The sequence below is a fragment of the Modicisalibacter sp. MOD 31.J genome (genome assembly GCF_020147985.1).
Taxonomy (GTDB): Bacteria; Pseudomonadota; Gammaproteobacteria; order Pseudomonadales; family Halomonadaceae; genus Modicisalibacter; species Modicisalibacter coralii.
This window is the reverse complement of record NZ_JAGXFF010000003.1, coordinates 112,031-338,871: the sequence shown is the minus strand read 5'-3', so window position 1 is coordinate 338,871 and position 226,841 is coordinate 112,031. Positions and strand designations below refer to the sequence as shown.

Sequence of the window (226,841 nt, the reverse complement as noted above, 5' to 3'; positions counted from 1 at the left end):
CGAGGCCAGCGCCTTGACCGGGCTGGGGCTGATGGGGGACGACGGCACCCGACCCGATCTCGCCCGCTGGATCGACGCCTACGCCCAACCGCCGAGTCTGGCCGCAATGGCCTTCAGTACCGGCCCCGCGGGTGCCGGGCCGCTGCTCACCCCGATGGACGGTGATGCACCCGATCCCACGCGCGACCCCAACCGCCACGACGACCGCATACGCGCCCACTGCTTCACCCTGGAGGCACCGATCGACCTCGGCCGCTTCGAGGCCTGGCTCGAGCTGATGGCGGCACTGATGGGCGAGAACATGCTGCGCATCAAGGGCGTTCTCAACCTGGCCGGGCGCGAGCGCCCCACCGTGATCCACGGTGTACAGCACATCTTCCACCCGCCGGTGGAGCTCGACGCCTGGCCCGATGAAGACCACCGCTCGCGGCTGGTGTTCATCACCCGCGATATCCCGCGCGAGTCGCTGGAGAGCGTAGTGGTGGCGGTGAGCTGAACCCTCCCCCTCAAGGCCGGGCGTTGGCTGCCGCCGGGAAATCGCTACTCCACCGTCACGCTCTTGGCCAGGTTGCGCGGCTGGTCGACATCGGTGCCCTTGAGCACGGCGGCGTGATAGGAGAGCAGCTGCAACGGCAGGGTGTAGAGGATCGGCGCCAACGCCTCGTCGACGTGTGGCAGGCGCAACACGTGCACGCCCTCGGCCTCTTCAAGGCGCACGCTCTCGTCGGCGAACACGAACAGTTCGCCGCCGCGGGCACGAACCTCCTGAAGGTTGGACTTGAGCTTCTCGAGCAGTTCGTCGTTGGGCGCCACCGAGATCACCGGCATCTCGCTGTCGACCAGCGCCAGCGGGCCGTGCTTGAGCTCGCCCGCCGGGTAAGCCTCGGCGTGGATGTAGGAGATCTCCTTGAGCTTGAGCGCGCCCTCCAGGGCGATCGGGAAGTGCGACCCGCGGCCCAGGAACAGCGCGTGGTGCTTTTCGGCGAAGGCCATCGACAGCGTCTCGATGGCGCCGTCCAGCCCCAGCACCTGGGTGATCGCACCGGGCAGGGTGCGCAGCGCCTGGACGATCTCCGCCTGGCGCGATTCGTCCATGCCGTTGAGACGTCCCAGCGAGAGCGTCAGCAGCATCAGCGCCACCAGTTGGCTGGTGAAGGCCTTGGTGGAGGCCACGCCGATCTCGGGGCCGGCCTGGGTCATCAACGTCAGGTCGGACTCGCGCACCAGCGAGCTGCCGGGCACGTTGCAGATCGCCAGGCTGCCCACGTAACCGCGCTCGCGGGCGAAGCGCAGCGCAGCCAGGGTATCGGCGGTCTCGCCGGACTGCGACAGGGTCACGAACAGCGTGCCGTCGGGCACCACCACCCGGCGGTAGCGGTATTCCGAGGCGACCTCGACCTGGGCGGGAATGCCGGCATACTTCTCCAGCCAGTAGCGGGCCACCAGCCCGGCATGGTAGCTGGTCCCGCAGGCGACGATATGTACCTGACGCACCTGCGAGAAGATCGCCTCGGCCTCGCTGCCGAAACTCTCGATCAGCGCCCGGCGTTCGCTGAGCCGACCCTCCAGCGCGGCGGCGACGACCTGGGGCTGCTCGTGGATCTCCTTGAGCATGAAGTGCCTATAGCCGTCCTTGGTGGCCGCGCCGTCGCCGTGTTCGTAGGTGTGCACGCTGCGCTCCTGGCATTCGCCGGCGGCATCGAAGACCGCCACCGGCTCGCCCCGGGCGATGCGCACCACGTCGCCCTCCTGCAGATAGATGAAGCGGTCGGTGACCGGCAGCAGCGCCAGGGGGTCGGAAGCCAGGAAACTCTCGCCGATGCCCACGCCGACCACCAGCGGGCTGCCCTTGCGCGCGCCAACGATGAGCGACGGCTGGCTGCGATGCGTGACCGCCAGCGCGTAGGCGCCGTCGAGCAGGGTGACCGCCTGGCGGACGGCCTCGAGCAGGTCCTGGGTGCGATTGAATTCCCGCGCCAGCAGGTGGGCAATCACTTCGGTATCGGTCTGCGAGGTGAACACGTAGCCCTGGCTCTCGAGTTCCGCCTTGAGCGTCTCGTGGTTCTCGATGATGCCGTTGTGGACCACCGCCAGGCTCTCGCCCGACTGATGGGGATGGGCGTTCTGTTCGGTGGGCCGGCCATGGGTTGCCCAGCGGGTGTGAGCGATGCCCACCCGCCCCTCGAGCGGCCCGGCGTCGAGGCTGGCCTCGAGCGCCGCGACCTTGCCCACCGCGCGCCGGCGGTTGAGCCGGGCGTCGTCGGAGAGTACCGCCATCCCCGCCGAGTCGTAGCCACGGTATTCGAGGCGGCGCAGCCCCTCGAGGAGGATTCCCTGAACGTTGCGCTCGGCAACGGCACCGACGATTCCACACATGTTGGGGCTCCTTGTCTCTCAGTCGTCCACGGCGACGCGAACCACCCTGACACCGTGCGCCTCGATGCGCGAGCAGGTCGTGTCGTCCATGCCCATGTCGGTGATCAGGGTCTGGATGCGTGCCCAGGGCAGTTCCAGATTGGGAATCCGGCGGCCGAGCTTGTCGGATTCCACCAGCACCACCACCTCGCGCGCCACCTCGGCCATGACCCGCGACAGGCCGAGCAGCTCATTGTAGGTGGTGGTGCCACGGTCGAGATCGATGCCGTCGGCACCGATGAACAGTTGATCGAAGTCGTAGAAGCGCAATACCTGCTCGGCGACCTGGCCCTGGAACGACTCCGAATGCGGGTCCCAGGTACCGCCGGTCATCAGGATCGCCGGCTCCGGCTCCAGTTCGCGCAGCGCGCAGGCCACCGACAGGGCATTGGTCATCACCACCAGCCCTTCGCGACCGCCGAGTTCGGGAATCATCGCCGAGGTGGTGGTGCCGCTGTCGATGATGATGCGGTTATGCGCACGGATCCGTTCGCCGGCGGCGCGGGCGATCGCCCGCTTGGCCGCCGAGGGCGGCGCGTTGCCCTCGGCGAGCATCTCCTGGGGCAGCGGCACGGCACCGCCGAAACGGCGCAGCAGCAACCCGCTCTTCTCCAGGGTGGCGAGATCCTTGCGCACCGTGACTTCGGAGGTGGCGAAGCGGCGCGCCAGGCTATCGACGCTGGTCTCGCCGTGGGCGTTGACGTGGGCCAGGATGGCGTGACGGCGTTGGGCGGTATCGCGTTTGCTCATTTCAGCGTTCGTTGCGAAAGCAATATCTTTCGATTCGAAAGAATATAGGCCCATCAAACGCGATGCGCCAGCGCCCGTCAAGCCGCAGGGGGCCGGCGAGGAAGAATTTCAGCGTACGCCGGGTGGCGGGGTCACTCGCCACCCGGCGAGGGGCATGAGAGCGCTCATCGCGCCCGGCGTAGTCCCGTTGGGCGGCGTCAGGAGGAGCGCTTGGTCGGACGCTGCCAGCCGCCGAGCGAGGTCTGGCGGCTGCGTGCCACGGCCAGCGAGCCGGCCTCGACGTCCTTGCTGATCGTCGAGCCGGCCCCCACGGTCGCCCCCTCGCCGACGCTGACCGGCGCGACCAGCGCGGTGTTGGAACCGATGAAGGCCCGATCGCCGATCTCGGTATGGTGCTTGTTGGCACCATCGTAGTTGCAGGTGATGGTGCCGGCACCGATGTTGACGTCGCGGCCCAGGCGCGCGTCGCCGACGTAGCTCAGGTGGTTGATCTTGGCCCCCTCGCCGACCTCGGCGTTCTTGGTCTCGACGAAGTTGCCGATCCTCGCGCCCCGCGCCAGATGCGTCCCGGGCCGCAGGCGGGCGAAGGGCCCCACCTGGCTGCCGCCGTCGAGGGTCGCCCCCTCGATGACACTGTGCGCCTGGATCGTGCTGTCCGGCCCCAGCCGGGCATCGCGGATCACGCAGTAGGGGCCGACGTGCACGCCGTCGGCGAGCTCGACGTTACCCTCGAACACGCAGCCCACGTCGATGAACACGTCGCGTCCGCAGTCGACACGGCCGCGCACCTCGAGCCGCCCGGGGTCGGCCAGCGTCGCCCCGCTGCGCATCAGGCGCTCGGCGGCGTCACGCTGGACGATACGTTCGAGACGCGCCAACTGGACACGGTCGTTGACCCCTTCGACCTCGACGGGATCGCCGGGCTGGGCGGTGGCGATCTCGATGCCCTCCCCGGCGGCCATGGCGATCACGTCGGTGAGGTAGTACTCGCCCTGGGCGTTGTCGGCCGAGAGCCGCGGCAACCAGCGACGCAGTTGAGCGGCGGTCATCGCCATGATGCCGGTGTTGCACTCCTGCACGCGACGCTCGGCCGGCGTGGCGTCCTTGTGCTCGACGATGGCCACCGCGTGGCCCCGCTCGTCGCGCTTGATGCGCCCGTAACCGGCGGGATTCTCCAGGGTCACGGTCAACAGGGCCATCCGCCGCTCGTCGACCCGGTCCAGCAGCGCGGCCAGCGTCTCGCGCCGGATCAGCGGCACGTCGCCGTAGAGGATCAGCACCTTGCCGTCGCCGAGCGCGTCCAGCGCCTGCGCCACGGCATGCCCGGTGCCCTTCTGCTCGGCCTGGACGACGAAGTCGGCCGGCGTGTCGCCGAGCGCTTCGCGCACCTGATCGCCGCCATGGCCGATGACCACGTGCAGCCGCCGGGTATCCAGCTCACCGGCGGTATCGAGCACGTGACGCACCATCGGCCGGCCCGCCAGTTCATGCAATACCTTGGGGCGCCGCGAGCGCATCCGCGTTCCCTGGCCGGCGGCCAGGATCACCACATCGAGCGTCATTGCCGTTCCTCGTCCATCGTGCCTGAAACCCGCTCAGTGTAAGGACAGCCGCGGCCAAGCACCACTGGCGTGGCGACTCGGCCCGCGCTCGTCCCTCCCGGGAACTGTGCCGGTCAGGCGCCGCGCGCCATGCCTGGCGCACCCAAAAAAACGCCCCGTGGAGCGGGACTCCACGGGGCGTCGATCGTGCACACGGTCGGTCTCAGCGCGACCCGCTCTTGCGCCGCAGCTGATCCAGGGTGCGCAGCTTGGCCACTGCCTCGGCGAGCTCCGCCGCGGCCCGGGAGTAGTCCAGGTCCGACTTCTGCTCGTCGAGCTCGTGCTTGGCCTCCTTGCGCGCCGCTTCCGCCTCGGCCTCGTCGAGATCGCGAGCCCGCACCGCGCTATCGGCAAGCACCGATACCAGGTTCGGCTGGACCTCGAGGAAGCCGCCGTCGACGTAGTAGATCTGCTCGTCGCCGTCCTCGCCCAGCACACGCAGCGGGCCCGGCTTGAGCTCGGTCAACAGCGGCGCGTGACCGGCCATGATGCCCAGGTCGCCCATCGTCCCGGCCGCCACCAGCTGGCTGATCTCGCCGGAGAAGATCGACTGCTCGGCGCTGACGATCTCGCATTGGAAGCTGTTCGCCATACCTTAGGTCCTCTCGGTGAGGGGCTTCACTTCATCTTGTTGGCTTTCTCGACGGCCTCGTCGATGGTGCCGACCATGTAGAAAGCCTGCTCCGGCAGCTCGTCGTAGTCGCCGTTGAGAATGCCCTGGAAACCACGGATGGTGTCCTTCAGCGACACGTACTTGCCGGGCGCCCCGGTGAAGACCTCGGCGACGAAGAACGGCTGCGACAGGAAGCGCTGGATCTTGCGCGCCCGATTGACCGACAGCTTGTCCTCGTCGGACAGCTCGTCCATCCCCAGGATGGCGATGATGTCCTTGAGCTCCTTGTAGCGCTGCAGCACGTTCTGCACGCCGCGCGCGGTGTCGTAGTGCTCATCGCCGACCACCAGCGGATCGAGCTGACGCGAGGTGGAATCGAGCGGATCGATCGCCGGGTAGATACCCAGCTCGGCGATCGAACGCGCCAGTACCACGGTGGCGTCCAGGTGGGCGAAGGTGGTCGCCGGCGACGGGTCGGTCAGGTCGTCCGCGGGCACGTAGACGGCCTGCACGGAGGTGATCGAGCCGGTCTTGGTCGAGGTGATGCGCTCCTGAAGCACGCCCATCTCCTCGGCCAGCGTCGGCTGGTAACCCACCGCCGACGGCATGCGACCCAGCAGTGCCGAGACCTCGGTCCCCGCCAGGGTGTAGCGGTAGATGTTGTCGACGAACAGCAGCACGTCGCGGCCTTCGTCGCGGAACTTCTCGGCGATGGTCAGGCCGGTCAGCGCCACGCGCAGGCGGTTGCCCGGCGGCTCGTTCATCTGGCCGTAGACCAGCGAGACCTTGTCGAGGACGTTGGACTCCTGCATTTCGTAGTAGAAGTCGTTGCCCTCGCGGGTCCGCTCACCGACCCCGGCGAACACCGAATACCCGCTGTGCTCGGTGGCGATGTTGCGGATCAGCTCCATCATGTTGACGGTCTTGCCCACGCCGGCGCCGCCGAACAGGCCGACCTTGCCGCCCTTGGCGAACGGGCAGACCAGGTCGATGACCTTGATGCCGGTCTCCAGCAGCTCGCTGGAGGCCGCCTGATCGGCGTAGGTCGGCGGCGTGCGGTGGATCGGCATGCGCTCGTCCTCGCCGATCTCGCCGGCCTCGTCGATCGGCTCGCCGAGGACGTTCATGATGCGACCGAGGGTGGCCTTGCCCACCGGCACGGAAATCGCCGCCTGGGTGTTGTCGACCGACAGGCCACGCTTGAGCCCTTCGGTGGAGCCCATGGCGATGGCTCGCACCACGCCGTCGCCCAACTGCTGCTGGACCTCGAGAACGGTCCCGGAATCCGAGACCTTCAGCGCGTCGTAGACCTTGGGCACGTCGTCCCGCGGAAACTCTACGTCAATCACCGCGCCGATGATTTGTACGATACGTCCGCTCATCTTGGTTCCTCTTAAACCTGCAAATGAAACCTGCTGCGTCTCACCGGCGCGTCACACCGCGGCGGCGCCACTCACGATCTCGGAAATTTCCTGGGTGATGGCCGCCTGGCGGGCCTTGTTGTACACCAGTTGCAATTCGTCGATCAGGTCGCCGGCGTTGTCGGTCGCGTTCTTCATCGCGATCATGCGCGCCGCCTGTTCGCAGGCTGCATTCTCGACCACCGCCTGATAGACCTGGGACTCGACATAGCGCTTGAGCAGCTTGTCGAGCAGGTCCTTGGCGTCCGGCTCATACAGGTAGTCCCAGCTGTCGGGACGGGTTTGTTCGCCGTCGGCCCCCTCGTCGAGGTCGGTGCTCAGCGGCACCAGCTGACGCACGATCGGCTTCTGGCTCATGGTGTTGACGAATTCGTTGTACACCACGTAGAGCCGATCCAGCGTGCCCTCGTCGAAGGCGTCGAGCATGACCTTGACGCTACCGATCAGATCCTTGGCCTCGGGGGCCTCGCCGAGCCCGCTCTTGGCGGCAAGCAGGTTGCCGCCGTACTTGCGGAAGAACGCGCCGGCCTTGCTGCCGATGGCGACGAAGTCGGTCTCGACGCCCTTGTCGCGCCACGCCTTGGCGTCCTTGACCACGGCCTTGAACAGGTTGACGTTCAGGCCGCCGGCCAGGCCACGGTCGCTGGACACGACGATGTAGCCGACCCGCTTGACCTCGCGATCGAGGGTGTACGGATGCCGGTACTCGGGATTGGCCTTGGCGATATGCCCGACGACCTTGCGGATCTGCTCGGCATACGGATGACTGGCCTGCATCCGCTCCTGCGCCTTACGCATCTTCGACGCAGCGACCATTTCCATGGCGCTGGTGATCTTCTGCGTATTCTTGATACTGCCGATCTGAGTCTTGATCTCTTTTGCGGCTGCCATAGCGATCTACCTTATTCGTGGCCTCTCAGGGAAATCACGGGCCCGGCGCCGCCGGGCCCGACGGATCACCAGGTCTGAGTGGCCTTGAATTGCTCGACGCCGGCCTTGAGACCCGACTTGATCTCGTCGCTGTAGTCGCCGGACTCGTTGATCTTGTCGAGAAGATCGCCGTGCTCGTCCTTCATGTAGTGGTGCAGCGCGTCTTCGAAAGCCAGCACCTTGTCCACCGGCACGTCCTCGAGGAAGCCCTCGTTGGCGGCGAACAGCGACAGCGCCATCTCGGCGATGGACAGCGGCGTGTACTGCTTCTGCTTCATCAGCTCGGTGACGCGCTGACCGTGCTCGAGCTGCTTGCGGGTCGCTTCGTCGAGATCCGAGGCGAACTGCGAGAACGCCGCCAGTTCGCGATACTGGGCCAGCGCCAGACGCACGCCGCCACCCAGCTTCTTGATGATCTTGGTCTGCGCGCTGCCGCCCACACGGGACACCGAGAGACCGGCGTTGATCGCCGGACGGATGCCCGAGTTGAACAGCCCGGTCTCGAGGAAGATCTGACCGTCGGTGATCGAGATCACGTTGGTCGGCACGAACGCCGAGACGTCGCCGCCCTGGGTCTCGATGATCGGCAGCGCGGTCAGCGAGCCGGTCTGGCCCTTGACCTCGCCGTCGGTGAACTTCTCGACGTAGTCGGCGTTGACGCGCGCGGCACGCTCGAGCAGACGCGAGTGCAGGTAGAAGACGTCACCCGGATAGGCTTCGCGGCCCGGCGGACGACGCAGCAGCAGCGAGATCTGGCGATACGCCCAGGCCTGCTTGGTGAGGTCGTCGTAGACGATCAGGGCGTCCTGGCCGCGGTCGCGGAAGTACTCGCCCATCGAGCAGCCGGCATAGGGCGCGAGGAACTGCATGGCGGCCGGATCGGCGGCGCCGGCGGCGACGACGATGGTGTGCTCCATCGCGTCGTGCTCCTCGAGCTTGCGCACCACGCTGGCGATGGTCGACTGTTTCTGACCCACCGCGACGTAGATACAGGTTACGCCCTTGCCCTTCTGGTTGATGATGGTGTCCACGGCGATGGCGGACTTGCCGATCTGACGGTCGCCGATGATCAGCTCGCGCTGGCCGCGACCGATCGGCACCATGGCGTCGATCGACTTGAGACCGGTCTGGATCGGCTGGTCGACGCCCTGGCGGGTGATGACGCCCGGAGCGACCTTCTCGACCGCGTCGGTCTGCTTGGCGTCGAGGTCGCCCTTGCCGTCGATGGGATTGCCCAGCGCGTCGACCACACGGCCGACCAGCTCGGGGCCCACCGGCACCTCGAGGATACGACCGGTGCACTGCGCGGTCATGCCCTCTTCGAGCATCTGGTAGTCGCCCAGCACCACGGCGCCGACGTTGTCGCGCTCGAGGTTGAGCACCATGCCGAAGACGCTGCCGGGGAATTCGATCATTTCACCGAACATCGCGTCCGCCAGCCCGTGAATCTTCACGATGCCGTCGGACACGCTGACGATGGTGCCCTCGTTGCGGGCTTCGGAGGCGACATCCAGCTTCTCGATACGCTGCTTGATGATGTCGCTGATCTCGGAAGGATTCAGTTGCTGCATGCCATGTCCCTCAAGCTCAGACGGAAAGTGTCTCGCGCAGGCGCGCCAGTCGACCGCGTACCGACCCGTCGATGACGGTGTCGCCGGCACGCAGGATGACGCCGCCCAGCAAGGCGCTATCCACCTGAGTGGTAATGGAGATTTCGCGGTTCAGACGCTTGGCCAGGGCGCTGGCGAGCGTGTCTTCCTGCTTGGCGTCGAGCGGATAGGCGGAGACGATGGTCACGTCCATGCGCTTCTCCTGCTCGGCCTTGAGCAGGTCGAACTGCTCGACGATCGCCGGCAGCGCCGCCAGGCGGTTGCTCTGCCCCAGGGTCCGCAGGAAGTTCTTGACTTCCTCGCTGAGCGCATCGCCGCCGACGTCGATGAGCACGTCGGCCTTTTCGGCGCCGGACAACCGCGGGTTGTTCAGCACGCGCTCGCGCAGCGTGTCGTCGGCGACCGCGCGGGCCGCCAGCGTCAGCATCTCGGACCAGGCCTCGAGCGCCCCTCGGGCGTTCGCGAACTCGAACGCCGCCTTGGCGTAGGGCCGGGCGACGGTAGACGTTTCAGCCATGGGTCACCTCCTCAGAGCTCGGCGGCGAGCTTGTCGACGAGCTCGCGATGCTTGGTCTCGTCGATGGAGGACTCCAGGATACGCTCCGCCCCTTCGACGGCGAGTCGCGACACCTGCGAACGCAGCTCTTCCTTCGCGCGATTGATTTCCTGGTCGATCTCGGAACGGGCGTTGGCAATCATGCGTTCGCCCTCCTGGCGGGCGTTCTCGCGCGCCTCCTCGATCATCTGGTTGGACCGCTTGTGGGCCTGCTCTAGGATCTCGGCTGCCTGTTCTTTGCTCTCGCGCAACGTCTCGCTGGCCTGCTCCTGGGCCAATTCGAGGTCGCGGGTGGCACGGCTGGCAGCGTCCAGGCCATCGGCGATCTTCTTCTGGCGTTCCTGCAGAGCCTGCATGACCGGAGGCCATACATACTTCATGCAGAACCAGACGAAGACCGCGAAGGCTATGGCCTGACCGATCAGGGTAAGGTTCAGATTCACGCCAGCACCTCTCGCTTCACTAGTTTGTGGTCAGAGTCCCGGTTGGTCTTGCGACCCACCGTGATTCAACCCACAAACGGGTTGGCGAAGGTGAAGAACAGCGCGATACCCACACCGATCATGGTCACGGCGTCGAGCAGACCGGCGACGATGAACATCTTCACCTGCAGCTGCGGGATCATTTCCGGCTGACGGGCAGCGCCTTCCAGGAACTTGCCGCCGAGGATGCCGAAGCCGATGGCGGTACCCAGGGCACCCAGCCCGATCAGCAGGGAAACGGCGATAGCGGTCATGCCCAGAACTTGTGCTTCCATGGTGTACTCCAGTTTTCAGTCAAGTGGTTTAGCGGGTTAAGGGTTAACGGTTCAATGCTCTTCGGTCGCCATGCTCAGGTAGACGATCGTCAGCATCATGAAGATGAACGCCTGCAGCGTGACGATCAGGATGTGGAAGACCGCCCAGGAGAAGTGCAGCGGCAACTGCCACAGCCCGATCATCGCGATCAGGATGAAGATCAACTCGCCGGCATACATGTTGCCGAACAGACGAAGGGCGAGCGATACCGGCTTGGCCAGCAGGGTCACCACCTCGAGGAGGAAGTTGATCGGAATCAGGATGACCTGGAACAGCTTGTTGGAGGAATTGAACGGATGCAGCGTGAGTTCCCCAACGAAGCCTGAAAGCCCCTTGTGACGAATGGAGTAGATGATGATCAGGGCAAACACCGACAGCGACATGCCCAGCGTGGCATTGACGTCGGTGGTGGGCACGACCTTGAAGTAGACGTGCGACGGGTCGGCGCCGAACAGCACGCCGATCTTCTGGGCCAGCATCGGCAGCAGGTCGACGGGCACCAGATCCATGAGGTTCATCAGGAAGATCCAGCAGAAGATCGTCAGCGACAGCGGCGCGATCAGCTTGCTCTTGCCGTGGAAGGTCTCCTTCACCGAGTTGTCGACGAACTCGACCATCATCTCGACGAAGTTCTGCAGCCCCTGGGGCACGCCGGTGGTGGCCGCCTTGGCCGCCTTGCGGAAGAGCCACAGGAACAGCACGCCGAGGCCGATCGACCAGGCCATGGTGTCCAGGTGGATCGCCCAGAAGCCCATCTCGGAAGCCTCTTGCGCGGAATGCGCCATCGCCCAGCCATGCTCGGGGTGATACCCGAAGGTCAGGTTCTGCAGATGGTGCTGGATGTACGCCGTCGGCGTCAGATTGTTGCCTGCTGCCATTGCACTGCCTCGATGTCAGGTGTACGACGCGCGACGCAACAGCCAGGGCCCCAACCATTGCGTCGCCAGTGTCGCCACGTAAGCGCCAAAGAAGAAAGCGGGGTTTGAGGGAGGCACTGCAATGAACACCAGGGTGAACAATGCCGCCGTCAAACCGAACTTGCCGGCTTCGGCCCGATAGAAACTCTTGACGATGTCCCTGGCGTGTCGCGCTCCCTGATAGCGGAAGGCGCGCCAGGCAAAGTAGGCATTGGGAACCACGCCGATCAGGGCGCCGAGCAATGCCGATACTGCCGCTGCCACGCCTGCCGTCCCGGCCGCGATCGCCACCATGATCAGCAGCACGAGCATCTGGGCGGCCAGCAGGCGCGCGAATCCGGGTCGTTTTATCTGGGCCGGGCGTGGTTCAGGCATAAATTTTCGGGTGTCTTGCGGCCTCAGCCACCGGATTTATCGTGCACTGAGCGCCCCCAGCGCCGGACCTCGGCGGATTATAGGGAAGCGGGGGGGCGCCTTCAACCGAACCTGCGGCGAATTCACGCGAAGTCCCGCGAGGCTACGACCAAAGCGCGACGAACGTCGAAGAAAACCGCTTACCAGGCTAACGATTGATACGGCCGCTCAGCGAATGTGCGCGAGGATGCCGTCCAGCTCGTCGAGGCTGCCGTAGTGAATGGTCACCTTGCCCTTGCCGCTCTGGCCGTGACGAATCTTCACCGAGGCGCCGAGCAGGTCGCCGAGCTGAGTCTCGAGCCGTGTCACGTCGGCGGACGGCGCGGCCGCGGTCTTCGTCGCGGGCTTGCCGGCCTGCAGCTTCTTGACCAGCGCCTCGGTCTGGCGAACGGTGAGATCGTTGTTGACCACTTCGTGAGCGGCCTTGCGCTGTTTTGCCGCGGGCAGCACCAGCAGCGCCCGGGCATGGCCCATGTCGAGATCGCCGCGTTCGAGCAGTGTCTGGACTTCCGGATCCAGCGCCAGCAGGCGCAGCAGGTTGGCGACCTGGGCACGCGACTTGCCCACCGCATCGGCGACCTGCTGCTGGGTCAATTCGAATTCGTCGAGCAGACGCTTGAGCGCCAGCGCCTCCTCGACGGGATTGAGGTTCTCGCGCTGGATGTTCTCGATCAACGCCAAGGCCAGGGCGGTCTGATCGCTGACGTCGCGCACCACCGCCGGAATGGTGTCGAGTTCGGCGAGCTGGGCGGCGCGCCAGCGCCGCTCGCCGGCGATGATCTCGTAGCGGTCCTCGCCGACCGGACGCACCACGATCGGCTGCATCACCCCCTGACTGCGAATCGAGTCGGTCAACTCCTCGAGGGCTTCCGGCTGGATGTCGCGACGCGGCTGGTAGCGCCCGCGCGACAGCTGGCCCAGCGGCAGACGCACCAGCCGCTCCTCGCCACTCGGTTCGGCGGGGGCTTCGGGCTCGGTCTCGGGGGCATCGAGCTGAATATCGGCGTCGAGCAGATCGCGACGGCGGGCGTTGGCACCGATCAGGGCATCCAGGCCGCGGCCCAGGGCACGTTTACGAGTCATGGAGCTTTCCTTGAGACGATCCCGGGGTCATAGCGACAGACGGCGAATCAGTTCCTTGGCCAGCACCCGATGGGCCTGGCTGCCGCGCGAGAAGCGCGCGTACTTGGTGACCGGCAGGCCATGGCTGGGCGCCTCCGCGACCCGCACGTTACGCGGAATCACCGCCTTGAGCAGGGTGTCGCCGAAATAGTCGCGCAGCTGCTTGGTGACGTCGCGGGTCAGGCTGTTGCGGTTGTCGAACATGGTCCGGACGATACCGAATACCTGCAGCGCCGGATTCACGCTGGCCTGGATCTGCTCGACGGTATCGAGCAGCGCCGAGAGCCCCTCCAGGGCATAGAACTCGCACTGCAGGGGGATCAGCACGCCATCGGAAGCGGTCAGGCCGTTGACGGTGAGCATGTTGAGCGACGGCGGGCAATCGATCAGGACCACGTCGTATTCGCTGGCCACGCCGCTGACCGCCTCGTGCAGGCAGCGCTCGCGCCCGTCGCGGTCGAGCAGGTCGACCTCGGCGGCGGTCAGGTCGCCGTTGCTCGGCAGCAGCGCATAACCGGCCTCGGGGCAGTCGAGAATCACTTCGGCGGCCGGCTTCTCGCCGAGCAGCACGTCGAGCACGCTGCCGTCGAGTTCGTGCTTGTCGACGCCGCTGCCCATGGTGGCATGTCCTTGCGGGTCGAGGTCGATCAGCAGCACGCGCCGGTCCAGCGCCGCCAGGCAGGCCGCCAGATTGACCGCGGTGGTGGTCTTGCCGACGCCACCCTTCTGGTTGGTCAGGGCGATGATCTTGGTCACGAACGAGACTCCCTTACTCGACGATGAGCCCGACGGGCCCGGCTTGGTGGCCACCCGGCCGATTGCGATGTAGACACCGGCTCGGCGCCCCCGACTAGCCGGTACGGCGGACGCGCAGCAGGTGGCGCTCGGCGTCCTCGCCCGGCACGTGGAGCGCACGACGCTCGATCAGACGGGCAGATGCCGGCAGCCCGGCCAGTTCATCCTCGCAGGCCTGCCCCTTCATCGCCAGCCATTCCCCCTCGGCGGTCAGCAGCGGATCGCTCAGCGAGACGAAATCGCCCAGGCTGGCGAAGGCCCGCGAAAGGATCTGGTCGAACGGCTCGGCGGTGAAGCGTTCGACACGCGCCTGAACCGGCGTGACGTTGTCGAGCCCCAGTTCGAGCACCGCCTGGCGCTGAAAGCGAACCTTCTTGCCGTTGCTGTCGAGCAGTGTCACGTCGAGTTCCGGGGCGAGAATCGCCAGCACCAAGCCGGGAAAGCCGGCACCGGCGCCCACGTCGAGCACCCGCGGCCCGCTCACCGCCGACAGTACCGAGGCGCTGTCGAGCAGGTGGCGGGTGACCATCGCTTCCGGGGCGCGTACCGCGGTGAGGTTATAAGCCCGGTTCCACTTGTGCAACAGGCCCAGCAGGGCCAGCAACTGCCGTCGGGCCCCGGCTTCGACGTCGATGGCCAGGGCCGCGAGGCCGGCGTCGAGACGACGCTCGCATTCCGGCGTCATGCGTTCACCGCGCGGCTATCGTCGAGCAGTCGCCGTTTCTTGAGATGGATCAGCAGGATCGATACCGCCGCCGGCGTGACGCCGGAGATGCGGCCGGCCTGGGCCAGGGTCTCGGGGCGCGCCGCGGCGAGCTTGTCGCGGATCTCGTTGGACAGCCCCTCGACCCGCGAGTAGTCGAGATTCGCCGGCAGCGGGGTGGCCTCGTGACGCTTGAGCTTGTCGATCTCGCCCTGCTGGCGATCGATGTAGCCCTGGTACTTGGCCTGGATCTGCACCTGCTCGGCGACCGCCTCGTCGTCGACGCCCGGTGACTCGATGCCGTCGAGACCGACGAGATCGGCATAGCCGAGCTCGGGACGCTTGAGCAGCTCGAGCAGGTTGTACTCGCGGTTGAGCGGCTTGGGCAGTCTGGCATTGAGCTGCTCGGCCGCCGCCGAACGCGGCTGGATCCAGGTGGCGGCCAGCCGGGACTGTTCCCGCGCGATCGCTTCGCGCTTGGTCGTGAATGCCGCCCAGCGCGCGTCGTCGATCAACCCCAGGCGCCGCCCGGTCTCGGTCAGGCGCAGGTCGGCGTTGTCCTCGCGCAGCAGCAGGCGGTATTCGGCCCGCGAGGTGAACATCCGATAGGGCTCCTGGGTGCCCAGGGTGATCAGGTCGTCGACCAGCACGCCGAGATAGGCCTCGTCGCGCCGCGGGCACCAGGACGCCTCGCCGCGCACCCGCAGGGCGGCGTTGATCCCGGCCAGCAGGCCCTGGGCACCGGCTTCCTCGTAGCCGGTGGTGCCGTTGATCTGTCCGGCGAAGAACAGGTTGTGGACGAACTTGGTCTCCAGCGAGTGGCGCAGATCGCGGGGATCGAAGAAATCGTACTCGATGGCGTAGCCGGGCCGGGTGATATGGGCGTTTTCCAGCCCCTCGATCGAGCGCACCACCTGCAGCTGCACGTCGAACGGCAGCGAGGTCGAGATACCGTTGGGGTAGAGCTCGTGGGTGTCGAGGCCTTCCGGTTCGATGAAGACCTGATGGCTCGACTTGTCGGCGAAGCGATGGACCTTGTCCTCGATCGACGGACAGTAGCGCGGCCCCACGCCGCCGATCACCCCGGAGTACATCGGCGAGCGATCGAGATTGGCGAAGATGATCTCGTGGGTGCGCGCGTTGGTATGCGCGATGCGGCAACTGACCTGACGCGGATGCATGTCCCGCGAGCCGAGATACGACATCACCGGCGACGGCGCATCGCCGGGCTGCTCCTCGAGGCGGTCGAAGTCGATGCTCTTGGCATCGAGCCGCGGCGGCGTACCGGTCTTGAGCCGATCGACACGGAACGGTAGGGCCCGCAGGCGTTGGGCCAGGGCATTGGCGGGCGGATCGCCGGCCCGTCCGCCGGTGTGGTTGTCCAGCCCGATGTGGATAACTCCGCCGAGGAAGGTGCCTGTGCACAACACGACCGTCTCGGCATGAAAGCGGATCCCGGTCTGGGTCACGGCGCCCTTGACGGTGTCGTTCTCGACGATCAGGTCATCCACACCCTGCTGGAACAGCGTGAGATTGGGCTGGTTCTCCAGCACACCGCGAATCGCCGCCTTGTAGCGCACGCGGTCGGCCTGGGCACGGGTGGCGCGAACGGCCGGCCCCTTGCGGGCGTTGAGGACGCGAAACTGGATGCCGGCGCGATCGGTGGCCAGAGCCATGGCGCCACCCAGGGCATCGATCTCCTTGACCAGATGGCTCTTGCCGATGCCTCCAATCGCCGGATTGCAGGACATCTGGCCCAGTGTCTCGATGTTGTGCGTCAGCAACAGGGTCTGACAGCCCATGCGGGCGGCGGCCAGTGCGGCTTCCGTTCCCGCATGGCCACCGCCGATGACGATGACGTCAAAGCGGTTGGGATAATCCACGGTGTACCTCGACTTGCGCCTGCGGCGCGTCGGTTTCATCAGGCAAGTAGCGACAAGCCGCACAGTATAACGTCCCTGTGGGTAACCGTCAGGGGTTTTCCACACCGTGGCCAAGCCGAGCGTTTTGCGCCTCGCTGAATAAATACAATGTAATGAAGAAAAGAGAAGTTCTGTTGTGGTTGTGACTACTGGTGTGGACATTTTTTGTGGATAAGCGGTTTTTCCACCCACTTTTCAATTCGTTGCAATGTTGACGATGCGTTGCAAAAAAGGTCGGCGACATGCGGACAGGCTGCGTCGGGCCTGTGGATGAAAGAGGGCCTTGTCCACAGCGCCGCCGATCCCCGGCTTATCCACCGCTGCATACCGGGGCTGTGCGTGATGTCGTCAACATCGGGTGTCGAGACGTTTCAGGCCGACAACCGTGGGGGTTGTGGAAGATTCGAGGTGGATTGGACGAAACTCTTGTCCACAGGCCCTCGGGAGCGGGTGTGAACGTCCGGGAGCCGGTCGAAGAGCGGGCGGGGGAGCCGCCCCGCGCCGGGAACGACGCGGGGCAGGGGGTCAGTGCTTGAGGACGCGGGCGAGAAAGGACTGGGTGCGTTCGTGTTCGGGACTGTCGAAGACGCGTTCGGGCGGGCCCTGTTCAACGATTCGTCCCTTGTGGATGAAGATCACCCGATCGGCGACCTCGCGGGCGAACCCCATCTCGTGGGTGACGATCATCATCGTCATGCCATCGTTGGCGAGCTCTCGCATGGCGTCCAGGACCTCGCCGATCATCTCCGGGTCGAGCGCCGAGGTCGGCTCGTCGAAGAGCATCAGGCGCGGTTCCATGGCCAGCGCGCGGGCCAGGGCGACGCGTTGCTGCTGACCGCCGGAGAGCTGGCCCGGGTACTTGTCGGCCTGGTCGGCGATACCCACCCGTTCGAGCAGCCGTTCGGCGGTTTCCACGGCCTGGCCGCGGCTGATGTTGCGTACCTTGAGAGGCGCGAGGGTGACGTTGTCGCGTACCGAGAGGTGTGGAAACAGATTGAACTGCTGAAACACCATGCCGACCTCGGTGCGGATGGTCTGCAGCGACCGGCCGCTCTTGCCGTAGGGCAAAAGCTGGTTGCCGTCGACCTCGATCCGGCCGCTCTGGAACTCCTCGAGGCCATTGACGCAACGGATCAGCGTCGACTTGCCCGAGCCGCTGGCCCCGATGATCACCACCACCTCCCCGGGGGCGACCGCGAGGTCGATGTCCTGCAACACGTGCAGACTGCCGAAATGCTTGTTGACCTTGTCGAGACGCACGATGGGGTCATTCTGGCCCGCCAGGGCCTCTTGGGCGCGTTGCTTATCGTTCATCGCCTTGGCTCCTCATTGACCGACCAGGCCGCGACGCTCGAGCAGGCGCAGCGCGAAGGAAAGACTCAGGGTGATCGCCAGGTAGAGCATGGCGACCATGAAATACACCTCGAGGGCGGTGAAGGTGGTGGCGATGTAGATCTGGCCCTGACGGACCAGTTCGCCGACGCCGATCACCGAGAACAGCGAGGTGTCCTTGATGCTGACGATGCCCTGGTTGCCCAGCGCCGGGATCATGCGCCGCAGTGCCTGGGGCCAGATCACGTAGCGGAAGGCCTGGGGGCGCGACAGGCCCAGCGACAGGGCGGCCTCGCGCTGACCCTTCTCGATCGACTGCACGCCGCCCCGCACGATCTCGGAAATGTAGGCCCCGGCGTTCAGGGCGATGGCGGCGATGCCCGCGGTGACGGCGTCGATGGGGCCGCCGATGATCTGCGGCAGGCCGTAGAAGATGAACAGCACCTGGACGAGTACCGGGGTGCCGCGAAAGACCTCGATGTAGGTCACCGCCGGCCAGCGCAGCACGCGCAGCGGACTGATGCGCAGCAGACCGAAGATGATACCGATGACGAAGCCGATGGCCAGGCCGCCGAACGAGATCAGCAGTGTCCAGGGGATCCCGTCGAGCAGGTAGGGAATGGAGGCGATCGCCGCCTGCCAGTCGAACTGGAAATTGACGTCCACGTCGGAGTCTCCGCTACGGTCCGCCAGCTTGTGGCGGACCGCATTTCAGGGGTGAAAAACGCAACGGGGCCGGGCGTTGCGGCCACCCGACCCCGTAGACTGGCGTGTGTCGTGCTTACTGGCTGTCGGGCATCTCGCCGAACCACTTCTTGTAGATCTCGGCGTAGGTGCCGTCCTCCTTCATGGCGGCGAGGGCCTCGTTGGCGGGTTCGCGCCACTGGCTGCCGGAAGTGAAGGCGATACCGTACTGCTGGCCTTCGTAGAGCGGACCGACCACCTGGGCCTTGCCTTCGCCCTTGGTCTTGGCGAAGTAGCCGACGTTGGGCGCGTCGTAGAAGACCGCGTCGACGCTGCCGCCCATCAGCGCCAGGTACATGTCGGCGCTGCCCGGGTAGGGCTTGATATCGGCCTTGTCGCCGAGGTGCTTCTGCAGATAGTCGTAGCTGGTCGAGCCGATCTTGGTGCCGATCCGCTTGCCTTCCAGATCGCTCAGGTCCTGGACGCTGTCGTCGCCGGCGGGGACCAGGATACGCAGGCCGCTGTCGTAGTAGGGATCGCTGAAGTCGACGATCTTCTCGCGTTCGTCGGTGATGGTGATGCCGGCGATCGCCAGGTCGGCGTTGCCGGTCTGTACGGCGGGGATGATGCCGTTGAAGTCCATGGTGCGCAGGTTGATGTCGAACCCGGCGCGATCGGCGATCTCGCGCAGGATGTCCATGTCGAAGCCGACCATCTCGCCGCTGTCCTTGTCCATCATCTCGAACGGCACGAAGCTCGGGTCGGTGACGGCATTGACGGTATCGGCGGCTTGGCCGAGGGAGGAAAGCCCCAGGCCCAGGGTCAGGGCGGAGGCCAGCGAAAACGACTTGAGCAGTGATTGGTTCATGACGTTCCCCAGTTTGGAATCTTGTTGATGGAACACGCTTTTACCTTGGCGAGTTCCACGGGGAGCGTCAAGCGAGGGATGCGGGGGGGGGGGGCGGCAGGCGTCGGCGGGAAGCGGCTGGCGAGGCTGGGCGGAGAGACCGGCGGGGCGCCGGTCAGACCATGAACGAGGCGCCGCAGCCGCAGGTGGCGGTGGCATTGGGATTCTTGATCACGAAGCGGGCGCCGGCGAGACCCTCCTCGAAGTCGACCGTCGAGCCGACCAGATACTGGTACGACAGCGGGTCGACGACCATTGCCACGTCCTCGATCTCGATCAGGGTGTCGTCGCCGGCGGCATCCTCGGCGAAGTCGAAACCGTACTGGAAGCCGGAACAGCCCCCGCCGGTGACGTAGACGCGCAGCTTGAGAGCCGGGTTGCCTTCTTCGTCGGCCAGCGCCTTGAGACGACGCACGGCCGATTCGGTGAGCATCAGCGGCGTGGGAGCGAAGGAAGCGGCATCGCTCATGGCGAATTCTCCATGGTCGGGGAAGCGTTGAGAGGAATTATCCCTAATCCCTAGCAAAAGGGTCAACTTTAGTGTGCGATCGGCAACGACGCCGCCTTCTCCCACGTCGCCTTGAGCCGACAGGCGTTCCTGCGGGTATGATAGTCCATCCGTGACCGACCGCCGACCCGCCCGGCCTCCGCCGACATCGGGCCGAATGCGGCGAACGATACTCCCGTCAAAGAGGAACCGTGCGGCGTGCGTCCCTTTCCCGATCTGAGTCTCGAGCGATTCCGACGCCAGCTGGCCAGTGTCGACGCCATGCCGCAACTGTGCCTGCTGGGGGTGGCGGCGGGCCTGCTCACCGGGGGCTTGATGGTGGCGTTTCGCCTGCTGCTCAAGCTGGGTGCCTGGGCGTTCATGCCCGACGGCGACTCGGAGGCCTTCGAGGCCCTCGCACCCGTCTGGCGCGCCCTGCTGCCGGTGGTCGCATCGTTGCTGATCATCGCCTGTTTCTGGCCCCAGCCGAGCAATGCCCGCAAGCTGGGGGTGGGCCATGTCATCGAGCGCCTGACCTACCATCAGGGCCGGCTGCCGCTGCGCAACTGGATCAATCAGTGGTGGGTGGGGGTGGTCTCGGTGCTCGGCGGGCTCTCCGCCGGGCGCGAGGGGCCGGCGATCCACCTCGGTGCGGCGGCGGCCAGCGGCATCGGTCAGCGTCTGCGGCTGCCTCACAACAGTCTGCGCGTGCTGGTCGGCTGCGGGACCGCGGCGGCCATCTCGGCCTCGTTCAATACCCCGGTCTCGGGGGTGATCTTTGCCATGGAAGTGGTGATCATGGAGTACACGATCGCCGGTTTCATGCCGGTGATCCTCGCCTCGACCATGGGGGCGGTGGTCGCTCAGCTGGCCTACGGCGCCGAGCCGGCCTTCCAGGTGCCCAGCGTCAAGCTGGGATCCTTGCTCAACCTGCCGTGGATCGCGGTCAGCGCCCTGCTGATCGGCCTGCTCGCCGGGCTGTTCATCCGCATCGCCCAGCGCGGCACGCTGTTCGCCAAGTGGCCGCTGGGCCTGCGTCTGCTGGTGCCGGGGCTGGCCGTGGCGGCGGTCGCCTGGTGGTACCCCCAGGTCCAGGGGATCGGCTACGACAGCCTCGCGGCCTCGCTCGACGGCAGTTTGGCGCTCGACGTGCTGTTCGCCATCGTCATCGGCAAGCTGTTGCTCACGGCCTTCACCTTCGCCTGCGGGATTCCCGTCGGCATCATCGGGCCGGTACTGGTGATCGGTGCGGCGGCGGGTGCGATCTGCGGCATGGCCGGTAACTGGGCATGGCCGCAGGTGGCTTCCGACCCGGGGTTCTATGCCATGCTGGGCATGGCGGCGATGATGGGTGCCGTGCTCCAGGCCCCGCTGGCGGCGCTGATGGCACTGCTCGAGCTGACTCACAACCCCAACATCATCCTGCCCGGCATGCTGGCGGTGGTGGTCGCCGGGCTGACGTCGCGGCAGATCTGCCACTGCCACGGGCTGTTCGTGACCATGACCCAGCACGGCCTGCACCCGCTGCAGCAGCCGCTCATGCAGGCACTGTCGCGGGTGGCGGTACCCGCGGTGATGGAGCGCAGCGTGGCGCGGACCCAGCGCATGATCACGCCGGAGCAAGCCCGCAAGCTGCTCGACGACAAGCCCACCTGGCTGGTGATCACCCGCTCCAGCGAGGAGAAGACACCGCTGGCGCTCAAGGCCGCCGATCTGGCCCGCGCCCTGCTCGACGAGAATCTGGTCGAGGACGCAGCGCTCGATCTGCTGGAGATCCCGGGACAGCGCCTGGAACTGGCGCCGATCCATCTCCAGGCGACGCTCAGCGAGGCCTTCGACCGACTCAACGACTACGGGGTGGATGCGCTCTACGTCCAGCACACCACCGCGCCGATGATCCAGAAGATTTCCGGTATCATCACCCGGGACGCGATCGAGAACTACTACCGCTACAAGCGCTGAAGACACGTACCCCCGACACTGTGGATAACGAGGATTTTCGATGTACCTGTGGATAAAAGCGTTGCACCTGATCGCCGTGGTGACCTGGTTCGCGGCGCTCTTCTACCTGCCGCGACTGTTCGTCTACCACGCCACGGCGCGTGACAAGGGCGATACCCAGGCCATCGAGTATTTCAAGGTCATGGAGCGCAAGCTCTACCGCGGCATCATGACCCCGTCGATGATCGCGGTACTGGTGTTGGGCGGCTGGCTGCTCTACCTGGTGCCGGGCTTTCTGAGCCAGGGCTGGCTGCACGCCAAGCTGGCGCTGGTGGTGGCGCTGATCGGCTATCATCACGTGTGCCTGGCGTACATGAAGCGGCTGGCCGCGGGCACCTGCGACAAGTCGCATCGCTTCTTCCGGATGTTCAACGAGCTCCCCACCATCGGGCTGTTGCTGATCGTGTTCCTGGCCGTGGTGAAACCGTTCTGATGCCCAGTGCCAAGCTCCCCGTGGTACTGGTCCTGGCCGGGCATGACCCGACCGGCGGGGCCGGTCTGGTCGCCGATGCCGAGGCGATCGCCGCCTGCGGCGCCTGGCCGTTGACCGTGCCCACCAGCCTGACCGTGCAGACCACCCACGACGTGCTGCGGGTCATGCCCTGTCCGGCCGATGCCGTTCGCGATGCGGTCTGGCCGCTGCTCGACGAGTTCGAGGTGGCGGCGATCAAGGTCGGCCTGATCGCCGACGAGCCGACCCTCGAGGCCATCGAGGATATCGCCCGGGCCTGCCCCGGCGTGCCGCTGGTCGTCGATCCGGTGCTGCGCGCCGGCGGTGGCAGCACCCTGAGCGATGCCGCGCTGATCGACGAGATGCGCCGCCGCCTGCTGCCGCTCACCGATCTGCTCACCCCCAACCGCCAGGAGCTGGCGCAGCTGGCCGGCGTCGACGGCGACGATACCCGGCAGGCGGTGGAATTGCTGGCGCTGGGCTGTCAGGCGCTGCTGATCACCGGCACCGACCAGCCGGCCCCCGGCAGTGCCGACGACCGGGTCGTCCACACCCTGCACACGCCGGATACCAGCCGGCAGTGGCAGTGGCCGCGACTGCCGGGGCGCTATCATGGCTCGGGCTGTACACTGGCCTCGGCCCTGGCGGCGCGGCTGGCGGTCGGCGAGCGACTGGTGGCGGCCTGCGAACAGGCCCAGCGCTATACCTGGCAGAGCCTGCGCCACGGTTGGCAGCCGGGAAGCGGTCAGGCACTGCCGCGGCGGCTCTGGCAGCAACCGACACCGTTCACGCTGGAGGAAGGTCCATGACCCGTGCCTGGCGGTCCGGCGTCTACGCGATCACCGACGCCGACCTGTTGCCGGACGACGCCCGGCTGGTGGCGGCTTGCGATGCCGCGCTGCGCGGGGGCCTGGCACTGCTGCAGTATCGCGACAAGTCGCGGGACGCCCCGCGACGGCGTCGCCAGGCCGAGGCCCTGGCGACGTTGTGTCGGCAACACGGGGTGCCGCTGATCGTCAACGACGATCTGGACCTGGCGCGGGAACTGCGCGAGGCGGGATTCGCCAACGTCGGCGTGCATCTGGGTCAGGAGGATACCCCCGTCGCCGTCGCCCGGCGGCAGTTGGGCGACGCGGCGATCGTCGGCGCCACCTGCCACGCCCGGCTCGACCTGGCCGAGCGCGCCGCCGGCGAGGGCGCGAGCTATCTGGCCTTCGGACGCTTCTTCACGTCGCGTACCAAGCCCGAGGCGCCGCCCGCCGATCTTGGCCTGCTGGCCGAGGCGGCGCGCTTCGACCTGCCGCGGGTGGCGATCGGCGGGCTCGGCGCCGACAATGTGGGTCGAGCCCGCGAGGCCGGCGCCGATCTCGTGGCCATGGTCCATGCGGTCTTCGGCGACGGGGATCCGGCGGCCAACGTGCGGCGACTGCGGGGGCGGCGGTCGTGACCAGGCAAGTTATCCACAGTTCTTCAACGGGCAGTTATTCCAACTGTCCAGAGAGTTATCCACATAGAGACGAGAGGTCGACATGACCACATCTGCCGAACTCTTCGAACGGGCCTGTCGCCACATTCCCGGTGGCGTCAACTCCCCGGTTCGGGCCTTCAAGGGACTGGATCGTCCGCCGTTGTTCATGGAACGCGCCCAGGGCGCCTACCTGTTCGACGTCGAGGGCAAGCGCTACGTCGACTATGTCGGCTCCTGGGGGCCGATGATCACCGGCCATGCCGATCCCGACGTGCTCGGCGCGGTGCGTGAGCGCCTCGATGCCGGGTTGTCGTTCGGCACCCCGACGGCGATCGAGACCACCATGGCCGATCTGATCTGCGAGATCATGCCGTCGATCGAGATGGTGCGCATGGTCAACTCCGGCACCGAGGCGACCATGTCGGCGATCCGTCTGGCGCGGGGCTATACCGGACGCGACAAGATCGTCAAGTTCGAGGGCAACTACCACGGCCATTCCGACTCGCTGCTGGTCAAGGCGGGCTCCGGGGCCCTGACCCACGGCGAGCCGAGTTCCCCCGGCGTCCCCGCGTCGCTGGCGGAACATACCGTCACCCTGCCCTACAACGACATCGCGGCGCTCGAGGCGTGTTTCGCCGAGATCGGCGACGAGATCGCCGGGGTGATCGTCGAGCCCGTGGCCGGCAACATGAACTGCATTCCGCCGGTGCCGGGCTTTCTCGAGGCATTGCGCGAGGTCTGCGATCGTCACGCCGGCGTGCTGATCTTCGACGAGGTGATGACCGGCTTCCGGGTCGCCCTGGGTGGCGCCCAGGCGCACTATGCGGTGACGCCCGATCTGACCTGTCTGGGCAAGATCGTGGGTGGCGGCATGCCGGTGGGTGCCTTCGGCGGCAAGCGCGAGATCATGGAGAAGATCTCGCCGCTGGGGCCGGTCTACCAGGCCGGCACGCTGTCGGGCAATCCGCTGGCCATGGCGGCGGGCATCGCCCTGCTCGAGAAGATTCGCCAACCGGACTTCCACGGCCGGCTCGCCGCGCGGGTCGAACAGTTGTGCAGCGGGCTCGAGGCGCGTGCCGCCGAGGCCGGTATCGAGCTGATCACCCAGCGCGCCGGTGGCATGTTCGGGGTCTTTTTCACCGCGCAGTCGGCGGTCGAGAACTTCGCCCAGGCCGGCGCCTGCGACGTCGAGCAGTTCCGCCGCTTCTTCGCCGCCATGCTCGACCATGGTGTCTATCTGGCGCCGTCGCCCTTCGAGGCCGGGTTCATGTCGAGCGCCCATGGCGACGAGGACATTCGCCTCACGCTGGAGGCCGCCGAGCAGGTCTTCGCCGAGATGGCTCGCTGAGCCACCATTGTCAGGGAGATTGTCGTGACTCGGACCATGATCGACGCCTTGCGGGACGGCCGCTGCTTCGACCACGCGGTCGACGCCATCGAGGTCTTCGAGACGCATGTCTCGTGGATCGTGCTGACCGGCGATTACGCCTACAAGATCAAGAAGCCGCTGGATCTGGGTAGCTTCCTGGACTTTTCCACCCTCGACAAGCGGCGGTATTTCTGCGAGCAGGAGGTTCGCCTCAACCGGCGTCTGGCGCCGGATCTCTACCTGGGCGTGGTGGCGATCTCGGGCTCGCCGGAGGCGCCTCGGGTCAACGACGAGGGCGCGCCCATCGACTATGCGGTGAAGATGCGCCAGTTCAGCAACCGCCACCTGCTCAGCCACCTTCAGGCGAGCGGCGAGCTGACCCTGGAGCTGGTCGACGATCTGGTCGATCAACTGGTGACGTTCCACGACTCGGCCGAGCGCTTGCCGGAGGCGGGCGAGTACGGTTCGCGGCGTTCTCTCGAAGCCATCCTCGCGCGCGAGTTCACCCTGATCGAGGCGCGGCTGTCCGGTGACTCCGATCGCCGCCGGCTCGCGCAGTTGCAGACCCGGGTCGCCGAAGCCGTCGAACGTCTCGACGCCGTGTTCGCTCGCCGTCACCGGGAGGGCTTCGTGCGCGAGACCCACGGCGATCTGCATCTGGGTAACGTCGTCTGCCACGCAGGGCGGGCGCTGGTCTTCGACGGTCTCGAGTTCAACGAGGCGTTGCGCTGGAACGACGTCGGCAGCGATCTGGCCTTCTTGCTCATGGACCTGGAAGCGCGTGGCGAGGAAACCCTCGCGCGGCATGCGCTGAATCGCTATCTGGAGCGCTCGGGCGATCACGAACTGGTGCGCCTGCTGTCCTTCTACAAGCTGTACCGGGCGTTGGTCCGCGCCAAGGTGGCCATGCTGCGTTATCACCAGCCGGACCTGCATCCCAGCGATCGCCAGTCGATCATGGCGGACTTTCGCCGTTACCTGACGCTCGCCGAGCAGTATGCCGAATTCCATTTTCCCTATCTGGTGATCGGGGTGGGCGTTTCCGGTAGCGGCAAGAGCCGCTTCACCGGCGAGATGGTCCGGCGTCTGGGCAGCATACGCTTGCGCTCGGACATCGAACGCAAGCGCCTGCACGGATTCGATCCACAGGCGGATACCGCCCGGGAGGCTGTGGATATCTATACCCCGCAGGCCACCGAGCGGACCTATCGTCACCTGGCCTGGCTCAGTGGCGTGCTGCTCGAGGCGGGGTTGCCGGTGTGTATCGATGCCACCTGCCTGAAGCGAGAACAGCGTGACCTGCTGCGTCACCAGGCGGAAGGGCGCGGCCTGCCGGTGCTGATCGTGAGTTTCGAGGCCGACGAGGCGACGCTCCAGGCACGCATCGAGAAGCGCGCCCGGCGGGGCGGCGACCCCTCGGAGGCGGGGCTCGCGGTCCTCCAACGCCAGCAACGCGATTTCGAGGACTTCACCGACGAGGAGCGCCTGCATCTGGTCCATCTCGACACCACGCAGGACAACGCCAACCTCACCCTGGTGGGGTTGATCCAGGAACACCTTCGCCTGCAGTGACTCGGCGACGATGCCCGAAAAAAGGCCCCGCGGGTGCGGGGCCTTGGTGTTTCGGCACTGGCGTGTGTCGCCGATGTTGCGCCTGCCGTGATCAGTACTGGTAGACGTTGGCCACGTTGCCGCCGCCGGTCTGACTCACGGCCGATGCGTTGTTGAAGCCTTGCTGGACGATGGTCGCGGTATTGCGGGCCATGTTGAACAGGCCCATGCCGGATGCCGCGCTCTGGCTGACCACCGATTCGTTGCTCCAGCCGCTCTGATGGACGTCGGCCAGGTCGTTGTAGCCGGTCTGGTCGATGGAGGAGTAGTTGTCGCCCCATCCTTCCTGGAGCACGATGGCATCGTTGCCGTAGCCGCTCTGGGTGGTCACGGCGACTTGATCCCGGCCGCTCTGGGAGATGTCGGAATCGTTACGACTGCCGGACTGGGTGACGGTCGCGGTATTGTCCTCGCCACTCTGGGCAATGTCCGAATCGTTGCGGTATCCGGACTGGGTGACGAAGGCGGCGTTGCGTTCATCCTGCTGGGTCACGTTGGAGTTCTGGTCCGTACCGCTCTGTTGGACAGACGCGTAGTTATCGTGTCCACCCTGTTGAATGGTGGAGTCATGGTAACTGCCGTCCTGGGAGACGATGGCGACATCGTCATAGCCCGTCTGGGTGATCGTGGAGGCATTGCCCAGGCCATTCTGGGTGACTTGCGCATAATCGTCCCGGGCCTGAGAGACCGAGGAGTCGTTGCTGCTGCCGGTCTGGTTGACCACCGCTTCGCTGTTGCGGCTCAACTGGGTGATGGACGACGTGTTGTCGATACCGGACTGGGTGGCGGTCGCCGTGTTGAAGGCCCCACGCTGGTAGACCTGAGAGTTGTTGCCCCAGCCTTGTTGAAGCTGAGTCGCCTGGTTGCGAAAGCCCGTCTGGTCGGCACTGGCGCGATTGAAGCTACCTTCCTGATTGATCGTGGACGTCTGGCTACCCCCGAAGTACGAGAAATTCTGGGAAACGTCGGCGTTGTTCCCGTATCCCGTCTGCTCGATACTCGAGTCGTTGTTGTCGGCCATGGCATTACCGGAGAGTGCGATGGCGGCCGCCAGCATGGTCATCTTGAGTTTCATGATTGTTCCCTTCTCGTTGATCTGGAATCGATGGATCGACTTGCTACCCTTGACGACATCCTGTCGTTACCCCTTCCTGATCGCTGAATTCAGCGATACGCGAACGCGTTCAGTGTTGAATGACCTGAACGTTCATCCTGCCCTTGGCGTACTGTGTTACCGTCACGGGGGTGTTGCTGCTGCTCAGTTGCACGACCCTGACGTTCCCGGCGATCCCCTGCTGGTCGATCGACGCCTCCTTGGCGTAACCGGACTGGATGATCTCGGCGTCATGTCCGATACCGCTTTGCGTGATATCGGCGTGTAGATAGCTGCCCGATTGAAGAATGGCCGCTTCATTGGCGTAGCCACGCTGAGTGGTCTGCGCGACGTTGGCGTGACCGCTTTGAGCGACTATTGCGGTATTGGACTGCCCCCATTGATAGCTGCCGGCGCGGTTGAATGCGCCCTCCTGCTGCAGTTCGAGAGCGTTGCCACCCTGGCGATAGACGGCTGCTGACGAGGGCTCGAGTTCCGAGCCGATGGCGAGATCCTCGGCCATGGCGATGGGGGCCATGAAGCAACTTCCGAGTAACAGGGCCAGGGCTGACGTTTTCATGACGATTCCCGCCGTTAATGTATGGTTACATTTTTATACATTCCAAAAATCTCGCTATAGGAATCGAGCATGAAGTTGAGGATGGATTGTTTAATGGATTTCGCTTCAAGGAAGATGAGAAGCCGATTGACCGGCGATTAGATGGCCGGGAATTTCGTATCGGAAAAGGCTTAGAAACGTAGTCCTGAAAAAGGGGCGATCAGGCATGAAAAAGGCGCCCCGAAGGGCGCCAAGAAGGCTATTGCAAGGAAGTGCTAGAGCATGGGAGTCGGCGCCTCGAGATAGGCGCTGAGAACCGGGTCATCGATGTCCGACGGATTCGCCAGGTTCCAGAGCCCGTCCTTGATGCCGCGAGCAATCAGGTGAATGACCGAGGACTCGATGGCCGACATCACGGCCATCTGCACTGGCTCGTTGTTGGTATAACCGATCTCGCCCTCGAGCAGCCGCTTGAAGTCGATGAAGCGGTAGACGCCGGCGCGAATCTCATGGGAGAAGATGGTCTTGCTGGTGGTGACGTTGGCCAGCACCGCGCCGGTGGCGATGTCCACCGCGCGGAGGTTGATGGTGACCTGATCGACCTGATATTGCCCCGACGCGCCGATGCCGAAGTATTCCGCCCCGGCGCCGCCGGTACGCAAATTGGAGTCATAGGCGATGATCCCGCCCTCGAGCAGGATGCGCGCGGCATTCAGCGAGTCCAGGGCATCGGCATTGCCTTGGCGCTCGAGGGTCGCCCTGATGATCTTGCGCTCGGTGAGTAGGTTCTGCAGGCCGACTCGCTCGAGCGGGACGAACCAGCCGGAATCGGCCAGCGCGCCACTGAGCATGGCCGCGCCTCCTTGAGTGACCGCGGTGGAGAAGGTGCTTGCCGGCTGTGGCTTGTACTGTCCGGTCTGATCGCGGAAGTCGTAGACGGCGGCGTAGATCTTGGCACTGGGCCTGGGCAGGCTGATCAGGTCGCTGTAGGTCCCCGAGCGTGGCATCAGAGTGGCCGGCGCCGCCTCGAGGCCTTCCGTGTTGGTCACCATGCTCGAGCAGCCGCTCAGCAGGACGGCCAGGCCGAGAGTCAGGAGATAGGTCACGCGTTTCATGGTCATTCTCCTTGTCTCAATTGATGGCCTGGGCAGGGTCGTTGAAATTCACGTCGGTGACTTCGCCGGTCCGCTTGTTGAGGATCTGCAGCTTGAAACCGGAGCCGACCGGGGTCACCGTGACTTTCAGCTCCGACGAGTCGACGATGCCCCCGCCACCACTGTTGAGCGCATCCTCGATCAGGTTGTTGGTCAGTGACGTGCGCAGATCCTGGATGAACAGGTCGGTTTCGGTGTAACTGCCGTAGTCGATCGCATCGGGGTCCTTGGTATCGTTCTGCGCCTGTGCCTTGTTGAGCAGATAGTTGCCATTGAGCGGGTCGCCACCGAAGGACGGATTGATGGGCTGGTAGACCAGTTCCCCGGCGTGAGCGCCCCCCGCCGCCAGTACGAGCGACAATAGAAGTGGATGGGTTTTCATGGTGGTTCCCTCGTGCCTGTCGTGGATCCCCGACTCACCATTCGTCGTCGGCCAGATCGCCATTTTGTTCCAGGGCCTGCATGACCTTGCGTCTGAGGATGAGCTGTTCGACCTGCCCGACGGCCGCGGCGGCGTACTGGTCGACATCGCTCAGGCGCGGGGTCAGCGTGGCCTGGTAGAGAATGCTGTTGCCCTCGGCGACCCAGACGATGCTTCCCCAGCGCGCCGATGGACGCTCGTTGATCACCAGATTGGTGTTGCTGAGGATCACGCTATCCAGGCGACGCTGGCTGAACTGCTGGTAGAACGTCTTGCCGATCATGGTGATGGTTCTGTCCACGATCAGCCCGTTGAGCGGCAAGGGCCCCGTGGGCTTTAACGTCTGGGTGGCCGGCCCGTCCTCGCCTTCGGGCGCATCCGGTTGCGCGGGCGTGACGTGCGCGCTTTCGCCGGCGACGGCCTCGTCCTGCGCCGGGGCATGCCCGGAAAGGGCCATTGCCAGCGCGCACAGCACGCTGCCCACGAGCCGCGCCTTCACGACGGTCACCGCCGCTGCGGCTTGTTGGGGCTGGGGGGTGGGGCGCCGAGATTCTGGCGCGCCCAGTTCATCGCCTGGATGCGGTTGTGCACCTTGATCTTGCGGAAGATGTTGTAGAGATGAGACTTGACCGTGTGTTCGCTGACGAACAGCTTGTCGGCGATTTCGGTATTGGACGCGCCGGAACCGAGCAGACCGATGATCTCGAGCTCACGGTGGGTCAGGCCGCAGACCGGACGATAGGCGTTGAGCTGCTGACGACGGTAGAATTCGATCAGCCGCGTCATCAGCGACCGGGACATCCACAGGTCGCCATCCAGCAGGGCGCTGATGCCCTTGCAGATCAGCGCCATGCTGTCGCGTCGGTAGAAGACCCCCTTGAGATGCAGTGACGCCAGCACATCGGCGGCGTGGTCCTCGTCGCGCAGGTTGATGGCGGCCAGGGTCATCGCCCGGCTCTCGGCCGCCTTGCTGTGCCACTGCTGCATGCTGCTTTCATCGACGTGATCGGCATCGAGCAACACCAGCACCTTGTCATCGCCGAGATTGTCGAGGTTGTCATGGGGGGCCACCGCCGAGATCTGACAATCGAGCTGCTCGGCGATGTATTCCATGAAGAGCTGCGTCTGAGGGTTACAGTCTGTAACCAGAAGAATCAACGGATTCCCTTGGGTCATGATCGTTGCTCCAGAAGTATGGGTGTTGTTATGAGGCGTTATGCTGTCCCGACATACCCATGCTGAGGTCTGACTCAGCTTTGTCGGTCTCACGCTCTTTGTAAAGTTAGGTTACAAGGTTGTACATATAGCGGTATCGAATATCGTCTGGACGTCAACCTAACGGATTCGAAAAGGGCTTATGAAATCGTCGGTTAGTCGTAAACTCATGGCTGCCCAAAAAACGAGTCTGGACGGCGTAGGAGAAAAATCAGGAAGCTAAGTGTTTTTTGCTAACCGTTTCTTACCAATTTTTGATGAGGTTTCTCATACCGTGGGTGCGTGTCTTCTCCTGCTTATCCATGACGTTCACGGGCTCGGTTGCTGGCGTTCCTCGGGGATGGGTTGAGCCTATAGAATGGGTATAGACCCAAATGACGAAGGTGGCTCGAGATGGATCAACGCTTGGTATTGGCCAGCAGCAATCCGGGAAAACTGCGTGAGTTCGACGCGCTGCTGGCCCCGCGGGGTTATCGGATTTGCCCCCAGGGCGACTTTTCGGTGACCGATGTGGAGGAGACCGGGACCACGTTCGTCGAGAATGCGCTGCTCAAGGCCCGTCATGCCTGCCGCCTCAGTGGGCTGCCCGCCCTGGCCGACGATTCGGGACTCGCCGTGGATGCGCTGGCGGGTGCGCCGGGCATCCATTCGGCCCGCTACGCCGGCGAACCCAAGGACGATACGGCCAACAATCGCAAGCTGCTCGCCGCCCTGGCCGAGGTGCCCGAAGGACAGCGCACGGCTCGCTACTGGTGTGTTCTGGTCTGGCTGCAGCACGAATTCGATCCGGTGCCCCGCATCGTCCAGGCCAGCTGGTCGGGCGAGATCCTGGCCCATCCCCGGGGCGAGGGGGGATTCGGTTACGATCCGCTCTTCTGGGTCCCGGAGCGAGGCGTGAGCGCGGCCGAACTGAGTGCCGAGGACAAGAACCAGCTCAGCCACCGCGGGCGCGCCCTGCGTGAGCTGATGGAACTGCTGGATCGATGAGCGGCCTTCCCGACCTGTCGCTTTATGTGCACGTGCCCTGGTGCGTGCGAAAGTGCCCCTATTGCGACTTCAACTCCCACGGCATCGGCCGCACCACCGAGCTACCCGAAGCGGACTACCTGACGGCCCTGCTGGCGGATCTCGACGAAGAGTTGCCCGGGGTGCAGGGACGCAGGCTACAGAGCGTATTCATCGGTGGCGGGACGCCCAGCTTGATGTCGCCGCACTTTTACGAGCGGCTCATCGACAGGCTCTCGCGCCACGGCCTGCTGACCGAGGGTTGCGAGATCACGTTGGAAGCCAACCCCGGCACGGTCGAGCAGGGGCGTTTCGAAGGCTATCGCGCGGCGGGCATCAATCGGCTCTCCCTGGGCATACAGAGTTTCCAGGAAGACCAGCTCGCGGCCCTCGGGCGCATCCATGGTGGCGACGAGGCGCGACGCGCCGTCGACAGCGCCCGTCGGGCGGGTTTCGACAATCTCAATGTGGATCTCATGCATGGCCTGCCGGGGCAGGATCTCGCCGGTGCGATGGCCGACATCGACCAGGCCCTGGCGCTCGCGCCGGAGCACCTGTCCTGGTATCAGCTCACGCTCGAGCCCAATACCGAGTTCCACTCGCGCCCGCCGGTATTGCCCGAGGACGAGACCCTCTGGGCCATTCAGGATGCGGGCCACGAGCGGCTCGAGGCGGCCGGGCTCGAACGCTACGAGATCTCCGCCTACGCCAGGCCCGGCAAGGCCTCGCGACACAACCTCAACTACTGGCGCTTCGGCGACTATCTGGGGATCGGGGCGGGCGCCCACGGCAAGCTCAGCCGTGTCGGGGAGACGGGCGACTGGCGCATCGAGCGTCGCTGGAAGAGCCGGCAGCCCGAGGCCTATCTTCGGCGTCGCCGGGACCCGCGTGGGTTTCTCGCCGGCAGCGAGCCGATCGACGTCGAGCAACTGCCGCTGGAGTTCGCCATGAACGCCCTGCGGCTCGTCGAAGGCGTGCCGCTCTCGCTGTGGACGGCGCATGTCGGCCGCCCCCTCGACGAGCTGTTGCCGCGGCTGACTGCCGCCCGTGACAAGGGCCTCCTGCTGGAAAGCCCGTCGCGCCTGCAGGCCAGCCCGCTGGGTCTGTTATTCTTGAACGACCTGCTGGCCATGCTCGATGACGATCGATGACCGGCAATGTCCCTGCGCAATCCATGGAAACGAGGAACTTCAAAGGATGATTCACAAGCAACTCTGGCTCGCGATTCCCCTCTCCGCGGCGCTGGCCGTGACCGGGTGCTCGACCACCAATCCGCAGACCGGCGAGCAGCAGACCGCCAAGGCCACCAGCGGGGCCGGCATCGGTGCCGCCGTGGGGGCGGTGGCCGGTCTGCTCAGTGGTGACAGCGCCACCAGCCGCCGTGATCATGCCGCCATCGGTGCCGCGGTGGGCGCCGCCGCCGGGGCCGGCATCGGTTACTACATGGACCGTCAGGAAGCCCAGTTGCGCGATCGCCTTCAGGGCACCGGCATCGGCGTCCAGCGTCAGGGCAACGACATCGTCCTCAACATGCCCAACAGCGTCACCTTCGGCTTCGATTCCAGCGATCTGACGGCGCAGGCCAGGCAGGCGCTCAACGACGTGACCAGCGTGCTGCGGGAGTATCCCGATACCCGCATCACGGTCGCCGGCTATACCGACAGCACCGGCAAGGAAGCCTACAACCAGCGCCTCTCTGAGCGCCGGGCCGCTGCCGTCGGCGACTACCTGGTCCAGGGCGGCGTCGAGTCCCAGCGTATCCAGCGGGTGGGCTACGGTGAGCGCCAGCCGGTCGCCAGCAACGACACCGAACAGGGTCGCGCCCAGAACCGTCGTGTCGAGATCACCGTGACGCCGACCCAACAGCAGTCGGGCTGACGTCCAACGTCGTCGCAGGCCCGCCGGTGACCATCGGCGGGCCTTTTTCTTGTCAGGAACCCCCTCATGCTCGCCTATCAGCACGCCTATCATGCCGGCAACTTCGCCGACGTCCACAAGCACTTGACGCTCTTCGCGGTAACGCGCCATCTCTTACGTAAAGAATCGCCTGTTACGTATATCGATACCCATGCCGGGCGCGGCCTGTACCCGCTCGACGGTGTCGAGACGCAGAAACTCAAGGAGTACCAGAACGGCGTCGTCCCCTTGTGGTCGGCCCGGGAGCGCCTGCGGGACGGCGATGAACTGTTGTCGGGCTGGCTGACGGCTCTCGAGCGCTGTCAGAAGGGACGATCGCGGCTCGAGCGTTATCCCGGCTCGCCCTGGTGGCTCGCCGAGGCACTGCGTCCTCAGGATCGGCTGAGCCTGTTCGAGTTGCATCCCGGCGAATATCGTCATCTCGAGGAGGGCGACCTGCCGAACGCCCGGCGGATTCACGGCGACGGGCTGGCCGGGCTGACACGCCTGCTGCCGGTTGCCACGCCGCGGCTGTGTGTGTTGATCGATCCCAGCTACGAACGCAAGGCGGAATACCTCGAGGTGGCCGAGACCCTGCAGAAGGTCGTGCGCAAGGCGCGTCACGCGGTCGTGGTGATCTGGTACCCGCTGCTGCCGGCGGGCCGTCACGAGACGTTGCTGGAGCGTCTCCGCGATGCCGGCATCCGCAAGCTCTGGCGCAGCGAGATACGCCTCAGTGATGGGACGGATGCCACTCACGGGATGCAGGGCAGCGGGGTGGTGATCCTCAATCCGCCCTGGGGATTGGGCGACGAGCTGGATGCCAGCCTGGCGCGCCTCGTCCCGCTGTGGGGCGGGTCGGCACGCCATCGGGCCGGCTGGTGGGTGGGCGAGTAGCCAGGGGGCTGCTATTTCCCGATGCAGAATTCGCCGAAGATCTTGCCCAGCAGATCGTCGGCGCTGAACTCGCCGGTGATCTCGCCGAGGGCCTGCTGGGCCTCGCGCAGGTCCTCGGCGAGCAATTCGCCGGCGCCGTGACCCTGGAGCTGGGCCTCGCCGTTGGCGAGTGCCTGCTCGGCCCGGTCGATCGCTTCCAGGTGGCGGCGCCGCGCCGAGAAGCGCCCCTCGGTGGTGGCCGTGTAGCCCATCACCGCCTTGAGATGTTCCTTCAGGTTATCCACACCCTCGCCGGTCCTGGCGGAGAGCCGGACCACCGGCGGGGTTGTGGATAAGTCACCTTGCGGGGTTTCGCGGGTGGTGTCGATCTTGTTGCGCACCAGGGTCAGACGCGACGGATCGGGCAGTCGCGAGACGAATTCCGGCCAGATCGCCATCGGGTCGGTGGCTTCGGTGGTGGTGGCATCGACCAGCAGCAGGACACGGTCGGCCTTCTCGATCTCCGCCCAGGCACGGGCCACACCGATCTTCTCCACCGCGTCCGGGGTGTCCCGCAGGCCGGCCGTATCGATCACGTGAAGCGGCATGCCGTCGAGATGGATGTGCTCGCGAAGCACGTCACGGGTGGTCCCGGCGATCTCGGTGACGATGGCCGTTTCCTGGGCCGTCAGGGCGTTGAGCAGGCTCGACTTGCCGGCGTTGGGGCGACCCGCGATCACCACGCTCATGCCCTCGCGCATCAGCGCCCCCTGGCCCGCCGAGCGGCGCACCTCGGCGAGTTCGTGCCGCACGCCGGCGAGCAGCGATGCCACATGGCCATCGGCGAGGAAATCGATCTCTTCCTCCGGGAAGTCGATCGCTGCCTCGACGTACATGCGCAGTTCGATCAGGCGCTCGACCAGGCCGGCCACCCGCTCCGAGAACGCCCCCTGCAGCGAGCGCAGGGCATTTTCCGCGGCGGCCCGGGAGCTGGCGTCGATCAGATCGGCGATCGCCTCGGCCTGGGCCAGGTCGAGCTTGTCGTTGAGAAAGGCGCGCTCGGAGAACTCGCCGGGGCGGGCCAGTCGGGCACCCAGCGTGACGCAGCACTCCAGCAGCATGTCCATGAGGACCGGACCGCCATGGCCCTGCAGCTCGAGGACATCCTCGCCGGTGAAGGAGTGCGGGCCGGGGAAGAAGAGGGCGATGCCCTCGTCGATGGCCTGGCCGTCGCCGCCGAGAAAGGGCCCGTAGACGGCATGGCGCGGGGCGGGGCAGGTTCCCAGCACGCTCTCGGCGATCGCCCGGCAGGCGGGCCCCGAGACGCGAATGATGCCCACCCCGCCACGCCCCGGTGGGGTGGCCAGCGCGGCGATGGTGTCCTGGGTGTAAAGAGGCTGATCGAGCATTGTCATCGAATTCCTGGGGATGAAGTCATTGTCGTCATCCCGCTCTCAAACGCCAGACCCCCGCACGAGGGCGGGGGTCCGGGAAGATCGTTGGCGGGGGACTACTTGCCCTTGGCGGGGGCAGGATCGCCGGCGATCTTGCGGGTGATGATCCACTGCTGAAGGATCGAGATGCTGTTGTTGACGATCCAGTAGATCACCAGGCCGGCCGGGAACCACAGGAAGAAGAAGGTGAAGACGATCGGCAGCATCTTCATGATCTTCGCCTGGGTGGGGTCCGGCGGCGCCGGGTTGAGCATCTGCTGTACCCACATGGAGAGACCCATGAGGATCGGCAGCACGAAGTAGGGATCCTTCACCGACAGGTCGTTGATCCACAGCATGAACGGTGCGTGACGCAGTTCCACCGATTCCTTGAGCATCCAGTAGAGTGCGATGAACACCGGCATCTGAATGACGATCGGCAGGCAGCCCCCCAGCGGATTGATCTTCTCCTTCTGGTAGAACTTCATCATCTCCTGCGACATCTTCTGACGGTCGTCGCCGAAGCGCTCCTTGATGCGCTGCATCTCGGGGCCGAGCTTGCGCATCTTGGCCATCGACTTGTAGGCCTTGGCCGAGAGCGGGAAGAGGATGATCTTGACGGTGATCGTCAGCAGTACGATCGACCAGCCCCAGTTGCCGATCACGCTGTGGATCTTGTCGAGCAGCCAGAACAGCGGATTGGCGAGGAACCACAGCCAACCGAAATCGACGGTGAGCTCGAGGTTGGGCGCCACCGCGGCCAGACGCTCCTGGACCTTGGGCCCCATGTAGAGGGTGGCGTCGAGCGTCGTTTCGCTGCCGGGGGCGACGGTCTCGGTGGGGCCGGCGAAGGCCACCACGTTGCGATCCCGGGAATCGGTGGTCGCGTAGTAGAGGTTCTGCTGATTCTGTTCCGGGACCCAGGCCGAGGTGAAGTAGTGCTGGATGATCGCGGCCCAGCCGCCCTGGACGTCGCGGTTGTTGAACTGGCCGTTCTGGATCGTCTCGAAGTCGACCTTCTCGTAATGGTTGTCGGGCGAGGAGTAGGCAGCACCCAGATACGAGCTCATGCCCACGCCACCCCCGGTGGAAGGATCGGGGCTGTTGTCGCGGGCCAGTTGGCCGATGAAGCGGGCGGTGACCGGGGTCTTGCCCTGGTTGTCCAGGTGGTAGCTGACCTTGACGGCATAGCTGTTGCGATCGAAGACCAGGCGCTTGATGACGTCGACACCGTTGACGGTGGCGTGCAGGTCGACGGTCAGCGATTCCTGGCCCTTGGCGAGGGTATAGCGGGTCTTGTCGGGATCGAAGACGATCCGTCCCTTGTGACCCTCGAGCTGGAGCCCGGACTTGGCGACGTAACTACGGGTCTTGCCATCCGAGAGCAGCACGAAGGGCCGGTCGGCATCGCGGCTCATCTTGTGCTGGGGCAGGGCCGCATAGACGATGTCGCCGCCACGGGGGTCGATACGCACATCGAGCACATCGGTACTGACCTTGATCAGGCTGCGCCGATTGTCGGTCGCGGCCTCGTCGGCCATGGCCGGGCTGGTGCCGTCGGTCGCCGGCTTGGCCTGGTTCGACGGGGCCGCCAGGCCCTGTTCGTCGTCGTTGCTCTGGTCACTCGCGTCAGGGGTGGCGCTGTCGCTGAAGGACGGTGCCTGGGTCTCGACGGGACTCTGGCCGTAGTCCTGGTTCCACTGGATGACCAGCAGGTAGGCGAGAACCGCGAGCGGGATCACGAGTAGCAGTCGTTTTACGTCCATTAGGGATCTGCCCGATGGGATGTTGGATCATTCTGGTGACGTGCGACGCCAAGCAGTGCCGGTCAGGAGGATGAGGCAACGGCCGAATGCTTGCGAACCTCCTTTTCCAGGCGTCGCCACAAGCCGTGCAGCTGACGATGCAACGTGGGGTTATCCAGGTCGCTGACGCCACGGCGGGCGAGGACCACGATATCCACGTCGGGCAGACGATGCTGCCGAAGACGGATGGATTCACGCACCAGACGCTTCAAACGGTTGCGATCGACGGCACGACGAACATTCTTCTTGCTCACGACCAGCCCGACGCGAGGATGGCCCAGCGCGTTGGATCTGGCCAGGGCCAGGATCCCTCTGGCATGGACCTTGTACGTGGCGTGATCGAAAACGTAGCGATAGTCCCCGGCGTTCAGCAGACGCAATTGCCGGGGAAAGCCCTGACAGGACATTCGGGGCCGATCAAGCGCTCAGACGCTTGCGGCCCTTGGCACGACGGCGCGCCAGGATCTGACGACCATTCTTGGTAGCCATGCGAGCACGGAAGCCGTGCACACGCTTGCGCTTCAGAACGCTGGGTTGAAAAGTGCGTTTCATAACGGCGGTTTCCCACGTGATGGATTGGATTGCCAGGTGCCGGGCCCCGCGAAGGGAACGCTGGGCGGATTCGGCTCAAGGCCGGGAATTCTAGTGAATTCGCGGGCCGCGTGCAATTTTTGCGCGCGATTATCCACACCCGGTTTTCGACGCTCGGCCATCAGCGGTTGCGGGGCCGTGTGTCTCGCGACTTCGCCGGTGCCCGTGGCGGGAAGATTCATCCTGGCAGGCAGTCACTACAATAACTTTTCATTTTGAATGATGTTGTTATTACTATTGGGGATACTTTTTGTGGATAACCAGGTTTTACCCTTTCGTATCAAATGCTTGGTCTATTGACACCTGCGTTGACAAGATGCCCGGAAGCTGTCGGCGGCCTGCGTTGGGCCTGTGGATGAAAGCGACGGTTGTCCACCGGGTCCGGGTTGTTCAGGCTGTGTACCCCATTCGTCAACCGTCCTGTACGTCAGTTTTCCACAGCATGCGGGCAACCCCCGCTCGTGTGGATAACTCGACCTCGGGGCGCTACAATGCCCGGTCATTCGCAAACTGGGATGGGTCGCTCGCGTGTCGGTCGCTCTTTGGCAACAATGTCTGGATTACCTGCAGGACGAACTGAGTTCACAGCAGTTCAATACCTGGATCCGCCCGCTCCAGGCGGAGGATACGTCGTCCAACGAGCTCAGCCTGCTGGCACCCAATCGCTTCGTGCGTGACTGGGTCAGCGACAAGTACCTCAAGCGAATCAACGAGCTGCTCCGGGAACTGGCACCCGCCAAGCCACCCAAGGTGTCGCTGGCGGTGGGCAGTCGGCGTGCCGCGCCCAGCCCGCAGCCGCGGGAGCTGGGCAACCCGGTTTCCGCGAGCCGCTTTCGTCAGCCGCCTGCACCGGCGGTACAGACGCCGCCGCGAGGCGATTACGCCGACGAGCAGGAGATCGAGCAACTGCGTGACGAGACCGCCAGGCGTGCCTCGCCGCCGGCGGAGCGCCAGGTTCAGGTCGAGGGCAGCCTCAAGCACCAGAGCGGGCTCAATCCCAACTTCACCTTCGACACCTTCGTCGAGGGCAAGTCGAACCAGCTGGCCCGGGCGGCATCCCGGCAGGTCTCCGAGAATCCGGGGGGCGCCTACAATCCGCTGTTTCTGTATGGTGGCGTGGGTCTGGGCAAGACCCACCTGATGCATGCGGTGGGCAATCAGCTGGCGCTGCAGCGCGACAATGCGCGAGTGGTCTACCTGCACTCCGAGCGCTTCGTCGCCGACATGGTCAAGGCGCTGCAACTCAATGCCATCAATGATTTCAAGCGTTTCTATCGCAGCGTCGATGCCTTGCTGATCGATGACATCCAGTTCTTCGCCGGCAAGGAACGTTCCCAGGAGGAGTTCTTCCACACCTTCAACGCCCTGCTCGAGGGCGGCCAGCAGATGATTCTCACCTCGGATCGCTACCCGAAGGAGATCAGCGGGGTGGAAGAGCGCCTCAAGTCGCGTTTCGGCTGGGGGCTGACGGTGGCGATCGAGCCACCCGAGCTCGAGACACGGGTGGCGATCCTGATGAAGAAGGCCGATCAGGCCAAGGTGGACCTGCCGCATGACGCGGCCTTCTTCATCGCCCAGAAGATTCGCTCCAACGTTCGCGAGCTGGAAGGCGCGTTGAAGAAGGTGATCGCCGATTCGCACTTCATGGGCAAGCCGATCACCCAGGACTTCATTCGCGAGTCGCTCAAGGACCTGCTGGCTTTGCAGGACAAGCAGGTCGGCGTGGACAATATCCAGCGCACCGTGGCCGAGTACTACAAGATCAAGGTGGCGGACCTGCTCTCGAAGCGTCGTTCGCGCTCCGTTGCCCGGCCACGTCAGGTGGCCATGGCGCTGGCCAAGGAATTGACGAATCACAGCTTGCCGGAGATCGGTGATGCGTTCGGCGGCCGGGACCATACGACCGTACTGCACGCGTGCCGCAAGGTGCAGGCCCTTCAGGAAGAGAGCGCCGACATTCGCGAGGACTACAAGAATCTGATGCGGCTACTGACCAGCTGACGGATCCCGATGGCCCTCGTGACGCCCATCATCGCCTTGATATTCAGGACAGAGTGGAGTCCCCATGAAATTTTCCATCTCCCGTGAAGCCCTGCTGCGCCCGCTGTCGTTGGTGGCGGGGGTGGTCGAACGACGCCAGACGCTGCCGGTCCTTTCCAACGTGCTGATCGAGGTACAGGATGCCCGCCTGGCCCTGACCGGGACGGATCTCGAAGTGGAACTGATCGGCCGGGCCGAGCCCAGTCAGGTCGACGAGCCCGGCTCGGCAACGGTGCCGGCGCGCAAGCTGATGGACATCTGCAAGTCGTTGCCCGATCAGTCGGAGATCACCTTCACGCTGGAGGAGGGCAGGGCGATTCTGCGCGCCGGTCGCTCGCGGTTCACGCTCTCCACCCTGCCGGTGGCCGAGTTTCCCAATATCGAGGATGGCCAGGTCAGCCAGGAGCTCAGCCTGCCGCGCGGGACGCTCAAGCACCTCATCGACGCCACGGGCTTCGCCATGGCCCAGCAGGACGTGCGCTATTACCTCAATGGCATGCTGCTGGAGTTCGGGCATCACCTGGTGCGTACGGTCGCCACCGACGGTCACCGTCTGGCGATGTGCACGCGTAGCGCCGAGATCGACGTCGAGCCCTCCCAGAAGCTGATCGTGCCGCGCAAGGGGGTGCTGGAACTGGCCCGGTTGCTCGATGGCAGCGACGAGCCGGTCAGCCTGACCCTGGGGGCCAATCACATCCGCGCGCATACCGGCGAATTCACCTTTACCTCCAAGCTGGTCGACGGCAAGTTCCCCGACTACGAGCGGGTCATCCCGCGAGGCGGCGACAAGACCTTCATCGCCGATCGCGCCGAGTTGCGCCAGGTCCTGTCGCGGACCTCGATCCTCTCCAACGAGAAGTATCGCGGCGTGCGCCTCAACCTGGAGAGCGGCAACCTGCGCGTGCTGGCCAACAACCCGGAGCAGGAAGAGGCCGAGGAGAACGTGGCGATCGAGTACGACGGCGATGCCATGGAGATCGGCTTCAACGTCGGCTATCTGATCGACGTGCTCAATGCCCTCGACAACGAGCGCATGCAGATGATTCTCTCCGACCCCAACAGCAGTGCGATCATGGAAGAACCGGGCGGTGGCGACGCGCTCTACGTCGTCATGCCCATGCGTCTCTGATCCCACCGACCGCTTGCGGAGCGCCTCCGGGCGCTCCACGGATCCGCCTCGATGCCTCTCGACCGTCTCTCCTTCCTGGGATTGCGTAATCTCGCGCCGCTCGAGATGCGACCGTCGCCGGCCGTCAACCTGATCGTCGGCGATAACGGCAGTGGCAAGACCAGTCTGCTCGAGGGGATCCACATCCTCGGCATGGGACGCTCCTTTCGGACCCAGCAGGTCAAGCAGGCCATCGCCCATGCGGGCGATAGCGTGACCGTCCACGGGCGTCTCGGCGGCGACCCCCCGATTCCCATCGGCGTCCGCCGCCACCGCAGCGAGAGCGAGCTGGAAATGCGCATGGCCGGCGAACGCGTATCGCGCATCGCCCAGCTCGTCGAAGCGCTGCCGCTGCAGTTGATCAACCCCGATGCCTTCCGCCTTCTCGAAGGGTCGCCGGCGTCGCGGCGCGAGTTTCTCGACTGGGGTGTGTTTCACGTGAAACACGACTTCTTCGAGGTCTGGAAGCGGGTTCGACGCGCGTTGAAACATCGGAACGCCCTGCTCAGGCGTGATAGAATGGATGCCCAGTCGATCGCCGTCTGGGAACGTGAACTGGTGCACTGGAGCGACCGACTCGACGCCCTGCGCAGCGAATACATGACGGCCTTCCTCCCCGTGTTCGACGAGACGTTGGCCGAGTTGCTGCCGATGCCGGGGCTCGAGTTGCGCTATTACCGCGGCTGGGATCGACGACGTGAGCTGGCCGACGTGCTCGAGCAGGGCCGGGCGACGGACCATCAGATGGGCTTTACCCAGCAGGGACCGCAGCGCGCCGATCTGCGCATTCGTGTCGAGCGTCGGCCGGCGGTCGAGGTGCTCTCCCGGGGGCAGCAGAAGCTCGTGGTCAGCGCGATGAAGCTGGCCCAGGGGCGCCTGCTCGAGGCCAGTACCGGACGCAAGTGTCTCTACTTGATCGACGATCTCGCTGCGGAGCTCGACACCGCCCATCGGCGTACCTTCTGCCACTGGCTGGAACGTATGCAGTGTCAGGTATTCATCACCAGTGTCGACCCCGAGGCATTGGCGGGCATGTGGCAACCGGAGACGGCCGTTGCGATGTTTCACGTGAAACAGGGCCGGCTGGAGGCACACGGAACGAATGACTTCACGACGGAGTAGTCAATGAGCGAACAGGCTTACGACTCATCGAGCATCAAGGTCCTCAAGGGGCTGGATGCCGTGCGCAAACGGCCCGGCATGTACATCGGTGATACCGACGACGGTACCGGCCTGCACCACATGGTCTTCGAGCTGGTGGACAACTCCATCGACGAGGCGCTGGCGGGTTACTGCAGCGAGATCCGTGTGATCATCCATCCCGACGAGTCGGTAACGGTCAGCGACAACGGGCGTGGCATCCCCACCGATATCCACAGCGGCGAGGGCGTGTCGGCGGCCGAGGTGATCATGACCGTGCTGCATGCCGGCGGCAAGTTCGATGACAACTCCTACAAGGTCTCCGGCGGTCTGCACGGCGTCGGGGTGTCCGTGGTCAACGCCCTGTCCGAGGAGCTCAAGCTGACCGTGTGGCGCGCCGGTGACGTCTACGAGCAGATCTATCAGCATGGCGTGCCACAGGCGCCGCTGTCGGTGGTCGGACAGACGGAGCAGAGCGGCACGCGGGTGCACTTCCGCCCCTCGCCGCAGACGTTCGCCAACATCGAATTCCACTACGACATTCTCGCCAAGCGGCTGCGCGAACTGTCCTTTCTCAACTCCGGGGTGGCGATTCGCCTCACCGACGAGCGCAGCGGCAAGGAAGAGCTGTTCCATTACGAGGGTGGCCTCAAGGCCTTCGTCAATCACCTGAACACCAACAAGAGCACGCTCAACCCGGTGTTCCATTTCGAGGCCCAGCGCCCCGACGGCATCACCGTCGAGGTGGCGATGCAGTGGAACGACACCTTTGCCGAGAACGTCTTCTGCTACACCAACAACATCCCGCAGCGCGATGGCGGCACCCACATGGCGGGGTTTCGCGCGGCGCTGACACGTAGCCTCAACAGCTATATCGAGGCCGAGGACATTCAGAAGAAGGCCAAGGTGGCCACCTCCGGTGACGACGCCCGCGAAGGTCTCACCGCGATCATCTCGGTCAAGGTGCCCGATCCCAAGTTCTCCTCCCAGACCAAGGACAAGCTGGTCTCCTCGGAGGTCAAGACCGCGGTCGACCAGGAATTGAGCCGGCACTTCTCCGATTATCTGATCGAGCACCCGGGCGAGGCCAAGTCGATCGTCAACAAGATGATCGACGCCGCGCGGGCCCGCGAGGCGGCACGCAAGGCGCGCGACATGACCCGGCGCAAGGGCGCGCTGGATATCGCCGGCCTGCCCGGCAAGCTGGCCGATTGCCAGGAGAAGGACCCCAGCCTGTCCGAACTCTACTTGGTCGAGGGTGACTCCGCCGGCGGTAGCGCCAAGCAGGGCCGCGATCGCCGTACCCAGGCGATCCTGCCGCTCAAGGGCAAGATCCTCAACGTCGAGAAGGCGCGCTTCGACAAGATGCTCTCCTCGGCCGAGGTGGGCACCCTGATCACCGCGCTGGGCTGCGGCATCGGGCGCGAGGAGTTCAACCCGGACAAGCTGCGCTATCACTCGATCATCATCATGACCGACGCCGATGTCGACGGGTCGCATATCCGCACGCTGCTGCTGACCTTCTTCTTCCGGCAGATGCCCGAGTTGATCGAGCGCGGCCACGTCTTCATCGCCCAGCCGCCGTTGTACAAGATCAAGCGTGGCAAGCAGGAGATGTATCTCAAGGACGAGCAGGCGCTGCTCGACTATCTGACGACCACGGCGATGGATGGCGCGCGGCTGCACGTCAACCCGGATGCTCCCGGCATCGGCGGCGAGCAGCTCGAGGCGCTGGTCACCCAGTATCGCGACGTCATGAAGCGCATCGATCGCCTCTCGCGGGTCTATCCCAGCGAGGTGCTGCGCAAGATCGTTCACGCCGCGACGCTCGACGGCGAGGAAAGCCTGCGCGATCGGGTCACCATGCAGAACTGGATCGAGTTTCTGCAGAAGGAGATGGACGCCCTGGTTGCCTATGAAGGCGGGCCGCGCTACGTCTTCCAGTTGCAGGAGGACGATGAGCGAGGGCTTTTCCTGCCCGGCGTCTCGCTGACGGCACATGGCGTGACCACCGACTACATCTGGGGGGCGGACTTCTTCCGCAGTGCCGACTATCGCAAGTTGGCCGCATTGGGCGAGACCCTCAACGACCTGCTGGGCGAGGGCGCCTACGTGGCCCGCGGCGAGCGCAGCAAGCCGGTGGCCAGTTTCTACGAGGCGCTCGACTGGCTGATGAGCGAGGCTCAGCGAGGTTTCTCCATCCAGCGCTACAAGGGGCTGGGCGAGATGAACCCCGATCAGTTGTGGGAAACCACCATGGACCCCGAGTCGCGGCGCATGCTGCGCGTATCGATCGAAGACGCCGTGGCCGCGGACATGATGTTCAACACCCTGATGGGCGATGAGGTCGAGCCGCGCCGCGATTTCATCGAGCAGAATGCCCTGGTGGCCAACCTCGACATCTGATCCGGCGGTTGATGACAAGAGGGTGGTGGTGTGTTTCACGTGAAACATGCTGACCCCGGAAAACGCCCCGGTCGACGCTCGTCGGCCGGGGCGTCTTCATGCAGGGCGGTCTCTACATTGTCGCCTCAGGCGAGGCGACGACTGCGCTCGAGCCGGATCGCCACCGCCTTGGAGGTCGGTGTGTCGGTCCCGATGCCCACGCTTTCCAGCGGCACCAGCGGATTGGTTTCCGGGTAGTAGGCCGCACAGCAACCGGCCGGGATGGCGTAGCTGACGAGGCGGAAAGCCGCCGCTCGGCGCTCGCGATCCTGGTGTGGCTCACCCACCAGGTCGACCCAGTCCCCGTCACGCAATCCCAGCCGTGCGAGGTCTCCGGCGTTGATGAACAGCACGCGACGTTGGCCGTGAACGCCTCGATAGCGGTCGTCATAACCGTAGATCGTGGTGTTGTACTGGTCGTGACTGCGCAGGGTCTGCAGCGTCAGCCAGCCCGCGTCGCGACGTTCATGCAGCCGCTGGTGCATCACCGCCTCGGGCAGCTCGGCACGCGAGAACATCGCCTTGCCCGATGGCGTGGGAAAGCGCCGCTGCCGGGCCGGGTTGTCGAGGGCGAAACCGCGGGGTTGGCGCAGGCGGGCATTAAAGGCCTCGAACCCGGGGATCACGGCTTCGATCTCCGCACGAATGCGGTCGTAGTCGCTGACCCAGTTCTGCCAGTCGAGAGGCTGTCCGGCCGCCGTCTCACGCGAGGGCGTGCGGGCGAGGGTCGCCTCGGCAATACCCGCGACGATCGCCGGTTCCGAGCGCAGTGCCGGCGAGGCCGGTGCCACGCGACCGCGGCTGGCATGCACCATCGACATGGAGTCCTCGACGCTGATCGCCTGGATCTCGCCGTCCGGCCCCTGGTGGTCGTGTTCGCTGCGCCCCAGGCAGGGCAGGATCAGCGCGTCCTCGCCGATCATCAAATGACTGCGGTTGAGTTTGGTGCTGATCTGTACGTTGAGACGCGTCCGGCCCAGTGCTGCCTCGGTTCGCGGGGTATCCGGCGTCGCCCGGGCGAAATTGCCGCCCAGGGCGACGAACACGTCCGAGTCGCCACGCTCCAGGGCGGCGATCGCCGACACCGTATTGTGTCCCGGGCGGCGCGGCAGGGGCCGGCCGTAGCGGGCCTCGAGGGCGTCGATCAGCCAGCCGGGGGCCTTCTCGTCGATGCCGACGGTGCGGTTGCCCTGAACGTTGGAGTGACCGCGAACCGGGCACAAGCCGGCACCTTCGCGGCCCACGTGACCGCCCAGCAACAGCAGATTGACGATCTCGCGTACGGTGTCGACCGAATGCACGTGCTGGGTGATGCCCATCGCCCAGGTGGCGATGACCCGGCGTGAGTGGGCATAGACCGTCGCGGCCCGAGCGAGTTCGTCACGGCTCAGCCCGGACTGGGCCTCGATGTGCGCCCAGTCGGTGGCTTCCACCCGGGCCCGCCAGGCATCCAGGCCTTCGGTCAGGGTGTCGAGGAAAGCCCGGTCCGGTGTGTAGTCGCCGTCGTCGATCATCGTGAACAGCGCCTTGGCGATGCCGCGCACCGCAGCCATGTCACCACCCAGCTTGGGCTGGAAGTAGTGCGAGCTGATGCGATGGCTGCCGCCGCTGAGCATCTCGAGCGCGTTCTGTGGATCGGCGAAGCGCTCCAGCCCCCGCTCGCGCAGTGGGTTGAAGGTGAGGATCGCCGCGCCCCGCTCGGCGGCGCGGCGCAGATCGCCGAGCATGCGAGGATGATTGGTGCCGGGATTCTGGCCGAAGACAAGAATGGCATCGGCATGTTCGAAGTCTTCCAGGGTCACCGTGCCCTTGCCGACACCGAGGCTGGCCGTCATGCCCAGGCCGCTGGCCTCGTGGCACATGTTGGAGCAGTCCGGCAGGTTGTTGGTGCCATAGACCCGGGCAAACAGCTGGTAGAGGTAGGCCGCCTCGTTGCTGGCTCGACCGGAGGTATAGAACAGTGCGCGGTCGGGGTCGATGGCGGCGAGATGATCGGCGATCAGGGCGAAGGCGTCCTCCCAATCGATGGGTTGGTAGCGGTCGCTGGCCGCGTCGTAGCGCATCGGTTCGGTGAGCCGACCCTGATCCTCGAGCCGGAAGTCATCCCAACCGCGCATCTCGCTGACGGTGTGCTGAGCGAAGAACCGCCGGGTGACCCGTTTGGCCGTGGTTTCCCAGGAGACCGCCTTGACGCCGTTCTCGCAGAATTCGAAGGAGGATTCGTGCTCGGGATCGCCCCAGGCGCAGCCCGGGCAGTCGAACCCTTCAGGCTGGTTGGTGGCCAGCAGGGAGCGACTGCCCTTGAGCGGCGACTGGTTGTGCAACAGATGGCGGCCGACGCTCTTCAGCGCCCCCCAGCCGCCCGCAGGGCCGGGGTAGGGGGCGATGCGCGGGTGGCGAGTCTTTCGAGGGTCGGCCAGGGGGAGGGGGTCGTCGGTCGGCAGGGACGAGTCGCTCATGGGCAAGCTCCGGAGTCGAATCAATCCATTAGCTTACGGCGATGTTGTGGCGGCGGCCAATTGTTCTGCCGGATGAGCCGATAGACGACGCCGATCAAGTGAGGTCGGCGGCGGACTGCCACAGCGACAACGCTGCCTGCAGCCGCCGACTGGGCGAGCGGGTGGCGTGCCACAGCAGGCCGATACGGTCCCCGTCGCCCGGCAGGAGGCGGACATCCAGTGGGGAGCCGTTGGTGAAGTGCTCGCCGAAATGTGCCGGCAGCACACTCACACCGACCCCGCTGCGCAGCATGACCTCCAGCGTAGTGATTGAATTGGTCTCGACGACCGGGGCCACCGAGAGGCCGTGGCCGGCCAGGCGGGTTTCGAGTCGCTTGCGGTGTTCCATTTCCGGCGTCAGCAGGCATAGTGGCCACTGGTCGAGGGCTTGCCAGCGTGGCGTCTCGGGAAGCGAGAAATGAGCTGGCGAGGCGATCAGTGCGGGCCGCTCGCGGTAGAGTTCGCGGTACGCATAGCCGGCCATGGCCGGTGCGTCGGTATAGCCCATCACCAGATCCAGCGAACCGTCCTCGAGCCCCTGGGCGAGGGCCGACGTGGCCAGTTCGCGGATACGCAGGCGCAACCGGGGAAAGGTGTTGCGCAGCGCCGGCAGATGGGTATCGAGGGCATGCAGCGCCGAGGGAATCACGCCCAGACTCAGGCAGCCGCTCGGGGCGGTGTCGGGGCCGACATCGGCGCGCAGGGCGTCGAATTCATCGAGAATACGGTGGGCATGGGCGAGCACGCGTTGACCCTCGGGCGTCAGTCCTTCGAAGCGACGGCTGCGGCGAATCAGCGACGTGCCCAGCTCTTCCTCGAGCTGCTGCAGGCGGGCCGATAGGGTCGGTTGCGTGACGTGGCAGGCCTTGGCCGCGCGGCCAAAATGGCGTTCCCGGGCGAGCGCGACCAGGAAAGTCAACTGGCGATGGTCCATGAGCGCTCCGGATCAGCGGGCCAGAGGAGAGTCGCTGTTCAGGAGGGCCTCGACGAAAGCCGCGAGGTCATCGTGAACAGGCACGTCGGCGAGCACCTCGGCATGCTTCTCGAGGGTCCTCGTGCCCTTGCCGCTGCGCACCAGCGCGACGCGACAGCCCGCCGCGCGGCCGGCCTCGATATCGCGCAGGCTGTCACCGACCATCCAGCTCCCCGCCAGCGAGGGGAGGTCGAGCGAATGGCGGATCTCCGTGAGCAGGCCGGGCAACGGCTTGCGACACGCGCAACCGTCATCCGGGCCATGCGGGCAGACGGCGATATGCTCGATGTGTCCGCCGGCCGCCTGGACGATGGCATTCAGCCGACGGTGCATGGCCTCGAGGGTGGCGCGGTCGAAATAGCCACGGGCGATACCCGACTGATTGGTGGCCACGGCGACACGCCAGCCATGTCGGCAGAGCCGGGCGATCGCCTCGATCGCCCGGGGGTAGGGCTGGAATTCCTCCAGCGACTTGACGTAGGCGTCGGAGTCGCGATTGATGACCCCGTCGCGATCGAGGATGACGAGTTTCGGGTTCATGCGGCGGGATCCTGTTGGTTCGAGAACCACAGTCTAGGGTCGTGTTTCACGTGAAACAACGTTGGGAAGAGGGAAGAGGGAAGAGGGGGGAGCGGAGCCGCCCATGGAGAGTGTTTCCGAAGGCCGGAAAGAAACCCTGGCGCATCGACCGCCGCCCGCGGCGTTTCACGTGAAACACCGTGCCCTGCGACACAAAAAACCGGAGCCGCCAGGGCTCCGGTTCGACGACGTGCAAGCCGGGTTACTGGGGGAGTTCGGCGATATCCGCGACCTCGAGAAACAGGCTCTGCAGGTCGGCCAACAGCGCCAGACGGTTGCGGCGCACGGCTTGATCGTCGGCCATGACCATCACCTCGTCGAAGAAGGTATCGACCGGGGCGCGCAAGGCGGCCAGGGCGTCGAGGGCCTCGCTGTAACGGGCCTCGGCGAACAGCGGGGCGACCTCACGGCGGCGCGTCGCCAGTGCCTCGGCCAGGGCGCGTTCGGCCTGCTGTTCGAGCAGGTCGGTGGCGACCGATTCGGCAACCTCGTCCCCCTGCTTGCCGAGGATATTGGAGACACGCTTGTTGGCCGCGGCCAGGGCGGCGGCTTCCTCACGATGGCTGAAGGCGTGCACGGCATGAATGCGCCGGGCGAAGTCCAGCGGACGGGTCACCGGCCGCGAGCGCACCGCCAGATAGACCTCGACGGGAATGCCTTCGTCCTGGGTCCAGGCACGGAAGCGGTCGAGCATGTACTCGAGGACCTCGTCGACCAGACCCTCGGCCCTGGGCAGGTTGCGGTGCTGGCTGGCCGCCACATCGAGCAGTTCGCGAAGATCGAGATCCAGCTCGGCCTTGATCAGGATGTTGAGCACGCCGATGGCGGCACGGCGCAGGGCGAAGGGGTCCTTGGCGCCGGTGGGCCGTTGGCCGATACCGAAGATGCCGGTCAGGGTGTCCAGACGGTCGGCCAGGGCCAGGGCCAGCCCGGCCTTGGTGCGCGGGATGGCATCGCCGGCGAAGCGCGGCAGGTACTGCTCGTGCAGGGCCTGGGCGACGTCCTCGGCTTCGCCATCGTGGCGCGCGTAGTAGCAGCCCATGGTGCCCTGCAGTTCGGGAAACTCCAGGACCATCTCGCTGACCAGGTCGCACTTGGCCAGCTGGGCCGCGCGTCCGGCATGCTCGACATCGCCCTCGATGCGCTCGGCGATGTAGCGTGCCACGGCCTCGCTGCGTTCGGCCTTGTCGGCCAGGGTGCCCAGTTGCTGCTGAAAGACGACGCTGGCCAGGCCCTCCCGCCGTGAAGCCAGGCTGTGCTTGAGGTCGGTCTCGTAGAAGAAGGCGGCATCCGCGAGGCGTGGACGAATGACCTTCTCGTTGCCTTCGATGACCTGCTGCGGATCGCGGCTGTCGATGTTCGAGATGGTGATGAACAGCGGCTTGAGCTGGCCGGCGGCGTCGAGCAGGTGGAAGTACTTCTGGTTGGCCTTCATCGACGAGATCAGGCACTCGGCGGGCACGTCGAGGAAACGTTCGTCGAAGCTGCCGGTGAGCGCCACCGGCCATTCGACCAGGCCGCTGACTTCGTCGAGCAGCGCCGGGTCGATGACCGCGGTGGCCTCCTGGACCTCGGCCTCGGCGAGCACCTGTTCGCGGATCCGCTCGCGACGCACCCGGCGATCGGCCAGTACATAGGCCTCCTCGAGGACGGCCAGGTAATCGTCGGCGTGGCCCAGAGGCAGGGCCTCGGGGGCATGGAAACGATGGCCGCGGGTCTCGCGGCCCGCCGCAAGGCCCAGCACCTCGGCCTCGACCACGTCGCTGCCGTAGAGCGCCACCAGCCAGTGGACGGGGCGCGAGAACTCGATCCGCGAGGCGCCCCAGCGCATGTTCTTGGGCACCGGCAGGGCGGCGACGGCCTTGCCCAGGATCTCGGGCAGCAGGGCGGTGACCGCCTCTCCGGGCTGCTCGTAGCGGTAGCCCAGCCAGGTGCCCTTGTCGGTCTCCAGGTGGATCAGTTCATCGACGCCGACGCCACAGGAGCGGGCGAAGCCCTCGGCGGCCTTGGTCGGCTGGCCCTCCTTGAAGGCGGCCGCCAGGGCCGGGCCGCGGCGCTCGATCTCGCGGTCGGGCTGCTTGTCGGCCAGTTCGCGAATCTGCACCGCCAGACGCCGTGGCGTGGCGAAGGCGAGGACCTCGCCGAAGGTGACTTCCGCGTCACGCAGCCCGTCGGCGATGCCGTCGGCCAGGGCGTCGGATAGCGCGTCGATGGCGCCCGGCGGCAGTTCCTCGACGCCCAGTTCGATCAATAGGGTGTTGGATGCCATGCTCAAGCGTCTCCCTGTTCTTCCAGCAGTTCGCGACGCAGGGCATCCGGCGCCATGGGGAAGCCGGCAGCCTTGCGTGATTCGTAATAGGCGTGGGCGACGTCACGGGCCATGGTGCGCACGCGCAGGATATAGCGCTGACGCTCGGTGACCGAGATGGCGTGACGGGCGTCGAGCAGGTTGAAGGTATGCGAGGCCTTGAGCACCATCTCGTAGGCGGGCAGTGGCAGGCCGGCCTCGAGCAGCTTGCCGCACTCGCCCTCGAGGTGATCGAAGGCGCCGAACAGCGCCGGGACGTCGGCGTGCTCGAAGTTGTAGGCCGACTGCTCCTTCTCGTTCTGCAGGTAGACGTCGCCGTAGGTCACCCGCGAGCCATCGGGCGCGAGCGTCCAGACCAGGTCGTAGACGCTGTCGACGTCCTGCAGGTACATGGCGATGCGTTCCAGGCCATAGGTCAGTTCGCCGGTGACCGGGTAGCACTCGATGCCGCCGGCCTGCTGGAAGTAGGTGAACTGGGTCACCTCCATGCCGTTGAGCCACACTTCCCAGCCCAGGCCCCAGGCGCCGAGGGTGGGGGATTCCCAGTTGTCCTCGACGAAACGGATGTCGTGAACCAGCGGGTCGATGCCCAGACGCTCGAGCGAGCCGAGATAGAGAGCCTGCAGGTCGGCCGGCGACGGCTTCATGACGACCTGGAACTGATAGTAGTGCTGCAGGCGATTGGGGTTCTCGCCGTAGCGGCCGTCGGTGGGACGGCGCGAGGGTTGCACGTAGGCGGCATTCCAGGTCTCGGGGCCGATCGAGCGCAGGAAGGTGGCGGGATGGAAGGTACCGGCCCCCACTTCCATGTCCAGCGGCTGCATGATCACGCAGCCCTGTTCGGCCCAGTATTGCTGCAGAGCCAGGATCAGGCCCTGAAAGGTAGTCACGTCTGGTATCGACTGTGTCATTGGCGGGTCACCGTTGGCCCATGAATTCACGAACCGCCAAGTATACAATTAGCGGTTAATCGGTTATAGGCACCGTGCCGAATTGCCCTCGGGCGGCGCGGAATGCTCATCCACGGAGGATTCGCGAGATGATCGTAGTGACGGGCGGCGCCGGGTTCATCGGCGCCAATCTGGTGAAGGCGCTCAACGCGCGCGGCCACGACGACGTGCTGGTGGTCGACGACCTGACGGACGGCACCAAGTTCGTCAATCTGGTCGACTGCACGCTGGGCGACTACCTGGACAAGGACGACTTCCTCGAGCGCGTGAAGGCCGAGCTGCGCGGCGAGAGCGCCGGCCTGCCGCCGATCGAGGCGATCTTCCACGAGGGCGCCTGCTCGGACACCACCGAGTGGGACGGCCAGTTCATGCTCGACAACAATTTCGAGTACTCCAAGGTGCTGCTGCACTACTGCCAGCACAAGCGGATCCCCTTCCTCTACGCGTCCTCGGCGGCGACCTACGGGGGCAGCGAGGTGTTCGTCGAGGCACCGGAGCACGAGAAACCGCTCAACGTCTATGGTTACTCCAAGCTGCTCTTCGACCAGTACGTGCGGGCCCGCTGGGATGACTTCACCAGTCAGGTGGTGGGCTTTCGCTACTTCAATGTCTACGGGCCCCGCGAGCAGCACAAGGGCAAGATGGCCAGCGTGGCCTTCCATCACCACACCCAGGTGCAGGCAGGCGAGAACCCCAAGCTGTTCGGGGCCTGGGATGGCTTTGATGCGGGCATGCAGAGTCGCGACTTCGTCTATGTGGGCGACGTGGTCGACGTGAACCTGTGGTTCCTCGACAACCCCGAGGTCTCCGGCATCTTCAATCTGGGAACCGGCCGCGCCGAGCCGTTCAAGGCGATCGCCGAGACGGTGATTGACTACTACGACAAGGGTGAGATCGAGTACATCGACTTTCCCGAGGGGCTCAAGGGGCGCTACCAGAGCTATACGCGCGCCGATATCACCCGGCTGCGCGAGGCCGGCTATAAGGCCGAGTTCAAGACGGTTCGCGAAGGGGTTCGCGCCTACCTGGACTGGTTGAATGGCTGACGCGACGCCCGCGCCGCGCCTGCTGGTCGTCGGCCCGTCCTGGGTCGGCGACATGGTCATGGCGCAGAGCCTGTTCATCACGCTCAAGCAGCGTCACCCCGGCGCCCGGCTCGGCGTACTGGCCCCGGGCTGGTCCTTGCCGATACTCGAGCGCATGCCCGAGGTCGACGAGGCGATCGCCCTCGATGTCGGTCACGGCGAGTTCAGCTGGCGGACGCGCCGGGACGTGGCGCGGTCGCTCAAGGGGCGCTTCGAGCGGGCGATCGTCCTGCCGCGCTCCTGGAAGTCGGCGCTGGTGCCGTTCCTGGCACGTATCCCCGAGCGGGTCGGCTTCACCGGCGAGCAGCGCGTGGTACTGCTCACCGAACGGCGTCGCCTCGACAAGGCGCGGCTCGATCAGACCGTCAAGCGTTTCGTGTCGCTGGGGCTCGATGCCGGCGAGGCGGAGGGCGAGTTCGCGATTCCCGCACCGCAGTTGCGAACCGACCCCGCGAATCAGCAGCGGCTGCGGGAGTGTCTGGCGCTGGAGAGCGATCGTCCGGTGATCGGCATGATGCCGGGGGCCGAATACGGTCCCGCCAAGCAGTGGCCGTTGACGCACTTTCGTGAACTGGCCGAGACGCTGGGTCGACACGGCTATCGGGTCTGGGTGCTGGGCGGGCCCAAGGACGCCGAGGACGGCGAGGTGATCGCCGGCGGTCTCGATCACGTCGTCAATCTGTGCGGGCGCACCCAGCTCGCCGACGCCGTGGACCTGCTGGCCGCCTGCGAGCAGGTCGTGACCAACGACTCCGGACTGATGCACGTCGCCGCCGCCGTCGGCACCCGGATCCAGGCGATCTACGGCTCGTCGTCGCCTGCCTACACGCCGCCGCTCACCGCCAACGCCGCCATTCACGACCTGGCCCTGGATTGCTCGCCCTGTTTCCAGCGGGTCTGCCCCCTGGGTCACACCCATTGCCTGCACCATATCCTGCCCGATCACTTGCTGCGGGCCATCGAGACCCGCGATTGAGGCGCGCAGGCGCGACAGCGCCTTCACCGTTACCCGGACGTTGGCCGCTCGGCAGGCACCGGATCGGGCATTTTTGTTAGCCTGTTAATTTTTGGTGGCTTGGTTTATACTGCTATCAAAACGCCGTTCTATAATTGGCTTCGGAATCCGGGTCACACGCATGTCTTTCTTCCTCCACCGGGGGATCGAAACGCCCTCGCTCCCCCTTCCACCGAGCGGAGACAGGGCCTTCGCGCCACTGCTCGATGCGCGGATGCGCTGGCCGGTCCGGCGTGCCCGCTGGCAGGCCGCCCTGCGCGACGGTTTCCAGCGCCGTGTCGGCATCCCCATCGAGGAGTTCTGGTGGCATCTCTGGGAACGGCATCTGCCCGGGGGGGATCGGCTGGAAGGCCTGGGTCTGCCGCGGCGTTCCCTCGAATCGCGGCTGGGCGAGCGGCTCGTCGTGCACGTCGACCCGCGTGAGCTGGTCCGCAGCGTCGACTGGCGGGGCACCGGCCGCCATCGGCCCTCGTCATCGGCCTTCGTCTGGGACGGCGACTGGGATCTGCGCCGGGGCGACCTGCGTCACAGCTCGCGCTACCGGTTCATCAGCGACATCGACGCGCATCGTCACGATCTGCGCCTTACCGAACGCTTTCGCCAGTTGCACGCCCGGCTGGAGAGCGGCCGCCCCTGGTCATCGTACCAACAGGGCATTCTGCTCGACTCGGACGAACGGATCCTGACCTACCTGCGGGTCTACCTGAGCTTCCTCGATGACATGACCCTGCGCGGCTTCGACGCTACGCGGGGCAAGGACGTCCTCGGCGTGGCGGTCACCCGCGAAGGCCGGCTGTTGAAGATCAACCGCGGCTTGCATCGCCTGGCGATGGCACAGCGCCTGGGTCTGCCGTCGATCCCGGTCCAGGTGAAAAGCGTTCACCGCCAGTGGTGGGACGCGGTCGTCGCGGGAGCGCGGGGCAGCCAGGCGCTGGAGCGGCTCGCCGAGGCGCTACCCGGCTGCACGCCGGAGTGGCGGCCCGGGCCGCTCGATCCGGCGCCCGACCTGGGCGAGGTCGCCTGGCCCGAGCCACGTCATACCCTGAGCTAGGGAAATGCTGAATAAATCGACGAGCGTGATGAAGCGCGAGGCGCATGGAACGCAGAAAACGAGACATAACATGAAGTTAGGCGAGTTTTCGAGTACCACGCAACGAAGCGATTCGCTCGCGCAGGCATTTATGCAGCGTTTCCCTAGGGTGACGCCCCGTTCGACCACAATCGCTGCTGCAGCGCCCGCTCCTCGTGAAGGCGGGCGTTGAGAGCCTCGACGCCGTGACGTTCGACCAGCGTCCGGGCCGGCGACAGCAGCGAGGCACCGAGACCGGCACGGTGCGCGGGGATGCCGTAGCCCATGGCCTCGAGCAGGGTGGGGAGCACATCCACCATCGACGCTTCGCGGTGTACGGTTCGCGGCGACAGGCCGTTACCCAGCAGCATCAGGGTGTTTTCCCGGGGGCCGGCGATCAACGACTGCCAGGCGGAGTTCTTCATCGACAGGTGATCGCTGGCCACCACCACCAGGGTATTGTCGAGCAGGCCTTCGCGGTCGAGCCGGTCGATGAAGCGTCGCGCCAGCCAGCCGGTGCACTTCACCGAGTAGAGGATGTCCTCGCCGTCGAAGGGCCCCTGATTGTCGAGACAGGCCTGGGCGGGGTGCCCGTAGGGCGGGTGCCCGGCCAGGGTGATGGTGAACAGGCCGAACGGGCCTGGTCGTGCCTGCAAGCGGCGGACCTTGTCCACGGCCATCTCGAACAGCGAGTCGTCGTAGAGCCCCCAGCTGTTGAGGTAGTTCGGGTCGTCGAGGCGCGGGCGCAGGGCCTCGCGGCCCAGCACCTCATCGAAACCGTGCTGGCGGTAGAACAGCCCCTTGCCGGCGAATTCGTTGCTCGCGCCGCCCATGAAGGCCAGTTGATAACCCTGGGCGGACAGCAGGTCGCCGAGGCAGTCGACGCCGGGCACGACACGCTCGAGCGGCTCGAGCTGGTTGTCGTCCATCAGGCCGGCCGGTATCAGCGGGATGCCGCACTGGCTGGAGATCATCCCGGCCACCGTCCAGCCGGTATTGTCGAGCTGGCGGACGCCGTGGAACACCACACCGCGTCGTCCCAGGGCCTTCAGGTCCGCGTAGGCATCGCCGAATCGCGCGGTGTCCGCATAGGTGCCCTCGGTACTTTCCAGATAGAGGTAGATCAGGTTGGGCGGATCGGTGGGTGTCGCCGTGATCTCGGGGGGGACGTAGCGGCGCTCCAGCCAGGCGCCGTCCTCGGCGACGATCGCCGCGCCCCGCTGGGTGATGCCGAACAGCAGCGGGTTGAAGGCCAGCAGGAAGAGCACCAGCGGGCGTTCGAGCAGGCGCCAGCGGTGATCGGCACGCACCAGCCAGGTGAAGACCGCGAGCATGACCAGGCCGGCGAGCGTGTAGAGCGCCCCGGCGACGATACGCTCGCCGCTGCCGTTCTCGCCGATGCCGGCCTGCAGGTGGAAGACCACCGCGCCGATGTCGACCTTGCCGAAGGTGTCGGCCAGGTAGAGATAGATCCACCACAGGGCCAGCGGCAGCAGCGACCAGGGCCAGGCCTTCGGCGAGCGTCGTGCGTGGCGCGGCGCCCCCCAGCGAAACAGCCAGGCCAGGGCCAGCCAGCCGGCGATGACCGGCAGCGACCAGACGTGGGGCAGGGAAAACGCCGTGGTGGTCGTGTAACCGACACACAGGCCCAGATAGGCCAGGGCCCACCAGCGCCAGGCGGGGAGTCGAATCGACATCTGCGAGAATCCTTTCAGGCAATGTTGGCCAGATTAACAAGCCCATCACAGCGCTGTCATAAATCGATCACGATTCTGTCATGTTTCCTCGGTGCGGGCGGCCTCGTTCTCGTAGAGCTCGTTGAGCTTGGCGTACTTCATGTAGGCATGAAACGCCGTGGTCAGTGCCACGGTCATGCCATCGGCGCCCTGGAACAGTCCGCCCTTGAACAGCAGCTTGCGTAGCGTGGCGCTCAGGGCATGCAGCGTGGGGCGTAGCGATGAAGGCGCGACGCCGCGCTCCTTCATCGCCCAGGCATCGCGGGTCGACAACTGGTCGATACGCTGCATCCAGTGCGACAGGCTCGCGTAGGTGAAGTGACGAATATGCGCCGGCGTCCGTTCGACCCGTGGCGCCTGCACCGAGGAGTGCGCCTTCTTGGGCAGATAACCGGCGGTGGTGCGGTTGTAGAGCCGGGTCACGGCATCCGGGTAGAAACCGGCCGCGCGGATCCAGTGGCGGCCCACGTAATTCTTGCGGCGAAAGGCGTAGGCCGTCTGTGGGTCGTCGAGTGTCAGCCGCTCGATCAGGGCGATGGCGTCCTCGTCGAGACGTTCATCGGCGTCCAGGGCGAGTATCCAGTCGTTGCCGGCGAACGGCACGCCATGCGCCTTCTGCGGGCCATCGCCGAGATAGGCCTGCGGGATGACCCGGGCCCCCTCCGCCTCGGCCAGGGCGACGGTGTCGTCCTCGCTGAGCGAGTCGACGACGATCACCTCGTTGCAGACGCGCCTGAGCGAGCGGATACAGTCGACGATGTTGTCCGCTTCATTGAGGGTGATGACGATACCGGTGATCGCAGGCATCAGACGGCTCCGGGCGAGGATGTCGCGTCACCGGCGACGGGAAGGGTCGGCCACCACTCGGCAATTCGGGCGGCGGCGGCGGGGATGTCGATACGGGTCATGTCGGTCTCGCTGTCGCGACCGGGCGGTGGGCTGAAGGCCAGGCGGTGTGTCTCGCGATTGCAGGTCTGCCAGCGTAGTGGCGTGGCCGAGCGCTTGGCGGGGTAGAAGCCTACCGTGGGGACATCGAGGCAGCCGGCGACGTGCAGCGGGCCGGTGGAACCGGCGATCAGCAGGTCGGCGGCCGCCAGGCTGCGGGCGAAGGCGGTGAGTCCCGCGCGGGGCGGCAGCAGCACGGCAGGAATGTCTCGCGCGTGGAGGCGATCGGCCAGATGCTGGGCCGCGTCCCGCTCCCGTGGGCCGAAAGTGAGTACCCACTTCGATTCGAGGTCCGATGATTCGGCGATTGCCGTCACCAGATCGGCATACTGATCCAGCGACAGGTTGACCGCCGAACCGCCGCTGCCCGGGTGCACGAAGGCCCAGCGGCAGGCCGGGTCCAGATTCAGTTCCTCGGCCAGCCCGCGTCGCTCTTGCCGGCGGGTCTCGGCGGCCAGCGGCCAATAGGGCGGTTCCACCCGGGGCGGCGACTGATGCATCGCCGCCAGCAGCGACTCGGCGAGCTCGAGGTTGTAGCGGTACTCCGGCCGCGCCGAGCGCGAGCGCCGCTGGACGACGCGCCGATTGTAGAAGACCTGGGCCCACTTGGTGGCCGGCGCCAGGCGCAGCGGAATGCGCGCGCGCCAGCCCAGCCAGCCGACGCGTGGCGTCGAGAACAGCGTCAGCAGGGCATCGAAGCGTCCCGTGCGCAGGCGCTCGAGCAGTGCCCGTTGCGCGGCTTTCGTGCCCTCGGCGCCGGGGTCGAGGATCACCTCGTCGATCCACGGGCAGCACTCGGCCAGGGGGGCGGTGTAGGCCGGCACGAGCACGCTGATCCGGTTGCCGGGGTGGGCGCGCTTGAGGCACGCCAGGGCCGGCCAGGCGAGCATGAAGTCGCCGAGCTTGTCGTTGCGCACGACCAGGATGCGTCGTCCTTTGCTGAGTGTCATCGCGGTTTCCGGCTGCAATCTCAAGGCGCCCGACACGGCGTCGAACGTGGCGGATTATACCCGACCGCCGGCGCCCCCGGACACGTCGCGGGCGGCATAGCCGCGGCGGATGGTTGGCGAGCAGGCCGCGGCGGCGAACTTCGCCAGCGAGCGTTCCAGGCGCTCCAGGTTGCGTTCCCGCCAGGCGCCGGGGCGGCGCAGGCGGCAGCGGTCGAGGTCGATCAGCCAGACCGTCTCGTCGGGGGTGACCAGCAGGTTGCGGGCGTTGAGGTCGACGTGGTCGAGCCCGGCGTCGTGGAAGCGGCGGATCGTGGCGCCGACCCGCTCGAGCAACGCGGTGTCGGCCTCGCCCAGACAGTCGGCCAGCGACCGGGCTCCCGCGAGGCGCACCGTGAGCAGCGCCGCGCGGTAACCCAGCCGGTGACGGTGGACCCAGCCGGCGACGGGCCGCGGCACCGGCAGGCCCCGCTCGAAGAGCCGGGCGGTGAGACGCAGTTCGCGAAAGGCCCGCGAGCGCTCGTGGCCGGTCCACAGGTAGCGGTCCTCGCTGAGGCGGGCGATCATCCCGCCGCGACGATAGGCGCGCAGGACCCATTCTTCCTCGGCGACACCCACCACCGAGGGGTCGACGAACAGGCTGGCACCCCGCCCCGGGGCCTGGCCGACGATGGCGTCCCGCGCCCGCCAGAAGGCCCCGTTGAACCAAGCGGGGCCGATTTGTGGCGGCGTCCGTGCGTCACATAGAATGCCGGCATCATGTAAAATGAAATCTTTTCCCATCCGGAACGTTGCCAACTGCATGAAGCATCCTCTGCCTGCCCAGCCCGCGCACATCGCGATCCTGCGACTCTCCGCGCTGGGCGATGTCTGCAACCTGGTGCCCACCGTGCGCGCTCTGCAACGCCAGTGGCCGAATGCCCGCATCACCTGGATCATCGGCAAGGGGGAACACAGTCTACTGACCGGCCTTTCCGGGGTCGAGTTCGTGGTCTACGACAAGGCGACGGGACTCGCCGGCATGCGCGAGATCTGGCGGCGCCTCGCCGACACCCGCTTCGACGTGCTGCTGCACATGCAGCAGGCGCTGCGGGCCAGCGTGCTGTCGCTGGGGCTCAAGGCCGGCGTGCGGGTGGGCTACGACCGGGCCCGGGCCAAGGACTGGCAGTACCGCTTCACGCACCGCCAGATCCCGCCGCATCCGCGGGCCCACGTGCTGGAGTCGTTCATGGACTTCGCGCGCCTGCTGGGCGTCGAGGACACGCATCTGGCGTGGGACCTGCCGATTCCCGACGAGGCCCGTAGCGAGGCCCGCCGACTGACCGGCGAGGCCCCCTATGCGCTGATCAGCCCGTGTGCCAATCCGCGGCTGCGCAACTTTCGCAACTGGTCGGCCGAGGGCTATGCCAGCGTGATCGGCCATCTGTGGAGCCAGCACGGCCTGAAGAGCGTGCTGACCGGCGGCGGCAGCGCCCAGGAGCGCGAGATGGGCGAGCGGATCCGGGGTCTGGTCGGCGACGAGGCGGTCGTCGACGCCATCGGGGCCAGCTCGCTCAAGGGGCTGCTGGCACTGATCGACGCGGCGCGGCTGGTGATCGCCCCGGATTCCGGGCCGGTGCACATGGCCAACGCCCTGGGCCGGCCGACCGTGGGGCTCTATGCCACCACCAATCCGCAGCGTGCCGCCCCCTATTGCTGGCGCGACTATGTCGTCGACCGCTATCCCGATGCCGTGCGTACCTACCTGCACAAGCGCCCGGAGTCGATCACCTGGGGCCAGCGGGTACGCCATCCCGACGCCATGAGCCTGATCCACGCCGACGACGTGATCGCTCGCATCGAGCAGGTACTGGCGCTTGGCTCTTCCGACCGCGATGCTGGAGTCCCGCGATGAAGCTCGATCTGACCGCTCTGGAACAGGCCCGCCTGCTGGTGGTGGGCGACGTGATGCTCGACCGCTACTGGCACGGCGGTACCTCGCGGATCTCGCCCGAGGCCCCGGTACCGGTCGTGCGTGTCGACGAGTCCGAGGATCGGGTGGGCGGGGCGGCCAACGTCGCGCTCAACATCGCCGCGCTGGGCGGACACGTGGCGCTCGCCGGGCTGACCGGCGACGACGACAATGCCGAGGTGCTCAGGGCTCGGCTCGATGCGGCTGATGTAAGTGCTCACTTTCAGCGGAGCCCGCAAGTACCCACGATCACCAAGCTGCGGGTGATGAGCCGCAACCAGCAGTTGATTCGTCTGGACTTCGAGGAGAGCCTCGCCGAGGTGGATACCCGCGAGCTGCTCGACAAGGTGACGGCGCTGTTGCCGCAGACCGACCTGGTGATCCTCTCCGACTACGGCAAGGGCACGCTCAATCGCGTCGAGGAACTGATCGCGACGATCCGCGCCGCCGGCAAGCGGGTGCTGGTCGACCCCAAGGGCAGCGACTTCCGCCGCTACCGGGGGGCCAGCGTGATCACCCCCAACCTCACCGAGTTCGAGGCGGTGGTCGGGGCCTGTCGCGACGACGACGAGCTCGCCGCGAAAGGCGAGCGGCTGCGCGCCGAACTCGAACTCGAGGCGCTGCTGATCACCCGTAGCGAAAAGGGCATGACACTGATCCGCGAGGGCCACGCCCCGTTGCACCTGCCGACCCGGGCCCGTGAAGTCTTCGACGTCACCGGTGCCGGCGACACGGTGATCGGCGTGCTGGGGCTGGCGCTGGCCGCCGGCCACGCCTACCCCGAGGCGATGACCCTGGCCAACCTGGCCGCCGGGCTGGTAGTCGCCAAGCCGGGGACCGCGACGCTGTCGGTCGCCGAGCTCTACACCGCCCTGCACGGCGACAAGCTCGCCGAGTTCGGGGTGATCGCCGCGCCCGCCCTGGTCGAGGCGGTGCGCGCGGCACAGGCCCGCGGCGAGCGGGTGGTGATGACCAACGGCTGCTTCGACATCCTCCACGCCGGTCACGTCGCCTATCTCGAGCAGGCCCGGCGGCTCGGCGACCGCCTGATCGTGGCGGTCAACGACGATGCCTCGGTGGCCCGGCTCAAGGGGCCGCGACGACCGATCAACCCGCTCGAGCGGCGCATGCAGGTGCTCGCCGGGCTGGCGGCCGTGGACTGGGTGGTGCCCTTCGACGACGACACCCCGGCGGGGCTGATCGAGTCGGTGCTGCCCGACGTGCTGGTCAAGGGCGGCGACTATCGCCCCGAGGCGATCGCCGGCGGCGAAGCGGTGATCGCCAACGGCGGCGAGGTGCGCGTGCTGGGCTTCGAGGACGGCGTCTCGACCACCGCGATGATCGGCACCATCCTCGACCGCGAGCGCTGAGCATGCTCGACCCCCGGCTCGCCAGACGCCTCTACAGCGGCGTCCTCTACCTGGCGGCACCGCTGATCGGCTGGCGTGTCTGGCGCGAGTCGGCGCCCGGTCACCCGCGGCGCGAGCGGCTGGGCTGCATTCCGCGTCAGGCGGCGGCGCCGCGCCTCTGGATTCATACCGCCTCGGTCGGCGAGGTGGTCACCGCCGCGCCGCTGATCCGCGGCCTCATCCAGCGCTATCCGGCGACCGCGATCGTCGTGACCACCATGACCGCTACCGGCGCCGAGCGCGTGGACTCGCTGTTCAGGGGCGAAGTGAGTCATTACTTCTTGCCGCTGGATTTCCCCGGAGCGACACGCCGTTTCCTCGATCGGCTGGCGCCCACGCTGGCGATCGTCGCCGAGACCGAACTGTGGCCCAACCTGCTCGAGGCCTGTGCCCAGCGTTCGGTGCCGGTGCTGCTCGCCAACGGCCGCTTGAGCGAGGGCGCCTTTCACACCTACCGCCGCTTCGCCGCGCTGTCGCATGGCATGCTGCAGCAGGTGGCCTGGGTCGGCGCCAAGTCCTCGCTCGACGCCGAGCGTTTCCGGGCCCTGGGCTGCCCGTCCGAACGGGTCGTGGTCACCGGCGCGCTCAAGTTCGACCTGCAGGTCGACGAGCGGCTGCGTGCCGATAGTGAGCGCTTGCGTTCGCGGTGGGGCGAGCGCCCGGTGTGGGTCGCCGGCTCGACCCATCCCGGCGAAGACGAAGCCGTGCTCGCCGCCCATGCGCGCTTGCGTCGGTCCCATCCGCAGGCCCTGCTGGTCCTGGTGCCGCGCCACCCGCAGCGCTTCGAGGCGGTCGCCGAGCTGTGCCGCTCGCAGGGCGTGTCGCTGGCCCGGCGCTCCCGCGGCGAGACGCCGACGGCGGATACCGCGGTGCTGCTCGGCGATACCATGGGCGAGCTGATGCGCTTCTACGGCGCCGCCGATCTGGCCTTCGTCGGCGGTTCGCTGGTGCCGGTCGGCGGCCACAACCTGCTCGAGCCGGCGGCGCTGGGCACGCCGGTACTCAGCGGCCCCCAGCTCGACAACCTGCGCGAGATCGCCGACACCCTGGCGGCGGCGAACGCGCGCTGCGAGATCAGCGATGGCGATGCGCTCGGCGATGCCCTGATCGCGCTGTTCGACGACCCCGACGAACGGCGCCGCCTGGGCGCCGCCGGTCAGGCCGTGGTCGACGACAATCGCGGCGCTCTGGCCAGGACCCTGGCCGAAGTTGGCACTTACATCGAGGCGGCGTCGGGCGGCACGCCGCCGTCCGGTTCCGAGGCTGCGGCGTCCGGTCGCTGACCGCGAAACGCAATCGCGATTAAGCTGAAAACTTCATGAACATCCGGGAGTCCGTCATGCACGTGACCGTCTACAGCACTCAGCCCTACGACCGGCGCTTTCTCGAGGCGATGCGCGAGACACGCTTCGCCGATGCCGGTATCCAGTGGCACTTCCAGGAGGCCGCGCTGAACGCCGAGACGGTGGCGCTGGCCCACGGCAGCCAGGCGGTCTGCGTGTTCGTCAACGACAGCCTCGACGAGGCGGTGCTGGCCGGGCTGCACGCGGCGGGCGTCGAGGCGGTGGTGCTGCGCTGTGCCGGCTACAACAACGTCGATCTCGAAGCCGCGCGGCGACTGGGACTGTTCGTCGCCCGGGTGCCGGCCTACTCGCCGGAGGCGGTCGCCGAGCACGCCATGGCGTTGATCATGACCCTCAACCGCAAGACCCACCGTGCCTACAATCGCGTTCGCGAGGGCAATTGCGCCCTCGATGGCCTGCTCGGCGAGACGCTGTTCGGCAAGACCGCCGGGGTGGTCGGCACCGGGCGTATCGGCCTGGCCATGGCGCGCCTGCTGCACGGTTTCGGCTGTCGGGTGCTGGGCTTCGACCCCTACCCCAGCCCCGACTTCGCCGCCTGGGGCGAGAGCGCGGCCCTCGACGACCTGCTCGCGGCCTCGGATATCGTCACGCTGCACTGTCCGCTGACCGACGCGACCCACCATCTGATCGATGGCGACGCGCTGGCACGCATGAAGCCGGGGGCGATGCTGGTCAACACCTCGCGCGGGGCGCTGATCGACACTCCGGCAGTGATCGAGGCCCTCAAGGCGCGACGCCTGGGGGCGCTGGCGATCGACGTCTACGAGCAGGAGAGCGAGCTGTTCTTCCGCGATCATTCGGCCGAGATCATCGACGACGATCTCTTCGCCCGCCTGACGAGCTTCCCCAACGTGCTGATGACCGGCCATCAGGGGTTCTTCACCGCCGAGGCGCTCGACGAGATCGCCCAGGTCACCTGCGAGAACCTGCTCGCCTTCCGTGACGGGACGCCCTGTGCCAACCGCCTCGCCTGAACCGCGGGGGTCGGGGCTCAGCGGGTGTGGCGTTCGATGCCGCTTTCGGTGCCCAGCAGCAGCACGTCGGCGGGACGCCGGGCGAACAGGCCGTTGGTGACCACGCCGACCAGATTGTTGAGCTCGGCCTCGGTGCGCGCGGGCTCCTCGAACAGCGCATCGAAGCAGTCGAGGATCTGGTTGCCGTTGTCGGTGATCACGCCGTCGCGATAGACCGGGGTCATGCCGAGCCGGACCAGCTCGCGGGCGACGTAGGAGCGGGCCATGGGAATCACCTCGATGGGCAGCGGAAAACCGCCCAGCACCTCGACCCGCTTGGAGGCGTCGGCGATGCACACGAAGCGCTCGGCGCAGGCGGCGACGATCTTCTCGCGGGTCAGTGCGGCGCCGCCGCCCTTGATCATTTCCAGCCGGGCATTGATCTCGTCGGCGCCGTCGACGTAGACCGGCAGGCTGCCCACGTGGTTGAGCTCGAACACCTCGATGCCGTGATCCTTGAGGCGTTGCGCGGTGGCCTCGGAGCTGGCCACCGTGCCCCGGAAGTCGTGCTTGTGCGCGGCCAGGGCGTCGATGAAGCAGTTGGCGGTGGAGCCGGTGCCGACGCCGATCACCGCGTCGGCGGTCAGCAGGGGCCGGATTTCATCGATGGCGGCGGCGGCGACCGCGCGCTTGAGTGCGTCTTGGCTCATGTCAGGGCTCGCTGGTGAATGGCGTGCGCATTATAGGCGAGCCGTCGCCCGCTGTGGATGGCCGGCCGCGCCCGGCAACGCGGCGCGCTGGACGAGTCGCCGTCGCTTCTGCTACCAATAGGGGTTCTCTCCATGCCGGGCGCAATGCCCACGCGACGCGCGATTCTCCAGGAAAAACAGGATGCTCGAAGACACCGTCAAGAAGATACTCCAGGCCCGCGTCTATGAAGCGGCCCGCGAAACCCCCCTTTCTCCCGCCCATTTCCTGTCTCGCCGTCTCGACAACCGGATTCTGATCAAGCGCGAAGACCTCCAGCCGGTCTACTCCTTCAAGGTGCGGGGTGGCTACAACAAGCTGGCCCAGCTCAGCGACGAGCAGAAGGCCAAGGGCGTGATCGCCGCCTCGGCGGGCAATCACGCCCAGGGGGTCGCGCTGGCGGCGAAGCAGCTGGGCGTCAAGGCGGTGATCGTGATGCCGCGCATCACTCCGGAGATCAAGGTCCAGGCGGTGCGCGCCCGGGGGGCCAAGGTGGTCCTCAAGGGCGACGCCTTCAGCGAGGCCCAGGCGCATGCCCAGGCGCTGATCGCCGAGCACGGCTACACCTATATCCCGCCCTTCGACGATATCGACGTGATCGCCGGCCAGGGCACGGTGGGCATGGAGATCCTGCGCCAGAACGCCGGCCGCCTCGATGCGATCTTCGTGCCGGTGGGCGGCGGCGGCCTGATCGCCGGGATCGCCGCCTACGTCAAGTATCTGCGCCCCGAGGTCAAGGTGATCGGCGTCGAGAGCGAGGACAGCGCCTGCCTGAAGGCCGCGCTGGAGGCCGGCGAGCGCGTGGTGCTCGACCAGGTCGGCGTGTTCGCCGAAGGCGTCGCGGTGGCGCAGATCGGCGAGGTGCCGTTCGCCATCGTCCGCGACCTGATCGACGGCGTGATCACCGTGAATACCGACGAGATGTGCGCCGCGGTCAAGGACACCTTCGAGGACACCCGGGCGGTGGCCGAGACCTCGGGCGCGCTGGCGCTGGCCGGCCTCAAGAAGTACGTCCAGCAGACCGGTGCCCAGGGCGAGACCCTGGTGTGCATCAACTCCGGGGCCAATACCAACTTCGACCGGCTGCAGCACATCGCCGAGCGCACCGAGCTGGGCGAGCAGCGCGAGGCGATCCTGGCGGTGACCATCCCCGAGCGCCCGGGCAGTTTCAAGAAGTTCTGCCGGACCATCGGCCGGCGCATGGTCACCGAGTTCAACTACCGCTATGCCGACGCCGAGCGAGCGCACATCTTCGTCGGCGTGCAGGTCAAGCCGGGTGGCGACGACCGGGCCGAGGTGATCCGCAAGCTGCGCGAGGCCGACTATCCGGTCGAGGACCTCACCGACAACGAACTCGCCAAGCTGCACATCCGCCACCTCGGCGGCGGCCGGCCCAAGGCGCACTTCGAGGAGGAGGTCTATCGCTTCGAATTCCCCGAACGCCCCGGCGCGCTGATGAACTTCCTCACCCATCTGCCGGCCGACTGGAACATCTCGCTGTTCCACTACCGCAATCACGGTGCCGCCTACGGTCGGGTGCTGGTGGGCATGCAGGTGCCCAACGGCGACCGCTGCCACGTGGAGGAGCATTTCCAGGCGATCGGCTACCGCTTCTGGAAGGAAACCGACAACGTCGCCTACCGGCTGTTCATGGAATAACGGCCCTTTTCCTGTCCAATTCGCCGGTGTGGGCGCTTGCTCACCCGGCAGCCCTCGTATTACAAGGGTTTACATATCAGCCTTTGCTGAACCGGAGACTTGTCATCGGCGTGTCACGGCCCTATAGTCGGTGGCGCCCCTAGGCTTTGTACGAAAACTACCTGCGCTCGGCAATACGGCGTTAAAAATCGGCTCAAAATGCTCATTTACACCCCGTAAACTCCGCGTTTTCGCCGATTTTTGCCTTGTCTTGCCTTCGCTCGCTGACTTTTCGCACAGAACCTAGGGCGTGAGTCATCGATAACAACTCTCGGAGCGGTCATGAAACGCAAGCCTGACCTGGTCATGGCACTGGTACTCATTTTCGGACTCGGGGTGGTCGCCACCGGTTATGCCCAGACTCTGGTCGGGAGTTGAGGCATCGCCGCCACACGCGGCGACACGTCGAGTCAAAGGCCGCCGCGGAATCGCTCCGCGGCGGCCTTGTCGTTTCTGGGGGATAGCTCAGGTGCCGCGTGGCGTCATGACGGGTCGTCGGCGCGGCCCGGACGAACGACTTCCCGGTCGCTGACGATGGCATCGAGCGGAATGTCCCAGCCGGCGATCGGCAGGCGGTCGACCCGCTGGCAGTCGTGAGCGACACCGATCAGGCGCGGGCGTGGGCGCCGCCTGCGGGTGAAGGCGAAGCTGCGGTCGTAGAAACCGCCGCCCATGCCCAGGCGGTTGCCCGCCTCGTCGAAACCGACCAGCGGCATCAATACCAGGTCCAGCGCCCAGGGGGGTAGCTGGCGGGCCCGGTGGGCGCCGTGACGGGTATCGGGCTCGTGGATGCCGAAGCGGTTTTTCACCATGGGCGTGCCGGAATGATAGTGCACGAACCACAGGCGGTTCTCGGCCAGCGGGCGCAACACGGGCAGATACACCCGGGCGCCGCGTCGGCGCAGCCAGGCGATCAGCGGCGTGGCGTCGATCTCGCCGTCGTTGGGCAGGTAGAGCGCGACGCGCCTCGCGCGCTGGACTTCCGGCAGCCGGCGCAGCCGGTGGCACAGGGCGTTCGACGCCCGGCGCTGCTGGCTCGGGCTCAGGTCTCGGCGGCGGCGACGCAGCGTGCGTCGCAGGGCCCGCCGCGAATCGTCGCGGGTCGCAAGATCGTTCAAGTGCGATACGTCGAGGCCGGTGGAAAGGGTGTTCCCCAGAGTGCCGCTGTCGTTCTGGCCCTTGAACCCACTGGTTCAAGGTGGGTGGCCGCAGACAGACCGTCAGGCTTTCCGTCGCACGGACATGCACACGGGTCTGTCTAGCATTTGGCCCCCTGGGTACTGCGCATAGGCTCGAGGGACGTCAACGACTGGCGTACACCCCAGGGAACGTCTTCATCCTATCAGAGCGGCGCCGTGCGCCAAAGGACTGTTTCCGCGCGTCGCGATTCACGAGCGCCGCGGCGGTACCTCGCCCAGGGCCTGTTCGAGGCGTTCGTTGAGCTGGGTCAGACTCTCTTCGCTGGCGCGCTGTTCGTCCTGGGCCCGGAGCAGTTCATGGGTGATATTGAGGGCGGCCATGATGGCGATCTTCTCGTCGCCCAGGACCTTGCTGCGCGAGTGGATGCCGTGCATGGCACGATCCAAGTAGCGGGCCGCCCGCTTGAGGTCGGCCTCTTCCTCCGGCGGGCAGGCGATGACGTAGGCCCGCCCCAGCAGGGTGATTTCGACGGTCGACCGTGCGTCATCGCTCATGGCAGGCTCCTGAAGGGGCCAAGTCCGGGCCCGTGCGATAAGATGAAGTCAGATTCCGAGCCACTATAGAGAGGCGCCGACGGGCGGTCAACGCGCGCCACGGGCCCTGCCGGCCGCATCCGACGCCTCCCCACTCTGCATGGAACAGGCATGTCTATCATCAACGACCAGCTCGACTTTTCCACCGTTGCCGACGTCTTCCTGATGCACGGCAGCCTGCAGTCACCGGCCTTTCTCGACGGTCGCCTGAGCGCCTCGCTGGCGCTCCACGACATCAGCGCCGAAGCCTGGCTCGACGAGGTCTGTCAGGCGATGGGCGTCGAGCAGCCCCGCGATCGTGACGCCGCCGAGGTCCTGCTGGCCTGGCGTCGCCAGTCGCTGGACGCGCTGTCGGCGGCGGCGCTCAATTTCGAACCGCTGCTGCCCGATGACCTCTTCTCGTTGGCCGAACGCGCCCGCGGGCTGCGCGAATGGACCCTGGGCTTTCTCGAGATCGTCGGCGAAGTCGCCGCCGAGACCCGCGACGCCTGGTCGGCCAACCTGCGCGAGGCGATCGAGGATCTCGAGACCCTGGCCGGCCTCGACGAACTGGCGCTGGATGAGTCGCCCGAGAACGAGAACGACCTCTTCACGCTCACCGAGCACGCGCGCATGGCGGCGATGCTGCTCTACACCGAGCAGCACCCCGGCCAGCCGCAGGTCGAACAGCCCGACGAGACGCCCGAGCAATAGCCCCCGCTTCAAGGAGCCATGATGCTGCCCGAAACCCTCCCGCGCCCTCCCGCCATCGCGCTCGACGAATACCGCGCCCGGCGCCGGGCCTTGATGGACGCGCTACCCGCCGGCAGCGCGGTGATGCTGCCGGCGGCCTCGCTGGTCACGCGCAGCAACGACAGCGACTATCCCTTTCGCCAGAACAGCGACTTCCACTATCTGACCGGCTTTCCCGAGCCCGATGCCCTGCTGCTGCTGCTGCCGGGTCGCGAGGCGGGCGAGAGCGTGCTGTTCTGCCCCGACAAGGACCCCCTGCTGGAAGCCTGGACCGGCATCCGCATCGGCGCCGAGGCCGCGGTGGCCCGCTACGGGGTCGACCAGGCCTTTGCCAATGCCGAGCGCGATGGCCGCCTGAGCGAGCTGCTCGACGGCCGCCAAGCCCTCTATCTACCGCTCGACGATGCCGCCGCCGTGGCGAGTGCCGAGGGCATTCGTCTGATGCTCAAGGCGCGCGCCCGCCAGGGGGCCCGCCCCCCCGAGGCGTTCGCCGACGTCGCGCCACTGATCCACGAGCAGCGCCTGATCAAGAGCGAGGCCGAGCTGGCGTTGATGCGTCATGCCGCGCGAATCTCCGCCCAGGCCCATGTGCGGGCGATGCGCGTGGCCCGCCCCGGCCTCCATGAATACCAGCTGCAGGCGGAACTCGAGCACGAGTTCCGTTGGCAGGGGGGCAGCGGGCCGGCCTACGGCACCATCGTCGGCGGCGGCGCCAACGCCTGTGTGCTGCACTACGTGGAAAACGCCGCGCGTCTCGAGGCGGACACCTTGGTGCTGATCGACGCCGGCGCCGAGTTCGACGGCTATGCCGGTGACATCACTCGCACCTTCCCGGTCTCGGGGCGCTTCAGCGAGGCGCAGCGCGCGCTCTACGACGTGGTACTGACCGCTCAGGAACGCGCCGTGGCGGCGGTTCGCCCCGGGGTGACCCTGAGCGAGATCCACCAGGGCGTGGTTCGCGATCTCACCCACGGCCTGATCGAGCTTGGGCTGCTTGCCGGCGAGGTCGAGGCGCGCATCGACGACGCGAGCTACAAGCGCTTCTATCTTCATTCCACCTCGCACTGGCTGGGTCTCGACGTTCATGACGTCGGCGGCTACCGCCACGACGGCACGCCACGTCAGCTTGTTCCGGGCATGGTGCTGACCGTCGAGCCCGGCCTCTACATCCCCGATGACGACGATATTCCGGCCGACCTGCGGGGCACCGGCATCCGTATCGAGGATGACGTCGCGGTCACCGTCGAGGGGCATGAGGTGCTGACCGCGGCGGTGCCCAAGCGAGCGGACGAGATCGAGGCCCTGATGGCGAAGGAATGATCAGCGCGTTCCGGCTATTTTTTAACCATACGTAATTTTCGTAATTTCGTATCAATCATTACGCTAAGGATGACTGTGGATGGCTAGCAAGTCGGTGGATATCGCCATCGTGGGCGGCGGGCTGGTCGGCGCCAGCCTGGGGTGCGCCCTGGAGCCGCTGATCCGGGCGCGGTCGCTGCGGGTCGCGGTGATCGAGGCGGCGCCGCTGGGTGAGACGCGGCTCGATGACTACCAGCCGAGCTTCGACGTTCGGGCCAGCGCCATCGCCCAGGGCTCGCGACACCACTTCGAGACGTTGGGCGTCTGGTCGTCGCTGGCCCGCGAGGCCACCGCCATCGAGACCATCCACGTCAGCGAACGCGGCCGGCTGGGGGCGACACGCCTCAGTGCCGCCGAGATGGGCGTCGAGGCGCTGGGTTATGTACTGCCCAACGCCTGGATGGGCCGCGTGCTGCACGCCCGGCTCGCCGAGCTGCCGCTTCAGTGGCACTGCCCGGCCCGGGTCGAGACGATCGTCCCGCAGTCCGGCGGCCATCGCCTGACGCTCAGCGATGGCCAGACCCTGGACGCCGCGTTGACGGTGCTCGCCGACGGCGGGCGCTCCGGGCTCAAGGAACGCCTGGGCATCATGAGCCACGCCGCGCCCTACGAGCAGAGCGCGCTGATCGCCACGCTGGGCGTCAGCCGGCCGCATCGGGGCATGGCCTACGAGCGGTTCACCGCCGAGGGGCCGGTGGCGCTGCTGCCGATGCCCGGGGAACGCATGGCGCTGGTCTGGACGCACGAGCAGGGTGCCGAGCAAGCCACGCTGGCACTGTCCGATGGCGATTTCCTGGCCCGGCTGCAGCGGCTGTTCGGCGAGCGGGCGGGGCGCTTCACCCGAGTCGGTCAGCGCCACGTCTATCCGCTGTCGCTGGTCACCGCCCAAGAGACGGTACGCCCCGGGCTGGCGGTGCTGGGCAACGCCGCCCATTCGCTGCATCCCGTCGCCGGGCAGGGCTTCAATCTCGCCCTGCGCGGGGTGATGGACCTGGTCGCCAGCCTCGAGGCCGGGCTCGAGGCGGGCCGCAGACCCGGCGACATGACGGTGATGCAGGCCTTCGAGACACGCCGCTCGCGGGATCGCCACAACGTGATCCGTTTCAGCGACGGGCTGATCCGGCTGTTCGGTATCGATCACCCGCTGCTCTCGCATGCCCGTGCCGCGGGGCTGGTGGGGCTCAACCTGGCCGGACCGTTGCGCCGGGCGCTGACCCGCCGGGCGATGGGGCTGGAACGTTGAACGCGCCGGTCACGGGGTTCGGCCTTCAATCAGGGATACGCAGGGAGAGGCAGTCATGACGGGGAACGAGGCGAAGGATCTGACCACCGATGTGGCGGTGGTCGGCGGCGGTATGGTGGGCGCCACGCTGGCCGCCTTGCTCGGCGAGGCCGGGCTGCGCGTCGCGGTGCTCGATGCCCGGCCGGCGCCACTGGATGGCGATACCGTGGGACGCGGCGAGGCGGCGGCGAGGGTCAGTGCCATCACCCCGGTGAGTGAGCGCTTGCTTACAAAGCTCGGTGTATGGCCCTGGGTCGCGGGCCGGCGCGCCACGCCTTATACCGGCATGCAGGTGTGGGATGGCGAGGGCAGCGGCGAGGTACGCTTCCACGCCGACGAAGCCGGGGTCGAGGCGCTGGGTCATATCGTCGAGAACGACGTGATTCTGGCCGGTCTGGAGCGGCGTCTCGCTGCGCTGCCCACTGTGCAGCGCCATTATGGCGTGCGTCTCGAGGCGCTGCAGAGTCCGGCCACCGGGCGCCGGCTGTGCCTCGCCGATGGCCGGCGCTTCACCGCGCCGCTGGTGGTGGCCGCCGACGGCGCCCGCTCGCAGCTGCGCGATCTGGCCGAAATCGCGCTACGCAGCCGCGACACCGGGCATGTCGCGGTGGTGACCACCGTGCAGTGTGAGCGCTCACATGGCGATGTCGCCCGCCAGGTCTTCCTGGGTACCGGCCCGTTGGCCTTTCTGCCCCTGACCCTCGAGGGCGACAGCCGTTACTGCTCGATCGTCTGGTCGACCACCCCCGCGGAGGCCAAACGGCTGTGTGGCTTGTCGTCGGCGGAACTCGGCGCGGCCCTCGAACAGGCGTTCGACGCCACGCTCGGCGCGGTTCGGGTGGTCGGCGAGGTGCATCGCTTCCCGCTGGTCCAGCGCCATGCCGAGCGTTACGTGGTTCCCGGGCTGGCGCTGATCGGTGATGCCGCGCATACCGTGCACCCGCTGGCCGGTCAGGGGGTGAACCTGGGGCTGATGGACGCCGCGGTGCTCGCCGAGGAGGTCGTCGCGGCGCACCGCCGGGGGGCGCTGCCCGGCGATCTGCGCATCCTGTCGCGCTACGCGCGGCGCCGGCGCGGCGACAATACCGCCATGCTGGGGCTGATGGAGGGCTTTCGCTGGCTGTTCGGCACTGACCAGCCGGCCTTGCGACTGGCGCGCAACCTGGGGCTTTCGGGTGTCGATCGCCTGACGCCGCTGAAGCGGGTGATGATGCGTCAGGCGATCGGGGAGCGGGGGCGGCTGCCGCTCAGTTGCCGCTAGCGGCCGCGGCTGTCGCCTCGCTGCCGCGCCGCGGGTCGAGCACGTTGAGGGCCTTGAGCAGGTTGAGGGCCTCGCCGAGCTGGTAGTCCTTCAACGGCGCGCGCTCGCCGTCCTGGCGGCGGGCGCTGCCGTTGGGGTTGGCCAGGCGGCCGGCGAGATCCGATTCGCGCAGGCCGAAGTCGTTGCCCTCGGCGACCTCGAGACGTCCGCGCACCACCTCGACATCCGGGGTGATGCCCTGGGCCTGGATCGAGCGACCGCCGGGGGTGTAGTAGAGCGCGGTGGTCAGCTTGAGGCCGTCGCCGTTGCCCAGCGGCATCACCTGCTGTACCGAGCCCTTGCCGAAGCTCTGGGTGCCCATGATCACCCCGCGGCGCTGGTCCTGCAGGGCGCCGGCGACGATCTCCGCCGCCGAGGCGCTGCCGCCGTTGATCAATACCACCATCGGCGCCCCGTCGGCACGGGTGCCGGGGTGGGCCGAGAAGCGCATGTTGCTGTCCGGCAGGCGCCCTTCGGTGTAGACGATCAGCCCGTGGTCGAGGAAGGCATCGGCCACCGCCACCGCGCTGTCGAGCACGCCGCCGGGATTGTTGCGCAGATCCAGCACCAGCCCCTTGAGCGGGCCCTCGGCGGTCAGCGCGTCGAGCGCGTCGTCGACCTGCTCGCCGGTGCGGCTCTGGAACTGGCTGATGCGCAGGTAGCCGTAACCGGGCTCGAGCATCTCATGCTTGACGCTGTCGCTGCGGATGATCTGGCGCTCGAGGGTCAGCGTGCGCGGGGTGTCTTCACCCTTGCGGAGGATGGTCAGCTGGATCTTGCTGCCCGCCTCGCCGCGCATCACGCTCACGGCTTCCTGCAGCGACATGCGGTCGGTGGGCGTGTCGTCGATGCGCAGGATCACGTCGTGGGCCTGCAACCCGGCGCGGGCCGCGGGCGTGTCGTCGATGGGCGCGATCACCGTGAGCTGATCGTCCTCCATGCCCACCTCGATGCCGATGCCGCCGAACTCGCCCTCGGTGGTCTCGCGCAGGGCCTCGAAATCTTCCTTGTCGAGATAGGTGGAGTGGGGGTCGAGTTCGCCCAGCATGCCGCGCATGGCGTTGCGTAACAGGGTGCTGTCGTCGACCTTCTCGACGTAGGCGCGCTTGATGCGCTCGAAGACCTCGGCGAAGGTCTGCACGTCGGCGACCGGCAGGTCGTCGGGCGCGGCCTTGTCGTCGGCGGCCTGGACCGCCGTGGTCAGGGTGAGCAGCAGGGCTGGCAGCAGCCAGCGAAGACGGTTAACGCGCATGCGGACTCCGGGTCGCGACGAACGAGCCCACAGCATAGCGTCAGCGACAGGGGCAGGGCTACCTCAGCGCCGGCGTATCCAGCGCCGTGGGTCGATGGGCTCGCCGTCCTTGCGGACCTCGAAATACAGCGCCGGCGACGCGCGTCCGCCGCTCTCCCCGACCGTGGCGACGGCCTGGCCGTCCTCGATGTGCTGGCCCACCGAGACCGCGAAGCGCTGCACGTGAGCGTAGAGCGTCATCACGTCGTCGCCATGGTCGACGATCAACAGGTTGCCGTAGCCGCGCATCCAGTCGGCGAACACCACGCGGCCGGCGTGGATCGCCTCGACGGGGGTGCCCGCGGGGGCCGCGATCAGCAGGCCGTTGCGATCCACGCCGTCGCCGTCGCCGAAGCCGGCGACGACCCGTCCCGGCACCGGCCAGGGCAGGTCGCCGCGGGTCTTGTCGATCGCCGTGGAGGGCGGGGGCTGGTCGAGACGCTTGAGCTGCTCGCGGATCCGCGCGAGCTGCTTCTCGGCCGCGGTGCGCGCATCGGCGAGGTCCTCGCGGCGTGCCTTGTCGTCGCGGTAGCGCGCATCCAGCCGGGCGACCAGCTCTTTGCGTTCCTGCTGGCGCTGCGCCAGCGTCCGGCGCTGGTCGTCCAGTTCGTCGGCGAGGTCGGCGAGGCGTCGGCGGCGCTGCTCGAGATCGTCACGGGTCGTCGCGAGCTGCGCGTCGAGCCTGGCCAGCGCCTCGAGGCGCTCGTTGCGGGCCCGGGAGAGGTGATTCAGATAGGTCTGCAGGCGATCCAGCCGGGCCGGATCGTCCTGATTGAGCAACAGCTTCAGTTGCGGGGACTCGCCGAGGCGATACAGCGCGGCGAGTTGCCGGGCCAGCGCCTTGCGCTGCGTGCGGCGCTGCGCCTGGAGCGTTTGCCGACGCTGTTCGAGGTCGGCGACCTCGTCGTCGAGCTGGCGCCGCTCGGCCTGCAGCGAAGCCAGGCGCTCGTGGACCCGGGTGAGCGCCGTCTCGACCTTTTCCAGCTGGCGGCTGGCTTCGCTGCGTGCCTCGCGGGTCTCGGTCAGGCGTGTATCGAGGGCCTTCAGCGCCTGGCCGAGCTTGTCGAGGCGCGACTCGGCGGCCCGCTCGTCGGCCTTCTCCGGGGAGGGGGCGGCCTGCGCCGCTGGTCCGACAAGCACGCCGCCCAGGGTCGTTCCGACGAGGAACGACACCAGGGCGGCAAGGTGGGCCGGGCGACGCAAGGCTGGCGACGCCGCCGGGTCAGGTGTAGTCGACCAGCACGTCGCCGGTCATCTCGGCGGGCACCGCTTCGCCCATCATCGCCAGCAGGGTCGGGGCGAGATCGCAGAGACGCCCGCCGTCGCGCAGCCGTGCCTGGCGCCGGGTGACGTAGACCAGCGGTACCTGGAAGGTGGTGTGCGAGGTGTGCGGGTTGCCGGATGACGGGTCGAGCATCATCTCGCAGTTGCCGTGGTCGGCGGTCACCAGGCTCTCGCCACCGACCGCCTCGATGGCCTCGATCACCCGGCCGAGGCAGGTGTCCACGGTCTCGACCGCCTTGACCGCGGCGTCGAAATCGCCGGTGTGGCCGACCATGTCGCCGTTGGCGTAATTGCAGACGATCAGATCGAACGTCTCGGCCTTGATCGCTTCCACCAGCTTGTCGGTGACCTCGACGGCGCTCATCTCCGGCTTTTCGTCGTAGGTTTTGACGTCCCGGGGCGAGGGCACGAGGATGCGCTCCTCGCCGTCGAACTCGGCCTCTTCGCCGCCGGAAAAGAAGAAGGTGACGTGCGGGTACTTTTCGGTCTCGGCGATGCGCAACTGCTTGAAGCCGCGGCTGGCGACCACTTCGCCCAGGGTGTTCCTGAGTTCGCTTGGCGGGAAGGCGATCGGCGCGTCGATGTCGTCGGCGTACTGGGTCATGGTCACGAAGCGGACCCGGGGCGGGGTGCGCTCGAAGCCGTCGAAGTCGGCGCTCAGGAAGGCCCGGCTCAGTTCGCGGGCGCGGTCGGAGCGGAAGTTGGCGAAGATCACGGCGTCGCCGTCCTCGATGGCCACAGGTGCGCCGTCGGGCTGGATGCTGGTGGCTTCGACGAACTCGTCGGTCTCGCCGCGCTCGTAGGCGGCGTTCAGGGCGTCCATGGCTCGCTTGGCGGTGTGACGCCCGCGGCCTTCGGCCACCACGCGATAGGCGTCCTCGACGCGCTCCCAGCGGTTGTCGCGATCCATGGCGTAGAAGCGGCCGACGACCGAGGCGATGCGCCCCACGCCCAGTTCCGCGAAGGCGGCATCGGCGCGCTCGAGGGAGGCGCCGGCGCTCTTGGGCGGGGTGTCGCGACCGTCGGTGAAGGCGTGCAGATAGATCGCCTTGGCACCGCGTGCCTTGGCCAGCGCCAGCAGCGCCAGTACGTGGTCCTCGTGGCTGTGCACGCCGCCGGGCGAGAGCAGCCCCATGACGTGTACCGCCTTGCCGGCCGCGACGGCCGCGTCGATGGCCCCGGTCAGGGCGGCATTGTCGGCGAGTTCGCCGTTCTCGACGGCCTTGGTGATGCGGGTCAGTTCCTGATAGACGATGCGCCCCGCGCCGATGTTCATGTGGCCGACCTCGGAATTGCCCATCTGACCGTCGGGCAGGCCGACATGGGCGCCGTCGGTGTGGAGCAGGCCGTGCGGGTAGCGGGCCTCGAGGGCGTCCATCACCGGGGTGCGCGCGGCGGCGACGGCGTTGTGCTCGGTCGACTCGTTGTGGCCGTAGCCATCGAGGATGATCAGTGCGACCGGACGGGGCCGGGAAACAGTGGCATCTGACATGGTGGGGCCTCGTGTTTTTGCGGTGGCGGATACCCGGGCGACGCCGACGGGTGCGGCGAGCCGGCGGGTTTCGCGACTCACGTCTCCGGATGGCATCATACCGCAGCGCGGCAGGGGCCGTCACAGCCCGTCGCGCATCCACGGACGCACCGCGATGGCTCGTGTATACTGGGCGCCGCCCGCCGGCGGGCCTCGTGCCAACGGGCCTCGAGCCCGGCGTTCGGGCCCGCGCACCGACTTCAACCAGAGCTATCCGGACCATGATCGATCAGTTGTTCGAATTCGTGCAGAACCACCCGCTGCTGGTGGGCGCCTTCGTCGCGGTGCTCGCCGCCTGGCTGGCCTACGAGCTCAAGACCGGCAACCACGGCGTTTCCACCAGCGAGGCCACCAACCTGGTCAACCGCGACGACGCCGTCATCGTCGACATCCGCGACGAGAAGGAGTTTCGTGCCGGCCACATCGCGGGCGCACGCAACATTCCCAACAACCGCCTCGACGACCGTCTCAGCGAACTCGACAAGTTCAAGGACAAGCCGATCGTGGTGGTCTGCAAGCAGGGCCAGACGGCCGGCACCGCCGTCGGCAAGCTCACCGGCGCGGGCTTCGCCCGGGCGGTCAAGCTCAAGGGCGGCATGGCGCAGTGGCAGGCCGATAACCTGCCGGTGGTCAAGAAATAACCGACGGCGCAAGCCGTTCGACGCAATCGTTTTTTCGAGGGTTACGAGACATGGCAGACGACAACAACCAGGCCGCCCAGCAGGGCGAGGAACAGCAGCTGCAGTTCTCCCTGCAGCGCATCTACGTCAAGGACATCTCCTTCGAGTCGCCCAACGCCCCGGCGGTATTCCAGCAGCCGTTCCAGCCCAAGGTCGGCCTCGATCTCAACACCGCCAGCGAACAGGTCGGCGAGAACCTCTACGAGGTGGTGGTCAAGGTCACCGCCCAGGTCTCCCACGCCGAGTCCGGCAGCACCTCGTTTCTGGTCGAGGTGGAGCAGGCCGGCCTGTTCCGCATCGCCGGGCTCGCCGGCGAGCAGCTCGACCACACTCTGGGGGCCTTCTGCCCCAACGTACTGTTCCCCTATGCGCGTGAGTGCATCGACAATCTGGTCAACCGTGGCAGCTTCCCTCCGCTGATGCTCGCCCCGGTCAACTTCGAGGCGATGTACGCGCAGAAGAAGCAGCGCCAGGCCGAAGGCAGCGAGACCACTCAGTAAGACCGAGGCGGCAGCGATCCGATGAGCGGCCCCCGCATCCATGTCGACGCCCGGCTCGAACCCGGCGCGGAACTGACGCTGCCCGACGGCGCGGCACGCCATGTCGCGGCGGTGCTGCGCCTGCGTGAAGGCGCGCGCCTGACGCTGTTCGACGGACGCGGCCAGGAGGCCGAGGCCGAACTCGTCGAGGTCGCTCGCAAGCGGGTCTCGGCGCGTCTGGTCACGGTCGCGGCGGGGCGCGGCGAGTCGCCGCTGGCGGTGCATCTCGGTCAGGCGATTTCCAAGGGCGATCGCATGGACTATGCCATCCAGAAGGCCGTCGAGCTGGGCGTGGCGGCGATCACTCCGCTCTACACCGAACACGGTGACGTGCGCCTCAAGGGCGAGCGCGAGACGAAGAAGCTCGCCCACTGGCGTGGCGTGGCGGCCAGCGCCTGCGAGCAGTGCGGCCGGGCGACCCTGCCGGCGGTGCATCCGCCGCAGCCGCTCGGCGTCTGGCTGGCGGCGCGCGACGAGGCGCTGCGCCTGGCGCTGCACCCGGCCACCGACGATGCCTGGCGACGGCGCAGCGCGGTGTCCGATGCCGCGCTGCTGATCGGCCCCGAAGGCGGGCTTTCCGAGGGCGAGGTTGCCGCGGCCGGCGAGGCCGGCTTCGAGGCGCTGACCCTCGGCCCGCGCATCCTGCGCACCGAGACCGCGCCGGTGGTGGCGCTGACCCTGCTGCAGCATCATTTCGGCGATCTCTGACTCGACACACCCGCCCGTCGCTCGCAGACTGAGCGGGCACCACTTCCTTCCTCTCCGGTATCGTCTCATGCCCCGTCATCGCTCCCCGTCGTCCCGCCCGGTTTCCCGGCCCGAAAGCCGTTCGGCGTCGGTCCGCCCCGACACGCGCCAGTCGCTGCCCGAGATCGGCGAGGTGGCGCTGCTCACGGTGGTCACGGTCAACGCCACCGGCGCCTTCCTCGACTGGGGACGGCCCAAGGACCTGCTGCTGCCGTTCGGCGAGCAGCCCTATCGCCCGGCGGTCGGCAAGTCGGTACTGGTGAAGATCAATGTCGACGACAGCGCGCGCCCGGTGGCATCGATGCGCCTGGAACGCTTCATCAGCGATGAAGCCACGGGGCTGGCCGCGGCGAGCGCCTCGCCGGCTATGTGCGGCGGGTCCGCGAGGATGGCCGTCTGGATCTGTCGCTGGCGCCCCAGGGCGGCGCACGCCGGGATCAGGCGCGTGAGCGAGTGCTCGCTGCGCTGGAGGCGGGCGACGGCTTCCTGGCGCTCACCGACAAGAGCCCCGCGGAGACGATCAAGGCCCGCCTCGGGGTCAGCAAGAGCGCCTTCAAGGAGGCCCTCGGCGGGCTCTACAAGCAGCGCCTGATCGCGCTCGAAGCCGACGGCATCCGCCGCCTCGCGCCGCCGGCGTCCGACCAGGAACGCTGAGCGGCGCGAGGCGGGCCGCTTGGTCTCCGAGCCGTGCCTGCGGCATACTGCCGGCATCATTTGCCGCCCGCGAAGAGCCAACCGATGAGTCGACGCGACCTCAGGATCGGCGTGGTGATGGACCCCATCGCCGCGATCACCTACAAGAAGGACACCACCCTGGCGATGCTCTGGGCCGCCCAGGCGCGCGGTGCCTCGCTGTACTACATGGAGCCCGAGGACCTCTACCTGGAGAGCGGCCGGGCCATGGCGCGGCTGCGCGATCTCGAGGCCTACCGCGATCCCGAGCGCTGGTACGCGCTGGGCGAGCCCCGCTCGGCGCCGCTCGCCGAACTCGACGTGATCCTGATGCGCAAGGATCCGCCGGTCGACGGCCGGTTCCTCGACGCCGTGCACCTGCTGGGCTTCGCCGAGCGCGAGGGCGTGCTGGTGGTCAACCCCACCCGGGCGCTGCTCGAGTGCAACGAGAAGCTCTTCGCCCAGCAGTTCCCGCAGTGCGTGCCGCCGACCCTGGTGTCGTGCAGCGACAAGGTGCTGCGCGCCTTTCACGCCGAGCACGGCGACGTGATCTTCAAGCCGCTGGACGGCATGGGCGGTACCGGGATCTTCCACGTCCAGCCCGAGGGGCGCAATCTCGGCGCGATCATCGAGACCCTCACCGAGCGTGGCAAGCGCCAGATCATGGCCCAGCGCTACGTCCCCGAGATCAAGGCGGGCGACACGCGGATCCTGCTGATCGACGGCGAACCGGTGCCCTATGGCCTGGCCCGGATCCCGATGGCCGGCGAGACCCGCGGTAATCTCGCCGCCGGCGGTCAGGGGCGTTCGCGCGAGCTGACCGAGCGCGACCACTGGCTGATCGAGCAGGTGCAGCCGATGATCCGCGAGAAGGGGTTGATGTTCGTGGGCCTCGACGTGATCGGCGACTACATTACCGAGATCAACGTCACCAGCCCCACCTGCGTGCGCGAGATCGACGATCAGCGTGGCACCGACATCGCCGGGCAACTGATGGACGCCATCGCCCGCCGGCTCGACGCGACCCGGCGCTGACGCGGCAGGACCGCCATGGCCACCCCGGTCACCGATCCGATCAACTATGCGCCGGTCACCCGCCGCTACCGCCAGTGGCTGGCCGCGGCCGCGGCGCTGGCGCTGCACGCGCTGGTGATCGGCGCGGTCGCCGGTCGGCAGTGGACGCCCGCGGTCGATGACACGCCGCCACCCAGCGTGTCCGTGGTCCTGACCCGGCAGCCGGCGGTCGAGCCGCAGGCCGCCCGGGCCATCGCCGCGGCGTCGCAGGCCGCCTCGGGCCCCGAATCCACGGGCCGGGATACCGATGGCGATCGCGCCCGGCCGCGGGCAGCCGAGGAACCGGCCGCGCCCGCGGCCCCCGCGACCCCGCCCGAACCGTCGCCGGCGGACGACGCGCCGGCCGCCAGCGAGCCGTCGGAACCGGCCGAACCCGCCGAGCCTCCTGCAGCGCCGCAGCCCGAAGCGCCGGCAGCGCCCGAACCGGCACCGAAGGCGCAGCCGGCACCGCAGCCCGAGACACCCCCCGCCCCTGCCGCCCCCGCCGAGCCACCCAGGGCCGAGCGCAAGACGCCGGTGCCCAGCGGCCAGTCGCTGCTCGCCCAGGCCTCGTCGAGCGTGCGCGAGCGCGGCTTCGAGGCCACCCCGGCCGGCGGCGGCGAGGCGGGCGACGCCAGCCAGCGCGGCGCCCGGCAGGCCGCCGAGGCGCGCTACATCGAGGACTGGACCCGGCGCGTCGAGACCTACGGCAACCGCTTCTATCCGGCCCCGCCGGAACTCGACGGCCAGCTGCGGATCCGGGTGGTGATCGGCCGCGACGGTCAGTTGCGCGAGGCAGAGGTGATACAATCCTCCGGAGAGCCCGAACTCGACCAGTCCGCCCTCGACACCGTGCGGGGCGCCGCGCCCTATCGACCCTTCGACAGCGGCATGGGATCGCGGGACAGCCTCACCATCACGCGGGTCTGGCGGTACGGCAAAGGCAACAACTTCGGCGTGCGTTGACGCCCGGGAGGCCCATGCAAAGCTTGCGCAATCATTTCCTGCTGGCGATGCCTCATCTCGAGGACCCCCATTTCGCCGGCAGCCTGAGCTACCTGTGCGATCATGACGACAACGGCACCATGGGTGTGATCGTCAACCATCCCCTCGAGCTGACCCTCGACGCCCTGCTCGAGCAGCTCGATATCGATGCCGACGCCTGTCCCGCCCGCGACCAGCCGGTCTACTACGGCGGGCCGGTGCATCGCGACCGCGGTTTCATCCTGCACCGGGGCAGCGCCGAGCCCTGGGACTCGAGCATCCAGGTCGCCGACGACGTGGCGCTGACCACCTCCATGGACATGCTTCACGCGCTGGCCCGTGGCGAGGGCCCGGAGCGCTTCATCGTCTGCCTGGGCTGCTGCGGCTGGGAGGCCGGTCAGCTGGAAAACGAGCTCAAGGAGAATACCTGGCTGACCGTCGAGGCTCAGCCGGGGGTGATCTTCGACCTGCCCCCCGAGCAGCGCCTCAACGCGGCGGCGGGGATCCTCGGCGTCGACCTCAACCTGCTCACCGGCGAGGCGGGACACAGTTGAGCGGCGAGCGGCTGGTGCTGGCGTTCGACTTCGGCACCCGGCGCATCGGCGTGGCGGTGGGCAACGAGCTGATCCGCCGCGCCACGGCGCTGGAGCCGCTGCCGGCGCGTGACGGCATCCCCGACTGGACGGTGGTCACGCGGCTGGTCGAGGAGTGGCAGCCGGATCTGTTCGTGGTGGGCCTGCCGATCGACAACGACGGCAGCGAGACGACCATGAGCACGCGCGCGCGCAAGTTCGGCAAGCGCCTCTACGGCCGCTACGGCAAGCCCTGCGAGATGGTCGACGAGCGCGGTTCGACCCGCGAGGCCAAGAGCATCGCCCGCGAGCGGGGGCATCGCGGCAACTACCGCGAGGAGAGCGTCGACGGCCTGGCCGCGCAGCTGATCCTGGAGAGCTTCTTCGCCGCCGGCGAGGGCCTGCCGCTGCGCCCGCTGGGCTGATCATCTTCTCCACTTCGAACGCCAACGGCCGGCCCTCTGGGGCCGGCCGTTGGCATCTTGGATGGCACTCAGAGTGTCCGGTCGTCGACGCCGAAGGTCCTGGGCACGAACCAGCCCACGTCGCGAAGGTCCCGTTCGATCAGATCCTCGACCTGAAGCAGGGTGGCGAAGATCGCCATGCGCACCGGGATGCCGTTGTCGGTCTGGCGGAAGATCGCCAGGCGCGGATCGCCGTTGAGGTCGACGTCGAGGTCGTTGGCGCCCGGCCGGCTGTCCCGCGGCAACGGGTGCATGACCACGGTGGTGGCGCTGCAGTGGCGGTCGAGGAACGCCTTGTCGACACGGAAGTTCTGCGAGACGCCGGCGAAGCTCTCCGAGAGCTCCTCGGTGAAGCGCTCCTTCTGGATGCGCGTGGTGTAGACCACGTCGAGGTCGCTGAAGTCGCTGTCGAGGCTCTCGCGCTCCTCGATGCGATGGCCGCGCGAGGCCACCAGATCGATCAGGTGGCGCGGCATCTCCAGCCCCGGCGGCGAGACCAGGGTGATGCGCAGCGGCTCATAGAGCGACAGCAGCTTGATCAGCGAGTGCACGGTGCGCCCGTACTTGAGGTCCCCGGTGAGCAGCAGATGCGCGCCGGCCAGGTGCTTGCCGAGGCGGGTGAACTCCTTGTCGATGGTGTACAGATCGAGCAGCGCCTGGCTGGGGTGCTCGCCGGGCCCGTCGCCGCCGTTGATCACCGGCACGTTGACCGCCTCGGCGAACTCGGCCACCGAGCCCTGGTCGGGGTGGCGCATGACCAGGGCGTCGCAGTAGCCGCTCATCACCCGGCTGGTGTCGTAGAGCGACTCGCCCTTGGCCATCGACGAGAAGGTGAAACCGGTGGTGTCGCAGACGCTGCCGCCGAGCCGACAGAAGGCGGCGTTGAAGCTGACCCGCGTGCGGGTGCTGGCCTCGAAGAACAGGTTGCCGAGCACCGCGCCCTCGAGCACTCGGGTGACCTTGCGGCGACTGGCGATCGGTTCCATGCGGCCGGCGACACGCAGCAGATGATCGACCCAATCGCGGGACAGGGAGTCGACGGAAAGCAGGTGGGACGTCATCGGCGTGGCCTCGCGGTCGGCTGGCGGAAAAGTTGCCCGCTAGTGTAACGGCCACGGGCGATGTCGGCACGTCGTCGATCGCTTGTCGGCCCCGCGGGGCGCTTCTATCTTGCAGTGATCGGCAGCGCCAGCGGAGTTGGCGCAATATGCACACACAGGAGTGACTGCCATGACCGATCGCAAGCAACCGCCCCAGGAGCAGGACAAGCAGCCCGGCGACGAACACGCCATGCGACCCGAGCCGGAATTCATCCGCGCCAGCTATCGCGGCACCGACAAGCTCGCCGGCAAGACGGCGATCATCACCGGCGGCGACAGCGGTATCGGCCGCGCCGTGGCGCTGCACTTCGCCCGCGAGGGCGCGGACTGCGTGCTCGCCTACCTCGACGAGGAGCACGATGCCGAGGACACCCGCGCGCTGGTCGAGGCCGAGGGGCGGCGCTGCGAGCTGATGCGCGGCGACGTCGGCGACCCCGGCTTCTGCCGCGAGGTCGTCGAGCGCGCCCGGGCGGTGTTCGGCGGTGTCAACATTCTGGTCAACAACGCCGCCGAGCAGCATGACTGGGACGACATCACCCAGATCCCCGACGAGCAGCTCACGCGCACCTTCCAGACCAACATCTTCAGCCATTTCTACCTGGCCAAGCTGGTGGTTCCGCTGATGGGCAAGGGCGATACCATCATCGCCACGTCCTCGGTCAACGCCTTCAAGGGCAACGACACGCTGATCGACTACTCGGCGACCAAGGGCGCCATCCAGGGGCTGGTGCGCTCGCTGGCGCAGTCGCTGGTGGGGCGTGGCATCCGCGTCAACGCGGTGGCGCCGGGGCCGGTGTGGACGCCGTTGATCCCGGCCAGCTTCGACGAGGAGAAGGTCGCCGGCTTCGGCGGCCAGGTGCCGATGGACCGCGCCGGCCAGCCCAGCGAGATGGGGCCGGCCTACGTCTACCTGGCCAGCGAGGAATCCTCGTACATGACCGGCCAGACCCTGCACCTCAACGGCGGGGTGATCCTCAACACCTGATCGTGGAGACGGCGGCGATCAGTCCCGATCGTCGTCGTCGGGGATCTGGCCGCCGACCTGGGTGGTGATCTCGCGCGCCGCGCGGCTGACCATGCCGCCCAGTTCCGCCAGCCGCGACTCGGGAATCCGCGCCACCGGACCGGAGACCGAGATCGCCGCCAGCGGGGCGCCGTGTTCGTCGTGCAGCGAGGCGGCCACGCAGTTGAGGCCGACGGCGTGTTCCTCGCGGTCGCAGGCATAGCCCTGGCGACGGATCTCGGCCAGGCTCTCGCGCAGCCGCGCCGGGGTGTCGAGGGTGTTGGGCGTGACCCGGTTGAGGCCGCGGCTCTGCAGGATGCGCTCGACCTCCTTGTCGGGCAGCCAGGCGAGCAGTGCCTTGCCCACGCCCGAGGCGTGCAGCGGCGCCCGGGAGCCGAGCCGGGTGATCATGCGCATCATCTGCGACGACTCGCTCTGGGCGAGAAACACCGCCATGCCCTCGTCGCGGATCGCCAGGTTGGCGGTCTCGCCGCTTTCCCGGGTGAGACGGCGCAGGAAGGGCCGCGCGGTGGCCACGAAGTCGCGCGCCTCGAGGAAGGTGTTGCCGATCTGGAAGGTCTTGACGCCGATCTTCCACAGGCCCAGCTCGCCATCGTGGGTGATGAAGCCCTGCTTGTGCAGTGCCTGCAGCAGGCGGTGCGTGGTGGAGGGGGCCAGGCCGACGATCTGGGCGATGTCGGACAGCCCCAGGCCGCTCGGCGCCGCCGCCAGCCCTTCGAGGATGTTGAGGCCGCGGACCAGTGACTGGCTGTGGCCGCCGGTGCTCTTGCCGGAGCCCGCCGGACGGCCGACTGGCTTGCGTTTGCTCTCTACTGTCACGCCCCGTTCTCCGTAATCGACTCGATCTCTGGCGAACAAGGATACACACTCCCGCCAGGACTGTCCGCCGTCACGGAAACGACTTCCATTTCTCGCGCTCGGCTCGTCGGGCGGGCGTGTCAGCGGGCGACGCGGCCCTCCAGGCGCAGCCGGGCGATGCGATGGATCTGCTCGAGGGCGGTGCGCCGCTCCTCGTCGGGCGTGTGCTCCAGGCGGCGCTCGAAGGCGGCGAGGATCCGGTGGCGGTCGCTGCCCTTCACGGCCATCACGAAGGGAAAGTCGAAGCGCGCCTTGTAGGCGTCGTTGTAGCGGTGGAAGCGGGCGAATTCCTCGGGACTGCACTGGTCGAGCCCGGCACCGGCCTGCTCGCGGGTCGAGTCGTCGGTCAGCTCGCCACGCTCGGCGGCCTTGCCGGCGAGGTCCGGGTGGGCGCGGATCACCGCCAGCTGGCGTGTTTCGGGGGCGGCGTCGAGCACCGCGGCCAGCGCCTCGCTCAGCCCCGCCGGCGTGTCATGGCGCTCGTCGAGGCCGGCATCCCAGGCCTGCTCGGCGATCCACGGGGAGTGTTCGTAGACGTCGCCGAAGCGGCGGACGAAGGTCTCGCGATCCAGCGTGCTGGGGCGGGGTTCCAGAATTTCCTCTGTCATGCGGCGCTCTCCTCGACGACGATCGGCGCCTCGCCGATCCGGTGGCTAAGATTGTATGACACGATAGACTATAAACTGTATACAAAAAAATTTTGAAATGTCGTCTACTAACCGCTAAAACTGTTTTCGTGCCTGCGGCTCTCGTCGCCGCCCGACATCTTGCTCCAGGAGACCTAGCCGATGGGACGCCTTACCACACACGTCTTGGATACCGCGCGTGGTGCCCCCGGGCGCGAACTGCGCATCGAGATCTTCCGCCTCGACGGCGAGGAGCGGGTCCGCCTCGGCGAAGTGATCACCAACGACGACGGGCGCTGCGACGCACCGCTCCTCGAGGGCGAGGCCTTCACCGAAGGCGAATACGAACTGCTGTTCCACGCCGGCGACTACCTGGACGCCCATGACGCGCCCGGCACCGCGCCCCGCTTTCTCGATCGCATTCCCCTGCGCTTCGGCGTCGCCGACGCCAGCCAGCACTACCATGTGCCGCTGCTGCTCTCGCCGTTCGGGTATTCGACCTACCGCGGCAGTTGATCCGTTACCCTCTGACGACCGATAACAATGCATAACACGAGTACTGGCTGATGGAAGCGTACCTTCTCGACTTCGGAAACATGCTGCTGCGCTGGCTGCACGTCATCGCGGCGATCGCCTGGATCGGCGAATCGATCTACTTCGTCATGCTCGACAACGGGCTGCGTACCCCCAAGGCCGCCGAGGACCGTGACAAGGGCGTCTTCGGCGAGATGTGGGCGGTCCATGGCGGCGGTTTCTATCACAACCAGAAATACGCCAGCGCCCCGGCCAAGCTCCCCGAGGACCTGCACTGGTCGTTCTGGAAAGCCTATACCACCTGGCTGTCCGGGTTCGGGCTGTTCCTGCTGCTGTACATGTCCAAGCCGGACTTCTACCTGATCAACCATTCCAGCGACTGGGCCTGGGCGGCGAATCTCGCCGGCTGGCAGGCCAATCTGGTGGCGCTGGCCTTCCTGCTCGGCGGCTGGGTGGTCTACAACGAGCTGTGCAAGCGCATCAGCCCCAACATGACCCGCGACGGGATTCTCAGCCTGGCGGTGGCGGTGATGATGATCGTCGTGGCCTACCTGAGCACGCACATCTTCTCGGGGCGCGCGGCCTTCCTGCTGACCGGCGCGGTGATGGCCACCGCCATGTCGGCCAACGTGTTCTTCTGGATCATTCCCGGCCAGCGACGCATGGTCAAGGCGATGAAGGCCGGCGAGACGCCGGACCCGCTCGACGGCAAGCGCGGCAAGCAGCGTTCGGTGCACAACACCTACTTCACGCTGCCGGTGGTGTTCCTGATGCTCAGCAACCACTACTCGTTCACCTACTCGCATCCCAATGCCTGGGTGATCATGGTGCTGTTCATCTTCGCCGGGGCGCTGATCCGCCAGTTCTTCGTGCTGATGCACAGCGGCCAGATCAAGCCGGCCTATCCGGTCGCCGGCGCGGCGCTGATCCTGCTCGCGGTGTGGGTCGCCATGCCGGTGTCCTCGATGCCGTCGGCCGACGGCGAGGGTGTCGCCTCGGCCGAGGACAGCCGGGACACGGCGAGCGCCACCCCGCAAGCGTCCGACGACGTGGCGGCTGGCGGCCAGGCGCAGGGCGGCGGGTTCGCGCATGTCGAGGGTATCATCGATCAGCGCTGCACGGTCTGCCACTCGCAGAACCCCACGAACGCCGCCTTCACCGCACCGCCGGCCGGCGTGGCGTTCGACGATGCGGCTCAGATCAAGCGGCAGATGGAGCAGATCCAGCAGGTGGTGGCCAGCGGCTACATGCCGCTGGGCAACCTGACCGAGATGACCGATCAGGAACGCCAGGCGATCGCCGCCTGGGGGCAGTGACCGCGCTTCGCGCGACGCTGCCCGACCGGCAGGACGGCCCGCCTCGGCGACGAGCGCGGGCCGTCGTCGTTGGTCCCGGGGGCGAAGTCGTCGTTGCCGGCAAGTTACGTATACAATGGTTGCATCGACGAATACTGATACGGGGATCTCGAGCATGAGCGAACGCCAGCAAGCGCCGGGCAATGCCAGCGCGGCGGCTCACGGTGAACCGGCGAAGCGCCGACGCGGCAAGAACGGCGACGGCGCGCAGCGCCACGATGCCATCTATCGCACCATCAGCGACGCGATCATCGAGCATCGCCTGCGTCCCGGTGCGCGGCTGCGCGAGGATGCCCTGGCCGAGGTGTTCGGGGTCAGCCGCACCGGAATCCGCAAGATCCTCCAGCGGCTCGCTCACGAGCACCTGGTGACGCTCACCCCGCGTCGCGGTGCCAGTGTCACCCGGCCCACCGCCGAGGAGGCGCGCGACGTGTTCGCGGCGCGCCAGATGGTCGAGTGCGGGATCATGGAGGCCGTCGCCCGGCGGATCACCGCCAACGACGTGCGCCATCTGCGTGACCTGGCCGGCCGCGAACGCCAGGCGCTCAGGGGCGGCGAGCAGAGCACCGCGATCAAGCTGTCGGCGGCATTCCACGAGTATCTGGCCCAGCTTTCCGGAAACGCCACCCTGGCGGAGTTCATCGGGCGGCTGTGTTCGCGTTCCTCACTGATTCTCGCCGTCTACGGCTCCGCCGGGCACCTGGGCTGCGAGTCCCACGACCACGACGAGCTGATCAAACATCTCGAGGCGCGGCGCGGCGAGCGGGCCACCGCCTTCATGGGGCGCCACCTCAAGGCGATCGAGGCCTCGCTGTCGATCGAGGAGGAGCAGGAGGAGACCCCCGACCTGCGCCAGATATTCGCTCTGTGACACGGCGCGTCGCCGTCCGTGCTTCCCCGTCCAGCTATGGACACCCCGCGGCACAGCGGGTAGGATACGGCGCGTCGGTGCGCTTCACGCACCGGCCTTCCGCCCTTAGCTCAGCTGGATAGAGCGTTGCCCTCCGGAGGCAAAGGTCATAGGTTCGAATCCTATAGGGCGGGCCAGATACAGCAAGGGCCTGCGAGTGATCGCAGGCCCTTTTTGTTTTCTATCCCCCGCGTAACCACTCTGGTTATCACCTGGCGCAATCCCAACGGCTGACTACCGCTGCCTTCGCAATGGCGTATTGGGCACAGGAAGTCGTCGAACCCAAGTTCTGAAAGTCCTGGTGGGCAATCCCAGATAAAAGAAAGGGGGGCTCAAGTTTTGCAGGCGTGAGGTGAGAGAGTCATTTGCTTACCCGTAGCACAGTACGTCAGGGGGCTTGAGGCTGGGGGGACATGGGCCGGTTGCTAGCCGAAAGAAGCGGTCAGCAATGCTGGTGCTGTACGGATGGATAATCTACGGAATCAGGCTCGGGTAGCAGTGAATTGCTGCTGTTCACTGCGCTCAAGCTGTCTTGCACAATGCCGATAGCTCAATTAGGCTGCGCTTCCTCGTAGTCAGAAATGAAAGCACACGCTCCAAGCGTGCTAGTCTGGTAGCAACCGGGCTCGCAGCGGAGGCTCTGTGATGGACACCACGAACCTAAAATCGTCAATCGGCTTCGCGATCAGCCTGCTCAGCCTGCTATCGACAGGGGTTGGTGCGGCCTCGACAGAGGTGATGCACTACTCCATGAGCCAGGTCGTGCCCGTCAAGCAGGTAGAAAGCCGCCGTACGGAGTGTCAGCGCATTCTGGAAGAGGTGTCTCGAGCCAATCGTCGTGCGCGGCACCTTGCCCAAATCTTTCAGAACGAGTGCACACGCTTGTCTCACCTCCCTGATGGCGTCCCGGTCGACCATGAGGCGTACGAAGGCCTCGCTGAGGCTCTGCGTAACCAAGAGTCTGCCCTCAAACGCATTCTGGCCGGCATGGAGCACCATGAGGCGGAAGAGTTCGGCTTCATGGATCTGCGTCGTAACACGGCCAAGGCGCGCTCTGCCGCTGCCAGCGCCGCAATCTTGGCAAAGCAGACGACGAACAAGCCAGAGGTCGTGGGAGGTCGCGCAAGCGGTAAGGCCATGAAGGCTCTTGCCGACAGCTTCGATGCAGAAATGGCCAAGCGCTTTTCGTAAGGGCGTTATGGCCAACGTCCACTTTCATGAGCAGAGTGAATACCTGTTTGACGAAGTGGACAGGCAGTATCCCGGCTTTAAGCAAGAGTTGGTGGCGGACTTCAAGGCTTGCGTAGAGTCGTTTTTCGACTACCGCCCTCCCCGTTTCGGTAAGTTCGATCTATACACTCGCCCGCCATCTTTGCGTGGGCTAGAAATCTGGCATATCCATATCTGCATGCCCCCTAAAGCGGGATTTCCTGCGCATCTTGAGCAGCAGCGCATGAAATGCGATGCCCGATATCCGGAGCGTGACGCAGCGCTCGTATATGTCCAGGGTCTGCTCGATGAAGACGAATACTGTCTTCTGGCAATGCTTTATCCACACGCTCACGAGAAAGCGAATGACGAGCGGCGAATGCTCTGGATAGCTGATATGGCGAGGGATTTCCGCGACCGCTACTGACCTCTTGCTATCTCCTGGAAGACGCGCCATGGCAAACAACGATCATCATGATGGCGGCTCGGTCTTCAGCAGAGAGGTGGCGATAGCAGTGAGTCATGGCAACACCATACCTGATAGCTCACGTGTTGCACTTGGTCATTGTTCGAATCCTATAGGGCGGGCCAGATACAGCAAGGGCCTGCGAGTGATCGCAGGCCCTTCTTCTTTCCCGGCTCCCTCGCCGTTTGAAGCCGAACCGCTCCATGCGGATCGACCGATCCCATCCGCCCCTTGTCAGGCCTTGTCACCCAGGGCGGTGATATGTTCCGGCAGGCGATCGTGAGAGCCGTACATGAAATGGTTCTCCATGCGCTCCGCAAATTGAGCGGCTTCCGGTTCACGCCCCACCGCCATGGCCACTTCGCGCACGTGCATCGGCGATGCCCCGCAGCATACGCCGAGGTAATTGACCCCCAGGGCATGAACGTCGCGCGCAAAGGCGCCGAGCTCGTAACGGTTGCAGAACAGCGGGTCCAGTGCGGTCGGGAAGGCGCGTCCGTGGGGCGCCGGACAGCTGCATCCCTGATTGTCGGAGAGGTTGAAGAACGTCGGCTCCTGCTCGGTGGTGCGATAGGTCACCGGCAGTGCCGCCACATGGCAGCTAACGGCGTCGCGAATCTGCTGGATCCAGGGGCGCATGGTGTCCGGCCCCCGGAAGCAGTTCAGGCCGACCACGCTGGCGCCCTGCTGCTCGAGGGCGACACAGGTTTCCACGATGCCGGGGCCATCGACCATGCGGTTCTCGGCCATCGGCGCCAGGGTGACCACGGCAGGCAGCCCCTGGGCCTTGATCGCTGCCAGGGCCGCTTCGGCTTCGCCGGCATAGTAGAAAGTTTCCGCGATGATGAAATCGGCGCCTTCCTCGACGGCCCATTGCACCATCTCGTCGAACATGGCGCGCACGCTCTGCTGGGCGGCCGGATCTTCCGGGTCCCAGACGTTGCTGTTGGAAATGTTGCCGGCCATCAGGTTGCCGGGCTTTTCATCGGCCACCTTGCGAGCAATCTTCAGGGCAGCCCGGTTCAGCGGTTCCAGCAGTTCCTCCTTGCCGATCACCCGCATTTTTTCGCGGTGGCCGTTGTAGGTGAACGCCTGAACGACATCCGACCCCGCATGCTGGAAATCGCGATGCAGCGCTTCCAGCGCGTCCGGGCGCAACAGCGCCACTTCGGGCACGAACTCACCGGCGGAGAGATAACCGCGCCGTTCGAGCTCGAACAGAAAGCCCTCGGCACAGATCAGGGGGCCCTGGTCGAGTCGTTGGGTGATCAGGTCTTGCGTCATGGGTGAATGCCTCGGCGGTGGTGTGCGTCTTCAATCGAGGCCGCATTTTGGCAGCCCCTCGGCGTCCACCACCAATGAAGAATTTCCACCTCAAGGTGAATCTGGCTCATGTTGGCAGGAGTTTCTAGTAGGCGGGTGCATATTCCATCCGCCCAGTCGCTGCAGGTTCCCCGATGATCAGGTGGGCGACGGGCGTTATCCTTTGCGGGCCGCCAAGGATGCCAGGTCGTTCATGACACGGGTGGAAGAGAAGCCCCAGCCAATCAAGCAACGATAGTGAGAGGTTTCTAATGAGATGGCTAAAGAGGATGAAGTGGTCCGAAAAACTCTTTTTTTCAATAGTTTTGATAATTCCTGCCGTGCTCTTTATCGATATTGCCATCAGGCTGAGCTGGGCACAGAATCTCGTGTTTTTCGGAATCGGCATGCCGTTTTCGATGTGGTTGACCTCTCGAATCATGGACGGGCCGAAGTCTCGGAGGAGGAAGCGGCGAAACGGGCTGATCCCCCTTTCAATACCTGACAAAAAGCCTTCCTTTCTGTCGAAAGCTTTGTGCACCAGTAATTATTATCTAACGAGTTTGCTTTTTCTGATCATTTTTTCCCCTTTCATGTTGATTGCATTGATATGGATGGATTGATGGCGCGCAACCACCGACTCGGCCTTGTCGTGGACGAGCTCAATCCGCCTCGCGAATCAGTGTGAGCAATGCCATTGCCGCGGCCGATAGCGGGTGACGCCGGCGCATGATGACGCCCAGTTCGCGATCGATGGTCGGTTCGACCAGCGGGCGGTATTCGATCCCCGTGGCGGCGATCTGGCGGAAGCTCAGCGCGGGCAGCACGCTGATTCCCACCCCGGCGGCGACCATGCGCCCCACCGTGGCGATCTGACTGACCTCGCAGAGCATGTCGAGCGGCAAGCCGACGTCGGCCATGACCCGGTCGATATCCTGACGCGAACTCGACAGGCGGTTGATACCGATGAAGGGATACCCGGCCAGCTGGGCCCAGGTCACGGAGGTCTGCTCCAGCAAGGGGTGGCCCAGCGGGCACACGGCGACATAGCGGTCGTCGAGGATCGCCTCGAAGGTCAGGTCGTCGGACTCCTGGGGCGGGACCGAGAAGCCCAGATCGGCCCTGCCTTCCCGAACCAGTTGGTTGACCTGCTCGGCCAGCACGTCGTGCAGGCTCAGGTTGATCTGCGGATGCTGCCCGCGAAAGGTCGCGATGACGGTGGGCAGCAGCCCCGCGGCCAGGGTGGGCAGGGCGGCGAGGGTGACCTTGCCGCGTTTCTTCAGGAAGCGTTCGTTGAGATCGTCGAAGGCCTCCGTCCAGTCGTTGAGCAACCGGGTCGCCACGGGCAGGAAGGCTTCACCCTCCGGCGTGAGCCACAACTGGCGCGTGGTGCGGGCGAACAGCTTGCCGCCCACCGCTTCCTCCAGCTTGCGAATGGCGATGCTCAACGCCGGCTGGGAGAGGTGAATGCGTTCGCTGGCTTCCGCCAGGCTGCGCGAGTGGGCGACGGCGACGAACGCCCGTAGCTGCTTGACGCTGGGATTCATTTAATAAATATAAGAAAAATTAAAAACTATTCAATGTACAAAAGAATCCGGCGCGGCGACGCTACCCGGGAGGGCGCTGGACGCTCGGCGCCAACAATAACGCCAGACAACAACAAGGGCCCGCACGAGGCCCATGGAGCCACAATGAAAACGCTACTCACCGCCATGGCGGCCAGCCTCGCCGTGCTGGCCGCATCCGCCGCCGCACACGCCGAAGAACGCCTCCTGATCGGCTCGACATCCAGCTCGTCGAGTCATTACGGCTATTTCGTGGCCGTCAATCAGATCATCAACAACCAGGTGGACGGCGTCAGCTCGTCGGTGGCGGAAACCGGGGCGACGGTCGACAACCTGCGCCGGATCAGTCGCCGGCAGATCGATCTGGGCCTGGTCACCACCAACACCGGCTATCACGCCTACAAGGGCGTGGACGATTTCGAGGGCCACGCCGTCGACAGCCGGCTGCTCTGGGTCTATACCGTCGCCCCGCAGAACGCGGTCGTCCGCGAGGATTCGGGCGTCACCGCGCTGGAAGGGCTCGAGGATGTCCGCTTCAACCCGGGCATCACCGGCTCGGCGACGGAAGCCACCACCGAAGCGGTGATGAAGACCCTCGGCATCCAGCCCGATTACGTGCGCGGCTCGACCACCGACATCGTCAGTGCCATCAAGGACGACCGTCTGGCGGGCTACGTCAAATCCGGCGTGGGGGATCGGCTCGATGGGTCGACCATGGACATCGCGACCTTCACACCGGTGCGCATCCTGTCGCTGAGCGATGACCAGGCCGCGACCCTCCGCGAGAAGATGCCGGACATCGGTGTGGTCGATATCCCGGAGGGGGCGGGCGAGGGCATCCCGGCCTACAAGACCTGGGCCTTCGGCGTCGCCGTGCATGCCCGTCCCGGGCTGGACGAAGCAACCGCCTACCGGATCGTCAAGGCCGTCATGGAAAACCCGGAGCCGCAGGCCAACGCCTTCTCCGCGGTCAAGGGTGCCGACATGGCGCGCATGACGCTCGATGTGGGCACCGTCCCGCTGCATCCCGGCGCCGCCCGCTACTACCGGGAGCAGGGGCTGGAGATTCCCGACGCCCTGCAGCCGGTCGAGTGACGTTCGGGAGCAAGACGCATGCGTGAGTCCCTGACCAAAGCCCTGGCCCTGTTGCTGGGCGGGCTGATCCTCTATACCTCGGCGACCGGGGCCTTCGACAGCCTGATCCAGCGCAGCGTCTTCCTCGCGCTGGTCCTGTTGCTGGGGCTCGCCATCTACCCGCTGGGGGCCGGCACGCGCTGGCGGCCCCTGGGAATCGCCATCGACCTGCTGCTGGCCGCCGGTGCCGTGCTGGCCTGCGGCTACATCGCCGTCAATCAGCACCAGATCCTCACCGAACTGCCGTGGGCGACGCCGTCGGACATGCTGATGACCGCGGCGCTGGTGGTGACCATTCTCGAACTGTCACGCCGCGCCATCGGCCTGATCTTCCCGCTGCTCGTCCTCGCCGGACTGGGGTATGCCTTCCTGGGTGCCTACATCCCCGGCCCCCTGGGCCACCGGGGCTTCGGGCCGGCCTTCGTCACCGAAACCCTGTTCCTCGGCGACCTGGGCATCTGGGGCATGCTGGTCGGGGTGGCGGCCACCACCATCGCCGCCTTCGTGCTGTTCGGCGGCCTGCTGCTGCACACCGGGGGCGGGCAGACGTTCATGGATCTGGCGCTGCGTATCAGCGGCCGCGCCCCGGGTGGCGCGGCCAAGGTGGCCACGGTGGCATCGGGGCTGTTCGGCATGGTGAGCGGCAGTGCGGTGGCGAACGTCGCCACGACCGGCAACTTCACCATCCCGATGATGAAGCGCCTGGGGTACCCGCGGCCCTTCGCCGCCGGTGTCGAAGCGGTCGCCTCCACCGGTGGCCAGATCGCGCCGCCGATCCTGGGGGCAGCGGCCTTCATCATGGCCGAGATCCTCGGCGAGAGTTATGTACGTATCGCCCTGGCGGCGCTGCTGCCGGCGGTGTTCTTCTATCTGGGGGTCTTCCTGACCATCCACATGGTCGCGCGGCGGCGTGGCCTGCAGGTGGTGCCCGACGACGAGTTGCCGAGCTGGGCCTCGGTGCTGCGTCCCGAGCGGCTGATCCCCATCCTGGCCGCGCTGGGCGGGCTCTTCTACGGCGTGCTGTCGGGGCGTTCGATCCAGACGTCGGCCTTCTATGGCGTGCTGATGACGGTGCTCGCCTATGTCGGCTTCGCCGTGCTGGCGCATCGCGCCTGGCGCGACATCGGGGCCTGCCTGCTCGCCGGGTTGATCGACGCCGGCAAGGGCATGGTGATCATCGGCGTGTTGCTGGCCGGCGCCCAGATCCTGGTGGCGATGATCGGCATGACCGGCATCGGCGTCACCCTGGCCAGCCTGATCGTCGAGGTGGGCGGGCAGTCGACGTTCCTGGTGGCGCTCATCGTGGGCGGGGTCTGCCTGATCCTGGGCATGGGCATCCCCACCACGGCCGCCTATGTGCTGGTCGCATCCGTGCTGGCGCCGGCCCTCACCGAGATCGGGATCGAACCGCTGATCGCGCATCTGTTCGTGTTCTACTTCGCCACCTTGTCGGTCATCACGCCGCCGGTGTGCGTGGCCGTCTTCGTGGCCTCGGGCATTGCCCAGACCAACTGGCTGCCCGCGGCCGGCGAGTCGGTCCGCCTGGCCGCGGCCATCTACGTCATTCCCTTCCTGCTGCTGATCTATCCGGCGCTGGCCGGGTTCGGCGGCTGGAGCGACATCGTCCTGGCGACCTGCCAGGGGCTGGCCTTCGTCACGGCGTTCGCCGCCTTGATGTCGCGGGTCTCCGTGACCGGGCACCGTGGACTCGACGTCATCGGCCTGGTGCTGGTCATCGCCCTGGCCCTGACGCCGGGCTGGCTGACCACGCTGGCCGCGCTCGGCGGCCTGATCGGCCTGTATCTGCGTCATCGGCGCCTGGCTCGCCGGGATGGCATGCAGCGCCTTGCCCCGCGAGAGATCCCCGCCGTGAAGGAGACCCGCACATGACCTTTCTGCTGGGCAGCGGTGCCGGGTTCTCCGGTGACCGCACCGATGCGGCGGTACCGGTGGTCGCCGAGCTGATCCGCCGGGGGCAGCCCTGCGCCCTGGTCTTCGAGACGCTGGGCGAGCGGACCCTGGCCGCTGCCCACCGGGCCCTGCGCGAGTCGCCTCGGGCGGGGTTCGAGCCGCTGCTCGAGGAGTTGCTGAGCCCGGTGCTGGACGACTGTCTGGAACACGGCATCACCATTCTGGGCAACTTCGGCGCCGCCAACCCCGCGGGGGCCTGCGAGGTGGTCGCCGGGCTCGCCCGCCAGCTCGGCCGGCCCGACGTGCGCATCGGCCGGGTCCAGGGCGACGATATCCGGGCCGCGCTGGGCGATCTCGACCTGCAGCTCTGGGAAGCCGAGACCCAGGCGCTCCCCGGCGCCGATCAGTTGATCTCCGCCAACGTCTATCTGGGAGCGGCGCCCTTGTGCCAGGCGCTGGAACTGGGGGCGCAGGTGGTGGTCACCGGTCGTGTCGCCGACCCCGCGCTGTTCCTGGCGCCGCTGGTGACGCATTTCGGCTGGGCCTGGGACGACTGGGATCGGCTGGCGGCCGGGATCATGGCCGGCCATCTGGGCGAGTGCGGATCCCAGGTCAGCGGCGGCTACTTCGCCGACCCGGGCGTCAAGGACGTGGCGGGGCTCGCGACCCTGGGCTACCCGATCATCGAGGTGGAGGCGGAGGGGCGCCTGGTCGTGACCAAGCCGCCGGGCACCGGCGGGGCGGTGACCGAGCAGACGGTCAAGGAACAGCTACTCTACGAAGTCCACGACCCCGGTGCCTATCTCACCCCCGATGTCGTCGTCGATCTTTCCGGCGTCAGCGTCCGGCAGGTCGGGCCCGACCGGGTCGAGGTCACCGGCATTCGCGGCCGGCCGGCCCCGGCACGGCTCAAGACCACGGTCTGCTACGAAGGCGGCTGGCAGGGCGAGGCGGAGATTTCCTACGCCGGGCCCAACGCGCTCGGTCGGGCACGCCTGGCGGCGCAGGTGTTGCGCGAGCGCCTGGCATTCCGGGCGCCTGCCGAGCTGCGCCAGCGGCTGGACATCATCGGCCTGGCCAGCGTCTTCGACGACGACACCGGCACGCTGCAGCAGACGCCGGCCGCGACGGAGGGCGACTATCGGCTGCGTCTGGCGGTCGAGCATGCCGAACGGCGCTGGGTCGAGCGTGCGACCCAGGAGCTGCTGGCGCTCTACTGTGCCGGCCCCGCCGGCGGCGGTGGGGTACGCCGTCACTTCCTGCGGCGCGTGTGTACCGCCTCCTATCTCGTCAGACGCGACGATGTGGACGCCTTTGCCACCCTCTTCGAGCCCGGGAGACTGCCTCATGACACCCTCTGATATTGCCGAGCTGGTGACCGTGCCCCTGCACCGGCTGGCGCACTCCCGGGCGGGAGACAAGGGCAACCGGCTCAATCTCTCGCTGTTCGCGTACCGGCCGGAGACGTATGCCGTCCTGGTCGAACAGGTCACCGAGGCCCGGGTGCGGGAGCTGTTCGCCCATCGCGGCGTCACTCGGGTCGATCGCTACCTGGTGCCGGGGCTCGGGGGAATGAACCTGGTGCTGGACGACGTCCTGCAGGGCGGAGTGAACGGCGCGCTCAACCTGGACGGGCATGGCAAGACCCTGTCGTTCCTGCTGCTGGGCATGCCGATCAGCGTCGACCCGCACCTCCTGTAACGCGATGGTCAGCGCCGCCGCGCCCGGCTCATGCCGAGCGGCGGTTTCGCGCCCGGGGGGCATGGCCGGCGACACCTTGTCTTGCCTTCGTTCAACATGTCTGTAATTCTGGACATATGGACGATAACGATCTGCTCGAAACCTTCGCCGCGCTCTCCCAGGCGACCCGGCTGGAGACCTTCCGCCTGCTGGTACGCCACGAACCGGAGGGCCTGCCGGCCGGCGAGATCGCCCGTCTTTTGGGGGTTCCGCACAACACCATGTCGACCCATCTCGGCGTGCTGGCACGCTCTGGGCTGGTGGTCTCGCGCCGGGAGAGTCGGTCGGTCATCTACCGGGCCAGCCTCGGTCACATGCGTGAGGTGCTCGGCTTCCTGGTGCGGGACTGCTGTGCCGGCCGGCCCGAGCTGTGCGAGCCGCTGCTCGAGGAACTGCAGCCTGGCTGTCCATCAACAGGGGATCCGTCATGATCAGCGTGATCTATCACAACCCGGACTGCGGCACGTCGCGCAATACGCTGGCGATGATGCGTCAGTCCGGCGAGGAGCCGCACGTCATCGAGTACCTGAAGACGCCGCCTTCACGAGCGAAACTGCTCGAGCTGCTCGCGGCGATGGCCATGGCCCCACGGGAACTGCTGCGGCGCAAGGGCACGCCCTACGACGAACTGGGCCTGGACGACCCGGCACTGAGCGATGCGCAACTGGTCGACGCCATGCTGGCGAATCCGATCCTGATCAACCGCCCGATCGTGGTCACGGAGCGGGGAACGGGACTGTGCCGGCCGTCGGAAAGGGTCCTGGCGCTGCTGCCCGACCCGGTGGCCGAGTTCACCAAGGAAGACGGCGAGGTCGTGCGTGTCCCGGGAGCGGCGTCGTGAAATCGCGTCGGTGATAGCCCCGAGCCGCCATGGCCCTTACATCCGATAGCGAGACAGGGAGTCGAACATGCTGGCCTTCGCCATCTTTCTGATCACGCTGGTGCTGGTCATCTGGCAGCCCCGCGGGCTGGGTATCGGCTGGAGCGCGCTGGGCGGCGCCGCGGTGGCGCTGGCCACCGGCGTCGTCGACTGGGCCGATGTGGGTACCGTCTGGCACATCGTCTGGGATGCCACCTTCACCTTCGTGGCGCTGATCATCATCTCCTTGATCCTCGACGAGGCCGGCTTCTTCGCCTGGGCGGCGCTGCACATCGCCCGCTGGGGCGACGGGCGGGGGCGACGGCTGTTCCCGCTGATCGTGGTGCTCGGTGCGCTGATCGCGGCGGTGTTCGCCAACGACGGCGCGGCGCTGCTGCTGACACCGATCGTCGTCGCCATCCTGGTGCGGCTCGAGTTCAGTACCGGGGCGGCGCTGGCCTTCATCATCGCCACCGGCTTCGTCGCCGACACCACCAGCCTGCCGCTGATCATCTCCAACCTGGTCAACATCGTCAGCGCTAATTACTTCGCGATCGGCTTCGATCGTTACGCCCAGGTGATGGTCCCGGTCGATCTGGTATCGCTGGTTGCCACCCTGCTGGTACTGGGGTGGTACTTCCGTCGCGAGATCCCGCCTCGCTATGACGTCGAACGGTTGGAGGCGCCGGCGGCGGCGATTCGCGACCGCCAGGTCTTTCGTGCGGCCTTCCCCCTGCTGATCGTGCTGCTGATGGCGCTGTTTCTGACCGAGCGCTGGGCGATTCCGTTCTGCGTGATCATGGGTAGCGCGGCGTTGGTGCTGATGGCCATCGCCGGGCGCTGGTTCACCCCGGGGCACGTGCACGTCGTCTCGCTCAAGCGGGTGATCAAGAACGCCCCCTGGCAGATCGTGCTGTTCTCGCTGGGCATGTATCTGGTGGTCTACGGGCTGGGCAACGCCTGGCTCACCGCCGGCGCGTCGCGGGTGCTGGTGTGGCTGGCCGGGCAGGGCGATCTGGTGGCGACCGTGGGGACCGGCTTTCTTTCGGCACTGCTCGCCTCGTTGATGAACAACCTGCCCTCGACGCTGGTCGGCGCCCTGGCCATCGATCAGGCCCAGGTCGCCAGCCAGACCCAGCAGTTGATGGTCTATGCCAACGTCATCGGCAACGACCTGGGGCCCAAGTTCACGCCCATCGGCAGTCTCGCCACACTGCTCTGGCTGCACGTGCTGGCCGGCAAGGGCTATCGCATCGGCTGGGGGCAGTACATGAAAATAGGGCTGGTCATCACCCCGCCGGTGCTGCTGGCCGCGCTGCTCGCCCTGGCGTGGTGGCTGCCGGCAATCACCCCCTGAAGCGAGTCGAAACGCGGCGCCTTTTTGGTACCTCGAGGGCGTGAAACAGAGCGTGACCCGCGGGGGTCGCCGGATGGCCTGCGTCGAATGAGCGTTGACGCCGGGCGTCCTCTTATGCCCAATGAAGGATTGACGGTCGTCGCCGGCTCCCCCGAGCGTGTACGGCGATCGAGCTGACGAATCATGGCCATCCTACATCAGCAATTGTTGATATACGCCGATGACGGGATGCCGGGTTCGCTGATGGCCTTTTCGCGGGGTAAGGTGCCATGGACAACAAGAAAATCCCTTTCGGGAAAATCAGTAGTCTGCCGAATTTTTTTCACGATGATACGCGAGACGTGCATCAGCACGCGAAATGTCTGAAAGGCTGGCGTCTGGATTTTCTCCAGATGAGCGAAGGACCTTTCGAAGGCGAAGTCGTCCTCTTCGAGCTGGAAGGGCTCAAGATCATCAAGGACAGAATCAGCCAGTCCGTGCTCAAGAAAGGCGAGCTGGAGAACGCCTCGATCAGCTTCAGCGTGCCGTTATCGCAACCCCAATCCCCGCTCGTCTGCCAGGGAAAGACCTATCAGCAACCCGGGGTGTTGGCCCTGAGAAAAGGCGAGTTGCCGGAAATCAGGGTGCCGGCCGGCCTCGAACTGCTCTGCCTGAGCATGGACTCCCGGTCTCTGCTGGGGTTGCTGGACGGCCCCGATACCGGTATCGAGCAGTCGCTGGCCAAACCCTGTTACCTGCCCATCCCGGCGGGCTATCGAAATCTGGCCCGGCTCTTCGAACTCACGTGCCAGTCGCGATTGTTTCATGATTACCCCGCCGTTCGGCGCGAGTTGCGCGATGACTTCCTGAGTCAGCTGCTGATTTTCCTGGAACGTGGCGAAGTCGAAAAGGTCACCACATCCGCGCGCAAGCGCGTCGTCGATCGGGCACGAGAGGTCATCGCCGCCAACGAGGACGATACGATGACCATCCTTGCACTGTGCCAGGCCATCGGGGTGAGTCGACGCAAGCTGCAGTACTGCTTCCAGGACTGTCTGGGAGTCAGTCCCGTCACCTATATCAGGCTGTACCGCCTCAATGAAGTCCATAAATCGCTGCTGAACGCGGGGGCAACGACCCATGTTCAGGACGAGGCGGCTCGCCGAGGGTTCTACCATCTGGGGCGTTTTGCCCTGGAGTACCGGCGGCTGTTTGGGGAAAGGCCCTCGGAGACGTTGCGACGCGCCCAGGCCAATCGTGCCGAATCCGGATAACGCCGGATCGATGCCCGTGGTTAATCTCGTGCCCAATAATCACAACGACAAGGTGCACGATGAACAAGAATCTCGCAGTATCCCTGACGCTGGCCGGCATGGCCCTTGCGGGCCCGGCCCTGGCCACCGAGGCCGGGGCGCCCACCACCGCGATGGGGGTCTTCGACTTCGGCTCCGGTTTCCTTCCCCCGGCGACGCCGCACGGCAGTGTCGGCTTTCGCACGGCCTGGTACTCCGCCGATGACCTGAAGACCGCCGACGGTTCCTCCTCGCCCAACGACTTCTCCCTCGACGTGCTCTCGATCGGGCTGTCCTATGTCTACATGACGGACAAGACGTTCCTGGGGGCCCGCTACGGTTTCGGCGGCGTGGCGCCGTTTTTCGACATGGATGCCTCGTTGCGCGTCAAGGCCGGCGGGCGCACGGTGTTCGAGGACGACGCGAGCCCGTTCGCCCAGGCCGACCTGCAGATCCTGCCGGTGATGCTCGAGTGGCGGCCGCGGCCGGGCATGGGGGTCACCGCGCAATTCCAGATCCAGGCCCCGACCGGCGACTACGACGAGGATCGGCTGGTCAGCCCGGGGCTCAATCACTGGGCCTTCTCGCCGATCGTCGGCTTCAGCTACATCACCCCCGGCGGCTTCGAGTTCTCCACGCTGTCGCAACTGGATATCAACACGCGCAACCACGCCACGGATTACCGCAACGGTATCGAGTACCGCAACGAATTCGCGCTCGGTCAGCATGTCGGCGCCTGGACGCTCGGGGTGGGCGGTTACTACTACGATCAGCTCACCGACGACGACAGCCCCTCGCTGGCCGACGGCGACGGCAACCGGGCCAAGACCTGGGCCGCCGGCCCGGCGCTCAGCTATGTCGAGCCCGGCATGCCGGCCGTGTGGTTTCACGCCTATCAGGAGTTCGGCGCCGAGAACCGTGCCGAAGGCTACAACATGGCGCTCCGTGTGGCCTACAGCTTCTAGGGGGACGCATGACAACGACGACTTCACAAAGGCAGGCCGGGACCCGCGAGGGTGCCGTGCTGCTGCTGGGCAGCAGCCTGACCATCGTCGGCTCGGTGATGGTGACCTCGGTAATCCCCAAGATGATGGCGGAGTTCGCGCCCACCAATCCGCATGCCGACCTCTGGGTGCCGCTCGCCATCACCGGGCCGGCGCTGGCGATCGCGCTGTTCGCGCCGGTGGCCGGGTGGCTGGCGGATCGTGTCGGTCGCAAGCCGATGCTGGTGGTCGCGACCCTGCTCTACGCCATTCTGGGTGCCCTGCCGGCACAGCTCGATGCGCTGATGGGCGTGGTCGCCGCGCGACTGCTGTTCGGCGTCGCCGAGGCGATGATCATGACCGGCTGTTCGACCCTGATCGCCGACTACTGGCGCGGCGAGCAACGCATGCGCTACGTCAACGGCCAGGTGATAACCATCGGCCTGGTCGGGGCGATCTTCTTCGCCGTGGGCGGCATGCTGGGCGAGGCCTCCTGGCGTACTCCCTTCTATCTCTACCTGCTGCCGCTGCTGCTGGTGCCGTTCATGCTGCGCGTGCTGTGGGAGCCGTCCCTCGAGCGTCAGCAGGCGTCCGACCAGGAGCGGGGCGAGGGCCGGGTGGATGTGGCCGCGCTGGTGGCCGGCTGCCTGCTGATCGGCGTGGGCATGGTGCTGTGCTTCGTCGTCACCATCCAGACGCCGGTGGTGCTGGTCGGCCTGGGCGTGACGTCGAGTACCCTGATCGGGCTGGGCGCGGGCTGGGCGCTGCTCGCCTCGCTGCTGGGCGCGCTGCTGTGGCCCTGGGCACGGCGGGCGCTGGGCACGCGGGGCTGCAATGTGCTGTTGCTGCTGCTGCTGGCCATCGGGCTGTGGATACTCGCCGAGGCGCCCGACTACACGACCGTGCTGCTGGCGGTGACCATCCACGGCATTGGCGCCGGCATGCTGGTGCCCAATGCCATGGCGCCGGTGATGAACGCCCTGACACCCAAGACCCGCGGCCGGGGGATGGGCCTGTTCACCGGCTGCCTGTACATCGGCCAGTTCGTCAGCCCGCTGGTGGTGGACCTGGCGGCGGGCCTCGGCGGCGATCTGACACACGCCATCCTGCTGCTCGCCGGGCTCGGGGCGCTCTACGCCCTCGGCTGGGCCGGCGCGGCCTGGTGGGGGCGCGCGCTCGTGGCCGCCTCCCGACACGACCGTTCCCCTTCCTGATCCGGAGATTCATCGATGACGCATGACATTCACCCTCTGCTGGACACGCAAGACGGGGTGGCGCTCGGCCAGTACGTGCGCACGGGCGAGGTATCGAGCACGCAACTGGTCGAGGCGGTCATCGAACGCCTGGAGCGTGTCGAGCCGCATCTCAACGCGGTGGTCGAGCGGCTCTACGACACCGCGCGTGAGCGCAGTCGCCAGCCCGTCGTCGCCGGGCAGCCGTTTGCCGGCGTACCGACGCTGATCAAGGATCTCTTCTCGCCGCTCGAAGGCGCCTTGATGACCCAGGGTTCGCGTGCCCTCGATGCGGTGCGTGCCCCCTTCGACGACGAACTGGTGTCACGCCTGCGCCGGGCCGGCTGCGTACCGCTGGGTACCACCGCCTCGCCCGAGTTCGGCACCTCCTACACCACCGAGTCGAGCCTGCACGGCGCCACCCGCAACCCCTGGGATCCCGAGCGCAGCGCGGGCGGCTCCAGCGGCGGGGCGGCGGCGCTGGTGGCCGCTCGGGTCGTGCCCTTTGCCCACGGCAACGATGGCGGTGGTTCGCTGCGCGTACCCGCTTCCTGCTGCGGGGTGTTCGGCTTCAAGCCGAGCCGGGGGCTGATGCCGTCGGGCCCGCTGGTCGGTGAGGGCTGGGGCGGCATGGCCATTTCCCATGCCATCACCCTCAGCGTGCGCGACAGCGCGGCATTGCTCGACGCCACCGCAGGGGCCGACCTCGGCGCGCCCTACGCGGCGCCGATCACGCCGATGAGCTATCGGGCGGCGACCGAGCGCGACCCCGGGGCGCTGCGTATCGGACTGATCGAAGGACCCACGCTGGCCCCGGAAGCCGCGGCCGTCGCCCGCCAGAGCGCGGCGCTGTGCGAATCGCTGGGGCATCGCGTCGAGCCGGTCACGCTGCCGCTCGACTGGGAGACGTTCTATCACCGCTGCTTCGACATCATCGGGCCCAGCACCCGCGAGACCCTGGACAGCCTGGGCGAGATGCGCGGCTCCCCCATCGACGAGCAACTGCTGGAGCCGCGTACCCGGGTGATGCTGCGCGAGCGCGGGCATCTGGACGCCACCCGTTACATCGCCGCGATCCATTACATGCATGGGCTGGGGCGTCGGATGGCGGCGCTCATGGAGCAGTTCGACGTGCTGCTGTCGCCGACCCTGGCGCGCCAGCCGCCGCGCATCGGCGAGCTGGATGCCTTCGACGAGCGGCGCTCGCTGGCGGAGATCATCGGCGATTTCCATGGCTACTGCCCGTTCACCGCGCTGTTCAACGCCACCGGACAGCCGGCGATGTCGCTGCCGCTCTACTGGACGGACACGGGTCTGCCGCTGGGCACCCATGTCGCGGGTCGCTTCGGCGAGGAAAGCCGGCTGTTTTCCCTGGCGGCCCAGCTCGAGCGCGCCCAGCCATGGGCCGGGCGGATTCCGCCGATTCATGCCGGCATGAGCGCGGCCCCCGACCTGCAAGCGGGCTAGCCGGAGTGGCCGGGCTGTGCCGGATCACGCGACACGGCCCGGCCGGCCCCGGGGCTTCTCAGGCCGCGTCGGGCTGACGTTCGGGCCGGGCCTCGGCGAACGCGGGCAGGGTCTCCAGATGCGCGACGATGCGCTCGAGTGTCGGGTAGGCGCCCAGGTCGCAGTCGAAGCGCCGGGCGTTGAACACCTGAGGCACCAGGCAGACGTCGGCCAGGCTCGGGGTGTCGCCGTGACAGCAGGTCCCGGTGGCCGGGGTGCCCGCCAGCTGCGTTTCCAGCGCGGCGAAGCCTTCGGCGATCCAGTGACGGTACCAGGCGAGCCTGGCGTCTTCCCCGATACCCAGCTCGCCGGTCAGGTAGCCGAGCACCCGCAGGTTGTCGAGGGGATGGATCTCGCAGGCGATCAGCTGGGCGAGCGCACGGACCCGGGCGCGGCCCTCGGCGTCGGCCGGCAGCAGCGGCGGCGCGGGATGGCGTTCGTCCAGGTATTCGCAGATCGCCAGCGACTGGGTCAGCCGCGTGCCGTCGTCGGTCTCGAGCACCGGCACCAGGCCCTGCGGGTGGCGGGCGAGATGTGCCGCGTCGCGCTGTTCGCCCTTGACCAGGTTCACCGGCACCTGCTCGCAGGCCAGGCCCTTGAGGTTGAGCGCGATACGCACCCGGTAGGCGGCCGAGGAGCGGAAATAGCCGTAGAGTCTCATCGTGGCTCTCCGCTCAGGTCGGCCGGTACGGCACCACCGACTGGTCGATGGCGCCGAAGAGGCTCCGGCCCTGGCGATCGAACATCTCGATACGCACGCGATCGCCGAAGCGCAGGAAGGGGGTCTTCGTCTCGCCGTGGAGGATCTTCTCGACCATGCGCACCTCGGCCAGGCAGCTGTAACCGACGCCGCCCTCGGCGATCGGCTTGCCCGGGCCGCCGTCTTCGCCGGGGTTGGACACGGTGCCCGAGCCGATGATCGCCCCGGCGCCCAGGCGGCGGGTGCGTGCGGCGTGGGCGACGAGCTGCGGGAAGCCGAAGACCATGTCCGGGCCGGCCTCGGGCTCGCCGAACTTCTCGCCGTTGAGATGCACGGTCAGCGGCAGGTGGACGCGGCCGTCCCGCCAGGCGTCGCCCAGTTCGTCGGGGGTCACGGCGATCGGCGAGAAGCTCGAGGCCGGCTTGGCCTGGAAGAAGCCGAAGCCCTTGGCCAGCTCACCGGGGATCAGCCCGCGCAGGCTGACGTCGTTGACCAGCATGATCAGCTTGATGTGCCCGGCGGCCTGCTCGGGGGTGACCGCCATCGGCACGTCGTCGACGATCACCGCCAGCTCGCCCTCCAGGTCGATGCCGTGCTCCTCGCTGATCGCCTCGATGGCCTCGGTGGGGGCCAGGAAGCTATCGCCGCCGCCCTGGTACATCAGCGGGTCGTTCCAGAACGATTCGGGCATCTCGGCGCCCCGCGCCTGACGCACCAGCTGGACGTGGTTGAGATAGGCCGAGCCGTCGGCCCAGTGGTAGGTGCGCGGCAGCGGCGAGTGCAGCGCGCTCATGTCCAGCGCGAAGGCCTCGGCGGCGCGGCCCTCGTTGAGCTCGGCATAGACGGCCTCGAGACGCGGGGCGAGGGCGTCCCACGCCTCGATGGCCTGTTGCAGGGTGGCGGCGATCCGCGGCACGCGCACGGCGCGCGTCAGGTCGCGGGAGACCACGATCAGCTGGCCGTCGCGGCCGTGCTTGAGCGAAGCGAGTTTCATGATGGGGTCCTTGTTGTCGTCGGGGAGCGGTGATCAGCGCTGGTCCGGGGTGAAGTGCGAGCGCAGCCCCGCCCAGACGTCGACGTAGTCGCGCTGGCGGAAGTCCGCGTTCAGGGCGGCCGGCGTGGGCTGGAAGACGTAGCGGCTCTCGAACATGAAGGCCAGGGTGTCGCCCAGGTAGGCCGGCTCGAGTTCGGCATGCGTGGCCTTCTCGAAGGTCTCCGCGTCGGGGCCGTGGGGCGACATGCAGTTGTGCAGGCTGGCCCCTCCGGGCAGGAAGCCTTCCGCCTTGGCGTCGTACTCGCCGTGGATCAGGCCCATGAACTCGCTCATCAGGTTGCGATGGAAGTAGGGCGGGCGGAAGGTGTGCTCGGCGACCATCCAGCGCGGCGGAAAGATCACGAAGTCGATGTTGGCCGTCCCCGGGGTGTCCGAGGGCGAGGTCAGCACGGTGAAGATCGACGGGTCGGGATGGTCGAAGCTGACGGTGTTGATGGTGTTGAAGCGGGCCAGATCGTACTTGTAGGGCGCGTAGTTGCCGTGCCAGGCCACCACGTCGAGCGGCGAATGATCGAGCCGGGTGGCCCACAGCCGGCCCGAGAATTTGGCGACGAGTTCGATGTCGCCGCCGACGTCCTCGTAGTCGGCCACCGGGGCGAGGAAGTCACGCGGGTTGGCCAGGCCGTTGGCGCCGATAGGCCCCAGGCCGGGCAGCTCGAAGGGGCTGGCGTAGTTCTCGCAGACATAACCGCGCGCCGCGGCGGCGTCGAGACGAACCTGGAACTTGATGCCGCGGGGCACCACGGCGATCTCGCCCGGGGCGACATGGAGCCGGCCCAGCTCGGTGCGCAGCGTGAGCGCGCCCTGCTGGGGCACGATCAGCAGCTCGCCATCGGCGTCGTAGAAGAAGCGCTCGGTCATGTCGCGGTTGCAGGCGTAGACGTGGACCCCGCAGCCGCTCTGGGCGGTGGCGTCGCCGTTGACGGCCACGCTCAGCATGCCGTCGACGAAGTCGGTGGGCGCCTCGGGCAGCGGGCGCGGATCCCAGCGCATCTGATTGGGGTCGGCGGCCAGCTCGGCCGGCGGCGCGGTGACCCAGTCCCCCGCCGGCAGCGGCCGGTAGGCGCTCTGCGCCACCGAGGGGCGGATGCGATACAGCCAGCTGCGCCGGTTGTGGCTGCGCGGCGCGGTGAAGGCCGAGCCGGTGAGCTGCTCGGCGTAGAGGCCGTAGGGGCAGCGCTGCGGGGCGTTCTGGCCCTCGGGCAGGGCGCCGGGAAGTGCCTCGCTGGCGTGGTGATTGCCGAACCCACTCAGGTAGTCGAGCTTGTCGGAAGGCATCGGGAAGACCTCTCTGCGTGGGAAGCGACGCCGCCTCCCGGGCAATTGGTTTCAATTGAAACTAAATGCTAGAGAGAGACCGCGATACGGGTCAAGCGCTACACGACGAAAGTGGGAGGTCGACGAGGGCGAGGCCGGGGTGGCGGTTGGGGGTGGACATACGGAAACGCCCCGCGCGCCGCCGGGCCTTGCGACGCGGCGGGGTGCGGGGCGGCAGGGGCGCTCAGTCAGTGGCTATCAGGCGAACGTCATCTCCGGGACATGATCGGGCACGATGAGCTTGCCGGCGGTCTTGGCGACGATCTCGTCGACGCTGACGCCCGGGGCGCGCTCCTTGAGGATGAAGGCGCCGTTCTCGATCTCCAGATAGGCCAGGTCGGTGAGCACCCGGTTGATGCAGCCGGCCCCGGTCAGCGGCAGGTTGCAGCGCTCGAGCAGCTTGGACTCGCCGTGCTTGGAGGCGTGGGTCATGGTGCAGATGATGTTCTCGGCGCCGGCCACCAGGTCCATGGCGCCGCCCATGCCCTTGATCAGCTTGCCGGGGATCATCCATGAGGCGATGTTGCCGTGCTGGTCGACCTCGAAGGCGCCGAGCACGGTCAGGTCGACGTGGCCGCCGCGGATCATGGCGAAGGATTCCGCGGAGGAGAAGATCGCCGCGCCGGGCCGTGCGGTCACGGTCTGCTTGCCGGCGTTGATCATGTCCGGATCGACTTCCGCCTCGGTGGGAAAACGCCCCATGCCCAGCAGGCCGTTCTCGGACTGCAGCATGACGTCGATGTCATCCGGAATGTAGTTGGCTACCAGGGTGGGGATGCCGATCCCCAGGTTGACGTAGAAACCGTCCTCGAGTTCGCGCGCCACGCGCTGGGCCATCTGTTCGCGAGTCAGTGCCATCGGTGATGCCTCTTGTCTTGTTGGTCGTGAATGACGCGCTCAGTCCTGATGCACGGTGCGCTTCTCGATGCGCTTCTCGAAGGTGCCCTGGATGAGGCGGTCGACGAAGATGCCGGGCGTATGGATCTGGTCGGGATCGAGCTCGCCGGGTTCGACGATCTCCTCCACCTCGACCACGGTGATCCGGCCCGCGGTGGCGGCCAGCGGATTGAAGTTCTGGGCGGTGTTGCGATAGATGACGTTGCCGTAGCGGTCGGCCTTCCAGCCCTTGACGATGGCGAAGTCGCCGACCACGGACTCCTCGAGGATGTAGTGACGGCCGTTGAACACCCGCACCTCCTTGCCCTCGCCGATCGGCGTGCCGTAGCCGGTGGCGGTGTAGAAGGCGGGGATACCGGCGCCGCCGGCGCGCAGCTTCTCGGCCAGGGTGCCCTGGGGGGTGAGGACCACCTCGATCTCGCCGTCGAGCATCTGGCGCTCGAAGAGCGCGTTCTCGCCCACGTAGGAGGCATGGATGGTCTTGATCTGACGGTCCTCGAGCAGCAGCCCCAGACCGAAGCCGTCGACGCCGCAGTTGTTGGAATAGACGGTCAGGTCCTTGACCCCGCGGCGCTTGACCTCGGCGATCAGGTTCTCGGGAATACCGCAGAGGCCGAAGCCCCCGGCGAGCAGGGTCATGCCGTCCTCGAGTCCCTCGAGGGCCTCTGCGTAGGACCCTACGCGCTTGTCGAAACCGGCCATGGCGTGTCTCCGTGTTGTTGTGCGTCTTGGACTATGGCGCGGGGCGACTATTTTGTTAAGTTTGTTTTAAAAAATGATTGTTGAGTTTTTTCAATCAATGAATCGGGGGCATGCCGATGACCGTGAAGCAATTGCGTGCCTTCCTCGCCGTCGCCCAGACGCTCAGCTTCGCCCAGGCCAGCGAACGGCTGCACGTCTCGCAGTCGGCGCTCAGCCTCGCCATCAAGGCGCTGGAATCCCAGCTCGGCGGGGCGCTGTTCGGGCGCACCACGCGCCAGGTCCGGCTCACTCCCGAGGGCGAGGCGCTATTGCCGCTGGCGCGGCGCCTGATCGCCGAGTGGGACGATGTCGAGGATACCCTGCGGCGGCGTTTTCGCCTGCAGCAGGGCCGGGTGGTGGTCGCCGCCATGCCGTCGTTCGCCGCCAACCGGCTGCCCCCGCTGCTGGCGACCTTCCGTGACCGTTACCCGCGCGTGGGTATCACTGTGCACGACGTCATCAACGAGCAGGTCATCGAGATGGTCCAGGCCCAGCGCGTCGAACTGGGTATCGCCTTCGAACCGCCGTCCGTGGCCGGATTGACCTTCTCGCCGATCTATCGGGATCGCTTCGTCGCGGCGGTGCCCCGGCAATCGTCGCTGGCCGGGCAGGCGGTCGTGACCTGGGCCCAGTTGCTGGCGCAGCCGTTCGTCGCCCTGCAGCGGCCCTCGCAGGTGCGCCTGATGCTCGAGCGGCATCTGCAGACGCGGGGCATGACGCTGCCGGTGGCCTTCGAGAGCCATCAGCTCGCCACGGTGGGACGCATGGTCAGCAGTGGGCTGGGGGTCAGCGCGGTCCCGGCGTTGTGCATCGAGCAGATGGCGTCGATGGGCGTTTGCTGCCTGCCGTTGACGGACCCGGTCATCGAGCGTTCGGTGGGGGTGCTGACCCGCGCCGACCAGGCGGTGTCGGTGGCGGCCTCCGCGCTCCACGAAGTGCTGCTGGCCGGCGACGCCTGACGGCGACATGCCGCTTGCCCTGCCGATACCTCGTGGCCTGGCGGACAAACCACCGGGACTCGGTCCGAGCCGAACGAACACCGAATCGTCACCTTCCTGAAAGATTTTCGGCCTAGAGTCTTCTGCGCGTTTCGAGCGGTCAGCGGGGTCGACCGTTCGAACCATCGACGACTTCGTCTCGCAAAGGAGCCTTGCATGTCTCGTTCGCCGCTTTCGTCTGTCGCGTCACGCTGCTGGCCCTCGGCCGCCTTGCTGAGTATCGGCGCCGCGGCCCTGCTGTCCGCCGGTTCGGCCCGGGCCGCCACCCAGATCGAATGGTGGCACGCCATGGGCGGGGGCCTGGGCAAGAAGGTCGACGAGATCGCCGCCGACTTCAACGCCAGCCAGGACGACTACGTCGTCAAGCCGGTGTTCAAGGGCAATTACACCGAAACCATGACCTCGGCGATCGCCGCCTTCCGTGCCGGCAAGGCACCGCAGATCGTCCAGATCTACGAGGTCGGCACGGCGACCATGATGCACGCCAAGGGTGCCATCGTGCCGGTCTATCAACTGATGGCCGACGAGTCCGCCGACTTCGATCCGTCCGCCTACCTGCCCGCGGTCACCGGCTACTACACCACCACCGACGGCAAGATGCTCTCGCTGCCGTTCAACTCCTCCACGCCGGTGACCTACGTCAATCGCGACATCCTGGAGCAGGCCGGCGTCGACGAGGTGCCCAGGACCTGGCAGGGGCTCGGCGAGGCGCTGGAGAAAGTGGTGGATTCCGGTGCCGCGGAGTGCGGTTTGACCACCACCTGGCCCTCCTGGGTGATGCTCGAGAACTACTCGGCGCGCAACGACATCCCCTTCGCCAGCGAGGCCAACGGCTTCGGGGGGCTGGATGCCCGTCTGCAGTTCAACGAGACGGCGGTGGTCGATCATATCCAGCGTCTCGCGCAGTGGCAGCAGGACGGTCGCTTCGTCTACGGGGGCCGCAAGGACGAGGCGGCGCCCAAGTTCTATTCCGGTGAGTGCGCGATGATGATGGGCTCGTCGGCCTCCTACGCCGGGGTGCGTGACAACGCCGATTTCGATTTCGGTGTCGCGCCGCTGCCCTACGACGCCGACGTGACCGACACCCCCAACAACACCATCATCGGCGGCGCCTCGCTGTGGGTGCTCAACGGCGCCAGCGAGGCCCAGAAGAAGGGCATCGCCGAGTTCTTCGAGTATCTCTCCTCGCCCGAGGTGCAGGCCGACTGGCACCAGTTCACCGGGTACCTGCCGATCACCACCGCGGCCGCCGAGTTGACCCGCGAGCAGGGCTTCTACGACGAGAACCCCGGTACCGACGTGGCGATCGAACAGATGACCGGCTCCGCGCCCACCGAGAACTCCAAGGGGCTGCGGCTGGGCAACATGGTGCAGATCCGCGACGTGATCAACGAGGCCCTGGAGAAGATCTTCGCCGGCAACGTCAGTGTCCAGGCGGGGCTCGACGAGGCCGCCGAGAAGGGCAATGCGCTACTGGCCAAGTTCCAGCGCGCCAATAGCTAATTGCCCGGCAGGTTCGGCCCGTCACCGTCAGCCGGTGGCGGGTCGAGATGCGTGGCGGAGATCCTGAATGACTCACTTCCAACGCTATCGTGTCACGCCCTGGCTACTGATGGCGCCGCAGTTGATCATCGTCGGGGTGTTCTTCTTCTGGCCGTCGCTGCAGGCGGTCGAACAGGCCTTCTACGTCGAGGACGCCTTCGGCCTGTCGCGGCAGTTCGCCGGGCTGGCCAACTTCGCGGCCGTGCTGCACGAGCCCGACTACTATCAGGCGCTGGGCACCACCGTGGTCTTCTCGCTGTCGGTGGCGCTGGGCGCCATGGCCATCGCCCTGCTGCTGGCGGTGCAGGCCGATCGCGTCATCAAGGGGGCCAACGCCTACAAGACGCTGCTGATCTGGCCCTACGCCGTGGCGCCGGCGGTGGCCGGGGTACTGTGGATGTTTCTCTTCGACCCCACCCTGGGACTGGTGAGTGCCGGCCTCGAGTCACTGGGCATCGACTGGAACCACAACCTCGACGGCGATCAGGCACTGCTGCTAGTGATCCTGGCCTCGGTGTGGAAGCAGATGAGCTACAACTTCGTGTTCTTCCTGGCCGGGCTGCAGACCATTCCCCGGAGTCTGCTGGAAGCCGCCGCCATCGACGGCGCCGGCCCCTGGCGGCGCTTCTGGACGGTGACCTTTCCGCTGCTGTCGCCGACCAGCTTCTTTCTGCTGGTGATGAACGGCGTCTACGCCTGCTTCGAGACCTTCGCCACCATCGACACCGTGACCGGCGGCGGGCCGGCCGGCGCGACCACCACGCTGGTCTACAAGGTCTACGAGGATGGTTTCATCGGCCAGGATCTGGGGTCCAGCGCCGCCCAGTCGGTGCTGCTGATGATCCTCGTGGGTCTGCTGACGCTGATCCAGTTCCGTTTCGTCGAACGTCGAGTCCAGTACTGATGCGCTACCAACGTCCCGGGCTGGATATCGCCAGCCATCTGTTGCTGGCCGTGGGCTGCGGCCTGTTCTTCCTGCCGGTGTGGCTGGCCTTCGCCGCCAGCACGCACTCCATGAGCGAGCTCTCCGGCCACGTCGCGCCGCTGTGGGTGGGCGACACCGGGCTGGCCAACTACGCGCGGTTGATCGAGGACCCGGTGAACAGCCTGGGCACCAACGTGCTGAAGCTGCTCGTCAATTCGCTGGTGATGGCGCTGGGCATCGCCGTGGGCAAGATCGCCATCTCGCTGCTGGCCGCCTACGCCATCGTGTTCTTCCGCTTTCCGCTGCGCCGGCTGTGCTTCTGGCTGATCTTCATCACCCTGATGCTGCCGGTGGAGGTGCGAATCGTGCCCACCTACCAGGTGGCCGCCGACCTGCACCTGCTCGACAGCTACCCCGGGCTGATCCTGCCGCTGATCGCCAGCGCCACGGCGACCTTCCTGCTGCGGCAGTTCTACCTGACCATCCCGCCGGAACTGGTCGAGGCCGCGCGCATCGATGGTGCCGGTCCCTGGCGCTTTCTGCGCGACATTCTGCTGCCGCTGTCGAAGACCAACATCGCCGCGCTGTTCGTGATCATGTTCCTCTACGGCTGGAACCAGTATCTGTGGCCGCTGCTGGTCACCACCGACGCCGATTACATGACCGTGGTGGTGAGCCTCAAGCGCCTGCTGACCACCGGTGACTCGCCGGTGCCCTGGCAGGACGTCACGGCCACCGCGATGCTGGCCATGGGGCCGCCGGTGCTGGTGATCCTGCTGATGCAGCGCTACTTCGTCAAAGGCCTGGTCGACAGCGAGAAGTGACGACCGATTCAACGGGAAACGCTATGGCTACCTTGCAATTGAGCGCCCTCGAGAAACGCTATCCCAACGGCTTCACCGCCCTGCACGGGATCGACCTGGCCGTCGAGGACGGCGAACTGGTGGTGATCGTCGGCCCCTCGGGCTGCGGCAAGTCGACCCTGCTGCGCACCCTGGCCGGGCTGGAATCGATCACCGCCGGCGAGCTGGCCATCAACGCGCGACGCGTCAACGACCTGGAACCCGCCGAGCGCGACATCGCCATGGTCTTCCAGAACTACGCGCTCTACCCGCACATGAGCGTGTACGACAACATGGCCTACGGCCTCAAGAACCGTGGCGTGGCCAAGGCGGACATTCGTCGCCGGGTCAATGCCACCGCCGAGCTGCTCGACCTGGGGGCCTTGCTCGACCGCCGCCCGCGCCAGCTGTCGGGCGGCCAGCGCCAGCGCGTGGCGATGGGCCGGGCGATCGTCCGCGAGCCGCAGGTGTTCCTCTTCGACGAGCCGCTGTCCAACCTCGACGCCAAGCTGCGCGTGCAGATGCGCCTGGAGATCCGGCGCCTGCAGAAGCGCCTCGGGGTCACCGCGGTCTACGTGACCCACGATCAGACCGAGGCGATGACCCTGGCCGACCGGCTGGTGGTGATGAACGCTGGGCGTGTCGAGCAGTGCGGCACGCCGATGGCGCTGTACGACCGCCCGGCGACCCGCTTCGTCGCCGGCTTCATCGGCTCGCCGGCGATGAACTTCCTGCCGGTGACGGTCCGCGGCGAGCGCCTGGAGCTGCCCGACGGCGGCGAGCTCGACCTGGCCACCGGGCTGGACGACGGCGCCGAGCTGACGCTGGGCGTCCGTCCCGAGCATCTGACGACGCTGCCCGACGGGGCGGCGATGCCGGCGTCGGCCGTGGCGCTCGACACCCGGGTCGAGCTGATCGAGCCGCTGGGCGCCGACACCCTGGCCTACACCCGCCTGGCGGGGCTCGACGAGCCCGTCGTGGCGCGCCTGGATGGCGAGCATGCCGTCGCCGAGGGGCAGACCTTGCGCCTTGTCCTGACCGGCGAGCGGTTGCACCTGTTCGACGCCGAGGGGCAACGGCTGGCCGAGCGCCGATGCGCCGTTGACATCGTATCCTGAACGGATCGACCACGCGCCCGGCGGCCATACCGGCGCCGGAATCCACCCTGCCGACGAGGCGAGTTCCGACATGACCTATACGCCTGCCATGCCTCTGAGGCCCTTCGGCGATTGCCCGCCCGAGGTTCTCGGCGGCATTCGCTATCTGCTCACCGATATCGACGACACCCTCACCGAGGACGGCCGCCTGCACGCGGGAACGCTGGCGGCGCTGGAGCGGCTCGCCGAGGCCGGGATCTCGGTGATTCCGGTGACAGGCGGCTGTGCCGGCTGGTGCGACCATATCGCCCGCGCCTGGCCGGTGGCGGCGGTGATCGGCGAGAACGGCGCCTTCAGCTTCCGGCGCCAGGGGGGCCGGCTGATCACCGCCTGGTGGGACAACCCGGTGCGCATGCGGTCCCGCCAGCGTCATGTGCTCGGCGTGGCCCGGCAACTGCTGCTCAGCCATCCTGAAGTCGCGCTGGCCCAGGATCAGGACTACCGGCTGTGTGACGTGGCGATCGACCACGCCCAGGCCGTCGGCCCGCTCGACCATTATCAGATCGAGGCGATCATCGACGGTTTCCAGGCCACCGGCGTGCGCGCCAGGGCCAGCTCGATCCACATCAATGCCTGGCAGGGCGACTTCGACAAGGCGGGCATGGCGCTGCGCCTGCTCGGCGATACCTTCTCACTGACCCGGATGCAGCTCGAGCACCAGGTGATGGTCGTCGGCGACGCCCCCAACGACGCCCCGATGTTCGCCACCTTTCGCCATACCGTGGGTGTGGCCAACCTGTCTCCCTACCGCGAACGCATGGGCTGGAAACCGGCCTGGATCACCCGCGGTTCGCACGGCCGCGGGGTGGAGGAGATCGCCGAGGCACTGCTGGCGGCGCGGGGTGGGTGACTCAGGTGCTCTCACCGATAGACAGGGAGAAACCCACGTCATGCGTGACCGCGACCGGGTTCTTGCCTTCTATCCGGTCGATGATGTTACGGGCGGCGATGACACCCATTTCCTCACGTGGTGAAAATATCGTGGTCAGGATGGGGGAGATATGCTGGCCAATGGGCAGGCCGGAAAAGCCGCAGATGGCGATATCGTCGGGCACCCGAATTCCTGTGCGTGTGGCATGGAGAATGGCGCCGGACGCCATCATGTCATCGGCGAACTGGATCGCTTGTATGTCCGGATGAGCCTGCATGACGTGGTGCAAGGCCTCCCGACCGAGCTCAAGGGAACTCGGCTGATCCCACTCCACCATAAGCGCCGGTAGACCCTGCCGTTCGAGCAATTCTCGCTGACCCTCGAAACGCAGTCTGGCACGATAGTTTCCTTGCATTTGGGTGCCGGCATAGATGATGTGTCGGTTGCCTCTGTCCAGGAGATGCTGCGCCATGCAACGGCCGGCATCGTAGTGCGAAAGGCCAACGTTGAGGTCGACTCCCTGTCCGAGTTCCATGATCTCCATTACGGGTTTCCGGTAGCCCTTGAGCAGCTCGAGACAGGGCGGCGTATGGCGAAGCCCAGTCGTCACCAGAGCCGAGGAGGACCAGCCCATGAAGGTTCTCACCAGCTCGTATTCCCGCTGCATACTGTAGTCGGTGTTGCCCAGCAGGATCTGGTAGCCGTGTTTCTCGAAGGTGGTCTGCAGGCCATAGATCACCTCGTTGAAGACGATATTGGACAGCGAGGGAACAATGACGGCAATGAAGCGTGAATCCGCGGAAGCCAGGCTCCCGGCGAGCATGTTGCGCACATAGCCGACCCGCTCGATGGCGTCTTCGACCCGTTTGCGGGTCGACTCACGCACCGAGTCGGGGGCATTGACCACCCGCGAAACCGTGATCGAGGACACGCCGGCCTCGCGGGCGACATCGGCCAGCGTCGGCTTGTCGGTACCGCGGCGTCGACGTCTGTCCGACGAGGATTGGTTAGACATTAGTCGTCTCCCGGGGTCAAAGCGCTTGCGCGCTGGTCCAGTCTAATCTAGAAAAAATGTTAGCGCTAACATTGGTCATTCATTGCGTTCGACGACCCCTGGGAGGACCACGAAGGATGCAGCAGTGTACGAATTCGGCACCGGTGGGTGTGGTCGGCCTGGGGGCCATGGGATTGGGCATCGCGGTCACGCTACTCGACTCCGGTTTCTCGGTGATCGGCTGTGATATCGATGCTAACGCGCGCCGGACCTTCGAAGACAGCGGGGGCATCTGCGTCGCCACGCCGGCCGAACTGGCCGAGCGCTGTGAGATCGTACTGCTGGTGGTGATCAATGCCGAGCAGGTCGAGGCCGTGCTGTTCGGCGAAGCGGGGCTGATGGCCGTGCCGGGCCGCGTGGGCCTGGTGATCCAGTGCGCCACAGTGGCGCCGAGCTATGCCGAATCCCTGGGTGCCCGACTGGCCGAAGCGGGCCTGTTGGTGCTCGACGCGCCGATCAGCGGCGGGGCCACCAAGTCGCGCCAGGGCCGGCTGTCGGTGATGGCCTCGGGCAGCGCTGCTGCCTTCGAGCGCGCCGCGCCGGTACTGGACGCCATGGCCGAGACGGTGCATCGCCTCGGCGACGCCATGGGCATGGGCTCGCGGGTCAAGCTGATCAACCAGCTGCTGGCCGGCGTGCACATCGCCGCCGCCGCCGAGGCCATGGCGCTGGGCATCCGCATGGGCATCGATCCCCAGGCGCTCTACGGCGTGATCACCCGTTCGGCGGGCAACTCCTGGATGTTCGAGAATCGCGTGCCGCACATCCTCGCGGGCGACTACGCGCCGCGCTCCGCCGTGGACATTTTCGTCAAGGATCTCAACCTGGTGCACCAGGCGGGGCGCGAGTTGACGTTCCCCACGCCGCTGGCCGCCAGTGCCCTGCAGCAGTTCACCGCCGCCAGCGGCGCTGGCTACGGTCGTGAAGACGATGCGGCGGTGATCAAGGTCTACCAGCGTCTCGCGGGGCTCGATCTGCCGAAGGCCGCCAATGACGCGGAGGCGCCGTCATGAGCGTGGTGCTGGGCGCGATCGCCGACGACTTCACCGGGGCCAGCGACCTGGCCAACAACCTGGTCCGGGCCGGCATGCGCTGCGTGCAGACCATCGGCGTGCCGGATGCCTCGTTCGAAGTCGTCGACGTCGATGCCGTGGTGGTGGCCTTGAAGTCCCGTAGTTGCCCGGCGGACGAAGCCGTCGCGGCCTCCCTGACGGCGCTCGACTGGCTGCGTGGCCTGGGCGCGCGGCAGATCTTCTTCAAGTACTGCTCGACGTTCGATTCGACGCCGGCCGGCAACATCGGCCCGGTCGCCGATGCGCTGATCGAGCGTCTCGGTGCGGCGCAGACGGTCATGGTGCCGGCGTTTCCCGTCAACGGCCGCACGGTCTACCAGGGCCATCTGTTCGTCGGCGACCGTCTGCTCAACGACAGCGGCATGCAGCATCACCCGCTCAACCCCATGGCCGACGCCGACCTGGTCCGCGTGCTGGGCCGGCAGACGCCTCACCGCGTGGGGTTGCTCTCGCACGCCACGCTCGCCTGCGGTGCGGTGGCGGCCAGTGAACATCTGGCCGGATTGGCGGACGAGGGCGTGCGCCACGTGATCTGCGACACCCTCGACGAGCACGACCTGGACGTGCTGGCCGAGGCGTGTGCCGATCATGCCCTGGTGACCGGCGGCTCGGGACTGGGCCAGACCCTGCCCGAGGCCTACCGCCGGCGCGGCTGGCTGGCGCCGATCGACGATGCCGGGCGCCTCGCGCCCGCCGAGGGCGCGGCGCTGGTGCTCGCGGGCAGCTGCTCGCGGGCGACGCTGGCCCAGATCGCGCATTTTCGACGCGACCACGAGATTTTCGAACTCGATCCTCTGGCCCTGGCCGAGGGCGAGGAGACCCTCGAGGCGGCATGGGACTTCGCCCGGCGGCGCCTGAGTGACACCCGGCCCGTGATGATCGCCGCCTCGGCGGCGCCAGAACAGGTCAGCGCCGCCCAGCAGCGGCTCGGCGCGGCCCGGGCCGGTGAGCTGGTCGAACGGGCGCTGGCCGACCTGGCGCGGCGGCTGGTCGCCGACGGCGTGGGGCGGCTGGTCGTCGCCGGCGGCGAGAGCGCCGGGGCGGTGATTTCGGCGCTGGGCGTGGAGACGCTGCGTATCGGCGAGCAGATCGACTCCGGCGTGCCCTGGATGCAGACGTGCGTCGCCGGGCGCCAGGCGCCGCTCTCCGTGGCGCTCAAGTCCGGCAACTTCGGGGCCAACGACTTCTTCACGCGAGCCTTCGAGGTGCTGCCATGAGACGACACGACGAAAACCGTCTGCGCGAGCAGATCACCACACTGGGTCAGTCGCTGTTCGATCGCGGCCTGACCATGGGCGCGAGCGGCAACATCAGCGTGCGCACGGCCGACGGCGGCTGGCTGATGACACCCACCAACGCCTGCCTCGGCCGGCTCGATCCGGCGCGGCTCTCGCGGCTGGATAGCGAGGGCCGCTGTCTCGACGGCGACAAGCCGACCAAGGAAAGCTTCCTGCACATGGCGATGTACGCCGAGCGGCCGCAGTCCGAGGCGATCGTTCACCTGCACTCCACTCATTCGGTGGCGGTGTCCTGCCTGCCCGACATCGACCAGCACGACTGTATCCCGCCGCTGACCGCCTACTACGTGATGCGCGTCGGCCGGCTGCCGCTGGTGCCCTATCACATGCCCGGCGACGCCGCGCTGGGCGACGCGGTGAAGGGCCTGGCTGGGCGCCACAGCGCGGTGCTGCTGGCCAATCACGGCCCGGTGGTGGCGGGCAAGTCGCTGGAAGCGGCGGTGTACGCCACCGAAGAGCTCGAGGAAACCGCCAGGCTCTACCTGCTGCTGCGCGGGCACAATCCCCGTGCGCTGACCCCGGAGCAGGTCACCGCGCTCAAGGCGCGCTTTTCCCGGGACTGAGCCGGCCGAGCCTGGATACGAGAGCCACGAGAACAACGAGAGCCACGAGGAACCACCATGCTTCGCCTTGCCGCCAACCTCAGCATGCTGTTCACCGAGCGGGACTTTCTCGATCGCTTCGCGGCAGCCGCCGAGGCCGGCTTTTGCGGCGTCGAGTACCTCTTTCCCTATGCCTTCGAGCCGCGGGAACTGCGCCGGGCGCTCGACGACAACGGCCTGACGCAGGTGCTCTTCAACCTACCGCCGGGCGACTGGGACACGGGCGAGCGCGGCCTGGCCAGCCTGCCCGGGCGCGAGGCGGAGTTCCGCGACAGCGTGCACGAGGCGCTGCGCTACGCCGAGGCGCTGGACTGCCCGCGCCTGCACGCCATGGCCGGGGTGGTGCCGGCGGACGCCGACGCGGCGACCCGCGCGGCCCACCACGAGACGTATATCGCCAATCTGCGCCATGCCGCCGCCGAACTGGCCAAGGCGGGGCGCACCCTGCTCATCGAACCGATCAACGAGCACGACATGCCGGGCTTCTTCCTGAACCGTCAGGCCCAGGCCCGGGAGATTCTCGAAGCGGTCGGCGCCGATAACCTGCGCGTCCAGTTCGATCTCTATCACTGCCAGATGAGCGAGGGAAACCTGACCGCTGCGCTGGAGACCCAGTTTCCGCGGATCGGCCACGTGCAGGTCGCCGGGGTGCCCGGTCGCCACGAGCCGGATGTCGGCGAGATCCACTATCCGGCCCTGTTCGAACGGCTCGAGGCGCTGGGCTACGACGGCTGGATCGGCTGCGAGTACCGCCCGGCGGGCGAGACCCGTGCCGGGCTGGGCTGGGGTGCGGCCTACGGCCTGACCCCTGGCGCCCCGCGCGGCGACTGAGGTCACGACAACGACAACACGAGGAATCGAGGTAGCACGATGCACGTTCTGATCACCGGCGCCGCCGGCTTCCTGGGCCAACGCCTGAGCGCGGCCCTGCTCGAGCAGGGGAGCCTGAATGGCTGGCCCCTGACGCGTCTGACGCTCGTCGACCAGGTCGAACCGACCCCGCCGGCCCACGAGGGTGTGACGGTCGAGTGTCGGGCCCTGGATATCTCGCAACCCGGTGCGCTAGACGACGTGCTCGGCGAGGCGCCGGCGGTGATCTATCACCTGGCCGCGGTGGTCAGTTCAGCTGCCGAGGCGGACCTCGATCTGGGGATGCGGGTCAACTTCGAGGCCACTCGAGCCCTGCTGGAAGGCTGCCGGCGCGCCGGACTGTCGGCCACCCGGCTGATCATGGCCAGCTCGGTGGCGGTCTACGGTGGCGAACTGCCGACGGTGCTCGACGACATGACGGCGCTGACGCCGCAGAGCTCCTACGGCACGCAGAAGGCGATGTGCGAACTGCTGATCAACGACTACAGCCGTCGGGGGCTGGTCGACGGCTGCGTGCTGCGCCTGCCGACCATCGTCATCCGTCCCGGCCGGCCCAATGCTGCGGCGTCCAGCTTCGCCTCGAGCATCCTGCGTGAGCCGATCAACGGCGAAGAGGCGGTCTGTCCGGTGCCCACCGACCTGGAGCTGTTCGTGATGTCGCCGAAGCGGGTCGTCGACGCGCTGCTGCACGGCGCGACGCTCCCCGGCGAGGCGCTGGCGCCCTATCGGGCCTTCATGCTGCCGGGCATCACGGTCAGCGTCGCCGCGATGCTCGAGGTGCTGCGCGAGCGGGGCGGCGAGGCGGCGCTCTCGCGGGTACGCCACGAGCCCGACCCACGCATCGAGGCCATCGTCGCCAGCTGGCCGGCACGCTTCGACAACCGTCGCGCCGAGGCCCTGGGCTTTCGCGGCGACGCCGACTTCCAAGAGATCGTCGAGAGCTATCTCGCCGATCGTTCCGCGTCCTGACGGGGGGATTGGCCCCCGGTGACGACGCCTTCACGTCCCGGCCCTGTCGGGGCCATCAACGCCGCAACACGAGGAAATAACAATGACAGTTCTTCGCGCACGCCATTCGATCACCGGGGCACTGGTCTGTGCCACGTCACTGGCGCTATCCGCCTTCAGTCTCGATGCCGTCGCTCAGACGATCACCATTGGCCATACCACCTCCGATAGTTCGCACTATTCCAAGGGTGTCGATGCCTTCAAGGCGACCCTGGAAAAGCTCAGCGACGGCAAGTTTACCGTCAACGAGCAACCCGCCGGCGCCCTGGGTGGGGAGCGCTCGATGATCGAGGGGCTGCAGATCGGCACCATCGATGGGGTCATCACCTCGACCGGCCCCCTGGGCAATTTCGTCCCGGAGACCTATGTGCTGGATCTGCCGTTCCTGTTCGATGACTACGAGCAGGCGCGCTGCGTGCTGGATGGTCCGATCGGCCAGGAACTGCTCGACAAGATCGGCCAGAACAACCTGGTGGGCCTGGCCTGGACCGAGAACGGCTTTCGCCACATGACCAACAGCCAGCGCGACATCAGGACCCCGGAGGATGTGGCCGGGCTCAAGATCCGCACCATGGAGAACAAGGTGCACATGGCGGCCTTCAAGGCCATGGGGGCGCATCCCACGCCGATGGCTTTCCCGGAGCTGTTTACCGCGCTGCAGCAGGGCACCGTCGACGGCCAGGAAAACCCCATTTCGGTGATCCTGACCAGCAATCTCTGGGAGGTGCAGGATCACCTGTCGCTGACCGGCCACGTCTATTCCCCGGCGGTGATGCTGGCCTCGCCGGTACTCTGGGACGGGCTTTCCGACGAGGAGAAGGGCTGGTTCCGCGAGGCTGCCAAGGCCGGGACCCAGGCGACCCGTGCCGAGGTGTCGCGCCTCGAGACCGAGGGGGTCAAGGAGCTCGAGGATCACGGCATGAAGGTGGTCCGCGATATCGACAAGGAACCGTTCCGCAAGGCCGTTCAGCCCGCCTACAAGATCTACACCGACGAGTACGGCAGCGAGATGCTCGACCGCATTCGCAACAGTGAGTGCCTGGCCGATCGCTGAGCGTATCCGTAACCTTTGCCACCCCCGGCATCGGGGGTGGCTCACGCGAGGTGACCGCCATGCTGGAACTGTTCCTGCGCTTCGAACGCTTAACATCGCGTGTCGCGCTGGGCGCGGCCGTGCTGATGCTCATCGTCTCGGTGAGTCTGGGCTTTTATCAGGTGCTGACGCGATTCATCTTCGATGCCCCGTCGACCTGGTCCGAGGTCATGTCGCGCTCAACGATGATCTGGTGCGTCTTCCTGGCCGCCGCCGCGAGCTTCCGGGGCGGCTACATGATGGCCGTCGAGGTCGTCTACAAGCTCGTCCCCGCCAGGGGACTGGTGTGGCTCGAAGGCCTGATCGCGCTGTGCTGCGTCATGGTGCTGGCGATCCTGCTGTATTTCGGCATCCAACTGACCGACCGGGTCAGTTCGCAGATGCTCTCGGGCATGGACATCTCCATCGCCTGGGCCTATGCCGCCATCCCGACCGGCGCCGCCTTCGCGATCCTGGCGGTGCTGGCCCGTATCGCTGCGCAGATGACGCGGCGTGAACCCATCGGCCCTGCCGTGGCCGAAAATCCGCCGGTCGAGGAGCATTCCCCCAAGGCGTCCTCCCGACAGGCCGCGACGCCGGATGCGGTCGGGGATGCCGACCGCCCCTCGGAGGCCCACCCGGTACACGCCGAACTCGGCGGGGGGAAACACTCATGAACCTGACCATCGGGCTCTCGCTGCTCATTCTCTTCGGCCTGGGCGTGCCGATCGCCGTCTCGATCCTGCTGGCCTCGGTCATCGGCATCGAATTCTTCTCCCGATTGCCATTGTTGATGGTGCCGCAGCAGATGTTCGTCGGCATCGACAAGTTTCCGCTGATGGCGATTCCATTCTTCATCCTTGCCGGCAACCTGATGGCCGCCGGGGGCATCTCGCAACGCCTCGTCGATCTTGCCAAGTCGCTGGTGGGCGGTGTCCAGGGCGGGCTGGCGATGACCTGCGTGGTGACCTGCATGCTGTTCGCCGCGGTCTCGGGTTCCAGCGTGGCGACCACCTTCGCGATCGGCGCGATACTGATCCCGGCGATGGTCAAGCATGGCTACCCGCGTCCGCTGGCGGCGTCGATCCAGGCCTCGTCGGCCGAGCTGGGTGTGCTGATCCCGCCGTCGATCCCGCTGATCCTCTATGGCGTCAGCACCGATACCTCGATCGGCAAGCTGTTCATTGCCGGCATCGGCCCGGGGCTGTTGGTCGGCGGCTCGCTGCTGGTCTTCCTGTACCTGTTCTGCAAGCTGCGCGGTTATGGCGTTCGCGATCGCGAGGATCGCTACAGCCTGCGCGATGCGCTGCGACGTTCCTGGGCGGCGCTGTTGATGCCGGTGGTGGTGATCGGCGGCATCTACGGCGGCGTCTTCACCCCCACCGAGGCTTCGGCCGTCGCGGTGTTCTACGCCCTGGCGGTGGGCTTCGGCTTCCGCGAACTCGACAAGGCGTCGCTGTGGCCGATCCTGCGCGAGAGCGTCATCTCCACGGCGACGGTGATGCTGATCATCGCCGCGGCGGCGCTGTTCAGCTTCCTGATCAGCCGCTCGGGGCTGCCGACCCAGGTCGCCGGCTGGGTGACCCGGGTCTTCGACAGCCCGATCTCGTTCCTGCTCGCGGTCAACGTGATGCTGCTGGTGGTGGGCATGTTCGTCGAGACCTCGGCGGCCATTCTGGTGCTGGCGCCGATCTTCACGCCGATCGCCGTGCAGTACGGCATCGATCCGGTGCATTTCGGGCTGATCATTGTCGTCAACCTGGCGCTGGGCATGTTCACGCCGCCGCTGGGCGTCAACCTGTTCGCCGCCTGTGCGGTGGCCAGACTGTCAATCGACCAGTTGCTGCCCTGGCTGTTGCGCTTCGTGCTGGTGGTACTGGCCTGCCTGCTGGCGATCACCTATCTGCCCTGGATCTCGCTGGGCCTGGTCGATCTTCTTTACTGAGCGAGGAAAACAACCCATGCATGAGCTACCCGAAATGCCACCGCGCGCGGCTCTGATCGCCGGCGAATGGATAACGACACCCCACACGCTGCGTGTGGAAGCGCCGGCCACCGGCGAGTCACTCACCGAGATCGCTCGCAGCGAGGCCACGCATGTCGAGGAAGCGGTAACGGCCGCGCGGCGCGCCTTCGAGGGCGAACTGGGCGACTGGCACTGCTGGTCGGCCCGCCAACGCGGCGAATGGCTTTATGCCTTCGCCGCCGCCATCGACGCCGACGACAAAGCACTCGCTGCGCTGGAGTGTGCCGATACCGGCAAGCCGGCCAGCCAGGCCAGGGGCGACATCGCCGTCTGTGCGCGCTACTTCCGCTTCTATGCCGGCGCGGCCGACAAGCTCCACGGCGAGACGATCCCCTTCGAGAACGACTTCGCGGTGATGACCCTGCGCGAGCCGTTCGGGGTCTGTGCGCAGATCATTCCCTGGAACTATCCGTCGCAGATCTTCGGGCGCTGCGTGGCCGCCGCCCTAGCCGCCGGCAACACGGTGGTGCTCAAGCCCGCCGAGGACGCCTGCCTGAGCGTACTGCGCCTGGCGCAGATCGCCACGCGCTGCGGCCTGCCGCCCGGCGTGCTCAATGTGATTCCCGGCCTGGGCCGCGAGGCGGGAGCGGCGCTGTCGGCGCATAGCGGGATCGATCACCTCTCGTTCACCGGCTCGCCGGCCACCGGCACGCTGGTTACCCAGGCGGCGGCGGCCAATCACGTGCCGGTGACCATGGAACTGGGCGGCAAGTCGCCGCAAGTGGTGTTCGCCGATGCCGATCTTGACGCCGCGCTGGGTGCAGTGGTGCGCGGCATCATCCAGAACGCCGGGCAGACCTGCTCGGCGGGCAGCCGGCTGCTGGTCGAGTCGCGCTGCTACGACGCGGTGGTCTCGCGTCTGGCCGAACGCTTCTCGGCGCTGCGTTGCGATGCCGGCGAGAAGGATCCGGATTGCGGGCCGCTGATCAACGCCCGCCAGCGCGAGACACTCGAGGCGCGGCTCGCCGCGGCTCGGGGCGACGGTATCCGCGTCGCGGCCGCCGGGCAGTTGGCCGATGGCGCGCCATCCGGCGGCCACTTCGTGGTGCCGCAGATGCTCCTCGACATTCCCGAGGACCACGACGTGGTCCGCGAGGAACTGTTCGGCCCGGTGCTGGCGGTTCAGCGTTTCGCGGATGAAGACGACGCGGTGCGATTGGCCAATGCCACTGACTTCGGGTTGTGCGCCGGCGTCTGGACCCGCGACGGCGGGCGTCAGCTGCGCCTGGCCAAGCGCATTCGCAGCGGCCAGGTGTTCATCAACAACTATGGCGCCGCGGGGGGCATCGAGCTGCCGTTCGGCGGCATGGGACGCTCGGGGCACGGCCGCGAGAAGGGCTTCGAAGGGCTGAAGAGTTATACCCAGATCAAGACTGTCGCCATCAAGCACGACTGAGGATACGACGATGACCTACAAGATTGCGGTATTGCCGGGTGACGGCATCGGCCTCGAGGTCGTGCCGGAGGGACTGCGCGTCCTGGAGGCGGCGGCGAAGCGCTTCGGCCTGTCGCTGGCGTTCGAGTCGTTCGACTTCGCCAGCTGCGCCTACTACATGAAGCATGGCGACATGCTGCCGGCCGACTGGTACGAGACCCTGACCCGCTTCGACGCCATCTTCTTCGGCGCGGTGGGCTGGCCGGACACCGTGCCCGACCACGTCTCGGCCTGGGGCTCGCTGCTCAAGTTCCGGCGCGCCTTCGACCAGTACGTCAACCTGCGCCCGTGCCGGTTGATGCCGGGCATCGAAAGCCCGCTCAAGGGCCGCGAACCGGGCGACATCGATTTCCTGGTGGTCCGCGAGAACACCGAGGGCGAGTACTCGCGCCTCGGCGGTCGCGTCTTCGAGGGCACCGACCGCGAGGTGGTGCTGCAGGAGACCCTGATGACCCGCACCGGGGTCGACCGGGTGCTCAAGTACGCCTTCGAGCTGGCGGCCACCCGCCCCCGTAAGAAGCTGACCTCGGCGACCAAGTCCAACGGCCTGTCGATCTCGATGCCCTACTGGAACGAGCGCGTGGCGGCGATGAAGGCGAACTATCCCGACGTCGACGTCGACCAGTTCCATATCGATATCCTCACCGCCAACTTCGTGCTGCATCCCGACTGGTTCGATGTGGTGGTGGCCAGCAACCTGTTCGGCGATATCCTCTCCGACCTGGGGCCGGCATGCACAGGCACCATCGGCATCGCGCCCTCCGGCAACATCAACCCCACTCGGGACTATCCCAGTCTGTTCGAGCCGGTCCACGGCAGCGCGCCGGACATCGCCGGCAAGGGCATCGCCAACCCCATCGGCCAGATCTGGTGCGGGGCGATGATGCTCGAGCATCTGGGCGAGATCGAGGCCGGCAAGGCCATCGTCGGCGCCATCGAAGCGGTCATGGAACGCAGCGACCCTAGCGTGATCACGCCGGACCTGAAGGGCAGCGGCACCACAGAGACGCTGGGGGGCGCCATCGCCGACGCGCTGACCGCGGGCGATGCACAACCCCAGCCAGCCATGAAGGAGCAACGGGCATGAACAAACTCTATCGTGTCGGCATGGTGGGCATCGGACTGATGGGCCATGGCATCGCCACCAGCCTGTTGCGCCATGGCCATTCCCTCTGCTTTCTCGATCACCCCGGCAACCAGCCGGTCGACGATCTGCTCGGCAAGGGGGCGGTGATCAAGCGCAGCGCCCGCGAGGTTGCCGGGTCGTCCGAGGTGGTGATCCTGTGCGTCACCGGTACGCCCCAGGTGGAAAGCGTGTTGTTCGAGCCGGGCGGGGTTCTCGAGGGGCTGGCTGATGGCACCATCGTCATCGACTGTTCCACGGCGATTCCCCGGTCCACCATCGCCATCGCCGAGCGGGTCGCCGCAGGCGGTGGCCGATTCCTCGATGCGGCGATGACACGGACCCCCAAGGAGGCCGCCGAAGGGCGGCTGAACCTGATCGTCGGTTCGCCGGACGAGCTGTTCCGCGACATTCGCCCGCTGCTCGAAAGCTTTGCCGAGCACATCACCCACGGTGGGCCGGTGGGCTCGGGCCACAAGCTCAAGCTGCTGCACAACTACGTGTCGCTGGGCTTCACCGCGGTGCTGGCCGAGGCCACGGCGGCATCACGACACGCCGGGATCGCCGATGATGTCCTCCTCGAAGTGCTGGGCAACGGCGGCGGCGGCGGCGTGGTGCTTGAGCGCCTGCGGCCGTTCATCGCCGCCGACGACCCGTCGGGCTTCCGCTTCAGCCTCGCCAACACCCTCAAGGACATCGGTTACTACAATGCCATGGCCGAGGATGCGAAGGCACCGCACAGCGTTGCCGGGGCCATCGAGACGCTCTATCGCGAGGTCAACGACCAGGGCCATGGCGATCGCCTGGCGCCGGAGCTGATTCGTATCCTGGAAAAAATGTAAGGGAGTAATTGTCGAGACGCCGGCCTGGCGTCTCGGGACTAACCCCTGTCAGTGCTACCATCGCGAATGGTGGCGAAATAGCGGTCGCTGCCGATCTGGCCGCCCTTGAAGGCGATCTCCAGGCCATCGAAGCGCGCATCATCGCTGTAGGCCGTGCACAGCGGCGAACCGGGGCTCTCCGGCAACGGCAGGCGGGTAGTCAGGGCATGAATACCCAACTGATACAGGGCATGGCTTGAGGTATCTCCGCCGGCGACCACGACACGTGTCAGGCCTTCGGCAATGACCAGTTCACGCAGGATCTCGCCCAGGTGTCGACCGGTGCCATGGCGGGCTTGCTCGGTATTCAAGGCCGGATCGGCGGTGTCGGGGCCCAGCGCGGTATGCAGGATCACGCTGTCGCCGGTGCGCAGGGCGGCGAGACCCTGCTGGATTGCCTCGTCGCGTGCGGTCACGGCGTCTGCCGGATCGGCCAGCCGGGTGGCGTCCACGGCGATGGTCCGGAAACCGTGGTCATTCGCCCAGCGGATCTGACGGGCGGTGGTCGCCGAGCAGCTGCCCGAGACCACGGCGATGCGCTCGGCGGCGCCGGGAGCGGCGAAGCTTGGCGGGGCGTCGATCAGGCCGAGGCGCCGCCATTCGCCGAGCAGGGCGTATTCGACCCCCGAGGAGCCCACCACATACCCACCAACGGACGGTCGCGTGCGCCACAGCTGGCGCCCGACGCTGGCCTGGGTGGCCGCGTCGATGACGTCATAGAGCAGCGCCTGATGCCGGCCTAGGTGAGCATCGACCCGGGCGTCGACATCGTCGGCGGCCAGCGTGGCCAGATCCACCAGGCCGATGTCCAGCGACGTCTGTGCGGTCAGATGGCGGCGCAGGTCGGCCTCGCGCATCGGCGTCACCGGATGGCGCGACATCACCGGATGTCGATCGATACGGTAGACGTCGTCCCGATAGGCCGCGAACAGCTGGCCGAAGGCGGTGTAACGACGCATCTGCGGCACGCCGACCACGAGCGGCACGCACGACTGGTCGAACAACTCGCGGCCGATCTCCAGCGCGCAGCCGATGCTGCCGGTGTCGGGGGCGCTGTCGAAGGTCGAGCAGATCTTGTAGTGGCAGAGTGCGGCGCCGCGCTCGCGCAGCCAGGCCAGCGCCGGTATCAGGTGCTCGCGCATCCAGGCCGGCGATTCGCTGCGGCTGGTGCCGGCCAGGCCGATCGCCCGGCAGTCGGCGAAGCGCGCCAGCTGAGCGGCATCGGGCCGGGTCGTGAACAGCACGGTCGGCACGCCCTGGCTGCTCAGGGCCTCCAGCACGTCGGTCGAGCCGGTCAGGTCGTCGCCGTAATAGGTGATCAGCGTCTCGCTCGCGGTCATCGGAACGCCTCCAGGGCCTGGGCGAGTTCACGGTGGTCCCGGGCGTAGTCGGCCAGCGCCTCGCCCTGGACGGCGGCTTCCCAGGCCTGGCGCAGGCTCCTCACCCCGCTGGCGATGCCGCCGGGATGGGCCATGATGCCGCCGCCGGCGCAGACGATCAGGTTGCTGCTGCCGAGTGCCCGGTAGGTGTCCACCGCCTGTCGCGCCGTCTGGCCCGAGGAGAACACCGGCATCACCTCGCAACCCGCGGTGGGCGGCTCGAACATCGGCGTCAGGCAGGTGCGCGCGCTTTCGATCACGCTGGCGTCCTCCTCGCTGAACTTGTTGCCCAGGCCGTTGACGTGAATGTGGTCGACGCCGGCCAGCCGCCATAGCTTCTGGTAGGCGATGAAGCTCATGCCGAGGTGTGGCGAACGGCTGTACAGACCCCAGCCGGCGCGGTGTCCGTGCAGCGCGAGCCGACAGTGGCGGCGCAGGTGGGTGACGCCGGCCAGCCCCACGCTGTTGACCGCGACCATCGCGCAGGTGCCGCCGGCCGCGGCCACGTAGTCGTGATGGCCGAGCATCTCGTCGATGTCCCCGGTGATGTTGAAGGCGTACATGACCTTGCGGCCGGTGCGCTCGGCGTGAGCGTTGATCACCGGCATCACCGCGTCGACCCGGGCCTTGAGCGGGTTGTGCGGGCCGTTGGCCTGGAGTTCGTCATCCTTGATGAAGTCGATCCCGCCTTCGACGAGCTGCTCGACGACCTCGGCGGTCTGGGCCGGCGACAGCCCCACGCTGGGCTTGATGATGGTGCCGATCAGCGGCCCTCGCTCGAGACCAGCGAGGGCACGGGTACCCTGGATGCCGAACTGCGGCCCCGGATAGGCCCCGGCGAAGCGCTCCGGCAGCGTCAGGTCGAGCAGCTTGAGGGCCGAGAACTCCTTGAGCTCGAAGAGATTGCCGGCCACGGTGGAGAGCAGGTTGGGCAGTGACGGGCCGAGGTTGGCGAGTGGCCAGGACAGCGTGACGTGGGCGCGCCGGTAGCGCGGCATGTCACTGCCCGGCATCGTGCGTGTCGGCAGGGAGGGCGTCGCGACGACCTCGAGCGGCTCGATGTGCTCGACGATGGCGCCGTGATTGGCGCGCAGGTCGTCGGTCTCGCTGGCCAGTCGGGTGAAGGTCCCCGACGATTGCTCGCCGGCCATCACCTCGGCCGCCTGCTCGACCGGGTAGGGCGTCTCGATCAGATAGTGGGCAAAGATTCGTGTGCTCATGAGGTCGCTCCGGGCTCAGGTGATACGGCGAATGCTCTCGGCGATCGCCTCACGCTCGAACACCTGCTTCCAGTCATCGCGCATCAGCATCGGCTTGCCGTTCTCGATCGCCTTGTTGCAGGCGTCCGAGAAGGCACCGGGCACCTCGTCGAAGATCACCGCTCCGAGGATGTTCATGTGGCCGAGCAGGAAGTCCCGGGCGCATTGCGCCGACACCCCTCGGGCGACGACCTCATCCATGGCCTCGCGCATCACTACCAGCAGGGTGGCGCAGACCGTCTCGGAAAGTCCCGGTTCGAGCAGCGCCATTTCCTCGACGCTGACGCGGTGCGAGCGTCCCACCGGGGCGTAGATGGTGCGGGCGATGCGTTCGCCGAGCTCGAAGCATTCTTCCGGTCCCTGCATCAGGGCGCTGACGATGTGCTGCGTGGCCTTCAGACCGCCGAAGCGATCCTGTCGGGCCTCGGCATCGTCCTCGTCGTTGAAGATCGACGGATGGCAGGGATGGGTGACGAAATAGACGAGATCGTCCCGCTCGGGAAGGTGCCCGGCGAAGGGGGCGGCGGCATCCAGGGCGATGACCAGGGTGCCGCTCGCCATCAGCGGCGCGAGCTGGTGGGCGAGCTTGCCGACCAGCGTGTCCGGCACCGCGAGGATCACCGCATCGGCGCCGGACACGGCCTGCTCGGCATCGACGCAGGCGATGTCGAGTTCCTCCCTCAGTCGGCGGCGCCCTGCCTCGCTGACCTCGACGTGGTCGACCGAGAAGGCCGAGCCCTTCAGGTTGCGTGACAGCCGAAAGCCCATCTTGCCGCCGGCGCCGATCAGTGCGATTCGCGTCATTGTCGTTGTCCTAGGGTGAGAGTCGTGGAATGCTCTACTTGCTAACTGGTATGATGACATAATGATCATGCTAGTATGTCAAACACGACTTTGGTCGTGCCGGCCCATGGGCTGCAGGGAGCGCGGCGATTGGTTAAGCTGCGTCCCGGCCACCCGACAGAGACGATGTCATGAGCGATGCCCTGAGAGTCTCCCGACGCAAGCTGGCCGACGAGGTCTTCGATCGGCTCTATGCCATGCTGCTCAACGGCGATTACCGCCCGGGCGACAGCCTGCCGTCGGAGCGTCAGTTGATGGAGATGTTCGGGGTGGGGCGCCCCGCAGTGCGCGAGGCGATGCAGTCGCTGGAGCGCGTCGGCCTGGTGAGCATCCATCATGGCCAGCGGCCGACGGTCACCATGCCGACGGCATCGGGCCTGCTCTCGCAGATCGAGCTCACCGCCAGGCACATGCTGTCGAGCTCGCCGGAGTCGCTCGAGCAACTCAAGGAGGCGAGGGCCTTCTTCGAGCTGGGTATGGTCGCGCGGGCGGCGCAGAAGGCCTCGGCGGCGGACATCGAGCGCCTCGAAGCGCTAGTCGAGGCGCAGCGTGCCCAGTTGAACGTCGATGCCGGCGCCTTCATCAAGGCCGACATGGCCTTCCATGTCGCCATTGCCGAGATGACCGGCAACCCGATTTTCGTCGCGGTCAGTCACGCCATGCTCAATTGGCTGGCCAACTTTCATGCCTCTGCCTTGCACTGGAAGGGTAACGAGCATGTCACGCTGGAAGAGCATCAGCAGATCGTCGCGGCCATGGCGGCAGGGTCGGCCGCGGAGGCGACCCGTGCGATGCGTGCCCATCTCGACCGGGCCGGCCAACTCTACCAGCTGTCCTGAGGCGCCCGCGGCGTACCGGCGTCACTCACCGCGGCTCCCCACCACCTCGCCCACCCAGCGCTCGAGGCGCGCGTGATCCACGGCCTCGGCATCGTAGAGCAGGTAGTAGACCAGCGGGGCGACCAGGCGCTCCATCAGCGTCTCGACGCTGGGTACGGTCTCGCCGCGCTGGCCGGCGCGCTGGACGATCGTCTGCATCTGTTGCCGGTTCAGGTCGCTGCAGCAGCGGCGCCGCTCGGCGTCGTCGCTGGCCAGCACGTCGCGCAGCATGCGCTGGCCGGGGCGAGAGGTCAGTTCGTCGTGATACTGCTCGCTCCAGGCCAGCAGGTCGCCGGCCAGGGTCCCGGTGTCGGCCGGTGGCGTTTCGGGACGCAGGCGTTCGAGGTTCACGTCGGCGAGCAGTTCGGCGAGATTTCCCCAGCGACGATAGAGGGTCGAGGGCGTCACCCCGGCGCGCTCGGCGATCCGCGGCAGAGTCAGGGCGTCGCGCGGCAGTTCACGCTCGAGCTCGTGAACGGCCTGGTGCACGGCCTGCTGGATGCGGGCACTGCGGCCTCCGGGGCGTACGGCGGTTTTCTGAGTCATGATTCCTTAACGCAAAATATTTGCTTTAACGGGGCAGAGGCGTCATGCTTCACATTAACGCAAAATCTTAGCATTAAGGAGTGGGTCATGGCAGCTTCTTCCTCCCTTGACTGCACGCGGGGCGATGATTCTCCACGCACGGGACAGGCGCTGTTCTACCTGGGGCTCCTGGTCGTCTTCCTCGCCGCCTCGAGCGCGCCCACGCCGCTCTATCCGCTGTACCAGCGCGCCTGGGGGTTCTCGGCGACGCTGCTGACCCTGGTGTTCGCGGTCTACATGTTCGCGCTGTTGCTGACGCTGCTGGTCAGCGGCTCGCTATCGGACCAGCGGGGGCGCAAGCCGGTGATCGCCCTGGCCGTGGCGCTCGAGGCGGTGTCGATGGGCGTGTTCCTGCTCGCCGACGGGCCCGGCTGGCTGCTTGCCGGGCGCATCCTGCAGGGCGTGGCCACCGGCATCGCCACCAGTGCCCTGGCGGCGGCGATCCTCGACAGCCACGCGCGCCACGGGCCGCTGATGGCCAGCGTCGGACCGCTCTACGGCATGGCCTTCGGGGCGCTGTTCTCGGGGTTGCTGGTGGGCTACGCGCCGGCCCCGCTGCGCCTCGTCTTCGCGCTGTTGCTGGGGGCGTTGCTGTGGCAACTGGCGTGGCTGCCGAGAATGCGCGAGACGGTCAGGACGACCCCCGGGCAGCCGCTGTCGCTGCGCCCGCGGGTACAGGTGCCGGTCGCGGTACGCGCCACTCTGCTGCGCGTGGTGCCGGTGGCCATCGCCGCCTGGGCGCTCGGCGGCTTCTCGCTGTCGCTGGGCCCCTCGCTGATCGCCGAGGTGGTGGATCTGCACAATCCGGCGATGGGCGGGCTGCTGGCCTTCCTGCTGCCGTTCGTGGGCGGCAGCAGCGTGCTCGTGCTGCGCCGGCAGACGCCGCGTCTGGCACTGCTGGTCGGTGGCTGGGGGCTCGCCGCGGGCATGGCGGTGATGCTGGCCGGCGTGCACGGGCACACCGCGTGGCTGCTGCTGGCCGGTGCCGCCACCCAGCAGGTGGGCCTGGAGACGACCACCTACGCCTACGGCGCGGCGGTGATCGCCCTCGCCGTGCTGGCGCTGATCGGTGCGCTCGGCGGCGGGTGCCGGAGCGTTGGCGCTGAATGCCCCGCTCGTCGATGTGCGCCGGCCGGGCCCCGCGATGAATGAATCACCCGAGTATCGCTATCGACGCATCGAACGACTCGCTGGCCGCGCTCAGCGCAATGAGCGCAGATTGGTCAGTACCGGGCTACCGGTGGCCGGGTCTTCGAGCAGCGTGCAGTCGATGCCGTAGAGCTCACGCACCAGTGCCTCGGTCATGATCGCCCGCGGCGGCCCCGCGGCGATGATGCGGCCGTCGAGCATCGCCACCAGATGGTCGGCGAAGCGGCAGGCGCTGACCAGGTCGTGGACCACCATCGCCAGCGTCTTGCCGGCGGCGGCCTGCGCCCGGATCAGTTCGAAGACCTCGAGTTGATGGCCGAGGTCGAGCGCCGAGGTCGGCTCGTCGAGCAGCAACAGCGGCGTCTGCTGAGCGATCGCCATGGCGATCCAGGCGCGCTGGCGCTGCCCCCCGGACATGGCGTCCAGCGGGCGGTCCGCCAGCGCGTGCAGATCCGCCGCGGTGAGCGCGGCATCGACGATCCGCTTGTCCTCCGCCGACCACTGCTGGAACAGCCCCTGATGCGGCTGACGGCCGAAGCGGATCAGCTCCGCGACCGTCAGCCCCTCCGGCGCCTGGGTCTCCTGCGGCAGCAGCGCCAGACGCCTGGCCATCTCCCGGGCCGGCAGGCGCTGAATATCGCGCCCGTCGAGCAGCACCGCTCCGGCATCCGGTGCATGCAGCCGTGACAGGCTGGCCAGCAGGGTGGACTTGCCGCAGCCGTTGGGTCCGACGATCGCCGTTACCTGCCCGACCGGCAGTGTCAGGTCGAGGCCCTCGATTACCCGCCGCCGCGTGCGCCCGTGCCCGTAGCTCAACGACAGCCGTCTGGCGGCGAGTGGCGCCACCGATTCGCAAGGGGGACTCATGACAGGACACTCATGACAGGACACTCATGATAGAAAGCTCATGACACAAACCTCGACGAGGGGCGTAACAGAATCCAGAGCAGGAAGGGCGCGCCGATGATCGCCGTGACGATGCCCACCGGTACCTCGATCGGTGCCAGCAGCAGGCGTCCGGCCAGGTCGGCCGATGTCATCACCAGGGCGCCGGCGAGTACCGAGGCCGTCAGCGGCACGCCGCGCGGCGAGGAGAGCTGGCGCGCGATCTCGGGGCCGATCAGCGCCACCAGCCCGACCGGCCCCGCCACCGCCACCGCCAGCCCGGTCAGGCCGACCGCAATCATCAAGGCCAGATAGCGACAGGCCTTGACGCGATAGCCGAGCCCGCGGGCCACCGCATCGGAGAAACGCAGCACCGTCATCGCCCGTGACAGCCAGGCCGCGCCGACGAAGGCGAGCAGCAGGCCGGCACCGAGCCACGCCACGGCACCGGCGTCACGCGTGTTGAGACTGCCCACGGTCCACGGATAGGCGGCGTTGGCGGCATCGATCGCCACCCGCGCCATCATCAGTTGGGTCAGCGCACCGAAGACCGCGCCCACGCCGATGCCGGCGACGATGAAGCGGTAGCCGCGCGTGCCGATGTCGCTGGCCAGCGCGAAGGTGATCGCAGTGGCCGTCGCCGCGCCGACCAGCGCCATCGGCGGCGGCGCAAGGCTGGTCCCGACGCCGATCACCGAGGCGATCGCGAAGGCTGTTGCGCCGTTGTCGATGCCGACGATGCCGGGCGTTGCCAGCCGGTTGCGTGCCAGAGTCTGCATCAAACAGCCGGCCAGTGCGAAGGCTGCTCCGGTGGCGAGGCCGGCGAGCAGGCGCGGCAGGCGCAGCGCCTGAACCACGAAGACGTGCATCGCGTCGCCTTGTCCGAGCAGCCCGCTCAACGCGGTTCGCGGGTCGAGCGGCAGGCTCCCCAGGCAGAGAGAGAGCAGCGCCACGCCAGCAAGCGCCAGCGCCAAGGCGAGGTTGGCCAGCGCCGCGCGACGGTCGACCAGCACGGAGAGATCCCGACCGACGACCCGACCGGCGAGCCGCCATGTACCGTGAGGCGGCGGCACCTCGGCGGCTCGCCGAACACGATGCCGGGACGGAGAGAGCATGCGAGCCTTCATGACCCTACACCGCCGGCAGTCGATGGGCGCGGACGACCGCGATCAGCACCGGCGCGCCGACCAGCGCCGTGATCACGCCGAGCGGCATCTCCGAGGGTGCCACCAGCAGTCTCGACAGCACGTCCGCCCCGAGTATCAGGATCGGCCCCAGCGGCAGGGCCAGCCACAGGGTGCGGCGAATGTCCGGTCCGGCGAGCGCTCGCGCCGCGAACGGCACCACCAGACCGACGAAGGCGATGGGCCCCGCGACCGCCGTCGCCGCTCCGACCAGCAGCGCGACGGCGACGACCGTCAGCAGGCGTACCAGGCGCGGGCGATGCCCGAGACCGACGGCGACCCGTTCTCCCAGCGCCAGTGCCGCCAGCGGTCGCGCCACGGCGAGCGTGATCGCCCCCGCCGCCGCCAGGCTTGGCAGGATCGCCCGCAGATCCTCGAGCCGGCGCCCGGCCAGACTGCCGACGATCCAGAAGCGGATCTCGTCGGCGGAGCGCTGGTCGACCAGCAGGATCAGCGAGGTCAGTGCCCCCAGCAGCCCGGAGAGCACGGCGCCGGCGAGTACCAGCCGTACCGGATCGCCACCGACGCCGTTGAGCCGGGCCGCCGCCAGCACGAAAAGACACCCGGCCAGCGCGCCCAACTGCGCGACCGAGACGCGCAGCGTGGCAGCGCTCGCCCCGAGCATCAGCGCCACGGCCACCGCCAGGGCGCTGCCGGCGCTGACGCCGAGCAGCCCGGGCTCGGCCAGCGGGTTGCGCGCCGCCGCCTGGATCAGGGCGCCGGCGACGCCGAGTGCGATGCCGACACCGACGCCGACCGCCGTGCGTGGCGCGCGCAGCGACTCGACCAGGAAGCGCGCCTCGGCATCGCCGTTGCCGGTCAACACCGACCAGGCGTCGGCTGGGCCGATCTCGCCGGCACCGAAGAGCAGGCTCGCTAGCGTCATCAGGGCGAGACAAAGCAGCAGCCCCAGCATCAGCCGGGGCAGCGGGTAACGGTGCGAAGCGGCTGAATCAGTCACGGGAATCAGTCATCGTCTTTCCAACTCATGGCGCCAGGGCGGCTTCGATATCGTCCAGCACCCGAGAGGCCGCCATCGGACCGGACGCGCTGGTCCAGAGTTGGCCATCCACGGGAACGACGCGGTCGTGCTGCACCACGTCGAGACGCGCAAAGGCCGGCGACTGACGGGCTTTCTCCAGCGCCGCCTCGCCCTCGGCGTTGAGCGTGGCGAGGAACAGCCAGTCGTTGTCGATGCGCGCCAGGTTCTCCAGGCTCAGCGGATCGCTGTGCGGACGGTCGTCTTTGACCACGCCGCCGTCCTCGACCGTGAAGCCGGCGGCGGCGAGCAGGCCGGTGGCGAACAGCCGTGTGGACATTACCATCGGCCCATTCGGCATCCAGCGCGCCAGCGTCACCTCGGGCGCGGGTTGCGGCTGACGCTTGGCTAGCGAATGTGAGCGATTATCAATTTCATCAAGCGCGCTGTCCACCGGTGTTTCTCGGCCCAGGGCCCTGGCGAACAGGCGGGCCTCGTCCTTCCAGGCGTCCGGCTCGAACCCCTGGGTCGTCGGGACGATGGTCGGCGCCAGGCGCGAGAGCAGCGCGTACTGCGCCTGCGGCAGGCGCGGTGGGGCGAGGATCAGGTCGGGACGCAGGGCGACGACCGCCTCCATGTTGGTCTCGCGGGCGGTGCCGACGATGGCGATGCCTTCGGCGGCATCGCCGAGATAGGCGGCGACGCCGTCACCGCCCCGCGTCGCCACCGCACCCAGCGGCGTGATGCCGGCGGTCAGGGCGGTGTCCAGCGCCCCTTCGTAGAGCGTGACCACGCGCGCCGGCTGGCCGTCGACGTCGACCTCGCCGTAGGCGGTTTCCAGCGTGCGCGCCTGGACGGCACTGGCCATGCCGCCCTGTGCCAGCGTTGCCAGGGCCAGCACCGCGCAGAACCGCGAGATGCCGGGGGGTAGAAAACGCAGTTGCATGAAAGTCTCCCTTGCGTCGTCGAGACGGCGCCGCGTCGTTTGCGCCGCCGTCCGGGTTGATGATCCGTGATGCGGGATGAGCGAGAGGCCCGGCCGGCAGCGTCGCCATCGGGGATGACGTCCCCGCGCCTCAGAACTCGAGATTGATGCCGACCCAGTAGCGGCGGCCATCCTCGACCAGACCGTAGTCGTCGTAGTCCACGTCCTTGTCGAAGAGGTTGTAGACACCGAACAGGAAATGGGCCTGCGGTGCGATCGCCCAGCTGCCGCCGGCATCGACGAAGGTATAGGACGGTGCCTGCAGCGAGCTGGCGGAGCGCCCCCCGGTCGGCTCGCTCTCCTCGCCGCGGTAGGTGACGCGCGACCAGCCGCTGAAGCGACCGCTGGGGTCCCAGTCGAGCGTGGCGGTCGCCAGGTGCTTGGGCAGCTTGGTCAGCGGCCGGCCCTCGTACTCGCCGGATTTCTGTTCGGAGTCGGTGAAGGTGTAACTCGACGTCAGCGACAATGACTCGGTCAGCGGCGTGGCCAGCGAGAGTTCGACGCCCTGCGTGGTCGCCTCGTCGACGTTGACGCGATAGGTGGGGTCGGCTCCGAAACTATTCTGCCCGTCCGTACAGATATCGATCGGGCAACCGACACGGGTGATCTTGTCCTCGAACGCGTTGTAGAACAGCGTCGCGCTGGCGCTCGTGCCGTCGTCGCCGCTGTAGACCAGCCCCAGCTCGTGATTGAGCGAGGTTTCCGGCTCGAGATCCGGATTGCCGTAGATATTCCCGCCACGGCTGACCTGGCCCCAGCCCGGGGTGATCTCGCGCAGCGCGGGAGACCGGTAGCCGGAGGAGACGCCGCCCTTGAGCGTCCAGTTCGGCGCCATGCTCCAGACGCCGTAGAGGCGTGGGCTGACGTGACTGCCGAAGTTCTCGTTGTCGTCCATGCGCACGCCGCCGGTCAGCGAGAAGCTGTCGGTCAACGACCATTCGTCCTCGACGAACAGTGCCCACTGATAGACGTCGATGTTGTCGATGCCGGTATCGAGGTCATTGCTGGTCGAGTCGTCCAGCTCCTGCTTTTCGTAGTTGGCGCCGACGGTCAGGATATGCGAGGCGAACGGCATCACCAGGCGCGAGTCGGCCACCGTGTTGGTGATCTCCATGTCGCGAGACTTGTTCTCCGCGGTCTCGCGCTGTACGTAGGAGTCGCTGGTGCCGATACCCCAGCGCCCGGTATGCGTGATGGTGAAGTGCTCACGGTTGAAATCGTTGTCGGAGTCCGTGCACGGCCCGCGGCAGCCGGTTTCGGACGCCGACACGCCCACGTGCGACTGGCGCTCCTGCTCGGTGCGCCCGGCCTCGAAGGTGAAATCGTGGTTTTCGCCCGGCGTCAGTGACAGTCGCACCGTACCGTTACGCAGCTCCTTGTCTTCGTAACCATCGATGATGTGGTCTTCGTCCCGCGTGGAATAGCGTCCGTTCACCTGCAGGCCGAGGAGCCCTTCCTTGAGTGGGCCGGCCACGTAGAACTGGGTCTGCTGTTCGTTGCCGGAATCGCGGTCTTCCTGAATGGTGGTGTCGACCTGGAGATTGCCGTGCCACTCGTCGGCCACCTTGCGCGTGATGATGTTGATGACCCCACCGATGGCATCGGAGCCGTAGAGCGTCGACATCGGCCCACGGATTACCTCGATACGGTCGATTGCCTGCAACGGTGGCAACCAGTCCTGCTCGAAGCCGGCACTGCCGTTGGGACGGGTCTCGCGGGTGGACTGTCGCCGACCGTCGACCAGAATCAGCGTGTACTGTGCCGGCATGCCGCGAATGCTGATGTCGGCGCCGTTGTCGCCCGCCCCGCCGCCGGTCACGATGACGCCGGGCACGTTGCGCAGGGCATCGGTGACGTCTCGGTACTGGTGATCCTCCAGCGCCTCGCGCGTGACCACGCTGATCGAGGCCGGAGCTCTGGCGACCTGCTGGGCGTAGCCGGCGGCGGTGACGACCATCGGATCGAGTGACTCCTGGGCCTGACTGCTGCCGGCAAACCCGGCGACACCGGCCACTGCGAGAGTGGAGAGGCGGAATGGCGTTGACAACATCATTGGGTTCCCTTGTAAGACGAGCCCCCGGGCGGGGCGATTTCTCACGGTCGAGAAATTCAATACGAATATTTATCATTTAGATTCTTCCATATTCTTCTGGTAACGTTGCGAGACAACGCGTTGCGCTTTGCGCAACGTCGAATCGATTCCAGTTAGTTCGGGCGGCATGCTTCCCCGCGCCGCCCGAATGACTGTCTCCCCGGGAGCGGTATCGCATGTACGATCTCGACGCCTTGGCAACCTTCGCCGAGGTCATGCGCAGCGGCAGCCTGACCTCGAGCGCCCGGCGTCTGGGTGTCGCCAAGTCGACCCTGAGTCGACGCATCGCGCATCTCGAGGCCCAACTGGAGCAGCCGTTGCTGAGGCGCCAGGCCAACCGGCTGCTGCCGACCGAGGCCGGCAGCCTGTTTCTGGACTACGCCTGGGAAATGTTGCGGCTTGCCGAATGTAGCCATCGGGCGCTGGACGACCTCCGGGCGGAGGTCAGCGGCCAGGTGGTGATCAAGGTGCACTCGGCGCTCGCGCGCGGCTGGATGGCACGTCAGGCCGAGGACTTTCTGGCGCGACATCCGCAGGCGCGGATTGTTCTGCATACCCTGCAGGCGCCGCCGGTCGCGCCGGATGCCAACGCCATCCATGTCTGGCTGGGAGAGATCGGCGAGTGCGGGTTGCGTCAGGAGCGTCTCGGCTGGTTGACCTACGGTATCTATGCCAGCCCCGAACACCTCGAGCGCCACGGGGCGCCACGCCATCCGCGGGATTTGCGTCAGTACCGCTGGATCGATCGCCTCGGTGATATCGAAGATGGACTGACCCTGAGCCACCCGGAGCAGGGCGAGCATCCGCTACCGGCAACGACCTCGCGCCTGCAGGTCGACCAACTGGTGCTGCATGCCGATGCCATCGTCCGTGGCCAGGGGCTCGGACTGATGCCTCACTGGATGGCCGAAGAGCGCCTGCGCCACCACCCGGGGGCGCTGGTACCCTGCCTGGCCGACTGGCAGGCTCCGGCGCAACCCATTGCCCTGCTTTATCCTCACGGCCACCTGCCGCGCAAGGTGGCCGTCCTGTTGGAGCATTTGCGGCAGGGTGTTCCGGGCGCCTGGCGAAAACCTCCCTAGTACGCCCACGGCATGACTGCTCCGTGGAAACCTGAAGCCGATCAAGCGCGGGCCAGATTGTCACGCCGCGCTGACGATACCGTCTTCCTTGCTGATGCAACCTGCACTGTCGGGCCCTTCGAGACGGGCGATCAGTGGCACTCGGAGGAAATTCCCGATACCCGCCACCTCGATCTCTGAGGCAAACCCGTGGGCCCGAGGTGTGGATTTAATGATCCCCGTCAAGGCAGGCGTGCGGGCCCCGGTCTATACCGCACAAGGTGCTCCGGTAAGGGGGAGAAGCTGGAGTTTTCGCGATTTTCCACGCGTTTTCGTAACAGGGGGAGCGACATGAGTCACCAAACGGCAACGAACCAATATGACGCCCGGGTGCGGGATCTCTGGGAGACCTGGTCGAGCTTCAATCCGTGGCTGCGCGTCGGCCAGACGATGGCCGACGGCCTCGACCAGGCGATGCAGCATCAACTCGATGCCCTGCAGCGCTACAGTCAGATGAGTGCCCGGTGTCTGCGTGCGGCCAACGATATCCAGGATGCCGACGACATGCAGCGTTTTCTGTCGCAGCAGGTCGAATGGCTTAGCGAATGGACCGAGCAGTTGATGGAGGACGCCCGGATGATGGCCGAGATCGGCCAGGGCTGCGGCCGGGATCTCAGCCAGGCCTTCTCCGAGACCGGCGAGGCGCTCAACCAACGCATCGACGAGACCGCGCGCCAGGTCGGCAAGGTCGGTCTGGAGGCCGTCGAGCGTACCTCCGCAGGCGCCGTCAACGATCCGGGCGACACCACCGGCAAGGCAGCGGGCACGACGCGCAGCAAGAGCCGGGCTTCCTAGGGAGCTGCCTCGGCGCCCGACGGTCGCGTATGGCGGGTCGGGAAACGGTCGGCTCCCGGCGACTTAACAGCGTCGCGTCTAGCGTCTACCTTGAGAGCGTCAGGACCGCAAGGCTGACCGCGCGTCCCGCCAAGGGATGCCCGGGACGGGGCGTCCGGGACGCGCCTTCACGCACGGAAACGCCATGCACGACACAGGAGGCATCATGGCCAGCGAGACACTCGACAAGGATCAGGCGAAGGACATCATCAGCCGCGCGGTGCACCCCTACGTGTGCAAGTTCCACGAGGAGAAGGGCGAGAATTTCGACCGCTTCACCGTCGACATGGATGACGAGACCCAGGAATTCGAGATCGACCCCGCCACCTGGCAGGACAGGGCGGCACTGCTCGAGCGCCTGGAAATGGTCCGCACACGGCTGGTGGGGCGCGGCGGCAAGGTCGCCGACTTCACGCCCTGAAACGCCCGGGCCACGATAACCGCGAGGAGATCACGCATGTCACGTCAGCAGCTGCCCGCCGGTGCCGCCCGGCTCGCCGAACAGTACCCGGAAGTCTGGGACGCCTACGCCGGGCTCGGCGAGGCCTGTGCCGAGGCCGGCCCGCTGGATGCGCGGACCCGACGTCTGATCAAGCTGGCCCTGGCGGTGGGCACGCGCTCCGAGGGCGCGGTGCACTCCCATGTGCGCCGTGCCCGGGCCGAGGGCATCGACGACGAATCGCTCAAGCAGGTGGCCCTGCTGGCGATTCCCACGCTGGGCTTTCCCAATGCCATTGCCGCGTTGACCTGGGTCGAGGATCTGCTCGACGAGTGAGAGGGTGCTTACAAAATGCCTGCGCTCGACAATACGGCGTTAAAATCGGCCTCAAAATGCTCATTTACCTCGGTAAACTCCGCTTTTTCGCCCGATTTTGCCTTGTCTTGTCTTCGCTCGCCGAATTTGTAAAACACCCTCTGAGCTCGGGCCTCGATCAGCTCAGGGCCAGCCACGAACGCGGGTCGTGGGCGACGGCCGCCCCCACGATGTAGGCGAAGACCGCGAGCGCGGCCAGCGCCGCCGCGGCGCGCCCGCGGCGGATGGCGACGCTGCCGAGGCCGATGTAGACCACCAGGCCGACCAGCTTGGCCGCCAGCCAGGGCTGGCGCGTGGGCCAGGCCTGCAGCATGACCATCAGGGTGACCCCTGCCGCCAATAGCAGGGTATCGACCAGGTGCGGCACGATACGGACCCAGGGGCGTCGCAGCGCCGTCGAGCCGGTGGCCGACCACCAGGCGCGCAGGCCGAACAGCGTCACGCTGAGGGCGGCCGCGGCCATGTGGATGTGCTTGATCAGCGTATAGTCCATGTTCCTTCCCCCAGGTTCGACCCGATGGTACGCGAGTCGCTCGTTACCGGTCGACGAGGGGGCTGCGTGTCGCTATTCGATGCCATCCAGGATGCGTCGTGCCAGGGCGGCATAGTCGCCATCGAAATGGTGCCCGCCTCGGGTCTCGATTCTCTCCGCACTATCGAAAACGGCCGACGGACACGCGCTGTCCGACTCTTCTTCCCCGTAGAAGCACTGGACCTTGCCGAGGTCGAGCCGACTCACCTCGGGCAGCAGGGGGCGTGCGTCCTGACTCGAATGGCCCAGGAGCTTGTCGGCGACATGGATGCCGAAGGTGGCATCCCGCGCCACTCCCAGCAGTGAAATGCGCACGATATGGCGTTTCACGTCGTCGGGGAGGCGGTTGACCGCAAAGGGCATGATGTCGGCACCGAAGGAATAACCGACGAGTATCACCCGGGACCGCCCCCACGCCGCGCGATAATGCCGGAGGATGGCCGCGAGATCCGTGGCGATCCGGTCGGGCGTCTTTTCATGCCAGAAGTAACGCAAGGAGTCGACACCGACCACGGGGATCCCCTGGCGCTGCAGATCCTCGCCGATGGTCTTGTCGAGATCCCGCCAGCCACCGTCACCCGACCAGATCACCGCCATGAGATCGCCTTTCCCCGCCACGGGAAGTTCGGTCAGCGGCAGGGTCGCCAGTGTCGTGTCGGGCTCGCGTGATACATCCCCTGTCTGCGCCAGCAGAGTATGGCTGGCCATCATGATGACCAGCGCCAATAAGGCCTGGCGTCTACGCGTCGGTTTCATTTGCTGATCAGCCCCTTTATGCCACCACTGATGAGTAACGCCGTATCACCCAGCGTGCGTGTCATCTCGATTCCGGGGCGTGCCGCCAGGTAGCGGGGACGCCAGACCGGATCGAACTTGGCCTTGTAGGCCCGCAGGCCCTGGAAGTTGTAGAAGTGTTCGGCATGGCGGAACATCAGCGCGCCGGCTCGGCTGAGTGCGGGCGCCAGGGCACGCGCTTCCAGCCCCGCCATCGGTGCCATGCCCAGATCGAATTCGACGTACCCCGCTTCACGCCCCCACAGCATCAGCTCGATGAACAGCTGATCCATCACGCCGTTGGGGGCGTCGTCGCGATGGCGCATCAGGTCAATGGAAAGCTCGCGCCGATCGGGCGACGCGCACAGCGTGGCGAACGCCAGCAGGCGCCCCTCTAGCCGGATCGTCGCCACGGGAAAGTGGCGGATATAGTCACGGTCGAAACGCCCGATGGAAAAGCCCTTTTCCTTGACGTTCTTGGCATTCAGCCACTGATCCGAGACGACCTGCAGCTCGTCGATGATCGTCGGCACGCTGGCGCGGGGGACGACCGTGAAGGCGAGCTTCCCGCGCCGCCCCCGGTTCCAGGTCTGGCGCAACTTGGCCCTTGCGGCCCCTTGCAGGTCGAAGTCGCCGAGTGGCACGTAGGCTTGCTCCCCCAGCTTCTGAAACGCCAGGCCCGCCTCGGCGAACATCGGCATGGTGTCGGCGGAAATCTGGTAGAACGACGGGCGTCCGCCGTTTTGACGGCAGGTCTCCAGGAACGTCCACACCAGCTCGTGGCGTTCATCCAGGCGGCCGACCGGCTCGCCCATGGCGATCCAGCTCTTGCCCTGCAGGCCGAACATGATGAAGCTCTCGCCGCTTTGGCTGAACAGCAGATGCTTGTCACCGAGCAGCGCCAGCCAGGCCGCCGAGCCGACGTTCTGCGCCCCTTGAATGACGCGCTCGGCGCGCGCCAGATCCGCCGAAGCCGGCAGGGCCAGCGCCGCGGGCGACAGGGCGGGACGCAGGGCCAGACGCAGGGCCACCAGCGCCAGCACGGCCACCATGCCCAGACTCGCGCGCAAAAAGCGCGGCGCCCCCTGATCGAGGACGAAGGTCCACCACAGCTCATTGGTGTATTCGACATGCCGGTAGGCAAAGAAGCCCAGCCACAGGTAAGCGGTGACGACGGCGGTGCTGACGATCAGCCAACTGACCGACGGCGTCAGGGCGAGCAGGCGGGCCTTGCGATCGAAGGCGCGACGACAGGCGGCGAGCGGGACCAGGGTCATGGCGAGCGCCAGCACTTGCGTCCACTCCGCGCCCCGGAACAGCGAGAAGAGGATGCCGCCGACGAGGCAGCCGCAAGCCAGCAGCCAGGCCCCGTTGAGCCGGTGACGCAGCCCGTCGGCGACCAGCAGCAGTGTCACGCCCAGCACGCTGCCCGCGAAGTGCGAGACCTCGATGACGCCGAGCGGTGCCAGGGCGGCCAGCCAGTCCGTGGCCGTGTCGTTGCGGGGTATCGCGCCCGAGACGAGCAGCACGATGCCCGAGGCGAAGACCAGCACGGCGAACAGTGACGGCGCCAGGGGCAGGGTCCAGGTCACGAGCCCCCGGGCCGGGCGTCGCAGGGTATGCCAGGCGAGCATCAGTCCGGCCAGGAACAGGGGGAGCAGGTAGTAGATGACGCGATAGGTCACCAGTGCGGCAATCGTGGCCGTCTTGGCCTCTTGCGGGACGGCGAGGAGAATCACCGCCTCGAAGACGCCGACGCCGCCGGGCACGTAACTGAGCAGGCCGATGGTGTTGGCAACGACGAACAGCCCCAGGAAACCCAGCGGCCCGAACCCGGCATGATCGGGCATGAGACTGTAGAGCGCCATCGCGGCAAGGGTGTGATCGACGAGCGCAATCCCTATCTGGCCGGCCGCCAGGGGCAGGCTCGGCACGCTCAGCGCATGGCCACGCCAGGTCAGGCGCCGGATATCGAGGGCGGCCAGCAGCAGCCATGCCACGGGGATGCCCAGCAGAGCGCACCCGAGAAGGGGGCCGAACCATGTCGGCAACGTCACCAACGCCGTCAGGCGCTGGCCCTCGCCGAGGATGGCGACGCCGAAGAGGGTCGTGAGCCCCAGCATCGTGGTCAGGGTGACGAAGCCGATGATCTTGGCGATTTCCAGGGCGCTCAGGCCCCAGCTCCCGTAGATCTTGTAGCGTAAGGCGCCCCCGCTGAGCATGTTCAGCCCCACGCTGTACGACAGGGCATAGGCGGTGAACGACGCAAAGGCGATGCGCCGATAGGGCAACGAGCGTTCGATCCAGCGAAATGCCAGGCGGTCGTGCGCCGAGAGTGCCAGATAGCTGCCCGCCGTGGCCGCGAGGGCCAACAGCAGGGCCGTGGGCGACTGGGCGGCGAGTTGTCGCTGAATCGTCCGCAGGTCGAACTGCGCCAATTCGCGGTGAATGAACACCAGGGCCAGCCCGAACAAGGCCAGGCCGATGAACATGGGCACCGCGTATCGCAAGCGACCCCGAAAGTGGGCCCGCCACGCGAGAAGGCGCGCCAGCCGGTCAGTCGGCATGGTCGACGGTCACCATGGCACGGCGCCGTGAAGACGCGCCAACACCTCTGGCGTCGGCAGGGGGCGATGGCAACGCGAGCCGTCTCGGATGGGGCATTCTAGTGGTCTCTGACCGGGAGAGGGGCGGCCACGGGCCGACTCTCGCTCTGAGTCGCTCCCCCGCGTTTTGGTTCACTCGTCGGGGGCGATAAAGGCATCGCGGTGATAGGCCGCGGCGGCGGCGACCTCGGCGACGCCGCTGATTCCCGGCGTCGGCGGCTCGCCACCGGCGAGGACCTCGAGCACGGCGTGCACCCCGCGTGGCAGCGAGGTCAGGTTGTAGCCGCCCTCCAGCACGAAGGCCAGCCGTCCCTGGCAGTGGCGCCGGGCCAGTGCCTGCAACCGGCCGGTCAGCGCGCCGAAGCCTTCGTAGGTGACGTTCAGGGCCAGGTCGTTCCAGTGCGGGTCGAAGCCCGCCGAGACCAGGATCAGGTCGGGCCGGAACCACTCGGCGGCGGGGGCGAGGATCTCGTCGAAGGCCTTGAGAAAGGCCGCGTCCCCGGCGCCGGCGGGCAGCGGTACGTTGACGGTGGTGCCTTCGCCCAGTCCCACGCCGACCTCCTCGAGCCGGCCGGAGCCGGGGAAGTAGGGCGGGGCGCGGTGGATGTCGAAGAACAGCACGCTGGGATCGGCCCAGAAGATCTCCTGGGTACCGTTGCCGTGGTGGGCGTCCCAGTCGACGATCAGCACCCGTTCGCAGCCCAGCTCGGCGCGGGCGTGGGCGGCGGCCACCGCCACGTTGTTGAACAGGCAGAAGCCGCGTGCGCGGACCGGCTCGGCATGGTGGCCGGGCGGGCGGACCAGGGCGAAGGCGCTGGCGGTGCGCCCCGCGACGACGGCTTCCACCGCGGCGATGGCGGTGCCGGCGGCGACTTCGGCGGCCTCGGCGCTGCCCGGCGAGACCGCGGTGGTGTCGACGTCCAGCCAGGCGCTCTTGCCGCGCAGCTCGAGGATGTTGGCGACGTAGGAGGAGGTATGCACCCGGCAGAGCTGTTCGCGGGTGGCGGCCTGGCCGGTCTCGAACGTCACCCCGGCGATCGGCTCGCTGTCCAGCAACTGCCTGATGACGGTCAGCCGCCCCGGATGCTCCGGATACTGCCAGGTGACGTCGAGGCTCGAGAGAATCTGGCGCAGGTGGCGGTCCAGGCGCGAGGAGAGCAGCGGCACGTTGCCGTCGGGCTGGTGGGCCAGAACCCGCTCATCGTAGAACACGGTGACAGATGCATCTGGTGCGGTCACGAGGCCTCCCGGAATGTCGAACGCTGTTCTTCTTGGTGTCGTCACTGACAACCATAGCCTACCCGGGGGCTTGCGAAAGGGCGTGATGACCGGCAGCGGTGCGGGGCGGGATATCCGCTCGGCACCGTTGCCGGTCGTCGCGCCCGGCGTCACGACAGGGACGCTTCCTCGTAGTCGAGCTCGCGGATCAGCGTCTGCAGCATCGGTTCGTCGATGCGGCGGCGCTTGCGCAGGCGGTAGAGTTCCTGACGCTGCACGGCGATCGCCTGGCGGCGCAGCTCGGTTTCCAGGGTATGGTGACGGCGCGCCTGCTCGGCGCGTTCATCGCGCTCCAGGGTCATCGCCTGGAGTTCCTGGCGGTAGGATTCGATGAGATGCGCGGCGATCGAGCGATGCAGTTCGGCTTCTTCTTCGTCGGTCGCGGCCGCCCGGTTCTCCAGCCAGTCGAGGGCGGACTGGGTGGCCGCCTGGCGGGCGCGAACCAGTTCGCGTTCGTGCTGAGCCAGGTCGTCGAGCGACAGGAAGCGCATGAAATAGGGCACCCCCAGCGCGCCGATCAGCAGCGACAGGATGATCACCGCCGCGGCGATGAAGATCATCAGGTCGCGGCCCGGGAAGGGTGCGCCGTTGATCAGCAGCGGCACCGAGAGCACGCCCGCCAGGGTGATCGCGCCGCGCACGCCGGCCACCGAGCTCAGTGCCGTGACCAGCAGGCGCGGCTGGCTCTCGGCGGACTTGCCGCGCAGCCGGAGAATGCGCTCCTCGGCCCAGTGGTAGACGTAGACGAAGGCGAAGCGGATCACCAGCAGCACGCCCATCAGCGCCAGGGCATAGCCGCTCAGCGTGACGATGCCCAGCTCCTGCGGGCCGGCGGATGACCAGACGCGCTCGACGATGCCCGGGAACTGCAGGCCCAGCAGCAGGAACACCGCGCCGTTGAAGCAGAAGTCGAGCATCTCCCAGATGCTGCGGTTGAGGATGCGCGTGCTGGTCTTGACCGGCAGCATGTCGACGCGGCTCTGCACCATGCCGGCGGCCACCGCGGACAGGATCCCCGACATGCCGGCGTGCTCGGCGAGGAAGAACGCCGCGAACGGCAGCAGCAGGATGGTGACCACGTAGGTGGCCGAATCGTAGAGGTGGCGGGCGGTCATCCACTGCTTGAACTTGCCCACCAGCCAGCTCAGCCCGCCGCCGATCAACAGCCCGCCCAGCGCCACCACCAGGAATTCCCCGGAGACGGTGAGCAGCGAGAAGCTGCCGGTGACGGCGGCGGCGATGGCGAACTTGAACGACACCAGGCCGGTGGCGTCGTTCATCATCGCCTCGCCCTCGAGCTGATGCGCCATGTGGCGCGGCAGGCGACCCTGGGCGATGGCGATCACCGCCAGGGCGTCGGTGGGCGAGAGGATGGCCGCCAGGGCGAAGCTGGCGGCCATCGGGATCGTCGGCAGTAGCCAGTGGATGACGTAGCCGACCACGGCCACCGTGAGCAGCACCAGCAGCAGCGACATGGCGGCGATCTGGCCGCCGTACTCGGTGAACTCCTTCTTGGGGATCTTCCAGCCGTCATAGAACAGCAGCGGCGGAATGAACAGCATCATGAAGATCTCCGGGTCCAGCTCCACCGTCATGCCCAGCGGCGGCAGGGCCAGCACACTGCCCATCAGGATCTGCAGGATCGGCAGCGGCAGGGGGATGAGGTTGGCGAGCGGACGACTGGCGGCGACCGCCAGCGTCAACAGGAAGATCAGATTGAGGATGTCCATGGGGGGCCCGGTAACGACGTTTCGAAAGCGATGTTACAAGATTATCGGCGGAAACGGTGTTTTCTTCAGCGCCTTGCAGGGCCGCAAGGCTGCCCCGAAACACTTCATTTAATCTTTTTAAAACAATGGTTTGTCGTTTTATTGGTGGTTGCTGCACCGCCGAAGACGGCGGGCGATCTGCGGCCGGCTTGATGTGAATCAAGTCACGATGGCGGCCAGCGAGTCAGGTGTTGCGTGTCATTCCGACAGCCTTTGTCCGCCATTGTCTTATCGACTCGAATTTTATTGTCATTTTGATCCTCAACGTTGCCCCCGGCCCGCTGTACGCCCTGCCTGGCGGGGATTTCAGCACGATCGATGGCTGGCACGCAGATTGCCGTAGTGAAGAAAACCGTGCGGAGGATCGAGTGATGTCGCTGTCCAGGCAACTGACCCATCGGGCGCCGCTATGGCGATTGGCGTTTCGTCCCTTCTTTCTGCTTGCTGCGACGTTCGCGCTGCTGGCGATGCTGGTCTGGGGCGGCGTGTGGAACGGCTATGTGGTGCTCGCTCCCTACGGCGGGCTGATGTGGTGGCACCCGCACGAGATGCTGTTCGGTTTCGCCGCGGCGGTGGTGGTGGGGTTTCTGCTCACCGCGGTACGGAACTGGACCGGACAGCCGGGGATCGCCGGGTTGCCGCTGCTGGGGCTCGCCGCCCTCTGGCTGGCGGCGCGGCTGTTGATTGCCTTCCCCCAGGGAATGCCGGCGGTGGGCGTGGCGGTCGTCGATATCGCCTTCCTGCCGCTCGCCGCGGTGCTGCTGGCCCGGCCGGTGATCCGTTGCCGCCAGTGGCGCAACCTGATCTTCGTGCCGGTACTCGCGCTGCTCGCCGTGGCCAACCTGGCCACGCACCTGGCGCTGTATGGCGCCGCGCCGGAACTGCTGGGCGGTGGCGAGCACCTGGCCGTGTTGTTGATCACGCTGCTGATGGTGATCCTCGGCGGCCGGGTGATCCCCTTCTTCACCGCACGGCGGCTCGGCTTGTCCCAGGCGAGCCGGCCGGTGGTGCTGGAGGCGCTGGCGATCGGTGGCGCCGCGGCGTTGGTTGGCCTGCAACTGGCCGCCCTCTTGGGGGGCGAGGTACCGGCCGGCATCGGGGGCGTGGTCGCCGGGGTGGCGGCGCTCGCCAATCTCGTGCGCTGGCTGCGCTGGGCGGGTTGGCACGGCTGGCGCGATCCGCTGCTGTGGAGCCTGCACCTGAGCTATGGCTTCGTCTGCCTGGGGCTGTCGATGTGGGCGCTGGCGGCCTGGCATATCGTGAGCCTGTCGCTGGCGGTTCATGCGCTGACCGTGGGCGGCATGGCCAGCATGATGCTGGCGATGATGGCGCGGGTGGCGCTGGGGCATACCGGGCGGCCGATCGTCGCGCCACGGGGCATTGGCACGGCCCTGGCACTGATGCTGTTGGCCGGTGTCGCGCGCGCCCTGTTGCCGGCCCTCTGGCCGCAGAGCCTGCCCGTTGCGCTGGACCTCGCCGTGTTCGCCTGGTGCCTGGCGTTCGCCCTCTACCTGGCACGCTACGCGCCGGTGCTGGTGCGGGCCCGGGCCGACGGCGGCGATGGCTGAGGCGATGACCGGTCAGCCCAGGTCGTGGTTGACCGCCCAGACCGCGGCCTCGACCCGCGAGCGCAGACCGAGCTTCTTGAGCAGGTTCCTGACGTGGACCTTGACCGTGCCCTCGCTGATCGTCAGCCGGCGGGCGATCAGCTTGTTGCTCATGCCGCGGGCCAGGGCGCGCAGGATCTCGCCCTCGCGGGCGGTCAGCGAGGCCAGCACGTCTTCGCCCGGTGCCGCACGCGGGCCGCTCAGGGCCCGCGCCAGCAGGCCGGCGAGTCGCGGGCTGATCGCCATCTGGCCCTCGGCGGCCTCCTTGATCGCCGCCAGCAGGTCCTCGGGCTCCATGTCCTTGAGCAGGTAGCCATCGGCGCCGGCGCGCAGGGCGGCGACCACGTCCTCCTCGGCATCGGAGACGGTGAGCATGACGATGCGTGATTCGATGCCGGCCTCGCGCAGGGCCTTCAGCGCGCCCAGGCCATCCAGCCGGGCCATGTTCATGTCCATCAGGATCAATGCCGGTTCCAGGCGCACGGCGGCCTCGAGCGCCGCCTCGCCGTCGGCGGCCTCGCCGGCGACCGCTAGGGCCGGGTCCATCTCGAGCAACTGGCGCACGCCGCGGCGAAACAGCGGATGGTCGTCGACGATCAGGATCGCAGGGGTCATCGGACATCTCCCGGCAGTGGCAGGGCAGTGGCTTTCTGGTGGAGTTGCGGCGTGAAGCAAAGATGCACCTCGGTGCCGCCCCCGGGGGGCTCGCGCAGCTCTAGCCGGCCGTTCAGGCTCGCGGCGCGCTCGCGCATGATGATGGTGCCGTAGTGGTTGGGCTGGCTGTCCTGCCCGCCGAAACCGACCCCGTCGTCGCGAACGCTCACCGCCACCTGCCCCTGGTCGTCGGTGGCCAGACTGACTTCGCAGTGGCTCGCCCGGGCATGGTGGACGACGTTGGACAACGCCTCACGGACGATCTGCAGCGTGTGCACTTCCTCGTTGGGTGACAGCGGGCAATGGCCGAGGCGGTAAGCGAGGTGGATCATCGGCTCGCCGCGGCGCTCGAATTCGCGCACCGTCTCTTCCAGGGCGGCTTCCAGCCCCGGTTCGTTCATCTTCAGGCGGAACGTATTGAGCAGTTCGCGCAGTTGCCGGTAGGCGGCGTTGAGGCCCTCGCGCAGTTCGTCGACGATCGCCTCGGTGTCGGCATCGGAGCCGGTGCGACGCGCCTGGGCCTGGAGGCGAGCGACCTGGATCTTCAGATAGGAGAGCGCCTGGGCCAGCGAGTCGTGAAGTTCGCGGGCGATCACCGCGCGCTCGTCCATCAGCGCCAGGCGGCGTTGCTCGGCGTAGCCCTGGGCCAGCGAGATCGAGGTGCCGATCAGCCCGGCGATGGTCTCCACCAGGTCGCGCTGCCAGCGCCGGGGCGGGGAGTCGGGGGGATACTGCAGCAACAGCACGCCGAACTCGCGCCCGGCCTCGCTCACCGGCACCCGGTACACCCAGGGAGCGGTGTCATCGCTGCCGTCGAGGCAGGGCTTGCAGGCCGGCGCCCGGCAGAAGTCGGGACAGTCGCCGGGCTGGGTGGACAGGCGCAGGTAGGCGCGCTCGGCATCGGCCTGGGCCAGGCACAGGGTGATCGGCCCCAGCCCGGAGACCGCGGCGAGCTGCTCGAGCACGCGGCGATACCTGGCGTCGCCGGCGGGGGCCCCGTTGAGCTGGCGGGCCGTTTGATAGAGCAGGTTGAGCGTCTCGTTGCTGCGCTGGAGCTCGGCGGTCTTGGCCTCGACCCGTGCCTCGAGTTCGCCATAGATCTGCGACAGGCTCTCGTTCATCTGGTTGATGGTGCGCGACAGCAGGCCCAGTTCGTCGCCGGCGGTGTAGTGGGTGCGCCCGGCGAAGTCGCCGCGCCGCGAGCGGTCGACCACCTTGAGCAGGTCGCGTAGCGGCGGCATCACCTCGGTGGCCAGCTTGTACATGGTCAGGAACACCAGGCCCAGCGTCAGAAACAGGATGACGCCCTGAAACAGGCGCAGCAGCTGGATGCGCGACTCCGCCTCGCGCTGCAGTTGACCGACCAGCCGGTCGACCTGATCGACGAAGCCGCCGATCCGGCGGGTGGCGATCGACGGCGGAGTCGATGCGTCCTGCATCAGCGGACGCAGCCGGTCGCGCCACTGCTCGACGACCGAGCGGTACTGCCGGGTCAACGGGTGCTGTCGGTCGTCCGGCAGGCGTTCGGTGATCACCGGCGAGGTCAGGCTGCGGTCGAGTGCGGCGATCTGCGCCGCCGGCTGCCCGGGCGTGGCTCCGGACTGCAGGCGCGTGGCGAGCAGCCGGTAGGCCTGCATGCGCAGGGCGCCGGCCTGGTTGATCGCCGCCGCGTCGCCGCTGGCGGTCTCGGCGATGACGATCGAGCCGAGCATGCTGGTCAGCGCCAGCAGCACGATGCCGGCCATCGCCAGGCCGGCGCGGAAGGTCAGGGAACGGGTAATCGCGTGGGCCATGGGCTGTCGGGCGCTGCCTACCTCCAATGAATCGCCTCTGTCCCCGCCCCTCGCGTCTCCCCGGGCGGCTGGAAAAAAGAGGCGTCGAATCAGTGGCTTGTCGAAATCTGCCGGCTACCTCGAAAGAGGTAGTCCCCGCCAGGGTCGGTGATGACCGCCCGGGGCGTCTTGATCCAGGTCAACGGGCCTCCCGGCCCACTATAGCAAGGTCCGCTCAGAGCTCCTTCCAGAGCCTCACGGGTGACGGTGGGGTCTGCCGCGGCAAGCCTTCATCCCGCTTCTGGAATGGCGCTCCTCGTGAGGTTTCACCGAGCCAGAGGGGACGACCATGGCCAACGACCACAACCCGGCGAGACGCGAACAGAATCGCGCCCTGGGACTCTCGACGGTCGCCTTCACCGCCTGCTTCGCGGTGTGGACGCTGTTTTCCATTCTCGGTCTGCAGATCAAGCAGGAGTTCGCCCTGTCGGACACCCAGCTCGGCCTGCTGATGGCGACACCGGTGCTCACCGGGTCGATCAGCCGACTGTTCCTGGGCATCCTCACCGACCGCTTCGGCGGGCGCTGGGTGTTCAGCCTGCTGATGCTGGCCACCGCCGGCTGTGTCTATCTGCTGACCTTCGCCACCAGCTACCCCCTGCTGCTGCTCGGCGCCCTGGGCATCGGCCTGGCCGGCGGCTCGTTCATCGTCGGCGTGGCCTACACCTCGGCGTGGTTCGAGCCCGAGCGCCAGGGTACCGCACTGGGCATCTTCGGCGCCGGCAACGTCGGCGCGGCGGTGACCAACTTCGGCGCGCCCTTCCTGCTGCTGGCGCTGGGCTGGCAGGGCGCGGCCCTGGTCTACGCCACGGTCATGGCGGCGATGGGCGTGGCCTTCCTGCTGCTGGCGCGTACCGACCCGCAGAGCGCCCAGCGTCGCACCGACGCCGTGCCGCTCAAGCAGCAACTGGCGCCGCTGGTCGAACTGCGGGTGTGGCGCTTCTCGCTGTACTACTTCTTCGTCTTCGGCGGCTTCGTCGCCCTGGCGCTGTGGCTACCGCACTACCTGGTCGAGGTCTACGGCCTGAGCATCACCGCCGCGGGTATCGTCGCCGCACTGTACACCATCCCGGCGTCGCTGTTTCGCATCCTCGGCGGCTGGCTCTCCGATCGCTACGGCGCGCGGCGGGTGATGTACGCCACGCTGATCGCCTCGGTGGTCTGCACCTTCCTGCTCAGCTACCCGCCGACCCATTACCGCGTGCAGGGCGTCGACGGCACGCTGGAGTTCTCGTTCGCCATGAACCTGATCGGCTTCGTCGCGCTGATCATGGTGCTGGGCTTCTTCATGTCGCTGGGCAAGGCGGCGGTGTTCAAGCACATCCCCAGCTACTACCCGCAGCACGTCGGCGCGGTGGGCGGCGTGGTGGGCATGATCGGCGGTCTGGGCGGCTTCTTCCTGCCGCTGACCTTCGGCATGCTCAACGACGTGGTGGGCATCTGGCAGAGCTGTTTCATGCTGCTGCTGCTGGTCTCCGGCGCGGCGCTGGCGTGGATGCATTACGCGATCCTGCGCGCCAGCCGTGAGGAATGGCGGGACGGCCGCGAGGTCCGCGATCTGCCGGAGCTGTCCACCCCCAGCCGCTTCGTGCTCCAGGACTGGCGCCCCGAGGACCCGGACTTCTGGGCCGAGAAGGGCAGGCGCATCGCCACCCGCAACCTGTGGATCTCGATCCCCAACCTGCTGCTGGCCTTCGCAGTGTGGATGGTCTGGTCGGTGGTGGTCGCCAAGCTGCCCCAGGTGGGCTTCGACTACACCTCCAACCAGCTGTTCTGGCTGGCCGCGCTGCCGGGGCTGTCCGGCGCCACGCTGCGCATCTTCTACAGCTTCATGGTGCCGATCGTCGGCGGGCGGCGCTTCACCGCGCTGTCCACCGCCTCGCTGGCGCTGCCGGCGCTGTGGATCGGCTTCGCCGTGCAGAATCCCGAGACCCCCTACCTGGTGATGCTGATCCTGGCACTGCTGTGCGGCTTCGGTGGCGGCAACTTCGCCTCGAGCATGGCCAACATCTCGTTCTTCTATCCCAAGCGCGAGAAGGGCAACGCCCTGGCGCTCAACGCCGGCCTGGGCAACCTGGGCGTCAGCGTCATGCAGTTCCTGATTCCGCTGGCGATCACCGCCGGGGTGTTCGGCGCGCTGGGCGGCGAGCCGCAGGCCCTCGACGACGGTCAGCGCCTGTGGCTGCAGAACGCCGGCTTCGTGTGGGTGCCGTTCATCCTGATCGGCGCGGTGGCGGCCTGGTTCGGCATGAACGACATCGCCAGTGCCCGGTCCTCGTTCAAGGATCAGGCGGTGATCTTCAAGCGCAAGCACAACTGGCTGATGTGCGTGCTCTACACTGGCACCTTCGGCAGCTTCATCGGCTACTCCGCGGGCTTCCCGCTGCTGGCTTCCAACCAGTTCCCCGAGGTCGACGTGCTGCAGTTCGCCTTCCTGGGGCCGCTGGTGGGCGCGCTGTCCCGCGCCGGCACCGGCTGGATCTCGGACCGCTTCGGCGGTGCCCGGGTCACCCTGTGGGTGTTCGCGGCGATGATCGTCTGCGTGGCCGGGGTGCTGTTCTTCCTCGGCATCAAGGACCAGCCGGGTGCGTTCTGGGGCTTCTTCGCCATGTTCCTGCTGCTGTTCTTCTTCACCGGGGTGGGCAACGCCAGCACCTTCCAGATGATCCCCGAGATCTTCCGCCAGGAAGTGGCGCGACTGATGCCGTCACTCGACGCCGCGGCGCAGCGCCAGCAGAGCGACAAGGAATCCGCGGCGACCATCGGCTTCACCTCGGCGATCGCCGCCTACGGTGCCTTCTTCATTCCCAAGACCTTCGGCAGCTCCATCGCCCTGACCGGCGGGGCCGAGCTGGCGCTGTACGGCTTCATCGCCTTCTACGCGATCTGCGTGGCCCTGACCTGGTTCTACTACACCCGCGCCAACGCCGAGATCCGTTTTCAGGAGCCCGGGCGGGCGACGCCGGCACAGACCGCGTCGTCATGAACCCGCGCCGTTGAGGAGAAAAATCCCATGAGTCATTTTCTGGACCGTCTGAAATACCTGACCCGCCGCCCCGAACACTTCGCCGAGGGCCACGGCGAGACCCGCGACGAGACCCGCGACTGGGAGGACGGCTATCGGGCCCGCTGGCAGCACGACAAGATCGTGCGCTCCACCCATGGCGTGAACTGCACCGGTTCGTGCAGCTGGAAGATCTACGTCAAGAACGGCCTGGTCACCTGGGAGACCCAGCAGACCGACTACCCGCGCACCCGGCCGGATCTGCCCAACCACGAGCCGCGCGGCTGCCCGCGCGGGGCCAGCTACTCCTGGTACCTGTACAGCGCCAACCGGCTCAAGTACCCCTTGATCCGTAAGCCGCTGCTGGCGCTGTGGCGCGAGGCGCTCGCCGAGCACGCCGACCCGGTCGACGCCTGGGCGTCGATCGTCGAGGACCCGGCGAAGGCGGCACGCTACAAGAAGGCCCGCGGTCTGGGCGGCTTCGTGCGTGCCGACTGGGAAGAGATGGAGACGTTGATCGCCGCCTCCAACGTTTATACCGCCAAGCAGTACGGCCCGGACCGGATCATCGGCTTCTCGCCGATCCCCGCCATGTCGATGGTCAGCTACGCCGCCGGGGCCCGCTACCTGTCGCTGATCGGCGGGGTCTGCCTGTCGTTCTACGACTGGTACTGCGACCTGCCGCCGGCCTCGCCGATGACCTGGGGTGAGCAGACCGACGTGCCGGAATCCGCCGACTGGTACAACTCGGGCTACCTGATCGCCTGGGGCTCCAACGTGCCCCAGACCCGCACCCCGGACGCCCACTTCTTCACCGAGGTGCGCTACAAGGGCACCAAGACCGTCGCCATCACCCCGGACTATGCCGAGGTGGCCAAGCTCGCCGACGAGTGGCTGTCCGCTAAGCAGGGCACCGACGCCGCGCTGGCGATGGCCATGGGCCACGTGATCCTCAAGGAGTTCCACCTCGAGCGCCAGGATCCCTACTTCACCGACTACGTGCGCCGCTACACCGACATGCCGATGCTGGTCGAGCTCGAGCCCCGCGAGGACGGCAGCTACGTCCCCGGGCGCCAGTTGCGCGCCAGCGACTTCAGCGAGGCCCTCGGCCAGGCCAACAACCCCGAGTGGAAGACCGTCGCCTGGGACGTCACGAGCGACCGGCTGGTGGTGCCGCGTGGCTCGATCGGTTTCCGCTGGGGCCAGGACGGCGTCGAGGCCGACCGGGGCAAGTGGAACCTCGAGCCGCTGGACGCCGAGGGCCGCGAGATCGAGCCGCTGCTCACCCTCGCCGAGCACCACGATGCCGTGGCACGGGTCGCCTTTCCCTACTTCGGCGGCATCGAGCACGAACACTTCGCCCACGTCGCCGGTGATGACGTGCTCCACCACAACCTGCCGGTCAAGCGCCTGACCCGTGGCGACGGCAGCACGGTGCTGGCGGTCACGGTGTTCGACCTGACCTGCGCCAACTACGGCATCGACCGCGGTTTCAGCGGTAACGAGGGCGTGGCGGACGACGGCGCCACCGCCTACGACCAGGTGCGCCCCTACACCCCGGCCTGGCAGGAGCAGATCACCGGCGTGCCCGCCGCGCAGTGCCTGCGTATTGCCCGCGAATTCGCCGACAACGCGTCCAGGACCCATGGCCGCAGCATGATCATCGTCGGCGCCGGGATGAACCACTGGTACCACATGGACATGAGCTATCGCGGGCTGATCAACATGCTCATCCTGTGTGGCTGCGTGGGCCAGAGCGGCGGCGGCTGGGCGCATTACGTCGGCCAGGAGAAGCTGCGCCCGCAGACCGGCTGGCTGCCGCTGGCCTTCGGCCTCGACTGGACGCGGCCGCCGCGCCAGATGAACGGCACCTCGTTCTTCTACAACCACTCCAGCCAGTGGCGCTACGAGAAGCTCGAGATCCAGGAGATCCTCTCGCCGCTAGCCGATCCCAGGCAGTACGGCGGCAGCCTGATCGACTACAACGTGCGCGCCGAGCGCATGGGCTGGCTGCCATCGGCGCCGCAGCTCGGCACCAATCCGCTGCGCCTGGCCGCGGCCGCCGAGGCGGCGGGCCTGTCCACCAGGGACTACGCCGTGCAGCAGCTCAAGGCGGGCAAGCTTGCCTTCGCCGCCGAGGACCCGGACGACCCGCAGAACTTCCCGCGCAACCTGTTCATCTGGCGCTCCAACCTGCTGGGCAGCTCCGGCAAGGGCCACGACTACCTGCTCAAGTACCTGCTGGGCGCCAACCACGGCGTGCAGGGCAAGGACCTGGGCAGCATGGACGGCGTCAAGCCCGAGGAGGTGGCGTGGCGCGACGAGGCCGCCGAGGGCAAGCTCGACCTGCTGGTGACCCTGGACTTCCGCATGTCCACTACCTGCCTGTACTCGGACATCGTGCTGCCCACCGCGACCTGGTACGAGAAGGACGACCTCAACACCTCGGACATGCACCCGTTCATCCACCCGCTGACCGCGGCCACCGACCCGGCCTGGGAATCGCGCAGCGACTGGGAGATCTACAAGGGCATCGCCAAGGCATTCTCGCGGGTCTGCCCGGGACATCTCGGCGAGGAGACCGACCTGGTCACCCTGCCGCTGCAGCACGATTCCCCGGGGGAGCTCGCCCAGCTCGACGTCAAGGACTGGAAGCGCGGCGAGTGCGAGCCGATCCCCGGCAAGACCATGCCCAGCCTGGTCGAGGTCAAGCGCGACTACCCGGCCACCTATGAGCGGTTCACCTCGCTGGGGCCGGCGCTCGAGGCGCTGGGCAACGGCAGCAAGGGCATCAACTGGACGACCGACAAGGAAGTGGAACTGCTCGGCCGGCTCAATCGCCGCAAGCTCGACGGCGCCGCCAAGGGCCGCCCGTGCATCGAGAGCGCCATCGACGCCGCCGAGACCATCCTCTCGCTGGCCCCGGAGACCAACGGTCAGGTGGCGGTGCGCGCCTGGGAGTCGCTGTCGAAGGTGACCGGGCGCGATCACACCCATCTGGCGCGGCCCAAGGAGGAGGAGAAGATCCGCTTCCGCGACGTGGTCGCCCAGCCGCGCAAGATCATCTCCAGCCCCACCTGGTCGGGGCTCGAGGACGAGCACGTTTCCTACAACGCCGGCTACACCAACGTCCACGAGCTGATCCCCTGGCGCACCGTCAGCGGCCGCCAGCAGCTCTACCAGGATCACCCCTGGATGCGCGCCTTCGGCGAGAGCCTGCTGGCCTACCGCCCGCCGATCGACACCAAGGCGGTGGCCAGTGTCCATGCGCCCAAGTCCAACGGCAACCCGGAGATCGCGCTCAACTGGATCACCCCGCACCAGAAGTGGGGCATCCACTCCACCTACTCGGACAACCTGCTGATGCAGACCCTGTCCCGCGGCGGGCCGATCGTCTGGCTCTCCGAGGAGGACGCCCGCGCCATCGGCGTCGAGGACAACGACTGGCTGGAACTCTACAACGCCAACGGCGCGATCACCGCCCGTGCGGTGGTCAGCCAGCGGGTCAAGACCGGCATGGCGATGATGTACCACGCCCAGGAGCGGCTGGTGAACATTCCCGGTTCGGAGATTTCCGGCACCCGCGGCGGTATCCACAACTCGGTGACCCGCATCTGCCCCAAGCCGACCCACATGATCGGCGGCTACGGTCAGCTGGCCTACGGTTTCAACTACTACGGCACCGTGGGTTCCAACCGTGACGAGTTCGTCGTCGTGCGCAAGATGAAGCGGGTCGACTGGCTGGACGGCGAAGGCAACGACTACGAACAGGAGGCCGTGAAATGAAGATTCGTTCCCAGGTCGGCATGGTGCTCAACCTCGACAAGTGCATCGGCTGTCATACCTGCTCGGTCACCTGCAAGAACGTCTGGACCAGCCGTGAAGGCGTCGAGTATGCCTGGTTCAACAACGTCGAGACCAAGCCCGGCATCGGCTACCCCAAGGAGTGGGAGAACCAGGCCAAGTGGAAGGGTGGCTGGCTGCGCCGCAAGGATGGCCACATCGAGCCGCGCATCGGCGGCAAGTGGCGGGTGCTGGCGAACATCTTCGCCAACCCCGACCTGCCGGAGATCGACGACTACTACGAGCCGTTCACCTTCGACTACCAGCACCTGCACACCGCCAAGCAGGGCCAGCACCAGCCCATCGCCCGGCCGCGCTCGCTGATCTCCGGCGAACGCATGAAGACCATCGAATGGGGGCCCAACTGGGAGGAGATCCTCGGCACCGAGTTCGCCAAGCGGCGGCGCGACGCCAACTTCGCGCAGATCGAGGCCGATATCTACGGCCAGTTCGAGAACACCTTCATGATGTACCTGCCGCGGCTGTGCGAGCACTGCCTCAACCCGGCGTGCGTGGCGTCGTGCCCGAGTGGTGCGATCTACAAGCGCGAGGAGGACGGCATCGTGCTGATCGACCAGGACAAGTGCCGCGGCTGGCGGATGTGCGTCTCCGGCTGCCCGTACAAGAAGATCTACTACAACTGGAAGTCCGGCAAGTCCGAGAAGTGCATCTTCTGTTATCCGCGCATCGAGGCCGGCCAGCCGACGGTGTGCTCCGAGACCTGCGTGGGGCGCATCCGCTACCTGGGCGTGCTGCTCTACGACGCCGACCGCATCGAGGAGGTCGCCGCCTCCGCCGACGAGCGCGACCTCTACCGTCGCCAGTGCGAGATCTTCCTCGACCCCAACGACCCCGAGGTGATCGCCCAGGCGCGGCGTGACGGCATCCCCGACAACGTGATCCAGGCCGCCCAGGCCTCGCCGGTCTACAAGCTGGCCATGGACTGGCAGTTGGCGCTGCCGCTGCACCCGGAGTATCGCACCCTGCCGATGGTCTGGTACGTGCCGCCGCTGTCGCCGATCCAGTCGGCGGCCGAAGCCGGGCACATCGAGGACGACGGCGTGCTGCCGAAGATCGAGTCGCTGCGCATCCCGGTCCAGTATCTGGCCAACCTGCTCACCGCCGGCGACGAGGGCCCCGTGGTGCTGGCGCTCAAGCGGCTGATGGCGATGCGCGTCTACATGCGCGGCAAGCACGTCGACGGCGAGGCGAACCAGGCCGTGCTCGACGCCGTGGGGCTCAGCGAAGCCCAGGTCGAGGCGATGTACCGCTACCTGGCGATCGCCGACTACGAAGACCGCTTCGTGGTACCCACCAGTCACCGCGAACTGGCCCGCGAGGCCTTCCCCGAGCGCGGCGGCTGCGGCTTCAGCTTCGGCAACGGCTGCCAGGGTGGTGACAACGAGACCAGCCTGTTCGGTGGCCGCAAGCAGACCACCACCCTGGTCAAGCCGGTGAACGTCTACGATCCGCACGTCGAGGAGACCGCCCGTGACTGACACCACCCGCCGCAGCCTGCTCGCCCTGGCGCGGCTGCTCGACTATCCCGAGGCCGAATTGCGTCTCGCCGCCGACGAGCTGGTGGCGATATTCCTCGCCGAGCGCCGCCTGCCGGCGGCGCTGCGCGAGGCGCTAGTCGGCTGGTGCCGGCGGCTCGCCGCCACGCCGCTGCTCGATCTGCAGGCCGACTATGTGGCGTTGTTCGACAAGGGCCGGGCCACCTCGCTGCTGCTCTTCGAGCACGTCCACGGCGAATCCCGCGATCGCGGCCAGGCGATGGTCGACCTGCTCGCCGAGTACCGTGCCGCCGGCTTCGAACTCGACGCCCGCGAGCTGCCCGACCATCTGCCGCTGTTCCTCGAGTACCTGTCCACCCGCGACGACGCCGAGATCGGTCGCTGGCTGGGCGAGATCCGTCACATCCTGGCGCGGCTCGCCGCCCGGCTCGAGGAGCGCGAGGCCGGCCACGCCCTGGTGCCGCTGGCGCTGCTGGCGCTGATCGGCGCCGAGGGGGATGTCGCCGTCCACCGTGAACCGGCGAAGCAGGAGCCCCGCGACGATACCCCGGCGGCGCTGGACGCCGTCTGGGAGGAGGAGGCGGTGCGCTTCTCCGCCGCCTCCGACGAGGACTGCGCGCTGCAGTCCGCCGAAGGCCGGCGCCTCGCCGAACGCAAGCGCGCCACGCCGCAGGAGGCGGTGCGCATCCTCGATCCCGTCAGCGTCTCAGCGTCATTCGGAGAGCCGTCATGAACTATCTCGATACCCTGTTGTTCGGCCTGTATCCCTATCTCGCCGGCAGCGTCTTCCTGATCGGCAGCCTGCTGCGCTTCGACCACGGTCAGTACACCTGGAAGACCGGCTCCAGTCAGTTGCTCTCGCGGCGGCGCCTGCGCCTGGGCAGCAATCTCTTCCACATCGGGGTGCTGACGATCTTCTTCGGCCACCTGGTGGGGCTGCTGACGCCGCACTGGGTCTACGCGCCCTTCATGGCCGCCGGCACCAAGCAACTCGTCGCCATCGTGGTCGGCGGGGTGGCCGGCGTCCTGTGTCTGATCGGCGGGGTGATTCTGCTGCACCGCCGGTTCTTCGACTCACGGGTGCGCGCCTCGTCGAGTGTCAGCGACAACCTGATCCTGAGTCTGCTGCTGGTGCAGGTCATGCTGGGGCTGGGCACCATCGGTTCGGCCGTGCATCACCTGGACGGCGGCGTGATGCTGCGGCTCGCCGAGTGGGCGCAGTCGATCGTCTTCTTCAAGGGCGACGCCGCCGCGCACCTCGCCGGGGTGGGCTGGATCTACCGGCTGCACATCCTGCTGGGGCTGACCATCGTGCTGATCTTCCCCTTTACCCGGTTGGTGCACGTATGGAGCGCGCCGCTGGGGTATCTGGGGCGGCGGTATCAGATTGTCCGGCGCCGGGCCTGAAGACTTCATCGGCATGAGCCGCGGGACGAGGGCCGGGGATAGGGTTTCGCGAGGGCGCTGTGAACCCTTCCATGGGCGCTACTTTTGCCATCCATGGCAAAAGACCCTCGCTCCACCCTGTCCCCGGCCTCTCCGTCAGCAACGCCTTGAGAGCTATTCGAGATCATGACCATGCAACAGATTGCCATCGAAACCCTGCCGGGCGGCGGCGCGCCGATCCGCGTCGGCGAGGTCGCCATCGACGAAGCCGAGATCGCCCGCGAGATGCAGCACCACCCGGCCGACAGCGCCGACGATGCCCGCGAGGGGGCGCTGCGGGCCCTGGTGATCCGCGAGCTGCTGCGCCAGCGGGCGCAGGTGCTGGGCCTGGACGGTGACGACGAAGCCGCCGTCGCCGCCCTGCTGGAAGACGAGCTGCCGATTCCCGAGCCCGACGATGCCGACTGCCGGCGTTACTTCGACGCCCACCGCGAGCGCTTCGGCGAACCGGCGCGGCTGTCGGTGCGTCACATCCTGCTGGCGGCGGCCCCGGACGACGCCGAGGGTCGCGATGCCGGCTACCGCCGGGGCATGGCGTTGATCGACGAACTCGCCGAGAACCCCGAGCGCTTCACCGATCTGGCCCGGCACCACTCCGCCTGCCCCTCGAAGGAAAGCGGCGGCGAACTGGGTTGGCTCACCCCGGGCCAGACCGTCGCCGAACTCGACCGCGCGCTGCAGACCCTGCCCGAGGGCCTGCACGACCGACCGCTGGCTTCGCGTTACGGCTGGCACGTGGTGTGTATCGATGAGCGCCGCGACGCTCGCCCGCTGCCCTTCGAGGCGGTCGCCGAGCGCGTCCGCCATACCCTGCGCGAACAGGCCACGCGCCGTGCCCTGCGCCACTACCTGCTGGCCCTGGAAGCCGAGATCGGCGTCACCGGCTTTCGCCTCGACGACGACGCGGCGGGTGCGCTGATGCAGTAGCCCGGCGATCCCCGGCGAGGTGTGATGACCCCAAAAAAAGCGCCCTGCCAATGATGGCAGGGCGCATACGCAGGGATCGTCTGTACAGGTCGTCTTTCCTGACGAGGGACATCGTGTCCTTCCCGCGCCTTCCTGGCGGCGGGACGGCCATCCTGGCCGAAAGCTTCCTTGCTTGCCTCGCGATCCTCCTGATCGCGAAGACGGGGTTACACTAGAACACAAAATTTAACAATGTGCCAGTTTCACCCTGCGCTCATGGGGGAAAACGTCGACGAACCGGTTTCGCCAGCGGCCCATTGGCCTGCGACCGGTGAATGGGGGCAGCCCCGATTGCAGGTCATCAGGGACTGCCGAAGCATTGCCTATCCTTGCCGTTTCTCACGGGCGTCCTGCCCGTCCATCCCTGGCAATTCCAGCGAGCATCCTGCTCGCCCATCCGTGGATTCTGCCGGGCGTCCTGCCCGTCCATCCCTGGCAATTCCAGCGAGCATCCTGCTCGCCCATCCCTGGATGCTGCCGGGCGTCCTGCCCGTCCGTCCCTGGTAGTTCCAGCGAGCATCCTGCTCGCCCATCCCTGGATGCTTCCGGGCGTCCTGCCCGTCGTCCCTGGTTGCCGAGCCATCCGTGGCTCGTCTTCCCTGGCGGGCCTCCTCTGCCCGATGCCGCACACGGTGACAGCTATAGCAGGGTGTCTATATAACTCATGTTATCAACACAAAGAAAAGTTCGTGATTTCTTACAATCAGTAATTTGCCCTGGATTGAGTGAGACAATCCGTGGCTATCTCAGCAGCGACTCGAGGGCGAAGACATGGGCGTCCTCGTGGCCCATGTCGCGCAGCGCCGCGGCGAGCTTCAGCAGATACTCGCGGTTGGCGCCGCTGGGCCCACGGGCGGTGTCGATCAGCCGGGCGATCTCGGGCTCCGGGGCCGGTCCGGCGAAGGCGGCGTTGTCCTCGCTGGCGATATAGACGAGCCCTTCATGCGTGGTGCCGTCGTCGAGATGCAGTTCGGTCACCACGCGGCGATAGCCGTTCTTCTCGCGATGATCGAGCGGAGCGAGCGTCTCGGGGGTGATCCGGTAGGCCATGCCGTGGCAGTGCTCGCCCGGCGACTCGACCAGGGTGGCCACCCGTCCCGGTGCCTGGGGCGTGCCGCGATGGTCGTGGGAGGCCTGCCAGAAGCGCCGGGTCCAGCCAACGATATGTGCCGGGCAGCGCTCGAGATAGGCAAAGTCGGCCTTCCAGATCAACGAGCCATAGCCGAACAGCCAGAAGTCCTCGTGGGCGTCGAAATGGGTCATCCGGCGGTTGAGCGCGGTGGTGTCGAGGGACATGACGGGGTCCGTATCGGGGGTTCGTCGGGGATATGCGGCCGCCCCGGCGGCGTCGCAACCCCGGCCGCTCACCGGCGAGCCGAGGTGGCGCTCGTCGCCTGCCCGGCCGATGCCGGGGCGTGACGCTTGCCGCCGTCCCGGCCCTGCATCGGCTGGATCGGCGGAAAGTCCTGCGCGGTGAGGGTCTCGCGCTCGAGCAGCAGGGCGGCGCCGGCGCGCAGGTCGTCGAGGGCGGCTTCGAGGACACGTAGCGCCTGGCGATAGGCGCCGTCGACCAGGCCTCGCACGGCGAGATCGATCTCGCGGCCGGTGGCCTCGGAGTAGCTGCGCGGCTGGGCCAGGCCGTAATTATCGCCGAGGAAGGCGTGGCGGTCCTCCTCGTAGACCACCTGCTCGACGTCGTCGGCCATGCCGAAGCGGGTGACCATGTGGCGGGCGATCTCGGTGACCTTGGCCAGGTCGTCGGCGGCGCCGGTGGAGATCTCGTCGAAGATCAGCCGCTCGGCGGCACGCCCGCCCATCAGCACCGCCATGCGGTTCTCCAGGTCATGGGTGGTCTGCAGAAAGCGGTCCTCGGTGGGCCGCTGGATGGTGTAGCCCAGCGCGCCGACCCCGCGCGGAATGATCGAGACCTTGTGCACCGGGTCCATGCCCGGCAGCGCGGCAGCGACCAGGGCATGGCCCATCTCGTGATGGGCGACCACCTCGCGCTCGTGGGGGTTGAGCAGCCGGCTCTTCTTCTCCAGGCCGGCGACGATGCGTTCGATGGCGTTGGTGAAGTCGGCCATGCTCACGGCATCCGCCTCGCGGCGGGTCGCCAGCAACGCCGCCTCGTTGACCAGGTTGGCCAGGTCGGCGCCGGTGAAGCCCGGGGTCAGCGCCGCCAGGTGGTCGAGGTCGACGTCCTCGGCGAGTGACTGGATCTTGCCGATGTGCACCATGAGGATCGCCTTGCGACCCGCCCGCTCGGGGCGGTCGACCAGCACCTGGCGATCGAAGCGCCCGGCGCGCAGCAGCGCTGGATCGAGGATCTCCGGGCGGTTGGTGGCGGCGAGCAGGACGATCCCCGAGGCGGTGTCGAAACCGTCGAGTTCGGTGAGCAACTGGTTGAGAGTCTGCTCCTTCTCGTCGTGGCCGCCCATCGCGTTCGGCCCGCGGGCCCGGCCCAGGGCATCCAGCTCGTCGATGAAGACGATGCAGGGCTTGGCCTTGCCGGCCTGCTCGAACAGGTCACGGACCCGGGCCGCGCCCACGCCGACGAACATCTCGACGAACTCCGAGCCGGAGATCGAGAAGAACGGGACGCCCGCCTCGCCGGCCACCGCCCGCGCCAGCAGCGTCTTGCCGGTACCCGGCGGGCCCACCAGCAGGATGCCCTTGGGGACATGGGCGCCCAGCCGGCCGTAGCGCTGCGGATCGCGCAGGAAGGCCACCACCTCCTTGAGCTCGTCCTTGGCCTCGTCGACCCCGGCGACGTCGGCGAAGGTCACCTTGGTCGCCGTCTCGACATAGACCTTCGCCTTCGACTTGCCCAGGGTCATCATCCCGCCGAGCCCCTGACCGTTGGCCATGCGCCGGATCACCAGCGACCACAGCGCGAAGAAGAACAGCACCGGAATCAGCCATGACAGCAGGGTGCTGAGGAAGGTGTTCTCGCGGGTGCCGTCGAAGGTCACGCTGTACTTCTCGAGCGTCGCGGCCAGCGCCGGGTCGACACGATTGGTGGTGAAGCCCGTTCGCCCGTCGTCCTGCGCTGTCTTGAAGGTGCCGGTGATCTGCTCGCTGCCGATCTTGACCGTGGCGATGTCGCCGGCCTCGAGCCGCTGGGTGAACTCGGAGTAGGGGATCGGTTCCCGGGAGCGCCACTCCAGGTAGGCATCCTGGATCAGCAGGACCATGACGAAGGCCACGATCACGTACCACAGATGGATCTGGTTGCGCTTGTCCATGACACCCCCACGGCCGGCATTGCCTCCAGTGTATCCCAGCATTCGCGCCGACGAGGCGTTCCCACGTCATCCCGTGACCGACATCAAGTCGAGCGACGCTGGCCCGATCGCTTCGGCTGTCGGTAAATGCTTGTCAGGCATAAAGGAAAGCGGGTCGTCAGGGCTGAGCGAATGGCCGTGAGTTGCCCGGATAATGCCCATTGTCAGGCTATGTGAGGCTTTCGTCACGGATTGTTTCATTCGAAAAAGGTTGAGCCAGGTCACATTTTTCTTAGGGAATTATGCCTGTAGCGCTAAATCGGCGACGGATCGTGCCGATGGAGTCTTGTCCCCGGAAGATGCGCCGGTCGGGGGGCTTCCACTTCCGGGCGCCGGAAGGAATCGCCGGCAACCGCGATGCCGAAACTACACAGCACAACGAGCAGGAACGGGGTTGGGAAACATGGCGAGACACGCGAAACACGATGGGGCGGCCGCGCTTCCCCTGCTTCAAGGCACACTGGCCCGTGCCGGGCTGGCGCTGGGCGCCTTGCTGCTCCTGTTGCCGGTCGTCGCCGCGCTGCTGGCCACGGGGCGCGTGCTGCTCGCCCTGGCGGCGGCGGTGCCGTTGGCGGTTGTCGTGGTCGGGGTGACGGCCGTCGTCCGCCGGGTCTGGCGGCGTCTGCCCGGTACCGGGCGTCAGCGGTTGAGTAGCGAGCTTGGCGTGGTGACCGCCGAGACCCTGCGCCGCCAGGGGCTGCTCGTCGACTCGACGGCCGAGCTTCTCCCGCTGTGGACGAGCGTCATCGAGGGCGGGCGCGGCAGCATGGAAGAGGCCGTCACCTCGTTGGCGCGTCACTTCGATGCCATGCATCAGCAGCTCGACGTGGCGCTCAATGCCGGCGACGAAACCGACATGCAGGCCAAGCAGCACGCCCTGCAGGCGGTGACCGCCACCACGCAGCAGGCGTTCGGGGAACTCTGGGCGTCACTGGACGCCTCCGCGGTGCGGGATGCCGAGACCCTGCAGTTGATCGGCGACCTGGCCGAACAGAACGCGGCCCTGGTGGGGCTGTCCGGGGAGATTCGTGACATCGCCCTGCAGATCAAGCTGCTGGCGCTCAACGCCGCCATCGAAGCGGCGAGAGCGGGCGCGGCGGGGCGCGGCTTCGCGGTGGTCGCCGGCGAGGTTCGTAACCTGGCGATCCGCTCCGCGGAGGCGGGCGATCAGGTGCACGATACCGTCGCCCGGGTCAACGGGCGTATCCAGACGGTCGTCGAGCAAGTCCAGCGCAACGTCGAACTGTCCCGCGAGTCCCGCGAGCACAACCAGCGCACCATCGGCGAGGCGACGCACAACGTGACCCGCCGGGCCGAGAGCATGGCCGAGGATGCCCAGGCACTGATGCGCGTCAGATCGGACATCGAGGCCCAGGTCAACGAGGTCATCGTCAAGCTGCAATTCCAGGATCATCTCAGTCAGGTGCTGGACCACACCACCCAGGCGATGGACGACCTGGGCACGGCGCTGTGCCCGACCGTCGACGAACCGAGCGACGCGCTGGCGGCACGCCTGGCCAGTCTGCGCGAGCGCATGAGCCGGCGCGCGACCACCGATTTCGAACGCCGGGTCCTGACGACCGAGTCGGGCGCCCCGGACGAGACCCAAGACACGGCAAGTGAACTGACTTTCTTCTGAGAGGGATGAACCCATGAGCAAAACGATTCTGGTCGTCGACGATTCCGCTTCCGTGCGCCAGGTGGTGGGCATGGCGCTGCGCGGTGCCGGGCATTCGGTGATCGAGGCCGTCGACGGTCGCGATGCCCTGAACAAGCTCGATGGCGGCAAGCTCAACCTGGTGGTCTGCGACGTCAACATGCCCAACCTGGACGGTATCGGCTTCGTGCGTGAGCTCAAGCAGAAGCCGGCCTACCGCTTCACACCGGTGCTGATGCTGACCACCGAGTCCGAGGAAGCCAAGAAGCAGGAAGGCAAGGCGGCCGGTGCCAAGGCCTGGCTGGTCAAGCCCTTCAAGCCCGACGTGCTGCTCGCGGCCGTGGCGAAACTGGCCTGAGGCGAGGTGCAGGGTGGAAGCACAGACGACGACCCCGCGTGACTGGCAGGCGCCGGCGGCGCTGACCATCTACGACGTCGCGGCGCTGGAGCGGGACATCGGATCGCTCGACCCGGCCGCCGGCGACTGGCGGGTGGACGTGAGCGCCGTCCGCGAACTGGATGGCGCCGGTATCCAGTGGCTGCTGGCGCTGCAGGCCCGGCTGGAAAGCATCGGCCGTCGCCTGACGCTGACCGGGGGCAACGCCCTGGTCAGCGAGTGTCTGGCGTGTCTGGGAGTCAGCCATCGACTGTCGGCACCCGGCGAGCCGTGTGAGGTGAGCGATGATTGATCCGGCAGCGGTCTTTCGCGACGAGGCCCACGAGCATCTCCAGGTGCTGGAGACGGCCCTGCTCGAACTCGAGGTGCGGCCTGGCGACGCCGAACAGATCGTCCTGGCGTTTCGCGCCATGCACACCATCAAGGGGGCGGCGGGGATGGTGGGTTTCGACCACCTCTCGGCGTTCACGCATCACCTGGAAACCCTCTTCGACGAGGTCCGCAACGCGCGTCTCTCGCTCGGCCCCGAGGCGATCAGTCTGGTGCTGGAGTCCCGCGACCACATCGAGACGCTGCTGGTCGACCCCGAGCCCGACGCCGGACAGCTGGCCACCAGCGCACGGCTGCAGGCACGGTTCCTGGCGCTGATGGGCGAGGCTCGGGCGCAGCCCGCAGCGGCGGAGGCGGCCGCCGATGACCAGGGACGGCCGACGGCCTACGCGCTGCGCATCGCGCCGTCCGCCGAGGCCTTTGCCGACGGCTTCGATCCGTTACCGGTGCTGCGCGAGCTGAGTGGGCTCGGCGAGTGCCATGCCGTCACCACGCTGAGCGACGCGTTCGACCCCGACGCCTTCGACCCCGAGCGTTGCCATTTGACCAGTCGGGTGCTGCTGGTCACCGATGCCCCCCGCGAGAGCCTGGATGACGTCTTCATCTTCGTCGCGGACGACTGGCGGATCACCATCGAGGCGCTCGATGGCGAGGCGTTGGACGCGATGACCGAGCTCCTGGTCGCCGAGGGTGCCCTGTCGGCGGCGGCACGGGAGGCCCTGCGCGGCGCCCTGGCGGTGCCGGCGGTCGAATCCGGTGTGCCGGCGGCCGGGGCCCCGGCGCACGCGGGCGAGGGCGGCCCCGCGCCAGGCGGCAAGAGCCCGGCGCCGTCCAGCGAGCCGACCGTCAAGGTGCCGCAGGGCAAGCTGGACAGCCTGCTCGATCAGGTCGCCGAACTGGTGATTCTCCAGGCGCGGCTCGAGCAACTCGGTCTCGAGCGCGAGGACGAGGCCCTCGACGAGCTGGCCGAGGAGATGAGCCGGTTGACCACCGGGCTGCGCGATACCGCCTTCGACATTCGCATGTTGCCGATCGGCTCGACGTTCGGCCGCTTCCGGCGCCTGGTGCGCGACCTGTCCCGGGAACTGGGCAAGGACGTGGTACTGGAAACCGACGGCGCCGACACCGAGCTCGACAAGCTGATGCTCGATCGCCTGGGCGACCCGCTGGTGCATCTCCTGCGCAACAGTCTCGACCATGGCATCGAGTCTCCCGAGGCACGGGTGGCGGCCGGCAAGCCGGCGCGCGGCACGCTGCGGCTGGCCGCGGGGCACCAGCAGGGCCGGGTGATCATCACCCTCGGTGACGACGGTGCGGGGCTGGACGGTGCGCGCATTCTGGCCAAGGCCGTCGAGCAGGGCTTGGTACGCGCGGATACCCCGCTCGACGAGCACGAGATCCATCAGTTGATCTTCGAGCCGGGCTTCTCGACCGCCGCGCGGGTATCCGACGTCTCCGGCCGCGGCGTGGGCATGGACGTGGTCAAGAGCTCCATCGAGAGCCTGCAGGGCCGGGTGACCATCGACAGCCGGCCCGGCGAGGGCACCACGGTGCGCATCGAGCTGCCGATGACCCTGGCGATCATCGATGGATTGATGGTGGCGGTGGACGAGCGCCGTTACGTGGTACCGCTGAGCGTCGTCGAGGAGTGCATCGAGACCACCGGTGAAGCCGCCGGTCAGCGCGGTGGCGTGAGGCTGGTGGAGCACCGCGGGAGCCTCATGCCCTGCCTGCGGCTGCGCGAGCACTTCGCGGTGGCCGGTCCCGCGCCGGCCATCGAACAGAGTGTCGTCGTCAGGGTGGGCGAGGCGTTCCTCGGCCTGACGGTGGATGCGGTGATCGGTCATTTCCAGACCGTGATCAAGGGCCTGGGGCGACTCTATCAGGGGACACCGGGCGTCATGGGGGCAACCATCATGGGGAACGGCGAGATCGCCATGATCCTGGATGTCGCGGAACTGTTTGCGGAGACCCGGCCTGACCGCGGTCGATGAAGAATTCCAACGAAGGGCGAGCACGATGAATCGCATCACCATCAAGACATTGCTGTATACCGGCTTTTTCGTACTACTGGCGCTGCTGGCCACGACCAGCTACATGGGGCTGCATGCCCTGGAGAGGGCCCAGCAGCGGCTCGACGACACGGTTCAAGGCCCGGCGCAGCAGGTCCGGCTGTCGGGCCAGATGCGTGCCTACCTGCTGGAAAAGGATCGTCTGGCCAAGAACTACGTGCTGGCCAAGACGCCGGCGCGCAAGGAGGCGGTGCTCGAGCAGCTCAAGGCGGCTCAGACCAGGCTCGAGACGTATCGCGATGAACTCGCCGACCTGACGACCGACGACGGGGACCAGGCGATCAGTGCCTTCGATGCGGCCCACGCCGATTATCAGCGCTCGATCGACCGGGTGCTCGACATCGCCCGGCTCACCGAAGCGGCGGGGGCGACGCCGGAGGCGGTCATCGAGGCGACCCGTCAGGCCAACGCCCTCATGGAGTCCGAGACCAGCGTGGCGCTGGACGAGGCCGAGTCGCGCCTGCGGCATGTGCGTGACATGAGTGATGCCGCCATGGCAGCGGCCACCGAGCAGGCGGCCCGCAATTACCAGACGGCCCGCAACCAGTTGCTGACGATCCTGGGTGCGGCGCTGGTCATCGGGCTGCTCGTCGCCATCCTGGTGATCCGGCGCATCAACCTGGTGAGTCGCCTCGCCACGCAGATCGGCGAGGGCAACCTCGACCAGCGTTTCGACGCCAGGGTCAGCGACAGCGATCTCTACGGCGTGCTGCGCAACATGAACGCCCGGTTGCGCGAGATCGTCAGCGACATCAAGGAGGCTTCCGGCAACGTGGCCGCGGGCAGCATGCAACTGAGCAGCACCGGCCAGCAGATCGCCCAGGGGGCCACCGAACAGGCGGCGTCGCTCGAGGAGGTCTCCTCGTCGATGGAGGAGATGAGCGCCAACGTCTCGCAGACCGCCGACAATGCCCGCCAGACCGAGCAGATCGCCCGTCAGGCGGCGCAGGACGCCCAGGCCTCGGGGGACGCGGTGCACCAGTCGGTATCGGCGATGCAGCACATCGCCGAGAAGATCGGCATCATCGAGGAGATCGCCCGGCAGACCAACCTGCTGGCGTTGAACGCGGCCATCGAGGCGGCACGTGCCGGCGAGCACGGCAAGGGCTTCACGGTGGTGGCCGCCGAGGTACGCAAGCTGGCCGAGCGCAGCCAGAAGGCCGCCGGCGAGATCGTCGAGCTGTCGCGCGACAGCCTGGGCGTCTCCGAGCGGGCGGGCGAGATGCTGGCCGCGCTGGTGCCCGGCATCCAGCGTACCTCGGAACTGGTTCAGGAAATCAGTGCCGCCTCCGTCGAACAGGACAAGGGCGCCGGCGAGATCAACAAGGCCCTGCAGCAGCTCGATCAGGTGGTCCAGCAGTCCGCCGCCTCGGCCGAGGAAATGGCGGCGACTTCCGAGGAGCTCTCCGCTCAGGCCGAGCAGATGAACGCCACCATTGGCTTCTTTAGGATCGACGAGCGGGCGGCCACGACCACCAAGCGGCCGGCGAAGGCCGCCGACGAGTCGACCGGCAAGGCATCCGTGGCGGACCGGCAGGCGTCGAAAAGCCCGGTATCGCGCTCGGCGGCCCGGCAGCCGGCCCTGGCCGGGGACGGCGTGTCGATCGACCTGGACGGCGACGATGGCTTCGTCCGCTACTGAGGTGTGCCATGGAAACGCGTAACGACATGTCGCCGGCCGCGGGTGGTTTCCAGGTCCTGACCTTCGTGCTCGACGATGAAGGGTTCGGCGTGGAGATCCACGACATCCAGGAGGTGATCGAGTACCGGGCGGTGACGCCGGTACCCCGCACCCCCGACTTCATGCTGGGCGTGATCAACCTGCGCGGCAAGGTGATACCGGTGGTCGATCTGCGCCGTCACTTCGCCATGCAGCGGGCCGAGCCGACGGTGGACACTTGCATCATCATCCTGCATGTGGACATCGACGGCGAGAGGACGCTGCTCGGCGTGCTGGCCGATCGTGTCCAGGAAGTGGTCGAGATCGATCCGGACGAGGTCAGTGCGCCGCCGCGGATCGGCACACGCATCGACAGCGACTTCATCCAGGGCATCGTCCGTCAGGAGGCGGGCTTCGTGGTCCTGCTGAGTCTCTCGCGGATCTTTGCCTCGGCGGAGCTGCAAGCGGTACTCGAGCGGGACGGCGATGGTTGGGAGGCGCGTTCGACGGCCATGAGTGCCGAGGCGGCGGGCGACCCATGAACGGTGGCGACGAGGGGTTGTCACCCGCCGATCATCGGCGGGTGGCGCATTTCGTCGAACGCCAGGCGGGGATCCGCCTGCCGACGCAAAAGCGCCACCTGATCGAGGTGCGCCTGCGCAAGCGCCAGCGCGCCATCGGCCAGGCCACGCTCCAGGGCTATCTGGACTTCGCGTTGTCGCCGGCGGGGGCGCAGGCGGCCGAGCCGCTGTGGCTGGTGGACGCCCTCACCACCAACAAGACCGACTTCTTTCGCGAGCCCGCGCATTTTCAGGCGCTGGCGGATCATGTGCGGCATGTCCTCGCGCCGCGACGTGAGATCGGCTGGGCGCGCCCCCTGTCGGTCTGGAGCGCGGCCTGCTCGACCGGCGAGGAGCCCTACACGCTGGCGATCGTGCTGCGCGAGCTGCAGGCCGAGCTCACGGGCTTCGATTTTCGTATCGAGGCCACCGATATCGCGCCGTCGGTGCTCGAGACGGCGCGCCGGGCCTGTTACCCCGCGCCGCGCATCGAGCCGGTCGCCGAGGTCTACCGGCGGCGCTACTTCCTGCGCAGCCGCGATCCGCAGCGCGGGGTCATCAAGATGGGCCCCGAACTGCGCTCGGTGGTGCGTTTCTCGACGTTCAATCTGATTACCGGCCAATACCCCGGCAAGCCGCGTCACGACGTGATCTTCTGTCGCAACGTGATGATCTACTTCGGCGACGCCGATCGCCAGCGGGTGATCGCCGGGCTGCGCGACGCCCTGCAGCCCGGCGGGCTGTTGTTCATCGGCCACTCGGAGAGTCTCGGCGGCGCGCGCGAGGGCTTCGAGCCGGTCGTGCCCACGGTATATCGCAAACTGACCTGAAGGGCGGAAGACTGGGATGATCAAGGTACTGGTAGTGGATGACTCCGCCCTGGTTCGACAAAGCCTGTCGGAGATTCTCGACGCGGCGCCGGACATCGCGGTGGTGGCAACGGCATCCGATCCCTACGTGGCGGTGGACAAGCTGCGCCACTGCAAGCCGGACGTGATCACGCTGGACGTGGAGATGCCGCGCATGGACGGGGTGACCTTCCTGCGCAAGCTGATGGCCCAGCATCCGATCCCCGTGGTGATCTGCTCGTCGCTGGTGGGAGCGGGCTCGGAAACCCAGATCCGCGCGCTCGAAGCCGGCGCGGTGGACATCATCACCAAGCCCACCCTCGGCACCCGTCGCTTCTTCGAGGAGTCCCGCACGCGCATCGTCGATGCGGTCAGGGCCGCGGCCCAGGCGCGGGTTCGCAAGCTGCCCGCCTTCAAGTCGACGTCCGAACCCCGCTACACTGCCGATGCCATTCTGCCGGCGTCGGGGCACGCGGCGATGGCCCGGACCACGGAGACGATCGTGGCCATCGGCGCCTCGACCGGCGGCACCGAGGCGATCCGTGAAGTGCTGCAGGCGATGCCGGCCAACTGCCCGGCCATCGCCATCGTCCAGCACATGCCGGAGGGGTTCACGCGCTCGTTCGCCAACCGCCTGGACCAGCTCTGCCGGATCAACGTCAAGGAGGCCGAAGATGGGGATTCGCTGTTACGCGGCCATGCGCTGATCGCGCCGGGCAACCGCCACATGCTGGTCAAGCGCAGCGGGGCCCGCTATTACGTGGAACTGCGTGACGGCCCGCTGGTCAGTCGCCACCGACCGTCGGTCGATGTGCTGTTTCGCTCCACGGCGCGCTACGCCGGCAGCAATGCGATCGGCGTGATCCTCACCGGCATGGGCGACGACGGCGCCGAGGGCCTGCTGGAGATGCACCGGGCCGGCGCCGCCACCCTGGGCCAGGACGAGGCCAGCAGCGTGGTCTACGGCATGCCCCGCGAAGCCTACCTGCGCGGTGCGGTCACGCGGCAACTGGCGCTTGCGCAGATGACCGCCGGGATCCTCGAGGTGCTGAGGGGCTGACGCCGTCGTCGGCGATTACCGGATGGACTCGTGATTGGGGATCAGGCGGGCGAAATCGAGCAGGATCTTGCGCTCGCTTTCGTTGAGCGTTCGATAGATCGCGCTGAGTTCGATGAGCTGAGCATCCCCGGGATCGCTGCTGGCGAGGATGAAGAGTTCGGAGAGCGGGCATTCCAGCGCCCGGGAAAGGCGGTAGAGGAGATCCAGGCTGGGCTGGGCGAGCCCGCGTTCGAGGCGGGACAGGTTGCCGACATGCGAGCCGGTCCGCTCCGCGACATCCGCCAGGGTCAATCTGTGTGCCTTGCGTACGCTGCGTATCGCCTTGCCCAATGCTATGCGTGGCATATCAGTAGATCACTGCAGCCAGGGCGTGGTTCATGGCACGGCAGGGGCGCGGCTCGGTCTCTTCGTTCATGGCGTGCGGTCGCGGGCATCATGGCAGGCGGGGTTTGGATAGCGAACGCTTATTTATAGGGCAGTTTACATCGGCTGACAATGCTTGTCCGATGAAGGTTCCGTGTCCGCCCGGGGATCGAAAACAGGGATTGTCGCCGGGTCGACGTCGACGAATGGCGGGCCACGTCGCGCCGACGTGAGAGACTGACAAGATCGATCGCTATCTCACGAGGAGCCTCATGTACGACCTGATCGGCGATATCCACGGTTACGCGACACCGCTCAAGCGACTGCTGACCCGACTCGGCTACGCCGAGCACGACGGTGTCTGGCGGCATCCCTCGCGCCGGGTGATCTTCCTCGGCGACTTCATCGACCGCGGCCCCGAGCAGCTCGAAACGCTGCGCATCGCCCGCGGCATGATCGATGCGGGGCAGGGGCTGGCGGTGATGGGCAACCACGAATACAACGCCGTGGCCTGGGCCAGCGAGGACCCGGCGACGCCGGGCGTGCCGCTGCGACGCCACAGTGCGCGCAATCGCGGTCAGCACCAGGCGTTTCTCGATCAGGTCGGCGAGGGGTCGGCGCGGCATCACGCCTGGATCGACTGGTTCCGAAGCCTGCCGCTGTATCTCGATCTGCCGGGATTGCGGGTGATCCATGCCTGCTGGGACCCCGCGTCGCTCACCGCCATCGCCCCCTATCTCGATGCCGAACGGCGCATTCGTCCGGCGGCCTGGCCGGCCCTGTCGCGAGAGGGCGAGCCGGGGTTTGAGGCGCTGGAGACCCTGATCAAGGGCCTGGAGGTCGTGCTGCCGGCGGGCAGTGAATTCTCCGACAAGGACGGCAACCCGCGACGGCGGGTGCGTGCCCGATGGTGGGATCTGGAGAGCGTGACCTACCGTCAGCTGGCGCTGGTGCCGCCGGAGGCGATCGCCGCCATCCCCCACGAGCCGCTGCCGGCGGATATCCTGCCCGGCTACGACGCCGAGAAACCGCTGTTCGTCGGCCACTACTGGCTGAGCGGCGAGCCGGCGCCGCTGACCGATCATATCGCCTGCCTCGACTACAGCATCGCCGCGCGCGGCGACGCCGTCGGCGGTCGCAAGCTGTGCGCCTACCGCTGGGACGGCGAACGCGAACTGGAAAGGGTGCGTTTCGTCTGGGTTTGTGAGTAATCGCTCACTTCGAGTCCGTTGGCTCCTGCAGCGTCTCACCCAGGCGGCTCCAGCCGCTGCGCGAGGGCCAGTGGGTCAGCCAGGTGGCGAGACGTTCGGCGGGCATCGGCCGGCCGATACCGAAACCCTGTGCCAGTTGGCAGCCGCGATGCAGCAAGGCCTGGGCGTGGTCGAGGGTCTCCACGCCTTCGGCGAGCATCGGCCGACCGAAGCGCTGTGCCATGTAGATCACGCTCTCGACGATCGCCATGTCGTCGGGGTCGTCGAGCATGCCGCGCACGAAGCTCTGGTCGATCTTGATCAGGTCGACCGGCAACTGGCGCAGATAGGTCAGCGACGAGAAGCCGGTGCCGAAGTCGTCCATGGCGATGTCGATGCCCAGGCGCTGACACTCAGAGATGGCGCTGAGCGCGGCCTGAGTGTCGTGCATGGCGGCGGTTTCCAGCACTTCCAGCTTGAGATGGCCGGCGGGGACGTCGGGATAGCGGGCGAGCCGGGCAACGAGGCGCTCGATGAAATCCGTCGTGAGCAGGTGGGTGGGGCTGATGTTGATGTGCACGGGCAGCATGATCCCGTCGTCACGCCAGCGTTGCAGTTGACTCAGGGCCTGCTCGATGACCCATTCGCCCGTTTCGATCTCTAGCGGCGTGCCCTCGATCAACGGTAGGAAGCTGCCCGGCAGCAGCAGGCCCCTGTCGGGATGCTGCCAGCGGATCAGCGCCTCGGCGCCGACCACTCGGCCGTCGGCCATGTTGACCTGCGGCTGGTAATACAGCGTCAACTCCCCCTGGCGCAGCGCCTGCTCGAAACGCTGGCGGCGGGCCTGGCGGATCTGCTGCTTGCGGTCATGGCGGGGGTCGAAATGGTGATAGCCGTCGCGGCCGCTCTGCTTGGCGCGGTACATCGCCTGGGTGGCATGGCGCAGCAGCAGATCGTCCTCGACGTCGTCGCTGGGGTAGAAGGTGATGCCCAGGCTGGCGGTGATCTGCAGGCGATGCCCGTCGATCCACAGCGGCTGGCGAATCGCCGCCAGCAGGGTGTCGAAGTAACCGTCATCGGCCGGCCGATGCAGCAGCAGGGCGAACTCGTCGCCACCGAGCCGCGAGAGCACGTCGTCGCCTTGGAGCAGACTGCTCAGGCGCCGGGCGAACAGGGTGAGCAGGATGTCGCCGGTAGCGTGGCCGAGGCGGTCGTTGATCGCCTTGAAGTGATCGATGTCCAGGGCGCACAGCGTCACCGGCTGGCCGCTGCGTCGCGAGTGCTGCATCGACTCGTGGATCAGCCGCGTCAGCAGGTGATGATTGGGCAGTCCGGTGAGGGCATCGAAGTAGACCTCCCGGCTGGCGTGCTGGGAATGACTGCTGAGCAGGGTCAGGTCGGACAGCGCCAGCACATGATGGGAAAGGTGGCCCTGATCGCCGCGCACGCGGCTGACCGACAGCAGGGCGGGATAGATACGTCCCTGACGGTTGCGGTAGGTCACTTCGCCGAAGCCGTGATCCCGGCCCTGGGAGAGCGAAGCGCCGCTGCCGGGGGCGTTCTTGAGGGTCACGATCAGCTCGTCGGAGGCCTGGCCGAGCAGGGCCTCGCGGGTGAACCCGGTGAGCCGCAGCAGCGCCGGGTTGACGTCGGTGATCCGGCCCTCGGGGTCGGTGATCAGCATCGCCTGGTTGGCCTGTTCGAAGACCCGCGACGCGGGGCGCGCGTCGCTGGCGTCGGACGTCACGGCCGGCGCGGCATGTGCCGGCCGTTCGGGGCCGGATGAGGTCTTGCGCATTCAGGGAGTTCCTGGCTTGGAATCGGAGACGGGTATTGTCCCGCAACCTTTCGGATCATTCATGGCCTGGTTCCGGCGCGGCCCCTGGCGGTGGCGCGTCGAGGATGACCAGGCGGTTGCGTCCGTCGCGCTTGGCGCGATAGAGCGCCTCGTCGGCACGGGCGAACAGCCGTCCGGCGTCGTCATCGGCGAGAAGCGCTGTCAGTCCCAGACTCACGGTGATCGATATACCCGAGAAATCGCTGGCGGCAATCTGCGCGCGAACGCGCTCGGCGAGCCGTTGCGCGCCGTCCCGCGCCGTGTCCGGTAACAGGATGGTGAACTCGTCGCCGCCCCAGCGCGCGAGTCGGTCTTTCTGACGCAGGCATTGACGCACGGTTTTGCCCAGTTCGCAAAGCAGTCGGTCGCCGGTTTCGTGCCCACGGGTGTCGTTGATCGTCTTGAAGTGATCGATGTCGAAGACCAGCAGGTGAAGTGGCGAGTCTTGCCGCCTGGCGGCAGTGATCTCGCGGGCCAGCGCGGCATCGAAGGCGCGGCGGTTGTCGAGGCCGGTCAGGTGATCGTGGCTGGCCTGCGCCTCGAGTTCCCGCTCGAGGGTCTTGCGTTCGCTGATGTCGTGGAAGACCGAGACATAATGCCGGATACGCCCGTCGGCGTCGGGAACGGCGGTGATTGCCTGCCAGACCGGGTAGATCTCGCCGGCCTTGTTGCGATTCCAGATTTCGCCCTGCCAGTGGCCGGTGGCCAGCAGCGTTCGCCACAGGTCGGTGTAGAAGGTGCGGTCGTGACGATCGGACTTGAACAGTCGGGGCGTTTGCCCCAGCACGTCCTCGGCGGCATAACCGGTAATATCGGTGAAGGCCTGATTGACGCGTTCGATGCGCATCTCGGCGTCGGTGATCAGGGCCGCCTGGCCGGTCTCGAAGACGATGGCCATCAGTCGGAGCTGGGTCTCCTGGCGTTTGCGTTCGCTGATGTCTTCCTTGACCACGACGTAGTAAAGGGTCGTACCCGAGGCATCGCGCACCGGTGCGATGGTCTCCGCTGACCAGTACGGCTCGCCGTTCTTGCGCCGGCTGAGTCCTTCCCGGCGCCACTCGTGTCCGGCGGCGAGGGTGGGCCGTTCGCTGTTGCCGTCGGACAGCGCCGTCAGGGCCTGCCCGATCGACTCGTCGCGCGAATAGCCGGTCACGGCCTCGAAGCGTCGATTAACGAAGGTTATGATGCCGTGCGCGTCGGTGATCGCGGTAGCCGCGGGGCTTTGTTCCAGAGCGGTGACGACCTGATCGAGCTGCTCGCGCAGGTGCCGGGCGGTGATCGCCTGTGGGTCGTCGGATGGACTTTTCATGCCGGACAGGGATGTCTCGTCGTACACGATGATCTCCGTTTCTTCAACGGGGCCGTCTGCGCCAGGGGCGGGCCCGGTTCCCGGCCCTGGCGGCGAGTCGCGGCCATGATCCGGGCAGAGGTCTCTCATGGTGTGTTTTTGTAACTGTATGTATTCATAATATTCTAAAAGTAAACGCCGCTGTACCGCACAGGTGCGGCGGATCCGCCCAGGCTTGCCTGGCGTCAAGGTCGCTACACGGACGGTGGAGAGACTAGGGCACGCTGGGCAGCTCGATCTGATCGCTGCGTTGAATGCCCTCGGTCATCTGCTGACACAAGCGCAGGAATTCACGCATGCCGGTACTCAGATACTTGTGGCGGTGCCAGATGAAGGCGAACTGACGCTTGAGGTCGAGCTGCGGCGTGGCGAGCGGCACCAGGCTGCCACGACGAAAGGCGTCGCGCAGCGCCAGGTTCGAGACGCAGCCGATGCCCAGCCCCGACTCCACGGCGCGCTTGATGCCCTCGGTGTGCTCCAGCTCGAGCAGGATGTTGAAGCGCCCGCGGCGATGGCGGGTGGCCTGTTCCAGCGTCAGGCGGGTGCCCGAGCCCTGTTCGCGCATGATCCACGACTCGCGCAGCAACTGGTCGAGCCCCACCTCGCCGGCGCTGGCCAGCGGGTGGTGCGGTGCGCAGAACACCGTCAGTTCGTCTTCGACCCAGGGCTGAATCACCACGTCCTCGTGCTGGCAGTCGCCCTCGATCAGCCCCAGGTCCAGCTCGTGGTGGACGATGCGCTCGACGATCGAGGCGGTGTTGCGCACGTGCAGGCGCACCCGGCTGCCCGGGTGGCGCTGCATGAAGTCACTGATCAGCAATGTTGCCAGGTAGTTGCCGATGGTCAGGGTGGCGCCGACGTCGAGGGAGCCGATCCCGCGCTGGCCGCGCAGCAGCTCTTCGATCTCCTCGCCGCGATCGAGCAGGGCCACTGCCTTGGGCAGCAACTGGAAGCCCAGGGCATTGAGCTTGAGGCGCTTGCCGATGCGGTCGAGCAGCCGACAGTCGAACTGGCGCTCCAGCTCGGCCAGCGCGGTGCTCGCCGCCGACTGCGAGAGGGCCAGCTCGCGGGCGGCGCGCGACACGCTCTGATGCTGGGCGACGGCGACGAAGACTTCGAGCTGGCGCAGGGTATAGCGCATGATGGGGTTCCGGCAGGCATTCGATATCAATGTTATCGATAACCGTTATCCAGACAACCCATTTAACAGATATTCGAGGGCGTCTTAGAATACCTTCAAAGAAACTTGGCGCGCCTTTATGCGCTAATGGAATATTCTTGGAGGCCCACATGAGCAAGTTTGCCCTGGAAGAAGTGCTGAGCGTCCACCACTGGAACGACACGCTGTTCAGTTTCCGGACCACCCGCGAGCGCAGCCTGCGCTTCAAGAACGGCCAGTTCGTGATGATCGGCCTGGAGGTGGAGGGCAAGCCGCTGGTGCGTGCCTACTCGATCGCCAGCCCCAACTACGAGGACCACCTCGAGTTCTTCAGCATCAAGGTGCCCGACGGCCCGTTGACCTCGCGGTTGCAGCATCTCGAGGTCGGCGACCAGATCATGGTCAGCCGCAAGCCCACCGGGACCCTGGTCACCGACGACCTGCTGCCGGGGCGCAACCTCTACATGCTGTCCACCGGGACCGGCCTGGCGCCGTTCATGAGCCTGATCCAGGACCCCGAAGTCTACGAGCGCTTCGAGAAGGTCGTGCTGATCCACGGCGTGCGCAACGTCAGTGAACTCGCCTACGCCGACTTCATCAGCCAGGATCTGCCGGCGCACGAGTATCTCGGCGACGAGATCAGCGAGAAGCTGGTCTACTACCCGACGGTGACCCGCGAGGATTTCCACACCACGGGCCGCCTGACCGATCACATTCGCAGCGGCAAGCTGTTCGAGGATACCGGCCTGCCGCCGCTCGACCCCAAGCAGGATCGGGCGATGATCTGCGGCAGCCCGGCGATGCTCGACGAGACCAGCGCCTTGCTCGACGATGTCGGCTTCAAGATCTCGCCGCGCATGGGCGAGCCGGGGGACTACGTGATCGAACGCGCCTTCGTCGAGAAATAAGCAAGGATAGCTGTAAGCTCTAAGCCTTAAGCTATAAGAAAACCCCGTCGGTAAAATACATCGGCGGGGTTTTCTATAACTAGCTGATATCAAACTGTTTTGCTTACAGCTTACAGCTTACAGCTTACAGCTTACAGCTTACAGCTTACAGCTTACAGCTTACAGCTTTAGACCGCGTCCTTGCCGGTCTCGCCGGTGCGAATCCGGATCACCTGCTCCAGCGGCGAGACGAAGATCTTGCCGTCGCCGATCTTGCCGGTGTTCGAGACACTGGTGATCGCTTCGATGACCTGGTCGGTCATGCTGTCGTCGACGGCGACCTCGAGCTTGACCTTGGGCAGGAAGTCGACGACGTATTCGGCGCCGCGGTAGAGCTCGGTATGGCCCTTCTGGCGACCGAAGCCCTTGACCTCGGTCACGGTAATGCCCTGCACGCCGATCTCGGAGAGCGACTCACGGACATCGTCCAGCTTGAACGGCTTGATGATGGCAGTCACCAGTTTCATCGTCATACTCCTCGCCTCTTAGGGTTCGGGTTCGCCGCGCCGTCCGGCGCGGCCCCGTATTGCGTCGATGCCTTGCCGTAAAGCATACACCGCTCGCTGAGGGAATAAAAAAGACCCCCCGAAGGGGGTCAGGGGAGCACGCCAGCTCACTCGGTTCGTCGGCGGTCTTACTTGTTGCCGCTGACGGTAAATTCGGGGTAGGCCTCCATGCCGCACTCGGCCAGGTCGACCCCTTCGTACTCTTCCTCTTCGCTGACCCGCAGGCCCATGACCGCCTTGATGATGCCCCAGACGACCAGGCTGGCGACGAAGGTCCAGACGAAGATCGAGACGATGCCCAGCAACTGTGCGCCGAAGCTGGCGTCGCCGTTGGAGAAGGGCACCGCGATCAGGCCCCAGATACCGACCACGCCGTGCACGGAGATGGCACCCACCGGATCGTCGATCTTGAGCTTGTCGAGGGTGACGATGGCCGCGACCACCAGCAGCCCGCCGACCGCGCCGATCAGGGTGGCGCCCAGGGCGGTGGGGGCCAGCGGCTCGGCGGTGATGGCGACCAGGCCGGCCAGGGCACCGTTCAGGGCCATGGTCAGGTCGGCCTTGCGGAACCAGATCTTGGCCAGGATGATCGCGGCGATCACGCCACCGGCGGCCGCGGCATTGGTGTTGACGAAGACCTGGGCGACCGCGTTGGCCTCGCCGACGTTGGAGACCATCAGCTCGGAGCCGCCGTTGAAGCCGAACCAGCCCAGCCACAGGATGAAGGTACCCAGCGTGGCCAGCGGCAGGTTGGAGCCCGGGATGGCGTAGATCGCGCCGTTCTTGCCGTACTTGCCCTTGCGTGCGCCGAGCAGCAGGACGCCCGCCAGTGCCGCCGTGGCACCGCACAGGTGCACCACGCCCGACCCCGCGAAGTCCTGGAAACCGGCCGCGTCGAGGAAGCCGCCACCCCATTTCCAGTAGCCCTGGATCGGATAGATGAAGCCGGTCATGACCACGGCGAAGAGCATGAAGGCCCAGAGCTTCATGCGCTCGGCCACGGCGCCGGAGACGATCGACATCGCGGTGGCGACGAACACCACCTGGAAGAAGAAGTCGGAGCGTGCCGAATAATAGACGTCGCCGCCACTGCCGAGCACGTCGTCGGCGCTGTTCTCGGCACCCAGCAAGAAGCCCAGGTTCGGCAGGAAGCCGCCGCTGTCGCTGGAGTACATGATGTGGTAGCCGATCAGCAGGTACATGGTACAGGCGATGGCGTACAGCACGATGTTCTTGGTGAGGATCTCGGTGGTGTTCTTGGCGCGCACCAGCCCCGCTTCGAGCATGGCGAAACCGGCCGCCATCCACATTACCAAGGCACCCATCACCAGGAAGTAGAAGGTGTCGAGCGCGTAGGACAATTCCACGACTTGATCATTCATTGTTTATCTCCTATCCCGCGCCGTTCAAACGGCGTCGGCCCCGCGTTCCCCGGTACGAATCCGGATGACGTCGTCGAGCGGTGTGACGAACAGCTTGCCGTCGCCGATCTTGCCGCTGTTGGCGGCCTTGCTCACGGCCTCCAGCACGCTCTCGACACGGTCGTCGTCGACAGCGATCTCGATCTTCACCTTGGGCAGGAAGTCCACGACGTACTCGGCGCCGCGGTAGAGCTCCGTATGACCCTTCTGGCGTCCGAATCCCTTGACCTCGGTGACGGTGATGCCCTGGACGCCATTGTCGGCCAGCGCCTCCCGGACATCGTCGAGCTTGAATGGTTTTATAATGGCGGTGATGAGTTTCATCCCTAAGTCTCCCGTTGTCGGCTTGCGCCTGATGACTCCATAGCGCAAGCCATGCCACCCACCGGGTTTTTTTTGAAAAACAGAGGACTAGGGAGGTTGGCGTGACAGTCGAGCGCAATGATGGGCGCGTATGCTGCACTGCAGCGCACCGTTATGGTGCTCCACGCTCGGCGCCTTGCGCCAGAATGGGGCATGCGTGACGCGGGCGCGTTGCGTATGCTGCACTCGATGCCATTCAAGGCCAGTCATGGAGAGTACGATGATCAGCAACGACCGTATCAGCCGCCTCGCCCAGCAGCTTGGCGAACGGCTCCAGGACGCCTCCCATGCGCCCGAGGAGATCCAGCGCAACGTGCACAACGTGATGCGCGGTGCCTTCGACCGCATGGAGCTGGTGACCCGTGAGGACTTCGACATCCTGATGGACGTGCTGCAGCGCACCCGGGCCCGGGTCGAGGCCCTGGAGAAGCAGGTCGCCACCCTCGAGGCCTCGCTCGATGCCGACAGCAGTGTGCCGGCCTCTCCGGCGGCGGTGGCCGCCGACACCGCGGCTCCGCCGGCGCCGGAGCCCGAGGACGCCGCGCCCCAGTCGCCTCGCGACGACGCGGACGACACCGCCGAGCGCTGAGGCTCGGCTTGCAGTCGCCGTAACGATCTGTATCACTGGGCCTTGTCTGCAACGTCGTCGGGCGAGGAGGGGGCATGGCATTAGCCATCATCAGGACGCGGGCCGGCCTGGGGCTGGAGGCCCCGGAAGTACTGGTCGAGGTGCATCTCTCCAACGGCCTGCCGGGGCTTACCCTGGTGGGCCTGCCGGAGACGGCGGTGCGCGAGAGCCGCGAGCGGGTGCGCAGCGCGCTGCTCAATGCCGGCTTCGACTTCCCCACCACACGGCGGATCACCGTCAACATGGCGCCCGCCGACCTGCCCAAGGAGGGCGGGCGCTTCGACCTGCCGATCGCCCTGGGCATTCTGGTGGCCTCCGAGCAGATTCCCGTCGCGGCGCTGGACGGCCTGGAATGCCTGGGGGAACTGGCTCTCGATGGGCGGTTGCGCCCGGTGACCGGCGTCCTGCCGGCGGCGCTGGCGGCCAAGGCCGCGGGGCGCGGGCTGTTGCTGCCCGAGACCAATGCCGACGAGGCGGCGCTGGCCGGCGAGTTGACGGTCTGGCCGGCGGCGCACCTGGGGGCGGTGGTGGCGCATCTGCTCGACCAGGCACCGCTCGCGGCGCACCGGGCCTCACCGCCGCCCCTGCCCGAGACGCCGGGCGCCGATCTCGCCGACGTGCGCGGCCAGCACCAGGCCCGGCGCGCCCTCGAGGTGGCCGCGGCTGGCGGACACAACCTGCTGTTCGCCGGTCCGCCGGGGACCGGCAAGACCATGCTGGCCAGCCGTCTGCCCGGCATCCTGCCGCCGCTGTCGCCGGACGAGGCGCTGGAGGTCGCGGCGATCCGTTCGGTGTGCGGCATGGACCTGCTCGACGAATGGGGCCGGCGGCCATTCCGCTCGCCGCACCACACCGCCAGCGGGGTGGCGCTGGTCGGTGGCGGCTCGCGACCGCGGCCCGGCGAGATCTCGCTGGCCCACCAGGGCGTGCTGTTTCTCGATGAACTGCCGCAGTTCGATCGCAGCGTGCTCGAGGTGATGCGCGAGCCGCTGGAGTCCGGGCAGATCCACATCGCCCGGGCCAGCCACCAGCGCCGTTTCCCGGCGCGGTTCCAGCTCGTTGCCGCCATGAATCCGTGCCCTTGCGGACACCTCGGCGATCCGCGTCAGGCCTGCGTGTGTACACCGGCCCAGGTCCAGCGCTACCAGGCGCGACTCTCGGGCCCGCTGCTCGACCGTATCGACCTGCAGGTCGAGGTCCCGGCGCTGCCGCCCGATCAACTCACCGCCAACACGCGCGGCGAGAGTTCCAAGGTGGTGCGCCAGCGGGTGCTCGCCGCCCGCGAACGCCAGCGCCAGCGCGGTCACCTCAACGCGCAACTGCCGGGCCCCGAACTCGAGACCGCCTGCGCGCTGCCGGACGCCGAGCGGGCCTGGCTGGCCGACGTGCTGACGCGGCTGAAGCTCTCGGCGCGCGCCTACCACCGGGTACTGCGCGTGGCACTGACGCTGGCCGATCTGGCCGGCGAAGCGCGCCCCGGGCGCGGCCAACTGATGGAGGCCATCGGTTACCGTCAGCTCGATCGCCTGCGCGGCGGCCCCGAGCAGCCGCCCGTGTAGATGCCCCGTCGATCCCGCATCTTTTGGCCAGGGAGGCCTGAATGAAGCTGTCCTTTTGTCCCGTCCATCCGTTGCCACGGCGCTGCCCGTCGACGCGGGGTGGACGATGATCGCATTTCTCGAGTCCCAGCCGCTCGCCGTCAGCATCGGCCTGTTCGTCGCCTGCTCGCTGGTCATCGGCGTGGTCGGCACCCGGTTGACCCATATCGTCGACGACCTGGCCGACCGTACCGGCCTCGGCGAAGCGATCGCCGGGGCGGTGCTGCTGGGCATGGCCACCTCGTTGTCGGGTATCGTGCTGTCGGTGTCGGCGGCGCTGGCCGACCAGCCGGAACTGGCGATGAGCAACGCCCTCGGCGGGATCGCCGTGCAGACGTTGTTCCTGACGCTCGCCGACGTGGCGCATCGGCGCGCGAACCTCGAACATGCCGCGGCGTCGATCGGCAACCTGATGCAGTGCGGACTGCTGGTGTGCCTGCTGGGGCTGTTGCTGGTCGGGCGCTTCTCCCCGGAGTGGACGCTGTGGCAGGTGCACCCCATCACGCCGCTGCTGTTCATCGGCTATCTGTTCGGCCTCAAGCTGGTGCAGCGCGCCCAGGTCAATCCGATGTGGCGCCCGGCGCGGACGCATGAGACGCGCCTCGACGAGCCCGACCAGCAGGCGCTGCAGCGCTCGCTGCGGACCCTCTGGCTGTCCTTCGCGGCCATGGCGGTGACGCTGGGGGTGAGCGGCTGGCTACTCGAGCGCAGTGCCACCGTGATCAGCACGGAAACCGGTCTCAGCCAGGCGGCGGTGGGGGTATTGCTGACCTCGGTGGCTACCTCGCTGCCCGAGCTGGTGACCTCCATCGCCGCCGTACGGCGTGGCGCGCTGACGCTGGCGGTGGCCGGGATCATCGGCGGCAACGCCTTCGATACACTGTTCGCCGCCGCCTCCGATATCGCCTACCGCCAGGGCTCGATCTATCACGCCGTCCCCGACGACGTGGCCTTGTGGATCGCCCTGTCGCTGTTGATGACCGGGGTCCTGATGCTGGGCCTGATCCGCCGTCAGGAGCAGGGACCGGGGCGGATCGGCTTCGAGAGCGTGGCGGTGATCGCCTGCTATCTCGGCGGCGTGATGATGCTGCTGCTGGGCGGGACGACTCAGAACGGCTGAGCGATCAGCCGTCGAGGGCCGTCGTCAGGGCGGCCAGGCGCCCCGGCACCAGGGCATCCTCCAGGGTGCTGATGCGCAGCACGTGACCCAGCGCCGGGTGGGCGGGGCGGTGCACCAGGCTGCCCGCCTCGAGCAGTTCACGATGCACCCGAGCCGCGAGTTCGCCATCGCCCAGCCGCACCGTGACGAAGTTGGTGGCGCTGGGTGGCATATCGGCGCCGCATTCGCGCAGCCGGGCCGTCAGGCGCTCGCGGCGGTCGATCACCGCGGCGACGTGTTCGCGGGTCTCCCCGGGGTGGTCGAGCACGGTTTCCGCCGCGGCCAGGGCCAGCGAGGAGACGGCGTAGTGAATGCGCACCTTGTGCAGCATGGCCAGCGTCTCGGGCTCGGCGATCGCGTAACCGATGCGCAACCCCGCCAGGCCGTGTGCCTTGGAGAAGGTGCGCACGCGGACCACTCCGGGCCAGACGGCGCCCGCCTCGGGCGAGTCGGCGTCGGCGCGGAAGTCGTGATAGGCCTCGTCGAGCAGCAATGTGCAAGCGGCCGGCAGGGCGTCGCGCAGGGCCAGCACCGCGGCGTCGTCGTGGAGGTGACCGCCGGGATTGTCGGGGTTGGCCAGATACACCAGCCGGGCGCGTTCGTCATGGGCCCTGGCGGCCAGGGCGTCGAGGTCCGGGGCGAGCATGCCGGGGCCCTCGCGGTAGGCGACCTCGGCCACGCTCGCCCCCTGGCCCTCGGCGAAATAACGAAAGGTGGGGTAGGTCCCGGCGCTGGTGACGACCGGCTCGCCGGGCGCGGTCGTGGCGCGCAGCACCAGGGCGAGCAGGCTGTCGGCCCCGGCGTCGACGAGCAGCGACGCCAGCGGAGTGCCCAGCGCCGCGGAGAGGCGTTCGCGCACGCCCATCGCCTCGGCGTCGCCATAGCCCCGGGCAAGCTCCGCCACCGCTTCGCCGAAGCGCGCCGTCAGCGCGCGGTGCGGCATGTCCAGGCCCTCGTTGGAGCCCAGCCGGTGGGGGATGGCGCGGCCCAGGCGGCGTTCCAGCGCCTTGAGACCGGGAAACGGGTTATCGGGGCCCTCGCGATAGAGATGGCGGGCGTAACGGGACATGGCGGCTCCTTGAACGCATCCTGGGGCTGGGACTCGGGCGGTCATTGTGGCGCCGGGCGCTTGGCGGAGCAAAACTCCCGTGCCTGGCCGTTGGGCTCAGAGCGCCGAGGCATCCAGGGCACCATCGATCCGATATTGCCAGCGCGGCTGGGTATCGCCGGGGCGGCGCAGGTCGAGTTCCAGCCGGTAGGGCAGCAGGCGGCGGTCGGAGAGTGCCAGGGCCGGCCCTTCGGCGATCAGCCGGCTCTTGAGCAGCCACTGATTGTCGGGGATCGCATTGGTGGCCTGATCGGGCGTCCAGTTGAGGACCTGGGGGCCGCCGTCCTGCGCGAGCAGGGCACGGGTCAGGGTCTCGCGGAACTGCTCGGTGTCGAACGGCAGGCCGGTGTCGATGTCGGGCGGCGCGAGCAGCAGCACGCGTTCGTCGATCGGCACCTGCCAGTTGGGGGCCGCCATGGTCGCCTCGGCGGCGCGGTTGCCCAGGCCGTAGAGCGCCTGACGCGGGGTCTTCGGGTGCGGCGGATCGCCGGCACAGCCGGCCAGTAACAGGATCAGACACAGGCCGGTCAGGCCGAACAGTCGGTTCATGGCGTCACCGAGGGGTGATGGCGGTGGGCGGGAACGGCGGCGAAGCCCTCGAGGAAGGTGTCCAGCTCGCGAAACAGCGTCTCGCGGATCACTTCGGTCTCGTTGACCAGGTGATGACGCGCCTCGGGATGGCGATGCACCTCGGCACGCGGGAACTTGCGGGTCAGGACCTCCAGGTTCCACGTCCAGTCGACGGTCAGGTCCTGCTCGCCCTGCAGGATCAACACCGGCAGCTCGCTGGCCGGCAGGGCCAGCATGTGCGCCATCCAGCGGCGCATCGCCGTGACCCAGGTGAGCGTCAGCCGGTCGGGTTGCAGCGGGTCGCGGTCGCGCAGGAAGGCGGCGAAGTCGGCGTCGTTGGAATTGGGCTGATAACGGCGCGGAATCGAGTCGATGAACGGACTGGCCAGCCGGTGCAACCAGCTCGACTGGGGCCAGCCCCAGGGGCGCACCAGCGGGGCGAGCAGCACCAGGGCCTCCCAGGGCGCCGTCGTCCCGCGTCCCAGTGCATCGGTGGCGAGAATCGCCGCTCCGGTGCTCTGGCCGATTCCCACCCAGGGGCCCGGTGCCAGGTCCCGGCTGGCGAGGTGCCGCTGCAGGGCCTGCAGGCAGGCGCCGTACTCCTCGAAATCGTCGATGGTGGCGCGCGCGCCGCTCGACAGGCCGTGCCCCGGCAGGTCCCAGAGCACTACCCGCCAACCCTGCTGCAGCAGCCGTTCGAGCAGGTGACGATAGAGTCCCAGATGATCGAAGTAGCCATGGACCACGAAGGCCGTGCCGCGCGGGCGCTCGGGGCTCCAGACCTGGGCCCAGAGGCGGTAGTCGTCGGCATCGACGAAACCGGCGTAGAGGCCGATCGCGTCGGTGAGCAACGGCGCCAGTCGGTAGTGGTCGAGGTACGCCGCCAGGGCGCGTGTCCGGACGTCATCCACCGGCGCCAGCGGCCCCAATGCCTGTAACGGGGCAAAGTCGGTCATCGAGTCTCCCATCTGCGCGTCCATGCTTTCCGATTGTGAACGAGCGCGCGGCTCCTGTCGCTAAGGAAACGCTGAACAAATAGGCGAGCGGGATGAAGCGGGCGTCGCCACGCCGCAAGGCGCCCGGCGCACAGGAACCGCAGCATATGGGGTATATGTGAGGATTCCGACCGGGCTGGCGTTCCAGCACCGCGCAACGCAGCGATTCGCCCGTGCAGGCATTTGTGCAGTGTTTCCCTAACCCGTGATCGCTCGTCCACTCCTGAGTGTAGGACCACGCGCCGCGCCGATTGTCACGCTACCCGCTCGACGGCGATCGGCGGGTCAATCCTTAGTCGACCAGGGCATCACAGCCGGCCGCGAATCGGTTAGCATATGGAAGAGGTTTCCATAAACGGACTTGCCATAACGAATTCCCGATCGGCCCGTGAGTGCCGATGTCAGCGCAGCAAGAGGACCCCTTTCCATGACCGACCGCATCACCCGCCACCGCCTCAAGGTGGCCGCCGACCTCGACCGCTTCATCACCGACGAGGCTCTGCCCGGCAGCGGCGTCGACCCCGAGGCCTTCTGGGCCGGCGTCGATGCCCTGGTCCATGACCTCGCGCCGACCAACCGCGACCTGCTCGCCGAGCGCGAGCGCCTGCAGGGCGAACTCGACGCCTGGCATAAGGCCCATCCCGGCGCGGTGCGCGACCCGGCCGCCTACCAGGCGTTCCTGCGCGAGCAGGGCTACCTGGCCGCCGACCCGGGCGAGGTGCGCGTCACCACCACCGACGTCGACGCCGAGATCGCCGTGCAGGCCGGTCCGCAGCTGGTGGTGCCGGTCAACAACGCCCGCTACGCGCTCAACGCCGCCAACGCCCGCTGGGGCAGCCTCTACGACGCCCTCTACGGCACTGACGTGATCCCCGAGACCGACGGCGCCGAGAAGGGCACCGCCTACAACCCCAAGCGCGGCGAGAAGGTCATCGCCTACGCCCGCGAGGTGCTCGACGAGGCCGCCCCGCTCGCCGAGGGCTACCATCGCGAGGCCACCGGCTACGCGATCCGCGACGGCAAGCTGGTCATCAGCCGCGGCACCGGCCGCGAGACCGGCCTGGCGCGCCCCGACCAGCTGGTCGGCTACCGCGGCGACGCCGCTGCCCCCGAGGCGGTGCTGCTCGCCCACCACGGCCTGCACCTGGAGATCCAGATCGACGCTGGCCACCCCATCGGTCAGACCGACCCGGCCCACGTCAAGGACCTGCTCGTCGAGGCCGCGGTGACCACCATCATGGACTGCGAGGACTCGGTGGCCGCCGTCGACGCCGAGGACAAGGTCGGCGTCTACCGCAACTGGCTGGGGCTGATGAAAGGCGATCTCGCCGAGTCCTTCGCCAAGGGCGACCAGACCGTCACCCGCCGGCTCAACCCGGATCGCGACTACACCGCCCCCGACGGCGGCAGCCTGCGCCTGCCCGGGCGCTCGCTGCTGTTCGTGCGCAACGTCGGCCACCTGATGACCACCCCCGCGGTGCTCGACGGCGACGGCAACGAGATCCCCGAAGGCCTGCTCGACGGCGTGCTCACCGGCCTGATCGCCATCCACGACCTCAAGAAGGGCGACGATCAGCCGCGCAACAGCCGCACCGGCTCGGTGTACATCGTCAAGCCCAAGATGCACGGGCCGGCGGAAGTCGCCTTCGCCAACACCCTGTTCACGCGCATCGAGGACGTGCTGGGCCTGGCGCGCGACACCCTCAAGATGGGCATCATGGACGAGGAGCGGCGCACCAGCGTCAACCTCAAGGCCTGCATTCATGAGGCCGCCTCGCGGGTGGTGTTCATCAACACCGGCTTCCTCGACCGCACCGGCGACGAGATGCACACCGCCATGGAAGCCGGCCCGATGCGCCGCAAGGGCGACATGAAGAGCGCCCCCTGGATCCAGGCCTACGAGGCCAACAACGTCCAGGTCGGGCTGCAGTGCGGCCTGCGCGGCCGCGCCCAGATCGGCAAGGGCATGTGGGCGATGCCCGACCTGATGGCCGCCATGCTCGAGCAGAAGATCGGCCACCCCAGGGCCGGCGCCAACACCGCCTGGGTGCCCTCGCCCACCGCCGCGGTGCTCCACGCCCTGCACTACCACCAGGTCGACGTCGCCGCCGTGCAGCAGACGCTGGAATCGCGCCCGGCCACCGACTACCTCGACGACCTGCTCAGCGTGTCGGTGGTCGAGCGCCCGGACTGGTCGGCCGAGGAGATCCAGCAGGAGCTCGACAACAACTGCCAGGGCATCCTCGGCTACGTGGTGCGCTGGGTCGAGCACGGCGTGGGCTGTTCCAAGGTCCCCGACATCCACGACGTGGGGCTGATGGAAGACCGCGCCACGCTGCGCATCTCCAGCCAGCACATCGCCAACTGGCTCTACCACGGCGTGGTCAGCGAGGCCCAGGTCAAGGAGACCCTCGCGCGCATGGCGAAAGTCGTCGACGACCAGAACGCGCACGATCCGGACTACACCCCGATGACCTCGCACCTGGCCGACTCCAGCGCCTTCCAGGCCGCCTCGGACCTGATCTTCAAGGGCCGCGAACAGCCGGCGGGCTACACCGAGCCGTTGCTGCATCATTGGCGGGCGGTGCACAAGGCCAAGGAACGCACTGCCTAAATGCCTGCGCGGGGGTAGCGCGGCGTTGCACAATACTCGGAATCCTCACCTATGACGTATAGGCTCCGGTTCCTGCGTGTTGTGCGCCTTGCGCTACGCCCCGCTCGGCGATTTATCCAGCGCTTCCCGTGGGGTAACCCTGGCTTTGGGCTAGTCTGATGCTCGTGGCTCGCGCTCTGTGCGGCCGGATTGCGTTGCGCTATCTTGGGCGCAGTGACACGCCGAGCCCAGCGCCAGGAGATCCCCCCATGACCGTGATGACCGCTGCCGCCATCGAGGAGTTTCTCGACGAGGTCTTTCCCTTCCGTCAGGGCACCATCGAGGGGGTCGACGAGATGCGCGCGACCATGAGCCTGGCCATCGAGGACGAACACCTGCGTCCCGGGGCCTGCGTCTCCGGGCCGAGCATGATGGCGCTGGCCGATGTCTGCCTCTACGTGGCGATCCTCGCCCAGATCGGTCCCGAGGCGATGGCGGTCACCAGCGACATCAACTGCCATTTCCTGCGTCGCGCCCGCGGCGATCGCGACCTGATCGCCAACGCCCGACTGATCAAGCTGGGCCGTCGTCTGGCGGTCGGCGAGGTCGAACTGTTCTCGGCCGGCGACGACGAGCCGGTGGCGATCGTCACCGCGACGTACGTGCTCCCGGACCGGGACGAGGACGACGACTGAGCGACTCTCGTCACGGCGCTCAGCCGGCGGTCCCGGCCGGCCGGGACCGCCAGGCACTCACCGCCAGCGCCAGCCAGCCGGTCATCAACAGCAGCCCGCCGAACGGGGTGATCAGCCCCAGGCGCGGCGTCCCGGTGAGCGCCAGCAGATACAGCGACCCGGAGAACAGCACGATTCCCGCACCCCAGAGACTCAGCGTCACGGCCTGACCGCGCAGCGGTTGTCGTGACCGCCATACCAGCACCGCGAGCATCGCCAGGGTGTGCCAGGCCTGATAGCGAACGCCCGTCTCGAAGGCGTCGAACAGTCTTGGCGGGATCCGTCCCTGCAGGCCGTGCGCGGCGAAGGCGCCGGCCGCCACCATGATGAAACCGCTCAGCGCGACCGCGACCCAACTGGCTCGATGCGGCATGTTAAGAGACTCCTGAATGACTACGCTTGGGAAGCACTGCATAAATGGCTGCGCGGGCCAATCACGTCGTTGTGCGGTGCGCGGAATCCTCACCTATACCCCATAGGCTCCGGTTCCTGTGCGCCGTACGCCTCGTGCTTTACACCGCTCGCCAATTTATTCAGCGCTGCCTGAATAAGGACGCAATAACCCGCTGTTGGCGTTCATGTTTCGTTATCCGGCGCCGGTCGCTATGATGCGGCCCGCCGCCGGGCTCCCTGACGACACGCCGGCTACCGGTGGTACCAAGAAAACAAGGCTTAGAACGCTCAGGAGAATGATGCCATGGAATCCCTCGTCTCGCTCATCGCGCCCTTGCGCGATGGCCTATATGCCGTCATGACCCCGGTCAGTGACTTCATCTGGAGCTATATCCTCGTCTACCTGCTGCTGGGGGCCGGGGTGCTGTTCACGGTGATGACCCGCGGCATGCAGTTTCGCCTGTTCGGCCACATGGCCAAGGTCACCGTTTCCGCCCGCGGGGCCGGCGAGGGGGTCAGTGGTTTCCAGGCCTTCGCCACCTCGCTGGCGGCGCGCGTCGGCACCGGTAACCTGGCCGGGGTGGCGATCGCCCTGTGGGTGGGCGGCCCCGGGGCGATTTTCTGGATGTGGATCACCGCGCTGGTGGGCTTTGCCACCTCGTTCGTCGAATCCACCCTTGCCCAGACCTACAAGCATCGCAACGAGGACGGCGTGTTCCGTGGCGGGCCGGCCTATTACATCGAGCGCTGCCTGAACGCGCGCTGGCTGGGGGCGCTGTTCGCGGTATTCCTGCTGATCGCCTACGGCCTGGCCTTCAATGCCGCGCAGTCCAATACCATCGCCCAGGGCATGAACGGCGCCTTCGGCATTCCGACCTGGCTGACCGGCGTGGTGCTGGTCTGCGTGGTGGCGGTGGTGATCTTCGGCGGGCTCAAGTCGGTGGCACGCACCGCCGAGTTGATCGTGCCGTTCATGGCGATCGCCTATCTGCTGGTCGCCTTGTGGATCCTGTTTGCCAACATCTCCGAGGTGCCGGCGATGCTGGCCTTGATCGTCAAGAGCGCCTTCGGCTTCGGCCCGGCGGTCGGCGGGGCGGCCGGTTACGCCATCAAGGCGGCGATGGAGAACGGCATCAAGCGTGGGCTGTTCTCCAACGAGGCGGGCATGGGCTCGGCGCCCAACGCCGCGGCTCAGGCCACGGTCAAGCATCCCGCCGCCCAGGGGCTGGTACAGTCGTTCGGGGTGTTCGTCGATACCCTGGTGATCTGCAGCTGCACGGCGGTGGCCATCCTGCTTTCCGGGGTCTATGAAACGCTGCTCAGCGAGTCCGCCGGACAGTCGATCGAGGGCATCAAGCTCACCCAGGACGCCATGGTCGACCACCTCGGCGCGTTCGGCGAGATCTTCATCGCCATCGCCATCCTGCTGTTCGCCTTCACCTCGATCATCGCCAACTTCTCGTTCTCGGCGGTGAACATCGAGTACCTGTTTCGCGGGCATGCCAAGAAGGCGGTACACGTGCTGCGCTGGGTGGTGTTGGCGATGACCATGATCGGCGCGCTGGCCAAGCTCGAGTTCGTCTGGCACTTCGCCGATCTGGCGATGGGGCTGATGGCCACCACCAACCTGATCGCCATCCTGATCATGTCGCCGATCGCCATTCGCGTGCTCAAGGACTACGAGCGACAGCGCAAGGAGGGCGTCAGCGAGCCGGTGTTCGATCCCAAGGTGCTCAAGCGCCCCGATCAGGTCGACGCCGACGTCTGGCCGCCCAAGGATGTCTGAGTGAGGATTTGGCGTTAAAATGACGGCCCGTCGACCCCGACGGGCCTTTTGCTTTTTCGACCCACGAACGCGGGGGTAGCCATGCAGATTCAGCTCAATGGGGAACGGCGTGATCTCGACGGCCAGCCGACCATCAGCGATCTGGTGACGACGCTGGGCCTGGCCGGGCGGCGCATCGCGGTGGAAGTCAACGAGGAGATCGTGCCGCGCAGCCAGCATGCCGCGACCCGCCTGACCGAGGGCGACCGGGTCGAAGTCGTGCACGCCATCGGCGGCGGCTGAGTCGGCCGTCTTTCGTCACCGGGGCCCGTCGCCCCCTTCACCATCCCGTAGCGCCTGCCCGTCGGCCATCGCTGCCTCGGGCGGGGCCCAGGAGTTGTCATGACCGATCGTCATCTGGATCAACCGTGGTGCGTCGCCGGCCGCGAATTCACCTCGCGGCTGCTGGTCGGCACCGGCAAGTACCGCGATCTCGACGAAACCGCCGCCGCGGTGACGGCCAGCGGTGCCGAGATCGTCACCTTCGCCGTGCGTCGCACCAACCTGGGGCAGAACGCCGACGAGCCCAATCTGCTCGATGCCGTCTCCCCCGAGCGTTACACCCTGCTGCCCAATACCGCGGGCTGCTACACCGCCAGGGATGCGGTGCGGACCTGCAAGCTGGCGCGTGAGCTGCTCGACGGCCACAACCTGGTCAAGCTCGAGGTGCTCGGCGACGACAAGACCCTCTATCCCAACGTGGTCGAGACGCTCAAGGCCGCCGATGAGCTGGTCCGTGACGGCTTCGACGTGATGGTCTACACCAGCGACGACCCGATCGTCGCCAAGGAGCTCGAGACCCTCGGCTGCAGCGCGGTGATGCCGCTGGGGTCGCTGATCGGCTCCGGCCACGGCCTGCTCAACCCGGCCAGCCTGCGGGTGATCCTCGAGAATGCCGAGGTCCCGGTGCTGGTCGATGCCGGTATCGGCACCGCTTCCGACGCCGCGCTGGCGATGGAGATGGGCTGTGCCGGGGTGCTGATGAACTCGGCGATCGCCCATGCCCGCCACCCGGTGGTGATGGCCGGCGCCATGCGCAAGGCGATCGAGGCCGGACGCGAGGCGTTCCTCGCCGAGCGCATGCCGCGGCGTGCCTACGCCGAGGCGTCGTCCCCGACCCAGGGCCGTATCACCGACTGACCGAAATTCCGCGACATGAGTGACGATCGCTTGACCGCCGATACCCCCAAGGCCGCCTCTTCCGAGACCGCGGCGTCGCCAGAGAGCAACGAACGGCCGCGCCGCGGCGTGAAGAGCTACGTACTGCGTGCCGGGCGCATGACCGCCGCCCAGACCCGCGGCCTCGAGGAGGTCTGGCCGCGGCTGGGGCTGCGCGTGGCCGACGGGCGCCAGGATCTCGAGGCCCTGTTCGGGCGCCGCGCGCCGTGCGTGGTGGAGATCGGCTTCGGCATGGGCGCCTCGCTGATCGAGCAGGCCGAACGTCATCCCGAGACCGACTTCATCGGTGTCGAGGTGCATGCGCCCGGTGTCGGCAAGCTGCTCGACGAGGCCGACAAGCGCGGGCTCACCAACCTGCGCGTGTACCGCGAGGATGCCCTCGAGGTGCTGAGCCAGTGCCTGCCCGAGGCCAGCCTCGACGGGGTGCAGCTGTTCTTCCCCGACCCCTGGCCCAAGAAGAAGCATCACAAGCGGCGCATCGTCCAGCCGGCGTTCGTCGCGCTGGTGCGCTCGCGCCTCAGGCCCGGCGGCTGGCTGCACATGGCCACCGACTGGGAGGCCTATGCCGAACACATGGCCGAGGTGCTGAGCGAGGCGCCGGGGCTGCGCAACACGGCGCCCGAAGGCCACTACGTGCCGCGTCCCGCCTTCCGTCCGCTGACCAAGTTCGAGACCCGTGGCGAGAAGCTCGGCCATGGCGTCTGGGATCTGATCTACGAACGCGTCGAGGGCTGAGCGCCTCGTCTTGCCCCGGGGATGCCCGTACCGCCGCCTGTTTTCCCGCCCGACAGAAAAGCGGCGACTCCGAGGAGTCGCCGTAAGGACCGTGACTAGCTTGATGAGGAGAAACCATAAGCGGGAACCTGACTTCCTGCTTAGGCCACGATGTCTGACGAGCATCGTGTTTAAACAGTAATCATTAGCATTTGAGATGTCAAATCTTTCGCGAGGCTTTTTTGCACTCGCTCGTCGGTTCGTCGAGAAAGCGGTTGCATGGACACAAAAAGAAGGCGGCGACTCGAGGAGTCGCCGCAAGACCGTGACTAGCTGATGAGGAGATAACCATGGCAGGAACCTGACATTCGCTGCGATGGTCGTGTGATGCCTGGCGAGCACCACACGGATAAAAGTAATGATTCTCATTTTATCTGTCAAGGAGAACGAGAAACATTTTCAACAAAGCCCGTGTCAGCCCGTCAGGCTCAGCCACAGCGGCAGACTGAGCATCGCCAGCAGGGTCTGGCCGGTGATCAGCGCCGCCATCAGCTCGGCATCGCCACCCAGTTGCCGGGCGAGGATGTAGGCCGAGGTGGCGGTGGGCAGGGCGGCGAAGAGCAGGGCCACGTCCCGGCTCACCGGATCGAGCCCCGTGAGGGTCGCCAGGGCGAGAACCAGGGCCGGCATCAGCACCAGCTTGATGGTGTTGGCGGCCCACACGCCGCGGTCGATGCGCAGCAGGGCGTGCGGGCGTAGCGCCACGCCCACGGCGACCAGCCCCAGCGGCAGGGCGGCACGGCCCAGCAGGCCGACGGCGCGCTCGCTCCAGCCGGGCAGGCCGATGCCGCTGAGGTTGAGCGCGATGCCGGCGAGGCAGGCGAGGATCAGCGGATTGCGGGTCAGCGCGGCGAGGCTCTTCGACAGGCTGGACGGGCCCAGGGTGCCGGCGGCGATGAAGCTCGCCACGCACAGCACGTTGATCGTGGGTACCATCAGCGCGACCGCCACGGCGGCCACGGTGGCGCCGGCCTGCCCGTGCAGCGCCGCCGCGCCGGCGACGCCTACGTAGGTGTTGAAGCGCAGCGCCCCCTGGAACACCGAGGTGAATGCCGGCGCCGCCAGCGCCAGGTGCTTCTTGAACAGCCACAGCAGCGCAGAAAAGCCGCCGATGCCGCCCAGCAGGGTAATGGCCACCCGGACCACGGGAACCTGCGAGACATCGGCGGTGGCCAGGGTGGCGACCAGCATGGCGGGAAACAGCAGGAAGTAGATCAGCCGCTCCATGACCGGCCAGAAGTCCGCCGAGGGCAGGCGACGCCAGCCGAGCACGGCGCCCAGCAGAATCAGCAGGAAGAGGGGACCCAGAGCGTCCTGGACGCCGGACATGACGACTCTCCTTGTCAGGCTATGACACGCCGTGAGGCGACGGGATTCGATAACCTTACGCGAGTCACGATCGCGGACAAACTGATAAGCTTACCGCGATTCCGACGCCTGTCGACGAGGCCCGCCACGCAACCCATGCACCACCAAGACGATGACAACGCGCGCTCACCCCTGCTCAAGCTACTGATCGTGATCACCCTGCTGACCATGATCGTGGCGGTGGGCTACCTGATCAGCTATTACACCCGCGGGGGCAGCGAGGAGGTCACCTGGTATCCGCCGGACATGCCGTGCGACCTGCATCACGGCAGCTGTCACGCCGGCCTGGGCGGTGGGGGCGGTCTCACCCTGTCGCTGGGTGGGGCCATCGTGCCGCTCGAGACACTGCCGATCGACGTTCGGCTCGACGGCATCGACGCTCGTCGGGTGGTGGTGGAATTCATCGGCCGCAACATGAACCTGGGGCTGAACCGTTACGTGCTCGAAAGGCGGGGGGCGGGTCATTATCACGGCCGCGGCCTGTTGAGCAGCGGCGACGAGGCGATCACGCCGTGGCGGGTGGAGGTGATCGTGAGTACCGACGAGGGGCGTGTGGGCAGCTGGTTCGACGTCGACGTGCACCGCCGGGAGCCGTGACGCACCGGCGGGCGGCAAGCAACACGGCCTCCGGGGGCACCGGAGGCCGTCGCTAGGGCCGGGAGACTACCGGCCCGGCGGAGGGGGCAGGACTCAGCCCTGCTTCTCGTCGCTCTTGGCGTCGGCGGTGCCTTCCTGCTGGGCGGCAGCCTTGTCGTCGGCATTCGCCGAGGCGTCGTCGTCCTGCTTGGTGACGTCGAGCAGTTCGACCTTGAAGGTCAGCGCCTGATTGGGGCCGATCGGGCCGCCGGTGCCGGCCGGACCGTAGGCCAGGTCGGAGGGCAGGTAGATCATCCAGGTATCGCCGACGTGCATCTTCTTCAGGGCTTCCTGCCAGCCGGGGATGACCTGGTCCACCTGGAACTCGACCGGCTCGCCACGCTTGTAGGAGCTGTCGAAGACGGTGCCGTCGATCAGCTTGCCCTCGTAGTTGACCTTGACCTGGTCGTTGTCGTCCGGCGAGGCGCCGTCACCGGATTCGAGCACCTTGTACTGCAGCCCGGAGTCGGTCACCTTGACGCCATCCTTCTTGGCATTCTCGGCGAGGAACTTCTCGCTCTCGGCCTTGTTCGCATCGGCGAGCTTCTTGGCCTCGGCCTTGCGCTCGGCCATCTTCTGCTGCTGGAACTGGGTCAGCGCCTGGGTCATCTCCTCCTTGCTCAACTGCAGGTCGTCGCCGGCATAGACGTCCTCGATGGCCTGCGTGAAGCTGTCGATGTCCAGATCCTTGATGTCCTGGGACAGGCTTTGGCCGAGCGTTACGCCGATGCTGTAACTGAGTTTTTCCTGGTCGCTCTGCGGTGCGGCCAACGCCAGCGGGGCCGTGGCCAGCAGCGTCAAGGCAACGGCGGTCACCCGTGTCTTCATGAAATCTCCTCGGATTCTCGATTCGGCAAGCGATGTCATTGGTCGGCTGGCGAGCATGAAGGCGCCAAACCGTCTCATGGGACTCTAACAGGGTGGATTATGTTCCGCATCCCGGGTCATTTGGCCGCCAACTTGACATCGTAAAGCCTTTGCTCTTTTCTGGATTTACATCGACAAAAAGGGGAACGAGATGCAAATGCGCAATATCGTCATCGGCGTTACCGCTCTGGGCATGGTGGGGGTCGCCTCTTCGGCCTTCGCCGATACCTGGCGCTTCGGCCTCGAGGAGACCGAGGGCAGTGTCCAGTACGGCTATGCCGAAGAGTTCAAGAAGCTGATCGAGGAGAAGACCGACGGCGACGTCACCGTCCAGTTGCTTCCGTACGGCTCCTGGGGCTCGAACTACTCGGCGCTGTACGACGCCGTCCAGAACGGGGCGATCCAGATCGGCTTCGGTTCCGGCTTTCTCGGCGGCACGGTGCCCGAGAGCCAGTTGATGAGCCTCAACTTCGTCATGCCCAACGACCAGCTCGAGACGGCGAAGATCCTCAACTCCGACGCCTTCCTCAAGAGCGATGCCTGGCAGCAGTCGTTCCGCGAGCGTGGCCTGGTACCGCTGGGTGCCCTGCCCGAGGGGTATCAGGTGTGGACCGCCAACAAAGAGATCCGCACGCCGGCGGACATGCAGGGGCTGCAGATCCGCGTCATGGACAACAGCCTGCTGCGCAAGACCTACGAGGCCTACGGCGCGTCGCCGATCACCATCGCCTACGGCGAGCTCTACAGCGCGCTGCAACAGGGCCAGGCCGAGGGCAACATCCAGCCGGTGTTCGCCCACGAGAACATGGGCTTCTACGAGGTCCAGGACTACATGATCTTCGCCGATCAGTCGCAGTTCGTGGCCAATCTCATGGCCAACGAGGACTGGTACGAAGGCCTGTCCGACGACCAGCGCAAGGCGCTCGACGCCACGCTGGGCGAAATGGTCCAGAAGGGCCATGACATCCAGACGCAGTTCAATTCCGAGCGTCTCGACACCATCAAGGAAAAGAGTGATATCAACATCATTCACCTGAATGACGAGGAGCGCGAGCAGTTCCGCGAACTGGCCAAGCCGATTCGTCAGGTCTACGTCGACATGGTCGGCGAGCGCGGCAAGGAAGCGCTGGACATCGTCCTCGACCAGATCGACAAGGCTGGTGCCGGCAGCGACCAGGGCTCCTGATACACCGCCATACCCCGGCCGGTCATGTGCCGGCCCGGCGATTCCGTCGCCGATTCGACGCCCGGAAGCCACGCTTCCGGGCGTTTGCGTGTCTGGCTCCTGAGCCACGAGCCACGAGCCACGAGCCACGAGCCACGAGCCACGAGCCACGAGCCACGAGCCCGAGCCACGAGCCACGAGCGAGAGACTAGTGGGAGGGAATTTATTCCCGATGGTGGAGCCCCGAGGCCGATACATGGCGAATCGACTCGCTCCCACGCCTCCCGGTACGAGCCAAACCGTGTTGGCAAAAGCCTGCCGGGCAGCAAGCGATGATGAAAAAGGCCCGGCGCGAGGCCGGGCCTGAGGGTCGGGAACGACGGGGTCAGTCGCCGCCCAGCGAGGGCAGCAGCAGGGAGATCTCCGGGAACAGGATGAGCACCAGGGTCGCCATCATCAGGATGAAGATGAACGGCGGGGTACCGCGGATCACGTCCATGTAGGGGCGGCGGAACACGGCGATGGCCGTGAAGATGTCGCAGCCGAACGGCGGCGTGGCCGAACCGATGGCCGCCTGGAGGGTGACGATCACGCCGACGTGTACCGGATCTAGGCCGGTGGATTGCACGAGCGGCTTGAAGATCGGCACCAGGATCAGGATGACCACGATCGGGTCGACGAACATGCAGCCGATGAAGAAGGCGGCGGCAATCAGCAGCAGCGCCAGGAACTGGTTGTCGCCGATGCCGTCGATGATCGGGCCGAGGATCTTCTCCGGCACGCCGGCCGTGCCCAGGGTCTGGGAGAAGGCCGCGCCGATGGCGACCAGGATGAACACCACCGCGGTGATCATGCCGGTGGACAGTGCCAGGCTGCCGAGGTCGCGGATCGAGACCTGGCGGTAGATGACGACTTCCAGGATCAGGGCGTAGGCCACCGCCACGGCGGAGGCCTCGACGGCGCTGAAGAAGCCGCCGTAGATACCGCCGACCACCAGCACCGGAAAGCCCATCGGCAGGATCACCCGGCGGATGGCGCGCAGGCGTTCGCTCCAGGAGGCCCGGGGCTCCGCCTCGATGCCCTTGATGCGCGAATAGATGTAACAGTACAGGGCGAACATCGCCAGGATCAGCAGGCCGGGCAGAATGCCGGCGAGGAACAGATCGCCGATCGAGGTCTTCATGACCACGCCGTAGACGATGAAGCCGATGCTCGGCGGAATCAGCAGCGCGATGTCGCTGGCGTTGATGATCAGCCCCAGGCTGAAGTCGTCGCTGTAGCCCTTGGCCAGCAGCCGCGGGCGCATGGGTCCGCCCATCGCCACCACCGTCGCCTGGGTCGAGCCCGAGACCGCCCCGAACAGGGCGCAGGAGGCGGCAGTGGTGATCGGCAGGCCGCCGCGGACGTGTCGGGTGAAGGCATCGACGACGTCCAGCAGTCGGTTGGCCGTGTGGCCCTTGGTGAGGATGTCGGCGGCGAAGATGAACATGGGCACCGCCGCCAGCACCCAGCTGCCCACGCCGTTGATCATCCAGCTGACGGCCTGATCGGGGCCGAAGAACGTCATGCCGGTGAACATCATGAAAAGCGTGCCTGCGGCGAGCGGGACCATCATCGGGAATCCCAGCAGCAAGAGCACGAGCATGATCACGCCTAGCCAAGTCAGCATGCAAAAGTCCTCGCGTCTGTCATTGTTCGGGGCTTGTGTGGGGCTCACGCATCGCGCGACGCGTCCCCGTTCTGAGGCGCTTCCTCGTCGGGGACCTCGGCGTAGCTCTCCTTCTCGTTGAACGAGCGGTAGATATCCTCGCTCACGAGGTTTCGCGCGGCGGTCAGCAGGTACTGAGTGCCGGCGAGCACGAAGCCGATGGGCAGGGAGAGATAAACGATCCACATGGGGACGTGCAGCGAGGCACTGGTCCGCCCGCGTCCGTAGAGGGTGACGACGTACTCGACGGACTTGTAGGCGAAGTAGAACATCAGCACGGCGGTGCCGAGACAGATGAGAATCAGCAAGGCCTTGCGCAGGCGGCCGCTGAGCTGGTCGTAGATGGCCGACATGCTGATGTGGCGGGCGTGGCGGGCGGCGTAGCCGACACCGACGAAGGTGATCACCACGATCAGCATCTCGGTGACTTCGTAGGTGCCGGCGATACCGCTGCCGAAGAGGATGTTGCCGACCACGTGGGCGCTCATCAGGGCGGCCATGATCAGGACGCTGCCGGCCACGATGATGCGTTCGATGACGCCCAGTCCGCGGTCGAGAACGCCCAGGGCGCGCATCAGGCCGCGCGGGCGCTTCGCGCTATCGCCGGAGGAGGTGGATGGTTGGGTCATGTCGCAGCTTTCCTTGTTGTGTCAGGGATGGCGAGCCGCCGACGGCAGACCTCGGGCCGCCGTCGTTCCTGAGAATGTCTGCGCCCCGCCCATGCGGCATTGACGGGCTACCCGTCGCGATGCCGGCTCCCCCAGGCGAAGTGTGGCGGGAATCCGGAAAACCCGCGCGGGCGATCTCCCCGCGTTTTTTGCTGACGACCGCCTCACCCGAGTGACGCCCACCGACATGACGGATCTCGCCCTGAGCTCGACGACGGCGTTGCCGCCGGGCGAAGGCGCAGCATGTCTCCTTGAACTTACAAGCTTTGCCGCGTCAGTGCTACTCGCCATGCGGTTCGCGGCCCGCCGGTTTCGTGGTTGCCAGGCCTTGGGCCAGCGCGCGCAACGGGCATGTCAGCCGAGGATCGAGGTGGCCGAGATGGCGCAGGAGCGTGGTGTACAGGTCCCCGTCGGCGGGACCTCGCCGGCGTATGCCGTCGCCCCGTCGGGTCAGCGCCTGCAAGCCTTCCAGGGCCTCGCGCTCGGCCTGGAGCTCGTCGCGCTTGAGCTGCTCCCGCCACTCGGCCAGCGGCGAGCCGGGGCGCGCCAGGGGCTTGAGGGCGCGGCGCCGGGCCCGCAACGGGCGGGTCGTGCGCGCCTGATGATCGCGCACCGGGGCCAGCGCCTCGCCGACATCGGCATCCGCCGCCAGGCCGAGGTGGTACAGCCAACCCAGCCACAGCAGTTCGCAGACGTCGGCATCGGCGCGGTCCTGCAGCGCGAGGCAGGCGGCGGCCACGTCGGGGTCGGCGTAACGGCCGCAGGCATAGCGCCACAGCGCATCCGGGGCGGTCAAGGCGAAGGGGGATCGGGTAGAATGGGCGGCCATGATCCGCGCGTCCTTGATGATGCAGACTGAGTCGAAGGGAGAAAGGCATGATCGCACTGCGCCAACTGGCCCTGCAACGCGGCAAGCAACCGCTCTTCGAGGAGGCGGAGCTGACGCTGCACCATGGTCAGAAGGCCGGCATCGTCGGCGCCAACGGCACCGGCAAGTCGAGTCTGTTCAAGCTGCTGCTCGGCGAATTGGGTCCCGACCGGGGCGAGGTCAGCCTTTCCGGTGGCCTGCGTATCGCCCACATGGCCCAGGAGGTCGAGTCCCTCGAACGCTCGATTCTCGACTACGTGCTCGACGGCGACCACGAGCTGCGCGCCACCCAGGCGGCGCTCGACGCGGCGCGTGACAGCGGCGAGGCGCACCGCGAAGCCGAGCTGCACGGCCGGCTCGAGGCGCTCGACGGCTACAGCGCGCCGTCGCGGGCGGCGCGGCTGCTGGTCGGGCTGGGCTTCACCCAGGCCGATCTCGACCGGCCGCTGTCGGCGTTCTCCGGCGGCTGGCGGATGCGCGTCAACCTGGCCCAGACGCTGTTCATGCCCTCCGATCTGCTGCTGCTCGACGAGCCCACCAACCACCTCGATCTCGATGCGCTGCTGTGGCTCGAACAGTGGTTGGCGCGTTACCCCGGCACCCTGTTGTTGATCTCCCACGACCGCGACTTCCTCGATGCGGTCTGCGATCAGATCATCCACGTCGATCAGCGCCGGTTGACGCTGTACAGCGGCAACTACACCACCTTCGAACGTACCCGGGCCGAGAAACTCGCCCAGCAGCAGGCCGAGGCGGCCAAGCAGCAGGCGCGGCGCGAGGAGATCGAGCGCTTCGTGGCGCGCTTTCGCGCCAAGGCCACCAAGGCGCGCCAGGCCCAGAGCCGGCTGAAGATGCTCGAACGCATGGAGACCATCGCCGTCGCCCACGTCGATTCGCCGTTCCACTTCACCCTGCCGTCCGCCGACAAGACCTCGCATCCCTTGTTGGTCCTCGACGACGCCCAGCTGGGCTACGCCACGCCGCTGCTGCGCGACGTCAGGCTGACGCTGCTGCCGGGGCAGCGCATCGGCCTGCTGGGCCCCAACGGCGCCGGCAAGTCGACGCTGATCAAGTCGCTGACCGGCGCACTGCCGCTGCTCGCCGGCCAGCGCGTCCCCGGCGAGCATCTGGCGATCGGCTATTTTGCCCAGCACCAGCTCGAGGGGCTCGATCTCAAGGCAACGCCGTTCCTGCACGTGCAGCGGCTCTCGCCGACGGCCAGCGAACAGGCGATCCGCAACTTCCTGGGCGGTTTCGGCTTTCGCGGCGACGACGTGTTCGGCGAGGTGGCGCGTTTCTCCGGCGGCGAGAAGGCGCGGCTGGCGCTGGCCCTGGTCGCCTGGCAGAAGCCCAACCTGCTGCTGCTCGACGAGCCCACCAACCACCTCGACCTGGAAATGCGCGAGGCGCTCACCGAGGCGCTGGCCAGTTTCGAGGGCACGGTGATCGTGGTCTCCCACGACCGTCACCTGCTGCGGGCCACGGTGGACGAGTTCTGGCGGGTCGCCGATGGCACGGTGGCGCCGTTCGACGGTGACCTCGATGACTATCGGGTGTGGCTCAAGAACCGCCTCGAGGAAGCCCGCCGCGAGGCGCAGGGCGATGTATCGGACGGCGAGGCGCCGCCGGCCGACCGCAAGGCGGCCCGCCGCGCCGCCGCCGCGCTGCGCGAGAAGCTGCGCCCGCTCAAGCGTCAGCGCGACCGGGCCGAGAAGCGCATGACCGAGGCCCAGTCGCGGCTGGTGACGCTGGAAGAGGCACTGGGCGATCCCGACCTCTATACCGACGCCGCCCGCAAGGCCGAACTCACCGATCTGCTGGCCCGCCAGGGCGAACTCAAGGGCGAGGTCGAATCGCTCGAGGAGGCCTGGCTCGAGGCCGAGGAAGCCCTCGAGCAACTCGAGAATGAGCTGGTCTCGGAAGGCGCCTGACGTGGAACCACGCCGGCCCCGGTCCGGCGTGGAGAGGGGCGCGGGTCAGGTTTCCAGCAGGAAGGTCACCGGGCCGTCGTTGATCAGGCTGACCTGCATGTTGGCGCCGAACTCGCCGCTGGCGACCTGCGGCCAGGCCTCGCGGGCGGCGCCGAGCAGGTAGTGGAACAGCCGGTCGCCCTCGGCCGGCGGGGCGGCGCTCGAAAAGCCGGGACGCAGCCCCTTGCGGGTATCGGCGGCCAGGGTGAACTGCGAGACCAGCAGCAGCCCGCCGCCGGCCTGCTGCAGGTTACGGTTCATGCGCCCGGTGTCGTCGGCGAAGACCCGGTAGTGAAGCAGCTTGTGAAGCAGCCGGTCGGCCTTGTCCTCGTCGTCGTCGCGCTCGACGCCGATCAGCGCCAGCAGACCCTGGTCGATGGCGCCCACCGTGCGGTCGTCGACGGTGACGCTGGCGCGGCTGACGCGCTGGATGAGTGCCCGCATGCTCGCCTCGTGGTCGGGGGGTGGCAGAGCGCTACGCTGCCCCAGGTGCCGGCCTGACGCAAGCGCGGGTGGTCACCAGGCCCGGCAGACCATCAGGTCGCAGTGAGGCTCGGCCAGCAGCCGCTCGGTCAACGCGCTCTGACGGCCGACGCGGGACTGGCTGCTCAGCGCCAGCAGGTCGGGCGGCTGGCGCCGCAGGCGGCCCATCAGCACCTCCAGCGGCTCGCCCTGTTCGAGGACCAGTTCGAGCTCGGGTACCTCGCCCACCTCGCTCATCAACCGCTCGACCTCTTCTTCGAGCCGGCTTCTCAAGCGCCTCACCTCGCGGTCGCGCCAGCGGGCGTAGTCACCGTTCGAGGCCAGCTCGCTTTCGCCGGGAATGCACCAGGCGTGCAGCAGGGTCAGGCGGGCCTCCGGGAAGCGGGTGATGACCTCGCGCAGGGTGTGCCGGCAGGGCAGCGAGAAGTCGATGGGCACCAGGATGTCGTGCCACTCCTGGTTGGCGGGATGGCTGATCGTGAAGACCGGGCAGGGCGCGCTGCGCATTACCCGGGCCAGGGTGGTGCCGCTGACCAGCTCCGGCTGGCCGCGCTTGCGGTGGGCACCGAGCAGTATCAGATCGGCCTCGCGCTCGTGGGCCTCGCGAATGATCTCGGCATAGGGCGCGCCGGCGACCGTCTGGATCAGCGTCTCGGGTGCGGCCAGGGCATAGTCCTCGCGCAGGTCGGTCAGCGTGCGTTCCATCTCGTCGACCACGGCGCTTTCGAGATCGTGCAGTGCCCGGTGCGGCAGGTACGGGTCGAGCACGTGAAGGACGTCGAGCCGGGCGCCGCCCTCCACGGCCATGCGGATCGCCCGGGCGAAGCCGGCGCGGTTCTCGGCGGACAGGTCACAGGCGAACAGCAGCGTCTGGGGCATGGTCGGCATCCTCCACGAGAGCGTTCCTGCGATGGCCGGCAGGTCGTCCCGCCGGGGTGAACGAGCGGCGTGCTTCCAGCATGGTGCGCGGGGCGCGCCCCTGCAAGGGAAACCCGTTATCGACGCCGGCCACTCACCCGTCGTGGCCCTATCTGCAGACGGTGGGCGCCCTACCACCAGGCGTGGAAATGGTGGACCGGCCCACACCCTCGCCCCACCGACAGACGGTGGCTCTCGTGCAGTGCCTGGCTGAGCCAGACCTTGGCGTGCTGGACGGCGCCCACCAGGCTATCGCCACGGGCCAGCCGGGCGGCGATGGCCGATGACAGCGAGCAGCCGGTACCGTGCAGGTTGGGCGTGGCGACCCGCTCGGCCTCCAGCCAGCTGGCGCCTTCCGGCGAACTCAGCAGGTCCGGGCAGCGCTCGCCCTCGAGGTGCCCGCCCTTGAGCAGCACGTGCGGTGCCCCCAGCGCCTGGAGGGCCGGCAGCAGGGCTTCCATCGCTTGCGGCGAGTCGACGGCGGGGCTATCCAGCAGCACCGCGGCCTCGGGCAGGTTGGGAGTGATCAGATCGGCGAGCGGCACCAGCACGTCGCGCACGGCCCGAATGCCGGCATCGTCGACCAGCAGATCGCCGCTCTTGGCGACCATCACCGGATCGAGCACGATCCAGCGCGGGCGGCGGCGTTCGAGCCGCTCGCGAATCGTCTCGGCTACCTCGCGGCTGGCGACCATGCCGATCTTCACGGCATCGATCGCAACATCGTCGAACAGGGTATCGAGCTGAGCGGCGATGAAGTCCACCGGCACCGGATGAACGCCCGCCACTCCCCGGGTATTCTGGGCGGTGAGCGCGGTGATCACGCTGGTGCCATAGGTACCCTGGGCCGAGAAGGTCTTGAGATCGGCCTGAATGCCGGCCCCGCCCGACGGATCGGAGCCGGCGATGGTCAGGACATTGGCGATACGGGGAGTCTCGGACATCGACGAACCCATTTCATGCGCTGTGGGGGGCTATAGCCTAGCCCATGGGGCGGCGGTCCGGCCATGCTGAGCCTGTTTCTGGTGGCGCTGGCCAGCGCCACGTTGCTGCCGGGCGGCTCCGAGGTCTGGCTGGCACGCCAATGGTGCGCGGGACAGCCGGCCGCCGCGTTGTGGCTGGTGGCGACGCTGGGCAATACCCTGGGCGGGTTGATCAACGTCGCGCTGGGGCGCTATGCCCGTCACTTCGAGAACCGTCGCTGGTTCCCGGCGGGGCCCCGGGCGCTGGCCCGCGCCGAGGCGTGGTACGCCCGGGCGGGCGCCTGGAGTCTGCTGCTGTCCTGGGTGCCGCTGGTCGGCGATGCCCTGACGGTCGCCGCCGGGGTGATGCGTCTGTCCGTCTGGCGTGCCGCGTTGCTGATCGGGGTTGCCAAGGGATTGCGCTATGCCGTGGTGCTGTGGCTGGCCGAGCGTTGGCTGAGCGTGATGTGTTGAGGCGGGCATGGTCCTCAGGGTCTGGCGGGTGAGCGGTCGCTTGCTGCACTGCGGTAAACGATTCTCACTCAGTCGCGCTACTCCAAAAGTACGGCTTGTCTCTGACAATTCTCTAATGATCTCCTATGCTTAACGTATACTGTTCGAGCGCGTCCGGTGAGGGTCGTTGTCGTCGCAGGCGGCCACGGATTCGCGTTCGTTCCGTGATAGGGTTTGAACGAGGGAGTGTATGAACCAGCACGACGCCACTTCGATCATCGCGCAGCATTGGGCCGTGGGGCTCTTCGTCATCGCCGTCGTCGGTCTCTGCGCGTTCATGATCGGCGCTGCCGCTCTGCTGGGCGGGCGCAGCAAGGGGCGTAGCAAATCCCTGCCTTTCGAATCCGGCGTGATCGGCGCCGGCAGTGCACGCCAACGTTTTTCCGTCAAGTTCTACCTGGTCGCGATGCTGTTCGTGATCTTCGATATCGAGGCCGTGTTCCTGTTCGCCTGGGCCGTGTCGGTCCGCGAGGTGGGCTGGGCCGGCTTCATCGGTGCAGCGGTGTTCATCTTCATCCTGCTGGCCGGCCTGGTCTACGACAGCCGGGTCGGTGCCCTGGAGTGGGCGCCGAAGCGCAAGATGCGCGAACCGGGGGCCTGACACCCGACCGGTCGGGGCCCGGGCCCCATGACAACAGACGACTAGAGTTCGCTGGAGGAGTCGCATGCCTTATACCCTGACGCGTGCCGAAGATGCTGTGGCAGCGGACGAGCGTTACCCGCTCGGAGAGCGGCAGCGGGTCGAGGAAGACCCGATGAAGCAGCAGGTGCATCGCAACGTCTTCACCGGCAAGCTGGAAGAGGTGCTCAATTCGGCGGTCAACTGGGGGCGCAAGAACTCCCTGTGGCCCTACAATTTCGGCCTGTCGTGCTGTTACGTGGAGATGACCACCGCCTTCACCGCGCCGCACGACGTCGCCCGTTTCGGTTCCGAGGTGATTCGCGCCTCCCCGCGTCAGGCCGACTTCATGGTCATCGCCGGCACCTGCTTCATCAAGATGGCGCCGGTCATCCAGCAACTCTATGACCAGATGCTCGAGCCCAAGTGGGTGATCTCGATGGGCTCCTGCGCCAATTCCGGCGGCATGTACGACATCTATTCGGTGGTTCAGGGTGTCGACAAGTTCCTGCCGGTGGACGTCTACGTGCCGGGCTGCCCGCCGCGCCCCGAAGCCTTCCTCCAGGGTCTGCAGCTGTTGCAGGACTCGATCCAGGAGGAGCGCCGGCCGCTGTCCTGGGTGGTCGGCGACCAGGGTGTCTATCGCGCCGAGATGCCGTCGCAGCGCGAGAAGCACCGGGATCGGCGTATCCAGGCCACCGAACTGCGTACGCCCGACAGCATCTGAGCCGTGTCCACTTTCAGTCGAGGAGCCTGCCGACGTCCATGAGCGCTGACACACCGACAACCGATCACACGGCCGCCGGGATCACCGACGATCCGGTCGTCGCCGCGCTCAAGCAGCGCTTCGGCGATCACGCCATCCTCGAACAGGCCACGCTGACCGGAATGCCGGTGCTGTGGATCGCTCGCGAGGCGCTTACCGAGGCGCTCGGCTTCCTGCGCGACATGCCCGAGCCGTTCGAGCTGCTCTTCGATCTCTCGGCGATCGACGAACGCCTGCGCGCCAATCGCCGCGGCCTGCCGGCGTCCGATTTCACGGTCTTCTACCACCTGATGTCGATCTCGCGGAATCGCGACGTGATGCTCAAGGTGGCGCTCGCCGAGAGCGATCTGAAGCTCCCCAGCGTGGTCTCTCGCTACCCCAACGCCAACTGGTACGAGCGCGAGGTGTGGGACATGTTCGGCATCGATTTCGCCGGCCATCCGCACCTCACCCGGATTCTCATGCCGCCGACCTGGAACGGCCACCCGCTGCGCAAGGACCACGGCGCCCGGGCCACCGAGTTCGATCCCTACACGCTCACCGTGGAAGGCCAGGACGTCGAGCAGAAGGCGCTGCAGTTCAAGCCCGAGGAGTGGGGCATGCGCCGCGAGAACGCCGACACCGAGTTCATGTTCCTCAACCTCGGTCCCAACCACCCCTCGGCGCACGGCGCGTTTCGCATCGTGCTGCAGCTCGACGGCGAGGAGATCGTCGACTGCGTGCCGGACATCGGCTACCACCACCGGGGCGCCGAGAAGATGGGCGAGCGGCAGTCCTGGCACAGCTTCATCCCCTACACCGACCGAATCGACTATACCGGCGGGGTGATGAACAACTTCCCCTACGTGCTGGCGGTGGAGAAGCTCGCCGGCATCGAGGTGCCCGACCGCGTCAAGACCATCCGCATCATGATGGCGGAGATGTTCCGCATCAACAGCCACCTGCTGTTCCTGGGCACCTACCTGCAGGACCTGGGGGCGATGACCCCGGTGTTCTTCACCTTCACCGATCGGCAGAAGGCCTACGAGGTGATCGAGGCGATCACCGGCTTCCGCATGCACCCGGCGTGGTTCCGCATCGGCGGGGTGGCGATGGACCTGCCCAAGGGCTGGGACACCCTGGTCAAGGGCTTCCTCGACTGGATGCCCAAGCGCCTGGTCGAGTACGAGCGGGCGATGATGGAGAACGCCATCGTCCGCGAGCGTACCCGCCACGTCGCCGCCTTCACCACCCGCGAGGCGCTGGCCTGGGGGGTCACCGGGCCCAACCTGCGGGCCACCGGCTGCGACTTCGACCTGCGCAAGAAACGCCCCTACGGCGGCTACGAGAACTTCGACTTCGAGGTGCCGCTGGGCAGCAACGGCGACGTCTTCGACCGCGGCCAGCTGCGCATCGAGGAGATGCGCCAGAGTCTGCGGATCATCCGCCAGTGCGTCGACAACATGCCCGCCGGCGATTACAAGGCCGATCATCCACTGACCACGCCGCCGCCGCGCGAGAAGATGCTGCAGCACATCGAGACGCTGATCACCCACTTCCTGCAGGTGTCGTGGGGGCCGGTGCTCAAGCCCAACGAGTCGTTCCAGATGGCCGAGGCGACCAAGGGCATCAACAGCTACTACCTGACCAGTGACGGCAACACCATGAGCTATCGCACGCGCATCCGCACGCCGAGCTTCCCGCATCTGCAGCAGATTCCGGCGGTGATGCGCGGCGGCTTCGTGCCCGACCTGATCGCGCACCTGGGGAGTATCGATTTCGTGATGGCCGACGTGGACCGCTGACCATGACCGACACCGCACGCACAATCGCCAGCGACGGTTTCGTCCTCGAGGCCGAGGACCGCCGCGCCATCGAGCACGAGCGCGACCACTACGAGCAGCCCCAGGCAGCCTGCATCGAGGCGCTCAAGATCGTCCAGCGTCGACACGGCTGGGTGCCCGACGCCGCCATTCCGGCGATCGCCGACGTCCTGGGCGTGGGCCCCGCCGACGTCGAGGGCGTGGCGACCTTCTACAGCCTGATCTTCCGCCAGCCGGTGGGGCGCCACGTCATCCTGCTCTGCGACAGCAGCTCGTGCTTTCTCAACGACTACGAGCAGCTGCGCGACGCCCTGTCCGAGCGGCTCGGCATCGGTTACGGCCAGACCACCGCCGACGGCCGCTTCACGCTGCTGCCGGTGTGCTGTCTGGGGGCCTGCGACCGCGGGCCGGCACTGATGATCGACGACCAGACCTACGGCCCCGTCGCCCCCGACGAGCTGGCCGACCTGCTGGAGGGCTACGCATGAGCGTGAGGCGATATCACAGCCAGCTGCGCCAGAGCGCCGCCGAGCGCCGCGCCGAGACGCATCCGCTGACCTGGCGGCTGCGCGAGGACGGTGCCCGGGTGGGCCTCGACGAATACGTCGAGAAGCAGGGCTATGCCGCGGTTCGCGAGGTCCTCAACCAGCGCACCGCCGACGACGTCATCGCGACCATGAAGGAGGCCAATGTCCGCGGGCGCGGCGGTGCCGGCTTCTCGGCGGGCATGAAGTGGAGCCTGACCATGAAGGGGCCGGGGATCCCGCGCGGTTACCTGGTCTGCAACGCCGACGAGATGGAGCCCGGCACCTTCAAGGATCGCCTGCTGCTCGAACAGCAGCCGCACCTGCTGATCGAGGGCATGATCCTCGGTGCCTACGCCAACCACTCGCGCTTCGGCTACATCTTCCTGCGCGGCGAGTACGTCGAGGCGGCCCGCGCCGTGCAACAGGCGCTCGACGAGGCGCGGGCCGCCGGCTGGCTGGGCAACGACATCGCCGGCAGCGGCTTCGACTTCGACATCGCCCTGCATACCGGGGCCGGCCGCTACATCTGCGGCGAGGAGACCGCGCTGATCAGCTCGCTGGAGGGCAAGCGCGCCAACCCGCGGGCCAAGCCACCCTTCCCCGGGCAGTCCGGGGCCTGGGGCAAGCCCACCGTGGTCAACAACGTCGAGACCTTCTGCAACGCGCCCGGGGTGATGTACCACGGTGCCAAGTGGTACCAGGATCTCTCCGGCGACCTGAGCAACGACGGCGGCACCAAGCTGTTCGGTGTCTCGGGCAAGGTCGAGCGCACCGGCCTGTGGGAGCTGCCGATCGGCACCCCGGCGAGCGAACTGCTCGAACGCGCCGGCGGCATGCGCGACGGCAAGGCGCTCAAGACCTGGCTGCCCGGCGGCGGCAGTACCGGCTTCCTGCTGCCCGAGCATCTCGACTCGGCGCTCGATTTCGACACCATCGGCAAGCTGGGCAGCCGCCTGGGCACGGGGCTGCTGACGGTGATCAACGAGGACCAGAGCGTGCTCTCTCTGGTGCGCAACCTCGAGCAGTTCTTCGCCCGTGAATCCTGCGGCTGGTGCACGCCGTGCCGCGACGGCCTGCCCTGGTCGGTCAAGCTGCTCCAGGCGCTGGAGGCCGGCGAGGGCGAGCGCGGCGACATCGAGATGCTCGACAAGCTGGCCGACGACCTGGGCCCGGGCAAGACCTTCTGCGCCCATGCCCCGGGGGCGGCGATGCCGCTGCAGTCGGCCCTCAAGTACTTCCGTGAGGAGTTCGAGCGCGGCGTCGCGCACCCCACGGGCGTGGCCCATGCCGATCCGATTCCGGTGGGCGAGGTATGAGCCGTTTCATTCATCAGGAGGCGAGGTAAGGCATGGCGACGATTCACGTGGACGGTCAGCGCTACGACGTGGACGGGGCGGACAACCTGCTCGACGCCTGCCTCTCGCTGGGCCTCGATGTCCCCTATTTTTGCTGGCACCCGGCGATGGGCAGCGTGGGCGCCTGTCGCCAGTGCGCGGTCAAGCAGTACAAGGACGCCGACGATACCCAGGGCAAGCTGGTGATGTCGTGCATGACGCCGGCATCCGACGGCACCTGGATCTCGATCGACGACGACGAGGCCCGCGAGTTCCGCGCCAGCGTCATCGAGTGGCTGATGACCAACCACCCCCACGACTGTCCGGTGTGCGAGGAGGGCGGCCACTGCCACCTCCAGGACATGACGGTGATGACCGGCCATGACCGCCGGCGCTATCGCTTCCGCAAGCGGACCCACCGCAACCAGTACCTGGGGCCCTTCATCGCCCACGAGATGAACCGCTGCATCACCTGCTACCGCTGCGTGCGCTTCTATCGCGACTACGCCGGCGGTACCGATCTGGGGGCCTTCGGGGCCAACAGCAACGTCTATTTCGGCCGCCATCAGGACGGCGTGCTGGAGAGCCCCTTCTCCGGCAACCTGACCGAGGTGTGCCCGACCGGGGTGTTCACCGACCAGACCCACTCCGAGCGCTACACCCGCAAGTGGGACCTGCAGTTCTCGCCGAGTGTCTGCCATCAGTGCGCGGTGGGCTGCAACATCAGCCCCGGCGAGCGCTACGGCGACATCCGGCGCATCGAGAACCGCTACCACGGCGAGGTCAATCGCTACTTCCTCTGCGACCGCGGACGCTTCGGCTACGGCTACGTCAATCGCGATGACCGCCCGCGCCTGCCCGAATGGCGCAGCGAACGCGACGAAGGGCGGGTCACGCTCGAGGTCGATGCCGCCCTGGACCGCGGCGCCGACCGCCTGCGCAGCGCCCGCCGGGTGATCGGCATCGGCTCGCCGCGGGCCAGCCTGGAGAGCAACCACCAACTGCGCGAGCTGGTCGGCGAGGGCAACTTCTCGACCGGCATCGTCGCCGCCGAGCAGCGTTGCCTGTCGCTGATGCACGAGCTCGGCCGCAGTTGCGGGCTGCCCACGCCGACGATCCGTGACGTCGAGGACCACGACGCGGTACTGGTGCTCGGCGAGGACCTGATCCAGAGCGCGGCGCGCATCGGCCTGGCGGTACGCCAGGCGGCCTATGCGCGGCGCGAGTCGCTGGCCGCCGAGCGCAGCATCCCCGCCTGGAACGACGCCGCCGTGCGCACCCTCGGCCAGGACGACTATCATCCGGTGTTCATCGCCTACCCGACGACCACCGAGCTGGACGACGTGTGTGCCGCCAACTGGGCCCTGGCGCCGGACGACATCGCCCGGCTGGGCTTCGCCGTGGCCCACGAGATCGACGCCGACGCCCCGGCGGTCGCGGATCTCGACGAGGCCACCCGCGCCGCGGCCCGCGACATCGCGGCCCGGCTGACGGCCGCCAAGCGCCCGCTGGTGATCAGCGGCGGTTCGCTGGGCTCGGAAGCGATTCTCCAGGCCGCCGGCAACGTGGCGCGGGCCCTGGCGCGGCGTGCCTGTCACGGCAGCCTGCTGCTGGTACGCCGCGAGGCCAACAGCACCGGTCTGGCGATGATGGGCGGCGAGCCGCTGGAATGGGCCCTCGACGAGCTCGACAGCGAGCGCGCCGATGCCGTGGTGATCCTCGAGAACGATCTCCACCGACGCCTGCCCGGGCCGCGTGTCGATCGCGCCCTGGATGCCGCGGCGACCGTGGTGGTGCTCGATCATCAGCGCACGGCGACCTGGGAACATGCCCACCTGGGCCTGCCGGCGGCCGCCTTCACCGAAGCCGACGGCACTCTGGTCAGTCTCGAGGGCCGCGCCCAGCGCTTCTTCCAGGTCTTCGATCCGGCCTATATCCGCCCCGAAACCCGCATCCGCGAGAGCTGGCGCTGGCTGCATGCGCTGCGTGCCGACGTGCTGCGCCACGATGTCGGCGACATCGCCCTGGATGCCGTGACCCACGACTGTGCCCGCCGCTATCCCGAGCTGGCCGGCATCATCGGCGCCGCGCCGGGGGCCGATTACCGCGTCCGCGGCCTCAAGCTGGCTCGCGAGCCGCACCGCTACAGCGGGCGTACCGCGATGCGCGCGCACATCGACGTCAGCGAGCCGCGCGCGCCCCAGGACCCCGATTCGCCGTTCACCTTCTCGATGGAGGGCTACAACGGCTACGACCGCCCGCGCGAGGAGGTCGCCTTCGCCTGGGCGCCGGGGTGGAACTCGCCGCAGGCCTGGAACAAGTTCACCGACGAGGTCGGCGGCCATCTGCGCGCCGGCGACCCGGGCGTGCGCCTGCTGGCGCCGCGACCCGGCGACTATCGCTACGCCACGGCGATCCCCGAGGGCTTCCGGCCCCGCGACGGCGAATGGCAGGTGGTGGTGCTGCCGCGGCTGTTCGGCGGCGACGAGACCTCGTCGCGGGCCGCGCCGATCATCGAGCGCGCCGCGCCCACCGCGCTGACGCTCTCCGCCGATGACGCCGGGCGGCTGGGCTGCGCCGACGGCGCGCTGGTCGAGATGTCCAGCGATGCCGGCAGCCTGACCGTGCCGGTGCGCCTCGATCCGGCCTTCCCGGCCGGGATGATCGGCGTGCCGGCGGGGCTCGATCCCGCCCTGGTCGCCGGGGGGCGGGCGCGGCTCGCCGTGGCGGCAGCGGCACGTAGCGCCGCCGGGGAGGCGCCGCCACCCCGCGCCGGAGGGGCCGACTCGCACGCCGACCGGGGGGATCGCTCATGAGCTGGTTGTCGCCGACGATCGCCGCCAGCCTGATCGCCATGATCCAGGCGGTGGTGATCCTGCTGGGTGCGGTACTGCTGGGGGCGGTGATGACCGTGGTCGAGCGCCGCCTGCTGGGGCTGTGGCAGGACCGCTACGGGCCCAACCGGGTGGGGCCCTTCGGCTCGCTGCAGTTGATCGCCGACATGATCAAGATCTTCTTCAAGGAGGACTGGATCCCGCCGTTCGCCGACCGGCCGATGTTCGTGCTGGCGCCGGCGATTGCCATGGCCTCGCTGCTGCTGTCGTTCATCATCATCCCCATCACTCCGGGCTGGGGCGTGGCCGACTTCAACATCGGCCTGCTGTTCTTTCTCGCCATGGCCGGCATCAACGTCTATGCGGTGTTGTTCGGCGGCTGGTCGAGCGGCAACAAGTACGCCCTGATCGGCGCCATGCGCGCCTCGGCGCAGACACTCTCCTACGAAGTGTTCATGGGCCTGGCGCTGATGGGCGTGGTGGCGATGGCCGGGACGTTCAACATGCGCGAGATCGTCAACGCCCAGGAGGGGCTGTGGTACGTGGTCCCGCAGTTCTTCGGCTTCTGCACCTTCCTGATCGCCGGCATCGCGGTGACCCACCGCCACCCGTTCGACCAGCCCGAAGCCGAGCAGGAGCTCGCCGACGGCTACCACATCGAGTATTCGAGCATGAAGTTCGGGATGTTCTTCATCGGCGAATACGTCGGCATGGTGCTGATCTCGGCGCTGATCGTCACGCTGTTCTTCGGCGGCTGGCACGGCCCCTGGCTGCCGCCGATCGTCTGGTTCGCGCTCAAGACCGGCGCCTTCCTGGTGTTCTTCGTGCTGCTGCGCGCTTCCCTGCCGCGACCGCGCTACGACCGGGTGATGAGCTTCGGCTGGAAGTTCTGCCTGCCGCTGACCCTGATCAATCTACTGGTGACCGGGGCGGTGATTCTGCTCGCCGACCCGTCGTGACCGAGGAGCGACCGCGATGTTGATGAACGTGCTCAAAGGTACCGTTTCCCAGCTGCGCACGATCGGCATGGTCTTCATGCACAGTTTCCGCAAGCGGGAGACGCTGAACTATCCCGAAGAGTCGGTGTATCTGCCGCCGCGCTATCGCGGGCGCATCGTGCTCACCCGCGATCCCGACGGCGAGGAGCGCTGCGTGGCCTGCAACCTGTGTGCGGTGGCCTGCCCGGTGGCCTGCATCTCGCTGCAGAAGAGCGAGCGGGAGGACGGCCGCTGGTATCCGGAGTTCTTCCGTATCAACTTCTCGCGCTGCATCTTCTGCGGCATGTGCGAGGAGGCCTGCCCGACCTCGGCGATCCAGCTCACCCCCGATTTCGAGTTGGGCGAGTACCGCCGCCAGGAACTCGTCTACGAGAAGCAGGACCTGCTGATCGATGGGCCCGGCAAGGATCACGACTACCACTTCTACAAGGTGGCGGGGCTGGCGATCGCCGGCAAGGACAAGGGCAAGGCCCGCAACGAGGCCGAGCCGATCGACGTCAAGACACTGCTTCCCTGACCGGGGTAACGAACGACATGGAAATCGCCTTCTATCTGAGTGGACTGGTCGCGGTACTCGCGACCCTGGGCGTGATCACCAACACCAATCCGGTGCATGCGCTGCTCTATCTGATCGTCTCGCTGATCAGCGTGGCGCTGGTGTTCTTCTCGCTGGGGGCGCCCTTCGCCGGGGCGCTCGAGGTGATCGTCTACGCCGGGGCGATCATGGTGCTGTTCGTGTTCGTGGTGATGATGCTCAACCTGGGCGATGCGGTGGTCGCCCAGGAGCGGGCCTGGCTCAAGCCGCGGGTCTGGCTGGGCCCGGCGGTGCTGTCCGGCATCCTGCTGCTGACCCTGGTCGCCACGCTGTGGAGCGGCGATGGCAGCCAGCGGATCACGGGCGATCTGCTCACCGCCAAGGCCGTGGGCACGCTGCTGTTCGGCCCCTGGCTGCTGATCGTCGAACTGGCCGCCATGCTGCTGCTGGCGGCGCTGGTCACCGCGTCCCACGTGGGGCGGCTGCCGGCACCGGCCAAGCCGCCGGTGAGTCGTGAATCCGGAGCCCGCAAGGAGGCCTCATGAGCGGTATTCCCATGGAGCACGGTCTGATCCTGGCCGCCATTCTCTTCACGCTGGGCCTCGCCGGCCTGATCTGCCGGCGCAACATGGTGTTCGTGCTGATGAGCCTGGAGATCATGCTCAACTCGGCGGCACTGGCGTTCATCGTCGCCGGCACGGCCTGGGGGCAGCCCGAAGGGCAGGGGATGTTCCTGCTGGTGATCACCCTGGCGGCGGCCGAGGCGAGCATCGGCCTGGCGCTGTTGATCCAGCTCCACCACCGCTTCAAGACGCTGGACGTGGACGCGGCCAGTCGCATGCAAGGATGAGGACCTGCCGATGTCGTTGTTGCCCCTGACATTCCTGTTTCCGCTCGCCGGAACCCTGATCATCTCGCTGTCGCGCGGGCGTCTCAGCCCGCGGGCCGGCGCGGTGGTCGGGGTGACCAGCGTGGGCCTGGCGGCGCTGGTCGCGGCCTGGGTCATCTGGCAGTTCCTCGCCGGTGGCCGCGAGGCGGTCGACATGACGCTGTGGACCTGGGTCGCGGTCGGCGATTTCCAGCCCACCATCGGCCTGCGTCTCGACGGCCTGTCGCTGACCATGACCGGCATCATCACCGGCGTGGGGTTCTTGATCCACCTGTTCGCCGCCTGGTACATGCAGGGCGAGGCCGGGGTGACACGCTTCTACGCCTACATGAACCTGTTCGTGTTCAGCATGATGCTGTTGGTGCTCGGCGACAACATGCTCCTGCTCTACCTGGGCTGGGAAGGCGTCGGCCTGTGCAGCTATCTGCTGATCGGCTACTACTACGAGACCGCGGCCAACGGCTGGGCGGCCTTCAAGGCATTCATCATCACCCGGCTGGGCGACGTCTTCCTGGCCATCGGGCTGTTCATGATGTTCCGGGAACTGGGCACGCTGAATATCGTCGAGCTCCTCGCCAGGGCGCCGGAGGTCTGGAGCGAGGGCGCCTGGCAGGCACAGGTGGCGGCGCTGCTGATTCTCGGCGGGGCGCTGGGCAAGTCGGCCCAGTTGCCGCTGCACACCTGGCTGGCCGACGCCATGGCCGGCCCCACCCCGGTCTCGGCGCTGATCCACGCGGCGACCATGGTCACTGCGGGGGTCTATCTGGTCGCGCGGATGCACGGCATCTTCGAGCTGGCGCCGAACGTGCTCTATCTGGTCGGGGTGATCGGGGCGCTGACGCTACTGATGGCCGGGTTCGCCGCACTGGCCCAGACCGACATCAAGCGCGTGCTGGCCTACTCGACGATGAGCCAGATCGGCTACATGTTCCTGGCGCTGGGCGCCGGGGCCTACCATGCGGCGATCTTCCACCTGATGACCCACGCCTTCTTCAAGGCGCTGCTGTTCCTGTCCGCCGGGTCGGTGATCGTCAGCTGCCATCACGAGCAGGACATGCGCCGGCTGGGCGGCCTGTGGCGCCGGTTGCCGCTGGCCTACATCGGTTTCGTGGTCGGCGGGGCGGCGCTGTCGGCACTACCCCTGGTGACCGCCGGCTACTACAGCAAGGACGAGATCCTCTGGCAGGAACTGGCCGCCGGCGACAACGGGCTACTGCTGGCCGGCCTGGTGGGGGCCCTGCTGACCTCGCTGTACACCCTGCGGCTGATCATCGGCACCTTCCACGGCGAGATGAAGAGCGACAATGCGCGCCACGCCGAACCGGGGCGCGGCCTGGTGCATGGTCTGCCGCTGGTGGTGCTGTCGGTGCTGGCGACCTTCCTCGGCGCCTGGATCCATCCGCCGCTGGAAGGCGTGCTGCCGCAGGGGGCCGGCGCCGGCGACCACGGCATGGCCCATACCGTGGTGGCCATCGTCGCCTCGGCGACCTCGGTCGCCGGGATCCTGATCGCCCTGTGGCTGTTCTTCAAGCGCTGGGACTGGCTCGCCGAGCGGGTCCAGAGCGGCTGGGAAGCGCGCCTGTGGTGGTTCTGGAACCAGGCCTGGGGCTTCGACATCGCCTACGACTGGCTGTTCGTGCGCCCCTATCGCGGCCTGACGAGGCTGCTGCGGCGCGACATCATCGATCGCATCCTGCTGCTGCCGGCCTGGCTTGCCTGGGGCCTGCATCGTGGCCTGAGCCGGACCCAGACCGGCAAGTTGCGCCTTTACGCCGGCACCATGGCCGCCGGGGCGACGCTGATCCTGATCGTGCTGGTACTGGGGGGCTGAGACGATGACACGCAAACGACAAACGGGCGGTCTGCCGCCAAGGGTTAAACGACAGGGAATGCTCCGCTTATGACGCTGCTCTGGCTGATCCTGATCCCCTTCATCGGGGGCCTGCTGTGCTGGCAGGGCGAACGCTACGGGGGCATGGCGCCGCGCTGGATCGCGCTGGCGACCATGCTGATCGAGCTGCTGATCACGCTGGGGCTGTGGTTCCAGGGCGAGTACCACCTGCCCGGCGCCGGGACCGCCAGCGACGCGGTGCGCTGGTCGATGGAATGGCAGGTGCCGTGGATTCCGCGCTTCGGCATCAGCGTCCATCTGGCGCTCGACGGCCTGTCGCTGGTGCTGATCGCGCTGACCGGCTTCCTGGGCATGCTGGCGGTACTCTGCTCCTGGAACGAGATCGTCAAGCGCGTCGGCTTCTTCCACCTCAACCTGCTGTGGATTCTCGGTGGCGTGGTCGGGGTGTTCCTGTCGATCGACCTGTTCCTGTTCTTCTTCTTCTGGGAAATGATGCTGGTGCCGATGTACTTCCTGATCGCGCTGTGGGGGCACAGCGGCTCGGAAGGGCGCACCCGCATCCGCGCGGCCACCAAATTCTTCATCTACACC

At 67.2% G+C, this 226,841-nt stretch carries 211 protein-coding genes, 1 tRNA gene, 1 other RNA gene and 2 pseudogenes (2 of these 215 running past the window's edge); 119 read left to right on the top strand and 96 right to left on the bottom strand.

All coding sequences use genetic code 11. From position 1 onward, the window contains the following. Positions 1-496, top strand: the 3' portion of a protein-coding gene (locus tag KGR00_RS12205) for a GTP-binding protein (RefSeq protein WP_224418475.1). Its footprint begins 596 nt before the window's first position; 496 of the gene's 1,092 nt are visible here — the last part of the coding sequence; its start codon lies off the left edge, out of view; the stop codon is at positions 494-496. A 44-nt stretch (positions 497-540) separates the two neighbouring features. Here KGR00_RS12205 and glmS read toward each other — a convergent pair whose 3' ends face one another. From glmS to erpA, 20 genes are all read right to left on the bottom strand, one after another. Then, positions 541-2,376 (bottom strand): glutamine--fructose-6-phosphate transaminase (isomerizing), encoded by a 1,836-nt coding sequence (glmS, locus tag KGR00_RS12200; protein ID WP_224418476.1) that lies wholly within the window; start codon positions 2,374-2,376, stop codon positions 541-543. 18 nt (positions 2,377-2,394) lie between these two features. After that, the gene (locus tag KGR00_RS12195) at positions 2,395-3,165 is read right to left on the bottom strand and encodes a DeoR family transcriptional regulator (RefSeq protein WP_224418477.1); all 771 of its coding nucleotides are present in this window, start codon (positions 3,163-3,165) and stop codon (positions 2,395-2,397) included. 197 nt (positions 3,166-3,362) lie between these two features. Then, complete coding sequence (glmU, locus tag KGR00_RS12190; RefSeq protein WP_224418478.1) at positions 3,363-4,727, bottom strand: bifunctional UDP-N-acetylglucosamine diphosphorylase/glucosamine-1-phosphate N-acetyltransferase GlmU; 1,365 nt, start codon at positions 4,725-4,727, stop codon at positions 3,363-3,365. A 202-nt stretch (positions 4,728-4,929) separates the two neighbouring features. Then, on the bottom strand, positions 4,930-5,358 hold the full coding sequence (locus KGR00_RS12185) for a F0F1 ATP synthase subunit epsilon (RefSeq protein ID WP_129139745.1): 429 nt from the start codon (positions 5,356-5,358) through the stop codon (positions 4,930-4,932). Between the two features lie 26 nt (positions 5,359-5,384). Beyond that, positions 5,385-6,761, bottom strand: coding sequence for a F0F1 ATP synthase subunit beta (gene atpD, locus KGR00_RS12180; protein WP_129139746.1), 1,377 nt, complete (start codon positions 6,759-6,761; stop codon positions 5,385-5,387). A gap of 51 nt (positions 6,762-6,812) precedes the next feature. Further along, complete coding sequence (atpG, locus tag KGR00_RS12175) at positions 6,813-7,691, bottom strand: F0F1 ATP synthase subunit gamma (protein ID WP_129139747.1); 879 nt, start codon at positions 7,689-7,691, stop codon at positions 6,813-6,815. A 65-nt stretch (positions 7,692-7,756) separates the two neighbouring features. Continuing rightward, on the bottom strand, positions 7,757-9,301 hold the full coding sequence (atpA, locus tag KGR00_RS12170; protein ID WP_129139748.1) for a F0F1 ATP synthase subunit alpha: 1,545 nt from the start codon (positions 9,299-9,301) through the stop codon (positions 7,757-7,759). A 16-nt stretch (positions 9,302-9,317) separates the two neighbouring features. Further along, positions 9,318-9,857: a F0F1 ATP synthase subunit delta gene (locus KGR00_RS12165; RefSeq protein WP_224418479.1), complete on the bottom strand. Its 540-nt coding sequence runs from the start codon at positions 9,855-9,857 to the stop codon at positions 9,318-9,320. 11 nt (positions 9,858-9,868) lie between these two features. Then, entirely contained in the window at positions 9,869-10,339 is a 471-nt protein-coding gene (locus tag KGR00_RS12160; RefSeq protein WP_129139750.1) for a F0F1 ATP synthase subunit B, read from the bottom strand. A gap of 65 nt (positions 10,340-10,404) precedes the next feature. Beyond that, positions 10,405-10,653 (bottom strand): F0F1 ATP synthase subunit C, encoded by a 249-nt coding sequence (gene atpE, locus KGR00_RS12155; RefSeq protein ID WP_011508579.1) that lies wholly within the window; start codon positions 10,651-10,653, stop codon positions 10,405-10,407. Between the two features lie 51 nt (positions 10,654-10,704). Beyond that, positions 10,705-11,571, bottom strand: coding sequence for a F0F1 ATP synthase subunit A (gene atpB / locus KGR00_RS12150; protein WP_129139751.1), 867 nt, complete (start codon positions 11,569-11,571; stop codon positions 10,705-10,707). Between the two features lie 15 nt (positions 11,572-11,586). Further along, positions 11,587-11,985, bottom strand: coding sequence for an ATP synthase subunit I (locus tag KGR00_RS12145; protein WP_224418480.1), 399 nt, complete (start codon positions 11,983-11,985; stop codon positions 11,587-11,589). 207 nt (positions 11,986-12,192) lie between these two features. Further along, positions 12,193-13,107: a ParB/RepB/Spo0J family partition protein gene (locus tag KGR00_RS12140; protein ID WP_224418481.1), complete on the bottom strand. Its 915-nt coding sequence runs from the start codon at positions 13,105-13,107 to the stop codon at positions 12,193-12,195. Between the two features lie 27 nt (positions 13,108-13,134). Continuing rightward, complete coding sequence (locus KGR00_RS12135) at positions 13,135-13,902, bottom strand: ParA family protein (RefSeq protein WP_129139754.1); 768 nt, start codon at positions 13,900-13,902, stop codon at positions 13,135-13,137. A 94-nt stretch (positions 13,903-13,996) separates the two neighbouring features. Then, positions 13,997-14,626 (bottom strand): 16S rRNA (guanine(527)-N(7))-methyltransferase RsmG, encoded by a 630-nt coding sequence (rsmG, locus tag KGR00_RS12130; protein ID WP_224418482.1) that lies wholly within the window; start codon positions 14,624-14,626, stop codon positions 13,997-13,999. Beyond that, the gene (gene mnmG, locus KGR00_RS12125) at positions 14,623-16,527 is read right to left on the bottom strand and encodes a tRNA uridine-5-carboxymethylaminomethyl(34) synthesis enzyme MnmG (protein WP_224418483.1); all 1,905 of its coding nucleotides are present in this window, start codon (positions 16,525-16,527) and stop codon (positions 14,623-14,625) included. Before mnmG ends, rsmG begins: the two co-directional genes overlap by 4 nt. 564 nt (positions 16,528-17,091) lie before the next feature. Beyond that, on the bottom strand, positions 17,092-17,880 hold the full coding sequence (locus KGR00_RS12120) for an amino acid ABC transporter ATP-binding protein (RefSeq protein ID WP_239031362.1): 789 nt from the start codon (positions 17,878-17,880) through the stop codon (positions 17,092-17,094). A 12-nt stretch (positions 17,881-17,892) separates the two neighbouring features. Beyond that, positions 17,893-18,564 (bottom strand): amino acid ABC transporter permease, encoded by a 672-nt coding sequence (locus KGR00_RS12115; RefSeq protein ID WP_129139758.1) that lies wholly within the window; start codon positions 18,562-18,564, stop codon positions 17,893-17,895. Between the two features lie 115 nt (positions 18,565-18,679). Next, a complete protein-coding gene (locus tag KGR00_RS12110) occupies positions 18,680-19,450 on the bottom strand; it encodes a transporter substrate-binding domain-containing protein (protein WP_129139759.1) in 771 nt (256 codons plus the stop codon). 154 nt (positions 19,451-19,604) lie between these two features. Beyond that, positions 19,605-19,958, bottom strand: coding sequence for an iron-sulfur cluster insertion protein ErpA (gene erpA / locus KGR00_RS12105; protein WP_129139760.1), 354 nt, complete (start codon positions 19,956-19,958; stop codon positions 19,605-19,607). Positions 19,959-20,195: 237 nt separating this feature from the next. Here erpA and KGR00_RS12100 point away from each other — a divergent pair, with 237 nt between their 5' ends. From KGR00_RS12100 to KGR00_RS12075, 6 genes are all read left to right on the top strand, one after another. Next, a complete protein-coding gene (locus KGR00_RS12100; protein ID WP_224418484.1) occupies positions 20,196-21,938 on the top strand; it encodes a chloride channel protein in 1,743 nt (580 codons plus the stop codon). A gap of 40 nt (positions 21,939-21,978) precedes the next feature. Next, positions 21,979-22,410 carry a protoporphyrinogen oxidase HemJ gene (gene hemJ, locus KGR00_RS12095; protein ID WP_224418485.1) on the top strand — a complete coding sequence of 144 codons (432 nt, stop codon included), beginning with the start codon at positions 21,979-21,981 and terminating at the stop codon, positions 22,408-22,410. After that, positions 22,410-23,237, top strand: coding sequence for a hydroxymethylpyrimidine/phosphomethylpyrimidine kinase (locus KGR00_RS12090; RefSeq protein WP_129139762.1), 828 nt, complete (start codon positions 22,410-22,412; stop codon positions 23,235-23,237). The genes hemJ and KGR00_RS12090 overlap by 1 nt, the downstream gene beginning before the upstream one ends. Further along, a complete protein-coding gene (gene thiE, locus KGR00_RS12085; protein ID WP_224418486.1) occupies positions 23,234-23,875 on the top strand; it encodes a thiamine phosphate synthase in 642 nt (213 codons plus the stop codon). Before KGR00_RS12090 ends, thiE begins: the two co-directional genes overlap by 4 nt. An 82-nt stretch (positions 23,876-23,957) precedes the next feature. Next, a complete protein-coding gene (gene hemL, locus KGR00_RS12080; protein WP_129139764.1) occupies positions 23,958-25,244 on the top strand; it encodes a glutamate-1-semialdehyde 2,1-aminomutase in 1,287 nt (428 codons plus the stop codon). 24 nt (positions 25,245-25,268) lie between these two features. Continuing rightward, positions 25,269-26,837: a bifunctional aminoglycoside phosphotransferase/ATP-binding protein gene (locus tag KGR00_RS12075; protein ID WP_224418487.1), complete on the top strand. Its 1,569-nt coding sequence runs from the start codon at positions 25,269-25,271 to the stop codon at positions 26,835-26,837. Between the two features lie 91 nt (positions 26,838-26,928). Here KGR00_RS12075 and KGR00_RS12070 read toward each other — a convergent pair whose 3' ends face one another. The 6 genes from KGR00_RS12070 to KGR00_RS12045 all read right to left on the bottom strand — a co-directional run bounded on the left by KGR00_RS12070 (position 26,929) and on the right by KGR00_RS12045 (position 31,279). Then, entirely contained in the window at positions 26,929-27,951 is a 1,023-nt protein-coding gene (locus tag KGR00_RS12070) for a hypothetical protein (protein WP_224418488.1), read from the bottom strand. A gap of 109 nt (positions 27,952-28,060) precedes the next feature. After that, a complete protein-coding gene (locus tag KGR00_RS12065; RefSeq protein ID WP_224418489.1) occupies positions 28,061-28,549 on the bottom strand; it encodes a hypothetical protein in 489 nt (162 codons plus the stop codon). Between the two features lie 254 nt (positions 28,550-28,803). Next, entirely contained in the window at positions 28,804-29,643 is an 840-nt protein-coding gene (locus tag KGR00_RS12060) for a CsgG/HfaB family protein (RefSeq protein ID WP_203234825.1), read from the bottom strand. 16 nt (positions 29,644-29,659) lie between these two features. Next, entirely contained in the window at positions 29,660-30,064 is a 405-nt protein-coding gene (locus KGR00_RS12055) for a curli assembly protein CsgF (RefSeq protein ID WP_224418490.1), read from the bottom strand. A gap of 34 nt (positions 30,065-30,098) precedes the next feature. Further along, a complete protein-coding gene (locus KGR00_RS22440; RefSeq protein ID WP_224418491.1) occupies positions 30,099-30,611 on the bottom strand; it encodes a curli production assembly/transport protein CsgE in 513 nt (170 codons plus the stop codon). Further along, entirely contained in the window at positions 30,608-31,279 is a 672-nt protein-coding gene (locus KGR00_RS12045; RefSeq protein ID WP_224418492.1) for a LuxR C-terminal-related transcriptional regulator, read from the bottom strand. The genes KGR00_RS22440 and KGR00_RS12045 overlap by 4 nt, the downstream gene beginning before the upstream one ends. 432 nt (positions 31,280-31,711) lie before the next feature. On the opposite strand from KGR00_RS12045, the gene rdgB reads away from it, so the two are divergent. From rdgB to rlmJ, 4 genes are all read left to right on the top strand, one after another. Beyond that, the gene (gene rdgB / locus KGR00_RS12040) at positions 31,712-32,305 is read left to right on the top strand and encodes an RdgB/HAM1 family non-canonical purine NTP pyrophosphatase (protein ID WP_224418493.1); all 594 of its coding nucleotides are present in this window, start codon (positions 31,712-31,714) and stop codon (positions 32,303-32,305) included. Beyond that, complete coding sequence (gene hemW, locus KGR00_RS12035; protein ID WP_224418494.1) at positions 32,302-33,474, top strand: radical SAM family heme chaperone HemW; 1,173 nt, start codon at positions 32,302-32,304, stop codon at positions 33,472-33,474. The genes rdgB and hemW overlap by 4 nt, the downstream gene beginning before the upstream one ends. Before the next feature lie 46 nt (positions 33,475-33,520). Continuing rightward, positions 33,521-34,201, top strand: coding sequence for an OmpA family protein (locus tag KGR00_RS12030; RefSeq protein ID WP_129139773.1), 681 nt, complete (start codon positions 33,521-33,523; stop codon positions 34,199-34,201). 66 nt (positions 34,202-34,267) lie between these two features. Next, the gene (gene rlmJ, locus KGR00_RS12025; protein WP_224418495.1) at positions 34,268-35,116 is read left to right on the top strand and encodes a 23S rRNA (adenine(2030)-N(6))-methyltransferase RlmJ; all 849 of its coding nucleotides are present in this window, start codon (positions 34,268-34,270) and stop codon (positions 35,114-35,116) included. 11 nt (positions 35,117-35,127) lie between these two features. Here the strand turns inward: rlmJ and mnmE are convergent, their stop codons facing one another. From mnmE to rpmH, 4 genes are all read right to left on the bottom strand, one after another. Then, positions 35,128-36,504, bottom strand: coding sequence for a tRNA uridine-5-carboxymethylaminomethyl(34) synthesis GTPase MnmE (gene mnmE, locus KGR00_RS12020; protein ID WP_224419842.1), 1,377 nt, complete (start codon positions 36,502-36,504; stop codon positions 35,128-35,130). Positions 36,505-36,605: 101 nt separating this feature from the next. Beyond that, positions 36,606-38,294 (bottom strand): membrane protein insertase YidC, encoded by a 1,689-nt coding sequence (yidC, locus tag KGR00_RS12015; protein WP_129139775.1) that lies wholly within the window; start codon positions 38,292-38,294, stop codon positions 36,606-36,608. Between the two features lie 62 nt (positions 38,295-38,356). Continuing rightward, on the bottom strand, positions 38,357-38,740 hold the full coding sequence (rnpA, locus tag KGR00_RS12010; RefSeq protein WP_129139776.1) for a ribonuclease P protein component: 384 nt from the start codon (positions 38,738-38,740) through the stop codon (positions 38,357-38,359). A 10-nt stretch (positions 38,741-38,750) separates the two neighbouring features. Beyond that, on the bottom strand, positions 38,751-38,885 hold the full coding sequence (gene rpmH, locus KGR00_RS12005; RefSeq protein WP_129139777.1) for a 50S ribosomal protein L34: 135 nt from the start codon (positions 38,883-38,885) through the stop codon (positions 38,751-38,753). 567 nt (positions 38,886-39,452) lie between these two features. On the opposite strand from rpmH, the gene dnaA reads away from it, so the two are divergent. From dnaA to gyrB, 4 genes are all read left to right on the top strand, one after another. Continuing rightward, the gene (gene dnaA, locus KGR00_RS12000) at positions 39,453-40,925 is read left to right on the top strand and encodes a chromosomal replication initiator protein DnaA (protein ID WP_129139778.1); all 1,473 of its coding nucleotides are present in this window, start codon (positions 39,453-39,455) and stop codon (positions 40,923-40,925) included. 64 nt (positions 40,926-40,989) lie between these two features. After that, positions 40,990-42,093, top strand: a complete 1,104-nt coding sequence (gene dnaN, locus KGR00_RS11995; RefSeq protein ID WP_129139779.1) for a DNA polymerase III subunit beta — start codon at positions 40,990-40,992, stop codon at positions 42,091-42,093. A gap of 51 nt (positions 42,094-42,144) precedes the next feature. Then, entirely contained in the window at positions 42,145-43,254 is a 1,110-nt protein-coding gene (recF, locus tag KGR00_RS11990; protein ID WP_224418496.1) for a DNA replication/repair protein RecF, read from the top strand. A 3-nt stretch (positions 43,255-43,257) separates the two neighbouring features. Beyond that, positions 43,258-45,678 carry a DNA topoisomerase (ATP-hydrolyzing) subunit B gene (gene gyrB, locus KGR00_RS11985; RefSeq protein ID WP_129139781.1) on the top strand — a complete coding sequence of 807 codons (2,421 nt, stop codon included), beginning with the start codon at positions 43,258-43,260 and terminating at the stop codon, positions 45,676-45,678. A gap of 125 nt (positions 45,679-45,803) precedes the next feature. Here gyrB and KGR00_RS11980 read toward each other — a convergent pair whose 3' ends face one another. From KGR00_RS11980 to glyQ, 5 genes are all read right to left on the bottom strand, one after another. Then, positions 45,804-48,176, bottom strand: coding sequence for an FdhF/YdeP family oxidoreductase (locus KGR00_RS11980; protein WP_224418497.1), 2,373 nt, complete (start codon positions 48,174-48,176; stop codon positions 45,804-45,806). A gap of 94 nt (positions 48,177-48,270) precedes the next feature. Next, entirely contained in the window at positions 48,271-49,149 is an 879-nt protein-coding gene (locus KGR00_RS11975) for a LysR family transcriptional regulator (protein ID WP_224424436.1), read from the bottom strand. Between the two features lie 12 nt (positions 49,150-49,161). After that, positions 49,162-49,728: a D-glycero-beta-D-manno-heptose 1,7-bisphosphate 7-phosphatase gene (gene gmhB, locus KGR00_RS11970; RefSeq protein WP_224418499.1), complete on the bottom strand. Its 567-nt coding sequence runs from the start codon at positions 49,726-49,728 to the stop codon at positions 49,162-49,164. Positions 49,729-49,969: 241 nt separating this feature from the next. Then, positions 49,970-52,036 (bottom strand): glycine--tRNA ligase subunit beta, encoded by a 2,067-nt coding sequence (glyS, locus tag KGR00_RS11965; protein WP_224424435.1) that lies wholly within the window; start codon positions 52,034-52,036, stop codon positions 49,970-49,972. Between the two features lie 2 nt (positions 52,037-52,038). Then, a complete protein-coding gene (gene glyQ / locus KGR00_RS11960) occupies positions 52,039-52,986 on the bottom strand; it encodes a glycine--tRNA ligase subunit alpha (RefSeq protein WP_129139786.1) in 948 nt (315 codons plus the stop codon). Positions 52,987-53,114: 128 nt separating this feature from the next. On the opposite strand from glyQ, the gene rfaD reads away from it, so the two are divergent. The 3 genes from rfaD to KGR00_RS11945 all read left to right on the top strand — a co-directional run bounded on the left by rfaD (position 53,115) and on the right by KGR00_RS11945 (position 56,176). Further along, positions 53,115-54,071 (top strand): ADP-glyceromanno-heptose 6-epimerase, encoded by a 957-nt coding sequence (rfaD, locus tag KGR00_RS11955; RefSeq protein ID WP_224424434.1) that lies wholly within the window; start codon positions 53,115-53,117, stop codon positions 54,069-54,071. Continuing rightward, a complete protein-coding gene (waaF, locus tag KGR00_RS11950) occupies positions 54,064-55,086 on the top strand; it encodes a lipopolysaccharide heptosyltransferase II (RefSeq protein WP_224424433.1) in 1,023 nt (340 codons plus the stop codon). The genes rfaD and waaF overlap by 8 nt, the downstream gene beginning before the upstream one ends. A 160-nt stretch (positions 55,087-55,246) precedes the next feature. Beyond that, the gene (locus KGR00_RS11945) at positions 55,247-56,176 is read left to right on the top strand and encodes a hypothetical protein (RefSeq protein ID WP_224424432.1); all 930 of its coding nucleotides are present in this window, start codon (positions 55,247-55,249) and stop codon (positions 56,174-56,176) included. A 143-nt stretch (positions 56,177-56,319) separates the two neighbouring features. Here the strand turns inward: KGR00_RS11945 and KGR00_RS11940 are convergent, their stop codons facing one another. The 4 genes from KGR00_RS11940 to KGR00_RS11925 form a co-directional block, all read right to left on the bottom strand. Further along, entirely contained in the window at positions 56,320-57,891 is a 1,572-nt protein-coding gene (locus KGR00_RS11940) for a sulfatase-like hydrolase/transferase (RefSeq protein ID WP_224424431.1), read from the bottom strand. A 78-nt stretch (positions 57,892-57,969) separates the two neighbouring features. After that, complete coding sequence (locus KGR00_RS11935; RefSeq protein ID WP_224424430.1) at positions 57,970-58,737, bottom strand: glycosyltransferase family 2 protein; 768 nt, start codon at positions 58,735-58,737, stop codon at positions 57,970-57,972. Further along, positions 58,737-59,825, bottom strand: coding sequence for a glycosyltransferase family 9 protein (locus KGR00_RS11930; RefSeq protein ID WP_224424429.1), 1,089 nt, complete (start codon positions 59,823-59,825; stop codon positions 58,737-58,739). The genes KGR00_RS11935 and KGR00_RS11930 overlap by 1 nt, the downstream gene beginning before the upstream one ends. 54 nt (positions 59,826-59,879) lie before the next feature. Continuing rightward, positions 59,880-60,626 (bottom strand): 3-deoxy-D-manno-octulosonic acid kinase, encoded by a 747-nt coding sequence (locus KGR00_RS11925; protein ID WP_224424428.1) that lies wholly within the window; start codon positions 60,624-60,626, stop codon positions 59,880-59,882. On the opposite strand from KGR00_RS11925, the gene KGR00_RS11920 reads away from it, so the two are divergent. From KGR00_RS11920 to KGR00_RS11905, 4 genes are read left to right on the top strand one after another with little or no spacing between them, the layout of a single operon-like run. Further along, positions 60,625-61,716, top strand: coding sequence for a glycosyltransferase family 9 protein (locus KGR00_RS11920; RefSeq protein WP_129139793.1), 1,092 nt, complete (start codon positions 60,625-60,627; stop codon positions 61,714-61,716). The two genes, KGR00_RS11925 and KGR00_RS11920, sit on opposite strands and share 2 nt — an antisense overlap. Beyond that, positions 61,713-63,143 (top strand): bifunctional D-glycero-beta-D-manno-heptose-7-phosphate kinase/D-glycero-beta-D-manno-heptose 1-phosphate adenylyltransferase HldE, encoded by a 1,431-nt coding sequence (hldE, locus tag KGR00_RS11915; RefSeq protein ID WP_224424427.1) that lies wholly within the window; start codon positions 61,713-61,715, stop codon positions 63,141-63,143. The genes KGR00_RS11920 and hldE overlap by 4 nt, the downstream gene beginning before the upstream one ends. Positions 63,144-63,145: 2 nt before the next feature. After that, positions 63,146-64,465 carry a lipid IV(A) 3-deoxy-D-manno-octulosonic acid transferase gene (gene waaA / locus KGR00_RS11910; RefSeq protein ID WP_224424426.1) on the top strand — a complete coding sequence of 440 codons (1,320 nt, stop codon included), beginning with the start codon at positions 63,146-63,148 and terminating at the stop codon, positions 64,463-64,465. A gap of 56 nt (positions 64,466-64,521) precedes the next feature. Next, entirely contained in the window at positions 64,522-65,520 is a 999-nt protein-coding gene (locus KGR00_RS11905) for a 2-hydroxyacid dehydrogenase (RefSeq protein WP_224424425.1), read from the top strand. A 17-nt stretch (positions 65,521-65,537) separates the two neighbouring features. On the opposite strand, the gene rpiA is transcribed toward KGR00_RS11905, so the two are convergent. Next, on the bottom strand, positions 65,538-66,209 hold the full coding sequence (gene rpiA / locus KGR00_RS11900) for a ribose-5-phosphate isomerase RpiA (RefSeq protein ID WP_224424424.1): 672 nt from the start codon (positions 66,207-66,209) through the stop codon (positions 65,538-65,540). Positions 66,210-66,384: 175 nt separating this feature from the next. Between rpiA and ilvA the strand changes: the two are divergent. Continuing rightward, positions 66,385-67,905: pseudogene (ilvA, locus tag KGR00_RS11895) on the top strand (threonine ammonia-lyase, biosynthetic); the annotation flags it as partial. Positions 67,906-68,426: 521 nt separating this feature from the next. Here ilvA and KGR00_RS11890 read toward each other — a convergent pair. The 3 genes from KGR00_RS11890 to KGR00_RS11880 all read right to left on the bottom strand — a co-directional run bounded on the left by KGR00_RS11890 (position 68,427) and on the right by KGR00_RS11880 (position 69,638). Next, positions 68,427-69,062, bottom strand: coding sequence for a 5-formyltetrahydrofolate cyclo-ligase (locus KGR00_RS11890; protein ID WP_129139799.1), 636 nt, complete (start codon positions 69,060-69,062; stop codon positions 68,427-68,429). Between the two features lie 28 nt (positions 69,063-69,090). Continuing rightward, positions 69,091-69,275: non-coding RNA, 6S RNA (gene ssrS / locus KGR00_RS11885), on the bottom strand. A 57-nt stretch (positions 69,276-69,332) separates the two neighbouring features. Continuing rightward, complete coding sequence (locus KGR00_RS11880; RefSeq protein ID WP_129139800.1) at positions 69,333-69,638, bottom strand: cell division protein ZapA; 306 nt, start codon at positions 69,636-69,638, stop codon at positions 69,333-69,335. Positions 69,639-69,788: 150 nt separating this feature from the next. Between KGR00_RS11880 and KGR00_RS11875 the strand changes: the two genes are divergently transcribed. The 4 genes from KGR00_RS11875 to KGR00_RS11860 all read left to right on the top strand — a co-directional run bounded on the left by KGR00_RS11875 (position 69,789) and on the right by KGR00_RS11860 (position 74,311). Beyond that, positions 69,789-70,370, top strand: coding sequence for a UPF0149 family protein (locus tag KGR00_RS11875; RefSeq protein WP_129139801.1), 582 nt, complete (start codon positions 69,789-69,791; stop codon positions 70,368-70,370). 21 nt (positions 70,371-70,391) lie between these two features. After that, positions 70,392-71,729, top strand: a complete 1,338-nt coding sequence (gene pepP, locus KGR00_RS11870) for a Xaa-Pro aminopeptidase (RefSeq protein WP_224424445.1) — start codon at positions 70,392-70,394, stop codon at positions 71,727-71,729. 79 nt (positions 71,730-71,808) lie between these two features. Next, positions 71,809-73,011 carry a 2-octaprenyl-6-methoxyphenyl hydroxylase gene (ubiH, locus tag KGR00_RS11865; RefSeq protein ID WP_224424423.1) on the top strand — a complete coding sequence of 401 codons (1,203 nt, stop codon included), beginning with the start codon at positions 71,809-71,811 and terminating at the stop codon, positions 73,009-73,011. Positions 73,012-73,066: 55 nt separating this feature from the next. Continuing rightward, positions 73,067-74,311, top strand: coding sequence for a UbiH/UbiF/VisC/COQ6 family ubiquinone biosynthesis hydroxylase (locus KGR00_RS11860; protein WP_224424422.1), 1,245 nt, complete (start codon positions 73,067-73,069; stop codon positions 74,309-74,311). On the opposite strand, the gene KGR00_RS11855 is transcribed toward KGR00_RS11860, so the two are convergent. The 3 genes from KGR00_RS11855 to gpmI all read right to left on the bottom strand — a co-directional run bounded on the left by KGR00_RS11855 (position 74,298) and on the right by gpmI (position 78,417). Continuing rightward, on the bottom strand, positions 74,298-75,602 hold the full coding sequence (locus tag KGR00_RS11855) for a S41 family peptidase (protein ID WP_129139805.1): 1,305 nt from the start codon (positions 75,600-75,602) through the stop codon (positions 74,298-74,300). The two genes, KGR00_RS11860 and KGR00_RS11855, sit on opposite strands and share 14 nt — an antisense overlap. Before the next feature lie 63 nt (positions 75,603-75,665). Then, positions 75,666-76,844, bottom strand: coding sequence for a peptidoglycan DD-metalloendopeptidase family protein (locus tag KGR00_RS11850; RefSeq protein ID WP_224418518.1), 1,179 nt, complete (start codon positions 76,842-76,844; stop codon positions 75,666-75,668). A gap of 19 nt (positions 76,845-76,863) precedes the next feature. Further along, entirely contained in the window at positions 76,864-78,417 is a 1,554-nt protein-coding gene (gene gpmI / locus KGR00_RS11845) for a 2,3-bisphosphoglycerate-independent phosphoglycerate mutase (RefSeq protein ID WP_224418519.1), read from the bottom strand. A 260-nt stretch (positions 78,418-78,677) separates the two neighbouring features. Here gpmI and KGR00_RS11840 point away from each other — a divergent pair, with 260 nt between their 5' ends. Genes KGR00_RS11840 through KGR00_RS11830 form a run of 3 tightly spaced genes read left to right on the top strand, consistent with a single transcriptional unit; the run spans position 78,678 to position 80,383 of the window. After that, positions 78,678-79,097, top strand: a complete 420-nt coding sequence (locus KGR00_RS11840) for a rhodanese-like domain-containing protein (RefSeq protein ID WP_129139807.1) — start codon at positions 78,678-78,680, stop codon at positions 79,095-79,097. Between the two features lie 50 nt (positions 79,098-79,147). Next, on the top strand, positions 79,148-79,636 hold the full coding sequence (gene secB / locus KGR00_RS11835) for a protein-export chaperone SecB (RefSeq protein ID WP_129139808.1): 489 nt from the start codon (positions 79,148-79,150) through the stop codon (positions 79,634-79,636). A gap of 21 nt (positions 79,637-79,657) precedes the next feature. After that, positions 79,658-80,383: a 16S rRNA (uracil(1498)-N(3))-methyltransferase gene (locus tag KGR00_RS11830; protein WP_224418520.1), complete on the top strand. Its 726-nt coding sequence runs from the start codon at positions 79,658-79,660 to the stop codon at positions 80,381-80,383. Between the two features lie 75 nt (positions 80,384-80,458). On the opposite strand, the gene KGR00_RS22435 is transcribed toward KGR00_RS11830, so the two are convergent. Beyond that, positions 80,459-80,590: a hypothetical protein gene (locus KGR00_RS22435; protein WP_275423181.1), complete on the bottom strand. Its 132-nt coding sequence runs from the start codon at positions 80,588-80,590 to the stop codon at positions 80,459-80,461. Between KGR00_RS22435 and KGR00_RS22505 the strand changes: the two are divergent. The 6 genes and pseudogenes from KGR00_RS22505 to ruvX form a co-directional block, all read left to right on the top strand. Next, positions 80,556-80,666, top strand: a pseudogene (locus KGR00_RS22505) (RNA-binding protein); the annotation flags it as partial. The gene KGR00_RS22435 and the pseudogene KGR00_RS22505 sit on opposite strands and share 35 nt — an antisense overlap. A gap of 125 nt (positions 80,667-80,791) precedes the next feature. Then, positions 80,792-81,076 carry a hypothetical protein gene (locus KGR00_RS22500; RefSeq protein WP_343232807.1) on the top strand — a complete coding sequence of 95 codons (285 nt, stop codon included), beginning with the start codon at positions 80,792-80,794 and terminating at the stop codon, positions 81,074-81,076. Positions 81,077-81,160: 84 nt separating this feature from the next. Then, positions 81,161-82,129, top strand: a complete 969-nt coding sequence (gene gshB / locus KGR00_RS11820) for a glutathione synthase (RefSeq protein WP_129139811.1) — start codon at positions 81,161-81,163, stop codon at positions 82,127-82,129. Positions 82,130-82,144: 15 nt separating this feature from the next. Beyond that, positions 82,145-83,113 carry an energy transducer TonB gene (locus tag KGR00_RS11815; RefSeq protein ID WP_224424421.1) on the top strand — a complete coding sequence of 323 codons (969 nt, stop codon included), beginning with the start codon at positions 82,145-82,147 and terminating at the stop codon, positions 83,111-83,113. A gap of 14 nt (positions 83,114-83,127) precedes the next feature. Continuing rightward, positions 83,128-83,685: a YqgE/AlgH family protein gene (locus tag KGR00_RS11810; protein WP_129141972.1), complete on the top strand. Its 558-nt coding sequence runs from the start codon at positions 83,128-83,130 to the stop codon at positions 83,683-83,685. Beyond that, positions 83,682-84,128 (top strand): Holliday junction resolvase RuvX, encoded by a 447-nt coding sequence (ruvX, locus tag KGR00_RS11805; RefSeq protein ID WP_129141973.1) that lies wholly within the window; start codon positions 83,682-83,684, stop codon positions 84,126-84,128. Before KGR00_RS11810 ends, ruvX begins: the two co-directional genes overlap by 4 nt. A gap of 68 nt (positions 84,129-84,196) precedes the next feature. Here the strand turns inward: ruvX and KGR00_RS11800 are convergent, their stop codons facing one another. Next, the gene (locus tag KGR00_RS11800; protein ID WP_224418523.1) at positions 84,197-85,228 is read right to left on the bottom strand and encodes an aspartate carbamoyltransferase; all 1,032 of its coding nucleotides are present in this window, start codon (positions 85,226-85,228) and stop codon (positions 84,197-84,199) included. 169 nt (positions 85,229-85,397) lie between these two features. Between KGR00_RS11800 and KGR00_RS11795 the strand changes: the two genes are divergently transcribed. Beyond that, a complete protein-coding gene (locus tag KGR00_RS11795) occupies positions 85,398-86,252 on the top strand; it encodes an SDR family oxidoreductase (RefSeq protein ID WP_224418524.1) in 855 nt (284 codons plus the stop codon). An 18-nt stretch (positions 86,253-86,270) separates the two neighbouring features. Here the strand turns inward: KGR00_RS11795 and KGR00_RS11790 are convergent, their stop codons facing one another. Beyond that, positions 86,271-87,110: an IclR family transcriptional regulator C-terminal domain-containing protein gene (locus KGR00_RS11790; RefSeq protein WP_224418525.1), complete on the bottom strand. Its 840-nt coding sequence runs from the start codon at positions 87,108-87,110 to the stop codon at positions 86,271-86,273. A gap of 119 nt (positions 87,111-87,229) precedes the next feature. Continuing rightward, positions 87,230-87,757 carry a 2-oxo-4-hydroxy-4-carboxy-5-ureidoimidazoline decarboxylase gene (uraD, locus tag KGR00_RS11785; protein ID WP_224418526.1) on the bottom strand — a complete coding sequence of 176 codons (528 nt, stop codon included), beginning with the start codon at positions 87,755-87,757 and terminating at the stop codon, positions 87,230-87,232. Positions 87,758-87,937: 180 nt separating this feature from the next. On the opposite strand from uraD, the gene uraH reads away from it, so the two are divergent. The 6 genes from uraH to KGR00_RS11755 all read left to right on the top strand — a co-directional run bounded on the left by uraH (position 87,938) and on the right by KGR00_RS11755 (position 92,210). Further along, positions 87,938-88,291 carry a hydroxyisourate hydrolase gene (uraH, locus tag KGR00_RS11780; protein ID WP_129141978.1) on the top strand — a complete coding sequence of 118 codons (354 nt, stop codon included), beginning with the start codon at positions 87,938-87,940 and terminating at the stop codon, positions 88,289-88,291. Positions 88,292-88,341: 50 nt separating this feature from the next. After that, positions 88,342-89,625, top strand: a complete 1,284-nt coding sequence (locus KGR00_RS11775; RefSeq protein ID WP_224418527.1) for a urate hydroxylase PuuD — start codon at positions 88,342-88,344, stop codon at positions 89,623-89,625. A 154-nt stretch (positions 89,626-89,779) separates the two neighbouring features. Then, positions 89,780-90,535: a GntR family transcriptional regulator gene (locus KGR00_RS11770; RefSeq protein WP_129141979.1), complete on the top strand. Its 756-nt coding sequence runs from the start codon at positions 89,780-89,782 to the stop codon at positions 90,533-90,535. Between the two features lie 99 nt (positions 90,536-90,634). Beyond that, positions 90,635-90,711 (top strand) — tRNA-Arg (locus KGR00_RS11765). Positions 90,712-91,219: 508 nt separating this feature from the next. Then, entirely contained in the window at positions 91,220-91,765 is a 546-nt protein-coding gene (locus KGR00_RS11760; RefSeq protein ID WP_224418528.1) for a hypothetical protein, read from the top strand. Between the two features lie 7 nt (positions 91,766-91,772). Next, positions 91,773-92,210, top strand: coding sequence for a type II toxin-antitoxin system YafO family toxin (locus tag KGR00_RS11755; protein ID WP_224418529.1), 438 nt, complete (start codon positions 91,773-91,775; stop codon positions 92,208-92,210). 273 nt (positions 92,211-92,483) lie between these two features. On the opposite strand, the gene KGR00_RS11750 is transcribed toward KGR00_RS11755, so the two are convergent. From KGR00_RS11750 to KGR00_RS11740, 3 genes are all read right to left on the bottom strand, one after another. After that, entirely contained in the window at positions 92,484-93,533 is a 1,050-nt protein-coding gene (locus KGR00_RS11750) for a homocysteine S-methyltransferase family protein (RefSeq protein WP_224418530.1), read from the bottom strand. A 124-nt stretch (positions 93,534-93,657) separates the two neighbouring features. Beyond that, entirely contained in the window at positions 93,658-94,059 is a 402-nt protein-coding gene (locus KGR00_RS11745; protein ID WP_224424420.1) for a hypothetical protein, read from the bottom strand. 154 nt (positions 94,060-94,213) lie between these two features. After that, positions 94,214-95,098, bottom strand: a complete 885-nt coding sequence (locus KGR00_RS11740) for a LysR family transcriptional regulator (protein WP_224418532.1) — start codon at positions 95,096-95,098, stop codon at positions 94,214-94,216. A 144-nt stretch (positions 95,099-95,242) separates the two neighbouring features. Between KGR00_RS11740 and KGR00_RS11735 the strand changes: the two genes are divergently transcribed. The 11 genes from KGR00_RS11735 (at position 95,243) to KGR00_RS11685 (ending at position 107,070) form a co-directional block, all read left to right on the top strand. Then, positions 95,243-96,211 carry a TAXI family TRAP transporter solute-binding subunit gene (locus tag KGR00_RS11735; RefSeq protein WP_224418533.1) on the top strand — a complete coding sequence of 323 codons (969 nt, stop codon included), beginning with the start codon at positions 95,243-95,245 and terminating at the stop codon, positions 96,209-96,211. An 18-nt stretch (positions 96,212-96,229) separates the two neighbouring features. Beyond that, positions 96,230-98,140, top strand: coding sequence for a TRAP transporter fused permease subunit (locus KGR00_RS11730; protein ID WP_224418534.1), 1,911 nt, complete (start codon positions 96,230-96,232; stop codon positions 98,138-98,140). Next, on the top strand, positions 98,137-99,522 hold the full coding sequence (locus tag KGR00_RS11725) for an acyclic terpene utilization AtuA family protein (RefSeq protein ID WP_224418535.1): 1,386 nt from the start codon (positions 98,137-98,139) through the stop codon (positions 99,520-99,522). Before KGR00_RS11730 ends, KGR00_RS11725 begins: the two co-directional genes overlap by 4 nt. Further along, positions 99,509-99,862 carry a hypothetical protein gene (locus KGR00_RS11720; RefSeq protein WP_224418536.1) on the top strand — a complete coding sequence of 118 codons (354 nt, stop codon included), beginning with the start codon at positions 99,509-99,511 and terminating at the stop codon, positions 99,860-99,862. The genes KGR00_RS11725 and KGR00_RS11720 overlap by 14 nt, the downstream gene beginning before the upstream one ends. A gap of 116 nt (positions 99,863-99,978) precedes the next feature. After that, complete coding sequence (locus KGR00_RS11715) at positions 99,979-100,332, top strand: metalloregulator ArsR/SmtB family transcription factor (RefSeq protein ID WP_129141987.1); 354 nt, start codon at positions 99,979-99,981, stop codon at positions 100,330-100,332. Beyond that, positions 100,329-100,742: an arsenate reductase (glutaredoxin) gene (arsC, locus tag KGR00_RS11710; protein WP_224418537.1), complete on the top strand. Its 414-nt coding sequence runs from the start codon at positions 100,329-100,331 to the stop codon at positions 100,740-100,742. Before KGR00_RS11715 ends, arsC begins: the two co-directional genes overlap by 4 nt. Positions 100,743-100,809: 67 nt before the next feature. Beyond that, positions 100,810-102,117 carry an arsenic transporter gene (locus tag KGR00_RS11705; RefSeq protein WP_224418538.1) on the top strand — a complete coding sequence of 436 codons (1,308 nt, stop codon included), beginning with the start codon at positions 100,810-100,812 and terminating at the stop codon, positions 102,115-102,117. A 269-nt stretch (positions 102,118-102,386) separates the two neighbouring features. Beyond that, complete coding sequence (locus KGR00_RS11700; protein ID WP_224418539.1) at positions 102,387-103,370, top strand: helix-turn-helix domain-containing protein; 984 nt, start codon at positions 102,387-102,389, stop codon at positions 103,368-103,370. A 59-nt stretch (positions 103,371-103,429) separates the two neighbouring features. Continuing rightward, positions 103,430-104,353, top strand: coding sequence for a transporter (locus KGR00_RS11695; RefSeq protein WP_224418540.1), 924 nt, complete (start codon positions 103,430-103,432; stop codon positions 104,351-104,353). Between the two features lie 8 nt (positions 104,354-104,361). Beyond that, positions 104,362-105,585, top strand: a complete 1,224-nt coding sequence (locus KGR00_RS11690; RefSeq protein WP_224418541.1) for an MFS transporter — start codon at positions 104,362-104,364, stop codon at positions 105,583-105,585. Between the two features lie 15 nt (positions 105,586-105,600). After that, positions 105,601-107,070, top strand: a complete 1,470-nt coding sequence (locus KGR00_RS11685) for an amidase (protein WP_224418542.1) — start codon at positions 105,601-105,603, stop codon at positions 107,068-107,070. Positions 107,071-107,128: 58 nt separating this feature from the next. Here KGR00_RS11685 and maiA read toward each other — a convergent pair whose 3' ends face one another. The 5 genes from maiA to KGR00_RS11660 all read right to left on the bottom strand — a co-directional run bounded on the left by maiA (position 107,129) and on the right by KGR00_RS11660 (position 111,779). Continuing rightward, complete coding sequence (gene maiA, locus KGR00_RS11680; protein WP_224418543.1) at positions 107,129-107,770, bottom strand: maleylacetoacetate isomerase; 642 nt, start codon at positions 107,768-107,770, stop codon at positions 107,129-107,131. Between the two features lie 13 nt (positions 107,771-107,783). Then, complete coding sequence (locus tag KGR00_RS11675; protein ID WP_224418544.1) at positions 107,784-108,803, bottom strand: fumarylacetoacetate hydrolase family protein; 1,020 nt, start codon at positions 108,801-108,803, stop codon at positions 107,784-107,786. A gap of 33 nt (positions 108,804-108,836) precedes the next feature. Continuing rightward, positions 108,837-110,141 (bottom strand): homogentisate 1,2-dioxygenase, encoded by a 1,305-nt coding sequence (gene hmgA, locus KGR00_RS11670; protein WP_224418545.1) that lies wholly within the window; start codon positions 110,139-110,141, stop codon positions 108,837-108,839. 237 nt (positions 110,142-110,378) lie between these two features. Beyond that, positions 110,379-111,038, bottom strand: coding sequence for a CoA transferase subunit B (locus KGR00_RS11665; protein WP_129141997.1), 660 nt, complete (start codon positions 111,036-111,038; stop codon positions 110,379-110,381). 39 nt (positions 111,039-111,077) lie between these two features. Further along, positions 111,078-111,779 carry a CoA transferase subunit A gene (locus KGR00_RS11660; RefSeq protein ID WP_129141998.1) on the bottom strand — a complete coding sequence of 234 codons (702 nt, stop codon included), beginning with the start codon at positions 111,777-111,779 and terminating at the stop codon, positions 111,078-111,080. 116 nt (positions 111,780-111,895) lie between these two features. Between KGR00_RS11660 and KGR00_RS11655 the strand changes: the two genes are divergently transcribed. From KGR00_RS11655 to KGR00_RS11630, 6 genes are all read left to right on the top strand, one after another. Continuing rightward, a complete protein-coding gene (locus tag KGR00_RS11655; protein WP_224419843.1) occupies positions 111,896-112,777 on the top strand; it encodes a LysR family transcriptional regulator in 882 nt (293 codons plus the stop codon). A 195-nt stretch (positions 112,778-112,972) separates the two neighbouring features. After that, the gene (gene ugpB / locus KGR00_RS11650) at positions 112,973-114,319 is read left to right on the top strand and encodes a sn-glycerol-3-phosphate ABC transporter substrate-binding protein UgpB (protein WP_224418546.1); all 1,347 of its coding nucleotides are present in this window, start codon (positions 112,973-112,975) and stop codon (positions 114,317-114,319) included. A 67-nt stretch (positions 114,320-114,386) separates the two neighbouring features. Further along, positions 114,387-115,262: a sn-glycerol-3-phosphate ABC transporter permease UgpA gene (gene ugpA / locus KGR00_RS11645; protein WP_129142000.1), complete on the top strand. Its 876-nt coding sequence runs from the start codon at positions 114,387-114,389 to the stop codon at positions 115,260-115,262. Then, the gene (gene ugpE / locus KGR00_RS11640) at positions 115,262-116,107 is read left to right on the top strand and encodes a sn-glycerol-3-phosphate ABC transporter permease UgpE (protein WP_224418547.1); all 846 of its coding nucleotides are present in this window, start codon (positions 115,262-115,264) and stop codon (positions 116,105-116,107) included. Before ugpA ends, ugpE begins: the two co-directional genes overlap by 1 nt. A gap of 23 nt (positions 116,108-116,130) precedes the next feature. After that, complete coding sequence (locus KGR00_RS11635; RefSeq protein ID WP_224418548.1) at positions 116,131-117,243, top strand: sn-glycerol-3-phosphate import ATP-binding protein UgpC; 1,113 nt, start codon at positions 116,131-116,133, stop codon at positions 117,241-117,243. Between the two features lie 70 nt (positions 117,244-117,313). Continuing rightward, entirely contained in the window at positions 117,314-118,132 is an 819-nt protein-coding gene (locus tag KGR00_RS11630) for an HAD-IIB family hydrolase (RefSeq protein ID WP_224418549.1), read from the top strand. 1 nt (position 118,133) lies between these two features. Here KGR00_RS11630 and KGR00_RS11625 read toward each other — a convergent pair whose 3' ends face one another. Continuing rightward, positions 118,134-119,168, bottom strand: coding sequence for a LacI family DNA-binding transcriptional regulator (locus KGR00_RS11625; protein ID WP_224418550.1), 1,035 nt, complete (start codon positions 119,166-119,168; stop codon positions 118,134-118,136). Positions 119,169-119,284: 116 nt separating this feature from the next. Here KGR00_RS11625 and ltnD point away from each other — a divergent pair, with 116 nt between their 5' ends. The 11 genes from ltnD (at position 119,285) to KGR00_RS11570 (ending at position 130,556) form a co-directional block, all read left to right on the top strand. Beyond that, on the top strand, positions 119,285-120,220 hold the full coding sequence (gene ltnD, locus KGR00_RS11620) for an L-threonate dehydrogenase (RefSeq protein ID WP_224418551.1): 936 nt from the start codon (positions 119,285-119,287) through the stop codon (positions 120,218-120,220). Then, positions 120,217-121,497: a 3-oxo-tetronate kinase gene (otnK, locus tag KGR00_RS11615; RefSeq protein WP_224418552.1), complete on the top strand. Its 1,281-nt coding sequence runs from the start codon at positions 120,217-120,219 to the stop codon at positions 121,495-121,497. Before ltnD ends, otnK begins: the two co-directional genes overlap by 4 nt. Beyond that, positions 121,494-122,141: a 3-oxo-tetronate 4-phosphate decarboxylase gene (otnC, locus tag KGR00_RS11610; protein WP_224418553.1), complete on the top strand. Its 648-nt coding sequence runs from the start codon at positions 121,494-121,496 to the stop codon at positions 122,139-122,141. Before otnK ends, otnC begins: the two co-directional genes overlap by 4 nt. A gap of 57 nt (positions 122,142-122,198) precedes the next feature. Further along, on the top strand, positions 122,199-123,011 hold the full coding sequence (gene otnI, locus KGR00_RS11605; protein ID WP_224418554.1) for a 2-oxo-tetronate isomerase: 813 nt from the start codon (positions 122,199-122,201) through the stop codon (positions 123,009-123,011). A gap of 39 nt (positions 123,012-123,050) precedes the next feature. Further along, a complete protein-coding gene (gene denD, locus KGR00_RS11600) occupies positions 123,051-124,019 on the top strand; it encodes a D-erythronate dehydrogenase (protein ID WP_224418555.1) in 969 nt (322 codons plus the stop codon). An 82-nt stretch (positions 124,020-124,101) separates the two neighbouring features. After that, positions 124,102-125,112 (top strand): TRAP transporter substrate-binding protein, encoded by a 1,011-nt coding sequence (locus tag KGR00_RS11595; RefSeq protein ID WP_224418556.1) that lies wholly within the window; start codon positions 124,102-124,104, stop codon positions 125,110-125,112. Positions 125,113-125,171: 59 nt separating this feature from the next. After that, positions 125,172-125,807: a TRAP transporter small permease gene (locus KGR00_RS11590; protein WP_224418557.1), complete on the top strand. Its 636-nt coding sequence runs from the start codon at positions 125,172-125,174 to the stop codon at positions 125,805-125,807. After that, positions 125,804-127,075, top strand: a complete 1,272-nt coding sequence (locus KGR00_RS11585; RefSeq protein WP_224418558.1) for a TRAP transporter large permease — start codon at positions 125,804-125,806, stop codon at positions 127,073-127,075. Before KGR00_RS11590 ends, KGR00_RS11585 begins: the two co-directional genes overlap by 4 nt. A gap of 16 nt (positions 127,076-127,091) precedes the next feature. Beyond that, positions 127,092-128,552 carry an aldehyde dehydrogenase family protein gene (locus KGR00_RS11580; RefSeq protein ID WP_224418559.1) on the top strand — a complete coding sequence of 487 codons (1,461 nt, stop codon included), beginning with the start codon at positions 127,092-127,094 and terminating at the stop codon, positions 128,550-128,552. A 10-nt stretch (positions 128,553-128,562) separates the two neighbouring features. Next, positions 128,563-129,678, top strand: coding sequence for a tartrate dehydrogenase (locus KGR00_RS11575; RefSeq protein ID WP_224418560.1), 1,116 nt, complete (start codon positions 128,563-128,565; stop codon positions 129,676-129,678). After that, complete coding sequence (locus tag KGR00_RS11570) at positions 129,675-130,556, top strand: NAD(P)-dependent oxidoreductase (protein WP_224418561.1); 882 nt, start codon at positions 129,675-129,677, stop codon at positions 130,554-130,556. The genes KGR00_RS11575 and KGR00_RS11570 overlap by 4 nt, the downstream gene beginning before the upstream one ends. A 38-nt stretch (positions 130,557-130,594) precedes the next feature. On the opposite strand, the gene KGR00_RS11565 is transcribed toward KGR00_RS11570, so the two are convergent. The 3 genes from KGR00_RS11565 to KGR00_RS11555 are packed head-to-tail and all read right to left on the bottom strand — an operon-like array spanning position 130,595 to position 134,037. Next, on the bottom strand, positions 130,595-131,935 hold the full coding sequence (locus tag KGR00_RS11565) for a four-carbon acid sugar kinase family protein (RefSeq protein WP_224418562.1): 1,341 nt from the start codon (positions 131,933-131,935) through the stop codon (positions 130,595-130,597). Next, on the bottom strand, positions 131,932-133,194 hold the full coding sequence (locus KGR00_RS11560; protein WP_224418563.1) for a ribulose-bisphosphate carboxylase large subunit family protein: 1,263 nt from the start codon (positions 133,192-133,194) through the stop codon (positions 131,932-131,934). The genes KGR00_RS11565 and KGR00_RS11560 overlap by 4 nt, the downstream gene beginning before the upstream one ends. A 15-nt stretch (positions 133,195-133,209) precedes the next feature. Continuing rightward, entirely contained in the window at positions 133,210-134,037 is an 828-nt protein-coding gene (locus KGR00_RS11555; RefSeq protein ID WP_224418564.1) for a phosphogluconate dehydrogenase C-terminal domain-containing protein, read from the bottom strand. Positions 134,038-134,207: 170 nt separating this feature from the next. On the opposite strand from KGR00_RS11555, the gene nanR reads away from it, so the two are divergent. Next, positions 134,208-134,915 carry a transcriptional regulator NanR gene (gene nanR / locus KGR00_RS11550; RefSeq protein ID WP_224418565.1) on the top strand — a complete coding sequence of 236 codons (708 nt, stop codon included), beginning with the start codon at positions 134,208-134,210 and terminating at the stop codon, positions 134,913-134,915. Positions 134,916-134,936: 21 nt separating this feature from the next. Here the strand turns inward: nanR and KGR00_RS11545 are convergent, their stop codons facing one another. Continuing rightward, positions 134,937-135,500: a TetR/AcrR family transcriptional regulator gene (locus KGR00_RS11545; RefSeq protein ID WP_224418566.1), complete on the bottom strand. Its 564-nt coding sequence runs from the start codon at positions 135,498-135,500 to the stop codon at positions 134,937-134,939. 87 nt (positions 135,501-135,587) lie between these two features. Here KGR00_RS11545 and KGR00_RS11540 point away from each other — a divergent pair, with 87 nt between their 5' ends. Then, the gene (locus KGR00_RS11540) at positions 135,588-136,691 is read left to right on the top strand and encodes an MFS transporter (protein WP_239031363.1); all 1,104 of its coding nucleotides are present in this window, start codon (positions 135,588-135,590) and stop codon (positions 136,689-136,691) included. A 48-nt stretch (positions 136,692-136,739) separates the two neighbouring features. Here KGR00_RS11540 and KGR00_RS11535 read toward each other — a convergent pair whose 3' ends face one another. From KGR00_RS11535 to KGR00_RS11515, 5 genes are all read right to left on the bottom strand, one after another. Continuing rightward, the gene (locus KGR00_RS11535; RefSeq protein ID WP_224418568.1) at positions 136,740-137,555 is read right to left on the bottom strand and encodes an ABC transporter ATP-binding protein; all 816 of its coding nucleotides are present in this window, start codon (positions 137,553-137,555) and stop codon (positions 136,740-136,742) included. A 38-nt stretch (positions 137,556-137,593) separates the two neighbouring features. Further along, positions 137,594-138,688: an iron ABC transporter permease gene (locus tag KGR00_RS11530; RefSeq protein WP_224418569.1), complete on the bottom strand. Its 1,095-nt coding sequence runs from the start codon at positions 138,686-138,688 to the stop codon at positions 137,594-137,596. A 16-nt stretch (positions 138,689-138,704) separates the two neighbouring features. After that, positions 138,705-139,673: an iron ABC transporter permease gene (locus tag KGR00_RS11525; RefSeq protein WP_129141806.1), complete on the bottom strand. Its 969-nt coding sequence runs from the start codon at positions 139,671-139,673 to the stop codon at positions 138,705-138,707. 70 nt (positions 139,674-139,743) lie between these two features. Further along, positions 139,744-140,604, bottom strand: a complete 861-nt coding sequence (locus tag KGR00_RS11520) for an ABC transporter substrate-binding protein (protein WP_224419844.1) — start codon at positions 140,602-140,604, stop codon at positions 139,744-139,746. A 208-nt stretch (positions 140,605-140,812) separates the two neighbouring features. Continuing rightward, complete coding sequence (locus KGR00_RS11515) at positions 140,813-142,771, bottom strand: ligand-gated channel protein (protein WP_224418570.1); 1,959 nt, start codon at positions 142,769-142,771, stop codon at positions 140,813-140,815. Between the two features lie 218 nt (positions 142,772-142,989). Between KGR00_RS11515 and KGR00_RS11510 the strand changes: the two genes are divergently transcribed. The 4 genes from KGR00_RS11510 to KGR00_RS11495 all read left to right on the top strand — a co-directional run bounded on the left by KGR00_RS11510 (position 142,990) and on the right by KGR00_RS11495 (position 145,543). Next, complete coding sequence (locus KGR00_RS11510; RefSeq protein ID WP_224418571.1) at positions 142,990-143,895, top strand: LysR substrate-binding domain-containing protein; 906 nt, start codon at positions 142,990-142,992, stop codon at positions 143,893-143,895. Positions 143,896-144,225: 330 nt separating this feature from the next. After that, positions 144,226-144,729, top strand: a complete 504-nt coding sequence (locus KGR00_RS11505; protein ID WP_224418572.1) for a phasin family protein — start codon at positions 144,226-144,228, stop codon at positions 144,727-144,729. A gap of 184 nt (positions 144,730-144,913) precedes the next feature. Continuing rightward, entirely contained in the window at positions 144,914-145,189 is a 276-nt protein-coding gene (locus KGR00_RS11500) for a hypothetical protein (RefSeq protein WP_129141784.1), read from the top strand. A 36-nt stretch (positions 145,190-145,225) separates the two neighbouring features. Continuing rightward, positions 145,226-145,543 (top strand): carboxymuconolactone decarboxylase family protein, encoded by a 318-nt coding sequence (locus KGR00_RS11495; protein WP_129141785.1) that lies wholly within the window; start codon positions 145,226-145,228, stop codon positions 145,541-145,543. Between the two features lie 157 nt (positions 145,544-145,700). On the opposite strand, the gene KGR00_RS11490 is transcribed toward KGR00_RS11495, so the two are convergent. The 5 genes from KGR00_RS11490 to KGR00_RS11470 all read right to left on the bottom strand — a co-directional run bounded on the left by KGR00_RS11490 (position 145,701) and on the right by KGR00_RS11470 (position 152,502). Beyond that, on the bottom strand, positions 145,701-146,075 hold the full coding sequence (locus KGR00_RS11490; RefSeq protein ID WP_224418573.1) for a SirB2 family protein: 375 nt from the start codon (positions 146,073-146,075) through the stop codon (positions 145,701-145,703). A 72-nt stretch (positions 146,076-146,147) separates the two neighbouring features. Continuing rightward, on the bottom strand, positions 146,148-146,870 hold the full coding sequence (locus tag KGR00_RS11485; RefSeq protein ID WP_224418574.1) for a virulence factor: 723 nt from the start codon (positions 146,868-146,870) through the stop codon (positions 146,148-146,150). Beyond that, the gene (mprF, locus tag KGR00_RS11480; RefSeq protein WP_224424419.1) at positions 146,867-149,380 is read right to left on the bottom strand and encodes a bifunctional lysylphosphatidylglycerol flippase/synthetase MprF; all 2,514 of its coding nucleotides are present in this window, start codon (positions 149,378-149,380) and stop codon (positions 146,867-146,869) included. The genes KGR00_RS11485 and mprF overlap by 4 nt, the downstream gene beginning before the upstream one ends. Positions 149,381-149,626: 246 nt before the next feature. After that, positions 149,627-150,733: a histone deacetylase gene (locus KGR00_RS11475; protein ID WP_224418576.1), complete on the bottom strand. Its 1,107-nt coding sequence runs from the start codon at positions 150,731-150,733 to the stop codon at positions 149,627-149,629. A gap of 149 nt (positions 150,734-150,882) precedes the next feature. Further along, complete coding sequence (locus KGR00_RS11470; RefSeq protein WP_129141789.1) at positions 150,883-152,502, bottom strand: Na+/H+ antiporter; 1,620 nt, start codon at positions 152,500-152,502, stop codon at positions 150,883-150,885. Between the two features lie 410 nt (positions 152,503-152,912). On the opposite strand from KGR00_RS11470, the gene KGR00_RS11465 reads away from it, so the two are divergent. Continuing rightward, complete coding sequence (locus KGR00_RS11465) at positions 152,913-154,109, top strand: NnrS family protein (RefSeq protein WP_129141790.1); 1,197 nt, start codon at positions 152,913-152,915, stop codon at positions 154,107-154,109. 12 nt (positions 154,110-154,121) lie between these two features. On the opposite strand, the gene narL is transcribed toward KGR00_RS11465, so the two are convergent. Both narL and KGR00_RS11455 read right to left on the bottom strand, forming a co-directional pair. After that, complete coding sequence (narL, locus tag KGR00_RS11460; RefSeq protein WP_224418577.1) at positions 154,122-154,763, bottom strand: two-component system response regulator NarL; 642 nt, start codon at positions 154,761-154,763, stop codon at positions 154,122-154,124. After that, positions 154,760-156,595, bottom strand: a complete 1,836-nt coding sequence (locus KGR00_RS11455; RefSeq protein ID WP_224418578.1) for a histidine kinase — start codon at positions 156,593-156,595, stop codon at positions 154,760-154,762. Before KGR00_RS11455 ends, narL begins: the two co-directional genes overlap by 4 nt. 328 nt (positions 156,596-156,923) lie before the next feature. Here KGR00_RS11455 and KGR00_RS11450 point away from each other — a divergent pair, with 328 nt between their 5' ends. From KGR00_RS11450 to KGR00_RS11425, 6 genes are all read left to right on the top strand, one after another. After that, positions 156,924-159,620: an MFS transporter gene (locus tag KGR00_RS11450; RefSeq protein WP_224418579.1), complete on the top strand. Its 2,697-nt coding sequence runs from the start codon at positions 156,924-156,926 to the stop codon at positions 159,618-159,620. A gap of 27 nt (positions 159,621-159,647) precedes the next feature. Beyond that, complete coding sequence (locus KGR00_RS11445) at positions 159,648-163,424, top strand: nitrate reductase subunit alpha (protein WP_224418580.1); 3,777 nt, start codon at positions 159,648-159,650, stop codon at positions 163,422-163,424. Continuing rightward, positions 163,421-164,980: a nitrate reductase subunit beta gene (gene narH / locus KGR00_RS11440; protein WP_129141795.1), complete on the top strand. Its 1,560-nt coding sequence runs from the start codon at positions 163,421-163,423 to the stop codon at positions 164,978-164,980. The genes KGR00_RS11445 and narH overlap by 4 nt, the downstream gene beginning before the upstream one ends. Further along, positions 164,973-165,731 (top strand): nitrate reductase molybdenum cofactor assembly chaperone, encoded by a 759-nt coding sequence (gene narJ, locus KGR00_RS11435; RefSeq protein WP_129141796.1) that lies wholly within the window; start codon positions 164,973-164,975, stop codon positions 165,729-165,731. The genes narH and narJ overlap by 8 nt, the downstream gene beginning before the upstream one ends. Next, a complete protein-coding gene (gene narI, locus KGR00_RS11430; protein WP_224418581.1) occupies positions 165,728-166,405 on the top strand; it encodes a respiratory nitrate reductase subunit gamma in 678 nt (225 codons plus the stop codon). Before narJ ends, narI begins: the two co-directional genes overlap by 4 nt. 171 nt (positions 166,406-166,576) lie before the next feature. Continuing rightward, complete coding sequence (locus KGR00_RS11425; protein WP_224418582.1) at positions 166,577-167,371, top strand: peptidylprolyl isomerase; 795 nt, start codon at positions 166,577-166,579, stop codon at positions 167,369-167,371. A 780-nt stretch (positions 167,372-168,151) separates the two neighbouring features. Here the strand turns inward: KGR00_RS11425 and KGR00_RS11420 are convergent. Further along, positions 168,152-168,706, bottom strand: a complete 555-nt coding sequence (locus KGR00_RS11420) for a gamma-glutamylcyclotransferase (protein ID WP_224418583.1) — start codon at positions 168,704-168,706, stop codon at positions 168,152-168,154. 68 nt (positions 168,707-168,774) lie between these two features. Next, positions 168,775-170,655, bottom strand: coding sequence for an ATP-dependent zinc metalloprotease FtsH (gene ftsH, locus KGR00_RS11415; RefSeq protein ID WP_224418584.1), 1,881 nt, complete (start codon positions 170,653-170,655; stop codon positions 168,775-168,777). Positions 170,656-171,097: 442 nt separating this feature from the next. Between ftsH and KGR00_RS22430 the strand changes: the two genes are divergently transcribed. From KGR00_RS22430 to KGR00_RS11375, 8 genes are read left to right on the top strand one after another with little or no spacing between them, the layout of a single operon-like run. Then, positions 171,098-172,333 carry a methyl-accepting chemotaxis protein gene (locus KGR00_RS22430; RefSeq protein ID WP_162500919.1) on the top strand — a complete coding sequence of 412 codons (1,236 nt, stop codon included), beginning with the start codon at positions 171,098-171,100 and terminating at the stop codon, positions 172,331-172,333. 13 nt (positions 172,334-172,346) lie between these two features. Continuing rightward, on the top strand, positions 172,347-172,709 hold the full coding sequence (locus KGR00_RS11405; protein WP_129141802.1) for a response regulator: 363 nt from the start codon (positions 172,347-172,349) through the stop codon (positions 172,707-172,709). 13 nt (positions 172,710-172,722) lie between these two features. Next, complete coding sequence (locus KGR00_RS11400; RefSeq protein ID WP_224418585.1) at positions 172,723-173,040, top strand: STAS domain-containing protein; 318 nt, start codon at positions 172,723-172,725, stop codon at positions 173,038-173,040. After that, entirely contained in the window at positions 173,033-175,072 is a 2,040-nt protein-coding gene (locus tag KGR00_RS11395; RefSeq protein ID WP_224418586.1) for a chemotaxis protein CheA, read from the top strand. Before KGR00_RS11400 ends, KGR00_RS11395 begins: the two co-directional genes overlap by 8 nt. 25 nt (positions 175,073-175,097) lie before the next feature. Then, entirely contained in the window at positions 175,098-176,792 is a 1,695-nt protein-coding gene (locus tag KGR00_RS11390; protein ID WP_203234908.1) for a methyl-accepting chemotaxis protein, read from the top strand. An 8-nt stretch (positions 176,793-176,800) separates the two neighbouring features. Further along, entirely contained in the window at positions 176,801-177,352 is a 552-nt protein-coding gene (locus KGR00_RS11385; protein ID WP_129140998.1) for a chemotaxis protein CheW, read from the top strand. Continuing rightward, positions 177,349-178,200 carry a CheR family methyltransferase gene (locus tag KGR00_RS11380; protein WP_129140999.1) on the top strand — a complete coding sequence of 284 codons (852 nt, stop codon included), beginning with the start codon at positions 177,349-177,351 and terminating at the stop codon, positions 178,198-178,200. Before KGR00_RS11385 ends, KGR00_RS11380 begins: the two co-directional genes overlap by 4 nt. 16 nt (positions 178,201-178,216) lie before the next feature. Next, positions 178,217-179,278, top strand: a complete 1,062-nt coding sequence (locus KGR00_RS11375) for a chemotaxis response regulator protein-glutamate methylesterase (protein ID WP_129141000.1) — start codon at positions 178,217-178,219, stop codon at positions 179,276-179,278. A 15-nt stretch (positions 179,279-179,293) separates the two neighbouring features. Here the strand turns inward: KGR00_RS11375 and KGR00_RS11370 are convergent, their stop codons facing one another. After that, positions 179,294-179,623, bottom strand: a complete 330-nt coding sequence (locus KGR00_RS11370) for a helix-turn-helix transcriptional regulator (protein WP_129141001.1) — start codon at positions 179,621-179,623, stop codon at positions 179,294-179,296. A gap of 290 nt (positions 179,624-179,913) precedes the next feature. Here KGR00_RS11370 and KGR00_RS11365 point away from each other — a divergent pair, with 290 nt between their 5' ends. Continuing rightward, a complete protein-coding gene (locus tag KGR00_RS11365) occupies positions 179,914-180,852 on the top strand; it encodes a metallophosphoesterase (protein WP_129141002.1) in 939 nt (312 codons plus the stop codon). A 4-nt stretch (positions 180,853-180,856) separates the two neighbouring features. Here KGR00_RS11365 and KGR00_RS11360 read toward each other — a convergent pair whose 3' ends face one another. The 3 genes from KGR00_RS11360 to KGR00_RS11350 all read right to left on the bottom strand — a co-directional run bounded on the left by KGR00_RS11360 (position 180,857) and on the right by KGR00_RS11350 (position 185,157). Further along, a complete protein-coding gene (locus KGR00_RS11360) occupies positions 180,857-182,629 on the bottom strand; it encodes a GGDEF domain-containing phosphodiesterase (RefSeq protein ID WP_224418587.1) in 1,773 nt (590 codons plus the stop codon). 55 nt (positions 182,630-182,684) lie between these two features. Continuing rightward, positions 182,685-184,004, bottom strand: coding sequence for a diguanylate cyclase (locus KGR00_RS11355; RefSeq protein WP_224418588.1), 1,320 nt, complete (start codon positions 184,002-184,004; stop codon positions 182,685-182,687). Positions 184,005-184,230: 226 nt separating this feature from the next. Beyond that, entirely contained in the window at positions 184,231-185,157 is a 927-nt protein-coding gene (locus KGR00_RS11350) for a LysR family transcriptional regulator (protein WP_129141004.1), read from the bottom strand. Positions 185,158-185,306: 149 nt separating this feature from the next. Between KGR00_RS11350 and KGR00_RS11345 the strand changes: the two genes are divergently transcribed. Further along, complete coding sequence (locus tag KGR00_RS11345; protein ID WP_129141005.1) at positions 185,307-186,083, top strand: ferredoxin--NADP reductase; 777 nt, start codon at positions 185,307-185,309, stop codon at positions 186,081-186,083. Between the two features lie 167 nt (positions 186,084-186,250). On the opposite strand, the gene KGR00_RS11340 is transcribed toward KGR00_RS11345, so the two are convergent. The 3 genes from KGR00_RS11340 to KGR00_RS11330 form a co-directional block, all read right to left on the bottom strand. After that, on the bottom strand, positions 186,251-186,589 hold the full coding sequence (locus KGR00_RS11340) for a P-II family nitrogen regulator (protein ID WP_129141006.1): 339 nt from the start codon (positions 186,587-186,589) through the stop codon (positions 186,251-186,253). Positions 186,590-186,756: 167 nt separating this feature from the next. Continuing rightward, on the bottom strand, positions 186,757-188,010 hold the full coding sequence (locus tag KGR00_RS11335) for an ammonium transporter (RefSeq protein ID WP_224418589.1): 1,254 nt from the start codon (positions 188,008-188,010) through the stop codon (positions 186,757-186,759). A 24-nt stretch (positions 188,011-188,034) separates the two neighbouring features. Further along, positions 188,035-188,373 (bottom strand): P-II family nitrogen regulator, encoded by a 339-nt coding sequence (locus tag KGR00_RS11330; RefSeq protein ID WP_129141008.1) that lies wholly within the window; start codon positions 188,371-188,373, stop codon positions 188,035-188,037. Between the two features lie 259 nt (positions 188,374-188,632). Between KGR00_RS11330 and KGR00_RS11325 the strand changes: the two genes are divergently transcribed. The 3 genes from KGR00_RS11325 (at position 188,633) to KGR00_RS11315 (ending at position 191,758) form a co-directional block, all read left to right on the top strand. Continuing rightward, on the top strand, positions 188,633-189,001 hold the full coding sequence (locus KGR00_RS11325) for an accessory factor UbiK family protein (protein WP_224418590.1): 369 nt from the start codon (positions 188,633-188,635) through the stop codon (positions 188,999-189,001). Between the two features lie 74 nt (positions 189,002-189,075). After that, a complete protein-coding gene (locus KGR00_RS11320) occupies positions 189,076-190,599 on the top strand; it encodes a YifB family Mg chelatase-like AAA ATPase (protein ID WP_224418591.1) in 1,524 nt (507 codons plus the stop codon). Between the two features lie 106 nt (positions 190,600-190,705). Continuing rightward, positions 190,706-191,758: a sodium:calcium antiporter gene (locus tag KGR00_RS11315; protein ID WP_224418592.1), complete on the top strand. Its 1,053-nt coding sequence runs from the start codon at positions 190,706-190,708 to the stop codon at positions 191,756-191,758. 4 nt (positions 191,759-191,762) lie between these two features. Here KGR00_RS11315 and KGR00_RS11310 read toward each other — a convergent pair whose 3' ends face one another. The 3 genes from KGR00_RS11310 to KGR00_RS11300 form a co-directional block, all read right to left on the bottom strand. Beyond that, complete coding sequence (locus KGR00_RS11310; protein ID WP_224418593.1) at positions 191,763-192,866, bottom strand: aminotransferase class I/II-fold pyridoxal phosphate-dependent enzyme; 1,104 nt, start codon at positions 192,864-192,866, stop codon at positions 191,763-191,765. Between the two features lie 96 nt (positions 192,867-192,962). Continuing rightward, positions 192,963-193,454 carry a hypothetical protein gene (locus KGR00_RS11305; protein WP_224418594.1) on the bottom strand — a complete coding sequence of 164 codons (492 nt, stop codon included), beginning with the start codon at positions 193,452-193,454 and terminating at the stop codon, positions 192,963-192,965. Then, complete coding sequence (locus tag KGR00_RS11300) at positions 193,451-194,431, bottom strand: alpha/beta hydrolase (RefSeq protein WP_129141014.1); 981 nt, start codon at positions 194,429-194,431, stop codon at positions 193,451-193,453. Before KGR00_RS11300 ends, KGR00_RS11305 begins: the two co-directional genes overlap by 4 nt. Before the next feature lie 466 nt (positions 194,432-194,897). On the opposite strand from KGR00_RS11300, the gene KGR00_RS11295 reads away from it, so the two are divergent. Together KGR00_RS11295 and KGR00_RS11290 are read left to right on the top strand one after the other, a co-directional pair. Continuing rightward, positions 194,898-197,084: a malate synthase G gene (locus KGR00_RS11295; protein WP_224424418.1), complete on the top strand. Its 2,187-nt coding sequence runs from the start codon at positions 194,898-194,900 to the stop codon at positions 197,082-197,084. A gap of 158 nt (positions 197,085-197,242) precedes the next feature. Further along, a complete protein-coding gene (locus KGR00_RS11290) occupies positions 197,243-197,758 on the top strand; it encodes a PaaI family thioesterase (RefSeq protein ID WP_325051846.1) in 516 nt (171 codons plus the stop codon). A 19-nt stretch (positions 197,759-197,777) separates the two neighbouring features. Here the strand turns inward: KGR00_RS11290 and KGR00_RS11285 are convergent, their stop codons facing one another. Next, complete coding sequence (locus KGR00_RS11285) at positions 197,778-198,170, bottom strand: DUF423 domain-containing protein (protein ID WP_224418596.1); 393 nt, start codon at positions 198,168-198,170, stop codon at positions 197,778-197,780. A gap of 324 nt (positions 198,171-198,494) precedes the next feature. On the opposite strand from KGR00_RS11285, the gene KGR00_RS11280 reads away from it, so the two are divergent. From KGR00_RS11280 to trmB, 4 genes are all read left to right on the top strand, one after another. Next, positions 198,495-199,976, top strand: a complete 1,482-nt coding sequence (locus KGR00_RS11280; RefSeq protein ID WP_224418597.1) for a sodium:alanine symporter family protein — start codon at positions 198,495-198,497, stop codon at positions 199,974-199,976. Positions 199,977-200,057: 81 nt separating this feature from the next. Further along, complete coding sequence (thiS, locus tag KGR00_RS11275; protein ID WP_129141019.1) at positions 200,058-200,258, top strand: sulfur carrier protein ThiS; 201 nt, start codon at positions 200,058-200,060, stop codon at positions 200,256-200,258. 99 nt (positions 200,259-200,357) lie between these two features. Then, positions 200,358-201,155, top strand: coding sequence for a thiazole synthase (locus KGR00_RS11270; RefSeq protein ID WP_224418598.1), 798 nt, complete (start codon positions 200,358-200,360; stop codon positions 201,153-201,155). Between the two features lie 15 nt (positions 201,156-201,170). After that, entirely contained in the window at positions 201,171-201,929 is a 759-nt protein-coding gene (gene trmB, locus KGR00_RS11265) for a tRNA (guanosine(46)-N7)-methyltransferase TrmB (protein WP_224418599.1), read from the top strand. A gap of 453 nt (positions 201,930-202,382) precedes the next feature. On the opposite strand, the gene KGR00_RS11260 is transcribed toward trmB, so the two are convergent. Continuing rightward, positions 202,383-203,297, bottom strand: a complete 915-nt coding sequence (locus KGR00_RS11260; protein ID WP_224418600.1) for an AEC family transporter — start codon at positions 203,295-203,297, stop codon at positions 202,383-202,385. Positions 203,298-203,432: 135 nt separating this feature from the next. Between KGR00_RS11260 and KGR00_RS11255 the strand changes: the two genes are divergently transcribed. Next, positions 203,433-203,933 (top strand): hypothetical protein, encoded by a 501-nt coding sequence (locus KGR00_RS11255; RefSeq protein WP_224418601.1) that lies wholly within the window; start codon positions 203,433-203,435, stop codon positions 203,931-203,933. Between the two features lie 93 nt (positions 203,934-204,026). Here the strand turns inward: KGR00_RS11255 and KGR00_RS11250 are convergent, their stop codons facing one another. Continuing rightward, positions 204,027-204,800 (bottom strand): FKBP-type peptidyl-prolyl cis-trans isomerase, encoded by a 774-nt coding sequence (locus KGR00_RS11250; RefSeq protein WP_129141024.1) that lies wholly within the window; start codon positions 204,798-204,800, stop codon positions 204,027-204,029. 196 nt (positions 204,801-204,996) lie between these two features. Between KGR00_RS11250 and dctP the strand changes: the two genes are divergently transcribed. Continuing rightward, positions 204,997-206,025, top strand: coding sequence for a TRAP transporter substrate-binding protein DctP (gene dctP / locus KGR00_RS11245; protein WP_325051847.1), 1,029 nt, complete (start codon positions 204,997-204,999; stop codon positions 206,023-206,025). 364 nt (positions 206,026-206,389) lie between these two features. On the opposite strand, the gene KGR00_RS11240 is transcribed toward dctP, so the two are convergent. The 3 genes from KGR00_RS11240 to KGR00_RS11230 form a co-directional block, all read right to left on the bottom strand. Further along, complete coding sequence (locus KGR00_RS11240) at positions 206,390-207,673, bottom strand: TRAP transporter large permease (RefSeq protein ID WP_129141027.1); 1,284 nt, start codon at positions 207,671-207,673, stop codon at positions 206,390-206,392. Between the two features lie 44 nt (positions 207,674-207,717). Then, positions 207,718-208,341, bottom strand: coding sequence for a TRAP transporter small permease (locus tag KGR00_RS11235; RefSeq protein WP_129141028.1), 624 nt, complete (start codon positions 208,339-208,341; stop codon positions 207,718-207,720). Positions 208,342-208,660: 319 nt separating this feature from the next. Continuing rightward, entirely contained in the window at positions 208,661-209,209 is a 549-nt protein-coding gene (locus tag KGR00_RS11230) for a TIGR02444 family protein (RefSeq protein ID WP_224418602.1), read from the bottom strand. A gap of 47 nt (positions 209,210-209,256) precedes the next feature. On the opposite strand from KGR00_RS11230, the gene KGR00_RS11225 reads away from it, so the two are divergent. Further along, on the top strand, positions 209,257-211,179 hold the full coding sequence (locus tag KGR00_RS11225; RefSeq protein ID WP_224418603.1) for an ATP-binding cassette domain-containing protein: 1,923 nt from the start codon (positions 209,257-209,259) through the stop codon (positions 211,177-211,179). Between the two features lie 45 nt (positions 211,180-211,224). Here the strand turns inward: KGR00_RS11225 and dtd are convergent, their stop codons facing one another. The 3 genes from dtd to thiD all read right to left on the bottom strand — a co-directional run bounded on the left by dtd (position 211,225) and on the right by thiD (position 213,563). Further along, positions 211,225-211,662, bottom strand: coding sequence for a D-aminoacyl-tRNA deacylase (dtd, locus tag KGR00_RS11220; protein ID WP_129141031.1), 438 nt, complete (start codon positions 211,660-211,662; stop codon positions 211,225-211,227). A gap of 72 nt (positions 211,663-211,734) precedes the next feature. Continuing rightward, positions 211,735-212,580, bottom strand: coding sequence for a universal stress protein (locus KGR00_RS11215; protein WP_129141032.1), 846 nt, complete (start codon positions 212,578-212,580; stop codon positions 211,735-211,737). A 170-nt stretch (positions 212,581-212,750) separates the two neighbouring features. Next, positions 212,751-213,563 (bottom strand): bifunctional hydroxymethylpyrimidine kinase/phosphomethylpyrimidine kinase, encoded by an 813-nt coding sequence (gene thiD / locus KGR00_RS11210; protein WP_224418604.1) that lies wholly within the window; start codon positions 213,561-213,563, stop codon positions 212,751-212,753. A gap of 63 nt (positions 213,564-213,626) precedes the next feature. Here thiD and KGR00_RS11205 point away from each other — a divergent pair, with 63 nt between their 5' ends. From KGR00_RS11205 to nuoM, 13 genes are all read left to right on the top strand, one after another. Beyond that, complete coding sequence (locus KGR00_RS11205; protein ID WP_224418605.1) at positions 213,627-214,055, top strand: YqaA family protein; 429 nt, start codon at positions 213,627-213,629, stop codon at positions 214,053-214,055. A gap of 229 nt (positions 214,056-214,284) precedes the next feature. Then, on the top strand, positions 214,285-214,695 hold the full coding sequence (locus KGR00_RS11200; RefSeq protein WP_129141035.1) for an NADH-quinone oxidoreductase subunit A: 411 nt from the start codon (positions 214,285-214,287) through the stop codon (positions 214,693-214,695). A gap of 64 nt (positions 214,696-214,759) precedes the next feature. Next, on the top strand, positions 214,760-215,440 hold the full coding sequence (locus KGR00_RS11195; RefSeq protein WP_129141036.1) for an NADH-quinone oxidoreductase subunit B: 681 nt from the start codon (positions 214,760-214,762) through the stop codon (positions 215,438-215,440). A gap of 38 nt (positions 215,441-215,478) precedes the next feature. Continuing rightward, positions 215,479-217,263: an NADH-quinone oxidoreductase subunit C/D gene (gene nuoC / locus KGR00_RS11190; protein WP_129141037.1), complete on the top strand. Its 1,785-nt coding sequence runs from the start codon at positions 215,479-215,481 to the stop codon at positions 217,261-217,263. A gap of 2 nt (positions 217,264-217,265) precedes the next feature. Further along, a complete protein-coding gene (gene nuoE, locus KGR00_RS11185) occupies positions 217,266-217,769 on the top strand; it encodes an NADH-quinone oxidoreductase subunit NuoE (protein WP_129141038.1) in 504 nt (167 codons plus the stop codon). Beyond that, a complete protein-coding gene (gene nuoF, locus KGR00_RS11180; RefSeq protein WP_129141039.1) occupies positions 217,766-219,124 on the top strand; it encodes an NADH-quinone oxidoreductase subunit NuoF in 1,359 nt (452 codons plus the stop codon). The genes nuoE and nuoF overlap by 4 nt, the downstream gene beginning before the upstream one ends. 32 nt (positions 219,125-219,156) lie before the next feature. Further along, entirely contained in the window at positions 219,157-221,958 is a 2,802-nt protein-coding gene (gene nuoG, locus KGR00_RS11175) for an NADH-quinone oxidoreductase subunit NuoG (protein WP_224418606.1), read from the top strand. After that, positions 221,955-222,935, top strand: coding sequence for an NADH-quinone oxidoreductase subunit NuoH (gene nuoH / locus KGR00_RS11170; protein WP_129141041.1), 981 nt, complete (start codon positions 221,955-221,957; stop codon positions 222,933-222,935). The genes nuoG and nuoH overlap by 4 nt, the downstream gene beginning before the upstream one ends. Before the next feature lie 16 nt (positions 222,936-222,951). Continuing rightward, positions 222,952-223,491 carry an NADH-quinone oxidoreductase subunit NuoI gene (nuoI, locus tag KGR00_RS11165; RefSeq protein WP_129141042.1) on the top strand — a complete coding sequence of 180 codons (540 nt, stop codon included), beginning with the start codon at positions 222,952-222,954 and terminating at the stop codon, positions 223,489-223,491. Positions 223,492-223,508: 17 nt separating this feature from the next. Continuing rightward, the gene (gene nuoJ, locus KGR00_RS11160) at positions 223,509-224,054 is read left to right on the top strand and encodes an NADH-quinone oxidoreductase subunit J (RefSeq protein ID WP_129141043.1); all 546 of its coding nucleotides are present in this window, start codon (positions 223,509-223,511) and stop codon (positions 224,052-224,054) included. Then, positions 224,051-224,359, top strand: a complete 309-nt coding sequence (nuoK, locus tag KGR00_RS11155) for an NADH-quinone oxidoreductase subunit NuoK (protein WP_129141044.1) — start codon at positions 224,051-224,053, stop codon at positions 224,357-224,359. Before nuoJ ends, nuoK begins: the two co-directional genes overlap by 4 nt. 10 nt (positions 224,360-224,369) lie before the next feature. Next, positions 224,370-226,229 carry an NADH-quinone oxidoreductase subunit L gene (gene nuoL / locus KGR00_RS11150; protein ID WP_129141045.1) on the top strand — a complete coding sequence of 620 codons (1,860 nt, stop codon included), beginning with the start codon at positions 224,370-224,372 and terminating at the stop codon, positions 226,227-226,229. 69 nt (positions 226,230-226,298) lie between these two features. Beyond that, positions 226,299-226,841, top strand: partial view of an NADH-quinone oxidoreductase subunit M gene (gene nuoM / locus KGR00_RS11145; protein WP_129141046.1) — the beginning only. Its footprint extends 1,002 nt past the window's final position; only the first 543 of its 1,545 coding nucleotides appear in the window; the start codon lies at positions 226,299-226,301; its stop codon lies off the right edge, out of view.

Coding starts and splice junctions, on each gene's coding strand:
- glmS (WP_224418476.1), bottom strand. CDS start 2,376: ATGTGTGGAATCGTCGGTGCCGTTGCCGAGCGCAACGTTCAGGGAATC.
- KGR00_RS12195 (WP_224418477.1), bottom strand. CDS start 3,165: ATGAGCAAACGCGATACCGCCCAACGCCGTCACGCCATCCTGGCCCAC.
- glmU (WP_224418478.1), bottom strand. CDS start 4,727: ATGACGCTCGATGTGGTGATCCTGGCCGCCGGCCAGGGAACGCGGATG.
- KGR00_RS12185 (WP_129139745.1), bottom strand. CDS start 5,358: ATGGCGAACAGCTTCCAATGCGAGATCGTCAGCGCCGAGCAGTCGATC.
- atpD (WP_129139746.1), bottom strand. CDS start 6,761: ATGAGCGGACGTATCGTACAAATCATCGGCGCGGTGATTGACGTAGAG.
- atpG (WP_129139747.1), bottom strand. CDS start 7,691: ATGGCAGCCGCAAAAGAGATCAAGACTCAGATCGGCAGTATCAAGAAT.
- atpA (WP_129139748.1), bottom strand. CDS start 9,301: ATGCAGCAACTGAATCCTTCCGAGATCAGCGACATCATCAAGCAGCGT.
- KGR00_RS12165 (WP_224418479.1), bottom strand. CDS start 9,857: ATGGCTGAAACGTCTACCGTCGCCCGGCCCTACGCCAAGGCGGCGTTC.
- atpE (WP_011508579.1), bottom strand. CDS start 10,653: ATGGAAGCACAAGTTCTGGGCATGACCGCTATCGCCGTTTCCCTGCTG.
- atpB (WP_129139751.1), bottom strand. CDS start 11,571: ATGGCAGCAGGCAACAATCTGACGCCGACGGCGTACATCCAGCACCAT.
- KGR00_RS12145 (WP_224418480.1), bottom strand. CDS start 11,985: ATGCCTGAACCACGCCCGGCCCAGATAAAACGACCCGGATTCGCGCGC.
- KGR00_RS12140 (WP_224418481.1), bottom strand. CDS start 13,107: ATGACTCGTAAACGTGCCCTGGGCCGCGGCCTGGATGCCCTGATCGGT.
- rsmG (WP_224418482.1), bottom strand. CDS start 14,626: ATGACGCCGGAATGCGAGCGTCGTCTCGACGCCGGCCTCGCGGCCCTG.
- KGR00_RS12120 (WP_239031362.1), bottom strand. CDS start 17,880: ATGAACGATAAGCAACGCGCCCAAGAGGCCCTGGCGGGCCAGAATGAC.
- KGR00_RS12110 (WP_129139759.1), bottom strand. CDS start 19,450: ATGAACCAATCACTGCTCAAGTCGTTTTCGCTGGCCTCCGCCCTGACC.
- erpA (WP_129139760.1), bottom strand. CDS start 19,958: ATGAGCGATGCCGCTTCCTTCGCTCCCACGCCGCTGATGCTCACCGAA.
- hemJ (WP_224418485.1), top strand. CDS start 21,979: ATGTACCTGTGGATAAAAGCGTTGCACCTGATCGCCGTGGTGACCTGG.
- KGR00_RS12090 (WP_129139762.1), top strand. CDS start 22,410: ATGCCCAGTGCCAAGCTCCCCGTGGTACTGGTCCTGGCCGGGCATGAC.
- thiE (WP_224418486.1), top strand. CDS start 23,234: ATGACCCGTGCCTGGCGGTCCGGCGTCTACGCGATCACCGACGCCGAC.
- hemL (WP_129139764.1), top strand. CDS start 23,958: ATGACCACATCTGCCGAACTCTTCGAACGGGCCTGTCGCCACATTCCC.
- KGR00_RS12070 (WP_224418488.1), bottom strand. CDS start 27,951: ATGAAACTCAAGATGACCATGCTGGCGGCCGCCATCGCACTCTCCGGT.
- KGR00_RS12065 (WP_224418489.1), bottom strand. CDS start 28,549: ATGAAAACGTCAGCCCTGGCCCTGTTACTCGGAAGTTGCTTCATGGCC.
- KGR00_RS12060 (WP_203234825.1), bottom strand. CDS start 29,643: ATGAAACGCGTGACCTATCTCCTGACTCTCGGCCTGGCCGTCCTGCTG.
- KGR00_RS12055 (WP_224418490.1), bottom strand. CDS start 30,064: ATGAAAACCCATCCACTTCTATTGTCGCTCGTACTGGCGGCGGGGGGC.
- KGR00_RS12045 (WP_224418492.1), bottom strand. CDS start 31,279: ATGACCCAAGGGAATCCGTTGATTCTTCTGGTTACAGACTGTAACCCT.
- rdgB (WP_224418493.1), top strand. CDS start 31,712: ATGGATCAACGCTTGGTATTGGCCAGCAGCAATCCGGGAAAACTGCGT.
- hemW (WP_224418494.1), top strand. CDS start 32,302: ATGAGCGGCCTTCCCGACCTGTCGCTTTATGTGCACGTGCCCTGGTGC.
- KGR00_RS12030 (WP_129139773.1), top strand. CDS start 33,521: ATGATTCACAAGCAACTCTGGCTCGCGATTCCCCTCTCCGCGGCGCTG.
- rlmJ (WP_224418495.1), top strand. CDS start 34,268: ATGCTCGCCTATCAGCACGCCTATCATGCCGGCAACTTCGCCGACGTC.
- mnmE (WP_224419842.1), bottom strand. CDS start 36,504: ATGCTCGATCAGCCTCTTTACACCCAGGACACCATCGCCGCGCTGGCC.
- yidC (WP_129139775.1), bottom strand. CDS start 38,294: ATGGACGTAAAACGACTGCTACTCGTGATCCCGCTCGCGGTTCTCGCC.
- rnpA (WP_129139776.1), bottom strand. CDS start 38,740: ATGTCCTGTCAGGGCTTTCCCCGGCAATTGCGTCTGCTGAACGCCGGG.
- rpmH (WP_129139777.1), bottom strand. CDS start 38,885: ATGAAACGCACTTTTCAACCCAGCGTTCTGAAGCGCAAGCGTGTGCAC.
- dnaN (WP_129139779.1), top strand. CDS start 40,990: ATGAAATTTTCCATCTCCCGTGAAGCCCTGCTGCGCCCGCTGTCGTTG.
- recF (WP_224418496.1), top strand. CDS start 42,145: ATGCCTCTCGACCGTCTCTCCTTCCTGGGATTGCGTAATCTCGCGCCG.
- gyrB (WP_129139781.1), top strand. CDS start 43,258: ATGAGCGAACAGGCTTACGACTCATCGAGCATCAAGGTCCTCAAGGGG.
- KGR00_RS11980 (WP_224418497.1), bottom strand. CDS start 48,176: ATGAGCGACTCGTCCCTGCCGACCGACGACCCCCTCCCCCTGGCCGAC.
- KGR00_RS11975 (WP_224424436.1), bottom strand. CDS start 49,149: ATGGACCATCGCCAGTTGACTTTCCTGGTCGCGCTCGCCCGGGAACGC.
- gmhB (WP_224418499.1), bottom strand. CDS start 49,728: ATGAACCCGAAACTCGTCATCCTCGATCGCGACGGGGTCATCAATCGC.
- glyS (WP_224424435.1), bottom strand. CDS start 52,036: ATGGCATCCAACACCCTATTGATCGAACTGGGCGTCGAGGAACTGCCG.
- glyQ (WP_129139786.1), bottom strand. CDS start 52,986: ATGACACAGTCGATACCAGACGTGACTACCTTTCAGGGCCTGATCCTG.
- rfaD (WP_224424434.1), top strand. CDS start 53,115: ATGATCGTAGTGACGGGCGGCGCCGGGTTCATCGGCGCCAATCTGGTG.
- waaF (WP_224424433.1), top strand. CDS start 54,064: ATGGCTGACGCGACGCCCGCGCCGCGCCTGCTGGTCGTCGGCCCGTCC.
- KGR00_RS11945 (WP_224424432.1), top strand. CDS start 55,247: ATGTCTTTCTTCCTCCACCGGGGGATCGAAACGCCCTCGCTCCCCCTT.
- KGR00_RS11940 (WP_224424431.1), bottom strand. CDS start 57,891: ATGTCGATTCGACTCCCCGCCTGGCGCTGGTGGGCCCTGGCCTATCTG.
- KGR00_RS11935 (WP_224424430.1), bottom strand. CDS start 58,737: ATGCCTGCGATCACCGGTATCGTCATCACCCTCAATGAAGCGGACAAC.
- KGR00_RS11930 (WP_224424429.1), bottom strand. CDS start 59,825: ATGACACTCAGCAAAGGACGACGCATCCTGGTCGTGCGCAACGACAAG.
- KGR00_RS11920 (WP_129139793.1), top strand. CDS start 60,625: ATGAAGCATCCTCTGCCTGCCCAGCCCGCGCACATCGCGATCCTGCGA.
- KGR00_RS11925 (WP_224424428.1), bottom strand. CDS start 60,626: ATGCAGTTGGCAACGTTCCGGATGGGAAAAGATTTCATTTTACATGAT.
- hldE (WP_224424427.1), top strand. CDS start 61,713: ATGAAGCTCGATCTGACCGCTCTGGAACAGGCCCGCCTGCTGGTGGTG.
- waaA (WP_224424426.1), top strand. CDS start 63,146: ATGCTCGACCCCCGGCTCGCCAGACGCCTCTACAGCGGCGTCCTCTAC.
- KGR00_RS11905 (WP_224424425.1), top strand. CDS start 64,522: ATGCACGTGACCGTCTACAGCACTCAGCCCTACGACCGGCGCTTTCTC.
- rpiA (WP_224424424.1), bottom strand. CDS start 66,209: ATGAGCCAAGACGCACTCAAGCGCGCGGTCGCCGCCGCCGCCATCGAT.
- KGR00_RS11880 (WP_129139800.1), bottom strand. CDS start 69,638: ATGAGCGATGACGCACGGTCGACCGTCGAAATCACCCTGCTGGGGCGG.
- KGR00_RS11875 (WP_129139801.1), top strand. CDS start 69,789: ATGTCTATCATCAACGACCAGCTCGACTTTTCCACCGTTGCCGACGTC.
- pepP (WP_224424445.1), top strand. CDS start 70,392: ATGCTGCCCGAAACCCTCCCGCGCCCTCCCGCCATCGCGCTCGACGAA.
- ubiH (WP_224424423.1), top strand. CDS start 71,809: ATGGCTAGCAAGTCGGTGGATATCGCCATCGTGGGCGGCGGGCTGGTC.
- KGR00_RS11860 (WP_224424422.1), top strand. CDS start 73,067: ATGACGGGGAACGAGGCGAAGGATCTGACCACCGATGTGGCGGTGGTC.
- KGR00_RS11855 (WP_129139805.1), bottom strand. CDS start 75,602: ATGCGCGTTAACCGTCTTCGCTGGCTGCTGCCAGCCCTGCTGCTCACC.
- gpmI (WP_224418519.1), bottom strand. CDS start 78,417: ATGTCAGATGCCACTGTTTCCCGGCCCCGTCCGGTCGCACTGATCATC.
- KGR00_RS11840 (WP_129139807.1), top strand. CDS start 78,678: ATGATCGATCAGTTGTTCGAATTCGTGCAGAACCACCCGCTGCTGGTG.
- secB (WP_129139808.1), top strand. CDS start 79,148: ATGGCAGACGACAACAACCAGGCCGCCCAGCAGGGCGAGGAACAGCAG.
- KGR00_RS11830 (WP_224418520.1), top strand. CDS start 79,658: ATGAGCGGCCCCCGCATCCATGTCGACGCCCGGCTCGAACCCGGCGCG.
- gshB (WP_129139811.1), top strand. CDS start 81,161: ATGAGTCGACGCGACCTCAGGATCGGCGTGGTGATGGACCCCATCGCC.
- KGR00_RS11815 (WP_224424421.1), top strand. CDS start 82,145: ATGGCCACCCCGGTCACCGATCCGATCAACTATGCGCCGGTCACCCGC.
- KGR00_RS11810 (WP_129141972.1), top strand. CDS start 83,128: ATGCAAAGCTTGCGCAATCATTTCCTGCTGGCGATGCCTCATCTCGAG.
- KGR00_RS11800 (WP_224418523.1), bottom strand. CDS start 85,228: ATGACGTCCCACCTGCTTTCCGTCGACTCCCTGTCCCGCGATTGGGTC.
- KGR00_RS11795 (WP_224418524.1), top strand. CDS start 85,398: ATGACCGATCGCAAGCAACCGCCCCAGGAGCAGGACAAGCAGCCCGGC.
- uraD (WP_224418526.1), bottom strand. CDS start 87,757: ATGACAGAGGAAATTCTGGAACCCCGCCCCAGCACGCTGGATCGCGAG.
- uraH (WP_129141978.1), top strand. CDS start 87,938: ATGGGACGCCTTACCACACACGTCTTGGATACCGCGCGTGGTGCCCCC.
- KGR00_RS11775 (WP_224418527.1), top strand. CDS start 88,342: ATGGAAGCGTACCTTCTCGACTTCGGAAACATGCTGCTGCGCTGGCTG.
- KGR00_RS11770 (WP_129141979.1), top strand. CDS start 89,780: ATGAGCGAACGCCAGCAAGCGCCGGGCAATGCCAGCGCGGCGGCTCAC.
- KGR00_RS11760 (WP_224418528.1), top strand. CDS start 91,220: ATGGACACCACGAACCTAAAATCGTCAATCGGCTTCGCGATCAGCCTG.
- KGR00_RS11755 (WP_224418529.1), top strand. CDS start 91,773: ATGGCCAACGTCCACTTTCATGAGCAGAGTGAATACCTGTTTGACGAA.
- KGR00_RS11750 (WP_224418530.1), bottom strand. CDS start 93,533: ATGACGCAAGACCTGATCACCCAACGACTCGACCAGGGCCCCCTGATC.
- KGR00_RS11740 (WP_224418532.1), bottom strand. CDS start 95,098: ATGAATCCCAGCGTCAAGCAGCTACGGGCGTTCGTCGCCGTCGCCCAC.
- KGR00_RS11735 (WP_224418533.1), top strand. CDS start 95,243: ATGAAAACGCTACTCACCGCCATGGCGGCCAGCCTCGCCGTGCTGGCC.
- KGR00_RS11730 (WP_224418534.1), top strand. CDS start 96,230: ATGCGTGAGTCCCTGACCAAAGCCCTGGCCCTGTTGCTGGGCGGGCTG.
- KGR00_RS11725 (WP_224418535.1), top strand. CDS start 98,137: ATGACCTTTCTGCTGGGCAGCGGTGCCGGGTTCTCCGGTGACCGCACC.
- KGR00_RS11720 (WP_224418536.1), top strand. CDS start 99,509: ATGACACCCTCTGATATTGCCGAGCTGGTGACCGTGCCCCTGCACCGG.
- KGR00_RS11715 (WP_129141987.1), top strand. CDS start 99,979: ATGGACGATAACGATCTGCTCGAAACCTTCGCCGCGCTCTCCCAGGCG.
- arsC (WP_224418537.1), top strand. CDS start 100,329: ATGATCAGCGTGATCTATCACAACCCGGACTGCGGCACGTCGCGCAAT.
- KGR00_RS11705 (WP_224418538.1), top strand. CDS start 100,810: ATGCTGGCCTTCGCCATCTTTCTGATCACGCTGGTGCTGGTCATCTGG.
- KGR00_RS11700 (WP_224418539.1), top strand. CDS start 102,387: ATGGACAACAAGAAAATCCCTTTCGGGAAAATCAGTAGTCTGCCGAAT.
- KGR00_RS11695 (WP_224418540.1), top strand. CDS start 103,430: ATGAACAAGAATCTCGCAGTATCCCTGACGCTGGCCGGCATGGCCCTT.
- KGR00_RS11690 (WP_224418541.1), top strand. CDS start 104,362: ATGACAACGACGACTTCACAAAGGCAGGCCGGGACCCGCGAGGGTGCC.
- KGR00_RS11685 (WP_224418542.1), top strand. CDS start 105,601: ATGACGCATGACATTCACCCTCTGCTGGACACGCAAGACGGGGTGGCG.
- maiA (WP_224418543.1), bottom strand. CDS start 107,770: ATGAGACTCTACGGCTATTTCCGCTCCTCGGCCGCCTACCGGGTGCGT.
- KGR00_RS11675 (WP_224418544.1), bottom strand. CDS start 108,803: ATGAAACTCGCTTCGCTCAAGCACGGCCGCGACGGCCAGCTGATCGTG.
- hmgA (WP_224418545.1), bottom strand. CDS start 110,141: ATGCCTTCCGACAAGCTCGACTACCTGAGTGGGTTCGGCAATCACCAC.
- KGR00_RS11665 (WP_129141997.1), bottom strand. CDS start 111,038: ATGGCACTGACTCGCGAACAGATGGCCCAGCGCGTGGCGCGCGAACTC.
- KGR00_RS11660 (WP_129141998.1), bottom strand. CDS start 111,779: ATGGCCGGTTTCGACAAGCGCGTAGGGTCCTACGCAGAGGCCCTCGAG.
- KGR00_RS11655 (WP_224419843.1), top strand. CDS start 111,896: ATGACCGTGAAGCAATTGCGTGCCTTCCTCGCCGTCGCCCAGACGCTC.
- ugpB (WP_224418546.1), top strand. CDS start 112,973: ATGTCTCGTTCGCCGCTTTCGTCTGTCGCGTCACGCTGCTGGCCCTCG.
- ugpA (WP_129142000.1), top strand. CDS start 114,387: ATGACTCACTTCCAACGCTATCGTGTCACGCCCTGGCTACTGATGGCG.
- ugpE (WP_224418547.1), top strand. CDS start 115,262: ATGCGCTACCAACGTCCCGGGCTGGATATCGCCAGCCATCTGTTGCTG.
- KGR00_RS11635 (WP_224418548.1), top strand. CDS start 116,131: ATGGCTACCTTGCAATTGAGCGCCCTCGAGAAACGCTATCCCAACGGC.
- KGR00_RS11630 (WP_224418549.1), top strand. CDS start 117,314: ATGACCTATACGCCTGCCATGCCTCTGAGGCCCTTCGGCGATTGCCCG.
- KGR00_RS11625 (WP_224418550.1), bottom strand. CDS start 119,168: ATGTCTAACCAATCCTCGTCGGACAGACGTCGACGCCGCGGTACCGAC.
- ltnD (WP_224418551.1), top strand. CDS start 119,285: ATGCAGCAGTGTACGAATTCGGCACCGGTGGGTGTGGTCGGCCTGGGG.
- otnK (WP_224418552.1), top strand. CDS start 120,217: ATGAGCGTGGTGCTGGGCGCGATCGCCGACGACTTCACCGGGGCCAGC.
- otnC (WP_224418553.1), top strand. CDS start 121,494: ATGAGACGACACGACGAAAACCGTCTGCGCGAGCAGATCACCACACTG.
- otnI (WP_224418554.1), top strand. CDS start 122,199: ATGCTTCGCCTTGCCGCCAACCTCAGCATGCTGTTCACCGAGCGGGAC.
- denD (WP_224418555.1), top strand. CDS start 123,051: ATGCACGTTCTGATCACCGGCGCCGCCGGCTTCCTGGGCCAACGCCTG.
- KGR00_RS11595 (WP_224418556.1), top strand. CDS start 124,102: ATGACAGTTCTTCGCGCACGCCATTCGATCACCGGGGCACTGGTCTGT.
- KGR00_RS11590 (WP_224418557.1), top strand. CDS start 125,172: ATGCTGGAACTGTTCCTGCGCTTCGAACGCTTAACATCGCGTGTCGCG.
- KGR00_RS11585 (WP_224418558.1), top strand. CDS start 125,804: ATGAACCTGACCATCGGGCTCTCGCTGCTCATTCTCTTCGGCCTGGGC.
- KGR00_RS11580 (WP_224418559.1), top strand. CDS start 127,092: ATGCATGAGCTACCCGAAATGCCACCGCGCGCGGCTCTGATCGCCGGC.
- KGR00_RS11575 (WP_224418560.1), top strand. CDS start 128,563: ATGACCTACAAGATTGCGGTATTGCCGGGTGACGGCATCGGCCTCGAG.
- KGR00_RS11570 (WP_224418561.1), top strand. CDS start 129,675: ATGAACAAACTCTATCGTGTCGGCATGGTGGGCATCGGACTGATGGGC.
- KGR00_RS11565 (WP_224418562.1), bottom strand. CDS start 131,935: ATGACCGCGAGCGAGACGCTGATCACCTATTACGGCGACGACCTGACC.
- KGR00_RS11560 (WP_224418563.1), bottom strand. CDS start 133,194: ATGAGCACACGAATCTTTGCCCACTATCTGATCGAGACGCCCTACCCG.
- KGR00_RS11555 (WP_224418564.1), bottom strand. CDS start 134,037: ATGACGCGAATCGCACTGATCGGCGCCGGCGGCAAGATGGGCTTTCGG.
- nanR (WP_224418565.1), top strand. CDS start 134,208: ATGAGCGATGCCCTGAGAGTCTCCCGACGCAAGCTGGCCGACGAGGTC.
- KGR00_RS11545 (WP_224418566.1), bottom strand. CDS start 135,500: ATGACTCAGAAAACCGCCGTACGCCCCGGAGGCCGCAGTGCCCGCATC.
- KGR00_RS11540 (WP_239031363.1), top strand. CDS start 135,588: ATGGCAGCTTCTTCCTCCCTTGACTGCACGCGGGGCGATGATTCTCCA.
- KGR00_RS11535 (WP_224418568.1), bottom strand. CDS start 137,555: ATGAGTCCCCCTTGCGAATCGGTGGCGCCACTCGCCGCCAGACGGCTG.
- KGR00_RS11530 (WP_224418569.1), bottom strand. CDS start 138,688: ATGCTCTCTCCGTCCCGGCATCGTGTTCGGCGAGCCGCCGAGGTGCCG.
- KGR00_RS11525 (WP_129141806.1), bottom strand. CDS start 139,673: ATGCTGGGGCTGCTGCTTTGTCTCGCCCTGATGACGCTAGCGAGCCTG.
- KGR00_RS11520 (WP_224419844.1), bottom strand. CDS start 140,604: ATGGCCAGTGCCGTCCAGGCGCGCACGCTGGAAACCGCCTACGGCGAG.
- KGR00_RS11515 (WP_224418570.1), bottom strand. CDS start 142,771: ATGTTGTCAACGCCATTCCGCCTCTCCACTCTCGCAGTGGCCGGTGTC.
- KGR00_RS11510 (WP_224418571.1), top strand. CDS start 142,990: ATGTACGATCTCGACGCCTTGGCAACCTTCGCCGAGGTCATGCGCAGC.
- KGR00_RS11505 (WP_224418572.1), top strand. CDS start 144,226: ATGAGTCACCAAACGGCAACGAACCAATATGACGCCCGGGTGCGGGAT.
- KGR00_RS11500 (WP_129141784.1), top strand. CDS start 144,914: ATGCACGACACAGGAGGCATCATGGCCAGCGAGACACTCGACAAGGAT.
- KGR00_RS11495 (WP_129141785.1), top strand. CDS start 145,226: ATGTCACGTCAGCAGCTGCCCGCCGGTGCCGCCCGGCTCGCCGAACAG.
- KGR00_RS11490 (WP_224418573.1), bottom strand. CDS start 146,075: ATGGACTATACGCTGATCAAGCACATCCACATGGCCGCGGCCGCCCTC.
- KGR00_RS11485 (WP_224418574.1), bottom strand. CDS start 146,870: ATGAAACCGACGCGTAGACGCCAGGCCTTATTGGCGCTGGTCATCATG.
- mprF (WP_224424419.1), bottom strand. CDS start 149,380: ATGTTCATCGGCCTGGCCTTGTTCGGGCTGGCCCTGGTGTTCATTCAC.
- KGR00_RS11470 (WP_129141789.1), bottom strand. CDS start 152,502: ATGGACATCCTCAATCTGATCTTCCTGTTGACGCTGGCGGTCGCCGCC.
- KGR00_RS11465 (WP_129141790.1), top strand. CDS start 152,913: ATGTCGCTGTCCAGGCAACTGACCCATCGGGCGCCGCTATGGCGATTG.
- narL (WP_224418577.1), bottom strand. CDS start 154,763: ATGACCCCTGCGATCCTGATCGTCGACGACCATCCGCTGTTTCGCCGC.
- KGR00_RS11455 (WP_224418578.1), bottom strand. CDS start 156,595: ATGGCCCACGCGATTACCCGTTCCCTGACCTTCCGCGCCGGCCTGGCG.
- KGR00_RS11450 (WP_224418579.1), top strand. CDS start 156,924: ATGGCCAACGACCACAACCCGGCGAGACGCGAACAGAATCGCGCCCTG.
- KGR00_RS11445 (WP_224418580.1), top strand. CDS start 159,648: ATGAGTCATTTTCTGGACCGTCTGAAATACCTGACCCGCCGCCCCGAA.
- narH (WP_129141795.1), top strand. CDS start 163,421: ATGAAGATTCGTTCCCAGGTCGGCATGGTGCTCAACCTCGACAAGTGC.
- narI (WP_224418581.1), top strand. CDS start 165,728: ATGAACTATCTCGATACCCTGTTGTTCGGCCTGTATCCCTATCTCGCC.
- KGR00_RS11425 (WP_224418582.1), top strand. CDS start 166,577: ATGCAACAGATTGCCATCGAAACCCTGCCGGGCGGCGGCGCGCCGATC.
- KGR00_RS11420 (WP_224418583.1), bottom strand. CDS start 168,706: ATGTCCCTCGACACCACCGCGCTCAACCGCCGGATGACCCATTTCGAC.
- ftsH (WP_224418584.1), bottom strand. CDS start 170,655: ATGGACAAGCGCAACCAGATCCATCTGTGGTACGTGATCGTGGCCTTC.
- KGR00_RS22430 (WP_162500919.1), top strand. CDS start 171,098: ATGGCGAGACACGCGAAACACGATGGGGCGGCCGCGCTTCCCCTGCTT.
- KGR00_RS11405 (WP_129141802.1), top strand. CDS start 172,347: ATGAGCAAAACGATTCTGGTCGTCGACGATTCCGCTTCCGTGCGCCAG.
- KGR00_RS11395 (WP_224418586.1), top strand. CDS start 173,033: ATGATTGATCCGGCAGCGGTCTTTCGCGACGAGGCCCACGAGCATCTC.
- KGR00_RS11390 (WP_203234908.1), top strand. CDS start 175,098: ATGAATCGCATCACCATCAAGACATTGCTGTATACCGGCTTTTTCGTA.
- KGR00_RS11385 (WP_129140998.1), top strand. CDS start 176,801: ATGGAAACGCGTAACGACATGTCGCCGGCCGCGGGTGGTTTCCAGGTC.
- KGR00_RS11380 (WP_129140999.1), top strand. CDS start 177,349: ATGAACGGTGGCGACGAGGGGTTGTCACCCGCCGATCATCGGCGGGTG.
- KGR00_RS11375 (WP_129141000.1), top strand. CDS start 178,217: ATGATCAAGGTACTGGTAGTGGATGACTCCGCCCTGGTTCGACAAAGC.
- KGR00_RS11370 (WP_129141001.1), bottom strand. CDS start 179,623: ATGCCACGCATAGCATTGGGCAAGGCGATACGCAGCGTACGCAAGGCA.
- KGR00_RS11365 (WP_129141002.1), top strand. CDS start 179,914: ATGTACGACCTGATCGGCGATATCCACGGTTACGCGACACCGCTCAAG.
- KGR00_RS11360 (WP_224418587.1), bottom strand. CDS start 182,629: ATGCGCAAGACCTCATCCGGCCCCGAACGGCCGGCACATGCCGCGCCG.
- KGR00_RS11350 (WP_129141004.1), bottom strand. CDS start 185,157: ATGCGCTATACCCTGCGCCAGCTCGAAGTCTTCGTCGCCGTCGCCCAG.
- KGR00_RS11345 (WP_129141005.1), top strand. CDS start 185,307: ATGAGCAAGTTTGCCCTGGAAGAAGTGCTGAGCGTCCACCACTGGAAC.
- KGR00_RS11340 (WP_129141006.1), bottom strand. CDS start 186,589: ATGAAACTGGTGACTGCCATCATCAAGCCGTTCAAGCTGGACGATGTC.
- KGR00_RS11335 (WP_224418589.1), bottom strand. CDS start 188,010: ATGAATGATCAAGTCGTGGAATTGTCCTACGCGCTCGACACCTTCTAC.
- KGR00_RS11330 (WP_129141008.1), bottom strand. CDS start 188,373: ATGAAACTCATCACCGCCATTATAAAACCATTCAAGCTCGACGATGTC.
- KGR00_RS11325 (WP_224418590.1), top strand. CDS start 188,633: ATGATCAGCAACGACCGTATCAGCCGCCTCGCCCAGCAGCTTGGCGAA.
- KGR00_RS11320 (WP_224418591.1), top strand. CDS start 189,076: ATGGCATTAGCCATCATCAGGACGCGGGCCGGCCTGGGGCTGGAGGCC.
- KGR00_RS11315 (WP_224418592.1), top strand. CDS start 190,706: ATGATCGCATTTCTCGAGTCCCAGCCGCTCGCCGTCAGCATCGGCCTG.
- KGR00_RS11310 (WP_224418593.1), bottom strand. CDS start 192,866: ATGTCCCGTTACGCCCGCCATCTCTATCGCGAGGGCCCCGATAACCCG.
- KGR00_RS11305 (WP_224418594.1), bottom strand. CDS start 193,454: ATGAACCGACTGTTCGGCCTGACCGGCCTGTGTCTGATCCTGTTACTG.
- KGR00_RS11300 (WP_129141014.1), bottom strand. CDS start 194,431: ATGACCGACTTTGCCCCGTTACAGGCATTGGGGCCGCTGGCGCCGGTG.
- KGR00_RS11295 (WP_224424418.1), top strand. CDS start 194,898: ATGACCGACCGCATCACCCGCCACCGCCTCAAGGTGGCCGCCGACCTC.
- KGR00_RS11290 (WP_325051846.1), top strand. CDS start 197,243: ATGCTCGTGGCTCGCGCTCTGTGCGGCCGGATTGCGTTGCGCTATCTT.
- KGR00_RS11285 (WP_224418596.1), bottom strand. CDS start 198,170: ATGCCGCATCGAGCCAGTTGGGTCGCGGTCGCGCTGAGCGGTTTCATC.
- KGR00_RS11280 (WP_224418597.1), top strand. CDS start 198,495: ATGGAATCCCTCGTCTCGCTCATCGCGCCCTTGCGCGATGGCCTATAT.
- thiS (WP_129141019.1), top strand. CDS start 200,058: ATGCAGATTCAGCTCAATGGGGAACGGCGTGATCTCGACGGCCAGCCG.
- KGR00_RS11270 (WP_224418598.1), top strand. CDS start 200,358: ATGACCGATCGTCATCTGGATCAACCGTGGTGCGTCGCCGGCCGCGAA.
- trmB (WP_224418599.1), top strand. CDS start 201,171: ATGAGTGACGATCGCTTGACCGCCGATACCCCCAAGGCCGCCTCTTCC.
- KGR00_RS11260 (WP_224418600.1), bottom strand. CDS start 203,297: ATGTCCGGCGTCCAGGACGCTCTGGGTCCCCTCTTCCTGCTGATTCTG.
- KGR00_RS11255 (WP_224418601.1), top strand. CDS start 203,433: ATGCACCACCAAGACGATGACAACGCGCGCTCACCCCTGCTCAAGCTA.
- KGR00_RS11250 (WP_129141024.1), bottom strand. CDS start 204,800: ATGAAGACACGGGTGACCGCCGTTGCCTTGACGCTGCTGGCCACGGCC.
- dctP (WP_325051847.1), top strand. CDS start 204,997: ATGCGCAATATCGTCATCGGCGTTACCGCTCTGGGCATGGTGGGGGTC.
- KGR00_RS11240 (WP_129141027.1), bottom strand. CDS start 207,673: ATGCTGACTTGGCTAGGCGTGATCATGCTCGTGCTCTTGCTGCTGGGA.
- KGR00_RS11235 (WP_129141028.1), bottom strand. CDS start 208,341: ATGACCCAACCATCCACCTCCTCCGGCGATAGCGCGAAGCGCCCGCGC.
- KGR00_RS11230 (WP_224418602.1), bottom strand. CDS start 209,209: ATGGCCGCCCATTCTACCCGATCCCCCTTCGCCTTGACCGCCCCGGAT.
- KGR00_RS11225 (WP_224418603.1), top strand. CDS start 209,257: ATGATCGCACTGCGCCAACTGGCCCTGCAACGCGGCAAGCAACCGCTC.
- dtd (WP_129141031.1), bottom strand. CDS start 211,662: ATGCGGGCACTCATCCAGCGCGTCAGCCGCGCCAGCGTCACCGTCGAC.
- KGR00_RS11215 (WP_129141032.1), bottom strand. CDS start 212,580: ATGCCCCAGACGCTGCTGTTCGCCTGTGACCTGTCCGCCGAGAACCGC.
- thiD (WP_224418604.1), bottom strand. CDS start 213,563: ATGTCCGAGACTCCCCGTATCGCCAATGTCCTGACCATCGCCGGCTCC.
- KGR00_RS11205 (WP_224418605.1), top strand. CDS start 213,627: ATGCTGAGCCTGTTTCTGGTGGCGCTGGCCAGCGCCACGTTGCTGCCG.
- KGR00_RS11200 (WP_129141035.1), top strand. CDS start 214,285: ATGAACCAGCACGACGCCACTTCGATCATCGCGCAGCATTGGGCCGTG.
- KGR00_RS11195 (WP_129141036.1), top strand. CDS start 214,760: ATGCCTTATACCCTGACGCGTGCCGAAGATGCTGTGGCAGCGGACGAG.
- nuoC (WP_129141037.1), top strand. CDS start 215,479: ATGAGCGCTGACACACCGACAACCGATCACACGGCCGCCGGGATCACC.
- nuoE (WP_129141038.1), top strand. CDS start 217,266: ATGACCGACACCGCACGCACAATCGCCAGCGACGGTTTCGTCCTCGAG.
- nuoF (WP_129141039.1), top strand. CDS start 217,766: ATGAGCGTGAGGCGATATCACAGCCAGCTGCGCCAGAGCGCCGCCGAG.
- nuoG (WP_224418606.1), top strand. CDS start 219,157: ATGGCGACGATTCACGTGGACGGTCAGCGCTACGACGTGGACGGGGCG.
- nuoH (WP_129141041.1), top strand. CDS start 221,955: ATGAGCTGGTTGTCGCCGACGATCGCCGCCAGCCTGATCGCCATGATC.
- nuoI (WP_129141042.1), top strand. CDS start 222,952: ATGTTGATGAACGTGCTCAAAGGTACCGTTTCCCAGCTGCGCACGATC.
- nuoJ (WP_129141043.1), top strand. CDS start 223,509: ATGGAAATCGCCTTCTATCTGAGTGGACTGGTCGCGGTACTCGCGACC.
- nuoK (WP_129141044.1), top strand. CDS start 224,051: ATGAGCGGTATTCCCATGGAGCACGGTCTGATCCTGGCCGCCATTCTC.
- nuoL (WP_129141045.1), top strand. CDS start 224,370: ATGTCGTTGTTGCCCCTGACATTCCTGTTTCCGCTCGCCGGAACCCTG.